This is a genomic window from Chromohalobacter sp. HP20-39, from assembly GCF_033052815.1.
Lineage (GTDB): Bacteria > Pseudomonadota > Gammaproteobacteria > Pseudomonadales > Halomonadaceae > Chromohalobacter.
This window is the reverse complement of sequence record NZ_JAWHTP010000003.1, coordinates 1-224,868: the sequence shown is the minus strand read 5'-3', so window position 1 is coordinate 224,868 and position 224,868 is coordinate 1. Positions and strand designations below refer to the sequence as shown.

At 60.4% G+C, this 224,868-nt stretch carries 241 protein-coding genes, 2 tRNA genes and 1 pseudogene (1 of these 244 only partly in view); 96 read left to right on the top strand and 148 right to left on the bottom strand.

All coding sequences use genetic code 11. The annotated features are described in order from the left end of the window. The 4 genes in view from RVY79_RS07650 to RVY79_RS07635 are tightly spaced (at most 19 nt apart) and all read right to left on the bottom strand, a layout consistent with a single transcriptional unit that may run on beyond the window. Positions 1-46 carry the 5' end (the start) of a phospholipid-binding protein MlaC gene (locus RVY79_RS07650; protein WP_411161719.1) on the bottom strand. Its footprint begins 623 nt before the window's first position, so only the first 46 of its 669 coding nucleotides appear in the window; the start codon lies at positions 44-46; its stop codon lies beyond the left edge, outside the window. 19 nt (positions 47-65) lie between these two features. Beyond that, complete coding sequence (gene mlaD, locus RVY79_RS07645) at positions 66-530, bottom strand: outer membrane lipid asymmetry maintenance protein MlaD (RefSeq protein WP_317463505.1); 465 nt, start codon at positions 528-530, stop codon at positions 66-68. Continuing rightward, positions 527-1,309, bottom strand: a complete 783-nt coding sequence (gene mlaE / locus RVY79_RS07640) for a lipid asymmetry maintenance ABC transporter permease subunit MlaE (RefSeq protein WP_317463504.1) — start codon at positions 1,307-1,309, stop codon at positions 527-529. The genes mlaD and mlaE overlap by 4 nt, the downstream gene beginning before the upstream one ends. Continuing rightward, the gene (locus RVY79_RS07635; protein WP_411161709.1) at positions 1,306-2,157 is read right to left on the bottom strand and encodes an ATP-binding cassette domain-containing protein; all 852 of its coding nucleotides are present in this window, start codon (positions 2,155-2,157) and stop codon (positions 1,306-1,308) included. The genes mlaE and RVY79_RS07635 overlap by 4 nt, the downstream gene beginning before the upstream one ends. A 144-nt stretch (positions 2,158-2,301) precedes the next feature. On the opposite strand from RVY79_RS07635, the gene RVY79_RS07630 reads away from it, so the two are divergent. The 11 genes from RVY79_RS07630 (at position 2,302) to mgtE (ending at position 10,837) form a co-directional block, all read left to right on the top strand. Then, positions 2,302-3,282, top strand: a complete 981-nt coding sequence (locus RVY79_RS07630) for a KpsF/GutQ family sugar-phosphate isomerase (RefSeq protein ID WP_317463502.1) — start codon at positions 2,302-2,304, stop codon at positions 3,280-3,282. 9 nt (positions 3,283-3,291) lie between these two features. Further along, the gene (locus tag RVY79_RS07625) at positions 3,292-3,834 is read left to right on the top strand and encodes a KdsC family phosphatase (RefSeq protein WP_317463501.1); all 543 of its coding nucleotides are present in this window, start codon (positions 3,292-3,294) and stop codon (positions 3,832-3,834) included. Between the two features lie 8 nt (positions 3,835-3,842). Then, complete coding sequence (lptC, locus tag RVY79_RS07620; protein ID WP_317463500.1) at positions 3,843-4,430, top strand: LPS export ABC transporter periplasmic protein LptC; 588 nt, start codon at positions 3,843-3,845, stop codon at positions 4,428-4,430. Further along, positions 4,427-4,951: a lipopolysaccharide transport periplasmic protein LptA gene (gene lptA / locus RVY79_RS07615; RefSeq protein ID WP_317463499.1), complete on the top strand. Its 525-nt coding sequence runs from the start codon at positions 4,427-4,429 to the stop codon at positions 4,949-4,951. Before lptC ends, lptA begins: the two co-directional genes overlap by 4 nt. A 45-nt stretch (positions 4,952-4,996) precedes the next feature. Then, positions 4,997-5,722: an LPS export ABC transporter ATP-binding protein gene (gene lptB / locus RVY79_RS07610; RefSeq protein ID WP_317463498.1), complete on the top strand. Its 726-nt coding sequence runs from the start codon at positions 4,997-4,999 to the stop codon at positions 5,720-5,722. Positions 5,723-5,846: 124 nt separating this feature from the next. After that, positions 5,847-7,280 (top strand): RNA polymerase factor sigma-54, encoded by a 1,434-nt coding sequence (locus RVY79_RS07605; protein WP_317463497.1) that lies wholly within the window; start codon positions 5,847-5,849, stop codon positions 7,278-7,280. A gap of 136 nt (positions 7,281-7,416) precedes the next feature. Then, positions 7,417-7,725, top strand: a complete 309-nt coding sequence (hpf, locus tag RVY79_RS07600) for a ribosome hibernation-promoting factor, HPF/YfiA family (protein WP_317463496.1) — start codon at positions 7,417-7,419, stop codon at positions 7,723-7,725. Positions 7,726-7,731: 6 nt separating this feature from the next. Next, on the top strand, positions 7,732-8,208 hold the full coding sequence (ptsN, locus tag RVY79_RS07595) for a PTS IIA-like nitrogen regulatory protein PtsN (RefSeq protein ID WP_317463495.1): 477 nt from the start codon (positions 7,732-7,734) through the stop codon (positions 8,206-8,208). Between the two features lie 41 nt (positions 8,209-8,249). After that, the gene (gene rapZ / locus RVY79_RS07590; protein WP_317463494.1) at positions 8,250-9,146 is read left to right on the top strand and encodes an RNase adapter RapZ; all 897 of its coding nucleotides are present in this window, start codon (positions 8,250-8,252) and stop codon (positions 9,144-9,146) included. Next, complete coding sequence (locus tag RVY79_RS07585) at positions 9,133-9,402, top strand: HPr family phosphocarrier protein (RefSeq protein WP_317463493.1); 270 nt, start codon at positions 9,133-9,135, stop codon at positions 9,400-9,402. The genes rapZ and RVY79_RS07585 overlap by 14 nt, the downstream gene beginning before the upstream one ends. 82 nt (positions 9,403-9,484) lie before the next feature. Next, positions 9,485-10,837: a magnesium transporter gene (gene mgtE, locus RVY79_RS07580; protein ID WP_317463492.1), complete on the top strand. Its 1,353-nt coding sequence runs from the start codon at positions 9,485-9,487 to the stop codon at positions 10,835-10,837. A 73-nt stretch (positions 10,838-10,910) separates the two neighbouring features. On the opposite strand, the gene pmbA is transcribed toward mgtE, so the two are convergent. Next, complete coding sequence (pmbA, locus tag RVY79_RS07575; protein ID WP_317463491.1) at positions 10,911-12,251, bottom strand: metalloprotease PmbA; 1,341 nt, start codon at positions 12,249-12,251, stop codon at positions 10,911-10,913. A gap of 109 nt (positions 12,252-12,360) precedes the next feature. Here pmbA and yjgA point away from each other — a divergent pair, with 109 nt between their 5' ends. Beyond that, positions 12,361-12,879, top strand: a complete 519-nt coding sequence (yjgA, locus tag RVY79_RS07570) for a ribosome biogenesis factor YjgA (RefSeq protein WP_317463490.1) — start codon at positions 12,361-12,363, stop codon at positions 12,877-12,879. Between the two features lie 106 nt (positions 12,880-12,985). Here the strand turns inward: yjgA and tldD are convergent, their stop codons facing one another. The 7 genes from tldD to RVY79_RS07535 all read right to left on the bottom strand — a co-directional run bounded on the left by tldD (position 12,986) and on the right by RVY79_RS07535 (position 23,045). After that, entirely contained in the window at positions 12,986-14,440 is a 1,455-nt protein-coding gene (gene tldD / locus RVY79_RS07565) for a metalloprotease TldD (RefSeq protein WP_317463489.1), read from the bottom strand. Beyond that, the gene (locus RVY79_RS07560; protein ID WP_317463488.1) at positions 14,437-18,327 is read right to left on the bottom strand and encodes a YhdP family protein; all 3,891 of its coding nucleotides are present in this window, start codon (positions 18,325-18,327) and stop codon (positions 14,437-14,439) included. Before RVY79_RS07560 ends, tldD begins: the two co-directional genes overlap by 4 nt. Positions 18,328-18,331: 4 nt before the next feature. Next, entirely contained in the window at positions 18,332-19,795 is a 1,464-nt protein-coding gene (rng, locus tag RVY79_RS07555; RefSeq protein ID WP_317463487.1) for a ribonuclease G, read from the bottom strand. Positions 19,796-19,826: 31 nt separating this feature from the next. Beyond that, positions 19,827-20,429, bottom strand: coding sequence for a Maf family protein (locus tag RVY79_RS07550; RefSeq protein ID WP_317463486.1), 603 nt, complete (start codon positions 20,427-20,429; stop codon positions 19,827-19,829). A gap of 54 nt (positions 20,430-20,483) precedes the next feature. After that, positions 20,484-20,966 carry a rod shape-determining protein MreD gene (gene mreD, locus RVY79_RS07545; RefSeq protein WP_317463484.1) on the bottom strand — a complete coding sequence of 161 codons (483 nt, stop codon included), beginning with the start codon at positions 20,964-20,966 and terminating at the stop codon, positions 20,484-20,486. Next, positions 20,963-21,886 (bottom strand): rod shape-determining protein MreC, encoded by a 924-nt coding sequence (mreC, locus tag RVY79_RS07540; RefSeq protein ID WP_317463904.1) that lies wholly within the window; start codon positions 21,884-21,886, stop codon positions 20,963-20,965. Before mreC ends, mreD begins: the two co-directional genes overlap by 4 nt. A 121-nt stretch (positions 21,887-22,007) precedes the next feature. Further along, on the bottom strand, positions 22,008-23,045 hold the full coding sequence (locus tag RVY79_RS07535; RefSeq protein WP_317463483.1) for a rod shape-determining protein: 1,038 nt from the start codon (positions 23,043-23,045) through the stop codon (positions 22,008-22,010). Positions 23,046-23,235: 190 nt separating this feature from the next. Between RVY79_RS07535 and gatC the strand changes: the two genes are divergently transcribed. Genes gatC through gatB form a run of 3 tightly spaced genes read left to right on the top strand, consistent with a single transcriptional unit; the run spans position 23,236 to position 26,476 of the window. Beyond that, positions 23,236-23,523 carry an Asp-tRNA(Asn)/Glu-tRNA(Gln) amidotransferase subunit GatC gene (gene gatC, locus RVY79_RS07530; protein ID WP_317463481.1) on the top strand — a complete coding sequence of 96 codons (288 nt, stop codon included), beginning with the start codon at positions 23,236-23,238 and terminating at the stop codon, positions 23,521-23,523. Positions 23,524-23,564: 41 nt separating this feature from the next. Continuing rightward, positions 23,565-25,025 (top strand): Asp-tRNA(Asn)/Glu-tRNA(Gln) amidotransferase subunit GatA, encoded by a 1,461-nt coding sequence (gatA, locus tag RVY79_RS07525; RefSeq protein WP_317463480.1) that lies wholly within the window; start codon positions 23,565-23,567, stop codon positions 25,023-25,025. Next, entirely contained in the window at positions 25,025-26,476 is a 1,452-nt protein-coding gene (gene gatB, locus RVY79_RS07520; protein WP_317463903.1) for an Asp-tRNA(Asn)/Glu-tRNA(Gln) amidotransferase subunit GatB, read from the top strand. Before gatA ends, gatB begins: the two co-directional genes overlap by 1 nt. 16 nt (positions 26,477-26,492) lie before the next feature. Here gatB and RVY79_RS07515 read toward each other — a convergent pair whose 3' ends face one another. Then, positions 26,493-28,139, bottom strand: a complete 1,647-nt coding sequence (locus RVY79_RS07515) for a protein kinase domain-containing protein (RefSeq protein ID WP_411161718.1) — start codon at positions 28,137-28,139, stop codon at positions 26,493-26,495. 262 nt (positions 28,140-28,401) lie between these two features. Here RVY79_RS07515 and ppa point away from each other — a divergent pair, with 262 nt between their 5' ends. After that, a complete protein-coding gene (ppa, locus tag RVY79_RS07510) occupies positions 28,402-28,932 on the top strand; it encodes an inorganic diphosphatase (RefSeq protein WP_246900836.1) in 531 nt (176 codons plus the stop codon). Between the two features lie 62 nt (positions 28,933-28,994). Here ppa and RVY79_RS07505 read toward each other — a convergent pair whose 3' ends face one another. Continuing rightward, positions 28,995-30,008 carry a DUF2333 family protein gene (locus RVY79_RS07505; protein WP_317463477.1) on the bottom strand — a complete coding sequence of 338 codons (1,014 nt, stop codon included), beginning with the start codon at positions 30,006-30,008 and terminating at the stop codon, positions 28,995-28,997. A gap of 270 nt (positions 30,009-30,278) precedes the next feature. Between RVY79_RS07505 and aroQ the strand changes: the two genes are divergently transcribed. The 7 genes from aroQ (at position 30,279) to purH (ending at position 36,729) form a co-directional block, all read left to right on the top strand. Further along, positions 30,279-30,716, top strand: coding sequence for a type II 3-dehydroquinate dehydratase (aroQ, locus tag RVY79_RS07500; RefSeq protein WP_317463476.1), 438 nt, complete (start codon positions 30,279-30,281; stop codon positions 30,714-30,716). A gap of 59 nt (positions 30,717-30,775) precedes the next feature. Continuing rightward, entirely contained in the window at positions 30,776-31,234 is a 459-nt protein-coding gene (gene accB / locus RVY79_RS07495; RefSeq protein WP_317463475.1) for an acetyl-CoA carboxylase biotin carboxyl carrier protein, read from the top strand. Positions 31,235-31,304: 70 nt separating this feature from the next. Continuing rightward, the gene (accC, locus tag RVY79_RS07490; protein WP_317463474.1) at positions 31,305-32,651 is read left to right on the top strand and encodes an acetyl-CoA carboxylase biotin carboxylase subunit; all 1,347 of its coding nucleotides are present in this window, start codon (positions 31,305-31,307) and stop codon (positions 32,649-32,651) included. A gap of 68 nt (positions 32,652-32,719) precedes the next feature. Next, the gene (prmA, locus tag RVY79_RS07485) at positions 32,720-33,619 is read left to right on the top strand and encodes a 50S ribosomal protein L11 methyltransferase (RefSeq protein WP_317463473.1); all 900 of its coding nucleotides are present in this window, start codon (positions 32,720-32,722) and stop codon (positions 33,617-33,619) included. Positions 33,620-33,711: 92 nt separating this feature from the next. Beyond that, complete coding sequence (gene dusB / locus RVY79_RS07480) at positions 33,712-34,743, top strand: tRNA dihydrouridine synthase DusB (RefSeq protein ID WP_317463472.1); 1,032 nt, start codon at positions 33,712-33,714, stop codon at positions 34,741-34,743. Next, positions 34,740-35,039, top strand: a complete 300-nt coding sequence (gene fis / locus RVY79_RS07475; protein ID WP_317463471.1) for a DNA-binding transcriptional regulator Fis — start codon at positions 34,740-34,742, stop codon at positions 35,037-35,039. Before dusB ends, fis begins: the two co-directional genes overlap by 4 nt. 100 nt (positions 35,040-35,139) lie before the next feature. Then, positions 35,140-36,729, top strand: coding sequence for a bifunctional phosphoribosylaminoimidazolecarboxamide formyltransferase/IMP cyclohydrolase (gene purH, locus RVY79_RS07470; RefSeq protein ID WP_317463470.1), 1,590 nt, complete (start codon positions 35,140-35,142; stop codon positions 36,727-36,729). Between the two features lie 129 nt (positions 36,730-36,858). Here purH and RVY79_RS07465 read toward each other — a convergent pair whose 3' ends face one another. The 6 genes from RVY79_RS07465 to RVY79_RS07440 all read right to left on the bottom strand — a co-directional run bounded on the left by RVY79_RS07465 (position 36,859) and on the right by RVY79_RS07440 (position 41,805). Further along, a complete protein-coding gene (locus RVY79_RS07465; protein WP_317463469.1) occupies positions 36,859-38,316 on the bottom strand; it encodes an NAD-dependent succinate-semialdehyde dehydrogenase in 1,458 nt (485 codons plus the stop codon). A gap of 105 nt (positions 38,317-38,421) precedes the next feature. Further along, positions 38,422-38,874 carry a hypothetical protein gene (locus RVY79_RS07460; RefSeq protein ID WP_317463468.1) on the bottom strand — a complete coding sequence of 151 codons (453 nt, stop codon included), beginning with the start codon at positions 38,872-38,874 and terminating at the stop codon, positions 38,422-38,424. A 43-nt stretch (positions 38,875-38,917) separates the two neighbouring features. Then, positions 38,918-39,316, bottom strand: coding sequence for a dihydroneopterin triphosphate 2'-epimerase (gene folX, locus RVY79_RS07455; protein WP_097023008.1), 399 nt, complete (start codon positions 39,314-39,316; stop codon positions 38,918-38,920). 59 nt (positions 39,317-39,375) lie between these two features. Next, positions 39,376-39,930: a GTP cyclohydrolase I FolE gene (gene folE, locus RVY79_RS07450; RefSeq protein WP_317463467.1), complete on the bottom strand. Its 555-nt coding sequence runs from the start codon at positions 39,928-39,930 to the stop codon at positions 39,376-39,378. Between the two features lie 171 nt (positions 39,931-40,101). Then, positions 40,102-41,085, bottom strand: a complete 984-nt coding sequence (locus RVY79_RS07445; RefSeq protein ID WP_317463466.1) for a serine/threonine protein kinase — start codon at positions 41,083-41,085, stop codon at positions 40,102-40,104. A gap of 33 nt (positions 41,086-41,118) precedes the next feature. After that, positions 41,119-41,805 (bottom strand): ComF family protein, encoded by a 687-nt coding sequence (locus RVY79_RS07440; RefSeq protein ID WP_317463465.1) that lies wholly within the window; start codon positions 41,803-41,805, stop codon positions 41,119-41,121. 250 nt (positions 41,806-42,055) lie between these two features. Here RVY79_RS07440 and RVY79_RS07435 point away from each other — a divergent pair. Continuing rightward, positions 42,056-42,140: transfer RNA gene (locus RVY79_RS07435), tRNA-Leu, on the top strand. 126 nt (positions 42,141-42,266) lie between these two features. On the opposite strand, the gene RVY79_RS07430 is transcribed toward RVY79_RS07435, so the two are convergent. Beyond that, on the bottom strand, positions 42,267-42,902 hold the full coding sequence (locus RVY79_RS07430; protein ID WP_317463464.1) for a hypothetical protein: 636 nt from the start codon (positions 42,900-42,902) through the stop codon (positions 42,267-42,269). On the opposite strand from RVY79_RS07430, the gene RVY79_RS07425 reads away from it, so the two are divergent. The 4 genes from RVY79_RS07425 to RVY79_RS07410 all read left to right on the top strand — a co-directional run bounded on the left by RVY79_RS07425 (position 42,901) and on the right by RVY79_RS07410 (position 44,461). Next, complete coding sequence (locus RVY79_RS07425; protein WP_317463463.1) at positions 42,901-43,242, top strand: DUF1654 domain-containing protein; 342 nt, start codon at positions 42,901-42,903, stop codon at positions 43,240-43,242. The genes RVY79_RS07430 and RVY79_RS07425 overlap by 2 nt on opposite strands. Before the next feature lie 170 nt (positions 43,243-43,412). Then, positions 43,413-43,646, top strand: coding sequence for a DUF2188 domain-containing protein (locus tag RVY79_RS07420; RefSeq protein ID WP_317463462.1), 234 nt, complete (start codon positions 43,413-43,415; stop codon positions 43,644-43,646). A gap of 73 nt (positions 43,647-43,719) precedes the next feature. After that, the gene (locus RVY79_RS07415) at positions 43,720-44,187 is read left to right on the top strand and encodes a hypothetical protein (RefSeq protein ID WP_317463460.1); all 468 of its coding nucleotides are present in this window, start codon (positions 43,720-43,722) and stop codon (positions 44,185-44,187) included. Between the two features lie 28 nt (positions 44,188-44,215). Beyond that, a complete protein-coding gene (locus RVY79_RS07410; RefSeq protein WP_317463459.1) occupies positions 44,216-44,461 on the top strand; it encodes a hypothetical protein in 246 nt (81 codons plus the stop codon). A 370-nt stretch (positions 44,462-44,831) separates the two neighbouring features. Here the strand turns inward: RVY79_RS07410 and RVY79_RS07405 are convergent, their stop codons facing one another. Together RVY79_RS07405 and RVY79_RS07400 are read right to left on the bottom strand one after the other, a co-directional pair. Continuing rightward, positions 44,832-45,194 carry a helix-turn-helix transcriptional regulator gene (locus RVY79_RS07405; RefSeq protein ID WP_317463458.1) on the bottom strand — a complete coding sequence of 121 codons (363 nt, stop codon included), beginning with the start codon at positions 45,192-45,194 and terminating at the stop codon, positions 44,832-44,834. 27 nt (positions 45,195-45,221) lie between these two features. Then, positions 45,222-45,473: a type II toxin-antitoxin system RelE family toxin gene (locus RVY79_RS07400; protein WP_246900870.1), complete on the bottom strand. Its 252-nt coding sequence runs from the start codon at positions 45,471-45,473 to the stop codon at positions 45,222-45,224. 261 nt (positions 45,474-45,734) lie between these two features. On the opposite strand from RVY79_RS07400, the gene RVY79_RS07395 reads away from it, so the two are divergent. Then, entirely contained in the window at positions 45,735-45,887 is a 153-nt protein-coding gene (locus RVY79_RS07395) for a hypothetical protein (RefSeq protein ID WP_317463456.1), read from the top strand. A gap of 666 nt (positions 45,888-46,553) precedes the next feature. Here the strand turns inward: RVY79_RS07395 and RVY79_RS07390 are convergent. Together RVY79_RS07390 and RVY79_RS07385 are read right to left on the bottom strand one after the other, a co-directional pair. Further along, on the bottom strand, positions 46,554-48,062 hold the full coding sequence (locus RVY79_RS07390; RefSeq protein WP_317463455.1) for a sodium:solute symporter family protein: 1,509 nt from the start codon (positions 48,060-48,062) through the stop codon (positions 46,554-46,556). Next, positions 48,052-48,282, bottom strand: a complete 231-nt coding sequence (locus tag RVY79_RS07385) for a hypothetical protein (RefSeq protein ID WP_317463454.1) — start codon at positions 48,280-48,282, stop codon at positions 48,052-48,054. The genes RVY79_RS07390 and RVY79_RS07385 overlap by 11 nt, the downstream gene beginning before the upstream one ends. A 207-nt stretch (positions 48,283-48,489) precedes the next feature. Between RVY79_RS07385 and RVY79_RS07380 the strand changes: the two genes are divergently transcribed. Continuing rightward, positions 48,490-49,305 (top strand): DUF1206 domain-containing protein, encoded by an 816-nt coding sequence (locus tag RVY79_RS07380; protein WP_317463453.1) that lies wholly within the window; start codon positions 48,490-48,492, stop codon positions 49,303-49,305. 13 nt (positions 49,306-49,318) lie between these two features. Here RVY79_RS07380 and RVY79_RS07375 read toward each other — a convergent pair whose 3' ends face one another. The 15 genes from RVY79_RS07375 to serS all read right to left on the bottom strand — a co-directional run bounded on the left by RVY79_RS07375 (position 49,319) and on the right by serS (position 63,820). Next, positions 49,319-49,924 (bottom strand): HupE/UreJ family protein, encoded by a 606-nt coding sequence (locus RVY79_RS07375; RefSeq protein WP_317463452.1) that lies wholly within the window; start codon positions 49,922-49,924, stop codon positions 49,319-49,321. A 38-nt stretch (positions 49,925-49,962) separates the two neighbouring features. Further along, a complete protein-coding gene (gene ureG, locus RVY79_RS07370) occupies positions 49,963-50,622 on the bottom strand; it encodes an urease accessory protein UreG (RefSeq protein ID WP_317463450.1) in 660 nt (219 codons plus the stop codon). A gap of 13 nt (positions 50,623-50,635) precedes the next feature. Further along, on the bottom strand, positions 50,636-51,328 hold the full coding sequence (locus RVY79_RS07365; protein ID WP_317463448.1) for an urease accessory protein UreF: 693 nt from the start codon (positions 51,326-51,328) through the stop codon (positions 50,636-50,638). Next, entirely contained in the window at positions 51,318-51,806 is a 489-nt protein-coding gene (ureE, locus tag RVY79_RS07360) for an urease accessory protein UreE (RefSeq protein ID WP_317463447.1), read from the bottom strand. The genes RVY79_RS07365 and ureE overlap by 11 nt, the downstream gene beginning before the upstream one ends. Before the next feature lie 160 nt (positions 51,807-51,966). Beyond that, positions 51,967-53,682, bottom strand: coding sequence for an urease subunit alpha (ureC, locus tag RVY79_RS07355; protein WP_317463446.1), 1,716 nt, complete (start codon positions 53,680-53,682; stop codon positions 51,967-51,969). Next, complete coding sequence (locus RVY79_RS07350) at positions 53,679-54,011, bottom strand: urease subunit beta (protein WP_317463445.1); 333 nt, start codon at positions 54,009-54,011, stop codon at positions 53,679-53,681. The genes ureC and RVY79_RS07350 overlap by 4 nt, the downstream gene beginning before the upstream one ends. A gap of 10 nt (positions 54,012-54,021) precedes the next feature. Further along, the gene (locus RVY79_RS07345; protein ID WP_261507533.1) at positions 54,022-54,324 is read right to left on the bottom strand and encodes an urease subunit gamma; all 303 of its coding nucleotides are present in this window, start codon (positions 54,322-54,324) and stop codon (positions 54,022-54,024) included. A 160-nt stretch (positions 54,325-54,484) separates the two neighbouring features. Then, positions 54,485-55,429: an urease accessory protein UreD gene (locus RVY79_RS07340; protein ID WP_317463444.1), complete on the bottom strand. Its 945-nt coding sequence runs from the start codon at positions 55,427-55,429 to the stop codon at positions 54,485-54,487. Then, positions 55,426-56,136, bottom strand: a complete 711-nt coding sequence (gene urtE, locus RVY79_RS07335; RefSeq protein WP_317463443.1) for an urea ABC transporter ATP-binding subunit UrtE — start codon at positions 56,134-56,136, stop codon at positions 55,426-55,428. Before urtE ends, RVY79_RS07340 begins: the two co-directional genes overlap by 4 nt. Next, the gene (gene urtD, locus RVY79_RS07330) at positions 56,136-57,002 is read right to left on the bottom strand and encodes an urea ABC transporter ATP-binding protein UrtD (protein ID WP_317463442.1); all 867 of its coding nucleotides are present in this window, start codon (positions 57,000-57,002) and stop codon (positions 56,136-56,138) included. The genes urtE and urtD overlap by 1 nt, the downstream gene beginning before the upstream one ends. After that, positions 56,999-58,051 carry an urea ABC transporter permease subunit UrtC gene (gene urtC / locus RVY79_RS07325; RefSeq protein ID WP_317463441.1) on the bottom strand — a complete coding sequence of 351 codons (1,053 nt, stop codon included), beginning with the start codon at positions 58,049-58,051 and terminating at the stop codon, positions 56,999-57,001. Before urtC ends, urtD begins: the two co-directional genes overlap by 4 nt. Continuing rightward, on the bottom strand, positions 58,048-59,616 hold the full coding sequence (gene urtB, locus RVY79_RS07320; protein WP_411161717.1) for an urea ABC transporter permease subunit UrtB: 1,569 nt from the start codon (positions 59,614-59,616) through the stop codon (positions 58,048-58,050). Before urtB ends, urtC begins: the two co-directional genes overlap by 4 nt. Positions 59,617-59,856: 240 nt before the next feature. Then, entirely contained in the window at positions 59,857-61,104 is a 1,248-nt protein-coding gene (gene urtA, locus RVY79_RS07315) for an urea ABC transporter substrate-binding protein (RefSeq protein WP_317463901.1), read from the bottom strand. A 399-nt stretch (positions 61,105-61,503) separates the two neighbouring features. Continuing rightward, positions 61,504-62,376, bottom strand: a complete 873-nt coding sequence (cobA, locus tag RVY79_RS07310) for a uroporphyrinogen-III C-methyltransferase (protein ID WP_317463440.1) — start codon at positions 62,374-62,376, stop codon at positions 61,504-61,506. 166 nt (positions 62,377-62,542) lie between these two features. Beyond that, a complete protein-coding gene (serS, locus tag RVY79_RS07305) occupies positions 62,543-63,820 on the bottom strand; it encodes a serine--tRNA ligase (protein ID WP_317463439.1) in 1,278 nt (425 codons plus the stop codon). Between the two features lie 231 nt (positions 63,821-64,051). Between serS and RVY79_RS07300 the strand changes: the two genes are divergently transcribed. The 3 genes from RVY79_RS07300 to RVY79_RS07290 all read left to right on the top strand — a co-directional run bounded on the left by RVY79_RS07300 (position 64,052) and on the right by RVY79_RS07290 (position 69,488). After that, entirely contained in the window at positions 64,052-67,324 is a 3,273-nt protein-coding gene (locus tag RVY79_RS07300) for an FAD-binding and (Fe-S)-binding domain-containing protein (RefSeq protein ID WP_317463438.1), read from the top strand. A 10-nt stretch (positions 67,325-67,334) separates the two neighbouring features. Next, positions 67,335-67,535: a DUF2905 domain-containing protein gene (locus RVY79_RS07295; protein WP_317463437.1), complete on the top strand. Its 201-nt coding sequence runs from the start codon at positions 67,335-67,337 to the stop codon at positions 67,533-67,535. Between the two features lie 153 nt (positions 67,536-67,688). Continuing rightward, a complete protein-coding gene (locus tag RVY79_RS07290) occupies positions 67,689-69,488 on the top strand; it encodes a sodium:proton antiporter (RefSeq protein WP_317463436.1) in 1,800 nt (599 codons plus the stop codon). Positions 69,489-69,561: 73 nt separating this feature from the next. On the opposite strand, the gene trpC is transcribed toward RVY79_RS07290, so the two are convergent. From trpC to RVY79_RS07265, 5 genes are all read right to left on the bottom strand, one after another. Continuing rightward, positions 69,562-70,374, bottom strand: coding sequence for an indole-3-glycerol phosphate synthase TrpC (gene trpC / locus RVY79_RS07285; protein ID WP_317463900.1), 813 nt, complete (start codon positions 70,372-70,374; stop codon positions 69,562-69,564). Then, the gene (gene trpD / locus RVY79_RS07280) at positions 70,374-71,405 is read right to left on the bottom strand and encodes an anthranilate phosphoribosyltransferase (RefSeq protein ID WP_317463434.1); all 1,032 of its coding nucleotides are present in this window, start codon (positions 71,403-71,405) and stop codon (positions 70,374-70,376) included. The genes trpC and trpD overlap by 1 nt, the downstream gene beginning before the upstream one ends. A 13-nt stretch (positions 71,406-71,418) precedes the next feature. Then, a complete protein-coding gene (locus tag RVY79_RS07275; protein WP_317463433.1) occupies positions 71,419-72,012 on the bottom strand; it encodes an aminodeoxychorismate/anthranilate synthase component II in 594 nt (197 codons plus the stop codon). A 197-nt stretch (positions 72,013-72,209) separates the two neighbouring features. After that, positions 72,210-73,064, bottom strand: a complete 855-nt coding sequence (locus RVY79_RS07270) for an ORF6N domain-containing protein (protein WP_317463432.1) — start codon at positions 73,062-73,064, stop codon at positions 72,210-72,212. Between the two features lie 76 nt (positions 73,065-73,140). Continuing rightward, positions 73,141-73,296 (bottom strand): hypothetical protein, encoded by a 156-nt coding sequence (locus RVY79_RS07265; protein ID WP_317463431.1) that lies wholly within the window; start codon positions 73,294-73,296, stop codon positions 73,141-73,143. A gap of 27 nt (positions 73,297-73,323) precedes the next feature. Here RVY79_RS07265 and RVY79_RS07260 point away from each other — a divergent pair, with 27 nt between their 5' ends. Both RVY79_RS07260 and RVY79_RS07255 read left to right on the top strand, forming a co-directional pair. Next, on the top strand, positions 73,324-73,614 hold the full coding sequence (locus RVY79_RS07260) for an Arc family DNA-binding protein (protein WP_317463430.1): 291 nt from the start codon (positions 73,324-73,326) through the stop codon (positions 73,612-73,614). A 489-nt stretch (positions 73,615-74,103) separates the two neighbouring features. Continuing rightward, a complete protein-coding gene (locus tag RVY79_RS07255) occupies positions 74,104-74,325 on the top strand; it encodes a hypothetical protein (RefSeq protein WP_317463429.1) in 222 nt (73 codons plus the stop codon). A 6-nt stretch (positions 74,326-74,331) separates the two neighbouring features. Here the strand turns inward: RVY79_RS07255 and RVY79_RS07250 are convergent, their stop codons facing one another. From RVY79_RS07250 to RVY79_RS06990, 53 genes are all read right to left on the bottom strand, one after another. Continuing rightward, the gene (locus RVY79_RS07250; RefSeq protein WP_317463428.1) at positions 74,332-82,368 is read right to left on the bottom strand and encodes an LPD38 domain-containing protein; all 8,037 of its coding nucleotides are present in this window, start codon (positions 82,366-82,368) and stop codon (positions 74,332-74,334) included. Positions 82,369-82,386: 18 nt separating this feature from the next. Then, complete coding sequence (locus RVY79_RS07245; RefSeq protein WP_317463427.1) at positions 82,387-83,691, bottom strand: hypothetical protein; 1,305 nt, start codon at positions 83,689-83,691, stop codon at positions 82,387-82,389. A gap of 8 nt (positions 83,692-83,699) precedes the next feature. Beyond that, entirely contained in the window at positions 83,700-83,939 is a 240-nt protein-coding gene (locus RVY79_RS07240) for a hypothetical protein (RefSeq protein ID WP_317463426.1), read from the bottom strand. Further along, positions 83,936-84,409 (bottom strand): hypothetical protein, encoded by a 474-nt coding sequence (locus RVY79_RS07235; RefSeq protein WP_317463425.1) that lies wholly within the window; start codon positions 84,407-84,409, stop codon positions 83,936-83,938. Before RVY79_RS07235 ends, RVY79_RS07240 begins: the two co-directional genes overlap by 4 nt. Before the next feature lie 9 nt (positions 84,410-84,418). Next, entirely contained in the window at positions 84,419-85,090 is a 672-nt protein-coding gene (locus tag RVY79_RS07230; protein WP_317463424.1) for a hypothetical protein, read from the bottom strand. Continuing rightward, positions 85,087-85,572, bottom strand: a complete 486-nt coding sequence (locus tag RVY79_RS07225; protein WP_317463423.1) for a hypothetical protein — start codon at positions 85,570-85,572, stop codon at positions 85,087-85,089. The genes RVY79_RS07230 and RVY79_RS07225 overlap by 4 nt, the downstream gene beginning before the upstream one ends. A 62-nt stretch (positions 85,573-85,634) precedes the next feature. Then, the gene (locus RVY79_RS07220; protein WP_317463422.1) at positions 85,635-86,588 is read right to left on the bottom strand and encodes a hypothetical protein; all 954 of its coding nucleotides are present in this window, start codon (positions 86,586-86,588) and stop codon (positions 85,635-85,637) included. Next, entirely contained in the window at positions 86,585-86,935 is a 351-nt protein-coding gene (locus RVY79_RS07215) for a hypothetical protein (RefSeq protein ID WP_317463421.1), read from the bottom strand. The genes RVY79_RS07220 and RVY79_RS07215 overlap by 4 nt, the downstream gene beginning before the upstream one ends. Next, a complete protein-coding gene (locus RVY79_RS07210; RefSeq protein ID WP_178998725.1) occupies positions 86,932-88,047 on the bottom strand; it encodes a hypothetical protein in 1,116 nt (371 codons plus the stop codon). The genes RVY79_RS07215 and RVY79_RS07210 overlap by 4 nt, the downstream gene beginning before the upstream one ends. 103 nt (positions 88,048-88,150) lie before the next feature. Then, positions 88,151-89,776: a hypothetical protein gene (locus RVY79_RS07205; RefSeq protein ID WP_317463420.1), complete on the bottom strand. Its 1,626-nt coding sequence runs from the start codon at positions 89,774-89,776 to the stop codon at positions 88,151-88,153. A 1-nt stretch (position 89,777) separates the two neighbouring features. Continuing rightward, positions 89,778-90,215, bottom strand: coding sequence for a hypothetical protein (locus RVY79_RS07200; RefSeq protein ID WP_317463419.1), 438 nt, complete (start codon positions 90,213-90,215; stop codon positions 89,778-89,780). Beyond that, entirely contained in the window at positions 90,173-91,219 is a 1,047-nt protein-coding gene (locus RVY79_RS07195; RefSeq protein WP_317463418.1) for an RNA-directed DNA polymerase, read from the bottom strand. The genes RVY79_RS07200 and RVY79_RS07195 overlap by 43 nt, the downstream gene beginning before the upstream one ends. 315 nt (positions 91,220-91,534) lie before the next feature. Further along, the gene (gene avd, locus RVY79_RS07190) at positions 91,535-91,888 is read right to left on the bottom strand and encodes a diversity-generating retroelement protein Avd (RefSeq protein WP_317463417.1); all 354 of its coding nucleotides are present in this window, start codon (positions 91,886-91,888) and stop codon (positions 91,535-91,537) included. An 8-nt stretch (positions 91,889-91,896) separates the two neighbouring features. Continuing rightward, positions 91,897-93,450, bottom strand: a complete 1,554-nt coding sequence (locus tag RVY79_RS07185; protein ID WP_317463415.1) for a hypothetical protein — start codon at positions 93,448-93,450, stop codon at positions 91,897-91,899. A 3-nt stretch (positions 93,451-93,453) separates the two neighbouring features. After that, a complete protein-coding gene (locus tag RVY79_RS07180; protein WP_317463414.1) occupies positions 93,454-93,720 on the bottom strand; it encodes a hypothetical protein in 267 nt (88 codons plus the stop codon). After that, positions 93,717-95,378 (bottom strand): hypothetical protein, encoded by a 1,662-nt coding sequence (locus tag RVY79_RS07175; RefSeq protein WP_317463413.1) that lies wholly within the window; start codon positions 95,376-95,378, stop codon positions 93,717-93,719. The genes RVY79_RS07180 and RVY79_RS07175 overlap by 4 nt, the downstream gene beginning before the upstream one ends. A 13-nt stretch (positions 95,379-95,391) precedes the next feature. After that, complete coding sequence (locus RVY79_RS07170) at positions 95,392-95,814, bottom strand: hypothetical protein (protein ID WP_178998732.1); 423 nt, start codon at positions 95,812-95,814, stop codon at positions 95,392-95,394. A gap of 33 nt (positions 95,815-95,847) precedes the next feature. Continuing rightward, entirely contained in the window at positions 95,848-96,405 is a 558-nt protein-coding gene (locus RVY79_RS07165; RefSeq protein WP_317463412.1) for a hypothetical protein, read from the bottom strand. Then, positions 96,402-97,094 carry a DUF6682 family protein gene (locus tag RVY79_RS07160; RefSeq protein WP_317463411.1) on the bottom strand — a complete coding sequence of 231 codons (693 nt, stop codon included), beginning with the start codon at positions 97,092-97,094 and terminating at the stop codon, positions 96,402-96,404. The genes RVY79_RS07165 and RVY79_RS07160 overlap by 4 nt, the downstream gene beginning before the upstream one ends. 3 nt (positions 97,095-97,097) lie before the next feature. Next, positions 97,098-97,499, bottom strand: a complete 402-nt coding sequence (locus tag RVY79_RS07155; protein ID WP_317463410.1) for a hypothetical protein — start codon at positions 97,497-97,499, stop codon at positions 97,098-97,100. A 56-nt stretch (positions 97,500-97,555) separates the two neighbouring features. Beyond that, positions 97,556-98,323: a hypothetical protein gene (locus RVY79_RS07150; protein ID WP_317463409.1), complete on the bottom strand. Its 768-nt coding sequence runs from the start codon at positions 98,321-98,323 to the stop codon at positions 97,556-97,558. Positions 98,324-98,526: 203 nt separating this feature from the next. Continuing rightward, the gene (locus RVY79_RS07145) at positions 98,527-98,994 is read right to left on the bottom strand and encodes an LAGLIDADG family homing endonuclease (RefSeq protein ID WP_317463407.1); all 468 of its coding nucleotides are present in this window, start codon (positions 98,992-98,994) and stop codon (positions 98,527-98,529) included. Positions 98,995-99,286: 292 nt separating this feature from the next. Next, positions 99,287-100,246, bottom strand: a complete 960-nt coding sequence (locus tag RVY79_RS07140; protein WP_317463406.1) for a hypothetical protein — start codon at positions 100,244-100,246, stop codon at positions 99,287-99,289. A gap of 262 nt (positions 100,247-100,508) precedes the next feature. Next, positions 100,509-102,515, bottom strand: a complete 2,007-nt coding sequence (locus RVY79_RS07135) for a cell envelope integrity protein TolA (RefSeq protein WP_317463404.1) — start codon at positions 102,513-102,515, stop codon at positions 100,509-100,511. 265 nt (positions 102,516-102,780) lie between these two features. After that, positions 102,781-103,233 carry a hypothetical protein gene (locus RVY79_RS07130; RefSeq protein ID WP_317463403.1) on the bottom strand — a complete coding sequence of 151 codons (453 nt, stop codon included), beginning with the start codon at positions 103,231-103,233 and terminating at the stop codon, positions 102,781-102,783. A 38-nt stretch (positions 103,234-103,271) separates the two neighbouring features. Next, positions 103,272-103,592 (bottom strand): hypothetical protein, encoded by a 321-nt coding sequence (locus RVY79_RS07125; RefSeq protein ID WP_317463401.1) that lies wholly within the window; start codon positions 103,590-103,592, stop codon positions 103,272-103,274. An 18-nt stretch (positions 103,593-103,610) separates the two neighbouring features. Further along, the gene (locus RVY79_RS07120; protein ID WP_317463400.1) at positions 103,611-105,215 is read right to left on the bottom strand and encodes a terminase; all 1,605 of its coding nucleotides are present in this window, start codon (positions 105,213-105,215) and stop codon (positions 103,611-103,613) included. After that, positions 105,202-105,696, bottom strand: coding sequence for a hypothetical protein (locus RVY79_RS07115; RefSeq protein ID WP_317463399.1), 495 nt, complete (start codon positions 105,694-105,696; stop codon positions 105,202-105,204). The genes RVY79_RS07120 and RVY79_RS07115 overlap by 14 nt, the downstream gene beginning before the upstream one ends. A gap of 158 nt (positions 105,697-105,854) precedes the next feature. Continuing rightward, positions 105,855-106,109, bottom strand: a complete 255-nt coding sequence (locus RVY79_RS07110; RefSeq protein WP_317463398.1) for a hypothetical protein — start codon at positions 106,107-106,109, stop codon at positions 105,855-105,857. A 49-nt stretch (positions 106,110-106,158) separates the two neighbouring features. Then, entirely contained in the window at positions 106,159-106,359 is a 201-nt protein-coding gene (locus RVY79_RS07105; protein ID WP_317463397.1) for a hypothetical protein, read from the bottom strand. After that, positions 106,356-106,610, bottom strand: a complete 255-nt coding sequence (locus RVY79_RS07100) for a hypothetical protein (RefSeq protein WP_317463396.1) — start codon at positions 106,608-106,610, stop codon at positions 106,356-106,358. Before RVY79_RS07100 ends, RVY79_RS07105 begins: the two co-directional genes overlap by 4 nt. Positions 106,611-106,692: 82 nt before the next feature. Next, positions 106,693-107,280: a 3TM-type holin gene (locus tag RVY79_RS07095; protein ID WP_317463395.1), complete on the bottom strand. Its 588-nt coding sequence runs from the start codon at positions 107,278-107,280 to the stop codon at positions 106,693-106,695. Then, positions 107,280-107,600 (bottom strand): hypothetical protein, encoded by a 321-nt coding sequence (locus RVY79_RS07090; RefSeq protein ID WP_317463394.1) that lies wholly within the window; start codon positions 107,598-107,600, stop codon positions 107,280-107,282. The genes RVY79_RS07095 and RVY79_RS07090 overlap by 1 nt, the downstream gene beginning before the upstream one ends. Next, positions 107,600-108,169 (bottom strand): glycoside hydrolase family 108 protein, encoded by a 570-nt coding sequence (locus tag RVY79_RS07085; protein WP_317463393.1) that lies wholly within the window; start codon positions 108,167-108,169, stop codon positions 107,600-107,602. Before RVY79_RS07085 ends, RVY79_RS07090 begins: the two co-directional genes overlap by 1 nt. Positions 108,170-108,199: 30 nt before the next feature. Next, positions 108,200-108,276 (bottom strand) — tRNA-Met (locus RVY79_RS07080). A gap of 171 nt (positions 108,277-108,447) precedes the next feature. Further along, complete coding sequence (locus RVY79_RS07075; RefSeq protein ID WP_317463392.1) at positions 108,448-108,825, bottom strand: DUF1870 family protein; 378 nt, start codon at positions 108,823-108,825, stop codon at positions 108,448-108,450. A gap of 55 nt (positions 108,826-108,880) precedes the next feature. Next, positions 108,881-109,165: a hypothetical protein gene (locus RVY79_RS07070; RefSeq protein ID WP_317463391.1), complete on the bottom strand. Its 285-nt coding sequence runs from the start codon at positions 109,163-109,165 to the stop codon at positions 108,881-108,883. Positions 109,166-109,273: 108 nt separating this feature from the next. Beyond that, the gene (locus RVY79_RS07065; protein ID WP_317463390.1) at positions 109,274-109,891 is read right to left on the bottom strand and encodes a hypothetical protein; all 618 of its coding nucleotides are present in this window, start codon (positions 109,889-109,891) and stop codon (positions 109,274-109,276) included. A 71-nt stretch (positions 109,892-109,962) separates the two neighbouring features. Continuing rightward, a complete protein-coding gene (locus tag RVY79_RS07060) occupies positions 109,963-110,319 on the bottom strand; it encodes a hypothetical protein (protein WP_317463389.1) in 357 nt (118 codons plus the stop codon). Beyond that, positions 110,316-110,696 carry a hypothetical protein gene (locus RVY79_RS07055; RefSeq protein WP_317463387.1) on the bottom strand — a complete coding sequence of 127 codons (381 nt, stop codon included), beginning with the start codon at positions 110,694-110,696 and terminating at the stop codon, positions 110,316-110,318. Before RVY79_RS07055 ends, RVY79_RS07060 begins: the two co-directional genes overlap by 4 nt. After that, on the bottom strand, positions 110,696-110,878 hold the full coding sequence (locus tag RVY79_RS07050; protein WP_317463385.1) for a hypothetical protein: 183 nt from the start codon (positions 110,876-110,878) through the stop codon (positions 110,696-110,698). Before RVY79_RS07050 ends, RVY79_RS07055 begins: the two co-directional genes overlap by 1 nt. Continuing rightward, positions 110,875-111,297 carry a DUF968 domain-containing protein gene (locus RVY79_RS07045; protein WP_317463383.1) on the bottom strand — a complete coding sequence of 141 codons (423 nt, stop codon included), beginning with the start codon at positions 111,295-111,297 and terminating at the stop codon, positions 110,875-110,877. The genes RVY79_RS07050 and RVY79_RS07045 overlap by 4 nt, the downstream gene beginning before the upstream one ends. Continuing rightward, positions 111,294-111,764: a hypothetical protein gene (locus RVY79_RS07040; protein ID WP_317463382.1), complete on the bottom strand. Its 471-nt coding sequence runs from the start codon at positions 111,762-111,764 to the stop codon at positions 111,294-111,296. The genes RVY79_RS07045 and RVY79_RS07040 overlap by 4 nt, the downstream gene beginning before the upstream one ends. Continuing rightward, positions 111,761-112,009, bottom strand: a complete 249-nt coding sequence (locus tag RVY79_RS07035; protein WP_317463381.1) for a hypothetical protein — start codon at positions 112,007-112,009, stop codon at positions 111,761-111,763. The genes RVY79_RS07040 and RVY79_RS07035 overlap by 4 nt, the downstream gene beginning before the upstream one ends. Continuing rightward, positions 112,006-112,266 (bottom strand): hypothetical protein, encoded by a 261-nt coding sequence (locus RVY79_RS07030; RefSeq protein ID WP_317463380.1) that lies wholly within the window; start codon positions 112,264-112,266, stop codon positions 112,006-112,008. The genes RVY79_RS07035 and RVY79_RS07030 overlap by 4 nt, the downstream gene beginning before the upstream one ends. Further along, positions 112,263-112,511, bottom strand: coding sequence for a hypothetical protein (locus RVY79_RS07025; protein WP_317463379.1), 249 nt, complete (start codon positions 112,509-112,511; stop codon positions 112,263-112,265). The genes RVY79_RS07030 and RVY79_RS07025 overlap by 4 nt, the downstream gene beginning before the upstream one ends. Then, positions 112,508-112,816 (bottom strand): hypothetical protein, encoded by a 309-nt coding sequence (locus RVY79_RS07020; protein WP_317463377.1) that lies wholly within the window; start codon positions 112,814-112,816, stop codon positions 112,508-112,510. The genes RVY79_RS07025 and RVY79_RS07020 overlap by 4 nt, the downstream gene beginning before the upstream one ends. Then, positions 112,816-113,031: a hypothetical protein gene (locus RVY79_RS07015; RefSeq protein ID WP_277810659.1), complete on the bottom strand. Its 216-nt coding sequence runs from the start codon at positions 113,029-113,031 to the stop codon at positions 112,816-112,818. The genes RVY79_RS07020 and RVY79_RS07015 overlap by 1 nt, the downstream gene beginning before the upstream one ends. Before the next feature lies 1 nt (position 113,032). Then, entirely contained in the window at positions 113,033-114,421 is a 1,389-nt protein-coding gene (dnaB, locus tag RVY79_RS07010; RefSeq protein ID WP_317463375.1) for a replicative DNA helicase, read from the bottom strand. Further along, positions 114,418-115,245 (bottom strand): replication protein, encoded by an 828-nt coding sequence (locus RVY79_RS07005; RefSeq protein WP_277810657.1) that lies wholly within the window; start codon positions 115,243-115,245, stop codon positions 114,418-114,420. The genes dnaB and RVY79_RS07005 overlap by 4 nt, the downstream gene beginning before the upstream one ends. A 198-nt stretch (positions 115,246-115,443) precedes the next feature. After that, complete coding sequence (locus RVY79_RS07000; protein WP_317463374.1) at positions 115,444-115,656, bottom strand: hypothetical protein; 213 nt, start codon at positions 115,654-115,656, stop codon at positions 115,444-115,446. A gap of 19 nt (positions 115,657-115,675) precedes the next feature. Further along, on the bottom strand, positions 115,676-116,002 hold the full coding sequence (locus tag RVY79_RS06995) for a hypothetical protein (RefSeq protein ID WP_317463373.1): 327 nt from the start codon (positions 116,000-116,002) through the stop codon (positions 115,676-115,678). Between the two features lie 57 nt (positions 116,003-116,059). Continuing rightward, positions 116,060-116,239 carry a Cro/CI family transcriptional regulator gene (locus RVY79_RS06990; protein ID WP_178998759.1) on the bottom strand — a complete coding sequence of 60 codons (180 nt, stop codon included), beginning with the start codon at positions 116,237-116,239 and terminating at the stop codon, positions 116,060-116,062. A gap of 84 nt (positions 116,240-116,323) precedes the next feature. Between RVY79_RS06990 and RVY79_RS06985 the strand changes: the two genes are divergently transcribed. From RVY79_RS06985 to RVY79_RS06885, 21 genes are all read left to right on the top strand, one after another. Further along, a complete protein-coding gene (locus RVY79_RS06985) occupies positions 116,324-116,995 on the top strand; it encodes a LexA family protein (RefSeq protein WP_178998760.1) in 672 nt (223 codons plus the stop codon). Between the two features lie 64 nt (positions 116,996-117,059). Continuing rightward, positions 117,060-117,428, top strand: coding sequence for a hypothetical protein (locus RVY79_RS06980; protein ID WP_317463371.1), 369 nt, complete (start codon positions 117,060-117,062; stop codon positions 117,426-117,428). Beyond that, a complete protein-coding gene (locus RVY79_RS06975; protein ID WP_317463370.1) occupies positions 117,428-117,733 on the top strand; it encodes a hypothetical protein in 306 nt (101 codons plus the stop codon). The genes RVY79_RS06980 and RVY79_RS06975 overlap by 1 nt, the downstream gene beginning before the upstream one ends. Before the next feature lie 513 nt (positions 117,734-118,246). Continuing rightward, positions 118,247-118,456: a hypothetical protein gene (locus RVY79_RS06970; RefSeq protein ID WP_317463369.1), complete on the top strand. Its 210-nt coding sequence runs from the start codon at positions 118,247-118,249 to the stop codon at positions 118,454-118,456. Positions 118,457-119,040: 584 nt separating this feature from the next. Further along, positions 119,041-119,205, top strand: a complete 165-nt coding sequence (locus RVY79_RS06965) for a hypothetical protein (RefSeq protein WP_317463368.1) — start codon at positions 119,041-119,043, stop codon at positions 119,203-119,205. Further along, complete coding sequence (locus RVY79_RS06960) at positions 119,202-119,432, top strand: hypothetical protein (RefSeq protein WP_317463367.1); 231 nt, start codon at positions 119,202-119,204, stop codon at positions 119,430-119,432. The genes RVY79_RS06965 and RVY79_RS06960 overlap by 4 nt, the downstream gene beginning before the upstream one ends. A 1-nt stretch (position 119,433) precedes the next feature. After that, the gene (locus RVY79_RS06955; protein ID WP_317463366.1) at positions 119,434-119,808 is read left to right on the top strand and encodes a hypothetical protein; all 375 of its coding nucleotides are present in this window, start codon (positions 119,434-119,436) and stop codon (positions 119,806-119,808) included. 1 nt (position 119,809) lies between these two features. Beyond that, positions 119,810-120,124, top strand: a complete 315-nt coding sequence (locus RVY79_RS06950) for a hypothetical protein (protein WP_317463364.1) — start codon at positions 119,810-119,812, stop codon at positions 120,122-120,124. A gap of 128 nt (positions 120,125-120,252) precedes the next feature. Then, complete coding sequence (locus RVY79_RS06945; RefSeq protein ID WP_317463363.1) at positions 120,253-120,960, top strand: recombinase RecT; 708 nt, start codon at positions 120,253-120,255, stop codon at positions 120,958-120,960. Further along, positions 120,957-122,630 carry a lambda-exonuclease family protein gene (locus RVY79_RS06940; RefSeq protein WP_317463362.1) on the top strand — a complete coding sequence of 558 codons (1,674 nt, stop codon included), beginning with the start codon at positions 120,957-120,959 and terminating at the stop codon, positions 122,628-122,630. Before RVY79_RS06945 ends, RVY79_RS06940 begins: the two co-directional genes overlap by 4 nt. A gap of 9 nt (positions 122,631-122,639) precedes the next feature. Beyond that, positions 122,640-123,035, top strand: coding sequence for a hypothetical protein (locus RVY79_RS06935; RefSeq protein WP_317463361.1), 396 nt, complete (start codon positions 122,640-122,642; stop codon positions 123,033-123,035). A 203-nt stretch (positions 123,036-123,238) separates the two neighbouring features. Continuing rightward, on the top strand, positions 123,239-124,618 hold the full coding sequence (locus RVY79_RS06930; protein WP_317463360.1) for a DEAD/DEAH box helicase: 1,380 nt from the start codon (positions 123,239-123,241) through the stop codon (positions 124,616-124,618). A 10-nt stretch (positions 124,619-124,628) separates the two neighbouring features. Continuing rightward, positions 124,629-125,513, top strand: coding sequence for a DNA-methyltransferase (locus RVY79_RS06925; protein ID WP_317463359.1), 885 nt, complete (start codon positions 124,629-124,631; stop codon positions 125,511-125,513). A 12-nt stretch (positions 125,514-125,525) separates the two neighbouring features. Further along, a complete protein-coding gene (locus RVY79_RS06920; protein WP_317463358.1) occupies positions 125,526-126,002 on the top strand; it encodes a hypothetical protein in 477 nt (158 codons plus the stop codon). After that, positions 125,999-126,322, top strand: coding sequence for a hypothetical protein (locus tag RVY79_RS06915; RefSeq protein ID WP_317463356.1), 324 nt, complete (start codon positions 125,999-126,001; stop codon positions 126,320-126,322). Before RVY79_RS06920 ends, RVY79_RS06915 begins: the two co-directional genes overlap by 4 nt. 260 nt (positions 126,323-126,582) lie before the next feature. Continuing rightward, positions 126,583-126,984: a hypothetical protein gene (locus tag RVY79_RS06910; protein WP_317463354.1), complete on the top strand. Its 402-nt coding sequence runs from the start codon at positions 126,583-126,585 to the stop codon at positions 126,982-126,984. Continuing rightward, positions 126,981-127,139, top strand: coding sequence for a hypothetical protein (locus RVY79_RS06905; protein ID WP_317463352.1), 159 nt, complete (start codon positions 126,981-126,983; stop codon positions 127,137-127,139). Before RVY79_RS06910 ends, RVY79_RS06905 begins: the two co-directional genes overlap by 4 nt. Before the next feature lie 57 nt (positions 127,140-127,196). Beyond that, positions 127,197-127,511, top strand: coding sequence for a hypothetical protein (locus RVY79_RS06900; RefSeq protein ID WP_317463350.1), 315 nt, complete (start codon positions 127,197-127,199; stop codon positions 127,509-127,511). A gap of 1 nt (position 127,512) precedes the next feature. Beyond that, on the top strand, positions 127,513-127,716 hold the full coding sequence (locus RVY79_RS06895; protein ID WP_317463348.1) for a hypothetical protein: 204 nt from the start codon (positions 127,513-127,515) through the stop codon (positions 127,714-127,716). Next, on the top strand, positions 127,713-128,066 hold the full coding sequence (locus tag RVY79_RS06890) for a hypothetical protein (RefSeq protein ID WP_317463347.1): 354 nt from the start codon (positions 127,713-127,715) through the stop codon (positions 128,064-128,066). Before RVY79_RS06895 ends, RVY79_RS06890 begins: the two co-directional genes overlap by 4 nt. Before the next feature lie 81 nt (positions 128,067-128,147). Next, a complete protein-coding gene (locus RVY79_RS06885) occupies positions 128,148-128,333 on the top strand; it encodes a helix-turn-helix transcriptional regulator (protein WP_317463346.1) in 186 nt (61 codons plus the stop codon). Here the strand turns inward: RVY79_RS06885 and RVY79_RS06880 are convergent. Beyond that, positions 128,312-129,508 carry a tyrosine-type recombinase/integrase gene (locus tag RVY79_RS06880; protein ID WP_317463344.1) on the bottom strand — a complete coding sequence of 399 codons (1,197 nt, stop codon included), beginning with the start codon at positions 129,506-129,508 and terminating at the stop codon, positions 128,312-128,314. The genes RVY79_RS06885 and RVY79_RS06880 overlap by 22 nt on opposite strands. A gap of 545 nt (positions 129,509-130,053) precedes the next feature. Between RVY79_RS06880 and RVY79_RS06875 the strand changes: the two genes are divergently transcribed. Beyond that, positions 130,054-130,197: a hypothetical protein gene (locus RVY79_RS06875; protein ID WP_166638284.1), complete on the top strand. Its 144-nt coding sequence runs from the start codon at positions 130,054-130,056 to the stop codon at positions 130,195-130,197. A 69-nt stretch (positions 130,198-130,266) separates the two neighbouring features. Here the strand turns inward: RVY79_RS06875 and trpE are convergent, their stop codons facing one another. Beyond that, a complete protein-coding gene (gene trpE, locus RVY79_RS06870; protein ID WP_317463899.1) occupies positions 130,267-131,754 on the bottom strand; it encodes an anthranilate synthase component I in 1,488 nt (495 codons plus the stop codon). A 227-nt stretch (positions 131,755-131,981) separates the two neighbouring features. Further along, positions 131,982-132,653 carry a phosphoglycolate phosphatase gene (locus RVY79_RS06865; RefSeq protein ID WP_317463343.1) on the bottom strand — a complete coding sequence of 224 codons (672 nt, stop codon included), beginning with the start codon at positions 132,651-132,653 and terminating at the stop codon, positions 131,982-131,984. 265 nt (positions 132,654-132,918) lie between these two features. On the opposite strand from RVY79_RS06865, the gene RVY79_RS06860 reads away from it, so the two are divergent. Both RVY79_RS06860 and RVY79_RS06855 read left to right on the top strand, forming a co-directional pair. Beyond that, positions 132,919-134,217: an NAD(P)/FAD-dependent oxidoreductase gene (locus RVY79_RS06860; protein ID WP_317463341.1), complete on the top strand. Its 1,299-nt coding sequence runs from the start codon at positions 132,919-132,921 to the stop codon at positions 134,215-134,217. A 55-nt stretch (positions 134,218-134,272) separates the two neighbouring features. Then, a complete protein-coding gene (locus RVY79_RS06855) occupies positions 134,273-135,922 on the top strand; it encodes a dihydroxyacetone kinase subunit DhaK (protein WP_317463340.1) in 1,650 nt (549 codons plus the stop codon). A 7-nt stretch (positions 135,923-135,929) separates the two neighbouring features. On the opposite strand, the gene RVY79_RS06850 is transcribed toward RVY79_RS06855, so the two are convergent. Together RVY79_RS06850 and rpe are read right to left on the bottom strand one after the other, a co-directional pair. Beyond that, on the bottom strand, positions 135,930-136,229 hold the full coding sequence (locus RVY79_RS06850) for a GIY-YIG nuclease family protein (RefSeq protein ID WP_317463339.1): 300 nt from the start codon (positions 136,227-136,229) through the stop codon (positions 135,930-135,932). 12 nt (positions 136,230-136,241) lie between these two features. After that, entirely contained in the window at positions 136,242-136,928 is a 687-nt protein-coding gene (rpe, locus tag RVY79_RS06845; RefSeq protein WP_317463338.1) for a ribulose-phosphate 3-epimerase, read from the bottom strand. A gap of 186 nt (positions 136,929-137,114) precedes the next feature. Between rpe and ggt the strand changes: the two genes are divergently transcribed. From ggt to RVY79_RS06830, 3 genes are all read left to right on the top strand, one after another. Beyond that, complete coding sequence (ggt, locus tag RVY79_RS06840; RefSeq protein WP_317463337.1) at positions 137,115-138,845, top strand: gamma-glutamyltransferase; 1,731 nt, start codon at positions 137,115-137,117, stop codon at positions 138,843-138,845. Between the two features lie 27 nt (positions 138,846-138,872). Next, complete coding sequence (locus RVY79_RS06835; RefSeq protein WP_317463336.1) at positions 138,873-140,030, top strand: MFS transporter; 1,158 nt, start codon at positions 138,873-138,875, stop codon at positions 140,028-140,030. Positions 140,031-140,091: 61 nt separating this feature from the next. After that, entirely contained in the window at positions 140,092-140,709 is a 618-nt protein-coding gene (locus tag RVY79_RS06830; protein WP_317463335.1) for a YajG family lipoprotein, read from the top strand. Between the two features lie 25 nt (positions 140,710-140,734). On the opposite strand, the gene tmpT is transcribed toward RVY79_RS06830, so the two are convergent. Next, the gene (gene tmpT / locus RVY79_RS06825) at positions 140,735-141,376 is read right to left on the bottom strand and encodes a thiopurine S-methyltransferase (protein WP_317463333.1); all 642 of its coding nucleotides are present in this window, start codon (positions 141,374-141,376) and stop codon (positions 140,735-140,737) included. Between the two features lie 60 nt (positions 141,377-141,436). Then, a complete protein-coding gene (locus tag RVY79_RS06820) occupies positions 141,437-142,054 on the bottom strand; it encodes a TIGR04211 family SH3 domain-containing protein (RefSeq protein WP_317463332.1) in 618 nt (205 codons plus the stop codon). Between the two features lie 504 nt (positions 142,055-142,558). On the opposite strand from RVY79_RS06820, the gene miaB reads away from it, so the two are divergent. From miaB to lnt, 5 genes are all read left to right on the top strand, one after another. Then, a complete protein-coding gene (miaB, locus tag RVY79_RS06815) occupies positions 142,559-143,905 on the top strand; it encodes a tRNA (N6-isopentenyl adenosine(37)-C2)-methylthiotransferase MiaB (protein WP_317463331.1) in 1,347 nt (448 codons plus the stop codon). 117 nt (positions 143,906-144,022) lie between these two features. Further along, complete coding sequence (locus RVY79_RS06810) at positions 144,023-145,102, top strand: PhoH family protein (RefSeq protein WP_317463330.1); 1,080 nt, start codon at positions 144,023-144,025, stop codon at positions 145,100-145,102. After that, positions 145,099-145,560: an rRNA maturation RNase YbeY gene (gene ybeY, locus RVY79_RS06805; protein WP_317463328.1), complete on the top strand. Its 462-nt coding sequence runs from the start codon at positions 145,099-145,101 to the stop codon at positions 145,558-145,560. Before RVY79_RS06810 ends, ybeY begins: the two co-directional genes overlap by 4 nt. A gap of 107 nt (positions 145,561-145,667) precedes the next feature. After that, the gene (locus RVY79_RS06800; protein ID WP_317463327.1) at positions 145,668-146,561 is read left to right on the top strand and encodes an HlyC/CorC family transporter; all 894 of its coding nucleotides are present in this window, start codon (positions 145,668-145,670) and stop codon (positions 146,559-146,561) included. 77 nt (positions 146,562-146,638) lie between these two features. Beyond that, positions 146,639-148,108, top strand: a complete 1,470-nt coding sequence (lnt, locus tag RVY79_RS06795; RefSeq protein WP_317463325.1) for an apolipoprotein N-acyltransferase — start codon at positions 146,639-146,641, stop codon at positions 148,106-148,108. A 70-nt stretch (positions 148,109-148,178) separates the two neighbouring features. On the opposite strand, the gene RVY79_RS06790 is transcribed toward lnt, so the two are convergent. Next, positions 148,179-149,267 carry a proline racemase family protein gene (locus tag RVY79_RS06790; protein WP_317463324.1) on the bottom strand — a complete coding sequence of 363 codons (1,089 nt, stop codon included), beginning with the start codon at positions 149,265-149,267 and terminating at the stop codon, positions 148,179-148,181. After that, on the bottom strand, positions 149,264-150,427 hold the full coding sequence (locus RVY79_RS06785; protein WP_317463323.1) for a zinc-binding dehydrogenase: 1,164 nt from the start codon (positions 150,425-150,427) through the stop codon (positions 149,264-149,266). Before RVY79_RS06785 ends, RVY79_RS06790 begins: the two co-directional genes overlap by 4 nt. A 191-nt stretch (positions 150,428-150,618) precedes the next feature. Between RVY79_RS06785 and RVY79_RS06780 the strand changes: the two genes are divergently transcribed. After that, positions 150,619-151,218, top strand: a complete 600-nt coding sequence (locus tag RVY79_RS06780; RefSeq protein WP_317463322.1) for a methyltransferase domain-containing protein — start codon at positions 150,619-150,621, stop codon at positions 151,216-151,218. A gap of 71 nt (positions 151,219-151,289) precedes the next feature. Here the strand turns inward: RVY79_RS06780 and RVY79_RS06775 are convergent, their stop codons facing one another. After that, on the bottom strand, positions 151,290-151,799 hold the full coding sequence (locus RVY79_RS06775) for a zinc ribbon-containing protein (RefSeq protein WP_317463321.1): 510 nt from the start codon (positions 151,797-151,799) through the stop codon (positions 151,290-151,292). 179 nt (positions 151,800-151,978) lie between these two features. Here RVY79_RS06775 and leuS point away from each other — a divergent pair, with 179 nt between their 5' ends. The 9 genes from leuS to codA all read left to right on the top strand — a co-directional run bounded on the left by leuS (position 151,979) and on the right by codA (position 163,008). Then, entirely contained in the window at positions 151,979-154,561 is a 2,583-nt protein-coding gene (gene leuS, locus RVY79_RS06770) for a leucine--tRNA ligase (RefSeq protein ID WP_317463320.1), read from the top strand. 56 nt (positions 154,562-154,617) lie between these two features. Beyond that, on the top strand, positions 154,618-155,112 hold the full coding sequence (gene lptE, locus RVY79_RS06765; RefSeq protein WP_317463319.1) for an LPS assembly lipoprotein LptE: 495 nt from the start codon (positions 154,618-154,620) through the stop codon (positions 155,110-155,112). Then, positions 155,109-156,167: a DNA polymerase III subunit delta gene (holA, locus tag RVY79_RS06760; RefSeq protein WP_317463318.1), complete on the top strand. Its 1,059-nt coding sequence runs from the start codon at positions 155,109-155,111 to the stop codon at positions 156,165-156,167. The genes lptE and holA overlap by 4 nt, the downstream gene beginning before the upstream one ends. A gap of 60 nt (positions 156,168-156,227) precedes the next feature. Next, positions 156,228-156,683 carry a DUF488 domain-containing protein gene (locus tag RVY79_RS06755; protein WP_317463317.1) on the top strand — a complete coding sequence of 152 codons (456 nt, stop codon included), beginning with the start codon at positions 156,228-156,230 and terminating at the stop codon, positions 156,681-156,683. A gap of 180 nt (positions 156,684-156,863) precedes the next feature. Then, a complete protein-coding gene (locus RVY79_RS06750) occupies positions 156,864-157,760 on the top strand; it encodes a glycine betaine ABC transporter substrate-binding protein (protein WP_317463316.1) in 897 nt (298 codons plus the stop codon). Positions 157,761-157,832: 72 nt separating this feature from the next. Further along, positions 157,833-159,869, top strand: a complete 2,037-nt coding sequence (locus RVY79_RS06745; RefSeq protein WP_317463315.1) for a CocE/NonD family hydrolase — start codon at positions 157,833-157,835, stop codon at positions 159,867-159,869. A 334-nt stretch (positions 159,870-160,203) separates the two neighbouring features. Continuing rightward, complete coding sequence (gene codB / locus RVY79_RS06740) at positions 160,204-161,460, top strand: cytosine permease (protein WP_317463314.1); 1,257 nt, start codon at positions 160,204-160,206, stop codon at positions 161,458-161,460. 77 nt (positions 161,461-161,537) lie between these two features. Next, positions 161,538-161,747 carry a helix-turn-helix domain-containing protein gene (locus RVY79_RS06735; RefSeq protein WP_317463898.1) on the top strand — a complete coding sequence of 70 codons (210 nt, stop codon included), beginning with the start codon at positions 161,538-161,540 and terminating at the stop codon, positions 161,745-161,747. 10 nt (positions 161,748-161,757) lie between these two features. Next, on the top strand, positions 161,758-163,008 hold the full coding sequence (gene codA / locus RVY79_RS06730; RefSeq protein ID WP_317463313.1) for a cytosine deaminase: 1,251 nt from the start codon (positions 161,758-161,760) through the stop codon (positions 163,006-163,008). A 6-nt stretch (positions 163,009-163,014) separates the two neighbouring features. On the opposite strand, the gene RVY79_RS06725 is transcribed toward codA, so the two are convergent. Next, positions 163,015-163,875, bottom strand: coding sequence for a nitrilase-related carbon-nitrogen hydrolase (locus tag RVY79_RS06725; RefSeq protein WP_317463312.1), 861 nt, complete (start codon positions 163,873-163,875; stop codon positions 163,015-163,017). A 266-nt stretch (positions 163,876-164,141) separates the two neighbouring features. Here RVY79_RS06725 and RVY79_RS06720 point away from each other — a divergent pair, with 266 nt between their 5' ends. The 6 genes from RVY79_RS06720 to RVY79_RS06695 all read left to right on the top strand — a co-directional run bounded on the left by RVY79_RS06720 (position 164,142) and on the right by RVY79_RS06695 (position 170,054). Continuing rightward, complete coding sequence (locus tag RVY79_RS06720) at positions 164,142-164,798, top strand: ABC transporter permease (protein WP_317463897.1); 657 nt, start codon at positions 164,142-164,144, stop codon at positions 164,796-164,798. A 62-nt stretch (positions 164,799-164,860) separates the two neighbouring features. After that, entirely contained in the window at positions 164,861-166,042 is a 1,182-nt protein-coding gene (locus RVY79_RS06715) for an ABC transporter ATP-binding protein (protein WP_317463311.1), read from the top strand. Between the two features lie 3 nt (positions 166,043-166,045). Then, positions 166,046-166,777, top strand: coding sequence for an ABC transporter permease (locus tag RVY79_RS06710; RefSeq protein WP_317463310.1), 732 nt, complete (start codon positions 166,046-166,048; stop codon positions 166,775-166,777). A 97-nt stretch (positions 166,778-166,874) separates the two neighbouring features. Further along, positions 166,875-167,756: a glycine betaine ABC transporter substrate-binding protein gene (locus RVY79_RS06705; RefSeq protein ID WP_317463309.1), complete on the top strand. Its 882-nt coding sequence runs from the start codon at positions 166,875-166,877 to the stop codon at positions 167,754-167,756. A gap of 123 nt (positions 167,757-167,879) precedes the next feature. After that, positions 167,880-169,199, top strand: a complete 1,320-nt coding sequence (locus tag RVY79_RS06700) for an MmgE/PrpD family protein (RefSeq protein ID WP_317463308.1) — start codon at positions 167,880-167,882, stop codon at positions 169,197-169,199. Between the two features lie 12 nt (positions 169,200-169,211). Continuing rightward, a complete protein-coding gene (locus tag RVY79_RS06695; RefSeq protein ID WP_317463307.1) occupies positions 169,212-170,054 on the top strand; it encodes a nitrilase-related carbon-nitrogen hydrolase in 843 nt (280 codons plus the stop codon). Between the two features lie 102 nt (positions 170,055-170,156). Here RVY79_RS06695 and RVY79_RS06690 read toward each other — a convergent pair whose 3' ends face one another. From RVY79_RS06690 to RVY79_RS06645, 10 genes and pseudogenes are all read right to left on the bottom strand, one after another. Continuing rightward, entirely contained in the window at positions 170,157-170,633 is a 477-nt protein-coding gene (locus tag RVY79_RS06690) for a YbhB/YbcL family Raf kinase inhibitor-like protein (RefSeq protein ID WP_317463305.1), read from the bottom strand. A 152-nt stretch (positions 170,634-170,785) separates the two neighbouring features. Further along, positions 170,786-170,910, bottom strand: a pseudogene (locus RVY79_RS06685) (type II toxin-antitoxin system prevent-host-death family antitoxin); the annotation flags it as partial. Positions 170,911-170,915: 5 nt separating this feature from the next. Next, positions 170,916-171,296, bottom strand: coding sequence for a VOC family protein (locus tag RVY79_RS06680; RefSeq protein ID WP_317463303.1), 381 nt, complete (start codon positions 171,294-171,296; stop codon positions 170,916-170,918). Between the two features lie 150 nt (positions 171,297-171,446). Continuing rightward, entirely contained in the window at positions 171,447-171,605 is a 159-nt protein-coding gene (locus RVY79_RS06675; protein ID WP_317463301.1) for a hypothetical protein, read from the bottom strand. 162 nt (positions 171,606-171,767) lie between these two features. Beyond that, the gene (locus RVY79_RS06670) at positions 171,768-172,322 is read right to left on the bottom strand and encodes a hypothetical protein (protein WP_317463300.1); all 555 of its coding nucleotides are present in this window, start codon (positions 172,320-172,322) and stop codon (positions 171,768-171,770) included. A 51-nt stretch (positions 172,323-172,373) separates the two neighbouring features. Beyond that, on the bottom strand, positions 172,374-173,741 hold the full coding sequence (locus RVY79_RS06665; RefSeq protein WP_317463298.1) for a hypothetical protein: 1,368 nt from the start codon (positions 173,739-173,741) through the stop codon (positions 172,374-172,376). Positions 173,742-173,839: 98 nt separating this feature from the next. Then, positions 173,840-174,886, bottom strand: a complete 1,047-nt coding sequence (locus tag RVY79_RS06660) for a hypothetical protein (RefSeq protein ID WP_317463296.1) — start codon at positions 174,884-174,886, stop codon at positions 173,840-173,842. 100 nt (positions 174,887-174,986) lie between these two features. Then, positions 174,987-175,772: a hypothetical protein gene (locus RVY79_RS06655; protein ID WP_317463294.1), complete on the bottom strand. Its 786-nt coding sequence runs from the start codon at positions 175,770-175,772 to the stop codon at positions 174,987-174,989. A gap of 36 nt (positions 175,773-175,808) precedes the next feature. Next, on the bottom strand, positions 175,809-176,309 hold the full coding sequence (locus tag RVY79_RS06650; RefSeq protein ID WP_317463292.1) for a hypothetical protein: 501 nt from the start codon (positions 176,307-176,309) through the stop codon (positions 175,809-175,811). 464 nt (positions 176,310-176,773) lie between these two features. After that, a complete protein-coding gene (locus RVY79_RS06645; RefSeq protein ID WP_133697208.1) occupies positions 176,774-177,139 on the bottom strand; it encodes a winged helix-turn-helix transcriptional regulator in 366 nt (121 codons plus the stop codon). 94 nt (positions 177,140-177,233) lie between these two features. Between RVY79_RS06645 and RVY79_RS06640 the strand changes: the two genes are divergently transcribed. Further along, a complete protein-coding gene (locus tag RVY79_RS06640) occupies positions 177,234-177,968 on the top strand; it encodes an SDR family oxidoreductase (protein WP_317463291.1) in 735 nt (244 codons plus the stop codon). Between the two features lie 240 nt (positions 177,969-178,208). Here the strand turns inward: RVY79_RS06640 and RVY79_RS06635 are convergent, their stop codons facing one another. From RVY79_RS06635 to RVY79_RS06600, 8 genes are all read right to left on the bottom strand, one after another. Then, positions 178,209-178,598: a VOC family protein gene (locus RVY79_RS06635; RefSeq protein WP_317463290.1), complete on the bottom strand. Its 390-nt coding sequence runs from the start codon at positions 178,596-178,598 to the stop codon at positions 178,209-178,211. Between the two features lie 46 nt (positions 178,599-178,644). Continuing rightward, positions 178,645-179,745: a DUF4236 domain-containing protein gene (locus RVY79_RS06630; RefSeq protein ID WP_317463289.1), complete on the bottom strand. Its 1,101-nt coding sequence runs from the start codon at positions 179,743-179,745 to the stop codon at positions 178,645-178,647. 109 nt (positions 179,746-179,854) lie between these two features. Further along, entirely contained in the window at positions 179,855-180,154 is a 300-nt protein-coding gene (locus RVY79_RS06625; protein WP_317463287.1) for a hypothetical protein, read from the bottom strand. Positions 180,155-180,240: 86 nt separating this feature from the next. Further along, positions 180,241-180,813, bottom strand: a complete 573-nt coding sequence (locus RVY79_RS06620) for a Swt1 family HEPN domain-containing protein (RefSeq protein WP_317463286.1) — start codon at positions 180,811-180,813, stop codon at positions 180,241-180,243. Positions 180,814-180,815: 2 nt separating this feature from the next. Continuing rightward, positions 180,816-181,442 (bottom strand): DUF5343 domain-containing protein, encoded by a 627-nt coding sequence (locus tag RVY79_RS06615; RefSeq protein ID WP_317463285.1) that lies wholly within the window; start codon positions 181,440-181,442, stop codon positions 180,816-180,818. A 422-nt stretch (positions 181,443-181,864) separates the two neighbouring features. Continuing rightward, entirely contained in the window at positions 181,865-183,352 is a 1,488-nt protein-coding gene (locus RVY79_RS06610; protein WP_317463284.1) for a CoA-acylating methylmalonate-semialdehyde dehydrogenase, read from the bottom strand. A gap of 55 nt (positions 183,353-183,407) precedes the next feature. Next, positions 183,408-184,691: a Xaa-Pro peptidase family protein gene (locus tag RVY79_RS06605; protein WP_317463282.1), complete on the bottom strand. Its 1,284-nt coding sequence runs from the start codon at positions 184,689-184,691 to the stop codon at positions 183,408-183,410. A 91-nt stretch (positions 184,692-184,782) separates the two neighbouring features. Further along, positions 184,783-185,664, bottom strand: coding sequence for a hypothetical protein (locus RVY79_RS06600; RefSeq protein ID WP_317463281.1), 882 nt, complete (start codon positions 185,662-185,664; stop codon positions 184,783-184,785). A 108-nt stretch (positions 185,665-185,772) separates the two neighbouring features. On the opposite strand from RVY79_RS06600, the gene RVY79_RS06595 reads away from it, so the two are divergent. Further along, on the top strand, positions 185,773-186,657 hold the full coding sequence (locus tag RVY79_RS06595; RefSeq protein WP_317463280.1) for a LysR family transcriptional regulator: 885 nt from the start codon (positions 185,773-185,775) through the stop codon (positions 186,655-186,657). A gap of 82 nt (positions 186,658-186,739) precedes the next feature. Here the strand turns inward: RVY79_RS06595 and RVY79_RS06590 are convergent, their stop codons facing one another. From RVY79_RS06590 to fadB, 3 genes are all read right to left on the bottom strand, one after another. Continuing rightward, positions 186,740-187,342, bottom strand: a complete 603-nt coding sequence (locus RVY79_RS06590; RefSeq protein ID WP_317463279.1) for a Yip1 family protein — start codon at positions 187,340-187,342, stop codon at positions 186,740-186,742. Between the two features lie 203 nt (positions 187,343-187,545). Further along, positions 187,546-188,724 (bottom strand): acetyl-CoA C-acyltransferase FadA, encoded by a 1,179-nt coding sequence (gene fadA, locus RVY79_RS06585; RefSeq protein WP_317463278.1) that lies wholly within the window; start codon positions 188,722-188,724, stop codon positions 187,546-187,548. 26 nt (positions 188,725-188,750) lie between these two features. Further along, positions 188,751-190,934 carry a fatty acid oxidation complex subunit alpha FadB gene (gene fadB, locus RVY79_RS06580; RefSeq protein ID WP_317463277.1) on the bottom strand — a complete coding sequence of 728 codons (2,184 nt, stop codon included), beginning with the start codon at positions 190,932-190,934 and terminating at the stop codon, positions 188,751-188,753. 329 nt (positions 190,935-191,263) lie between these two features. On the opposite strand from fadB, the gene RVY79_RS06575 reads away from it, so the two are divergent. Beyond that, positions 191,264-192,394, top strand: a complete 1,131-nt coding sequence (locus tag RVY79_RS06575; protein ID WP_317463276.1) for a DUF5924 family protein — start codon at positions 191,264-191,266, stop codon at positions 192,392-192,394. Between the two features lie 79 nt (positions 192,395-192,473). Beyond that, positions 192,474-192,920: a transcriptional regulator SlyA gene (gene slyA, locus RVY79_RS06570; protein WP_317463275.1), complete on the top strand. Its 447-nt coding sequence runs from the start codon at positions 192,474-192,476 to the stop codon at positions 192,918-192,920. A gap of 63 nt (positions 192,921-192,983) precedes the next feature. On the opposite strand, the gene RVY79_RS06565 is transcribed toward slyA, so the two are convergent. Further along, the gene (locus RVY79_RS06565) at positions 192,984-193,484 is read right to left on the bottom strand and encodes a preprotein translocase subunit YajC (RefSeq protein WP_317463274.1); all 501 of its coding nucleotides are present in this window, start codon (positions 193,482-193,484) and stop codon (positions 192,984-192,986) included. Between the two features lie 97 nt (positions 193,485-193,581). Here RVY79_RS06565 and RVY79_RS06560 point away from each other — a divergent pair, with 97 nt between their 5' ends. Continuing rightward, a complete protein-coding gene (locus RVY79_RS06560; RefSeq protein WP_133698540.1) occupies positions 193,582-194,037 on the top strand; it encodes a universal stress protein in 456 nt (151 codons plus the stop codon). A gap of 43 nt (positions 194,038-194,080) precedes the next feature. On the opposite strand, the gene RVY79_RS06555 is transcribed toward RVY79_RS06560, so the two are convergent. Then, a complete protein-coding gene (locus tag RVY79_RS06555) occupies positions 194,081-196,030 on the bottom strand; it encodes an ATP-binding cassette domain-containing protein (protein ID WP_317463273.1) in 1,950 nt (649 codons plus the stop codon). Between the two features lie 162 nt (positions 196,031-196,192). Here RVY79_RS06555 and RVY79_RS06550 point away from each other — a divergent pair, with 162 nt between their 5' ends. Together RVY79_RS06550 and RVY79_RS06545 are read left to right on the top strand one after the other, a co-directional pair. Then, complete coding sequence (locus RVY79_RS06550) at positions 196,193-196,999, top strand: TatD family hydrolase (protein WP_317463896.1); 807 nt, start codon at positions 196,193-196,195, stop codon at positions 196,997-196,999. 1 nt (position 197,000) lies between these two features. Continuing rightward, positions 197,001-197,477, top strand: coding sequence for a hypothetical protein (locus RVY79_RS06545; RefSeq protein ID WP_317463272.1), 477 nt, complete (start codon positions 197,001-197,003; stop codon positions 197,475-197,477). An 87-nt stretch (positions 197,478-197,564) separates the two neighbouring features. Here the strand turns inward: RVY79_RS06545 and RVY79_RS06540 are convergent, their stop codons facing one another. Then, positions 197,565-198,110 carry an elongation factor P hydroxylase gene (locus tag RVY79_RS06540; RefSeq protein WP_317463271.1) on the bottom strand — a complete coding sequence of 182 codons (546 nt, stop codon included), beginning with the start codon at positions 198,108-198,110 and terminating at the stop codon, positions 197,565-197,567. 190 nt (positions 198,111-198,300) lie between these two features. Between RVY79_RS06540 and RVY79_RS06535 the strand changes: the two genes are divergently transcribed. Then, a complete protein-coding gene (locus tag RVY79_RS06535; protein ID WP_411161716.1) occupies positions 198,301-199,704 on the top strand; it encodes an MATE family efflux transporter in 1,404 nt (467 codons plus the stop codon). A gap of 26 nt (positions 199,705-199,730) precedes the next feature. On the opposite strand, the gene RVY79_RS06530 is transcribed toward RVY79_RS06535, so the two are convergent. The 7 genes from RVY79_RS06530 to RVY79_RS06500 are packed head-to-tail and all read right to left on the bottom strand — an operon-like array spanning position 199,731 to position 208,449. Beyond that, entirely contained in the window at positions 199,731-202,955 is a 3,225-nt protein-coding gene (locus RVY79_RS06530; protein ID WP_317463269.1) for a type I restriction endonuclease subunit R, read from the bottom strand. After that, on the bottom strand, positions 202,952-203,443 hold the full coding sequence (locus RVY79_RS06525; RefSeq protein ID WP_317463267.1) for a DUF4411 family protein: 492 nt from the start codon (positions 203,441-203,443) through the stop codon (positions 202,952-202,954). Before RVY79_RS06525 ends, RVY79_RS06530 begins: the two co-directional genes overlap by 4 nt. Continuing rightward, positions 203,440-204,597 (bottom strand): ImmA/IrrE family metallo-endopeptidase, encoded by a 1,158-nt coding sequence (locus tag RVY79_RS06520; protein WP_317463266.1) that lies wholly within the window; start codon positions 204,595-204,597, stop codon positions 203,440-203,442. Before RVY79_RS06520 ends, RVY79_RS06525 begins: the two co-directional genes overlap by 4 nt. Beyond that, positions 204,594-205,259 carry a hypothetical protein gene (locus RVY79_RS06515; RefSeq protein WP_317463264.1) on the bottom strand — a complete coding sequence of 222 codons (666 nt, stop codon included), beginning with the start codon at positions 205,257-205,259 and terminating at the stop codon, positions 204,594-204,596. The genes RVY79_RS06520 and RVY79_RS06515 overlap by 4 nt, the downstream gene beginning before the upstream one ends. Beyond that, the gene (locus RVY79_RS06510; protein ID WP_317463262.1) at positions 205,256-206,614 is read right to left on the bottom strand and encodes a restriction endonuclease subunit S; all 1,359 of its coding nucleotides are present in this window, start codon (positions 206,612-206,614) and stop codon (positions 205,256-205,258) included. The genes RVY79_RS06515 and RVY79_RS06510 overlap by 4 nt, the downstream gene beginning before the upstream one ends. Further along, a complete protein-coding gene (locus RVY79_RS06505; RefSeq protein ID WP_411161708.1) occupies positions 206,604-208,157 on the bottom strand; it encodes an N-6 DNA methylase in 1,554 nt (517 codons plus the stop codon). The genes RVY79_RS06510 and RVY79_RS06505 overlap by 11 nt, the downstream gene beginning before the upstream one ends. A gap of 55 nt (positions 208,158-208,212) precedes the next feature. Then, on the bottom strand, positions 208,213-208,449 hold the full coding sequence (locus tag RVY79_RS06500) for a hypothetical protein (RefSeq protein ID WP_317463260.1): 237 nt from the start codon (positions 208,447-208,449) through the stop codon (positions 208,213-208,215). Positions 208,450-208,748: 299 nt separating this feature from the next. On the opposite strand from RVY79_RS06500, the gene RVY79_RS06495 reads away from it, so the two are divergent. The 5 genes from RVY79_RS06495 to RVY79_RS06475 all read left to right on the top strand — a co-directional run bounded on the left by RVY79_RS06495 (position 208,749) and on the right by RVY79_RS06475 (position 216,373). Then, positions 208,749-210,662 carry an ATP-binding protein gene (locus RVY79_RS06495; protein WP_317463259.1) on the top strand — a complete coding sequence of 638 codons (1,914 nt, stop codon included), beginning with the start codon at positions 208,749-208,751 and terminating at the stop codon, positions 210,660-210,662. Beyond that, the gene (locus tag RVY79_RS06490) at positions 210,655-212,040 is read left to right on the top strand and encodes a sigma-54 dependent transcriptional regulator (protein WP_317463258.1); all 1,386 of its coding nucleotides are present in this window, start codon (positions 210,655-210,657) and stop codon (positions 212,038-212,040) included. Before RVY79_RS06495 ends, RVY79_RS06490 begins: the two co-directional genes overlap by 8 nt. Before the next feature lie 232 nt (positions 212,041-212,272). After that, on the top strand, positions 212,273-213,250 hold the full coding sequence (locus RVY79_RS06485) for a TAXI family TRAP transporter solute-binding subunit (protein WP_317463257.1): 978 nt from the start codon (positions 212,273-212,275) through the stop codon (positions 213,248-213,250). Between the two features lie 86 nt (positions 213,251-213,336). Further along, on the top strand, positions 213,337-215,514 hold the full coding sequence (locus RVY79_RS06480) for a TRAP transporter permease (RefSeq protein ID WP_317463256.1): 2,178 nt from the start codon (positions 213,337-213,339) through the stop codon (positions 215,512-215,514). Between the two features lie 166 nt (positions 215,515-215,680). After that, positions 215,681-216,373 carry a hypothetical protein gene (locus RVY79_RS06475; protein WP_317463255.1) on the top strand — a complete coding sequence of 231 codons (693 nt, stop codon included), beginning with the start codon at positions 215,681-215,683 and terminating at the stop codon, positions 216,371-216,373. 8 nt (positions 216,374-216,381) lie between these two features. Here RVY79_RS06475 and tusA read toward each other — a convergent pair whose 3' ends face one another. The 8 genes from tusA to RVY79_RS06435 all read right to left on the bottom strand — a co-directional run bounded on the left by tusA (position 216,382) and on the right by RVY79_RS06435 (position 224,495). Continuing rightward, a complete protein-coding gene (gene tusA / locus RVY79_RS06470; protein WP_317463254.1) occupies positions 216,382-216,633 on the bottom strand; it encodes a sulfurtransferase TusA in 252 nt (83 codons plus the stop codon). Positions 216,634-216,690: 57 nt separating this feature from the next. Further along, entirely contained in the window at positions 216,691-217,764 is a 1,074-nt protein-coding gene (rlmM, locus tag RVY79_RS06465; protein ID WP_317463253.1) for a 23S rRNA (cytidine(2498)-2'-O)-methyltransferase RlmM, read from the bottom strand. Positions 217,765-217,850: 86 nt separating this feature from the next. Then, positions 217,851-218,981, bottom strand: a complete 1,131-nt coding sequence (locus RVY79_RS06460; RefSeq protein ID WP_317463251.1) for a sn-glycerol-3-phosphate ABC transporter ATP-binding protein UgpC — start codon at positions 218,979-218,981, stop codon at positions 217,851-217,853. Positions 218,982-218,995: 14 nt separating this feature from the next. Then, a complete protein-coding gene (locus RVY79_RS06455; RefSeq protein WP_317463250.1) occupies positions 218,996-219,874 on the bottom strand; it encodes a carbohydrate ABC transporter permease in 879 nt (292 codons plus the stop codon). Then, on the bottom strand, positions 219,867-220,799 hold the full coding sequence (locus RVY79_RS06450; protein ID WP_317463249.1) for a sugar ABC transporter permease: 933 nt from the start codon (positions 220,797-220,799) through the stop codon (positions 219,867-219,869). The genes RVY79_RS06455 and RVY79_RS06450 overlap by 8 nt, the downstream gene beginning before the upstream one ends. Before the next feature lie 63 nt (positions 220,800-220,862). Beyond that, positions 220,863-222,116: an ABC transporter substrate-binding protein gene (locus tag RVY79_RS06445; RefSeq protein WP_317463247.1), complete on the bottom strand. Its 1,254-nt coding sequence runs from the start codon at positions 222,114-222,116 to the stop codon at positions 220,863-220,865. 226 nt (positions 222,117-222,342) lie between these two features. Then, entirely contained in the window at positions 222,343-223,785 is a 1,443-nt protein-coding gene (locus tag RVY79_RS06440) for an ATP-binding protein (RefSeq protein ID WP_317463246.1), read from the bottom strand. Next, a complete protein-coding gene (locus RVY79_RS06435) occupies positions 223,782-224,495 on the bottom strand; it encodes a response regulator (RefSeq protein ID WP_317463245.1) in 714 nt (237 codons plus the stop codon). The genes RVY79_RS06440 and RVY79_RS06435 overlap by 4 nt, the downstream gene beginning before the upstream one ends. Between the last annotated feature and the right edge of the window lie 373 nt (positions 224,496-224,868).

Sequence of the window (224,868 nt, the reverse complement as noted above, 5' to 3'; positions counted from 1 at the left end):
TACAAAGATGCTTGAAACGCAGGGCCACGAATTGCCTTGATGCCATCATTTGAAATCTCCTTGGCTCAATTGCCTGACATGTTCGACACGAACTGTTGAATCAATTCTTCCAGCACGAGCGCCTGCTGTGTATCGCGAATAGTGTCGCCATCCTCGAGCATTTCGGGGGCGCCCCCTACGCTCAGGCCGACATACTGCTCCCCGAGCAAGCCGGAGGTCAGAATCGCTGCCGTGCTATCGCGCGGGATCTTGCCCTCGAGACTCTCATCGACCTCCATGGTGACCTGGGCATCGAGCCATTTGGTGTCGAGCGTGATATCACTGACCCGCCCGACGGTCACGCCCGCCATGGCCACCCTAGAGCCCGACTTGAGCCCACCTATGTTGGAAAAATTGGCCTGCAGGGTGAACGTATCTTGCGGCATGCCAAAGCTGAGGCCGCTGACTCGCAAGCCGAGAAAGACCATGCCCAGAATGCCGGCCAGGACGAACAGTCCCACGCCGAACTCCATCATCTTGCTGCGCTTCATCCAAGTTCTCCAAACATCAGCGCGGTCAGCACGAAATCGAGTCCGAGCACCGCCAGGGAGGAATAGACCACCGTACGGGTCGTGGCCCGCGAGATACCTTCCGACGTGGGGATCAAATCATAGCCCTGAAACACCGCGATCCAGGTGACCACGAGGCCAAACACCACACTCTTGAGCATGCCGTTGAGAATATCGTCGACGAACGCGACGTTACTCTGCATGTTGCTCCAATAGGAGCCGTCAAACACGCCTAACCACTGGACGCCGACCAGATAACCGCCCCAGATGCCCACTACACTGAAGCCCACGGTCAACAGCGGCATCGAGACAAATCCCGCCCATAGGCGCGGTGCCACGATACGCCGTAGCGGATCAACCCCGATCATTTCCATGCTGGTCAATTGCTCGGTCGCTTTCATAAGCCCGATCTCGGCCGTCAGCGCCGAACCGGCACGCCCCGCAAACAACAAAGCCGTTACCACCGGCCCCAGCTCACGCAACAGCGACAGTGCCACCATTTGTCCGAGCGCATCCTCCGCACCGAAGCCGACCAGAATCGTGAACCCCTGCAAGCCCAGCACCATGCCGATGAAAAGCCCCGACACCAGCACGATCGCCAGCGACATGACGCCGATGAAATGCATTTGTCGCAGCCACAGGTGCCATCCCTCGCGCGATGGAACGGCCAGCACCGACTGCGCCAAAAACACCGCCGCCCGGCCCAACGCACTCAACGCCTCGAGCGTTCCCCGGCCGAGCGACATAATAGACCGGATCATGGACCCTCTCCTCTGGTGGCCAGAATATCGCGATAAAAATCGGGCGCCGGATAATGAAACGGCACCGGGCCATCGGGCTCGCCATGCACGAATTGCTTGACGCGCGCGTCGCGATTGACGTCCAGCGTCTGCGGCGTGCCATGCGCCATGACCTGGCCGTCGGCGATGATATACACGTAATCCGCGATGGATAGCGTCTCTTTGATATCATGCGACACGATGACTGCCGTCAGCCCCAAGGCTTGATTGACCGTCTTGATCAGCTCTACCAGCACGCCCTTAGAAATCGGGTCCTGGCCCACGAACGGCTCGTCGTAAAGCACCAATTCGGGATCGAGCGCCACGGCGCGCGCCAGCGCCACCCGCCTGGCCATACCACCGGAAAGCTCCGCCGGCGACAGATTGCGCGCCCCGCGCAAGCCCACCGCCTGCAGCTTCATCAGCACGATATCCCGCACCATGGTTTCCGGCAGGTCGGTATGCACGCGCAGCGGAAACGCCACATTCTCGAAAACGTTCAAATCCGAAAAAAGCGCGCCACTTTGGAACAACATACCCATGCGCCGCCGCATGCGAAACAACGCACGGCGGGACAGGCGATGCACATCCTCACCGGCGATGCACACACGCCCGGCATCCGGCACCAACTGACCACCGATCAACTTGAGCAGCGTGGTCTTGCCCGTACCACTGGGGCCCATGACCGCAGTAATCTTGCCTTTGGGAATACTCAGGTCGACGCCACGAAAGATGTCATTCTCACCCCGCGAGAAATGCAACCCCTCGACATCGACCAGGGTCGTGTCAGTCACGTAAGGCTCATCCACGTCTCGATAATTATCGAACATCGTATCCTAACTCTGGCGATCACCGCCAGCCTCGCCTTGCAACACTCTCGCCGAGTGCGTTTAATGAGCGCCCCAATTCGCTCGCTGCTCTCCCGAGACCGGCGAAGCTTGAGCCCAAGGCCGCGAAGGGCAACAATCACCATCATGAACACTGTTACCGAGCAAGATTATCGAGCCAGCGCGCGACGCACGCTGACACTCGAATCACAAGCCATCGCGGCATTGATCGACCGCCTCGACGAGGGCTTCGACCATGCCTGCCGGCTATTTCTGAACTGCGAAGGGCGCGTCGTCGTCACCGGCATGGGCAAATCCGGGCATGTCGCCCGCAAGATCGCCGCAACCCTGGCCAGCACCGGTACACCGTCCTTTTTCGTCCATCCCGGCGAGGCCAGCCACGGCGACATGGGCATGATCACACCCCGTGACGTCGTCCTGGCCCTCTCCAACTCGGGCGAAACCGCCGAAGTCACGGCACTGCTACCACTTCTCAAGCGCATGGGAACTCCTCTAGTCAGCATGACCGGGCGCCCTGGCTCGAGCCTGGCACGCCACGCCGAAGCGCACCTGGACACCGCCGTGGCCCGCGAGGCCTGCCCGCTTGACCTCGCGCCGACTACCTCGACGACCGCCGCGCTAGCCATGGGCGATGCCTTGGCAGTGGCGTTGCTCGAAGCACGCGGTTTCACCGCAGAAGATTTTGCCCTGTCGCATCCCGGCGGTAGCCTAGGGCGACGCCTGCTGCTCAGGGTCGAAGACCTCATGCATCACGGCGAGCGCCTGCCCCGCGTCGCGCTGGGCAGTCCACTACGCGACGCCTTGCTGGAAATCACCCGCCAGGGCCTAGGCTTCACCTGCGTAATCGATGAGGCCGGTCATCTGGCCGGCATCTACACCGATGGTGACCTGCGGCGCACTCTCGACCGCCATGATGACCTGCGCAGCTTGTGTGTCGATGACGTCATGACCCATGGCGGTAAAACCATCCGGCCGGAGCTGCTCGCCGCCGAGGCCGTCAAGATCATGGAAGATAACCGCATCACGGCACTCGCCGTGGTCGACGACGAAGGCCGCCCGGTCGGGGCGCTGCATATGCACGACCTACTGGCCAGCGGCGTCATTTGAGGAGCCCCTATGACGCATTCCGCCGACTGGCGTGCCAAGGCACGAGGCATCCGCTTACTGGCGCTGGACGTGGATGGTGTACTCACCGATGGCACGCTGCACTTTCAAAGCGATGGTCAGGAAACCAAGTGTTTCAACATTCTCGACGGCCTCGGCATCAAGCTGCTGCAGCAAAGCGGCGTCGTCGTCGCGTTGATCACCGGGCGCGAATCGTCCATGGTCAGCCGACGGGCCGAGGCACTGGATATCGCCTATGTCCAGCAAGGGCGGGAGGATAAACTGGTGGCGCTTCAAGCCCTATGTGAACAGCTCGCTCTACCGATGAAGTCAGTCGCCTACTGCGGCGACGACTTGCCGGACCTGACCGCTATTCGCGCCGCAGGGCTCGGCCTGAGCGTGAGCAATGCACCGGACTATGTGCGCGAGCACGCCGACTGGATTCCGTCGCGCCCGGGTGGTCAAGGCGCGGTACGCGAAATCTGTGATGCCTTGCTGAGCTGCCAGGGACACTGGGACGCCAGCCTGGCACCGTACCTTGACGATCTAGAGTGAACAGGACCATGCCGACTTTCTTGTCTTCTCGTAAATGGACGCGCATCGCACTGTTGCTGATCCTCGTCATACTCGGCATCGGTTTGGCTATCGTCGAACAACGTAACACTTCTTCGCCCGGCCCCGTCCCCAGCGACTCCGCCGGTGAGCCGGATTATTACCTCGAGGGCGTCACCATGACGCGCTTCAACGAGCAAGGTATTGCCCACCAGACGCTTAAATCGCCGCGTCTCGTGCACACTCCCGCCGACGATGTCATTCGCGCCACTTCACCGAAAGCTACAATACGTGACGCGGCAGGCCGTCAATGGAATATTTCGGGCGATAAGGGGCGCCTCGGGCCGCAACGCGACCTGCTCACCCTGACCGGCCATGCCCAGCTCGTACAACCCGAGCAGGGCTGGCGTCTCAACACCGACGTGCTGCATTACAAGTCCAGCACTGGCCACGCCTGGAGTGACACCGAGGCCGTGTTGCGGCAGCATGAGCAACGCGTGCGCGGCAATCGCTTCGATGCCTGGATCGACACTGATCAAGCGCGTCTGAGCGGTGATGTGCGAGGTCACCACCCACAGCTTGCCGAGGACGAATCATGATGACACGACCATTGAAGACGGCACTGGTCTGCGCCGCACTGGGACTCGCCAGTCACACGGCGCTCGCACTGGAAAGCGATGCCAGCCAGCCCATCGAGATCGCCGCTGACCAACTGGATCTCGACGACAAGGCTGGCACTGCTGTCTACACCGGCGATGTCGATATGCAACAAGGCAGCATGCAATTGACGGCCGCACGCGTAGAAATTCAACGCAACGCGCAGGGCGAGGTTTCCACGGTCACCGCCCATGGTAGCGATGGCGAACGCGCCTATCTCGAACAAAAACCCGCTCCCGACGAACCCGTGGCCAAAGGCTGGGGCGATACTGTGATTTATCATGCCGCTGAGCGGCGTGTGGAGCTCATTGATCATGCCGAACTTCACCAGGCCGGGGATACCTTCAATGGCGCCTATGTCGAATATTTTCTCGACCGCCAAGAGGTACACGCCCGCTCCGACAATGACGGCAAGGGCGATCAACGCGTACGCATGACGCTGACGCCCCGCGACAGCGAGTGATATATCCGTGACTCCTTCATCCAAGCCAGGCAGGATCCGACACCCATGAAGACCCTGAGCGCCGCCAACCTCGCCAAGAGCTACAAGGGCCGCCGCGTGGTGCATGACATCAGCCTGACCATACGCCAGGGCAGCATCGTCGGTCTGCTCGGCCCCAATGGCGCCGGCAAGACCACCTCGTTCTACATGATTGTCGGACTGGTCGGTGCCGACGCCGGCAGCGTGCATATCGACGAGCGCAACCTGTCCCACGCCGCCATGCACGAACGCGCCCGCGCCGGCATCGGCTATCTTCCCCAAGAGGCATCGATCTTTCGCAAGCTCTCGGTCGCCGACAACATCATGGCGATTCTCGAAACACGCCGCGATCTCGACAAGGCCGCGCGCAAAGCGCAACTCGAACGCCTCCTCGAGGAGTTCCATGTCACCCACATCCGTGACAACCCCGGCATGAGCCTGTCCGGAGGGGAGCGCCGTCGCGTCGAGATCGCCCGCGCCCTGGCCACCGAACCCGCTTTCATCTTGCTCGACGAACCCTTTGCCGGGGTTGATCCGATTTCCGTCGGCGAGATAAAGAGCATCATTCGCCAACTCCGCGATCGTGATATCGGCGTCTTGATCACCGACCACAACGTCCGCGAAACCCTGGATATCTGTGATAACGCCTATATCGTCGGCGACGGACAGATCATCGCCGAGGGGCATGCCGACGCCATCCTCGCCAACCAGAAAGTACGCGACGTCTATCTCGGCCATGAGTTCCGACTGTAAGCGCAAGCTACTGGAACCGCCCTGCGCTTATATAAATGGCACGATTGTTGCTTCCGTTCTTGCAAGTGACGTCGTCGCGGGATAACGTACGGGCACCGTTTCAGGAAGCGACGACCGATTCTCCATGTCCATGAAACCTACGCTGCAGCTTCGCGTCGGCACCCAGCTGACGATGACGCCTCAATTACAGCAAGCCATCCAGCTCTTGCAACTCTCGACGCTGGACTTGCGCCAGGAGATTCAGCAAGCGCTCGACTCCAACCCCATGCTGGAACTCGAAGAGAACTTCGACGAACGCGAGGTCAGCGAATCCCAGCAGGAGGATGACTGGACGGACGACATCCCTGAGAGCCTGTCGCTGGATAGCGAATGGAGCGACACCTATCAAGATGCCGGCTCCTCGCTGACGGGCGGAGGCGGTAGTAGCGAGGAAGGACCCGACATAGAGCGCAATACCGCGCATACCAGCCTGCATGACCACCTGGCTTGGCAACTCGCCATGGCCGACATGACACCGCAAGACCGCGATATCGCCGAGAGCCTGATCGATGCCGTGGGTGCCGACGGCTATCTCACCCTCTCTCTCGACGAACTGGTCGAGGGCCTTCGCGGCCAAGGCCTTTCCGGGCTCAAGACCAGCGATGTCGAACACGTCATGATGCGCGTGCAGCAGTTCGATCCCACCGGTGTCGGTGCCCGCGATCTGCGCGAGTGCCTATTGTTGCAGCTCGGTGCTCTACCCGAGGACATGCCGCTGCTGACCCAGGCCAAACGCCTGGTACGCCAGTTCCTCGAGGCACTGGCCGGCAACGATCGCAAGTTGCTCAAGCGGCGCCTGCGCCTCGACGAGGAGGAACTCGATCATGTCATCGCGCTGGTTCGCACGCTCGATCCACGGCCCGGCCTCGCCTTCGAGGACAGCAGCAACGACTATGTCATCCCCGACCTGATCGCACGCCGCGTTCGACAGGACTGGCGCATCGAGCTCAATCCCGAGGCGCTCCCCCGGGTACGCATCCAGCCGGATTACGCCGCGCTCATCAAGCGCGCCGACAAGAGCGATGACAATACCTTTCTCAAGCAACATCTGCAGGAAGCCAAATGGTTGCTCAAGAGCCTCTCGAGCCGTAACGACACCTTGCTGCGCGTGGGACGGGAGATCATGGCGCGCCAGCTCGATTTCCTGGAACACGGCGAGGAAGCAATGAAACCACTGATCCTGGCCGATATCGCCAGCGCAGTGGATATGCATGAATCGACCATCTCCCGCGTGACCACGCAGAAATTCATTCATACCCCACGTGGCGTCCTGGAGCTTAAATACTTCTTTTCCAGCCACGTCGGTGGTCAAGGCGAAACCGATGCTCATTCCAGCACGGCAATCCGCGCGCGGCTGAAAAAATTGATCGGTGACGAGCCGCCACGCAAGCCTCTATCCGACAGCAAGCTCGTCGACCTGCTGGCCCAGGACGGGATTCAGGTCGCACGACGCACCGTCGCCAAGTACCGTGAAGCGATGGGCATTCCTTCTTCCAGTGAGCGCAAACGACTCGCCTGATGGAGGGCGAGTTGCACGCACTTACCACGCTGCGTAGACTCGCCGCGACCTTTGTCAGCCAACGCCTGCTCAGGGCTATGCAGCGCTCTAAAAAGGGTTACAATCGAAGAGCCAACCGATGGAATAGGAGCGTGCCATGCAAGCCAATATCACCGGTCATCACATCGAACTGACCGATGCTCTACGCGACTACGTCAATGAAAAGCTCGCGCGTCTGGAACGCCATTACGACAACATCACTACCGTCCAAGTCACGTTATCCATCGAGAAAGAACGTCACTTGGCCGCATGCACGCTTCATGCCGCGGGTGCGGATCTTCACGCCGATGCTCAAAGCGACGACATGTACGCCGCTATCGACGCCTTAACCGACAAACTCGATCGCCAACTCGTCAAACACAAGGAAAAGGTGCAGGCACGCGCTCAGGGCGCCGGTGCCCGTTAATCCGCCATGACATTGGAAAGCATCCTACCCCCCGAGCGCGCACTCTTCGGCGTCGCCGGGGGGAGCAAAAAGCGTGTGCTGGAGTTTTTCAGCACCTTCATCGCACAGAACGCACCCAGCCTCGATAGCCAGGAAGTCTTCGGGCGTCTTATCGGTCGAGAACGGCTAGGCAGCACGGGCATCGGCAATGGTGTCGCCATTCCGCATGCGCGCAATCCGCACTGCAAGGAGCCGATCGCCGGCTTTCTCCGCCTGCAGGAGCCCATCGACTTCGATGCCACCGATGGCGATCCCGTCGATTTGATATTCGTCCTGCTGGTGCCGGAAGAAGCCGACGATGCACACTTGTCGTTGCTCGCCCAGGTCGCCGCCATCATGAACGATAGCGCCATCCGCACCCGGCTACGCCAGGCGCAGACCCAACGGCAGCTTTACGACACTCTGATCGAAGCCATCCGACAGCACGATACCAGCGCAAACTGACACCCGCGTAAACTGATACTCGCGCAACACAAGGGGCGCCCATGCAGCTCGTGATCATCAGCGGCCGTTCTGGCTCCGGCAAATCGATTGCCCTGCAGGCACTCGAGGATCTCGGTTACTACGCGATCGACAACCTGCCGGCCAGTCTCATGGCACCTCTGATCGATGAACTGCGTGAAGGTCCGCCGTCGCGCACGCACATCGCGGTAAGTATCGACGCACGTAACCTTCCCGACGCCCTGCGGCGCTTTCCAGTGCTGCTCGAAGAGATTCGCGCCCGAGGCATCCAGTGCCAAGTCGTCTATCTGACCGCCGATTCGCGCATATTGCTGGAGCGATACTCAGCAACGCGCCGTCGTCACCCGCTGACGCGTACCAGTGAAATGACTCTTGCCGAGGCCATTGAGCAGGAGCAGGCGTATCTCTCGTCAATTCGCGATATCGCCGATCTGGTCATCGACACCTCCAATCTCTCGGTCCATGAGTTGCGGGGCCGTATCGCCGAGCAGGTGGCCCGTCACAGCGGCCGACATCTAACATTGACGTTCGAGTCATTCGGCTACAAACGCGGTGTCCCGCTGGATGCCGACATGGTCTTCGATGCTCGCTGCTTGCCCAATCCCTACTGGGACCCTCAGTTGCGCAGTTTCGATGGGCGTGATTCGCAAATCGTCGCGTTTCTCGAAGCCTATCCCGACGTCGGCGCGATGCTCGACGACATCCGCCAATGGCTGGAACGTTGGCTGCCCGCCTATGTGGCCACCAATCGCAGCTACTTGACCGTCGCCATCGGCTGCACCGGCGGCCAGCATCGTTCGGTCTATCTGGTCGAAGGGCTGGCTCGGCATTTCGCGACGCAAATGAATGGGGTGCGCCTGCGCCATCGCGAACTAGGGGTACAAGCGGCGCTGCCGGAGAATGGCGATGCCGCAACGTAAGCTGCAACTCATCAACAAGCGTGGCCTCCACGCACGCGCCGCCACCAAGCTAGTGCAGTGCTGCCAGTCTTACTCGTCGCGTGTACACGTCTTCCATGGCCAACGTGAAGCAGACGCCGCCAATATCATGTCGCTTCTCATGCTGGCGGCTCCCTGCGGGACCGAGCTCGACATTCAAGCAGAGGGCGACGATGCCGATGAAGTACTCGAGGCCCTCACCGCCTTGTTCGAGTCACGCTTCGAGGAAGATGCCTGATTAGCGAACAGTGTTCGTGCCAGCCCGAAGCGATGTTAACATAGCGCCTCGCTTTAGAATCGACAAAGGATGCCGATTCCTCATGAGCCCCAATCATAAGCAACTGCAACCTCGTCTGGATCGGCTCAGCGACGCCCTGGAAAGCGGTGCGTTGGACCAGGCGCGCCGCATGCTCAATCGCGGCCTGGCCCCGGTCGATGTCGCTCATCTGCTCGAGTCGACACCACCACGTGAGCGCAATGTCCTCTGGGAACTGGTCGAGCCCGACCTGCAAGGCGAGGTACTGCAATATCTGGGCGACGATATCCAGAGCGAGTTCCTGAGCCGCATGGATGCCGAGCAGCTCGTCTCGGCGACCGAAGGGCTCGACGTCGATGACCTCGCCGACTTGCTACAACGCTTGCCCAACACGGTCATTCACGAAGTCCTGCAAGCCATGGAGGCGCAGGAGCGCCAGCGCATCGAGACCGTGCTGTCCTATCCCGAGGACACCGCGGGCGGCTTGATGAACACCGACACCATCACCATTCGTCCGGATATTACTCTGGACGTGGTGCTGCGTTATCTACGCCGACACGAGAAACTGCCCGACTCTACCGATACACTGCTCGTCGTCACTCGCCGCGATGAACTGATCGGCACGCTACCGCTCAATTTGCTGTTGGTGTCCGACCCCTCGATTTTGGTCCGCGAGGTCATGAACACCGATTTTGCCTCAGTGCAGGCCACGGCCGCGGATACTGATGTCGCCAGCCTGTTCGAGAAATTCGACCTGATCTCGGCGCCGGTGGTGAGCACCGACGGCGCCCTGCTGGGCCGCATCACCATCGACGACGTCGTCGACGTCATTCGCGAGGACGCCGAGCACCAGGTCATGAGCATGGCCGGCCTCGACGAGGACGAGGACACCTTCGCGCCGGCGTGGCGCACCGGGCGTCGACGTGCCGTATGGCTGGGCATCAATCTGATCGCGGCAACCATCGTGTCGTTCGCTATCGGCCTCTTCGAATCGACCATCCAGCAAATCACCGCACTGGCCGTGTTGATGCCCATCGTCTCCAGCATGGGGGGTATCGCCGGGTCGCAGACGCTGACGGTGCTGATTCGTGGGATCGCCCTGGGACACGTCGGTGGCGCTAACGTGCAGTGGCTGCTGGTCCGCGAAATGCTCTCGGGGATGATGAACGGTGTGCTATGGGCCGTGATCGTGGCGCTGGTTGCTATCGTGCGCTTCGACGACTACAAACTCGGCGGTATCATCGCCTTGGCGATGGTCATCAATCTGACCGTCGCCGCGCTGGCCGGCACCGTGATTCCCGTGCTACTCAAACGCCTGAAGATCGATCCGGCCCTCTCGGGCGGTGTGTTACTGACGACCATCACCGATGTCGTCGGCTTCGTCGCGTTTCTGGGACTGGCCGCCGCATTTTATTGAGGCGCGACGAGCGCCGCGCCATCACATGAGACAATTCACGACGCGGCGCCGAGACCCCGCGTCGCCAAGCGCTTTACTCGCCCGCCACCGTCATGTCATCGATCAACCAGCTCCCGGTATGCACACTGCCTCGCGTATCGGTATCGCTGCCCACGCCCTGGAGATTGGCGAACATATCGCGCAAGTTGCCGGCAATTGTGAATTCCTCGACGGGGTGCTGAATCTTGCCATCTTCAACCCAGAACCCCGATGCACCACGCGAATAATCGCCAGTCACGCCATTGACGCCCTGACCCATCAATTCGGTCACGAGTACGCCACGCCCCATCCGCGCAAGCAATTCATCCCGCGAGGCCAAGGGCGCGTCGATACGCAGGTTGCGCGCTCCGCCAGCATTGCCGGTCGTGGTCATCCCCAGGCGTCGCGCACTGTACGTCGAGAGCATGTAACGCGCCAGATGCCCCTGATCGATGAACACATTATCGCGCGTAGCGACACCGTCGTTATCGAAGGCCGTGCTCGCCATGGCACCATATTCGCGTGGCTGCTCGCGTAGGGAAAACCATTCGGGGAAGACAGTCTCTCCCAGGCGGTCACACAGGAACGATGCCTCGCGATACAGGGCCCCCCCAGCGATGGCGCCCATGAAACTGCCCACCAGCCCACCGGCAAGCTCGGGCGCAAAAAGCACCGGCATCCGCCCCGTCGCCGGTGAGGTGGCCCCCAACCGGGCCAGAGTCTTCTCGGCAGCACGCCGTCCCACTGACTCGGGCGACTGCAAGTCCGCCGGATTGCGCACCGAGGTATAGTCGTAATCGCGCTGCATGTCCGCCCCTTGACCTGCGATCAGCATGCACGACAACGAATGGTGACTCCCCCGCTGGCTACCCAGGAACCCATGGCTATTACCGTAGACGCGCACGCCTTCACCACTCGACAGATTCGCCCCCTCGGAATTGACGATACCTTCGACTCCACGACCCGCAGACTCGCAGGCAAGCGCTAGCTCAATAGCGTCATCGGTGCTCAACGGCCAGGGGTGATGAACGCCAAGATCGGGCAATTCCGTCGCCATCAGCGCCGCGTCGGCCAAACCAGAAGCCGGATCCTCTGCGGTATAGCGCGCAATATCCAGCGCTTTCTCGACCACCGCACGCAGAGATTCATCGCTGGCGTCGGACGTCGACACACTGCCTTTGCGCTGCCCGACATAGACGGTCACCGCAATCCCCTGATCACGCGATAATTCGACGTTTTCCACGTCACCCAGGCGTACACCGACCTCGATTCCCTGGTCCACGCTGGCGCCCACCTCACACGCATCGGCGCCCAAGCGCTTGGCCAATTCCAAGGCCTGCGCGACGCGCGCCTCCAAGCGTGCTTGCTGCTCTACGGCATCGAAGGCCTGGCTCATGGTCTACTCCTGTACTCATAAGGCCCGAGACACTGCTCAAGGGCTCGGTAGGATTGTCGAGGAAGCCTGATATACTGCACGGTCACCCCCGAAGCATATTGGTAATGCAATGTCGATCGACCTCCCTGACCCGCAAGACGAAGAAGCAGGACGTCCCAGCAAAACCCAGCGCAAGAACGAAATGAAAGCCTTGCAGGCACTGGGCGAACGCATCATCGCCATGAGCGATGCCGAACGCGCGCGCCTGCCGCTCTCCGACGACATGCGCTTCGCGGTCGAGGAAACCTCGCGCATCCGCTCCCACGAAGGCCGTCGTCGCCACATGCAATATGTGGGCAAGGTCATGCGCCGCGAAGACCTTGCGGCCATCCAGGCCACCTTCGACGCCATCGAGCAAGAGAGCTTACACCGCGATAACGCCTTTCATCGTCTCGAGCGCTGGCGCGATCGGCTCATCGAGGACGACAGCACCGATGCGCTGGAGGCCTTCATCGCTGAACATCCCGAGGTCGATCGTCAGACGCTGCGGCAACTCATCCGCAACGCCAAGAGCGAGCGTCAGCGCGAAAAACCGCCGACGAGCGCCCGCAAATTGTTCAAACTGATTCGCGACACTGCTGGCCTCTAAGCCAAAAGACACGGCTTCGCCGCTCGAAGCTCGAAGCTCGAAGCTCGAAGCCAGGAATTTTCTTCCAGCTTCCCGCCGCGTAGCGGCGCTCTTCCCGCTTCGAGCTTTATGACTGTGTTCCGCCTACAGTGAGCTCGTCGATCTTGAGTGTCGGCTGGCCCACACCGACCGGCACGCCCTGGCCCTCCTTGCCGCAGACACCCACGCCGGTATCCAGATCGAGGTCGTGCCCAATCATCGAGACCTGCTGCATCACCTCCGGTCCGTTGCCGATCAAGGTCGCGCCCTTGACCGGCGCGGTGATCTTGCCGTCCTCGATCAAATAGGCCTCGGAGGCAGAGAACACGAAACGTCCTGAGGTGATATCGACCTGGCCGCCGCCGAAGCTCACCGCATAGATGCCCCGCTTGACGCTCTTGACGATGTCCTCGGGATCATCCTGGCCGGCCAGCATGCAGGTATTGGTCATGCGCGGCATGGTGACGTGTGCATAGGACTCGCGACGCGCGTTACCGGTCGGCGCCATACCCATCAAGCGCGCATTGAGCTTGTCCTGCATGTACCCCTTCAGGATGCCGTCCTCGATAAGCGTGTTGCGCTGACTCGGCGTACCTTCGTCATCCACGCTCAGCGAGCCACGCCGGTCGGCCAAGGTGCCGTCGTCGATGACCGTGACGCCCGGCGCGGCCACGCGTTCGCCGATACGCCCCGCGAAGGCCGAACTGCCCTTGCGGTTGAAGTCTCCTTCAAGGCCATGCCCCACCGCTTCGTGAAGCAGGATGCCAGGCCAGCCATTGCCCAGTACCACTGGCATCTGTCCAGCCGGCGCGTCGACGGCCTCCAAGTTGACCATCGCCTGACGAACCGCTTCCTTGGCGAAGCGTTCCGACACGTTCTCGTCACGCAACCGCGCCATCGAATAGCGCCCGCCGCCACCGGCACTGCCACGCTCGCGACGCCCGTCGCGCATGGCGATGACACTGACGTTGAACCGCACCAAGGGGCGAATATCGGCTGCAAGCGTGCCATCGCTGGCGCGCACCATCACCACTTCATAGACGCCGGACAGCGAGGCACTGACCTGCGTAATACACGGGTCGGCGGCGCGAGCCACGCGATCTGCCGTCTTGAGCATGGCGATTTTGTCCTCGGCGGAAAGCCCTGCCAGAGGATCTACATCGGCGTAGCGGCGCGTGGGCATGGCGGCCTGCACCGCCTGTGGCGGCAAGCGCTGGCCGCTCCGCGCGATACCCGACGCGATACGCCCGGTATCGGCCAGCGCCTCGGCGCTGATTTGGTTAGAGTAAGCGAAGCCGGTCTTTTCTCCGGTCAGAGTACGCACGCCGACACCACCGTCGATGTTATACCCGGCTTCCTTGACCTCGCCGTCCTCGAGTATCCAGCTTTCCTGCCAGCTACGTTGAAAGTACAAGTCAGCATAGTCGATGCCCGGTCCCATGGCGTGCGCCAAGCCGGTATCCAGCGCCGATAGGTCGAGACCACCCGGCGCGAGGAGCAAAGAGGTCGCCTGATTCAAGGCGCTGTCGTTGAGTGCGTTCATCGGGCGCTTTCCAGTGTCAGTTGCGGCGACGACCATGGGCCGTGCACGCGGTAATGTATCTGCGTTGCCTTATCGAGCCAGCCACCGAAGAGTTTGTCGGCAAGGTACAACCCCACCCCCACCTGCGGCGCGCCGACGAGTACAGCCGCCAGCGGTAAATTCTGGCTCACCGGCACGGTGATACTCAGTCGTTGATTGAGTGTACGCTGCACGAGATCGGCCTCGCCTTGCAAGGTGAAATGGGTGGCCGAACCGTCGATTTCAACCGGCCCTCGAGTCACGAGCTTGCCATCGAACAACGTTGCTTCGCCCTTGACGCTATTGAAGGCCGTCCCCTCCTGGGTGATATCGGAAAAGTCCAGCGTCAGGCGGCGAAAGATATTGTCTAGATTGAGCAGTCCCACCAGCTTGGCCGGGGCCGACTTGATCTGCCGGAAACGACCGTTGGTCAATGCCAGCGATACGCTGCCTTGCGCGCGCTCAACGGCAAATTGCCATGGCGCACCAGGCCATGCCAAACGCGCTTCTATATTGACACTTTCGCTGTTGACTACTTCTGGCTGCCCCAGGCGCGCAAGTGCTTCACCCAGGTTACGCCCTTTCAACGTCATCCGCGCGCGGGTGAGGCTGCCTCGTTGCCCGGCCTCTTCCCAAGTTAACTCGCCACTCGCTGTCACCCCATTGATCACCAGCGACAACGGCTTGATGCTCAAGCGCCGCGATGATGTCTGCCAGTCGGCATCGAGTGGACCGAAAGTTTGTCCGTCACGACGTATCTCGGCGACATGCAAACGTCCATCCGGCCAGCTCTTCACGCCATCCGGCAAGGCCACGGGGTCCGGCGGCGTGGCGATTTCATCACTGAGCGTTACCTTGCCATCACCCTTGGAATCATCTTCGGTGGGCCACAGAGTGTTGAGATCAAGATACGTGAGGTCGATATCGACCGGCCGCTCGGCGCCCGGCCGCCACAACGCGGTCCCCGCCGCGACGGGCCCTGCCAGCGCCAACTGCCATCCCTTTACGAGCGGCGTGATAGTGGCTTGCAAGGCACCTCGACATTGATTTCCAAAGACGACACAGGGCGTCGAAATAGCGATACGCCGCAGGCCACTTGCGACACCCTCGCTTTCACTACTCGCTGCATCGTCCGGCTCACCTGCCGATTGCGTGGTGACCGGCCGCTTGAGATCGCGTTCACGTAGCAGCGATACCCACTGCTGCGGGTCAAGGCGTGACGGCTGCCAGTCCACCGTCCAGCCATCTTGCTGCGGCCACTGCGGAGCTTGTGGCCAGTCTTCCAGCCAGACCTGGCCCTGCAAACGTTCGTCTCGCGTACGCCAACGGGCCCGCCCCCAATTCGACAGTTCGATCCGTCCGCTTCCCGAAGCCACATCGGCAGTGATCTCCAACGCCCCTTTGGCATTGAACGACTTGCCGAAGGGAGCCGGCAGATGCAGTGCCAGCCCCTGGAGATCACTGGTGACACGCACGCTTGCGTTGTTCTCTTCATCAAACGTCACGCGAGCGCGGTAGGGGAGCATGCCTTCGGCAAACGCAGGCTGTGGCGCCAGGCCGGCCCAAGCCCAAAGCCCCTCGGCACTGGCTCGTCCGGTGAACGTGAGGCCATCACCGCCTACATCCAGCTTGCCATGGAGAGGCCCTCCCAGCGCGCGCGCCTTCACCTCACCGGTCAGCAGATCCTGATCCTTGTGATGACGATAATGCAGATCACCCTGAACGTCCGTTAGCGGAAGACGCAGCATATCGATATACAATCGCGAGGCATCGACACGTCCTCGAATGTCGGCCGTCATCATCTCGGGAATCGCCAGCGGTACCGTCAAGTCAAGATCGGCCTCGACGTGGCCTTCACTACGCCAATCGGCAAAGGTATCGCCAAGACCTTCCAGCGGCGCCGCCGCAAGATAATCCAACAACGACTGGCTCGTCCCCGTCACCGACCCGCGAATACCCAGCGTATTACCCACCATCAGGACCCGCGCATCATGTGTCTCCAAGCCCATGCTCGTGGCATGCTTCACATCGGCGACAAGACTTTGATTATCGATGGATAGATGACCTGCGACGTTTTCCAGCACGGGCCATTCTGCGTCATAAGGTAACCGGCCCTGCTCGACATCCAGCTCCAACTGCAAGCGGTCATCGGGGTTGACGAACAACTGGCCTTCGGGTGCCTCGCGTTCGGTCAGCGTCTGCGATAGCGACAGATGGCCCTGGGGCACACGTCCATCGACCTGCGAAAGCCAATCGAGCAGTTCTTCGTCCATGGTCTGGGTGGGCAACCAATCGAGTAGCGGCGTATCGACCGCATCGACATCGGAAAATGCCAGGTCGAGATCGAGATGCCCCGGTATGTCCTCGGCCACTGGCAGGTGGACCGCAAAGGAGCCCTTCACATCAGCTCCACGCCAGGTAGCTTGTAACGCCTTGCCCTTGATGTCGAAGGCGTCCTCGTCACGTTGCCACTCAACATGCCCGCTTGCGGCCTGCACTTCGATCGGCTGGGCATAGACATCAGGAAAGGCAAGCGTCATGCCCGACTCATGGCGAAAACGCACACGGCCCGAGGCGTTGTCGGTGGTCACCCAGGCACTGAACGGCCCTCCACCAGGGATGCCGTCCCAGGCCGATACCCGAGCCCCCGTCAGTGCCGTACGTGAAAACCAACGACCCGCGTGCTGCCCAACCTCGAGGCCTGCAACCCGCCCCCGTGGTGCCATGTGCTCGAGCATTCGGGTATGTTCATCGGATAAGGGCAGCATGCCGCCCCACACAGCCAACGCATCAAGGGCAAAGTCACTGCTGCGCAGCCACCAGTCGTCGCCGTCGATGCGTGCCTGCACACGCTCGGGCAAGGGCAACCCTTTGCGGTCGTTGCCATCACGCTTGGCGGACAAGCCATTGGCCCAGATGTCCCAGACGCCATCGTCGTCGCGCAACGCCTGAGCACGCATGCCGATATCCTCGAACACCAACGGCGCCCCCTCGCGCCGCGTGATGACCAGCTTGGGTAGCGACAGGCGCAGGCGCACATCCTCGAGACGCGCATCGCGCCAGCGGGCCCAGAGCCGAGCGTCGCCTTCTACTGTCTTCAAGGTGTAGCGTTGCTGAGCAGTCAACACCCGCCCCAACGCTCGCAGCCCCTCGGCGTTGACATCAACTTGCAAGGCGGCATTGAAGGCGCCCAATCCACGGCGTCCGGGCAGCACCTCGAGCACCGCACTCAGGGTGGTATCCGGTTGGCCATCGATATGCATCTGTCCTTCGAGGTGGGCCTGCGAGTCACCGCCCGCCATCAGCATGCGCGGCGCCACGAGCGTGACATTGTCTTGCCGTCCATGCAGGACCACGCGCACGTCATGAATGGCGACACGTTGACGCAGAAGAGCACCGACCCAGCGATCGATATCGGCGAGGCGCAAGCGACCCGGCGACGCGATCTGATCGGGCACTTCCGCCGAAGGCCAGCCCCATCCGCCTTCCGCATTCTGGTAAAGATGAAGCGTTGCGCGTTCGACATCGGCCCTTTCGAAAACGGGATAGCCTACGCGCAGTGATGCCAGAGTATCGAGACGTGCATAGGCCTTCTGGAGACTCAACAAAGGCGGCGCTTGAGGTGACTTGGCACGCAGCGTCATGCCCGAAAGTGTCACCGACGGATTCCAGCCATGCCAATCGGCCCCCAGATGCTGCAACTCGGCACCGACGCTGAAACGCTCGGCGAGCAGCGCTTCGATATCGTCGCGAAAGGCATCGGCCTGCGTCGCCAGGCCACGCAGCACCAGCAACACCAGCGCGATAATGCCCAATACCACCGCTACGACGGTGAGCGTCCAACGCCATCCTCTTCGCAACGCGTTCATGGGCTCACATCAGCACGATGTCGTACTGCTCCTGGGAATAATGGGCTTCGACTTGGAAGCGAATCGTCTTGCCGATAAAGACTTCCAGGTCCGCCACTGCCGTCGATTCTTCGTCGAGCAGTCGATCGACTACTCCCTGAGAAGCCAGCACCATGTAGGTTTCCGGGCTGTAAGCACGCTCCTCGCGCAGGATTTCCCGAAATATTTCGTAGCACACGGTCTCCGCTGTCTTGAGCGTTCCGCGTCCCTGGCAGGTCAAGCAGGGCTCGCATAGGGTCTGCTCTAGGCTTTCGCGAGTACGCTTGCGCGTGACCTGTACCAACCCCAACTCGGTCACACCGGTCAGCTTGTTCTTGGCGTGGTCGCGCTCCAGCGCCTTCTCGAGGACACGCAACACTTGGCGCTGATGCTCGACTTCTTCCATGTCGATGAAATCGATGATGATAATGCCGCCCAGATTGCGCAACCGCAGCTGTCGCGCAATCGCGGTGGCCGCCTCGAGATTGGTCTTGAAAATAGTCTCCTCGAGGTTGCGATGCCCGACATAGCCCCCTGTATTGACGTCGATAGTGGTCATCGCCTCGGTCTGGTCGATGACCAGATACCCCCCCGATTTGAGCTGCACCTTGCGCCCCAGCGCCTTCTGGATTTCGTCTTCGACGCTATAAAGATCGAACAGCGGACGCTCACCGGGATAGTACTCGATGCACGACTCGACATCGGGCATGAATTCCTTGGCGAATTCCTTGAGCTTGACGTAATTCTCGCGGGAATCGATCCGCACGCGTTCGATATCGGCACGCATCACATCACGCAACGTACGGATGAATAAGGGCAGGTCGTCGTAAAGAAGAGCCGGTGGCACAGCACTGTGCCGACGTTCATCGACTTTGCGCCAGAGTCGCAACAGAAAATGAATATCGGCAGCCAGCTCTTCCTGGCCCACGCCCTCTGCGGCCGTGCGAATGATCACACCTCCCGGCGTCTTGTCACTCATTTCCGCCTGGGAGGCTTCGATCAGCGTCCTGAGTCGCTCGCGTTCGCTTTCGTCTTCGATACGCTGGGAAACGCCGGTATGCGGGGAGTCGGGCATATACACCAAGTAGCGCGACGGGACCGACAGATGCGTGGTCAAACGCGCCCCTTTCGAACCGATAGGATCCTTGGTGACCTGGACGACCAGCGGCTGCCCTTCCTGGAGCAAATGTGAAATCGTGACGTGCTCATCAATGGTCGCGTTGGGCGCAACGACTTCGTTGACATGAATGAAAGCCGCACGCTCGAGGCCGATATCCACGAAGGCGGCCTGCATGCCCGGCAACACCCGCACCACCTTGCCCTTATATATATTGCCTACGATGCCACGCCGACGACTGCGTTCGATGAAGGCTTCCTGCAAGACACCGTTTTCGACCACGGCGACACGCGTCTCCATGGGCGTCAAATTAATCAGTACCTCGCCGCTCATGCGTTGCCCCTAACCAGATTATCTGTCGGCATTATGGCACAGCCAGACGCTCGCCCCACAGCGAGACACCTTGGCGCGTCAATAACTTGGCAGTCTCGAAAAGAGGCAATCCGACCACCGCAGAATGACTGCCCACGATGCGCTCGACGAAGATCGCCGCCAACCCTTGAATGGCATAGGCGCCGGCCTTGTCGATGGGCTCGCCACTACGCCAATACGCGTCGATCTCATGTGGCAACAACTCACGCAATGTCACCTGCGTCGTCACGTAGGTCGACAGCATGCCATTGGGCCCGGTCACCGCAATGCCCGTCATCACTTCGTGCGTGGTGCCTGACAGCGCCGTGAGCATGGCGACGGCATCCTCGCGATCACGTGGCTTGCCCAGGACACGCTGGTCCAGCACCACTGCCGTATCCGACCCCAATGTAGGTAACGATGCCCCCACCGCCCCAGCCTGCGCCTTGTCTCTCGCCAGGCGCTCCACATAAGCGGCAGGCAACTCCCCTGCATGCGGCGTTTCATCGACATCGGCCGGCGCCACCTCGACGGCGACACCGATAGAGGTCAACAAATCCCGGCGCCGTGGCGAGGCCGACGCCAGGCGCAACGACGCTTCCCCGGATGGGGGCATATGCGTTTCCTCATGGTTTGAATGGCAGACACGACACGCGGCGAGACAGCAGGGTTAAACGATTCTCAAGCTTCGCCGCAGTACTTGCATCATGGTAAACAACCAGGGCCACAGGGCTGCGCCTACGAGCGCGGGCAGCAAGAACGCCAGATGGATCGACACCGGACCGAAGATCGTGCGCAGCCATTGCTCGATCAGTTGAATCAAGCCCAGCAAGACGAACAGCAAGACCGCCTGTTGCCAGATCGAATAGGCACGCAGGCGCTGATAGAGCAGCAGACACAGGTACGTGAGAAGCGACAATGTCAAAGCATTCTGCCCCAAGGGCGCTCCTTCGATCAGGTCCAGCAGCAAGCCGAGCACAAACCCGTGGAAGACACCGACACGTTGAGGTGCAGCGATGCACCAATAGGCCAACGCCAGGCCCAGCCAACTGGGACGCCACATCAACCATGCGTCGGGTAGCGGCATGACCTGCAGACACAGGCTCACCAACAGGGTGAACCAGATCATGAGAAGCCCTGGCAAGCGCATCATGGCCGTGACTCCTCAAGGACACCGGGCATCTCTACCGCCCCACCATTCGCTACGCTCAACGCCGCCTCGATAGCGAGTTCGCTGGTGACAGCTGCCGCTGCTGGCGAAGGAAAAAGTAACAAGAAATGTCGCGAGCGTTCGAGCTGCGCAAGTGGCCGCGCCACGACATCGGCAAAAGAATGCTGGTCGTCCCTATCAACCTGCGTCACTTCCGCAACGGGATAGCCTTCGGGAAAACGCCCCCCAAGGCCCGAGGTCGTGAGCAGATCGCCTTGCTTGATATCGGCGGTGGCCGGCACATTGAGAACACTCAGCGTATCGATCTTGCCGGTGCCCTGAACTATGAAACGCTGGCCACTGCGATTGACTTGGACCGGCACGGCATTATTAGCGTCACTCACCATCAGCACACGGCTGGTATACGCGGAGACGGCTATCACCTGCCCAACCAGGCCGGAAGCATCCATGACAGGTTGCCCGACATAAACGCCATCCCGGTGCCCCCGCCCTATCACCATCTGCTGGGTGAACGGGTCGGAATCCAGCGACAATAAATCAGCGGTGATATAGGGCACCTCATCGCGTGGTGCAGCGTTCAGCAATTCCCGTAGGCGCACGTTTTCCGCCGTCAGGTTCGCCATGCGCTGCACGCGATGTGACAGTGTCAGCAACTGCTGACGCAAGCGCTGATTCTCTTCCACCAAGGCACGCTGATCCGAAAAGACCAGCGCTGCCCAGGACAACCCCTTGCTAGGCAGGCTTACCGCCCATTGCACGGGCGCCACCACGGTACTTAGTTGCGCGCGCACATCATCCATGAAAGGCAGGCGATGATCCGCGAACATCAAGGTAAAGGCGGCAACCGCACATAACAGCATGCGGTAACTGGGCACCGGGCCATGCGAAAACAGAGGTTTGATAAGCCTTCCTCCGCAGACAGGGCGCAGCACTCACTACGCCCCATACGCCCCTGAAGCCACTCGCAACGCGGGCGGCTTCCTGGCATGCGCATAGGTGCAAGTAAAGCGAGCACCCGAGGCATCATTCGCTGGACAGCAACTCGAAGGTCCGCTGATCGATCATTTCCAATGCTTTACCGCCGCCGCGCGCCACGCACGTCAACGAGTCCTCGGCGACGATGACCGGCAGCCCCGTTTCCTCGGCGATCAACTTGTCAATATCACGCAACAACGCGCCACCGCCGGTCAGCACCAAGCCTCGCTCGGCAATGTCCGACGCCAGCTCGGGAGGCGATTGTTCCAGGGCACTCTTGACTGCCGCGACGATAGACGACAACGGATCCTGCAAGGCATCGAGAATCTCGTGCGAGTTCAGCGTGAAGCTGCGCGGAATGCCCTCAGCCAGATTGCGGCCGCGCACATCGATTTCACGCAACTCACCGCCCGGATAGGCGCACCCGATTTCTTCCTTGATACGCTCGGCGGTCGCCTCGCCGATGAGGCTGCCATAATGGCGACGAACATAGGCCGTGATCGCCTCATCAAAGCGATCGCCGCCCACGCGAATCGATTCGGAATACACCACGCCATTGAGCGAGATGATCGCGATCTCGGAGGTCCCTCCACCGATATCGACGACCATCGACCCCGTCGCTTCCTCGACCGGCAGACCGGCGCCAATGGCTGCTGCCATGGGCTCTTCAATGAGGAAGACCTCACGTGCGCCGGCGCCTTCCGCGGATTCCTTGATAGCGCGCCGTTCGACCTGGGTCGACATGCACGGCACACAGACCAGAACCCGCGGGCTCGGCGTCAAGAAAGTACTTTGATGCACCTTGCGAATGAAGTGCTGGAGCATCTGCTCGGTGACGGTAAAGTCAGCGATGACGCCGTCCTTCATGGGACGGATCGCAGTAATATTGCCAGGGGTACGACCCAGCATACGCTTGGCATCGATCCCCACGGACGCGACGCTGCGCATATTGCCAGACTGGCGGATGGCCACGACCGACGGCTCGTCCAGCACGATACCGCGACCGCGTACATAAATCAGTGTGTTGGCGGTACCCAAGTCGATCGATAGATCGCTCGAGAAAAGCCCCCGTAAACGTTTAAACATGGAAGTCTTTCACCTAGTCCAGACCGGAACCCTGTGCGGACGCAAACGGTATCATCGCGGGGGTGGCGCGGCAAGCAAAGGCCTGTCAGCGCGCGCCAGATATGGTAGATTCTGGGGTTATTCCGGCGTAAGACCTTCATTGACGCGGCGATGACATGCGCCGCGCGGCATCTATCAAAGGTAACCCGATATGGCGATCGAACATGCAGACGTGCTCCGCGCTGCCCACCTGGCCCGCGTCGGCTTGAGCGAGGATGAGGCGACCGGTTACGTCGATGACTTGAGCCGCATTCTGGAGATGGTCGATCAGCTTCAAGCCGTCGACACCCGAGGCGTCACCCCATTAGCGCATCCGCTGGACGCCACTCAGCGCCTACGCCCCGACGAAGTGACCGAACATAGTCAGCGCGAGCGCTTTCAGGCCTGCGCCCCGGCCACCGAGGACGGTCTCTATCTCGTCCCGCGCGTTGTCGAGTGAAGTTTCCTCGTCAGGATTCGAACCAGGAGTCATATTCTTCCATGCATGACAAGACCCTCACGGAGCTTGCCGACAGCCTTGAAGCGGGCGAGTTCTCCAGCCGGGAGCTGTGCCAAGCGGCACTTGAACGCATCGAGCATCTCGATGGCGAGCTCAACAGCTTCATCACCGTGACCAGCGAACAGGCATTGGCCAATGCCGACGCCGCCGACGCCGCTCGCAAGGCCGGTGATGCCGGCCCGCTCGCCGGCCTGCCGCTGGCCCTCAAGGACATCTTCTGCACCCAGGGCGTACGCACCAGTTGCGGCTCGAAGATGCTCGACGACTTCGTCTCGCCCTACGATGCCACGCTGGTCGAAAAGCTGCGCCAGGCCGGCGCCGTCAACATCGGCAAGACCAATATGGACGAGTTCGCCATGGGCTCGTCCAATGAGAACAGCTTCTATGGGCCGGTCAAGAACCCATGGGACCTGAGCGCCGTGCCCGGCGGTTCCTCGGGCGGTAGCGCGGCCGCCGTCGCCGCAGGACTTGTGCCCGCCGCGCTGGGAACCGATACCGGCGGCTCGATCCGCCAACCGGCGGCCTTTTGCGGCATCACGGGTCTAAAGCCCACCTACGGTCGGGTCTCGCGCTATGGCATGGTGGCCTATGCCTCGAGCCTCGACCAGGGCGGTCCGCTAGCGCGCACCGCCGCCGATTGCGCCCTGCTGCTCGAAACGATCGCCGGCCACGACGTTCGCGATTCCACCAGCGTGGCACGCGTCGTACCCAACTACACCGCCGAGCTCGACACCTCGCTTTCCGGCCTCAAGATCGGCTTGCCCAAGGAGTACTTCGGCGACGGCCTCGATCCCGAGGTCGAAACCGCGGTGCGCGAGGCGATCAAGGTCTATGAATCGCTAGGCGCCAAGGTATGCGAGGTCAGCCTGCCGCATACACATCTGGCGATCCCCGCTTACTACGTCATCGCCCCGGCGGAAGCCTCTTCCAACCTCTCGCGCTATGACGGCGTGCGCTTCGGCCACCGCTGCGATGATCCGACGGATCTCGAAGATCTGTATAAGCGCACACGCGCAGAAGGCTTCGGCGAAGAAGTCAAGCGGCGCATTCTGATCGGCACGCATACGCTCTCCGAAGGGTTCTTCGATGCCTACTACCTCAAGGCACAACAGGTGCGTGGCCTGATCCGTCAGGACTTCCTCGACGCTTTCGACGAGGTTGACGTGCTGATGGGCCCGACCGCACCGACGCCCGCCTTCGACCTCGGCGCGCAGAAAGATCCGGTGTCCATGTATCTGCAGGATATCTACACCATCGCCGTCAACCTGGCCGGTATTCCGGGTATCAGCGTTCCCGCCGGCTTTGCCGGTAACCGTCCGGTAGGCCTCCAGGTACTGGCCCCACACTTCGCCGAAGCCCAATTGCTCGGCGTAGCGCACCAGTTCCAGCAAGCCACCGACTGGCACCTCAAGCGTCCGGCATTTGGCAAGGAGACGGCATGATGCAGTGGGAAACCGTGATCGGGCTCGAGGTTCACGTTCAGCTCGCCACTCAATCCAAGATATTCTCCGGCGCATCCACCGCCTTCGGCGCCGAGCCCAACACGCAGGCCTGCGCCGTCGACCTCGGCATGCCCGGCGTGCTACCGGTGCTCAATGAAAACGCCGTGGCCATGGCGGTGAAATTCGGCCTCGCCATTGATGCCGAGATTCCTGAGACCTCGCTGTTCGAGCGCAAGAACTACTTCTATCCGGACCTGCCCAAGGGGTATCAGACCAGCCAAATGGCGCAGCCCATCGTCGGTCCCGGTAATGTCGAAATCACCCTCGATGACGGGTCAGTGCGCACGATTCGCATTCATCACGCCCATCTTGAGGAAGACGCCGGCAAGTCGCTCCACGAGGACTATCACGGCATGACCGGCATCGACCTCAACCGCGCCGGCACGCCGCTTTTGGAGATCGTTTCCGAACCCGACATGCGTTCGGCCAAGGAGGCAGTCGCCTATATCAAGGCGCTGCATGCCATCGTCACCTATCTCGGCATCTCCGACGGCAACATGGCGGAAGGCTCGATGCGCTGTGACGTCAACGTCTCGGTGCGCCCCAAAGGCCAGGCGGCATTCGGCACACGTGCGGAAATCAAGAACGTCAACTCGTTTCGTTTCGTCGAGAAGGCCATCGCCTTCGAGGTCGAGCGCCAGATAGAACTCATCGAGGACGGCGGCAAGGTCCTTCAAGAAACCCGGCTGTTCGACCCCGAACGTGACGAGACACGTGGCATGCGTACCAAAGAGGAAGCCAACGACTACCGCTACTTCCCCTGCCCCGACTTGCTGCCGGTCACCCTCGACAGTGCCTATGTCGACCACCAGCGCGCACGCATGCCCGAGTTGCCCAGCGAAAAGCGTCACCGCTTTGAAAACCAGCTAGGTCTTTCCGCCTACGATGCCGGCGTGCTGGCTTCAAGCCGCGCCATGGCCGAATACTTCGAAGCCGTCAAAGAAACTTGTGACGATGCCAAGCAAGCCGCCAACTGGGTACAAGGCGAACTATCCGCCAACCTCAACCGCGAAAACCTGGAAATCGGCGACAGCCCGGTCACGGCCGAACAGCTCGGCGGCCTTATTCAGCGCGTGATGGACGACACCATCAGTGGCAAAGCCGCCAAGCAAGTCTTCCAGGCACTCTGGGACGGTGAGGCGAACAGCGCCGATGCCATCATCGACGCACGCGGCCTCAAGCAGGTCACCGACACCGGCGCCATCGAAGGCATGATCGACCAGGTCATCGCCGACAGCCCGGTTCAGGTCGCCCAGTACCGCGAAGCCGAAGAAGCCAAACGCGGCAAGATGATCGGCTACTTCGTCGGCCAGGTCATGAAAGCCTCGCGCGGCACCGCCAATCCGCAACAGGTCAACAGCCTGCTCAAGCAGAAGTTGGATGACACCTGACAGCATCCTGTCGGCCTTACCCCAGCCACCAGGACAGCAACAACAGTAGCAACAGCACGCCGGCCACGACTTTCCATAGCGTGGCCGGTTGTTGCCATGGCTGGCGGGCCTTGGGATCGTCGCGGCGCTTGGGCGTGCGTAGATGGGAGGCAAACTCGCCCAGGCGCCGAAACCGCAGCGCACGCTGGGGATCGAGCGCACGCCGCAGGGCGCTATCGAGCTCGGCATCGATGGCAGGATTGTAGCGGCGTGCACTGGTGTAACTCATGCGTTCGAGATCGGTATGGCTGCGTAACTCGTTGGGGGCCAACGCATAGGGCTGATGCCCGGTCAGCAACCAGTAGATGGTCGAGGCCAACCCATACTGGTCGCTACGCCGCCCTACCTCAGTGTCCAGCGCATATTCCGGCGCGCTGTGCTCATTCAACCCGACCTGACGCGCCAGTTCACGCGCACCTTGCTGGCTATCGCTTTCGCGCAGGTGGCAAGCGCCGAAATCCGTCAGCACCAGTTGGCCATGCGAATCGACCATCAGGTTATCGGGATGAATGTTCTGATGCAGCACATCGCGACGATGCAGGGCCTGCACTGCCTTGACCAATTGCCGCGCCAAATCCAGACGCGCCCCGAGACTGGCCTGGGGATGGCGCAACGCCCAGTCGCTGAGCGATTCACCCTTGATGTAATCGATAAGGTAATACTGGTAACGGCGCGGTCGGGCCGGATCCACGACCTTGGGCACGAACGGTGAATTGACGCGCTGCACCACCCACTGCTGAAGCGCGAAATGTTCCTGATAGGCGTTGCGCAGCGACAGCTCAGGGCTGGGCGCCTTCATCACCATCTCCTGCTCGTTGCGCACATCGTGCACGCGATAGACGCGTGACCTGGCCGTACGCGACAACACCTCCTGCACCTCGAGCCCATCGAGACGCTCACCCGGGGTCAATTCGGGGGGTACCGGCAAGTCACCATACAACGTCATGGGATGCTCGGGCTCAACCTCCTCGGGCAGCCGGTCGATACGTACCAGTTGGAAGCAGAATTGATCGCCGCCGTAACCGCGCTCCTGCGCCCGGGCCAGCGCCGCTTCGGCCAGACGCTCGCAGGCCGCATCGAGATCGCTGACATCGGCACGGATCAGTTGCACGAAATCCGAAGGCAGCAGAGTGCCGCGCACGGCTTGGGTGGTAAACAAGAAAAGATCGCCCTGCTTGAGCGAGTCCGTCACGTAATCGATGTCGAGACTGCCATCCATACCCATCGCGCGCGATGGGTAGCGGTAGCCGCCCAGATCGGTGACGTGGTCACGAGACATTTGCTCGAATTCGGCGCCTCGCAGGCGGAACACCAAGGTGTCCCCCATATGAAAGAGATGCACCTCACGATGCCGGAACACCATGGCCGATAGCGAGCAGATATAACTGCCGCCTTCGATGTAGGCGCTTTGGCTATAACTCCAGCCATTCAGGGCACGCAGCACACGATGCGCCGATGTCTTGACGTCCCAATGCTCCGGCGTCGAGTAGTAATCGGCGAGAAAGCCCCGTACGCTCAGGTCTCCGGCCTGCTTGGCGATGGCGTTACGCCAGGTGGAATCACTGATCAGGGCGCAGGCGCCCTTGGCGGACAATTGCGAACCGCCGGGTATCTGCACCGACATCGAACTGCGATGGCGACGCCGATCCGGTGCCACGAATGCCTGACCGAAGCTGATAGAAAGGCTGCTTTCCGTCAACGTGCGTCTCCTTGTCGATGATGATGAGACGGATAATTCCCGCGTTCTCGGAGCATGACAACGCAAGACGACGATTGCATGATGTCATTTACGTCCCACGTCGGTTGGTAAACGCTGGACGCTACTCGTATAATTTCTCGGATTTTCTTCCGCTGGTGTTCAACCTGCAAACCGCAAGGACTCGACGATGAGTTTCAACAACATTCCCGCAGGCAAGGATCTTCCCAACGACGTCTACGTGGCGATCGAGATCCCGGCCAATCACGCACCGATCAAGTACGAGATCGACAAGGACATGGACGCGCTGGTCGTCGACCGCTTCATGGCCACGCCGATGTTCTACCCGGCCAACTACGGTTTCATCAACAACACCCTGGCCGACGACGGCGATCCGCTCGACGCACTGGTCGTCACGCCGTATCCGGTTCAACCCGGGAGCGTGATTCGTGCGCGCCCGGTCGGCGTACTCAACATGTCCGACGAAGCCGGCGAAGACGCCAAGCTGGTCTGCGTTCCGCACTCCAAACTGAGCGCTCTGTATGACGACGTGCAGGAAGTCACCGACTTGCCTGAGCTGCTGCGCCAACAGATCGCGCATTTCTTCGAGAACTACAAGGATCTCGAGAAGGGCAAATGGGTGAAGATCGACTCCTGGGATGGCGCCGACGCCGCTCGCAAGGCGATCGAGAAGGCTGCCGACGCTTACACCAAAGCCTGAAGCGCTCGCTGCCAGCCCAACACCCCGCGCCGGAGATACCGTGCGGGGTGTTTTTTTGAGGCTTATTGCGACCCGAGATCGCTGCGTATCTCTTGGATCAGTTGCGATGCCCGCAGCGTGTAGTTGGCCATCATCAGCGAGTGATTGGCGAAAATGCCAAAGCCGCTACCATTGAGCACCACCGGACTCCAGACGCGTGCCTGCGAGGCTTCAAGCTCGTCGATCAGCCGATCATATGCCTTGCCGACCCCGGCCGCCTCGATGGTCGGTGCAAAGTCACGCTTGGCCGCCTTGAGCAGGTGCATCAAGGCCCAGGTGTTCCCGCGCGCTTCGAAGAAGACGTTGTCGACGCGCCACCACGGGGTGCTCTCGCTATCCTCGCCTGTGTCGATATCGACGCTGTGGCGCTCGGCGCCCCCCACGCTTGCCGCTAGATGCTGCGTCTGCTGGTCGAGCCGAGCTTGCACGCGTCCTAGCCAAGCGGACAACGCTGACGCATCCTGCGAGAAGCTCGCTTGCTGTTCACGTAGACGCCCCAAATAATCGCGCAGCGCCTCGCGCGCCTCTTGGTAACGCCCTTCGGCGGACGGAAAGCGCCAGGCATCGCTACGCGTTTCCAAGGCATCGACAACTTGTTGCAGATGGTCGTTATCGCTGTCGGTAATGGCACCTTTGAGGGACACGCTCATGGCCCGCACTTGCCCGAGCACGCCATATTCCCAGCTCGGCATGTTATCCAGCCACAGTCCAGGCGGGGCGATATCGTTGCGCAAATAGCCACCGGGCTTGTCGAGCAAGCTGCCGAGTAACGTCAGCGTAGTGGCGGTCACCGTCTCGCCGGGATGTGGCGCGTTCGACGCCGCCTCGGCAGCAGACGGCTGCGCGGCACCGCGCTGTATGCCCACGGCATCATCGACACTGAAGTCGTCGGGCCGCTGGCTCCACCAGATACCCAGCGCCACGCAAACCGCAAGGTAGATGACCAGCAAGGCAACCAGGGGCTTCCAGATCCAGCCATACTGGGGCGATTCCAGAACATTGCGCTGGTGACGCTCACGCTTGCGAAAAAGAGCCATAAGACGTCCTTGTGATGAAGTTGAGAGCCATGACTTCCATCCTACCACGCAGTCGCATCTTTGCCGCCGCAATAGGTGCATGATCGAACATCATCATCCTTCGGGAGCAAAAAAGTCACTGCATGCATTGCAAACTAGACAGCTCGTCCGTTTTTGGGCAAACTTCGCCCACGCTAACGATATATGGCACCTGCGGCGGCATCTTGCGTGATCGTGCCGTGATCTAAGCCAATCCTGAACAGGTTAACAGCGTCGATCTGGACTCATGACATGGCGAATCTTCTCGTACTCAACGGCCCTAACCTCAACCTGCTCGGTACACGCGAGCCAGGCGTTTACGGCACCACTACCCTCGAGGATATCCACCTGCGTCTGACCCAACGCGCGTTGGATGCCGGCCATCGACTCGACTGGCTGCAATCCAACGCCGAACACTTACTGGTCGAACGTGTGCACTCGGCGCGTGACGACGGGACCGACTTCATCCTGATCAACCCCGCCGCCTTTACGCATACCAGCGTTGCCCTGCGCGACGCGCTCACGGGTGTCGCCATTCCTTTCATCGAGCTGCATCTTTCAAACGTGCATGCGCGCGAGCCGTTTCGCGCGCACTCGTATTTTTCGGATGTCGCTCGCGGCGTCATTGCCGGATTCGGCGCCGACAGTTATGAGCTTGCCCTGGAAGCCGCACTCCGCCAGCTCGGCTGACCGCATCGCTCCGATGGCAAGCCACGCCACCTCACATTTACATTGATCGAGACAGGCTTATGGATATTCGCAAGGTCAAAAAACTCATCGAACTCCTGGAAGAGTCCAACATCAGCGAAATCGAAATCCAGGAAGGCGAGGAGTCCGTACGCATTAGCCGCCACACCGGTGGTTTTAGCGCACCGCCCGCAGCTCAGGCCCCCGCTCCCGCCGCAGCACCCGCCCCCGCCGCACCGAGCGCAGCGGCCGCTCCGGAGGTCGAAGCAGCACCCGCAGGACCCAGCGGACACCCGGTGACCTCCCCCATGGTCGGCACTTTTTACCGCTCGCCGGCACCGGGCGCCAAACCATTCGTGGAAGTTGGTCAGAGCGTCAAGAAAGGCGAGACCGTGTGCATCGTCGAAGCCATGAAGATGATGAACCAGATCGAGGCCGATCAGGATGGCGTGATCGAAGCCATCATGGTCGAAGACGGCGAGCCGGTCGAATTCGACCAGCCGATGGTCATCATCTCTTGAAGTCGTTTGCGATCATCCTTGACGGTCGATCGCGAACCGCTTCCGAGCTTACATAGAGACGGACGACACTATGTTGGACAAGGTACTCATTGCCAATCGTGGCGAGATCGCCCTTCGCGTACTGCGCGCCTGCAAGGAGTTGGGCATCAAGACCGTGGCGGTCCATTCCAAGGCCGACCGTGAACTCATGCACGTGCGCCTGGCCGACGAAGCCGTTTGCATCGGGCCCGCCTCCTCCGCACAGTCTTATCTGAATATCCCTGCGCTGATCAGTGCCGCCGAGGTCACCGACTCCAGTGCTATCCATCCCGGCTATGGCTTTCTCTCCGAGAACGCCAACTTCGCCGAGCAGGTCGAGCGTTCGGGGTTCGTGTTCGTCGGCCCACGTGCCGAAACTATCCGCATGATGGGCGACAAGGTCAGCGCCATTTCGGCGATGAAAGAGGCAGGCGTACCCACCGTACCCGGCTCCGACGGCCCACTGCCCGAGGATAACGACGCAGCCATTCTAGCTACCGCCGAACGCATCGGTTACCCGGTCATCATCAAGGCGGCCGCCGGCGGTGGCGGACGCGGCATGCGTGTGGTGCACAGCGAAGGCAGCCTGCTCTCCTCGGTCAGTGTGACGCGCAACGAGGCCAATTCGGCATTCGGCGACGGCACACTGTACATGGAGAAGTTTCTCGAGAATCCGCGTCACGTCGAGGTTCAGGTGCTGGCCGATGGCCAGGGCAACGCCATCCACCTCTACGATCGCGACTGCTCCCTGCAGCGGCGCCACCAGAAGGTGTTGGAAGAAGCTCCCGCCCCCCAGCTCGATCCCGAGGCCCGTGCGAATGTGCTCAAGGCCTGCGTCGATGCCTGCATCGAGATCAACTATCGCGGCGCAGGGACCTTCGAGTTCTTGTACGAAAATGGACAGTTCTTCTTCATCGAGATGAACACGCGCGTTCAGGTCGAACACCCGGTCTCCGAGATGGTCACTGGCGTGGACATCGTCAAGGAACAACTGCGTATCGCGTCCGGTCATCCGTTGTCCATCTCTCAGGAAGACGTTCAACTCAACGGTCATTCCTTCGAGTGCCGGATTAACGCCGAAGACTCGCGCACCTTCATGCCTTCGCCCGGCAAGATCGATCTCTACCACGCTCCGGGTGGCCTGGGTGTGCGCATGGATTCGCATATTTACACCGGCTATAGCGTGCCGCCGCACTACGATTCGCTGCTCGGTAAGTTGATCACTTGGGGGGCGAGTCGCGAGACCGCGCTGACGCGCATGCGCAATGCCCTCGACGAACTGCTGGTCGAAGGCATCAAGACCAACATCGATCTACAGAAGGATCTGGTCCGCGACAGCGCGTTCCAGCAAGGCGGGGTAAACATTCACTACCTCGAGAAGAAGCTTGGCCTGACCTGATCAGCCCACGCGACTCGACACGGGGCGGCCTTGGCCGTCCCGTTTGCGTTGATGCCCAAGGAGGCCCCATGACCTGGTTGCAACTCAAGGCGCACATCGCCCCGCAGCATGCCGAGATCCTGGAAGAACTGTTGCTGGCCGAAGGCGCCCAGGCCATCACCCTTCAGGACGCTTACGACGACCCCGTCTTCGAGCCTGAAAGTGGCACCACGCCACTCTGGGACGAAACCGTGCTGACCGGCCTCTACGACGACCTGGAAGGTATCGAACCGATGCTCGACCGGGTACGCCAGCAGTGGGCCGCCGAGATGGCCGACGAACCGTGCCCCGAGATCGACTACGAGCTGCTCGCTGACCGCGACTGGGAACGCGAGTGGATGGACGATTTCGCTCCGCTCAAGATGGGCGAACGGCTATGGGTAATCCCCAGTTGGCACGCCGCCCCCGAGCCCAATGCCGTCAATCTGCTGCTCGACCCGGGCCTGGCCTTCGGCACCGGGACGCATCCCACCACCGCGCTGTGCCTTGGCTGGCTCGACGGCCTCGATCTCGACGCGAGCAAGGTGCTCGATTTCGGTTGTGGCTCCGGTATTCTGGCCATCGCCGCGCTCAAGCTGGGAGCCGAGCACGCCACGGGCACCGATATCGACCCACAGGCGCTGCAAGCGAGCCGTGAAAACGCCCAGCGCAATGCCATCGCCGATGAGCGTTTGTCGCTTTGCTATCCGGAGCGACTCCCGGCACAACGCTACGAGGTCGTGGTCGCCAATATTCTCTCCGGCCCGCTGATCGAGCTGGCGCCAACCCTTTGCGAGTATCTCGCCCCCGGCGGCCGCCTCGCTTTGTCGGGGATTCTCGCGGGACAAGCAGAAGACGTCATGGAGGCCTATCGTGCTCAGGGAATCCTCCTGGACGCCCCCTGTGAACGTGAAGGCTGGGTGCGTATCACTGGTGTCGCCACCTCATGAAGAAACACCGCGCCAGGGTCGACGAAACGCCCCTTCAAGAACGTCGCCCCGGCGGCTATCATAGACGGCTTTAACCACCTAGACCTCTTGTGATGCCGACCCACGTCCCATCTCCGGCGACGCCGTTGCCGTGCATCGGCCCTTATACATTGCCCAACCGGGCGATTCTCGCGCCCATGGCGGGCGTGACCGACCGCCCGTTTCGGCAGTTGTGCCGAGAGCTCGGCGCAGGCTTGGTCGTCTCGGAAATGGTCACCGCCGACGCGCGCCTGTGGCATACGCGCAAGTCGCGCCAGCGCCTCGACCATACCGGTGAACCCGGCCCGCGCGATATACAAATCGCCGGTGGCGACCCAGAAATGCTCGCCGAGGCCGCGCGTCTCAATGTCGCGCACGGCGCCGAGATCATCGATATCAACATGGGATGCCCCGCCAAGAAGGTATGCAACAAGGCCGCCGGCTCCGCGTTGCTGCGCGATGAGCGCTTGGTCGCGGCAATTCTCGAGGCGGTCGTCGCCGCCGTAGACGTGCCGGTGACATTGAAGATTCGTACCGGCTGGTGCGCGGAGTCGCGCAACGGCATACGCGTGGCACAGTTGGCCGAGGACGCCGGCATCCAGGCACTCGCGGTGCATGGCCGTACCCGCGAGCAGCGTTACCGCGGCGACGCCGAATACGACACCATCGCTGCTATCAAGCAAGCGGTGTCGCTGCCGATATTCGCCAATGGCGATATCAACAGCGCCGAGAAAGCCGCCCATGTCCTCGACTACACTAAAGCCGACGCGGTCATGATCGGACGCGGCGCCCAAGGCAATCCGTGGATCTTTCGCGAGATCGAACACTACTTACGTACCGGTGACCACTTGGCGCACCCGACGCCCACAGAGATTGCCGCCGTGATGCACCATCATCTCGAGGCACTGCATGCCTTTTACGGTGAACACATGGGGGTGCGTATCGCACGCAAGCATATGGGCTGGTATCTCGCCACTCGCCCACAAGCGGCGGCATTGCGCGCACGCTTCAACATTCTGGAACAGCCCTCGGCCCAACACCGCTTCGTGGATGCGCTCACCTACGATGCCCCGGCGTTGGCCTCAAATGGAAGCAATGCAGCATGACCAGCAGGCAAGCATTTCCCATCGATCAGAATACGTTCGATGCCACCTCCACGGCATCGCCAGCGCACCAGCAAACCCTGCGTGAGTCGGTCGAGCTCGCCATGCAGCGCTACTTCGGCCACCTGGACGGCGAAACGGTCAGCGACCTCTATGCCATGGTGCTGACCGAAGTCGAAGTCCCCTTGCTGGAGGCTGTGATGCGCTATGCCGACGGCAACCAGACACGTGCCGCCGACATGCTGGGCCTCAATCGCGGCACTCTGCGCAAGAAGCTCAAACAGTACGACCTGATCTGAGTCCGAACCGATCTGACAGGGGCGCCCTCGCCAGGCGCCCTTAACGTTTCACGCTACAGTCTGGCGTCAATCGTCCCTCATCTTTCAAGAGTGGAGCCTCATGGCCGATCACACCGCATCCTCGTCTCCCCAGCCCGTGCGTCGCGCATTGATCAGCGTGTCCGATAAGACCGGCATCGTCGATTTCGCCCGCGAACTCAGCACGCACGGCGTCGCCCTGCTCTCCACCGGCGGCACCTTTCGCCTGCTCAATGAACACGGCATCCCGGTCACGGAAGTCTCGCAACACACCGGCTTCCCGGAAATCATGGATGGTCGCGTCAAGACACTGCACCCCAAGATTCACGGCGGCATTCTCGGCCGTCGTGGGCAGGACGATGAGGTGATGGCCGAGCATGGCATCGACGCTATCGATATGGTCGTAGTCAATCTCTACCCCTTCGCCGAGACCATCGCACGTGACGGTTGCACGCTGGAAGAGGCCATCGAGAACATCGACATCGGCGGCCCCACCATGATCCGCGCCTGCGCCAAGAACCACGCGCACACCAGCGTCGTGGTCAATGCGTCCGACTACGACCGCGTGCTCGATGACCTACGCACACATGGCGGCGTCGGCGCACCGCTGCGTTTCGACCTGGCGGTCAAGGCCTTTGAGCATACCGCCGGTTACGACGGTGCCATCGCCAACTATCTGGGCACCCTGGTGGAAGGTGGCGAGGCGAACTTCCCGCGCACTTATAACGTACAGTTCCAGAAAAAACAGGCGATGCGCTACGGTGAAAACCCGCATCAACAGGCGGCCTTCTACGCCGAATCAGACGCCACCGAAGCCAGCGTAACGACGGCAAAGCAGCGTCAGGGCAAGGCATTGTCGTTCAATAACGTCGCCGATACCGACGCCGCCTTCGAGTGCGTCAAGGCCTTCAGCGAGACCGCCTGCGTCATCGTCAAGCATGCCAACCCTTGCGGCGTCGCCGTTGCCGACACGCCGCTCGCGGCCTATAAGAGCGCGTTCGCTACCGACCCCACCAGCGCCTTCGGCGGTATCATCGCCTTCAACCGCCCGCTGGACGCCGATACGGCAAGTGCCATCGTCGACCGCCAGTTCGTGGAAGTCATCATCGCGCCGGGCATCGACGATGCCGCCGCCGAGATCGTCGCCGGGAAGAAAAACGTGCGCTTGCTCGATGTCAGCGAGCACTGGCCCAGTCAGCCGCGACGCGCCCATGACCTCAAACGTGTCACTGGTGGGCTCCTGGTTCAGGACCGCGATCAGGGCATGGTCGGATCGAATGAGTTGCGCACCGTCACTGAACGCGCTCCCAGTGAGCAGGAACTAAGCGATCTCGAATTCGCCTGGAAGGTCGCCAAGTTCGTCAAATCCAACGCCATCGTCTACGCCAAGCACGGCCAGACCATCGGCGTGGGAGCCGGGCAGATGAGCCGCGTCTACTCAGCCAAGATCGCTGGCATCAAGGCCGCCGATGAAAGCCTGGAAGTGCCCGGTTCGGTGATGGCATCAGATGCTTTCTTCCCCTTTCGCGATGGCATCGATGCCGCCGCTGAAGCCGGCATCACTGCCGTCATCCAGCCTGGCGGCTCGATGCGTGACCAAGAAGTGATCGATGCCGCCAACGAAGCCGGCATCGCCATGGTCTTCACCGGCATGCGCCACTTCAGGCACTGACGCTCGAAGCCAGCCTGAGCGACGCCGAAAGCAAAAACCCCCTGCCGGATCATCCGACAGGGGGCTTTTCTTCATGCTTCCAGGCGCGCAGCGCCGCTCTTCAAGCATCGAGCTCCGGGCGAAGCCCGATCAGCCCAGGTCCATGCACAGATACTTGGTTTCCATGTATTCGGCGAGACCGTACTTGGAGCCTTCACGCCCCAGCCCCGAGGCCTTGGTGCCTCCGAACGGTGCGCTGGCGTTAGAGATCAACCCCGTATTGATGCCGACCATGCCGTACTCCAGCGCTTCGGCCACGCGCCATACACGGCTCAGGTCGTTGGCATAGAAGTAGGATGCCAGCCCAAAGCGCGTGTCATTGGCCATCTGCACGGCGTCTTCCTCGTCGTCGAACGGAATCACCGCCGCCAACGGCCCGAAAGTTTCCTCATGCGCGACCTTCATATCGGCATTGGCATGGCTCACCAGTGTCGGCGTGAAGAAACGCCCACCCAGAGGGTGCGTGTGCCCACCCAACAACAGCTCGGCGCCCTTGTCGATGGCATCCTGGATATGCTCGGAGACCTTGGTGACGGCATCATCGTCAATCAACGGGCCGATATTCACGCCCTCTTCGGTGCCCGGGCCGACATGCAATTCGCTGTTCATGGCAGCCGCCAGCTTTTCACTGAAGGCATTGATCACGCTGGACTGCACCAAAAAGCGGTTAGTGCACACGCAAGTCTGGCCAGCGTTGCGGAACTTGCTGGCCATCGCTCCCTCGACGGCGGCATCGAGATCGGCGTCCTCGAAGACCAGAAAGGGCGCATTGCCGCCTAGTTCCAGCGACACCTTCTGGATATGCTCAGCGGCACCGGCCATCAATTGGCTGCCCACCTCGGTCGAGCCGGTAAAGGTGATCTTGCGCACCACGGGCGATTCGGTCATCGCCTTGGCGATCTCGCTGGCACGGCCCGGCACCACGTTGAACACGCCGCGCGGCACGCCGGCTTGTTCGGCCAACGCCGCCAGCGCGGTCGCGGAAAACGGCGTCTGGCTGGCGGGCTTGATGACGATCGGGCAGCCTGCCGCCAACGCCGCAGCCGCCTTGCGGGTGATCATCGACGACGGGAAATTCCACGGCGTGATCGCCCCGACGACACCGACCGGTTGCTTGAGCACCACGATGCGCTGGTTGGACTTGGCTGCGGGAATGGTGTCGCCGTAGACGCGCCGCGCTTCCTCGGCGAACCAGCGCAGGAAGCTCGCCGCATAGACGATCTCGCCAGCCGCCTCCTTGAGAGGCTTGCCCTGCTCGGCGGTCATGATCGCCGCCAGTTGGTCCTGATGCTCGAGCATCAGGTCGTACCATTTCATCAGAGTATCTGCACGCTCCTGGGCAGTCAGCCCCCGCCACGCCGGCCAGGCCGACTCGGCGGCTTCGATGGCACGCTCGGTCTCGGCACGCCCCAGTTTGGGCATGCGCCCCACGATCTCACCGGTGGCCGGATCGTCAACCTCGATCTGCTCGCCGCTGTCCGCTGCCACCCAATTGCCATCGATATAGGCAAAGGGACGAAACAGCGAGTTCTCCTGAAGGGACTCCATGGCGTTCTCCTTCCTGACAATGAGGGCGACGCTGGCCGTCGCCGTGAATTCATCTTATGCCGAGTCTCTTGATGCCACCAAACGCAGCGCGCAATGACATGACATTCACCCCACCCCCCAGATAAAGAGACTCAGCACCGCGATGGCGATGGCGGCCCCGCACAGCGCCTGCCCTCTGTAACGCGACGGCGAACGCCGTACCTGCCGGATCCCGAGCACTGCCAGTAGCACCGCCAGCGCATCGACGAGCAGCATATAAGACGCCAACAGCGGCGCGACGGTGACGAGCACCAGCGCCAGCACCGCCCAAGGAGACAATAAGGAGGATTTGACCTGCCCCTGATCGTCACGCCTTTGCCGCGCAGTGCGCTGAGGGACGGGCGCATCGAACACCTGCTCGGCGCGGCCGGCATCGCCATCGAAGCGTAGCCGACTGCCTTCCCTGGGAAGGCCCCGACCACGCCACTCGGTCAATGTGAACGTATAACGATATCCATCGTCGCCGACGATCACGCCGCGCTGGGCCGCATCGTCGAAGCTTTCCAGCTTACCCTTCACGACGTGACTCCCGACCAGGTTCCGATGGCATGGTCATATCACCTCAGTCTAGTCGCGAGTCCGATAGCGTCACCGACACGGAGTCGGAAAAACGCAGCGCGAAGGGCTTATCGATTTCCACCTGCGCCGTGAGGACCTGCTCGTAACTCATGATGATATCCAGGACTTCGCGGGTCATGCGCTCCAGCAAGAGGAAGCGGTTATCCTCGACATAGCCGATGATGTGCTTGGTGATCGTACGATAATTGAGCGCCTGCTCGATATGATCGAACTTGACCGCACGCTCGGCCCGATAACGAATGGTGGCATTGATCACCACATCTTGGCGGTTCTGGATTTCCTCGTCCTTGATACCGATATGGGTACGTAGGCGCAGATTCTTGATGCTAATCGTCGCCAGATCGTGATCGAGGTGCTGATCGTTCAGGGCATGTAAAGCCATGCGGCATTTCTCCTAAAGTGCGAAACGCGCGTCACACGCGGCGGTGATCGACGCTTCGCTCAGCCATGCACCAGCGTCAAGAATTCCTGACGTGTGTTCAGGTTGTTGCGGAAGGAGCCCAGCATCACGGAGGTCTTCATGCACGAATTCTGTTTTTCGACCCCACGCATCATCATGCACATGTGCTGCGCCTCGACGATCACTCCCACGCCACGCGCCTCGGTCACCTCCTGCACGGCCTCGGCGATCTGGCGTGTCAGGTTTTCCTGGATCTGCATACGTCGTGCATACATGTCGACGATACGCGCAAACTTGGAGAGCCCCAGCACTTTGCCCTTGGGCAGATACGCGATATGACACTTGCCGATGAATGGCAACAAATGATGCTCGCACATCGAATAGAGCTCGATGTCCTTGATCAGCACCATTTCGTCGGTCTGCGATTCGAACACCGCGCCGTTGACCAACGACTCAAGCGTCTGCCCATAGCCCTGATTGAGGAACTGCATGGCCTTGGCGGCTCGTATGGGCGTATCGCGTAGCCCTTCCCGGTCGGGATCCTCGCCCAAGCCGGCGATGATGTCGCGGTAATGCGTTGCGAGTTCTTCTGTCATTTAAGTGCCTTTAAGTGCCTTCGTCATGACGCCCGACCGGGCATACGTTACAAAATGAATACAACCACCGGAAGTTTGCCACATGGGCCAAGCGCGACGCACGCGCGATTCGTGTCGACGTCGGCGACACTACATTTGCCGACGCCGCTCCTGGTCTTCTAGGTGACAAAGTCACGCCAACCAGCGCGGATTTTCCAGCGCCAGGCGCTGCTGCTCGAGAATACGGATGTGCTGATCCCAATAGCCTTCACTGGCCACCCACGGGAAGGCCCGGGGAAACGCCGGATCTTCCCAGCGATCGACCAACCAGGCGCTATGGCGCATCAAGCGCATCGTGCGCAGCGGCTCGATCCAGCGCAGTTGGCGCCGGTCGAACTCGACATGCTGTTCGTAGCCCTCTATCACTTCGGATAGCTGCATCTGCCATTCATCGGCTTCAGGCGCCGTCAATAACATCCACAAATCCTGAACCGCCGGCGCCATACAGCAATCATCGAAGTCGACCAGCGCAAAATCTTCATCGCGCCCCAGAATGTTGCCCAGATGACAGTCGCCATGTACGCGCTGCAAGGCCGTCTCCGGCCAGCGCTGTTCGACCAGTAACGTCTGCAGACGCTCGGCAATGCGGGCATACGCCTGACGTTGTCGGCGACTCAGCCAATCGCTCGCCAGCACGCGCTCACAACTCGCTTGGCTGATCGCCATCGGCTCCTGAACCGGTCGCGCCTGGAAGGAACCGCGCCGCGCCACGGCATGCACCTGGCCAATCAAGTCACCGAGGGCAAAGAGGTGTGCGGGATTTTCGAGCTCCGGCGCCTGCCCCGAGACATGCGGAAACAGCGCGAATTTGAATCCATAGGCATGGTGGAGCGTCTCACCGTCATCGTCACGCCAAGGCGGCGCGCCGGGCACACCCGCAGCCTCGAGTTCATCGAGAAAGGTATGCTCCTCGCGGATCTGCGCCTCGCTCCAACGCTCGGGACGATAGAACTTGGCCACCCAACGGCGGCGATCGTCGTCGCTCAACAGGAACACACGATTTTCATAACTATTGAGCGCAAACGGCTCGCCCGGCAACCAAAAACCCAGCGACTCGACGGCATCGACCACATGGGCGGGCGACAAACTTTCGAACGGGTGCTTCGGGGCGGTCATGGCGTGTCCTATTGGAGATGCTCCTTCATGCTATCAGATTCCTCGCGGCGTTCGCGTCATCGCCCAGGCCTCGACATGCTGCGCCCCCGCCCCTCGGCAGGCATCGGCTAATGCCGAGAGCGTGCTGCCGGTGGTCATTACGTCGTCGACGAGCGCTACGTGAGCCGGCAAGCCAGGCAGAACGCGAAAAGCCCCACGCACATTGCCGCGACGTGCACGGCGTGTCAGCCCACGCTGGGTCGGCGTGTCACGCTCACGCCAGGCACGCCGATATGGCACGCCCAATTGACGCGAGAGCTCACGCGTCAGCCAGACGCTGTGATCGAAGCCACGCTCACGCCGCCGTTGCGGATGCGTCGGCACCGCCACGAGTGCCTCGGGTAACACACCTTCGCGACTACGCGCGAAGAGCGTCGCCAGCAAGATACCCGCACGCGGTTGCGCGCCGAACTTGAAGCGCTGAAGCAACGCTTGCGAGGCATCTTCATAACGCAGCGGCGCCCGCGCCACATCGAAAGACGGCGCATGACGCAGGCAGTGGCCGCAAAGCTCGGCGGGGCGCGCCAACGGCTCGGCACAGCGCATGCAGGCCACGCGGTTCCAGGGCAACGCCTCGAAACATGCCTCGCACCACGGCGACGCCGGCGGCGCCATGCCCATGCAAAAGGCACAATGGCCCGGCAGCCCTACGCGCACCGCCAAGTCAACCAGCCTCTTCATCTTGGCTGACAAATACCAAGCGTTTTTCACTATCATCATGATTGGCTAGTTCTTTTTTGAAGTTCGCAGGGCTACACAGCCCTGGCCGACAGGAAAAGACTAGCATGCCTATCACGCGTCGCACGCGGCGCTCGATGCAGACCAGCATCACCGTGACCGACACCCACCGACGCGTTCAATATCGCCTCAGACCCAGTGGCGATTGACTTCCCCCACTGCATACGTAGAATATCGCTCGACCTGCCAGGCTGCGGATGTGGTGGAATTGGTAGACACGCTAGATTTAGGTTCTAGTGCCGAAAGGCGTGGGAGTTCGAGTCTCCCCATCCGCACCAATAACCCCTTATTTTTCAATCAGTTATAAGTACTCACTTGCCTCTACTGGTCTGCATATGGTCAGCTTTTGGCATAGCGTGGTCAGCTTTTTGGTCAGTATTTCAGCTCTAGTATCTGGGTTCCGATCAGCGCTCCCTAGCGTAGTCACGCACCTCACGCCTCACTCGAAGTAACCCCGCTAGATTATCGACACCTTGTGCCATTGAAGCCGCTGGATTTTTAGTTAGAAGCTCTGCATCTTGCCTTGCTGCCCAGCCCCGGAAGACATCCACCACCGCATCAGGTTCAAGGCCGCTGAGGTTAGGACCACCTATTTCGCTCGTATCGTGGTTGAGTTGATCCAACTGCCTTACCACTAACAATTCACACCTCTTCACCACGTCATCTGATAGGTCCGCGATTATTCCCTCATCGCGGATCATGCCAACCACCTCTAAGAAGTGCGGAACTCGGTCATCCACAAACGCTCGAGCAAACCCGCCCGGATGTCGCATGGAAAAACTGAGTAGAGTCCGATAGATTTTTACCCTGCCCCGCTCAAGGTTATCGATCGCCTGTTCAGCCTGGGTGGTCAATTCGCGCAGTTTCACACTACTACCTAGCAAGTTCAGCTCGGTCATGCGGTGCCAATTCGTCACCACATAGCCAGTAACCAGCGTCATAGCGATCAGCGAGGCAAAAACTGTGTCTCCCACATGGTCTGATAGTAGCAAGCACAGCTCTATCCCCCGGCCAGCAACATGGCTAATAAAATCCCCCATGCGCGCGCACCCGATAACCTTTTCCTTGCCAGCTCTCTATTTCCAGACATACCCATACCTATCCCATTCATCCGACGCCACTATATCAGCACTTGCCTTACGCGCCTCATCCCCGAAACCACCCTCGTCCTATGAGCTGTTGGGCCAGCGCGTGCAGCGTCTCGTGGCCTCGGCCAATGCGCGGCAACAACGGAAGATCGAACTGACGCCGGCGCCCGACGACTCGCTCGAGGATTGGGAGCGCCTCGTCGATGAGTTCGCGACGCTCAATGGAGTGGAGATCACGCGGACTGGTGAGAGCTACCTAGTCTCATGGAATCCAGCCGAGGTGGGTGAATAATGCGTACTGAATATCTGGGCAGGGTCGACCAGTTGGGGTGAGTTGCCGGTGGTGAGGGTGCTATAGGATCACCTCCTAAGTGGCACCTTGTCTGAAGTAGACTAAGATTATTTAGGTATCAGGGCACCGTCCCTGTGCGAAGCCAACCATGCAATCGCAGGGAGAATCTCATGACTAGGGATACCCATCATGTCGTTCCCAATCCCGATGGTGGGTGGGACGTCAAAAAAGGTGGATCAGAGCGCGCTAGCAAGCACTTTGAGCGGAAGGAAGACGCCATGGAATATGGGCGCGAGGTAAGCCGCAACCAAGGCAGCGAATTCATCCCCCATCGCAAGGATGGAACGATTCAGAACCCAGACAGCCATGGGGGCGACCCCAATCCACCCAAAGATAAAAACTGAGCCACACCTCCTCGCCGCCGCATCGAAAACGGCGGCGGGGTTTAATACATAAACGCAGGGCACCGGAGATATTATGACCTCGGAGATGGACAGGCTAGCGGCGGAAATGAAAAGCAAGGCTGATAATGAGGCCGAAGCTAAAGAGAGACTGCAACAACAGGTTGATAATTGGCCTGAACAGGTTCAAGGGTTGATCAACACCCTAGACGAGTGGCTAGCTCCTTTAAAAGAAAGTGGTCTATCGACCAGCATCAAAAATGAGCACACCAGAGAGCACGAGTTTAGTTTTGACATTCCTAAATACGTCATAGAGTATGGAACAAAAAAAGCCACCACAGAAACAACACTATTTGCCATTGGGTGCAGGGGGCGAGTAGACCTTAAAGGCCCGCAAAGCACAACACTAACGATGGTAATGCGGGAAACCGATAATGATCGTCACGTTTGGCAAAAGATGTACAAAGGTAACAATCGTATTGAAACTGAGGCACTTACCCAAGACCACCTTGTGGAATTTATGCGTAAGGCTTTTAAAGTATAATCTTAAATCCCCGGCGCCAGCCGGGGTATTGCTGTATTCACCACACCACCGCCTCCACATTTTCCACCGTTTCAGCCTGCTCGATCTTCTTCTCGAGTCGGTGGCGTTTGCCGGTCAACTCCTGCGCTTGCACAAAGGCCTCGACGTTCTTGAGCACTTTGCCGGTCAGCTCACCCATCGTCTCGGTATCGCCATCGGCATTGCGCCCAGCGAGGATGCGGTCGAGTATCGGCGTCGCCGGGGGCTCGCCGTCGCCGCCAGCGTCGATCCATGATTGATACGCGCGCGCCTCAGTTTTCTATTCACCCCATCCTCCTCGCTCAAGCTCCGGGTAGCTCTTGATGAGAGGCCGAACGGCGGCGTCGTAGTCATCGTTGATGCGCTGCTGGCTCGGGACTTAGCCCGTTCCAGTAGCTCGGCCTCAGTAGGCGATTCTTTCCAGACGACGTTACCCATTCACAAACTCCTGAATTTTGCGAAAGTCCATCCTTCTTCAGCACCCAGCCCAACGCCCCAAACGAACTCATAATCGTCGACGCCGGCCATGCCGGTAGGCGTGACATAGCAGACGGCAGGATCGTACTCGCTGGCATCGATCGTTGTCTGTCCGCGCCAATGTGCCTTGCGATCAGGATACTGGGCCGTTACGTCAGATCATTCAGCTCGACTTCCAGCACGTCGGCAAGCCGCTTTAAAACGCTCAGCGAACCGGTTTTCTTGCCTGCTTCGAGCTCCGACAGATACCCTTGGCTGATCCCCGCCCGCTCAGCGAGTTCGCCGGCACGCAGCCCTCGGTGCTCACGGAACACTTTTACCGGTGCGACACCGTCCAGCAACGCATCCACTACCGCCATGGGAAACGATGCTTCACCACGCGCCACGACCGCATTGGCAGCGTCGATATCATCTTGATCTTCCAGCCGCGCAAGCAACGCGTGGTATTCCTGCTCGGGAATTACCACTAGTCGTTCACCGGTTGGGGTTTGAATCGTCTGAGGTACGCTCATGCCGCCTCCTGTCAATTTACTGGTTCGTTATTGGTACACGCCACCCCGGGCACCGATGTTAATGATGTCCAACACATCGCCACGTTCGTCGATGATCACCCGCCAATCGCCCACCCGCAGGCGGATATAATCGCTCCCCTTCAACGCCTTCACGTTGTTACGCTGACTTGCCGGATCTTCTGCATAGGCCTTGATTTTGGCCTGTATGCGCTTAGCCTCCGGGCGTGGCATACGCTGCAATACCTTCAAGGCGCTTTTTCGGTAAGTGACCGTCTTCATGGCCTCAATTATAGCTTATAGCGAAATATTGGCAACATTTTTAGCTTTTAGCTAAACACATCCCGCTCCACTTCGCATGTTTCCGCTACCCCCGCACGACAAACGGCTTGCACAAAGACGCCAAGAAACGACGCTCCACCTCTCAGGACGAATGGCGGCGCGTGCAGAAACCAGCAGACATTACACGGCGACCACTGGCGAAGACACCCGCTGACTACTAAACCTATGAATGCATGATCCACACGATGGAGGAACGCATACATGGATTTGTACACGGTTGAATTCAAACTGCCGGGTGAGGATGAGCTGCGAAGCGAAGAGATCGAAGCAGAGAGTGAAGCCGAGGCACGCACGATCATCGATCGCCATCATAAACCATCTGAGATCGTCAGCGTAAAAGCTGACAGCGCTTGATTACTGGGGATGGCTGGACAATTGCCTACCATGAAATGCACTTGTCAGTGATGCATTTTAAGAAAGAGCCCCCGAGGACGATCAGGGGCTCTCAATCAGCATGAGCCCATGTGTCTGAATGAATTCAGCACTTCCCTGGCGGCTGGTTATCCTTCCTAGACGTGAATATTTTGACAAATTTCGAATGCAATAAACTTAACCTACATTAACTAAGGGATCACGTACGCCCTCATCGGCGGATAATTGCCTGTTTCCCAAGCCAAGCCAACCGAAGATTCCTAGTACATAACGGTGTACGTAAAGAATTTACTGGTGCCGTATCGACCGTCGAAACGAAGACAAAAAAACGCCGGCTGACAATCAACCGGCAAGTCGCCATGTACTCTGCATGGCGAGATACATACGCCAGCCTTTTCAGACCGGTTGGAGGCGGATGATTTTCCACCTCTGGAGACACATGAGACCTGCGTCTTCCTTGGCGATTCGGATCACATGAGCCTGCGAGGCGAGATCCGCCTCCTTCCTTGGCTGCCGGCCACCAGCCAGCGCAATCGCGCAATTCCCTTGGCAGCGTCCCAGTGACCGATGATCGCTTGAATCACCTCTATCTTAGACGTCAGATCGGGCTTGGAAAAGCTTTGTACAATAGTCGGCGTAAGCACTTACTCAGCCTCGCGACGCCAATTCTTCGCTGTCTGCTGCACTGAGACGACTTCTCGTAGGTGCCGCAATGGCGAAGAACCGCTCGATCACGGCGGTCGAGGCCGGGCGCGTCAGGCAAGAGATCGCCACGAATACCGGCAGATTGATCAGCAGCCCCCAGAAGCCTGCATGTACGCCCAGCGGATTACGCCACACCAGCGTAAACAGCAGTGTGACGATGAACCCCACCACGATACCGCTCAACACGCCCAGTTTAGAGGCACGGGTCCAGAAGAACATGCCAATAAATGCAGGCAACACCTGGGTGGCGAAGCCCAGCCCCACGAGCAATATCATCACCAGATTGCTGGGTTCGGCGATGGCCACCGGCGCGACGATCAGCGCCATGATCGGTAGGAGCAGGCCTCGTGCCAGCTTGCCGGCGCCGGCATCGGAAAGCTTGAAGGCCGGCTGAGCGATGTCCTTGGCATAGGACAGCGCCACCGAATGCAAGAAGGGCTCGCAGGACGACATCGAGGCGGCCAGCGTGCCCGCGCCCAGCAAGCCCACCAGCCAGACCGGCATCTGTTGCATGGCAAGCTCCAGAGCCACGGTATCTGCGCGCGCCAGCTCGGGCAGGCTATAAATGCCGATGAAGCCCACCACCACCATGGGCAAGATGACCACATAATAACTAGGCAGCCAGGTCGCGCTACGGCGAATGGTGTGCGCCGATGACGCACTCATCCACTGCGTCCACACCGGCGGCATGAACGATAGCATCGAGACGATGATCGACGTCGTCCAGAAGGCGAAACTCATGTCTCCCTGCGCGCCCGGCAAGGTCAGAAAGGCAGGATCACGCTCACGCAGAGCGGTAAAGATATCGCCGAACCAGAGACCGCCGCCGAAACGCTGCGACGCCCAAAGCCCAATCGCCCACGCCACCGCCAGCATCAGCACACCCTGGAAAGCGTTGGTAATGCCGATCGCGCGTTGGCCGCTGGCATAGAGATAAAGGGCGATACAACTCAAGACCACCAGCACCCCCACCCAGATCGGCAAACGCCCACCGCTCATGACGTGCAGGATATACGCCGCCCCGATGGTCTGCAGCACAGCATAGGCCAATGACGCAATCGACATCACCGCTGCCGCCAGAGCGCCCAATAGCGGACTTTCATAGCGATCGGCAATGGCTGCACCCTGCGTGACATGACCGAAATGCCGACCGAAGGCCCACACCTTGGGACCGAAATACCAAGCCACCAGCGCCAGATAGGATAGGTAGATCACCACGTAGAACACCGCAACGCCCTTGGTGTAGGCCCAGCCCGGCGCGCCCATGAAGGTGTAAGCGCTCACGCTGCCTGCGGCGATCAGCAGATAGAGCGTGACCGGCCCCATACTGCGACCGGCGACGCCCCACTCTTCCAGCGAATTCATCGAGCGCCCTGTCCGGGCGCGCAAGCCAAGAAAGATCGCCACGCCCAGATAGGCGAGCGTCATGACAATCGGCACACTACTCGTCATCGCAAGAACGCTCCACTAGCCGATTGCCGATAGCCATAACGCCGCAACAGGCGAACACGATGACGTACGCCCATACCGCGATCAGCGGCAAACCGAGCACCACCCAAGCCCGGTTGAACCAGCCGATCACAGGCCAGACGCCCGCCGCGATCAGTACGATGAACGCCAGGGTCAAGCCCCAGCCACGGCCCGTGGTCGGCCGCACGATATAATGCTTCATGGAAGGTTCCACTCAGGAAAGATGATCTATTTTGCCGAGGCATATGCCTTACAATGGCGAAAAGCGCTCATGGTAGCGCATTCATTCGCTCGTGAGGATCGGTCATGCCGACGTGTGCTTCATGCGCTGAGCAACGTCAATAGACGAGGCATGGCATGACGCCTACCGTTTCTTATGCTCTCTTTCCCAGCGACAAGGATGTCCTCAATGAAATTTTCCCTGGCCGACTTGCGTAATGCACTCAGCGGCACGGCGAGTGCCGGTTATATTGCCAAGGGTATAATCTATATCACCATCGGCTGGCTTTCGTTGCTCACCACACTCGGCCTGGGTGGTCAAAAAGCCGGTACGGCAGAGGTCATTCGCACCATCGCGTTATGGCCGTTCGGAACGCTGCTGATCATTCTCCTGGGGCTCGGCCTGGTGGCCTATGTTCTCTGGCGACTCGCCCAAGCCTGGTGGGATCTGGAGCACAAGGGCAACCACTGGAAGGGGCGTCTCCAACGCTTGGGCTTTGCGATCAGCGGCATCTTGTATGCCGCTCTGGCCTGGCAATGCGCCACCCTGATCACGCTTTCCCTAGCCAGTGGTGACGGTAGTGCCTCACCGCACGCCCTCGCGTTACTCGACTATCCGGGCGGCTTGTTCGTGCTATTCGGCATCGGGATCGCCTTCATTGGCGTGGGATTACATCAGTTGCAACGTGCCTGGAATCGCCAATACCGCCGCAACTGGCACATAGATGAAATGCCCAATGGGCCCCTACCCATCCTCGAAGGCATCGCGCGACTGGGACTCGCAGCACGCGGCCTCGTGTTCGGGATCATCGGTATCTCCTTGTGCGTGGCCGCCATCGAAGTCGAGCCCGAAAAGATTCGCCGCCTGGGTGGGGCTCTCGACACGCTCGCCGAGCAACCCTATGGTAGTTGGCTGCTCGGCGGTGTCTCATTGGGCCTAATGGCTTATGGCCTTTACTGCTTCATCAATGCGGGATACCGGCGCACGCGCACCCCGCGCCTGTGAGCGAGCATGACGCTTAGCCCATCAAAAGCGCACCGCCGGCAGCCGCGATGGCGGCGCCGAGGCCGCGTAGCCAACGGTTGTCACGACGCGATAGCCACTCGCCCAGCACACGCCCCGCCAAGGTGATGGCCACACTGGTCAAAACGAAGCCCAGCGCGTAAAGCAGCGCGGAGGCGCCCGGCGCTAGTTCACTGCCATGCGCATGGCCATGCATCAGGATGAACGCGAACACCAGCACGCCCCCCAGCGCACTCGGCAGACGCACCAGAGTAGCCAACAACACCCCGGCCAGCAGTACGCTCGAGGCGATGCCGAATTCGACGCCCATCAGCGGCATGCCCATCCAGGCCAAACTGGCGCCCGCCAGCATGCCCAGCGCGACCAACAGCGGCATGGCACGGCGTAATGCTCCCGCCTGACGGCAGCTCCAAAGCCCGATGGCCGCCATCGCCAGCAGGTGATCGAGCCCGGTCAAGGGATGCGTCAGGCCAGCCATGAAACTGCCGGCATGCGAATGCGGCATATGCCCTGGGTGCGCCAAGGCGGAACCGGCGAACAACAAGGCCAAGGGAGACAACGCCAGGATCAGATGGCGCATGTGACGGCGAGACAGGGACATGAATATTCTCCTTTATAGTCAGTGATAACCAGCGTGTCTTAGGGGCTCGGCGCTACATCGGCGGCTGCCTGACCCGCATGCTGCGGCCGACGCTCCGGCAACATGCCACGCTCGAGAATGAACTGGATGATGGTCTCGAGCCCCACCCCGTCGTACAGATTGGCGAACACGAAGGGGCGCTCGCCGCGCATCTTGCGCGCATCGCGGTCCATCACCTCCAGTGAGGCGTGAACGTACTCGGCGATATCGATCTTGTTGATGATCAGCAGATCCGACTTGGTGATCCCCGGACCGCCCTTGCGCGGAATCTTGTCCCCGGCAGAAACGTCGATGACGTAGATCGTCAGGTCGGAAAGTTCGGGGCTGAACGTCGCCGAGAGGTTGTCACCACCGGATTCGACCATCACCAACTCGAGGCCGGGATGACGCGACTGCAGTTCGTCGATGGCCGCCAGATTCATCGAGGCATCCTCGCGGATCGCCGTATGCGGACAGCCCCCGGTTTCCACCCCCAGAATGCGATCGGACTCCAAGGCATCGTGCTTGAGCAGGAAGTCGGCATCCTCGCGGGTATAGATGTCATTGGTGACCACGGCGATGTCGTAATGATCGCGCAGCGCCAGGCACAATTGCTTCAAAAGCGCGGTCTTGCCGGACCCCACCGGACCACCGACGCCGATACGCAGGCAATGTGTCATTGGAATTCTCCCTTTAACTTCTGAACAAGCGTGAGTACTGCGTTTCGTGCAACGCGCTGGCCAACGCCAGGCCGGGCAATGCCGGCCCCAGCTCGTCGTCATCCAGCGCGATGGCCGTCGCCACCGCGTCGGCCAGATGGGGGCGCAGCTTCTCGATAAGACGCTGCGCGCTCGTCTGTCCCAACGGCAATGCCTTGCAGGCCACCGTCAATTGGTTCTCCAACCAGGCCCAGGCAAACCCCAGCACGGCGTCCTCACAACTTACGCCGCGCACGCGTGCCGCCAGGGCGAAGGCCACCACGTAACCCGGCGTATCGGGCAGAGCCGGCGTCTCGGGTACTTGCTCGAGGCTATGCAGCAGCCGCACCAGAGTGCCGCCCAGGCGCTGTTCTTCCTCGAGCAACTCATGGGTTTCACGATTGGCCTGTAGCCAGGTGTTCCAGTAGGCCAGCGCCTCGTCGTCGCCTTGCGCCCAAGCGTGGTAGGCGCGTGCCAGAACCGGCAACTCGCAGCGCGTCAGGCCATCGTCCAGCACCCCGGCGATCCACTCGCCAAGGCTCGCTTCGTCCTCTACCCAGCCAAGTTCCAACGCACTCTCGAGACCCTGCGACCAGGCGAAGGCGCCGATCGGCAACGCTGGGCTGACGAGCTGCAACAATCCCGCCAACGCCAACGGGTCTTGGCCCGCTTGCTGTTCAGTGGACATGGGCGTGCTCGTGGTCATGCGTATGATGATGAGTTTCCCCAGCGGCGTAGGCACCGGGCTCGGGATCGAACGGCGCGGCGTGATGCTTCAGCGTCGCGCCCAGCCGCTCGGCCAACGCCTCGAGGACATGATCCGGCGGAAAGCGCACCCAACCACCGTGGTCATCGTCACCGATGGCTAGTTGCACATGCCGGTTACCCAGGTGATAGCACAGCCGCGCCAGCGCCAGGGCGCCTTCGATCCGTGCCGTCACCACCGGCTCGTCGGCCGCCTGGACGCGTACCACCTCGCCGCTCTCGGCACGTAGCCCGTCCCCGTCGCGCAGCACCGAGCCACGGTCGAGGAATAGCCCCAACTCGCGGCCGCCGTCGCTTACCGCCTTGAGACGCCCGCGCATGCGCTGCTCGAACGGCAGCGTCAAGGTGTCGCCGGCCTGCTCCACCGTGACCGGTCCCAGGCGTTCATTTAGTTTCAGCATCTGTATCGCCTCGTTGAAATTACCTGCGGCTGACCCGGGAGCTGGTCGTCGCGAGGGCGCTGTAAATACGTCCCTGTACGCTACTTTTGCCATCCATGGCAAAAGACCCTCGCGACGACCTGCCCCCGGCGCCGCGCGCCTTGGTCTTCGTCCCCGTCACTCAGAAAAGGTGATAGCGCTGAGCCAGCGGCAATTCCGTCGCCGGCTCGCAGGTCAACAGTTCGCCGTCGGCATGGACCTCATACGTCTGCGGGTCGACCTCGAGTTTGGGGCAGGCGTCGTTGAGCTTCATGTCCGACTTGCGTACCTGCCGCACGTCCTTGCACGCCGCCAGTTCGCTATGCAGTCCCAAACGGGCCTTGATGCCTGCGTCAAGCGCGGCTTGGCTGACGAAGCTCAGGCGCGTCTGACTCGCCGCCCGACCCAGTGCGCCGAACATGGTCCGGTAGTGAACCGGCTGAGGAGTCGGAATCGACGCATTGGGATCGCCCATCGGCGCGGCGGCGATCATGCCGCCCTTGAGGATCAATGCCGGCTTTACGCCGAAGAACGCCGGGTCCCAGAGCACCAGGTCGGCCATCTTGCCGACCTCCACCGAGCCCACCTCATGGGCAATACCGTGGGTGATCGCCGGATTGATCGTGTACTTGGCGATGTAGCGCTTGGCGCGATAGTTGTCGGCACCGCGCTCACGGTCCTCGGGCAGCAAACCGCGCTGCACCTTCATCTTGTGGGCCGTCTGCCAGGTACGGCAGACCACCTCGCCGACCCGGCCCATGGCCTGGGAGTCGGAAGCAATCATCGAGATCACGCCCAGATCGTGAAGGATGTCTTCGGCGGCGATGGTCTCGCGGCGGATGCGTGAGTCGGCGAAGGCCACATCCTCGGGGATATTGGGATCGAGGTGGTGACACACCATCAGCATGTCGAGATGCTCGTCGATGGTATTGACGGTGTAAGGTCGTGTGGGATTGGTCGACGACGGCAACACGTAGTCCCTGGAACAGGCGGTGATGATGTCCGGCGCGTGGCCGCCGCCGGCGCCTTCGGTGTGGTAGGTGTGGATGCAGCGTTCCTTGAACGCCGCCAAGGTATCCTCGACGAAGCCCGACTCGTTGAGCGTGTCGGTGTGGATGGCGATCTGCACGTCGTACTTCTCGGCCACGCTCAGGCAGTTGTCGATGGACGCCGGCGTGGTGCCCCAGTCCTCGTGCAGCTTGAGTCCCATGGCGCCGGCCTCGAGCTGCGCTTCCAGCGCCTCGGGCAAGCTGGCGTTGCCCTTGCCGAGAAAGCCGATGTTCATCGGCATGTCATCGACGGCCTGCAGCATCTTGCCTAGGTGCCAGTCGCCCGGCGTGCAGGTGGTGGCGTTGGTGCCGGTGGCCGGGCCGGTACCGCCACCCAGCATGGTGGTGAGCCCGCTCATCAACGCTTCTTCCACCAGTTGGGGGCATACGAAGTGGATATGCGCGTCCAAGCCGCCCGCCGTCAGGATCTTACCCTCGCCGGCAATGATCTCGGTGCCCGGGCCGATGACGATCTCGACATCCGGCTGAGTGTCGGGGTTGCCGGCCTTGCCGATGGCCGCAATGCGGCCATGCTTGAGGCCGACATCGGCCTTGACGATGCCCCACCAGTCGAGGATCAAGGCGTTGGTGATCACGGTGTCCATGACGGCGGCGTCGCTGCGCTGGCTCTGGCCCATGCCGTCGCGAATCACCTTGCCACCGCCGAACTTGACCTCGTCGCCGTAATGGGTGTGGTCCTTCTCGACCTCGATCCACAGTTCGGTATCGCCCAGGCGCACGCGGTCGCCGGTGGTTGGCCCGTACATGTCGGCATAGGCCTGGCGACTGATCTTGTTAACCGATTTCATGACTTTTCTCCCGCGCCGGATTGCTCGAGGCTGCCCATCACATCGCCGTGGAAGCCGTAGATGTATCGGCGCCCCGCATAGGGGATCAACGTCACCTTACGGGTCTGGCCGGGTTCGAAGCGGATCGCCGTGCCCGCCGCCACATCGAGGCGGTAGCCGCGCGTTTTGTCACGGTCGAAGATGAGCGCTGGGTTAGCCTCGGCAAAGTGATAGTGAGAACCGATCTGAACCGGCCGGTCACCGGTATTGGCGACCTCGACACTGATCCGCTCGCGCCCCGCGCACAGCTCGATGTCGCCTGCTTTCAACTGATATTCACCGGGAATCATCGAGAACTCCTTACACAATGGGCGAATGCACCGTGACCAGTTTGGTGCCGTCCGGAAACGTCGCTTCGACCTGCACCTCGTCGACCATCTCCGCCACGCCTTCCATCACATCGTCACGCGTCAGGATCTCGCGGCCGTAGCCCATCAACTCGGCGACGCTCTTGCCATCGCGTGCGCCTTCGAGAATCTCGAAGCTGATCAACGCCACCGCCTCGGGATAATTCAGCTTCAAGCCACGATCGCGGCGTCGCTCGGCAAGCTGCGCGGCGGAAAACAACAGCAGCTTGTCCTTGTCTCTCGGGGTCAGTTCCATATCGGCAACTCTCTCTTCATGTATTCGGGCTTCGGGCTTCGGGCTTCGGGCTTCGGGCTTCGGGCTTCGGGCTTCGGGCTTCGGGCTTCGGGCTTCGGGCTTCGGCAGCATTCTAGCTCGCAGCTCGTTGCCCGCAGCTCGTGGCCGGCACGAAGTGCCGCTACGTCATCCAAATCCTCGGCACACATGCCTCGCGCCCACAAAGCTTGGGGCGCAGTAGCTCCCAGGCCCGCTGGCACAAGTCCCAGGCTTCATTGCGGGAGTCGCCGAGGTAGCGCAGCAAGAGCACGTCGAGGCGCTGGGTCACCGCCCATTGCGCCGAACTCGGTAACTGCTGGCGCAGGGCCTCGATAGCCGCCGCAGGGTCGTCGAGTCCTACCGCCCAAAGCGTCGCTTGCACCGTACGTCCACCTTGCCCCCAAGCGCCCTGGAAGCGCGGATGCCCGGGATCGAGCGGCTGACGCTCCAACCACAGCGGTTGGCCGTCACGCATCAATGCGAAGCGTTGTTCGACCCGGCCGCTGATAAACGGCAATTGACTGGCGGGGCGCCCCAGCGCCAGGACTTCCCAGCCCACGCAGCGCGCATCACCCTGCACGTCCAGGGTCGTGCTCTGCTGGCCACGTGCGCCGTCGAAACACAGGGTTTCCTGTGGCAGCCATTCGAGCAGCGCACCGGGTTGCACGCTCAGATGCGTGTGCTGCCCCCAGCTCACGCCGTGGCGATCGGCTCGGTAGAGTTTGGTCGCCGCCGGCGTGGTCAACAGCGCATGCGCACCGCGCTCGACCTCGGCCTCGATACGCAATTCGTCACCGCTGACCAGCCCGCCCGGGGGATGCAATAGATACACATGACACGGCTCGGCATAGTGGTGCTCCGCATGGTGAGGCTCAGCGACAGGGCCTGTTTCGGGATAGAACGGCCGCTGCACACGCAAGGGGCCGTGGTGACGCGCCCGCGTCATGCGTGTCCGCCCGCCGCGCGAAGCGAACCGCAGCGACAAGGAGGCCGCCCAGTGCCGCTGGGTGTCGAAACGATGCCCCGAGACATTCGAGGTGGCCGACTCACTCGGCGCAAGATGCGATGGCGATTCGTAGTGGGTCATACCGTCAGATGCCGTTTGACCAGGTCGTCGTCGAGCTCGCCGATCTCGCCGCCGGCCACCGTCTGGCCGCGATCCATGATCGTGAAGCGATCGGCGAACTTGCGCGCGAAGGGCAGCTTTTGCTCGACCAGCAACACGGTGAGGCCGTCCTCGCGATTGAGGCGACGGATCACCTCGCCGATCTGGGCGACGATATTGGGTTGGATGCCTTCGCCGGGCTCATCGAGGATCAACAGACGCGGCTCGATCACCAGCGCCCGGCCGATCGCCAGTTGCTGCTGTTGGCCGCCGGAAAGATCGCCGCCACGCCGGTGGCGCATTTCCTGGAGTACCGGGAAGAGTTCATAGATGCGCTCGGGAATGCCACGTTCCGCCCCGTCCTGCACACGTTTGCGTCGCGCCGGCAGGCCGATGCGCAGGTTTTCCTCCACGCTCAGGGTGGCGAATATCTGGCGTCCCTGCGGCACGTAGCCGATGCCCAGATCGGCCCGCGCCTCCGGACGCCGCTTGAGCAGGTCCTCTTCGGCGAAGCGTACCTGGCCCTCGCGCACCGCCACCTCGCCCATGACGGCCTTGAGCAAAGTGGTCTTGCCCACACCGTTGCGGCCCATCACACAGGTGCAGCGCCCTTCCGGCACATCCAGCGAGAGATCGCGCAGGATATGGCTCTCGCCGTAATACTGGTTGAGCTTGTCGACACTGAGCATTACCCCTCCTCCCGCGTATCGGCTGCGTCGTCACCGCCGCCCAGGTAGACGTCGATCACCCGCGGGTCGTTGGCGACCTCGTCCATGCTACCCTCGGCCAGTACACTGCCCTGATGCAGGACAGTGACGGTGCGGGCGATGGAACGCACGAAGCCCATGTCATGCTCGACGACCACCACCGACTGCTGGCCGGCGAGGCGCGTCATCAAATCCGCCGTGCGGTGCATTTCGGGTTCGGTCATGCCGGCCACAGGTTCGTCGACCAGCAATAGCCGCGGGCGCTGCATCAGCAGCATGCCGATCTCCAGCCATTGCTTCTGGCCATGCGAGAGCACTCCCGCCAGGCGGTCGCGCTCGGCACTCAAGGCGATGATCTCCAGCACCTCATCGATGCGCTCGCGCCCTTCGTGATCGAGACGCGCCAGCAAGGTCTTCCACACCCGCCGGTCGCCGGCCATCGCCAACTCGAGGTTGGCGCCCACCGACAACGCCTCGAACACGGTAGGCTTCTGGAACTTGCGCCCGATGCCCAGGTTGGCGATTTGCGGTTCGTCCATCTGCAACAGGTTATGGCGGCTGCCGAACCAGGCCTGGCCACGATCCGGACGCGTCTTGCCGGTGATGATGTCCATCATGGTGGTCTTGCCGGCGCCATTGGGGCCGATGATGCAGCGTAGCTCGCCGTCGTCGATGGTCAGGTTGAGGTCGTCGATGGCCTTGAAACCGTCGAAGCTCACGCTGACATCCTCCAGATAAAGGATCGGCCCATGGCGCACGTCGACGGGTGAACGTGCCGGCGCCATGAAATCGAAGACGCGGTCGGGGCGCGCGAACTCGCGCAGGCGTTCTACATTGGTCATGCTCATGTGGCGACCTCCCGACGCCGACGCAGGTGTGCCATCAAGCCCGCCACGCCCTGCGGCAGGAACATGGTGACCACCACGAACAAGCCGCCGAGGAGAAACAGCCAGGCATCCGGCATCACACCGGTCAGCAGCGTCTTGAAATAATTGACCAGCAAGGCCCCCAGCAAGGCACCGTAGAGAGTGGCCCGACCGCCCAGCGCGACCCACACCACAACCTCGATGGAGAACAGCGGCGCGAAGGTGCTGGGGTTGATGATGCCCACCTGGGGCACGTAGAGCGCCCCGGCGATACCCGCGATCATCGCCGAGAGCACGAACACCGCCAGTTTGACGTGCTCGACGCGGTAGCCGATGAAGCGTACCCGCGCCTCGGCGTCGCGCGTGGCCATGCACACCCGACCGAGCCGTGAGCGGGTGATCGCCTTGCAGCCCCAGAAGGCCAGCAACACGGCCACACCGGAGGCCACGAACAGCGCCACGCTCATGCCCTCGGTGCTCAGCGAAAAGCCCAGCAACTCATCGAACCGCGTCAGGCCGGTACTGCCGCCCATGTCCATCTCGTTACGGTTGAAGGCCAACATCAGCGCGAATGTCAGCGCCTGAGTGATGATCGAGAAATACACCCCCGTGACCCGCGAGCGAAACGCCAGCCAGCCGAACACCAGCGCCAGCAGCCCCGGTGCCAGGACCACGGCGAGCGCCGCCACGGGGAAGTAAGCCAGGACGCCTTGCCACGCCGCCAACGGCGCCTCCTGGGCGGTCAGGTAGAGGCCCATCGCGTAGCCGCCCAGGGCGAAGAAGGCACCATGGCCCAGGCTCAAAATGCCCAGGTAGCCCCAGATCAAATCCACCGCCAACGCCAGCAGCATGTACGTCAAGTACTTGCCTAGTAACGTGACCACGGAACCATTCAGATGCCAGGCATGCTCCGGCGGCAAGGCATTGAGGACGACCACCACCAGCATGCCGACGATCAGGACGATGCTGGTGATCCAGGTCGAACGTTCATCGAGTAGCGAATTGCGTTTGAACATCGTGGCGAGACTCATGACGTCCGCCCCTTGGGCGCGAAGAGACCCTGCGGACGTTTCTGAATGAACAGGATGACACCCACCAGCACGATTACCTTGGCCAGCACCGCGCCCACCCAGGGCTGCAGGACCTGATTGATCACGCCCAGCGACATGCCGGCGACCAGCGTGCCCCAGAGGTTACCGACGCCGCCGAAGACCACCACCAGGAAGGAGTCGACGATGTAGCTCTGCCCCAGGTTCGGGCCGACGTTGGTGATCTGCGACAGCGCAACGCCCGCCAGGCCCGCTACGCCGGCACCCAGGCCGAAGGTCAGCATATCCACCCGCGCGGCGCGCACCCCCATCGAGCGTGCCATGGCACGGTTCTGGGTCACCGCACGCACCTCGAGCCCCAAGCGGGTGTAGCGCATCAACGCCCACAGCGCGGCAAACACCACCAGGCAGAAGATCAGCACGCCCAGGCGGTTGAGGGTCAACGACAGCGCTTCGTTGATCTGCCACGCTCCCTGCAGCCAGTCCGGCGAGTTCACGCGCCGGTTGAGCGGCGAGAACACCGTGCGCACCAGTTGCTGCAGAATCAGGCTGATACCGAAGGTCGCCAGCAGCGTCTCGAGCGGCCGACCCTTGAGAAAGCGAATCACGCTGCGCTCGATGAGAATGCCGAACGCCCCCGCGACCAGGAAGCCGCCGGGAATCGCCAGCAACAACGCCAGCCCCGGCTGCCCGGGTAACAGCTGCTGGATCATCCAGGTGGTATAGGCGCCCAGCATGATCAACTCGCCGTGCGCCATATTGATCACGCCCATCACCCCGAAGGTGATCGCCAGGCCGATGGCCGCCAGCACTAGCACCGACCCCGCGCTCAAGCCGAAGAACAGCGTCTGACCACGTTCATACCAGGCGCGTTTGTTCTCGATGCCGGCCAGCACCTTCTCGACCTCGGCGGCAATGGCAGCATCGCTGTTGGCGATTGTCGCCAGGGAATTGCGCACGCGGGTATCGAGATTACCGCTCAAGGTCTCAAGGGCCGCAGCATCGCCCTGCTCCACGCGATACAACGCCAGCGCGGTTTCGAGCTCGGCGCGTACTGCGGGGCTTTCCTCGTTGTCGAGCTGTGTCGCGACCGCATCAACGCTCTGCGCATCGACCTCGCCGATCAAACGCTTGGCGGCGTCGAGACGTGTGGCCTCGTCGCCCGCACCAAGCGACAGCGAAGCGATCAGTCTCTGCAGTTGCGTGCGCAATTCGTTGTTGATGCGTAACGCATCGACACTGCGACGGGAGCCGGTACCGGCATCCTCGAAGGTGATGGCATCGATGATCGGCCATTCGCGACCGCTGTCATCGGTGATGATGTAAAAACGCTCGCCACGGCGCTCGCGCGCCAGGCGGCCATCGAGCAGCGCCTTTAGCCAGCGTGTTTTCTGTGCCGCGTCGCTGGCGGCGATGGCCTTTGCGGCCTCGGCCTTGGCGTCGAAATCATTGGTGTCCAGCGCCTGCAGCAACGCCTGAGCACGCTGCGGGGTCACCTCGGCTTGTGCCGGCGACACGAGGGCGAACCACACCAACAACACGGCCATGATCGGCACGCAACGCCAGAGTCTGGAGGCTATGTTCAATCCCACCACCATGTTCAACCCGGTCACGCGCCTCAACCCGGACTTTTTCCCCAAGCGGAGTGTCGTTGTATGAGTTGACGTCATCGAAGGAATCCTTCTCGCGCCGCGAGAGTCACGGCGCACGGTTCACGAGCGCCCGCCGCAACGGGCGCCTTGACGTGGAAGGAAACGGTGAGCGACGCGCGCCCACCGTCAGCGTGCTTACTCGGCGCCGGCGCCATCCTCACAGGTCATCGACTCGACGTTGAGCTTTCCGCAGCGTAGTGGGGCGCGCCAGTCGCTGATCAGGTTCTGCGATTCCGGGAGATAATCGGACCAAGCGTCGCCGGCGATAGTGCCCGCGCTTTCCCAGACCACGCTGAACTGGCCGTCATCCTGAATTTCACCGATCATCACCGGCTTGGTGATGTGGTGGTTGGGCATCATCGCCGAAGAACCGCCAGACAGGTTGGGCACCGAGACCCCGATGATCGAATCCTTCACCGCATCGACATCGGTGGTACCGGCCTTGAGTACTGCCTCAAGCCACATGTTGAAGCCGATGTAATGCGCTTCCATGGGGTCGTTGGTCACCGCCATATCATTACCAGTGAACTCGACCCAGTTGTCGATGAAGTCGTAGTTGGCCTCGCTATCGACGCTCATGAAGTAATTCCAGGCCGCCATGTGCCCTACCAACGGCCCGGTGTCGATCCCACTGAGTTCCTGCTCGCCCACCGAGAAGGCGATGACTGGAATCTCGGAGGCGCTGATGCCCTGATTGGAAAGCTCGGTATAAAACGGCACGTTCGCATCGCCGTTGATGGTCGAGACCACGGCGGTCTTCTTGCCCTGGCTACCGAAGTCCTTGACCTCGGACACGATCGACTGCCAGTTGCTGAAGCCGAACGGCGTGTAATTGATCATGATGTCTTCGTCGGCGACGCCATGATCCTTGAGGTACGCTTCGAGAATCTTGTTGGTGGTACGCGGGTAGACATAATCCGTCCCTAGCAGCGCCCAGCGCTCCACGCCCTGACTCATCAGGTAATCGACCGCCGGAATCGCCTGCTGATTGGGCGCCGCGCCGGTATAGAAGATGTTTTCGGAGGATTCCTCGCCCTCGTATTGCACTGGGTAAAACAGCAAGCCGTTTTCTTCCTCGACCACCGGTAACACCGCCTTGCGCGACGCCGAGGTCCAGTTGCCGAAGATCACGTCGACCGGGTCATCACCGGTCAGCATGTCGCGGGCCTGCTCAGCATACAGCGACCAATCCGACGCCGGGTCCATCACCACGGGTTCGAGCTGCTTGCCCAGCAACCCGCCGTTTTCGTTCTGCTGTTCGATGAGCATCAACAGTTCGTCTTTCAGCGTCGACTCGCTGATCGCCATGGTGCCCGAGAGGGAGTGCAGGATGCCGACCTTGATGGTGTCTTCCTGGGCGGCGGCCGGCAGCGCGATCCCCATCGAGAGTAAGAGTGCGGCAGTGGAGGTAATCTTGTTCACGAGAGACTCCTTGCGGATCTGATTGTTATGCAGCGCGACTCACGCTGTTGTCATGTTATCCAGCGACGACGCGCGATGGCGTCTACACGACATGTCGCAAGGCATGTGCCAACTTCGTGCACCAAGATGAAAAACAATTCAATAACAGATACTTAAGAAGTATACAAAAGTCCATAGGGAACTTTTACGCACTGTTTTAGCGCAACCATTCAGCATGCCTGCACCAACAGGAAGGCCTTGAAAGCCTCATAAGCACCAATATGGTGCAGAAAAATAGAACGGGAAATAGAGACGGCGTACGCAACGAATCACCCGCCGCTCGGACATGCGCAGGGTCAAAAGGAAGGCAAGCGCCTGGAATCAGGCGCTCGAGGCATTACCCAGTGGAGAGGGATGCTTGCCGTCTTGCCAGCCCTGGCTGGTCGCGGCATCGGGCACGAACCAGTCCAACGTGCCGTGCAGGGAGACGACATCGCCGACTACGATCAACGTCGGAGGGCGAATATCGCCTGCATCGATGGCCGCCTGCATTGCCTCGGGGAGTGCCGCCAACGTGCCCACATGCACGCGTTGGCGCGCCGTAGTGCCCTGCTCGATCAACGCCAGCGGGGTCTGCGCCGGCAGGCCATGTGCCTGCAACTCGTGACGAATGGTCGTGAGTGTCCCTAGCCCCATGTAGAACACCAACGTCTGCCCGCGACGCGCCAGGGTCGGCCATTCGAGATCGCAGCCACCGTTCTTGAGATGCCCGGTGACGAAACGCACCGATTGAGCATGATCACGATGGGTCAACGGAATCCCCGCATAGGCAGCGCAACCGCTCGCCGCCGTGATGCCGGGCACCACCTCGAACGCGATACCCGCCTGGGCCAAGGTTTCCAGCTCTTCGCCGCCGCGCCCGAAAATGAACGGATCGCCGCCCTTGAGCCGCACCACGCGATGGCCGGCACGCGCCCAGTCGACCAGGGCCTGATTGATGCCTTCTTGAGGCACGCTATGCGAGGAACGCGCCTTGCCGACATAAAGCAGTCGCGCCTCGGGGTTGGCCAGCGCCATGATTTCATCGCTGACCAAGCGGTCATGCAGCACCATATCGGCCTGCTGCAAAAGACGCAGCGCCTTCAGCGTCAGTAGTTCGGGATCGCCGGGGCCGGCGCCCACCAAGGCGACATGCCCAGCATCGGGCATGGCACTCGGTTGAGGTGACGTGGCGTCATGGGGTGATGCAGGCATGGCGTCTTTTATTCCCGAATCGACTTAAAACACGAAACTATATAGCCGAAAAGATAAGGGTCTAGACTATCCGCAGGAAGGAACGTCTGGTTGGAAGGTTATAACCAAGTGACCAGGCATGCCATTGCCCGCGTACGAGCAATGGCATGCTCCGCTCATATAGCCATCAAGCGTTGATCCGCTCGACGCCGTCCATATAGGCACGCAGCGCCTGGGGAATCACCACCGCGCCATCGGCTTGCTGGTAGTTTTCGAGCACCGCCAGCAGACAGCGCCCCACCGCCAGGCCGGAGCCATTGAGCGTGTGCACCAGCTGCGGCTTTTTCTGCTCGGGATGGCGAACGCGGGCCTGCATACGACGCGCCTGGAAATCTTCACAGTTGGAGATCGAAGAAATCTCGCGATACGTCTCCTGACTCGGCAGCCAGACTTCGAGATCGTAGGTCTTGCTGGCACCGAAGCCCATGTCGCCGGCACACAGGGTAACCACGCGATACGGCAGCTCAAGCGCCTGGAGGATCGCCTCGGCATGCCCGCGCATGGCCTCCAGCGCGTCATAGCTGGTTTCCGGCTCGACGATCTGCACCATCTCGACCTTATCGAACTGGTGCTGGCGTATCATGCCGCGGGTATCGCGCCCATAGGCACCGGCCTCGCTGCGAAAGCACGGCGTATGCGCCGTCAGTTTCAAGGGCAATTCAGCCGGGGTGAAAATCTGCTCGCGCGCCATGTTGGTCAGCGGCACTTCGGCGGTGGGAATCAGATAATAGTCGCTCTCCCCTTCCAGCTTGAACAGATCCTCGCCGAACTTGGGCAACTGCCCCGTGCCGGTGAGCGAGTCGTCATTGACGATATAGGGGACGTAGCATTCCTCGTAACCGTGCTCGCGGGTCTGTTTATCGAGCATGAACTGCGCCAGCGCACGATGCAGACGTGCGATGGGGCCGCGCATGACGGCGAACCGCGACCCGGTCAGCTTGGCCGCCATCTCGAAGTCGAGGTAACCGAACTTGGCGCCCAGATCGACATGATCGCGCACCTCGAAATCATACGTGCCCTGCGTTCCCCAACGATGCAGCTCAACGTTGTCGGCTTCATCAAAACCTTGGGGCACGCTATCGTGGGGCAGGTTGGGCAGCGCCGACGCGAACGCGTCCCACTGCGCCTGCACGTCGGCAAGGCGCGCTTTCGCCGCGTCGAGGCGCTCGCCCAGGTCACTGACTTCGTCGAGCAGCGGCTGAATGTCTTCGCCCGATGCCTTGGCCTGGCCGATCGCCTTGGAGCGCGTATTGCGCTCGTTTTGCAGGCGTTCGGTCTCGGTCTGCAGCTCACGGCGCTGTGATTCCAGCGTTTCGAGGTGCGCCGTGTCGAGAGTAAAGCCGCGACGGGCCAGTCGTTCGGCGACCAATGCCGGGTCGCTGCGCAACAATTTAGGATCGAGCATGGATCTTATCCGTCGAAAAGAAATAATGAAGCCACGTGAATAGGCCCACATTGTAGGGAAAAGCCGCGCCGTTCACCACGCTCGCCGCCTTCTCGAGCGAACGGGCGGGATGCGTCACGCGGCAGGCTGCAGTAAAGTACCCCCAATATCCCCAGACTGTATCGTCCCGACGACGCCGCACGGCCAGACGGTCAAACCGTCGCCCGGCGCTGACCGATGGCTTGAGACTTCATGATCGCACCCCTGGATACCCCGGAACGCACCGCCACCCCCTATCTGCGCTTTCTCGATGCGCTCGACCAGGCCGGTTTCAGTGGCGACATTGCCCCGGATTACGCCAATCGCACGGTGATGGCCACCGACAATTCCATCTATCAGCGCTTGCCGCAGGCGGTGCTGTATCCGCGCGACGCCGAAGATCTCGCCTGCCTGGCACGCCTCGCCGGGCGCGAGGAGTTTCAAGCCATCGTGCTCGCACCCCGCGGCGGGGGCACCGGCACCAACGGCCAGTCGCTCACCGATGGCCTGGTGGTCGACGTATCACGACACATGAACCAGATCCTCGAGATCGACGTGGAAAACCGCCGCGTGCGTGTCCAGGCCGGCGTGGTCAAGGATCAACTCAATGCTGCCCTCAAGCCGCATGGCCTGTTCTTCGCCCCGGACCTGTCGACCTCCAACCGCGCCACCATCGGCGGCATGATTTCCACCGATGCCAGCGGCCAAGGAAGTTGCGAATACGGCAAGACCCGCGATCATGTGCTAGCGCTGGACATGCTGCTGCTCGACGGCGAACGTCTGCACAGCCAGCCGCTGAACGACGAGTCGCTAACGCAAACCTGCGCGCGCGACGACCGCATCGGTCAGGCGCATCGCACCGTCCGCGAGATCGCCGACACACAAGGCGCCTTGATCGAGGCCACGTTCCCACCGCTCAACCGCTGCCTGACGGGGTACGATCTGGCACACTTGTATCGTGACAACGGCGACTTCGACCTCAACAGCGTGCTGTGCGGCGCGGAAGGAACGCTTGGCTTCCTTGCCGAGGCGACACTCAACGTGCTGCCGATCCCGGCGCATTCAACGCTGGTCAATGTCCGCTACCGAGGCTTCATGGACGCCCTGCGCGATGCCAAGACGCTGATGAGCGGCGACAGCCGCCCCACCTCCATCGAGACGGTCGACGACAAGGTGTTGACGCTGGCCATGGAGGATTTCGTCTGGGACGACGTGGCCGAGTTCTTCCCCGCCGACGGCGAGGATATCCACGGCATCAACCTGGTCGAGTTCAACGACGACGACCCCGAGCGCCTGGCGGCACGTGTCGAGGCCTTCTGCACGCACCTCGGCACCGATACTCAGGTCGAGCGCCTGGGCTATACCCTGGCCGAAGGCCGCGAGGCGATCGGCCGTGTCTACGCCATGCGCAAACGCGCGGTAGGCCTGCTCGGTAACGCCAAGGGCGAAAAGCGCCCGATTCCCTTCGTCGAGGATACCGCCGTCCCGCCCGAGCATCTGGCTGACTACATCACCGAGTTCCGTGCACTGCTCAACGCCCACGGACTGGAATACGGCATGTTCGGCCACGTCGATGCCGGGGTATTGCACGTGCGCCCGGCCATCGACATGAAAGACCCGGCGCAAGAAGCCCTGATCCGCGAGATCTCCGATCAGGTTGCCGCCCTGACCCAGCGCTATCACGGCCTGCTGTGGGGCGAGCACGGCAAGGGCGTGCGCTCGGAATATGCGCCCCAGTTCTTCGGCGAGCTCTACCCCAGCCTGCAGCGCCTCAAGGCGGCGTTCGACCCGCACAATCAGCTCAACCCAGGCAAGATCGCCACGCCGCTTTCCATCCGGCCCGAAGACGCCGGTACGGCTATCCCGTCCGATGAAATTGCGTCGGGAGCGGGACGCAGCGAAGGTCATTTGCCAGGGAAGGCAAATGTAGCGCCCAAGGAAGGGTCCACAGCGCCTTCGCAGCGATTCGCTCCCGATAGCCCCCATAGTTTAGGCTCGCCCGAGGCCGCCGAGGCGGAGCCGGTCAAATGGGTCGATCCGGGGCTTTTGACCATCGACGGCGTCACCACACGCGGCCAGCTGGATCGCCAGATCGACGAGCGCGTCTGGCAGCATCACGCCAGTGCGGTCTATTGCAACGGCAACGGCGCCTGCTACAACTACGACCCCAATGACGCCATGTGCCCCTCGTGGAAAGCCACCCGCGAGCGCGTACACTCCCCCAAAGGGCGCGCCAGCTTGATGCGCGAATGGCTGCGCCTGCAGGACCAGGCCGGCATCGACGTCATCGAGGAGTCACGCCAGAAGCAAGCTGAGGGCCTCTGGGGCGCCACCAAGGCCTTCCCGCATCGCCTGCGCAACACCCTGCGCAAGCGACGCGGCCAGGAAGATGTCTCCCATGAAGTGTATGACGCCATGGCCGGCTGCCTGGCGTGCAAGTCCTGCGCTGGCCAGTGCCCGATCAAGGTCAATGTCCCCGAGTTTCGCTCGCAGTTCCTGGAGCTTTATCACAACCGCTACTTGCGCCCGCCACGCGACTACCTGATCGGCTCGCTGGAATTCTTCGTGCCCTATCTCAAGCCGGTGGCGCCAGCGTATAACGCGCTGCTGAATACACGCCTGGCAGAGCGCCTGCTCGCCGGGCCGCTGGGCATGGTCGACACCCCGCGCCTGTCTCGGGCGAGTCTCGCCAAACAACTCAGGGCCTGGGGTATCGCCGAGGCTACGCCCACCGCGCTGGGCCTATTGACCGAGCGCCAGAAGACGCGCAGCGTGGTCATCGTTCAGGATGCGTTCACCAGCCACTTCGAGGCCAAGCTGGTGATGGATATCATCGAGCTGCTCTCACGGCTGGATATTCATGTCTTCGTGGCGCCCTTCCGCGCCAACGGCAAGCCGCTGCACGTGCAAGGATTCCTCAATGCATTCGAAAAGACCGCCACGGCCCAGGCCAAGCGGCTCAAGACGCTCGCCGGCTTCGGCGTGCCGTTGGTGGGCATCGACCCGGCCATGACGCTCGCCTACCGTCAGGAGTACGTCAAGGCGCTGGGGCCCGAAGCCGTGCCCGAGGTACTGCTGCTGCAGGAATGGCTGCTGTCTCTGGGGCGCTCCCTGCCCCCCACGGGCCTGACGGCGCTCGAAGACCCTGGCTACAAGTTGCTCACGCACTGCACCGAAAAGACCAACGCGCCGGGCGCTACCAAGGCCTGGCAACAAGTGTTCGCGACGTTCGGACTGAACCTGGAAAGCGTCGCTGCCGGGTGTTGCGGCATGTCCGGCACCTACGGCCACGAAGCCCGTAACCGCGCAACCTCCGAGGCGATTTACGACCTCTCGTGGCGCGCGCCGGTCGAGGACGACGCCAATGCCGGGCGCCTACTGGCCACCGGCTACTCGTGCCGCAGCCAGGCCAAGCGCCTCTCCGATGCCGAACTGCCGCATCCGTTACAGGGCTTGCTGACGGCACTCAAACGCACCCGATCTTGAGGCGTCGACGATGTCCCGATCGCTTATTTTCATTGGCCTGGCCATCGTGGTCATCGGCTTGTTGTGGCCCTGGCTTTCCAAGCTACCGCTCGGGCATCTGCCCGGCGATATCGCCATCAAGCGCGAAGGCTTCGCCTTCTACTTTCCGATCACCACCATGATCCTGGTCAGCGTGGTCGTATCGGTCCTGTTGTGGCTGTTCAATCGCTGAATCGACGTACACCAATATGGTGCAACGAGACACGCCATAACCGGGCATCCAGTCATGATGTCGTCACATTCATCATTAACGCTTGCCGTGCATTGCAACTAGCGTGAGGCGACGCTAGGCTTCGCGCTTTCGTTCACCCCAAGGAGCGCGACCATGGAGCACGCTGCCGTCGACCTGACCTTGATCGGCCTGCTCGCGCTGATCTGCCAATGGCTGGCCTGGCGTCTCAAATTGCCGGCGATCCTGCCGCTTTTGATCGTGGGTATCGTCATGGGCCCCGTGACCGGTCTGCTCCAGCCCGACGCGCTGCTCGGCGACCTGCTGTTTCCGCTCGTTTCACTGGCGGTGGCGGTGATCCTGTTCGAAGGCAGCCTGACGCTCGACTTCGGCGACCTGCGCGGTCACGGACATATCGTGCGCCGGCTGGTCACCTGGGGCGCACTGGTCACCGGGATCATCGCCATCGTCGCGGCACGCTATACGCTGGGCCTATCGTGGGAAATGGCCAGCGTCCTGGGGGCCGTGCTGGTGGTAACGGGGCCGACGGTGGTACTGCCCATGTTGCAGACGCTGCGCGCCCGCGAGCACCTTTCGCAGATCCTGCGTTGGGAAGGCATCCTGATCGACCCGGTGGGCGCCATCGGCGCGGTGCTGGTGTACGAATTCGTCGCCCTGGGCGCATCCAACGGCGCCGCGACCTACACCCTTGTCTTGTTTGCCAAGACGGCTCTGATCGGTTTCGGCCTCGGTGGCCTCGGCGGCTATCTATGGGGGTGCGTGCTGCGTCACCATTGGTTGCCACAGCGCCTGCACAGCTTCGGCACGCTGATGGCCATGCTGTCGCTGTTCACGCTCTCCAACATGCTCTTTCACGAGTCAGGGCTATTGACCGTGACGGTGATGGGCGTGTGGCTGGCCAATATGCGCGGCGTACCCACGCAGCAGATCATCGAGTTCAAGGAAACGCTCTCGTTGCTGTTGATCTCGGGGCTTTTCATCCTGCTCGCCGCACGCTTGACCATCGATCAGCTCGCGCAACTTTCCTGGCCGGCCTGGGCGTTTCTGCTCATCCTGGTGGGCGTGGCCCGCCCTCTGGCGGTATGGGTCTGCACCCTGGGCACGCGGCTCAACTGGCGAGAGAAAGCGCTGCTGGCATGGCTCTCGCCACGCGGCATCGTCGCCGCCGCCGTGGCTTCGCTGTTCGCCCTCAAGCTCGAGAACCTGAACATGCCGGGCGCGGAAATGTTGGTGCCCGTGACCTTTCTGGTCATCATCAGCACTGTCGTGGTACAGAGCCTGCTGTCGCGCCCCATCGCACTGGCATTGAAGGTCAGTGAGCCGCCGCCCGCCGGCTTTTTGATCATCGGTGCCAACCCGGTGGCCCGCACCGTTGCCAAGGCTTTGGAAGAATGCGGCTTCACCGTGCGTCTGACCGACAACAGCTGGGACGCCGTGCAGGAAGCGCGCATGGCTGGCTTGCCCGTCTACTACGGTAACCCGCTCTCCGAGCATGCCACGCAGCATCTCGAGTTGACCGGTATCGGCCATCTGCTACCGCTGTCGCCCTACCGCGAACTGAACAACCTGGCGATCCTGCATTTCGAGCATGTGCTGGGGCATGGCAAGGTATTTCGTCTCGCCGCAGGCACCAGCAAGCACGCTCACCGCCATCAGGAACAGGCGTTGGATCATCTGCCCATGGTCTTCGGCGAAGACGTGACATATGCCCAGCTCTCAAGCGTGGTCTACCGTGGAGGGGAGGTTCGCAAGGCCAAGCTGAGCACCAACTTCAGCATCGAGGACTATCGCCAGGCGCACCAGAATCGCTTGTTGCCCCTGTTCTGTATCGGCCCCAACGGCCGCATTCGCGTCGCCAACGACCGAGCGCCGCTCACCCCTCGTGCCGGGGATACCCTGCTCAGCTTGATCTACCCTGACTCGCCCGAATTTTGAAGGCCCCAAAACGTCATCGGGCCGCACAAGGCGGCCCGATGAAGAACGGTGTAAACAACTGGCGAATTAGCGTCTAGAAGAACAAGCGGCGTAACGCACTCCCGGGGTCTTCCTCCCGCATGAAGGCCTCACCCACCAGGAAGGCATCCACGTCATGCTCGCGCATGTGCTCGACATCGTCGCGCGTGTGAATGCCCGACTCGGTGACGACCGTGACATGCGGCGGAATGCGCGGCAGCAGCTCGAAAGTCGTCGCCAACGATGTCTCGAAGCTGCGCAAATCCCGGTTGTTGATCCCTACCAGCGTCAAATCCAGCGCCAGGGCACGCTCCAGTTCATGGGCGTCATGGACTTCCACCAGCACGTCCATGCCCAGCTCATGGGCCTGCTGGTGCAAGGCTTTCAGACGGGCATCGTCGAGTGCCGCCACGATCAGCAGGATACAGTCCGCACCGATGGCCCGCGCCTCGCTGACCTGATAAGAATCGACGATAAAGTCCTTGCGGATCACCGGCAGTGCGCAAGCCTCACGCGCCGCCTGCAAGTCACGCTCGTGGCCCTGGAAGAAGTCGGCATCGGTCAGTACCGAGAGACAGCAGGCCCCGGCCTCGGCGTAGGCTTTGGCGATCTGGGCCGGCTGGAAATCCTCGCGGATCACGCCCTTGGAGGGTGAAGCCTTCTTGACCTCGGCGATCACCGCCGGGTCCCCCGCCGCAATGCAACGCTCGAGCGCGGCGACGAAGCCACGCGGGGCGGCTTGTTGGCGTGCCTGTTCCAGAAGCTGTGCTTCGCTGACGCGTGCGCGACGCTCCAGAATCTCGTCGTCCTTGCGTGCCAGAATCTTGGCCAGAATCGTCGGCAAGCCAGTGTCGTGTTCGTGGCTCATCATCGGTCGTCCTTATGGGCCAGAATGCGCGTGAAATCCGCGAGTTCTTTCATCTTCTCCAGCGGCAATTTGGACCCTTGAGCATCCTGCGCCATAATGACGCCCTCTTTCAACGTGTCCGCCACGCCGGCAGCGTAAAGCGCCGCCCCCGCATTCAGCGCCACGATATCCGCCGCCGGTCCTTCTCCTACCAGCGCGGCTTTGACCAGCTTGAGGCTATCTTCGGCGGTCACCACTTTCAGCGGCGCCAACGACTGGCGCTCGATGCCGAAATCCTCCGGTGCGATGGTATATTCGCGAATCTCGCCATCCTGCAACTCGGCCACGCGCGTCGGTGCCGCCAGGGATATTTCGTCCAGGCCATCCTCGGCGTTGACGACCAGTACATGGTCGCTGCCAAGCCGCTTCAAAGCTTCCGCCATGATCGTCAGTAATGCGGGGTCGTAGACGCCCAATAGCTGATTCGGCGTATTGGCGGGATTGGTCAGCGGCCCCAGGATGTTGAACACAGTGCGCACGCCCATCTCACGACGCGGGCCGATAGCATGGCGCATGGCCTGATGATGCATGGGCGCGAACATGAAGCCGACGCCGACTTCCTGGATGCAGCGCGCCACCTCGTGCGAGGGCAAGTCCAGCGAAATACCCGCCACGTCGAACAGGTCAGCACTTCCGGAAGACGACGACACACTACGGTTACCGTGCTTGGCGACACGGCCGCCGGCCGCGGCGACCACGAAGCTGGAGGCGGTCGAGACGTTAAACAAGTTAGCCCCATCCCCCCCCGTGCCGACGATATCCACCAGGTGCGTGCGGTCGACCTCGACGGGCAGCATCAATTCACGCATCACCTGTGCAGCGGCCGTGATCTCGTCGGCCGTCTCGCCCTTCATCGACAGGCCGATCAAAAAGCCGCCGATCTGGGCGTCGCTGGCCTCGCCGGTCATGATCGCTTTCATCACCGCGTGGGTGTCGTCGAAGCTCAGGTGGCGGCGACGCATCACCGCGCCGATGGCTTCTTGCATCTGCATGTTTCGCTCCTCGTTACGCGCGGCGTTTCAGAAAGTTGGCCAGAAGCTCGTGGCCCTGACGGGTCATGATCGATTCGGGATGGAACTGCACGCCCTCGATATCCAGCGTCTTATGACGCATGCCCATGATCAAACCGGGCGTGACGTCATCGGCCACGGCGCGTGCCGAGATCTCGAGACACGCCGGCAGTCCTTGCTCGGCCACCACCAGCGAGTGATAGCGCGTCACCTCGAGCGGATTGACCAAGCCATCGAACACGCCACGGCCATCGTGTTCGACCCGCGAGGTCTTGCCGTGCATGACCTGTGGCGCCCTCACTACCTCGCCGCCGAAGACCTGGCCGATGGCCTGATGCCCCAGACAGATGCCGAGGATCGGCAGCTTGCCCGCGAAATGACGCACGGCCTCGAGCGAAATGCCTGCCTCGTTAGGTGTGCATGGCCCCGGCGAGATCACCAAGTGGCTCGGCGCCAGGCGCTCGATCTCCTCGAGGGTGATGGCGTCGTTACGGTAGGTGACGACCTCGGCCCCCAACTCCGACAGATATTGCACGACGTTGTAGGTGAAGCTGTCGTAATTGTCGATCATCAGCACGTTTTGCAACATAACCTCCTGTTTTCATTGAATATCGATATCATGATCGCCGGATGTTACTCACAAACGTACTCACAATCGACATTTCGCCGCTTCGTCGGCGGGGCGCATGGTTCGATTGTATCGCGACATCCAGCGCCTTGTCGCTATGGCCTCGCAGTACGAAAAAGGCCGCTACAAGAGCGGCCCTTCCTGTGTGGATTTCAGCGTCATGCCCTGGGCGGCAGAACCCCTGCCTTTCGCTGCATCGAGTGAGCGATCTTGGCTGCGGCGACGATATGCCCGTGGCAGTCATTGGCGTGGTGGCTGCCCAGTGTCTGGAGCGCCGGGCCCAGCTCCCGCTGCCAGCGGTTGCACATCCATTTGGTGTGGTGGCACATCGTCACCAGATTGGCCACCTCATCCGAGTTGAGCGTCAGCGAGTCCGGATCAGTACCTGGTAGGGCCTCGGGTCTCGGGAGAAAGTCGCCATCCAGGCTTACTGACTCCACAGCGCCCAGTGCTTCAGTAAACCGATCGTCAGGCAGGTCCTTGTAGCTCCCCACCTCAAAGCGGTCCTTTAGGTGCGAATAGATGCGACTGAATGCTGTCCGCTGTTGATCCTTGGGCAGTGCCTTTGCCCGCCGAGCAATCGCGCGTTGAATAGATCGCTGGTGAGTCGGTGAAAGCGGGCTAGGCAAGGCCTGATTATTGGCCTCGGGCTCGAACTTGCCGAAGTAATGATCCTCCAGCGCCTCGAACACATCCCAGGCCTGATCGGTCTCAAGCATCTTGGCGTGACGGGCAGCGCCGCGCTCGGTCCAGAGGATGAGGTGAGCCACCATCTTGCTAACCAACCCTCTCAAAGATGGTTGCTTCTTTAACTCCTTGAGCTCCCTGCCTTCTACCTTGTAGTAGTGCTTACCATGCTCAAATCTGACATCGTTACGTTTGTGGTTATTCTGGATGTACTTCGACTCGGTACCGTAAAGCTGAGCCAGAACGGCAGTAGTCACGACGGGTTTGCCGTCATACGTCAGCGACGGGACATTGCTAGGCGTGACGGTGGTGATAGAATGATTCATGTGAGCTTTCCTTTGGCTATTGGTTTGCTCTGCTTTCGAGGCCCTGGGTGTTGGCGCACCTGGGGCTTCTTCGTTTCTATGCGCTTTTTTCCTGGTCACGTTGCATGGCTTCCTTGGCCAGTTGGTTGAGCAACCACGTCTGACTGCGGTCCTCGGCTTGCGCCTTGGCTGCCAGCCATTCTTTGACTGATGGCTCCAGCCGTATCTTGAGTTGCGGATTGCGCTGCTTCACTGTTTTCCTCCTTGCGGGCGATACCCAATGGGTACCTTGCAAACATACCCAATGGGTCCATTGCTGTCAAACACCCACATGGTCCATTATTCGGGTATGGACAATAGAATCGAGCCTCAATACAAGCTGCGCATGCCTGCCGAGCTACGTGACAAGCTCAAGAAGGCGGCGAAAGAGAGCCACCGCTCCATGAATGCGGAGATGGTGGCGCGCCTGCAAGAAAGCTTCGAGGAGACGACCACGAGGCCGGTGCGTGACGGAGACTTGGATGCGCTGCTGGACCTGCTGCAGGCAAGAGCGAAGGAGAGAGAAAAGTGATTAAAGAATTCTTGGTGCTGGTTCTATCTATCATCTTTATCCATTCCATTTTGATGAAGATATTTTCCGCGACCACATATCATTCATACTTTTTTAAATCATCGCCGATCCTTCTAGGGTATTCTGTTCTGACGGGGTGGGTTGTTTTCGAGCTTATAGCACCAGGGTTTATGTTGTGGTTCTTCTCAATAGAGGCATCATTGCTTGCTATTGGCTTTGTTGTGATGAGAAAGGGGGCAAAAACAGTGCTTGGCAGCAATGAGAGTTCGCATGAGTTAAAGATGTCAATAAACCTTACAAGTGCCTTTTATGCGCTAAGCGCTATCATTTTCTTGGTTCTGTCGTTCGTCTCATACTTGTATTTTTACAACAGTTAAGACGGGGTATTCAAGCAGGTGATCAAGATCGCGAGGCCCTCGCACTTTCTTGTGGACTCAGTTAGCCTAACGCTCATCGAAGCCTCGATAAACTTAAGAGGATATAAAGAGCATGGGAAAAAAGAACGTCATAATCGTCCTTCTGTTCACGGCCTTCATGCTCGCAGCATCGTTTTACGTGGGTGCACGAGATGATATAGAAAAGCTGCGCCAGGCCAACATCCGCATGTACCAGATGCTCCCATCGCACCAACAGCAGAAGCTGAAGGGTGAATGGGAGCTGCGCATGGATATGCTTGATCCTGGTCCTCATCGAAACCAATGGGATCGGTAAGACACCTTAGTCTTCTTTAAGATCGTTATATCGGCGATTGAAGTCGTCGATACGCTTCTTCATTTGCTTCTCAATCATCTCAGTGCGGCGCTTCTTGGCATCATCGGAGAGCGACTCAGCCTCCTTGACGCGATCCCGGCGCTTGCGAAGGTCGGTGAGTTGCTGGCGAATATTGGTTCCACGATTATAGAGCCGAATCCGCTCTATGTTGTCGCGGCGAAACTCCACCCTCTCCCGTCCACGCAGTGCTTCCGCCTCGTTGGCGCGCTGCCCCAATTCGTCCATCCGTTCGTAGAACAGGTTTTGGTCGGGATATGGTGACACGTCGCCCATGAAGCGCCCGGCAAACGGCACACGGTAGCGGTCCACCTCCTCGCCAGTAATGGCGCGCTTGGCGAAGTCCGCAGACTTCTCGACGAAGCCCCATGCACCGCCCCCGTAGTAGTTCACTATGTGCTGCATCACGTCGGGGTTGATGTCGATGTTGCCTGTGCGGTATTCACTGCCACCCCATGAATTAAGGAATTGCGCGAAGTCTTTGTAAGCCTCTGGTGTGCTGCGGAAGGCACGCGAACTATCCGGAGTCGGCGTTCCGAACGGGAAGTCTTCGCGATAGATCGGGCTCCCGGCGAAGTTCTCATTAACGCCCACCTGGGTGATCGAGCGAAAGATGGTCGGCGTCAAGTTCTTCAGGAACAGCGATTGTGCTTCGTCGGAATCCTCGAACCCAATAGGCGAGAAACTCCCCGCCACTGCCAGAACGATATTTTTGGCGGCCTCAGTGGGCTCCTCAGTGCCCGCAGCTACTGCTTCGGCATGCGTTCCCACCACCGAAAAGACGTTGTAGCCATAAGGTAGCGGAAGCTTGATGTAGTCCTCGGGATCCTCACCCATCCACCCTGTCATCAGGATGATGTTGCGCTCTTTCTCGTAGTCGGGAATCTTGTCGTAAAACAGCACGCCATCCTCATCCTCGTCGGAGAGCCAGCGATTCAGCATGCCGAGCATGAAAGCGCCGGTGGCCATGCCCAGGCCAAGCTTTTGCGCCGTGTTCATTCGTGCCCAAACGTTCATCTGGCTCTTGCCTTCGGGCGCATTCTTCACCGTAACCATGGTGCGCGCGAAGTTCATCGTGCCCTGGATAGAAGCATTGGCGAACATGTAGGCAGCATTGAGAGCCGTACCGGCTTCGCCGCGGCGATTGAAGTTGACCGTCATATTCTTGGCTAGGCTGGCCGCCTTTTTCCGTGACACACCCGCACGGCGGGCGTTGGCGTAAGCGGAGAGCCGCACTGCGTTCTCGACGGCACCGTTCATATTCTCCACGAAGTCGGCGGTTTTCTTTCGTGCCTTGAGCATATGCGACAGCGTCGTACCGTCCGCGCGGCGGATCATCGACTGAATCTCTTTAGCCTGGGCGTTGAGATCCTTCATGTCGAAGTAGCCAGTCTTGGCGCCGTCCTCCTGAAACTCGCGGAACCATTTATCCCATTCGCGACTACCGTCGTTTTTGCCAGTCTTTCCCCTCAACCCTCGCCACGCTGCTCGCATGGAAGGGGCGATGTCGCGGGCCGTCTGGCGAACAATGGCCTCCCCTTTGATCTTACCGTCATCACGAGTCTGTTCGGCGCTCAGATTGAGAAGCGCGGTTTGCACGTCACGCGTGAAGTTGGTCAGCATGAACTCGGGGTTGTAGCTGGTCACCAGCGACGACATGACGCGAGTAACAGCGCCAGAGGCGCGAATCAGGACGTTGTTGTTTTCCGGCCCCACGTTGCGCATGGCGTTCATCAGGCGCTCGTCGTGGATCTTGAGGTAATAGGTGCGCCCGGCTCGCTTAGCCTTGAAATAGCGATCATTCCCGGCCATGTTGACCGGGCGCTCTTGTACCTCAATGCGCACCTGTTCCGTTTCAGGATCGGTGATCCGGGTCGGCGTGCGCTGGGTGTCCGGGTTATCGTCGGTGAACACTTCCCATAGCGAAGGGTTCGGGTTGTCGGTGACCAGGGAGAGAAACGACTGCGCCACTTCATTTTTGCGGCGGCGAATCAGCGACTCATTGACGTCCACGATTACCTGAGAAGAAGGAGAGTCGGCCAGCGTGTTACGCCCGCCGGCAATCCGGGATTCTCGGCCGCTGACTTCGAAGCCACGGCCAGTGCGCGGCCGCCCTGGATCGTCGGCAGCATTCCCTTTGAGCGGCACATAGTTCTGCCAGTTGGCCTCCCATGCGTCTATCATGGCGTCGTCTTCGAGGCCACCTTCGCGAATAGCCTCCCGGCGTAGGCGCGTCATGTCATAAACGATTTGCGCCAGTCGGTCGTATTCTTCTTGCTTACCAGAGCTGGCCACGCGCTCGATGATCTCGGCTGCTTGAGCATTGGTCATGCCTGAGCCGCCATCCTGCATTTCAGGATTATCCGGATTGCGCTCGGCGATGGTGGCGTTACGCTCCGGTGCATGCCGCGCGTAGAGGTAGTCATCAAGCTCGGCCTGGCCGATCTTGGCCTTGGCCAGACCCTCGGCCAATGGCTCTACATGCTGCTCGCGCAACTGACGCAGGTCGTGCTCCACCTTTCCGTGGAATAGCTCTTCTGCCAAGTAGGCGTCAGCCTCCTCCTCGATGTCCTGCCCCGTGCGCCGAATCGCGTCTTCGAGAATTTTCAGCGGCCGCATCTTGTCAGCCATCTTTCGAAGCGCCGCATCGCGCAGGGACTCGTCTGGCATGGAGAAGCCGGTGCTATCGGTGCTGCTGTATTTGCCGCCGACAGTGCCTGGCTGCTGGGTAAGGCTGAATCGCACATCGCCAACGCCGTGGTCGGGCTCGCGATACATGGCCTCGCTGATCTCGTAGTCCTTGTTGCGCCCCTTGTTCTCCATGAACCCGAAGCGGCGATAGAACTCATGCAAGCGCTTTACGCTGCCACCGAAGTCGCTGGAAGGCGTCAGCGCCAGGGTGCGTCCGGAGGCGTCCGCCCAATCGGTCAAGCGGCGCATCACTGCAGAGCCGGTGCCCTGCTCGCGTTCCGGAGCGACGATTCGCGAGATTGTCGCCTTTTGGCCACGGCTGGCCATGTCGAGCTTGAGCCCTGGATACTCCTCGCGTAGCTGGGCAGCCAGGTCTTGGGCAGAGAGCTCTTCTTGCTGATCTGCAAAGCTGTAGCGGATGTCAGGGTTCGATGAAGCTGTAGAATCGCCGTCATCCTCAACGACCCGCGTAAGAGGGGCGCCGGAGAGGATCAGATATGAAGTTCCGTTTTCGTCTGCCATCTCCACGGCTTCATAACCAAGATTTCTTGTCACCTGGCCGCGAATCCGCTGAGCCTCCCATGATGCTTCGGCAAAGCCATCCTCCTTCATAACCCTCATCAGTTCGTCTGGATCAACAGATTCTGACGAGTCTTCAACTACTGCTTCATAAGCAAGGTCTATGTCATCCTCGTCTACCCAAGGCATAGATTTTTTTAAAGCAGAAATTTGCTCTTCGTAAGGTATTTCGTAATCCAAGTCTCGCTGGGATAGTATTTTCTCCTCCTTGATATCAGCGAAATATTTAGCGCCAGACCCGTAATTTCCCCATCCACCTTGCAGTGCGAAAAACCCGTCGAACTTATTAAATGCTCCACCACTAGGCACGGTTTCAAAAAAACCACCTTCTGCCGGGTCTGATCCCGCGTGGAAAAGCCGCACGGTTTCTTCATCTGGAGGGTTTAACTCCAACTTACTCTCGGTCATTACATTTTTGGCGGGGATGCTGTTATCTCTACTGCTCATGGCAAAGCGAGGATCGCCCACGTCGCGCGCGGCTTGCTGGCGACGCAGCCAGCGGCGAGCCTGATCGCCCATCGCCAAAATATCGGAGGTGCGCCACTGGATGCCGGGGAATAGCTTGCGCAGCAGGCGGCGGATCGTGGACATGATGCGCTGTCTCAGCTTCGGCCGTCCATTGCTATCCTCGATGTAGTGCGCCACCAGCTCTTCGGCCAGAGTGATTTTGCCCTTGCGGGTGGCCACGTCGATGAAAGGGTAAGTTTGCTGGATCTCCTCGATGTTTTGCCGCCCAGAATTGGAGCGTGTGTGGCTCTGGTAGATTTCCAGCATCAGGGGTTCTAGTTCTTCGCCAAGCATGCCACGAATGCCATAGTGCCCGACCCCTTCGTGCACTGCCTTGCGAACACCGTCAGCCTCGTCGATGAGATTGTCAGCGACGATCATAGGCGCGCCGGTGTCGGGATTGTAGACCCCGCTAACGTCGCTCGCCTCGACGCCTTGCATAGCCATGACCAGCTGCACCTGGGTCGGCAGCTCTCGGGCGGACTGCACCACCTCGACGCCTGATAGTTCAGGGTGCTCAGATAGGCGTGCGCGGATGGCCTCGGCGCGAGGCGCGGATACGGGCTCGCTGGCAGCCGGGTCGGCGTTCTGCGCACCCTCGCCAGCAAAGGCGAAGAGCGGGTCTTGCCCGCGAGCATTGGCCTGATCGGCTGGCAAGCTACTTCCGGATAGTGCGAAGTCATCGGCTTCACGGTCGGCGGCGGCGCGTTGCTCATCCTCTCGCCGAGTTCTGGTCTCCTCCTCCTGGGCTTTCTGGGCAGCCTGCTCTCGCTCGGCCACGTCCTGCTCGGTGTAGGACTCGAGGAGCGGGGAGTCGCTTACCTCTTGGGCTTCTGCAGCCCCTTCGGAAGGATCAGCTTCTCGCCGCTGGGAAGGCTCTTGTTCGCTTTCGTCAGGGCGTCCTGGAACATCGTCCTCAGGTGCTCGTTGTCCGTCGGTGTCTTCTGCTGGGGCTTGTCTGAATCCTTCACGAATTGCGTCCTCGCTGGTGGTGGCGTCCTCGAATAGAGCGCCATTACGGGCGGACTCTGCACGGCGGCGCGCGTCCTGGGCCACGAAGCCTAGCGCCTGCTCTAGGCTGGCGCGCGACCGCATATTAGTGTTGACCAGGATAGCTAAGTCGGCGGTGAGTTCTGACGTCGGCTCGCTGAAGGCGTCGGCCTGGCTTACCAGCTCGCGTATCGGCGCACCGTCCCGACGCGAAGCGCGCACTAGGCGCACTGCGTCGTTGATGGTGGCGATAGTGTCGAGCGCGTCCTGACTACCGGTTTCGCGCGCCATGGCAAGATCCGGGGCGGCGGACTGGAGGGCGCTCGATAGATTGCGCATCTGATCACCTTGCTCGGTAATCAGCTCCACCATGTCCGGATCAGCGTAAGCCTTGGCAAACACGGCCCGGCTCATGCGCTGGCCTAGCTCTGGAGCGGCCTGACCTTGACGGGTAGTGTAGCGCGAGGCCTCGTTATTCCCCAGCCGGGACACAAAGGCGCGCTGGAAGTCGCGGTTACTGGCCGCCAAGGGGTCGCCAGACTGATCGGGAGACCACGCCTGCACATCATCAGCGGTCATTGCGTCAGCATCTGCCTGGGCCTGCTCATAGGATGTCATGCCGGCGACCTGACTCTCGTTTGCACGCCGCGCAAAATCGGCACGATCCATCGCGCTAGCGCGTTCGCGCACCAGCATTGGTCGGCGCATGCTGTCAAAATCGGCGTCAATGCCCCGCTCTTGGGCTTGGCTTCGAACAAAGTCGCGGTAGGCCTCTGCACGCTCGCCGCCTTGGCGATAGGCAGTCGCGATGGCCATGGCGCGCCCGTTGCCTGACTCAACGACGCCATCTTCTCCAATGATTGGGGCGCCCGTGCCAGCATCCGGACTGCTCCCTAGTCGCTCAGGATTCAGGCGCGCAGCAATGTTGCGAACCTGTACCCGGCTATTTGCGTTTGCGCGATCGCGCGGCTGAAGCTCGGCCGGAAAGTTAGGGTTAACCTTCCCGTCGGCACGATTCGAGGGTGTGAGGTCCGCCATATCCACTACCCGGAATCGGGTATCCACCGGCGTGTTATCAGAAAGATAAGTCGTTTCGCGCTGCTGACCGGCAGTTTCATCGTCGGGAGCAACATCATCATCTTTCGTCTGGGTGTCGGGCATGGCAAACGGCGCGCGTGTGTTGCCCTCGCGAACCCATTGGCGGAAGTCGTCCACCGAGGTTTCACTAATTTCGCCAAGACCCTTCCATCCGTCCTCGTAGTTGGCCAGATAGCCTTGACGGGCATCTTCCAGAGAGTCGAAGCCGAGCATCACCTTGTGCTCGTCAAATCCGCCGTCCTCATTCACCTGGTCAATCACATAGGCTTGTGGCGAGCTAGGATTGTCGCCCACAAAAACGTCAAGATTGTCGCCGTCGGCGGCGGTAGTGCCTTTGATGTCACCGTAGTGGTGGGCCATTTGGCTCTCCCACTCGGTCCCGTCCTGAGCGGTACCGCGACGGGTAGAGCCCTTGGGGTTCTCGATGGCGATCTCGAAGCCGTTGAGCCGCACCTTACCCTTTCGGTAATTGCCGGCCTCAGCCTGTGCTGGTGTCGGCTCAGTGTCAGTCTCGGCGGCCGCGCGCTCAATATCATTCTCCGGGCTCTGACTGTCAGACCTTTGGCTATTGATCCGCTCCATTGTTGACGTAAAGCGCTGGGCGGCACCGTCTAGGCGTTGGCGTATCGGCTCGATGGCATCTTCTTCGCCGCTACTGCGGGCCAGCGTTTCGTCCTCAAGCGCGGAAGAGACTTCTTCGCTGACCGCGTCCAGCTCAGCGACCGCCTCAGTATCGCCCTGAGCCTCAGCGGCGGCGCGGAGTGACTTGAAGGCGTCGCCGTAGGTGATAGAGTCGCGCACCTCGCGCTCGGAGGATGACAGCTCGAAACGCGGACGCCGGATAAGCTCGGCGGCAGCGCCCACGGCTTCTTCATTGGCTTGCTGAGTTTCTGGCGACGACTCTTCCTCAGGCGAGTTATCAGCCTGCCCCGACTCGTCCTCGGCGACGCTAGCACGACCACCAGCGACTTCAGCTGCCGCCGTGCCCGCGCGCACGGCCCCGCCTGTCGGCCCGCCCACGATGGCGCCACCGGCGGCGCGCCGGCCAGCGGTAACGGGATCCCACCCCTGCTCGGTACCGAGCGACTCGCCGGCATATTCAATGCCGCCTTCCTGGACCGCCTCCGTAGTAGCCTCGGTGGCAGTGGCGCGCCCTACAGCGCCAGGGACCTGACTGGCTTTGCTGACAGCCCCTTTTCCGCCTGGCAAAAGTCGGCCCAGAGCGAACCGGTCCAGCAGCACGGATGCAGCGGCGGTCGGGCCTGCCACAGCGTAATCGCCCCCTTCAGGCATGCCGTCGCGGCCTTCGTTCTGGGCGCGAGACTCACCGATCTCTTGTGTGCGGGAAGCCAAGTAGGCGGGCAGATTGATCGCCAGTCCAGCCATGTCGGCCAGCGCGGCAGGGCCTTGCTCGGCGGCAGCCCCTGCCAGTGTCTCCACGCTGGGGTTATCGAGGGCGCGATCGATGGTGTAATTCGGCTGATAGCCCAGCCTCACGTCTTCCACGGCCTGACCGGCCCCCGTCATACCAGTGTCAGTATCCTCCGGCTTGGCGCGCGCAGTGAAGTCCAGGCCATACCCACCCAACTCCATATCGGGCTCGTAGCCACGCTCTCGCATTGCGTCGGATTCACCGCCGATAACGCCAGGGTTGAGTCCGCCCAAATGGTCGGTGATCAGTTTCTCGCCCATCTCTGCCATGTTGCCGACGAACTGCACGGCATTACCGGCCAGATCAAGCCCGCGCTCACCCGCATTTCGAAGGGCGTTACTGGCAAGGCCGGGGGCCTCTTCTTCGTTATTCTGCTGCGAGGCGCGCAAGCCTGTCTCGTTCTGCTGGCGCTCATCCAGTGCGCTTTGGTCGGCGGCGGCGCCGGGATAGCTGAAGCGTTCAGAGTCGGCGCTGCTATCCCGCTCGCCAAAGACGTCAGGCTCGGTCTGCGTGAAGAACTTGCCCTGCACTTCTTCGCGCAACTCAGCAGGCGTTTCGGGCTCCACGACGCGGCGGTAGAACTCGCCGCGAACCTTTTGGCGGGTTTCCCAGTCGGCGGATTGGAAGTCCTGGTCGTTGGCAACGTCTGACCACTTGGGTGTGCTGTTGCGCTGGTTGGCGGCGTTCACACGCGGCTCCTTGGCGGGCTAGAGGTACTTGTTCAAGATGTCGTCGGCAGTCGTTGCGCCTTGCTGGCTTTCCTTGGGTGCAGAGTCTCGCTTTGGATCCTGTCGAGATTCCTGCTGGCTAGAGCGGGATGTAGAGCTCGACGGCTGATTGCTACCCTGCGTGCTGCTGGACGTGCTCTGATCTGAAATATTGTAGGTGCTGTTCTCTTCCTGGCGAATCTCCTGCCGAAGAGAGGCGAGCTCATCCCGCGCAGCCTTGATCTCATCATCCGTGGGGATGGAAGCCCCCTCGCCCTTAATCACCTCCTCAAGGCTTTCGGCGCGGTTGCGCAGAGCCTCGATGCGGTCTTCAGAACGAGAATAGCTGTTGTCGCCACTGCGCTCGTTCAGCATTTTCCATGCTGTTTCGCGGTCTGGGGCCAGCCCGTTGTCCACCATGTACTCAATGTCTTTTTGTGTGGCGGTGGGTCGATTCCAGTAATTGTCGGTATCCTCATAAGGACTGCCTGCCCCAGGTTTCACTGGCTTTACTTCGCCGGTCTTTGTGTTTCGCTGGACCATGCCTAGCTTGGGGTGGTCCTCGGTCACCCAATTATCCTCATCGCCTTCGCCACGCAGAATCCCCAGCACCTTGCTGGCCTGCTTTTGGGCTTCTGGGCCTTGGAGGGTATTCCGCAGCGTGCGCAGGCCCTGAACCTGCTCGACCAGGCGCCCTACGGGGACTGACTTAACCAAATCGTCATCTTCGCTATTGCTTCGACCATCGGTCATCGGCGCGTTGTAGCGCTTGCCGCCTTCGCCATCCACTTCCAGCTCAAGCATCACGCTCTCACCGTCCGGCGCGGGCACCATGCCCACCACGCGCTTGTGGCCGCCCTCCCCTTTGTTGATCTCGGCGCCAAACATCTGGTTGAGCGCTGCCAGGCTTTCAGGGTCATTGGCATCCACTGGGCTTTCGGGGTCAATGGCGTTTTGAGCCTGCTCGATGGAGGCGTCGGTGTCGGCGTCCAGTGCTGCCCAGTACTTTGGATACTTGCGCAGAAGATCGATTTCGCTGTCATCAACGTCCATGCCATTGGAGATCTTACCCAAGGTGAACTGCAGTGCCTCCATGTCTTGGGCGCGCTGTGCCTGCTGCTGCTCGGCCTCGGCCTGCTCCTTTTGCATTCCAAAGCGTTCGCGCTGCATGTCCATGCGATCTTCTTGCATATCCATTCGCTGATTAGCGCGCTTATTCTGCTTCTCACGCTGTTGGTGCTGACTCATCAGCCCAAACCCTTGGGAGAAGCCGCTCGCCAGTCCGCGCGTATCGAGTCCCGCCATGATGCCTCCTAGAATAATTCGCCAGCCAGTAGGCCAACGCCCGCGCCGATGGCGGCGCCTACTGGGCCGCCTGCCGCCATGCCGACACCCGCGCCCGTGCCAACAGCGCTCATGGTCTGCTGCCTTTCGGCCTGCTCCATCTGGTCTTCTTGCCGCTCGGCCCGGCGCTGCTGGCCAGCGAGGTCACCGAGCCCTTGCATGGCCTCGCCTTCCATCTGGCGCTTCATGCCGATCAGTCCGTAGCTCATTGGTTCACTTCCTGCCCTGGGATGTTGGAGAGCCCCATCCCGCCGGCGAGGATCGCGCTTTGCCGGTCAAGGGAGGAGATGCGCGCTTGGTTGCCGGCGCTAACTTGAGACGCCTGGCGCTGTAGAGCCGTGCGCCGCTGACTTGCCTCTTCCTGGGCGCCGGTCTGCTGAATGCCGTAGGCTTCTCGATCTTGCTCGAGCGCCCGCTGATTGGCGTCAAAGGCCTGGCCCATCGCGCCACTGGCGTTGGCTGCTGCCGTGGCAGAAGCCCCTTCATCCTGAGCAATATCAGACAGGGTGCCGATATAGGGCGAGAAGCGCGCCTTCCAGTCATTCCACTGCGCACGACTCAGTTGCCCCTGAAGCTCAGACGCGCCTTGATCGCCCCGGAATGCCTGATTGGGATCGACGCTCAAGCCGGCGGTCTGGCTCTCGGGGATGCTCGGGTTGGAGAACAAGCTTAGATACATAAGGCCTCCTTAGAATCCGCCGGTGCTGGCGTTGCCATACAGTCCGCCGGACGCCCCACCTTGAGTGTCCGCCTGGCCGTAGAGATTAAGCCCTTGCTGGCCGCTGCCGCCCCAATTATCGAGGCCGTACGCGGTGCCGGCGCCAGCGACTTGTCCCAAGAGCTGGAGATTTGCCGAGCGCCGGTTGAACTGATTGGCAGATGATTGGCGGGCATCGGCGGCCGACTGATCGGCCAGCCCCGCAAGCCCCGCTTGAGCCTGTCCGGACTGCCCTTGGCCGATCGCCACGATGTTTTGCAGCCCCTGCACCTGCTGGCTTTCCTGCTCGAATTGGGCGCGCCCTAGTGTTTCGCCGCCGGCCTCAGCCGTATCGAGCGACAGCCCGGTCATGGCGCCCTGATAACGTCCGCTGGAAGGGTCGATTCCACCCTGCTGGAGTTCCTGCCCTGCTTGATCGGAGAGCTCGCTCGCCGACTGCTGCTGCGCCTGCATGGTTCGGCCGCGGATATAGCTCATCTTGCCGTCATCGGTCATGTCGCCAACCGATTCCATGTAAGCGTCTTCGAGCGGGGCCAGCTCTTCCTGGGCGAAGTTCCACTTCTCTGCCGCTACGGCAGCCAGCTGGCGCTGCTCGGGCGTATCCTCGATTTCGGTGTCACCTCCACCGCCACCAAAGCTCATCCGTTCTCCTCCTCTTTCCGTCCGCTCTCTTCCTGGAGGGCTTCCAGATACTGCTCCAGCGTGTCTTCGTGGGCGTGTCGGCGGATGGGTTCAGCCACTCGCTGCATCCATTCGTACCCGCCAATCAGGTACGCGCACTGCACGACAACGCTGGTCAGGTTGTCGCGGAGAATGAAGGCCACGGTCTGGCCATGCCGGTCGCCGGCACGCTCGAGTTTCACGCTGTCCCACCAGTCCTGAAAGCCGTTTGCGATAATGGGGCGCAAATAGGGCTCGTGCTGTCGATAGAACGGGTTAAGCGGGAGTTCGAATAGACAGTCCCAGAAGGCGCGAAAAATGGCTTCGTCGCTAACCGGTCTATCTTTGTCGATAAGGTCATCAATGACATGGGTCGTGCGGAAAAGCGTTTCGCAGAACGCTACGGCTGCCGGTGAATTAGGCAGCACTTGGTGCAGGAAAGCACTTTCGTTTGAGCGGGGCATAGGCACCTCACGGTGAGCTAGTTGGGGGAGTATAGCAGATCCTGGAGCACGACTTCTCTGGCCTATCGCATCATTATCAGCTTATTGTCGTGGCCGGTGATGCCGGTGTAGCTTGGGCTTCTCAGCCATTTTAGGTAATCTTGATATGCTGGCTGGAACTCGTCATAGACCCAGTTGCTTCCCGTATAGGTAGGGAATACAGGGTCGTAATACCGGGTGCTCCATACATAAGCGGCTTTCCTGTCATGAGTTTGGTAAGAGGTCTCGCTCATTGTGTCATCGTGCGCATGGCGAGCCATCGATATGCTTTTCGTGCAGTACACGATGGCTTCGACATTAACCCAGTAGCCGACCGTCACAAAATTGTACACCGGCTTTTCCTCGGTATACCGGATATTCACCCAGTCGCAGACTTGCTGTCGCTGATAGCCTTCGCCGTAGACATAAACATACTCATAATTGCACTGATACTCTCTTCGTGTCTTGAGGACGTCGCGCGTTCCGGTCTGTCGATACCTCCTGTCTTTCTGATACCAGGAGTTCTGATAGGTTTCGTATTCAAATGTCGGCGTCGCCGGCGAGCTTAGAAGATAGTAATGGCCATTCATCGGCATCTTCGACGAGTCGATGTAATACCGCGAATCCTTGACGTCAGCATAACGATGATCCGAGTGAAAGGTCTGCCTGTCGCCACTATAAACCACCATCCCCCAGCCCTGGAGGGGAAGCGGATAGGCGCTTTCATAGGTTCGCCAGTAGAGCGTCCCGGTGCCGCGCACATAGATCCGTATGCCGGTGGTGCCGCTAGCGTCATGCGTGTAGCTCAGAAGCGCCACATCAAGGCCAGGATGACGGGCCGCAATGACAAGAGACTCGATGCCCCGGCTCTCAAGCGGGATGACATGGTAGCCGGTACCCACTTGGCGAGAGCCTTGATTGCGGTAAACCAGGTTATCGAAGTCCTGATCGATAGGAAGACGGCCGAAGAATCCCTGCGTTTCGATGCCCCAGCTCATGACACCTCCGGCATGTAGCCAAAGACCACGATGCGGCTGCGGCTGCGCAGCGGAGACGCCCAGTCAGAAAGATCGGAAAGCTGCGCATCGCTGCTGATTGCCGGCATCCAGCTTAGCGTTTGAGTGTTGGCGTCATAGGTAAGCTTGTGCGGTATGTGGCGCATGTGCTGGTCACCATCCAGCGGAATGGCTTGAATCGCCACGTCCATGGTGCCGGGAATGTCGAGTGTCACGCTGCCGCTACTGTTACGCCCCACCACGCGCGACAGAACAAGGGTTGTCAGGCGCGAGGAAAGCTCGAAGGTGACGCTTTGATCCGGTTCCCGAACCTGGATGCCGTAGCTCATAGTCTGCCAATCCTCACCCGGAGGCGGCCGCTCTCGTCGTAGACCGAGATGCGGTCGCCGCGTTGTTCCATGCGCCCGCCGGCACCGGTGGAGTTCAGCTCGAACTCGCCATCACGGTCGAGACGCCATGCCGGGCGGCCGTTGTTGCCGCGCGCAGTGGAGCTCAGGTCGCCGGTCACCTGGCCGAAGCCGATGCGGAGCTTGTCGGCCTCGATAGCATCAGCGCGAAACAGCCCTGCCGCTGTCGTCACCGGCGTGCCGTCCGGCTTGAAGAGCTTCCCTACCGTGATGGGCCCTATCTGGCCCTCCTGAATCGAGCCTTCGCGAATCATCGCCGTGTCGAGATAATTGATATTATCCTCGACTATGAAGGGGTTGACTCGATTGCCGCGCGAATTGGCAATCGTAAAGTTATCGGCGAGCACTGAAAATGAGCTAAAAGAACCGTCGTTGAACAACGTATAGCCGGCGACGTCCCCATTCTGATTAATAGATAACGTATATCGATCACCTAGCTTGCTGATTGTCTCACTAAAACCATCAAGGCGATTCTTGAAAGCAGGGGTCAGCACCTCTTCATTGACGCGCCCCGAGATGATGTCCATTACATAGCCGATATCGGCGACAGGCTCAGCATAGGTGCCACTGCTGCTATTCGGCGGGCCTTCGACCCCAGCGGTCGAAGTGAAGGTGATCCAGTAATAGTACCCTTTGACTGCCTCCGGTTCCTGAGGATCAACGGCATCGCTGCGCACGACATCGCTGTAAATCATGCCTGGGTCGCGGCCAGCGATTTGAGCATTGGCGAAGTTATCGGCTTCGCTACGGTAAATGTTGGTGTGGGCGTGATTATCGTAAAGATCGACCGGGCTATCCCATGTCAGCGTAATCATACCGTAGAAGCTGCCTTCGGCACTGAATCCTTCGGGGGTCGGTGGCTTGGAAAGGCTTGGCGCCGGCGGCTCGACGCCCGATGCGAGACTGCCGGGCATGCCTGCCCGAGTGCCGTTTTTGAGCTGCCCGATGCCGCTGTCTAGCAGGTCGCGCAACGTGATCTTCTTGTCGAGCGGATTGCCTCGCACCCCTTCGCCCGTCTCAATGACCTCGGACATGGCACTTATCAAAGGGCGAAGCTCAGTCGGCACCTTGGGTGATACCGGCGGCAGTGTGCGTCGTCTTTGTGTCATGGGCACCTCACGGTGAGCCTATGGGATCTCAGACCAGCTCAGCGGGGCTGGTAGCGATCTGTACAGAATATACCTCGCGCACTCCCTCGATCTCGATCTCCCAGTCGCGACTCAGGGTGTGGCCAGGTGGCAGGCGGAACATCTGCGGGCCCGGCACTTCGATCTCGTCTACGGTGGCGCCGTCGGCAAAGAGTCGCAGCGTTACAGGGTAGTCGCGGGCAATCACCTTGGCGCATGTGAAGCCGGCCGCGCCCGGCGGAATCTCATGCACGCCGGAGCGCCACCGACATGTCAGAGAGTCGCCGCGGCTCCACCCGACAATCGCTGCGTTCTGGATCAGATAGAGCGTGTCATCGATGGCGTCGTAGTAGCCGGCGTCGGCTTGAACATCGTAGAACTCGATCCCCTCGCCGGGCGTAAAGGCGAAACAGCCGCCATCGTAGAAAGCGAGATACTGGCCGTCGTGACGGTAGGCGTGAATGGTCTCGGGCTGCATTGCCTGCCACTGTTCGCGGCTCAATACCTCCCGAGTGGCTACGCGCGCATCCCGGCCGGCGGCAGCTACCAGTCCGTCTGGTGATGCATAGAGCGCGTATTCCCCCATATCCACCAGTGATCGAGAGGCAACACATGATTGCGGGACGTCGAGCTCGATCTGTGCCATGGCGTCCGGGCTTGAGCCAGACACCAGGTGCGGCTGCCCCTCAGTGACCACCACTAAGCCAGCAGACGTCGATGAGATCGCCATGATGTCATCTGGAAAAGCCAGCTGGTAACCCACTGGCCAGGCGTGCGGCAGATAGGCTTCGGAGAAGCACAGAGTGTTCTCGAAAAAGCCGGCCAGAATGCCGTTGGGCAGCGCTGTCAGGCCAGTCATTCGGGCGTCCGGCATATCCCATTCAGTGGACGGCAAGGCGCGGCCCAGCGCGTCGCTTTGCACGCTGTCAACGTACTGCCCCACGCCAGGCGCCAAGTCGGCGACAAACTGGTATACCCCGGATGACTCCACGCGATAGAGGCGCTTGATCTCGATGTTGCTAGCTGCGCTTGGCACGCCGGGCAAGCTGACTATCGGATCACCTCCCTCAGGGGCGTCGCCAACCATATCCCAGCGCACAATGGCGGGGCTCGGCTCGCTGGGCGGCCCTTCCTCTCCATAGCCGGTAATCATGGTGACCACGTAGGAGGTTTCCAGCGCCGTGTCGGGATGATCCTCGAGCGGCACCCGGCCTTCCGGCTCCTCGACGGTCGGCGATCCGGACGGCGCCGGGACGCCTAATGCATAGCTGCTATTCGGGTACGGCGCTGAGCCGTCGGTGGCGATGTCGATGCCAGCCATTTTCGGCGCACCATCGCCCGTCCAGTAAACACGGTGCCAGCTATCATTGGCCAGCGGTGACTTTACGACACTCACCCGTTTGCCGTTACCCCACGCGAACCAGAATCCATCGCCTCCATTGCCGTTCGGGTAACGGTAGAGCGTCGAGGGCTTGGAAACGCTGGGCAGGCCCGCCACCGGCGCAGGCCCCTTCTCGGGCTTCAGGGTGCCGTGGCGCAGATAGAGATTGCGCGCCACCTGGGCGTTGTTTTCAGGCAACAGGCGAGCATCGCGAATTGGAATCTCGCCCTTGAAGGCGCTGTGCTGGATTTTCATGTCACGCCTCTATATGTGCCGCGTCCTTGAACATCTGATCCAGCCGCTCATCCGTCAGCCCCATCTGTTCCGATAGCGCCGCGACGGTGCTGCTGGCACGCCGCACTTCCGTGGATTTCTGCCACGCGATGACGACCTCCTTGTCCGTCGCGGGGTCGGCGATGATGTTCTCGAGCTGCTCGAGCAGACCCTCGCGATGCAACTGGATCTCTGCCTGCATGCGGCTGATGACGGCTGAGTCGCGCCAGTCTTGCAGTTGCTCGGCGGTCATCGGTAGCTCGGGGTAACCACCGAACTCGGCCAGGGTATTGCCCTCGGCTAGCCAGGCCTCGACATCGGCATACAGCTCGTTGCTCTCGGGCACGACGGCGCCGGCCTTCAGTCGGCCGTAGTCTTCTAGGCAGATGACGCGGCCGTTGCTTTGGTCTTTGCTGAACATGAGTGCTCCTGTATCAATGCTCGATGCTGGGCGGCTAGGCTGCGCAGCAGGTTGTGGGAATCGGCCCAGCGGGCATGGCCTAACCATGCAGCCAAAAAGAAGCGCAGCGCTTCACGGTCGCCCGCCAGGGTGTAGGCTTTGATCTTGCGCTTGGCGCGGCGCACGCTGTCTTTGCGCAGCAGTTTGTGGCTCGGGAAGATGCGGTAGCCAAGGAAGTTGACGCCGGCCGATACTGGCGTAACGCTCCACTTGCTGAACGTGAGGCCGAGCGCGTTGCGGCAGAACATCTCTAGCCAGCCGCGCAGTTCGTGCAGGAATCCCCGGCTGTGGCCGAGAATCACGATGTCGTCCATATAGCGGGTGAAATTCGACACGCCCATGGTCTGCGCCAGAAACCGGTCCACTTCGGTGCCGTAGACGTTGGCCCAGAGCTGGCTGGTTAGGTTGCCGATCGGCAGACCTTTGCCAGTGCGCGGCGTGAATTGCTCAATCAGCCAGGCGGTGTGTCGGCATGAGATTTTGGCGTCGATTCGCCGCCACAGCGCGGGGCGATCCACGCTGTAGAAATACTTGCTGAAATCCGTCTTCAGGGCGTAGACGGTGGCGCCGTTGCGGCCGAGGTGGCGCATCATCGCTTGGGTTCGTATCGCCCCGGAGTGCATGCCTTTGCCCTTCCTACAGGCGTAGGCTTGGGGCAGCATGCCGGCCTCGAAGATCGGTCCGATGACATTGCAAAGCGCGTGCTGGACGACGCGATCCTGAAACGGTGCGGCGGTGATCGGTCGCGGCTTGGGCTCATGAACCCAAAATGTCCGGGGCTTGCCGGGGCGGTACGTCTGGTCAAGGATGCCGCGGCGCAACTTGGCGAGCCAGGCCGCTTCGTATTCCTTGAAATTCAGATATCCAGCGGAGCTTCGCCGGCCGCGTGCCGCTTTGTAATAGGCGTCACGCAAGTTGTCGGGGTCGGCAATCATGCCGATGAGATTGCGGTACCGCTGTCCCAATGCTCTCCCTTATCCGGCGTTCCGCCGGTTGAATAATGCCGCGCGCAGGTCTCGATATTTCACTACGCCCTGTTTCGCGGACCTGGTCGTGTGTTTCCCGAAGGAGGTAAGTGCACGGCTGACCACAGGAAGGTCGCCCCGGGTGGCCGTGGCCGGCCCGGCGGAAGAAGACTGTCGTCACAGACACCGCGCGCGGAGATGTTGCCGTTGGAGTTGTCCGGCTGATTGTTCCAGTTCGAGGCCCGAGAGCCTGCGTTGGAGCCGTTGTTCCAGTTCGCGCCGAATAGCGGCGAGCGATCCGTGCACCACCCATGCTCAGCGCCGGTTCTTCTGCCAGGCGCCGACCATTCTGCCGACCTCGGCCAGATGGACCGAGGCCACCTCGTGCTGGTGAGGCGTGATGAGTTTCTGCGCCGGCGCCGCGGCGAAGCGCAACAGCCAGCGCAGCTCGGCGAGCGCGGCATCTGCCGCATAGATGCGACTCACCTGATTGGATTTGGCCGCCACATAGATCAGCCCCGGCACCGCCAACAGCGCATCGAGCAGCTTGTCGCGGTACCGGCCGTGGCGGCGCGGCATGTTTTGGATGATCGGGTACAGATAAGCGACTGCTTGGTCGTAGCGCTCGACGATGGCTAGCGACTGCACCCGTTGAGGCGCTTCCTTCATAAACTTCGCTATCGCTCAGCCTGCAAGTTCAGGTGGTCACAGACACCGCGCGCGGAGATGCCGCCGCCGGAGTAGTCCGGCCGACTGACCCAGTTCGAGGCCCGAGAGCCTGCGTTGGAGCCGTCGCTCCAGTTCGCGCCGAATCGCGGCGAGCGGATGGAGTGCGTGTAGATGTCGCCACGGCCATCCGCCCAGTCATTCCATGTGGCGCTACCGGTCGCCGAGGTGCCGGTGATGTCGGCGCCCCACTGCCAGAGCGTGCCAGTGACCTGTTCGACGCCGCATGCGCTGCGGTGGCCAGCTTGGTACTGGGTGGTGCCGGGATCGGTACCCACGGCCTGACGTTCGACGACGCCATAAGCAAACGCTGTGAATTCTTGGTAGTGCGGCAGCCGCTTGCCAACGGCAGTGACCATATCCACGGCGACCCACCAGCTCAGGTTGGCGTAGGTGTCGCTGCCATTGCCGCCGTAGGCGTCGGGGGTGATCGGCGGGCTGCTGCCATCGGCGATCTGTACGCCGTTGCGCGAGTAGCCGTTGACGCCGTACTGGGTGTCCATCAAATAGATGTCTACCCAAATACGTCGATCCAGCGATAGCACCATACCGCGCGGGCTGGGCGCCGAGGGGCGCCAGTTCAAATCCCACAGCGACGTGGCGACGATGGACGCCCCACCCGCCGACGCGTGGAGGCCGCCCACGGCGCGGGTATTGGCCGGGGCGGCGCTATCGGCGTCTACCGCCTGGAGCGAGCCGTCGGTCGCGGCGTAGATGGTGTAATCGGTACCGGCTGAGAGGCTGGGCAGCGTCACGGCCGTGCCGGCGGCGATCTCGACCAGGGTGGAGCCGACGACTAGAGCCAGGGTGGAGGCCGTCTCTAGGGTGGTACTAGTGGGGGCTGTCCAGGCCGGCAGGCTGCCATCAGCCTTGGCGAAAGCCGTTGGTGTGACGGTTACCGCGAAGCCGCGATAATCCTGCTCAAGCTGGGCCAGCTGCTTGCCATCCAGTTTGTCGGCATCCAGCCCAGACTCCTCGCCATCCACGGTCAGCAGCTTGGCCAGTACGTCGGCAGCGGTGTAGCTGCTGGCGTCGAGCTTCTGCGCCAGGGCGTTGGTCATGGTGGTGGCGAAGTCGGGGTCATCTCCCAGAGCAGCAGCCAGCTCATTCAGCGTATCAAGGGCGCCGGGCGCTGAGCCCAGCAGCGTCGTGAGCTCGGCATCGGTGTAGGCCTTGGCATCCTCAAGCAGGGTGCGCAAGGTCTGAGCGGTAATGCGCGCCTCTACCTTTTCGCCGCCGGCGTGAACGATGGCGTCGCCCTCGTAACCTCGCTCTACTGTCAGGGTGTAGTTGCCGCCGCCGTCGTCGGTGATGGCCGTCACCTTCACTACCTCTATGTTGCTGCCATAGCGCGAGGCATCGTTGAACAAGGTCATCAGAAACCAATCGCCACTGGCCAGCGTGGCCGGCAGGTGGGCGCCGTTCTTGAGGGCCAGACTGGTTTCGCCGGACGGCACAGAAGCGGCGAGGACGCCGCGTGCGTTGTTGATGAAAATTTGCGGCATGAATTACATCTCCACCACGGTGATCATGAAATCGACCTCTTTCACCCGGCTCTGGGTGTGAATGAGGGGTGAGAACTTGTAGGTCTGCCCGTTGGTCCCGCCACGAACCCAGATCTTGACCCGGCCGGGCTCGATGCCGACTTGGGTAATCTCGATGCCGTCCGGCGCCACGGCGTCCACGGAAACGACTTCGTCACCCTCGGCCAGCCAGTCCGCGAATAGCAGGTCATAGTCGATATGGTCGTTAGGTTGCTTTCGCCAGGTCTTCATGTGATGCGGTACTCCCGAGGTGCATAGGGAATCGCCAGTTGGCGATCAACGCGAGGGACGGTGAAGGTTCTCTGGGCAGGCGCGGGATCGCCGGCATTGATCTTGAAGCTGCGTCGCGGGATGGCGGCAGAGCCCATCATTGCTGCCGGCGCCATTGTTCTGACGCGAAGCGCAAGCGCCTGCGATGTGGCGCCAACCGTCGCGCGAACCGGCTGTGCCGCAACGATGGTGTAAACCGACGCCTCCATCGACACATTGCTCGCGCCATCGGCATCGACGGCCGTCATGAAGGCCAGCCGCGCGGCGCCTGCGGCGGACAGCGCCTGCTCACCTTCGGCCTTCCCAGTCACATAGAGCGTGGCGACGTTGTCGCCTAGCGCCTCGCCAACGGCCACGGCCTGGCCGCCGGCCTCCTGGGCGATCAGACGCGTAGCGGACGTGCTCGACCCGGCCTCGCCAATGGCGTTGCCGCGACCATCGCGCAAGACAGTCGGCGCCACCGGCATCGAAGCCGTAGCCTCGAAGCGCGGAGTGACTGGCACTCGCCGAAGAACGGTCAATCGTTCATCACGCAGCGATGACCCCGCCTCGGCCTGGTAGGTCGCCCGCGAGCGCGGCTCGAAGCGTGGCACTAGGCTGGCCTGCGCCACGCCCTCAATGGGCGCCGCATCGAACAGCGGAAAGCGTCGCGCTATGGGGCTTGAGGCAGCGGCCTCTCCCAGCCCACTCCCCCACGCGTATGCGTAACGATTGCCGTCGCGAACAATGTCCGGCGAAGCAACTAGGCGCGCATTCGCGCTGAACAGGAACTCGATGATCCTGACCAGGTGGGCCTGAGTGCTGGATTCGGCCTTAGCCTCGGCATTCCCCGGGTAGGCTGCGCGCGCCACATAGACATCAGCCGCCGCCAATGACGACTCGGCATCGCAATAGCTCCACCCAAAGCCAAGAATGGCGTTCGGCGTGGCACGGCTGTGCGCACGAGCAATAGCAGGCCCGCCTGCCCCTACCTGACGGACACGGATTTTCGATACATCCTGGCTACGCGCGAACGCCAGCGATGCGGTACGCATTCGGCGCGGGTCCATCGCCCGAGTAATAGGGATCTCGGGGTAAGACGCTTCGGCGACGGCCTCGGCGGCACCTTGGGCATCGATTAGCCGAGCGTTGATGACGCGGCTCTCGGTAAGCGCCCCGGCCGTGGCCACCAGCCCATCGGACCAAGTCGCCATGCCGTTAAGCGATTCGCCATTGAGCGGGCCGCCCTCACGGTACTCCGGGGCAATACGTACCAGGCGCTGCGGCTCGGGAGAGGATAGTTCGGCAGTGACCTCGGAGGGCTGGCCACTCACCTGTCGGGCGCGATACGGCACCCCGGATGCCTTGGCCTCGCCCACGGGCGAGATCGGGGCGCCAGGCGTGATGCGCACCGGCTGAAAGGGGGTCGTTTCGACCTCGGCCTCGGCGCTGCCACTGACTCTAGCCAGCCGCACCGGCGTGGCGCTACTGGCACCCTCGGCGGATGCCGGGGCCAGAATGGCATAAGCGGTACGGTCGGCGCCGGCCAATGACCGAGCGTCGGCCTCGAGCAGCCCCTCCGCCCAGACCACCGGATAGGCGCCGCCGTTGATGACGGCGCTATTGAACGGGACCGTCATGGGTGGCCCTCAGTTAGCGGAGAATGACCTGCATGCCACCGATGTCGATGCTCAGCACGTCGTTGATTTCCAGGGTCTTGGAGACGGAAAACGGTGCGTGATAGAGCATATTGCCGCCCGCTTGGGCGTCAAAAAGGGCGTAGTGAGTCACCGTCACCGAGCCATCGGCAACCGGCGGGAACTGAATCAGCTTGGCGTTGGAGCACATCTTCCCATCGCCGCTAGTGGCGGGAGCGGTCCATCCCGAATCGATAGACCCACCTTTGGCCGCGTCTTGACGGATGTAGGCGGAATCGCTCACCTCGTTGCCAGTGTCGGCATCGGTCGGGTCACTGGTGAACAGGGCGATATAGATAGTTGAGGGCGTCGGAAGGGAGTTGCCGCGCAGCGTGTGCTGCAAAACACCTTCTTCCAGATAGTCGGAGAATGCGGACATGTCGCGTTACCTCTCGGTAAGTCGTGCGATGGGTTAAATGAGACGCCTCGCCTTCACGCGGGCGCCACCTCGGGCATGGCCGAGTCGGGAGTACTGCCTGGCATCGGCTACGCCGGCCAGGAAGCGCTTTTGGTAGTAAGTGGCAAGCTCGGGGTCGCGCCATGGTTGCGGAAGCAACAGCAGTCGCCACCGCGCGCCATCAGCGATCACCTCGCTCCAGCGAGATACCACCTCCTCGGGCGGCATTTCGCCGTAGAGAGGACGGCATGCCAGGCGCCCATAGATCAGCGACTCTTTGGGCTTACGGTCGAACTCGATCACGCTAGGCGCCGGCTGCTGAAATCCGTCGCCCTGCACGCGCTCGCGCCCATCCAAGGTGAGTGACACGATGCGTAGCGGCTCTCCCTGAGACGCAACCACCTCCGGATAATCGGTGTTGGCCGCTACCACGACAGGCTCTCCGCGCTGCACCCAGGCATCCGCCTCGGTGCACAGCTCTCGCGCCATACGAGATAGCATTTCGCGAATGGAGAGCAGGGGCGCTTCGGGAACGTCCTGCACCACTTGATTGACTAGATCGCTCAGCTTCATGCACCCCCCTGCGGATTCGTCGATCCGTCAGGCGCGTTGGGCGATGTCGTTGAATCAACTTGCCCCTTGCCCTGGAGTTGCTGCATGTAGGCATTGCGATGCATCTGCGCCCGGCTGAGGTTCGCCGCGTGCTCGGCGTCCTTGGAGTAGGCGCGATACAGGATGTAGTCGGTGGCTACCGGTACATAAGCATCATTGAGCTTGAAGACATCGCCACGAATGGCGTCCAGCCCATCGCTCACCTTGTGTGGCGTCGGTACCGCTGAGTAGATGATCTCCAGCTTGGCGCCGTCCTTGGCCGGCGGGTAGACATAGAACCGGGTCGGATCCAGGTCATCGAAGACGTACTGCTCGACTTCCAGGTTTGCCGGGTCGGAGTGCCAGTTGCGCCGAGTGGAGTCGAGTGCCCGCCGCGTAGTGACCATGACGGCCATCTGATCCCCGACGGTATTGCGCATTACATCAATAAGGCGAAGCCCGTCAGACGGAATCTGCTGGCGAGTCCCTTTTTCCAGTGCCACTTCGGTGTTCATTGAGTAGGCATCAGGCTTGAGCTGAACGGCCGCCTGGTAGAATTCGTTGAGCCATCCGATCAGCTCTTCGTTCTTCCAGCGGGTGCCGGCGGCCGTCACCTCCTGAAGGACCAGCTTCGCGTTATCGATGATCGCGCCAACGGTGGTGACGGCCATGGCTTAAACCTCCTGCATCTCGCGCTTCTTGGCGAGCTGGGCAGTCCACGGGAACAGGCGCCCCGTCTTGCGGTTCTTGAGAAGCCGCCCTGAATACTGGCGCTTGCTGGCAGGCTTTGGCGCGGAGTGGTCGTCGGCGGCGCCAGGCTCGCCGGTAGCGGTGCCGTCATCGCCTTCGCCATGATTCTGGCTGAGGCCTTCTTGGGCCGGATTGCCCTGGTTCTCGTCGCCACCCTTCTCGCCAGACTCACTGGCGACCGCTTCCTCGGCCATCTCCATGAGTTCGGCGCGGATAGTCTCAACGCCTTTCCGCTTATCGACATCGACGCTCAGAGGAGACTGCTTGCCGATGGCCTCGAGCTGGTCTTTTGTCTCGGCATCTTCGATCTGTTTGATCAATGACATGATGTTTCCCTCATTCCCTCAAAAAGAAGACGCCACCCCGCAGGGTGGCGTCAGGCTCAGCCGCGTTCGGCGTAGAGATGCCCCATAGCGTTGGGGTCGATGGTCTCGTAGCCGAAGACGTTCAGGCCGCGGACCAGCTTGCCGAAGTCGCTGGGGTTGGGCAGCGTCTCCATGTTGGTCATCTGGCTGGCGAAGGTGAGCGCCTTCTTGTGGCCGAAGATGACGTTGGTGGCCTTCCGGGTGGTGGTGGCGTCGGTGACCGTGGACATGTTGTTGCTGATGTACACGGTGAAGCGGTCGAGCATGCCGACCTTGCCGTTGCGGAATGCGCTTTCGGAGTCCCCCATCACGCTGGCGTCGCGCAGGTCGGACTTCTTCAGCATGCCGTTCATCCACGCGGGAAGCACTACGTAGCGGTCAGTGTCGGGGCAGTTCTGCTCATCGAGCACCGAGCCACAATCCACCAGGACGTCGAGGATATTCGCCTTGGTGATGGCCACCGGTGCGCCGGCTTCGCCCATGTTGTAGCTGCCGGACTCGGCGCCCGCGGCGGCGCCAGCGTTCTCGGCTGCGGCGTCAGCGAAGACATCGCCGAGGATCACCTTGTCGATGGCGATCTTCATCTGCTGGCCAGCATCGTCGGACCAGTCGTCCATCAGCTTGATGTCCGCCTGGTAGGCGTCGATGTCGTTCACCTCGAAGGCGAAGTACTTCGCCTGATCGATGTGCAGCTCGACCTTATCGCTGGTCGGCTTCTCGTAGTTGAGACCGCCACCGATGACGTAGTCGTTGATGGTGATCGAAGGGGTGGTGCGGATCTGCACCGTATCGCCCTGGTTCTTGATCTCGCCCTCGTAGAGGGTGTTGGAGATCTCGGCGAACGCGGTGGACTTGTAGAGCTTCTCGACCAGCTTGCCCGACCAGACTTCCTTGCTGTTACTACGCGAAGGTCAGTCGCGTTTGACTTGGCTTTGCCAAGCGGGGTGGCGATTTCTCCCACCCTCTGCATGTCGCCATGCAGTTCGGACTATCGCATCAACCGCTCAATCTGAGCGATCGCCTCTCCACTTAGTCTCTGCGGGTCACGCTTCATCAGCTTTAGCTGCTCCGCGAACTTCTTGCGGGCAGCTTCCGGCAAGCCATTCTTGCCTGCGCAGTGCTTGAACCACCACAGGCACAGCCTGGCTTGCTCTTGCTTGATGACTAGCAGGGGCTCCAACAACTCGAGCATCGCGATGATGCCCTTCTTGTTCAGAATCTCCCACGACTTGCTGTTGCTCTGGTTGCCGCGGCCTTGCCTCTCTTTCGAGACGTGGCCGCCGAACTCACGCTTCAGCTCGTCCAGCACCATGAAGCCGCTTGGGCCCTGGGCAAGACGGATACGTGGCCGCACGTAGAATCTCTTCTCGTACGGTGGCTTGGCGTACATCGTCTGACAATCGATGCAGCCCTCGCCATCAAAAAACCCTGCTAGGTATTCCGGTGTAAGCTTCATGTTTCATCCCATTGAAAAGGTATGAAACAAGTGTACTCGATCATGCCCGGCTTTGCAGCATGTCTGCACCAGAAGTCACCGGCTACAGCGCGTTCCCTCGGATTACCTCAGTGAGGCTTCCCCGGTAATCAGGAGAGGTTTTACATCCCCAAAGTCAGTTAAAGGCTAGGGATGAAGCCGGCGGTGCTGGAGCTGGAGTAATCGGGATGCCCTGCATCACGAGTCGGACCTGCCATGATGTATTACCTCTCTCTATCGCCTCACGGCGAGGAATCGGGAACCGCCCGCCGGGTCAGCGGACCCGGCCTTCTGTCTGGGCGGCGAAGATGTCGGCTTCCAGGCGCTGTGCCTCGTCGGCGCTGTAGCGCCCGCTGTTCTTGTCCCGGTAGAACTGGCCGATCTCCCCCCGCGTCCACAGTTTTTTGCCCTGTGGTGCTTCGGTGGTGCGGGCGGTGCGGGGTTCGACCTGATCCTCCGGGACCTGCGGGCGCGGCGCCGGGGCCGCCTGGTTGAGGTAGGACTGGAAGATGTCGGCCACTCCCTTCGCGTCCAGGGCCTGCTGAGCCTCGGTCAGCGCCTGCTGGCGCTGCTTTCCCGTCTGAGGATCGAACTGCGCGAGGAACTCATGAAACTTCGGGTCATTATTGACCTCCCGGAACGTCGGCACTTGGTGTTCCAGGTTCACCCAGAAGCGTGCCTGAGCGTCCTCTTGCTTCTCTGACTCGAGACGCTCGAGGCGTTCCGACAGCTCACGGTTATTGCCAGCGTCGGCCTGAGATGCCGGCACGCGCTGACTAACCATGCGCTCCACGAAGGTGACTAGGTCCTCGCCGAACTCAGCCTTGAACTTTTCCCGCTGGTCATCGGAGACGCCGCCGTTGTCGGCGCTCGTAGACTGCTGTTCCAGCTCTGCAATACGCCGATCCTTGTCGGCAGACTGCTGCTTGAGTTCGCTGTTCTCCTGACGCAGCGCCGGCATCTCACTGTTGTATTTGCCCTGCAGGACCTGGAAGCGGTGCTGCCAGTAAAGCGCGTCCTGGTCTCTGGGCTCGTGCTTAGTGGGGTCCTCGGCGGCTTGCGCCTTGTCCTCGGGGCTGGTCTCGTCAGACGCCGGGGGCTCATCCTGCGGGTTTCGGTGCTCTTCTCCTGGAGCCGAGCCAGTAGTCGTATCGACATCGGGGTTCTCGGGAGCGGGCTCGAAGTGCTTGGCGGCGGCCTCGGCTTGGGCCTGTACGGAACTGGGTAGGGACATTTTCACTCCTGTGACGCCTCTCGGCGTGACCTGTGAGCCGGCATGAGCCGGGGTTCACGATTCGGGTAACGGGTTCTGGCTGCAGTCCAGAGCGCACCCACGACAAAGCCGCCCAGGGCGAACCATGAGCGGCTTTGTTGTGAGGCCGGGCACTTGGCCCGGCGGCTATTTGGTGAAGCGCTTGTGAACCACGTCTCGCGCTTGTTCGAAATTATCGGCCCATGTGGCCAAGGTGGCGGCCTGCCCCTGCAGGCGGAGCACCTCACTGGCGTCCCGGCATTGCTCCAGGCTGTCCCGGCATTGCTCGCGCTCCAGCTTGATCATCGCCACCAGGCGCCTTCCTTCCGGCGACTCGCTCAGTCTGGCCAGGGCCTTCCAATCCTGTTCGTCCATGCGGACTCCCTTGTGTTTCCGTTACCAGCTTCGCGATCTCGGCCAGCAGCTTCTGCGCTTCAAGCGGCGCCATCTGCTGCGCGACCTGGGTTTCGGACTCTGTTTGCGCCGCATCGGCCTGCGTCTGGCCAGCGTCGGCGCCGTACTTCTTGGCGCGCGCTTGCTTCTCGCCAATCTCGGCTTCGGCCTTGGCCTGCTCGATTTTCGCTTGCTTTTGCTGCGCCTCTTCCTGCTGCGCCAGATTCTTCTGCATCTGCTCTTCGGAGGGAATGAGGCCCGGCATGTCCAGCTTTCCTGCAATGCTTTCCAGCAACTTGCGGCGACCATCGTGGCCGATAATGCCCATGTCGTAGTCATTGGTGGTCAACTGCAGGAACTGCTCGCGCAGCTGGTGAGTCTGCTCGCGAATCAGCATAGCGCTAGAGCCGCGCGCCACAACGGCCACATCACCCTTGATGGACTCGTCGTCACTGTATTGCATGTTGTGCAGCCAAAGCGCTTCTATCACGCGCCGGAGCACGCCGCGATCGATATGCCGAATCGCGTCCTTGATACCCTTGTTCGCCGACTCCATCAGCATCGACAGCCCGCGCGCGGTATCCCCGGCGCCGCCGATGTTCTCATTGCCGTAGATATAGCGAGGGATGTTGGTCGCGTCGTCGGCCTTGCTCTCGAACTTGTCATACACTGATAGCAGCTCAGCGGCATTGCTCTGCGGCTGGAAGAAGTTCAGCGCGCGGTTGTTGCCTGTGATTGAGCTATCTTTTGTGCGCCAGATCTTCCATGGGTAGATGTCAGTCGGGTCTTCAGTAGGTTGCAGGCGGTCCTCATAGACCTCCACCTGCGGGCCTGAAGAAATGGCCAGGTTGTTTACCAACCCGCGCGCAGTGGCGTTGCACACGTCCTGGATATCGGCCATCAATTCGGGGATAGACTGCCCCCAGAACGATCCTGGTACCGGCTGGAAGCTCGCCTTGTGGTAGGGGCGGCGCTCAAGTGGGTCACGATTGATGCGAACGCGAATGACGTGCTGGCCAATCAGGATTGCTTCGACTTCATACTCAGCCAGCGGGTCTTCGATGTCGTTGGGATTGATGCCCCACTGGAGCAGCGTGACGCCTTGGGCGCCGCCGGAATAGATCAGGCCGTCGATGGTATCGCCCGGAGTTAGCCACTCATGGCCACGCCCTTCCAGTTCGGCGCGTTCGCCATCCGTCCAAAGCCAATCACGCAGCCCGCCCTGGCCGTACTGATCCAGCACTCGACGGATCGCTTCATCGTTGTAGCCGCTGTCTTTGCCGACGCCCATCATCTTGTTGAGCTGACCCCGCGTGAAGCGCGCGCGCTCGATGATGAAGGCGCCATCATCAATACTGGTAGCGTCTGGGCTCGGGTAGAGATCGAAGGGGCTGACGCGCTCGAATTCTGGCCGGACGGTCTCCGCCTTGATCGGCTTCCAGCCTTCCAGCCAGGCTAGAGTCGGTACGCGTCGCAGGATAGGCGCGCGCAGGAATGCCGCCGGATAGGTAACGAAATCGTCGATGAACGCTTCGAACGCTTCATCCCATCCGCCCTCGGCCAACTGGTCCTCGACGACGTCCTCGTGGCGCTTGGCGGCATCGTCCGCCTTCTCTTGAACCGCCTGACGGATCTGCTCACGGGCGTTTTCAACCAGCGACGCCATGTCCACCTGCTCGCCCTGCTGCTGCATCTTCTGGGCTTGCGCCTGAATCTGCGCCGCCAGCGGCCTCAGGTACGCGTCAGGCACCTCGGCAACGGGCGTCGGATCTAGTCCCCACGGCTTCTCGTTCGCCGGCATCATGATGTCGCGAATCCACGCCGCCGCCGCACGGCACTTGGTCGTGGTCAGCATCATGTAGATCTCGGCGCCGCCTTCCTTGCGGATGGCGTTCAGCTTGTCAGGGGCATACTCCCCTTTGCGCCGACGCAGGCAATCGAGTAGGCGAAGCTCCATCTCATGCTTGGCCATCTTGGCCGCTTCCCAGCTGCGCCGGATGTGCGCCCCCAGGGATGACTCCAGCAGGTCGCGGCGCCGTTCTTCTTCATCGCGAACACGCTGGGCCTCAGCCTCTTCATCGGCATGCAGGTCGGCGGCAGATCGATGCTGCAACAGGCCGAGACTAGCCATTGGCGCCCCCTGTTAGCGCATCGTATATACGCGAGTTGAGCTCTCGCTTGTCGGCGCGCATACGCATTACATTGCGGCGCATCGGGCCGAGCTGCTTGAGTAGCTCGCGAATGTAGTCGGCGGGGTCCTTGATAAATTCCAGCAGCTTGATCGTCAGCGTGACGCCCATATCGCCCTCAGCCTCAAACTGCAGGCGAAATGCCGGCTCGGGCTTGGTCACTTTCTCCTCGATCACGATCATGTCGATTTGCACCGGACCCACATCGGGCCGAAAGCGCTTTGACTGGATCGGGAGGCCTTGCTGCACCAGCTCATTGGCGACGGCTTGGGCGCTATCGCGCATGATGGACAGAACCTCGTCATGGTTCAGCCCGCCAAGCTTGTGAGCAGTACGCTGTGCGCGGCGCGCAGTGTCGGAACTGGGCGCGGTGATGATCTGCGACATGGAATCCTCTGCCTCACGGCGGTGGTCGGTATCAGCCCCTATACAAGGACTTCCCAATCGGATGCGTCTGCGTTGGCCACCAGGCGCGCCGCGGTTACTCGCTCAGGAAGCATCACCATGGTGGGCGCAGTGATCTGCCCCTGCGTCCAGTCGATCCACTTGGCGGTCCCCGCCTTGATGTCGTTGGGGTGGCTGGCAGTGACTTGCACGGTGGCGCCCGTCCCGGGGAACACCGCAACAGTGGCGTTTCGCTCCAGGCCAGGCATCAAAAGCGCGTCACCGGTTGCGGCCGTCACTGTCTCGGCGAAGTGGTAGGAGAGCGCCCCTCCGTATCCCTGGTAACTGGCCATCTTGTTCATGGGAATGAGTCCTCAATGCTAGGTGTGCGCGGCCCAGCCCGAACGGTCACGCGTCTGTGAGCGCGGCGCGGGCGTGCTGGTTCTTTGGAATATGGACGAGCGGGCCAACGTCTCGAGCGCCTTCGCTCCGTGTGAGGCCCAGTCGTGGCGCGGCGTATCTTTGTAGACGCCGCGCTTGTCGTCCCATTCTTTGCGGTAGTTATCGAGACACGTCACGCCGTTATCGCAGGCGTCCTCATCTATCCAGCATGCCGGCAGGAAGTTGCGTACGGCCTGAACGCCCTCGGCATGGTTGGAGATGCGGGGTACGATCTCGAAATTGATGCCGAATTGCTTGGCAACGTCAGCGCGGCTCTTGCCTGTGCCGAGCTCGCGGACCGCTAGATCATGAGGGCCAAAATGCCCGCCATAGCGATACCCCTTCTTGTTGAGCTCATCGGCGTAGTACTCGATGCCTTCGCCTTCGCCCTCGAGGTAGTCCACCAGGTGTATCTCGCGCCCGGCGATCTGGGCGAACCAAATAGCCATGGTGTCGTGCATGCCCAGGTCCCATGCCGTGAACACCGGGAGCGACGGATTGACCTGCACTTCTCGGGTCAAGCGGCCATTCTTGCGCAGGAAGCGCATTTGGCTAGCGTAGTACGAGCCCTCGATGCTCTGCTCGAACGCCTCATCGGGCGTACTCGGGTACTCACGCTTCATGTCGTCGTGCAGCACTTCGGCCTTCTTCGCGTACCAGGCTTGCTGAGCTGCGTCGGTCTGAATGCCGTGCTTATGCTCCAGTTCTTCGAAATACTCTCGGAGCCACTGGGGAACCGTCACGCCGTCCGGGTCGAGGCGATAGGCCGGCTCTTCATGCCAAGGGAAGAAGTGAAACTGGAAGTCCATGACGGTCGGGTCACGCCCCAGTTCTTGCAGATGCTGCGCCGCCTGGCAGTAGTCGAAGAAGTACCCTTCGCGCCCCTCGGCGGTCGATTCGAGCGTCACCTGATTGCCCAAGCCCACCGCCTCGAACGCACCGGTAACGATCTCCTTGGCTTTGTCCGGATGCTTACGGCATATCTTGCCGAACTCGGAGACATGCAACCGCTGCAGGGTACCGCCCCGGTAGGAGGTGCTGACCTTGATGCTGGAGCCGTTGTCGAAGACATAGGCCCCGGACCCGCTCTTGTCACTGATCGGGCGCGGGATGCGGATACCCAGCATTTTGAAAATCGAGCGCCAGGCGCCTTCGATATTTTGATAAGCGAAGCTGATCTTGTTGCGGAATATGTCAGTCGCGTCATCGAGCTTGTGACAGATACAGCCGGCGGCGAAGTTGTCACGGAACAGGCAGTCGTCCAGGGCGTCGATCATCTCGAAGGTGGTGAAGCCCAGCTGCCTGGCCTTGAGGATGATGTCGCGCACATGGCCGTCCAGGTAGCGCTGCCGCTGCGCCCGGTTGGGCCGGAAGCGCCGAACCTTGCCCTGTTTGTCCTTGATCTTGTACAGCGCGTTGAGACGGAACCATTTGAGGTTGAGAGCCTCGATCAGATCATCCCGGTCTTTTAGCCGCCCTTTGGCGTGCGCGCGCAGGTAGGCTTCGGCGCGCTTGACCTCGCGGGCACGGCTACTCTGGCTCATCCGGTGCAACCTCGGCCATCAGCTCCTCGAACGTCTTCTCCTGATCGCCATCGTCTTGATCCATGCCGTAGCTCTGGCGCTCGAGTCGAATGACGCGATCAACAGCTTGCACGCCAGACCCCATCGCCTTCGCGATGTAATCCAGCGGGAGGTCGATTTGCGTGATGTCCCCGCTTTTGAGCTGGACCGAGATCTCGCCGGCCTCGAGCTGTTCCTCGAGCCGGTCAGCAAAACGGTCGGAGATGTCTCGCCACCGCGACAGGACAGTCCGGTGGCCGCGCGCTACTGCGGCATTCTCGTCTGATGCCTGCTCGATAATGTCTGACTCAGGCACGTCTGGCGTGGACGCCTCGGGGCGGCTCAACTTCTCGCGGGTGCGTCTCTGCACCGCGCCGGTCAGATCCTTCTCCCAACCCTCGGCGCTCGCCTTCTTGCTGATCTGTGACTTGCTCGGCCCGTGCTTGTCGGAGAGCTGCTGCAAGCTGAACCGGCCTGTCCTGTAGTCCCGTTCGACGGCCTCCCAATCGTGTCGCTTTGCCATAGCTGCTATGCGGTGCCCTCACGGGCAGCGCCTCCGGGAAAAGAAAGCGGGCGCCTCACGGCGTGCGGCCTCATGTAGGGTGCGGCGCCTTTATTGGCTCAAAGCGTGAATGTCTGTTTGACATCCTCAACGCGTTTGAGCGGGTCAAGAACGGTGATGTAGCCAGCCTCAAGGGGGGCGCCATGGGCATCCTGAAACTGGCAAATGAGATATGACTGGCTATCAGAGTGCGCAACAGGACCGACCACCGCGGCGCTAGATGGCGCTGAGCCGCCGATTGTTTCGACAAGGAACTCAATCACCTCGCCCAGCATTTCCCGGCTGGCTTCGTTCGTATTCATCAAGATGCGCATAGAAACTCCAAGTAAGGTGCGGGCGCCTCACGGCGTGCCGCGAAACTGGTTACTGAATCGTTGCCGGTTCGTAGTTGGCAACCAGAGCACCCACCCACATACCGTTGGGCATTTGGACGACGAATGCCGCCGGGTTGTCGTCAGCCGTGCACTCGTCGCCTGAGCTGTCGATCCACGTGTCGATCACCAGCGTCTCGCCAGTATCGGTTAGCGCGAGGCCCTGGCTCTGGTTGATGGCTTCGATGTTCATGTCTCGTCATCCGCGTGTTTGGCGATCACCAGGCCCTTAGCCATCTCCAGCAGCCCGATGGTGAATATGTCGTCGTCGGCACGCATGCCTTGCGAGTAGACCGTGACGCCATCCTGTCCGCTGGAGATCATGGCCAGGCTTTCCGGCATCTGCGTCTCGCCTTGCTCTAGCTGATCGGCCAGTGCCCGCAGACTGGCCGGGATATCGGTGCGATAGGTTTCGCACGGCAGGCGCGTGACGTTGCTAGACATGCTCATTCCTCGGCCGCCTGTTGCTAAGTTGAAAGGCGGGCGGCGCCTCACGGCGCGACCCTAGCCCCTTGCGGGGATTCGGTTACTTCCCTGCCACGCGGGTTTTCACCGCGTCCATAAACGACGTGGGCGCGCGCCCCATGCTCGCCATGCGCTCACGGCCAACACGGCTGATATCAATGCCGAGCACGGTGGCCATGATGCCGAAGATCACTAGGGCGGAATTGATGAGCTCGGCTTTGTTGGTGCCGGGCTGAAACATCGCGAACACAATCGACGCCATCACACCAAGGCACGAGAGGTCGAAAATCCATCCTAGTCCGCCGCGCCAACCAGCCTTGAGCGTGCTGTCGGACTCCAGCTCGGCCCTCATCGTCTGATTCGTTTCTGATAGACGCTTGGTGGTCTCTTGAGCCTGAGCTACCTCGGCATTGGCTCGAATCTTCTCGAGCTCCTGCTTATGCTCGCGGTCGATGCGTATCAGCTCGGTTCGCTTCTCCGGGTCTTGCGTCGCCGCCACCAGTGCTTCAGGTGTGTTCTCAATGCCCAGCAGGCCCGTGACAAAATCGGCGGCACCAGAAGCCATAGCACCAGCAGCAGGAGAACCAATCGCAGTGGCCACGGCGGGCGCGTACTTCGCAACTTCGGAGACGGCACTTTTCCAGTCCATTACCGACCTCCCCGGACGCGATCAGCAATCGCCCCGATCATTGCGTCAATGGCACGCGGGCCAGACCATCCGCACACAACCGCCACGGCATTGCCTACCCAGCCGTCCAGCCCAAACCAGACGTTGATGCCGGTCGCCACCAGCGTCATGACCAGGACTGCCGGGAATTCGAGCCAGAGTTTTGCGCTCAGGAATTTGTCACGCTTGCCGTCGCGCACCTCGGCAGCGATCTTAGCGAGCATGCCCATTACGACCACTCCCGCTGTGCCGAGTAACAGCATCAGCTCTTGGATGAATCCGGGACCGTTTCGCCATGGCATCAGGCGCCTCCCGCAGCTGACAGGTTGATAACGCGCCGCAACCAGCCGAACGTAAAGGCCTCCTGGCTTTCGCGGGCCTCGGCAATCGACACCATGAACTCGATGCGAAGCGCGTTGACGGCATCAGCCAGCACGGTCAAACCGGAGCGTCCGCGCGTCCTTGCGAATGCATCCAGGATCTCTAGCGTGATGGGGCCTACAGCGCCATCCACGGCGATGTCGTCGTAGTCCTGCTCGACACGATTGAGCACGTTGAGCAGCCGCTGGAGTGTCCCGGCAGCGCGCCCTGGGCCAGAGTTGATGCCGTAGTCGAATAGGTAGGCAGCCAGGCGCTCGTCCTGCTCAACAACCTCATCGAGGCACAGCGAATGCCAGTAACGATCGGCGTAGATCTCGCGAGCCAGATCGATGGGCAGATCTCGCATGTCGCCGAGGTAGCCATGCCCGCGCGCTACGGCCTGAGTAACGCCATAGCGAGTGGGGCCACCACGGTCAGCAGGATGGTCGATGTAACCGCCTTCGCGGTCGATGACTTCGGCGATCAGGCGCTTCTTGAGTAGTTGAGTCATAGGGATCCGACGCCTCACGGCGTGAGAAATTGGTAGCGGGCGATGGATTCGAACCACCTGTTATCTAGGTTATGAGCCTAGCGAGACGCCATTTCTCAATACCCGCTATAGACAGAAAACCCCGCCAGGAACTGGCAGGGCCTCAAATGAAAACGCCCCGGCTCGGAAGCCAGGGCGTAAATTCGGATAGTGGGCTTAGCGTAGGCGAAAATGATGCAGGTGGCAAGGGAGAGCTACTCGTCACTACGCCCTGCTGCCCATTCGTAGCGCTTAACCATCTAGATTAGCCCAATCAAATTATTCGCATAAAGCTCAGTCACGGCAGACTGATGAACCCGCCATGGAAGCGTGCCTTGGCCGGGATGATCTGCCTGGAACTCGCTCAGGGCGTGGTAGTACGGAACCTTGAGCCGGTCCCCGTGCTCGTCCTGAGGGACACCGCCGTGTTCTTCGACATCTTGCTCAAGGCGGTCGATGATGCTATGTCGCAGCGCCAGGGCGCCATTCATCTTGTCTTCGACATCATCCGGCACCGAGCTGCGACCTGATTCCCAGTATTGCCAGCTGCGAGGAGACACCTTGCCGATGATTTCAGCGGCTTCGCGCACGTCCAGCATCAGGAACTTGCGCAGCGCTTGGAGTTCTTTTCCGTTCATATCAGCTCCAACAGAAAACCCCAGCGCTGGGCTGGGGTGAGATAATGCGCGGGGATTATTCGGAATCGGCTGCGGCGATCTTCATGCCGTGGGCAATTGCGTTCTGCTCATCGAAAACACCGCCGGCTTCGCTCAGGAATTCCAGTTGGCCCTCCAGGTCTGCTTCAGTGATGTCGCCATCAGCGGCATCTCTTGCAGCTTCCCATGCATATTGACCGGCGAGCATGTCGGAAGTGAACTCGACACCTTCCATGCCTTCGCAAGTGCCTTCGTTGACGTACTCGACGACTTGCTCGAGTGAAGTGGCGTTGGCGATGGCGTTGCTGAGGTAAGTAGTCATGATATCAATCTCTCTTTAGAGGCGGGTCGAGCCGATCTCGAACCCTGTGATATGAATCTTAGTTCGCGGTTGCGAACAAGTCAAGAAAGAATTTACTCCGACCTTCGTCTAAGCCGCCACTGCTACCAACGCCGCCACCGGCGCCAGGCACTCGCACTCCCAGCTATCGACGATGCACAGTGCATGCTCCCAGACATTGCCCCATGTTGCCCGATCCCGGCGTGACCAGAACCGTGTTTCGATCTCGACACCATATTCGTCGGACATCCAACGCTGGACGGCACGTGGCGTCTGTAGCCCCTGGCGCTGATATGGCCATGTCACCTGGCCGTGGTGATAGAGCGCTGCGCAGCACAGGTAACGCAGCGTGTTGTGCATGTCAGCAGTCGGTCGGCCGCTGCCCTGCCCTGGCAGTCGGACGCCGCTGGCCAGCATCTGACGATACAGAGCGATCTCCACCGTTTCCCGAATCTCGTCGAGCTCATCCCGCGTAAACGGCCCGAACAGGTACAGCGCCGTTGCGTGCAAATGCGGCGGCAATGACTCGACGGCACCGATCACCGCACCGGCCTCGAGCCCATTCACGATACGCCAGTCGTTGTTGTTGCGTTTCGTGTGCTGAACCTGGGCACCAAGCTGTGCTATCTCCGACGCCCCCGCCATTACGCTGCCGTGTTGCGCCTGATATGCCTGGAATATCATGGATCTTGCAGAGTCGTAGCGCATGCCGTTGCCTTCTGTTGCCCTGTTTCGTTTCACTGTTTCATTCAGCGTTGCATTCGTTGCCTATTGCCCTGCTATTCCGCCGCTTTGGCGCGCTGGTGAACTATCATCATGACCAGTCCGGCGGACAGCAGAATGGCCGGCAGAGCGAAGTATCCGTGGAAGATCAGCCATATCAGTCCGCCAAAGCTGATTACCCGCGTAACCCAATTGAGCCAACGTGGCGGATTTTTGTATGGGCTCGGCTTGTCTTCACTACACAGGGCGAAAATCGCTACAACCAGCATGATTATCGCGCAGCACCACAGGTAGAAAGCGGTCAAGTTGTGCAGGCCACCCTCGATAACCGGATGGGACCAGATGGCAGCGTATGAGCTGTACGCAAACACATAGACCCAGACGGGTGTCGGCTTCTTCTCAGTCGCTTTCATGCTGCTGCATCCTCTACTCTAATGATCTCTACCCACGTTCCTGTCTCTGCTTTCCGGTCGATCTCTGCCGGCTCATGGATCACACGCCGCACATGCTCGTCGGTGTCGTCGGTCAGCACGCCCGCCTTGACCAGGGCATCCTCGAGCAGCTTGGCGCTCATGCTGTTGTTGCTCGTGTCACGCCGGCGGACGCCTTTGCCGAGCCGGGGCCGGAACACGAGGTCTACCCGACCCTGTACCGGCTGGATGCCGGCGGCACGAACGGCAGCCAGCGTGGCCATGCAAGCCTCGTCCTTGGCCTTCTTCCGCTTCGCCCAGTGGACGCCGGCATAGATGGCGTTGGTGCTAGGCCCCAGGTACTCGACGAACAAGCGCATCAGTCGCCCTCCATCTGGTGGAAATTTTGGGCAACCAGCTCATTGGCTACTACGCGCGCCGCTTGGTCGAAGTCATATCCCGCAATGGCCATCCGGTCGCCATCGTGCTCGCTTTCGGCTTGATCAAGCTCTGATTTAGCTTTCGCCAGATGCTGCCCGGCTTTGGATGTGATCATGATCATGCCGCCCGCTCCCTCTCATCGATGAACGCCAGCACCTCGCGTAGCGCCTGACGGGTTTCGTCGTCGAACTGCTGCACCCCCAGCGCAATCGTGTGGCGCAGCCAGTGGGGCTGGTGTTTTAGCCAGCCCGGCTCGCGATGCAGATCCATATGGCACGCCCGGCACAATGGCATTGCCATGCTGTCCTCGGCTTTCAGACCCATGCCGCCGACGCCGTACATGCCAACCATGTGGTGAGCGTCACACGGTGAAACGCCGCAGGCGCAACACGGCAGCGTGCGCACCCACGCCAAATAGGCCGGCGAGCGGAAGCGGGTATCGCTTACCTTTCGCTTTGGCGCCGTGCGCTTCTCACGCTTACGGTTCATCGGCGCCTTGGCGCGGAGCGGTGCCTTGCGCTTAATTTCGGATCTCTTCATGCCGCCTGCGCCTCCCGATATTCTTCGTAGACAGCCAGCGCAGGTTCACTCCACTGGATATCGAGGTCGGTGCCAGCGGCATACAGGAACTCAATAAACGCGCCCGCCTCGGCTTTACGAAACTTGGTCGTGGTCGGGCGCACATAAACCGGCTCTTTGCTACGCCAGTCCCATACACGCTCGCCAGGATTGGCCAGCGGCGTGCCCGCCTCTTCCATTTCTGTTGCGAACTGGTTGACTAGAACGGCTTTAACGCCGTCGAACGAATACCCACGGAACGCCTGATGATGGATGTCAGAAATCATGGCGTGGAATTTCGCGTTTTGGCTTATCTCGCGCCCTGGCCGACGTAGAACGATTTCGATGGCACCTGCCTCAAGCCCCTTGCCGCCCACGCGTTCTAGCCATGCTTTGGCAGTCTGGAATTCACCGATGTCGGCAGCGCGGAATGTCAGCTCTTTGCTCATGGGCCCTCCACGACTTCGATCAGCAGCGGTATGTAGCGGTCAGGAATAGGGCGATTACCGCTCTTCCAGCGACTGATGCTTGACGATGGGACGGCTGCCTTTTCGGCGATGGCGGTATAGCTGCCAAGGATTTTGCGCGCCTGCTCGAGCAACTCACGGCGCCATGTTTGGTCAGCTATGCGCGGCGCTTGTTTCAAAGCGTCAGTCGGGCGTTTGCGGCCCAGCTCATAAGGGGTTAATTTCATGCCGCTGACCCTCCCTGCACCAGCTCATACCGCACGCCGTCCGGGTCGTCGTGTTCGAGGATTTCATAGCCCAGGTCGCGCAGGCGCTTGAGCGACACAGCGAAAGCGGCGCTATCCATCTGGTACCGGTGGTGCATCTCGATGTCGTGCGCGATCTCGCCGATGGTCGGCTCGGCCTGACGCATCAGGACGCCCAGCACCTCCATGGGTAGATCGAATTCGGGCCGACAGCCTGGGAATTGGGTTACGTTGCTCATGCGGCCTCCCCTGCTTGCTGCTTGCGATATTCGGCGTCGTACGACCATGAGGGCGTCACGATCTCCAGCGCCCCAGCCGGATTTCCGGCAACACGAGCGACGCGGTAGCGGCCCAGGCCAGCGGAGAAAATACCGTAGCGGCGTCCAGTGATCTCGGCGCGATCCTCGGCCATGCGCAATGCGTGGCCGGCGTCATCAGTGAACGATGATCGGCGGCGGCAGTTTGTCGGGATGGGCTTCATCACGCAGCACCCCCTGAGTCGTCGCCACTGCCTGACATCATCAGGTACTGGTGGGGCCTAGTACCGACGGCGCCCGGCTTCTCCCGGCTTGCAATCGTCACGCCGTGGCCACGCAGCTCGCGGATCCGCGCCGAGATCGCGGCATGGCTATCCATACGCTCGAAGCGCTCGAGGATGGCGTCGCCGATTTCATGGAGTTGTAGCCAGCCTGGGGCGTCTCGCATCACCAGGTAGACGCGCCCCAGTTGGCTTTTCGGGTTGTCCAGGCGCCGGTTTCGGCGCGGTGTCAGCTCGGTAACGGTTCCCATTAAGCAGCCCTCCCAATCAACCAGTTGACGACGCGGTTCCATACGCCGGGATTCGCTCGGCGACGGAGAAAATCCACATCAACTCCATGCGGCTGGCCATCAATTTCAACCAGAACCTCGCCGGTGGAGAAGAAATAACGAAGCGGAACGATGCCTTGGCGCCTCAGCGCCTCGAGTTCCCGTGGCTTGAATACGCTGGTGGCTGGAATGCTCATGTCATATATCCGCCATGGCCGAGCGCTTCCCCGGCTTGGGTTGAGGTTTGGAGGCGTCTATCATCTGCCCGACAGTCTCGTGGTCCAGGTCATCGAACCTGGCATTCGCCAATTTCGCCTGGGCGTAAACCGTTCCGATATCGCCTTCGCGCTGTTTTCCGATGATGATTTCGGCCACGCCTTGGGTGAGCGTGTCTTCCGGGTGGTAAACCTCGTTGCGGTAGAGGAATAAAATCAGGTCGGCGTCCTGCTCTAGAGACCCTGACTCGCGGAGGTCGGACATCATCGGGCGTTTGTCAGAGCGGCTCTCCAGTCCACGGTTGAGCTGCGAGAGTGCCACGACAGGGCAACCTAGCTCCTTGGCCAGTAACTTCATGGAGCGACTCATCTCGGAAACTTCCTGTTCGCGGCTGCCATGCTTTCCATCAGGCCGCATCAGTTGCATGTAATCGACCATGACGACGCCAAGTTCGCCGTAGTGATCCCGCCAACGCTTAGCCGCGCCACGGAGCTGGCTCGGCGTCATGCCGGCACGGTCATCGACGATTAGGGGAGCGTCCTTGAGGGATTGCACAGACAGGGCCAGCTTCGGCCAGTGCTCATCATTCATGTGGGTGCGAGGGTCGCGTATCGCCTGCAGCGGCAGGTTTCCAATGGCAGCCGCCATGCGGTTGCGTAACGCCCTACGGTCCATCTCCATTGAGAAAATCACCGCTGGCTTCTGACCCTGAACGCAACAAGCGCGAAGAATGTTAAGTGCGAAAGCCGTTTTGCCCGACGCAGGACGGCCGCCGACGAGGATCAGCTGCCCCGGATGCATACCCATCGTGCGGCGGTCCAGATCTTTCAAGCCGAACGACAACCCCATCGCATCTTGCTCGCCACTCCACTTGCGATCGATCTCATCGAGCATGTCGCCCAGCTCGCTACTCATCGGCCCCGCCTGGTCCGCATCTGCACGAATAAGCCGCGACATGCGGCCCTGGGCGTCATCGACCACAGTCAACAGCGGACGATTCTTATCGCGCGCCATGCCGTCGATGCACACCAGTTCATCCAACAACCGGCGCCGTGCGGACAGGTCGGCAACGATTTCGGCGTAGGTCCCCGCGTTATTGGCGCTGGGCGTATTCCGAGCAATCTCCGCCAGATAGGCAAGACCGCCCACGTCGCCGCTGGTATGGTCAAGCTCCAGGCGTTCATCGACAGTAACGATATCCACGGCTTGGCCAGCGTTGCGCAGGCGCGTCATCGCCGACCAGATAACCCCGTGCTCCAGGGCGGAAAAATCGCGATGAGTGATCACGTCGGCGAGACGGTCGATCAAGACGTTTTCCATCAGGCAGGCGCCGATGACGCTCTGCTCGGCCTCATGGCTGTACAGGCTCATGCCTCACCCCCGTCGTGATAAGAGAGCTCCATGATTTTTACGAAGTTTTCTCGTTTTACGGCCCACGCCAGCTTGAACCAGTGGTTATCGCTCATCAGAAATTCTGATTTGCGCAGGAAACGGAAGAACTTACCCCACCAGGCGATGCCTTCCTCGCGGGTGGTGTACAACGGTTTACCAGTGCGCTCGTGCTTGATCGTGAATCCGGCTTTCCAGCGCGCAGCCAGGTGGCGGGCTCGCTCAGTTCCCTGCCAGAGGTTTTTGGAGTGCTGAGGCTTTTCAGGCATGATCTCGGCCCAAAGGTCGAGGATCTCCTCGTGTGGGCAATTGGGGAGCTTAGAGCTGGACTTCTCGTTGCTCGGCGAATCGCGTTCCGGTTCACCGGTACGCTCTCCCTCGTTAGAGGGAGGGGTTATGTCTTTCCTGTCTTTCGGTGTATCCCCATTTTGGGGTGACTCAGATACCCCATTTTGGGGTGACTTACCCCAATCTGGATCGGCTTTCCGTTTTGGGGTAACTCGCTTCTTCTGGGCGGTGAAATCCCACTGATCGACATCCTTGTTGATGCGCACCGGAGAGCGCCCACCGCCATTCCGGATCAGCACCCGCTTACGGATGAGCCCGTTCAACGTCTCGGAGCACTTACCCTCGGACATGCCGGTCATCTCGCTAATAACGGAAGCGGCGATCCAGTCTTCGGGCTTGTTCCAGCCATAGGTCATGCGCTCGACGACACGGACCACGCGCGCTTCCCGGCTGGTTAACGGCGAGCGCGCGAAGGCTTCCACAAGAGCGTTCGCCGTCCGGGTAAATCCGTCCTCCACTTGGATGCTCCTGCCAGTCCTATCAGGCCCTGGCGATTGGGCGTCATCACGACGCTCACGGTACTGTTCAAGCTCTGCGACATTTGCCATAATTCACCTATCACTTGCGTGATCTGAAACCCGCCGGCTCCCCAGCCATCAGGCGGGTTTTTTCGTGTCCGGTAGACCTGCTAGGCCCTCGTATCGGAACAGCCGGACTTACGCCCGGCCGCCCTTCACTACCCTCAGCTCAGGCACCGCCCGTCCCTGCTTCCGCAGCGCATAGAGCTGTCCCTGAACGTCATCCAGGCAGCGCTCGAGCATTACGTCAGCGACGGGCATGCCGCGCGTCGCCGCTTCATTGCATGCGTTGTGCTGGGCATCGTCAGACATCAGCGCGAACGCCTGGCTGAGTGTTTCGCGATCAATCATCGCGGACTCCTTGGCCCTGTTAGGCCGTGTCACGTTTGTCGATACTGGTGTCGGATAGGCTTCGTTCGGCCATGCCGGCCAGCAATTGCGCCAGCTCTTGCCGATCGGCCTCATCGGTCGGCGCGCCGCTGGCCAGGCGCTCGATCAATTGGTGACGCCGCTGGCGAGCGACTTCCATGCCGAGTAATGCGTACTCGCGCACGGCGGGCGCCAGCTTGCCGCCAAAATGCATTGCCGCCTCTTGCTCGATTTCCTCGATCTCGGCATCGGTAAAGCGCGGCTTCACCAGATTCCGGAGCTGCTGCTCCTCAGGCTTGTGGCGACGATCTGTGAGGTACGAAAGCATGTGTAGGTCCTTCTTCAGTTGCGGTCTCGCGGCCTTCACAGGCAGGCGGCTGGTAAATCATGCAGCGACGGGCTCGGCGACCTTGAGATCACCCTTGGTTAGACGTTCAAGCTCGTACTGGCGCCGCACAGGGACGCTGTCGCCCCACTGGGTTATGGCTGATGGGGAAAGCCCCAGCGCGCGCGCCAGCTCGATCTTCTTTCCGCCGAAATATTCAATTGCATCTGAGGTTTTCATGAGCCCCTCCCTTTCGCCGAATTTAAGCATACTGAATTCATATCTACAAGCATGCTTAACCCTCACTGTTTTAAGCTCGCTTAAATGAAAATCACCGAACGCATCGAACTGGCCATCAAGAACAGCGGCATGACGAGGTCTGCCATCGCCAAGCTGTGCGGGGTCTCGCCATCGGCAGTGACGCAGTGGCTGAATGCCGACACGAACGCCCCGAAGGCGGACAACTTGCTCAAGCTGGCAAGGGCTACAGGCGTGTCCTACACGTGGCTCATTGACGGGAAGGGGGAGATGCTTGAGCTCAACGAGCCGTCAGCGAAGTACTCAGTTGAGGAGTTGGCGCCCGGTCCAGAAATGCTCAGCCAAGTACCCGAGATATCCTGGATACAGGCGGGAAGCTTCACCGAAATATGTTTCGTCGATCTCGATCCTGAGAGCACCAACTGGTACCCGAGGCCACCGAATTGCGGGCCCAACACCTACGCGCTCAAGGTTGTCGGCGAAAGCATGCTCGACAAATATCCACCTGGTCGCATCATTTTCGTCGATCCCGATGTGCCGCCCGAGTCTGGCGATGACGTGATTGCGATCATGACCGAAACCGGAGAGGCGACGTTTAAGCGCTACATCGAAGATCCTGGTGCTGGCCGCATGCTTAAGGCGGTGAACTCGGCGCTAAGGGATCCATACATAACGATCAACGGCAATTGCAAGGTTCAGGGTGTCGTCATGGCCCAGATGGAGATGAGGCAGCGCTAAATCTGCTATATTGAATAGACCCGACCTAGAGCGGGCCAAGACATAAAGGGGACTGAAGATGATCATGAAAACATTCGCCGCCCTCTTCCTGGGCGTGAGCCTTGCCACCCTGAGCGCCACAGCCAGCGCCGGCTGCACCGGCACTGGCAGCTTTAAGAGTTGCTATGACGCCCAGTCCGGCAATAGCTACAGCGTTCAAAAGATTGGCAATCAGACGTATACCAGGGGGCATAACTCCAGCACGGGATCGAGCTGGAACCAGACCAGCCAGCGAATCGGTAACACCACCTACCATAACGGCATGAGCGCCGACGGCGGCTCGTGGAGTGGCACATCCACTCAGATCGGCGACACCACCTATCACAACGGCATGGACTCCAGCGGCAATCCCTACTCAGGGACCACGAACTGCGGCATTATGGGATGCGACTGATGAAGGCCTTTCCTATTGCAGCCTTGGTTTTTGCGTCCACCATATTCGCACAGTCAGGACTCGCCGAAGCTGAAGCCGGCAGGTACCAACTTGTTGATGTCACTTACCAGTTCGTCAATATCAAAGGGGAAGAATACCAGCTTCCTGCTTTGATCCTTCTGGATACCAGCACGGGCGATATGAAGGTCTGCAGCTCTGGCCAGTATCCTGGCGAAGTTCTGGGGAGGGACAAGGATAAGAGCTACCAAATGAGGTCGTGCAACGAGAGCTTCGAGTCGGTCATAGAGCTGCCCGGAACTTCATAGCCTCTCTGAAACCAACCTTCTAGCCCGCCCATCGAGGCGGGTTTTTTGTGGTCAACAGTTAAGCATTCTGAAATTATTTTAGTGAACCGCTTGACCTTGGATTTAAGCATGCTTAAAGTAAATACCAACACGACGCAATACCCGGCCCTACCAGGCCGATGCTCTTTAACAATGCAAATCCCAGCCGCCCGTAGCGTGGAGAGCGCGAGAGGTCGCTGGGAGTACGCCAGGCCAAGGCTGTCGAAATATTGGCAAAAATACCGCGCGTCGCATTGCGGCGTGTATGCAGGCCAGGGCGATAACCAAGCCCGCGATGAGGCCGCCGGACGTCTGTAACCGGCAAACGGCCCGCCCCTGAGCGAGATCAGGGGCCATCGGGTAGCTGCCTGATGCGCGCATCCATTGAGCGAATCCCGCCGGGCTTCATGCGCGGCAACGCGATGATCGGAAGCGGGACGGCTCATGGCCGTTACGGTCAGGCGGCTACCCGATGCACAACGACAGGAGAGCACGATGGATCAAGAGCTGCGGGGCCTCGTCATGGAGCTAGGACGATGGCCAAGGAACGGCACGGAAGCAAAGCGGCTTCTTGAAGGTTCCGGCTGGTTCTACATGCCGAAGACCGGGGCCGTGAAGAACAACGCCACGCGCCGCGTGGTTCACAAACCTGAGTGGCAGGCAGAGCGCCGCCAGCTCGAATCACAAGTCGCGCCCCGGGCGTAGAGGAGGAGAGGTGCGAAACATTCGATGGAGGCTTGCGGGCTGGGTCAACGACAAGGCGCTAGACGCAAAGACAGAGCCGGCCGCCAGGGCCCTTGAGTGGCTTTACGAGAGGATTATCTGAGCACCACGCGATCGCCTCCGCCTGGGCTGAGAATACAGGCGGCATCGGTGAGGGTTCGGCGAAATGACGGAAAGCCACGCCGAAAAGGCAGGCGGAGTCGCAGTACCCGAGCCCTCCCCGATGCGATGAGTTGCTCAGTAGCGATGAGCAGTGTCTGTGAATTGGCGTTCCCGCACGCGGCTCTACAGCCGATCATGCCAGAGAGTCGCAAGCCGGAATGAGCTGCCGGCCATCGCATCCCTAATTCCCTGCGTGAGCCGTCACTCGGCTCTTTGCCCGCCACCCTGGCGGGCATTTTTTATTCCGAGAGGTGAGTCATGGAAAACACGACGCCGATCACAAAGCATGAACAGAGAATGAAAGACGATAACCGCGCGTCATCTATCTACTCCCGTCGCCGTGACATTGAGCGCTGGCACGAACAGCGGCGCGTCGAGCGCGAGACACGGGAGGTATACGAGACATGAGCGCTAGATATATCGCCCAGCAGCCCCGCAACGGTCGCCTGACGCCGCGCTGCGACCTGCCCGGCTCACCGTTCGGCAGCAAGCGCCAAGCCCAGAGAGCGGCGCACAAGGCGGGCATCGAGAGCCCGAAGATCACCACCGTTTCCCGGAGATCATCATGATCGCTATCAAAGAAGGCGCCGTGACACGGCTCGTACACGAAGACACTCGCGTTATCGACATCGACCCGCATCAGCGCCCGGTATACCGGCGCATACCGCTCGCACGGCGCAGCGAGGTGGACAAGGCGGCAACGCCTGAGGATGTCCGCAATGGAAAGCGTGCGGCCGCATACGCCGAGCGCCTCAACGGCGTAAAGCCTGCTCATCTTCAAATCTGGAGCGCATGACATGAGCGACACAATGCTTTTGGGCGTGCTGCGCATGCCCGTCGACGATCATGGTGACATACACCTGATGCAGCTCATTGAAAGAGCCAGAGAGGCGGCAGATCGCATTGAGGTTGACGCCAAGGTGATAGCCGAGGAGCGCAAACGTGCAGACGCACTGGCTGCGCATGTGGATAAGCTACATGACTTCTTTCGAACTGCACCCATAGGGAGTGGCGTGTGCATGTGCGGCGATGAAATAGCCACACATGCCGATCCGATGAGTTGCGGACATAGCCCGGTGGATGAGGTCGAGTATCACGCTGATTGTTTGATGAATGAAGCGCCCGAAACAAGCCTCCCGACTGATAGCTGCCAACCAACCAGGAGCGTGTGATATGCCGCATGACATCGACATTACCCGTGACGACATCGTGACAGCGCTGCATCAGCGCGGATCGTACGGCTACGAATCGCCGGACGGCTACCGGATGGTGGAGCTCAAGGATGCCACCGAGGCGCTGATGGAGCGCGACGATGCCGCCGAGCTGATGACCGCACTATTCGAGTCGCTCAACGGATGGTCGACATCGAAGCCTGCCCGCGTTGATGCTGCAGTCAAGGAATGGGAGTACGAGGTCGAAGAGATCGCCGACCGAGTGCTAGGCGATTTGTACCGTTGGCGCCTGCCCTACTACCGCCGTACTGCATAAAGAAGCCCGCCACTAGGGACAACTGGTGGCGGGCCGGACGATCCACGCGAATGAATCAAGACGGAGAATAGCACATGAATTCGGTAACCCGGCAATCGGGAAGCGGCTTCGCCATGCAGCCCAACAGCATGAGCGAGGCCATGGAAATGGCTCAGATGCTGTCAAGCAGCCAGATGGTCCCGCAGAACTACCAGCAGAAGCCTCAAGACACGCTGGTCGCCATGATGATGGGGTCGGAGCTTGGCCTAAACCCGATTCAGGCTCTGCAAAACATCGCCGTCATCAACGGCAAGCCGGCCATCTACGGCGATGCCTTGCTGGCCCTGGTGCAGAGCCATCCGGCATTCGGCGGCCACGAGGAATCGTTCGACGATTCCAGCATGACTGCCACTTGCACCGTGTGGCGCAAGGGAGACGCCAAGCCGCACACCGTCACATTCAGCAAAGGCGACGCCGAGCGCGCCAAGCTGTGGGGCAAAGCTGGCCCCTGGCAGACCTACCCCAAACGCATGCTGATGTGGCGGGCTCGCGGCTACGCGTTGCGCGACAAGTTCGCCGACGCCCTGGGCGGCCTGATCACCGTCGAGGAGGCGCGCGACATTCCCGCCGAGCGCGAGATCAATCCGGCGAATAACCAGGCCCAACCTCCAGCACAGTCGGCGATTGAGCACTACCCGGACGCCGACTTCGAGAAGAACTTCCCGGCATGGAAAGACTGGATCGAAGCCGGAAAACGAACGCCGGAGCAGGTCATCAACATGGTCAGCAGCAAGGCACCGCTGACCGATGAACAGAAACAGCATATCCGCGACATCACATCGGAGGATGCGGCATGAAGATTCTCGACGTTATCCAGGGCACTCAGGAATGGCACGACGCTCGCGCCGACCATTTCACCGCAAGCGAGGCCCCGGCAATGGCTGGGGTAAGCAAATACCAGAGCCGTGCCGAGCTGCTCAAGCTGAAATACACCGGCGTCGCCGAGGAAGTCACCGCTGCCCAGCAACGACTATTCGACAAAGGGCATGCCGCCGAGGCGTCGGCCCGGCCCATCGCCGAAGAAATCATCGGCGAGGATCTCTACCCGGTTACCGGCGAATCCGACGAACACCCGCACCTGCTGGCCAGCCTGGACGGCTGCACCATGCTCGAGGACGTCATCTTCGAGCACAAGCTGTGGAACGAGAGCCTGGCAGCCGCGGTGCAGGCCAACGATCTGCCCGAACACTACAAGGTGCAAATGGATCAGCAGTTGCTCGTCAGCGGTGCCGAGCGATGCCTGTTCATGTGTAGCGACGGCACGCGGGGAAACGCTGCATGGTGTTGGTACGAGCCAGATCAGAAGCGCTTCGATGCCCTGCTTGCTGGCTGGAATCAGTTCCGCGCAGACTTGGAGGCCTACCAGCCCACCGAGCAGACCGTCGCCCCTCAGGGCGAAGCGCCCGAGGCGCTGCCAGAGCTCAAGATCGACCTTGCCGGCGCCGTCCAGGCCAGCAACCTGCCGGACTTCAAGGCCCGGGCCATGGCTATGATCGAGGGCATCAAAACCACGCTCACCACCGACAAGGACTTCGCCGACGCTGAATCCACGGTCAAGTTCCTGCAGAAAGGCGAGAAGCAACTCAAAGACAGCAAGCAGGCGGCGCTCCAGCAGACGGCAAGCATTGCCGAACTGTTCGACACCATCGACGAGCTGACTGAGAACATGCGCCAGAAGCGCTTGAAGCTGGAGAAGCTGGTCAAGGCCGAGAAGGACAACCGCCGCAACGACATCGAGCGCAAGGCTGAACAGGCCTATGACGCCCACCTCGAAAGCATCCAGAAGGAACTCGAGACCGCCTGCCCCTGGCCGCTGCGCTTCCCGGCACCCAAGCCGGGCATCCGCGAGGCCATGAAGGGCAAGCGCACCATGACCAGCTTGCAGGATGCCGCCGACACTGCTGTCGCCAACGCCAAGATCCAGGCCGACGAAGCGGCGCGGCAAATCCGGACCAGCATCGACACACTCAAGCACGAAGCCGAGGGTTTTGAGTCGCTGTTCGCCGACGGTGGTCAGCTCGTCTGCGACAAGGCGCCCGAAGATCTTCGCAACCTGGCTCATTCACGCATTGCTGAGCACAAGGAAGCCGAACAGAAACGGCAGGACGCCGAGCGCGAACGCATCCGCCGGGAGGAAGAAGCCAAGGCGCAAGCAGAGGCCGATAAGCGCGCGCGCGAAGCGGCAGCGACGGCCCAAGACGATCCGGTTATTCAGACTCACAGCCCGAGCCAGGGGGAGCCTGGATATCGCAAGCCGCTTGACACCAGCCGCATCGCTGACGCTGCCGAGCGTGGCGCCGCGCTCAAATCGGCCCGGGATGTCGCTCCACCCGAGACAGTCGAAATCCCGCGCAAGGAATACGACGCTCTCCTGGAAGCCCGCGCCAAGCTCGATGCCCTGGAAGCGGCAGGCGTGGACAACTGGAGTGGCTACGACGACGCCATGGCGGCGCTGAAAGCCGCATAGGAGTATGCGATGGCTAGCAACCGAGAGTGGACCACACGCGAAATAGCTATCGTCCGGCACGGCTATTCGCAAGGGGTGCCGGTAAAGATTCTGGCTTCCCGCGTTAACCGCACAGAGCCAGCAGTAAGGATCAAGGCTCGCCAGATCGGGCTTTTACATCCGACGCACTCAAGCCGCCAAGCCATCGCCAATTTCGAAGCGCGTCACGGAAGGTCGATACGCGACATGGCCCGCGAGTACCGCGACATGCGGCTATCTCGCACAGCCCTGGCGCATGACATAGGGATTGAGCGGAAGGCGTTGCGCGAGGCGCTGGGACACGACCTGTGGCATTCATGGCCACACATGACAATCGGGCGCATTGACGCCATACGAGAGCGGCGACCGCCAAAGATCGCCAACTGATTTAGCCCAGGCCAGGGTGGCGCTAATAACCCGGCCAGCCCGTCGCCGCCACCTCCTCTCGCCATCCACTGGGTGTGAGCCAGTGGGCGCGATCACCGCCATACGCGGCAGGCGGAGGACGGGCCGTGCGCCGAGACGAGATAGCGGCATCAGAACATCAACGAGCCCCGGCAATGCCGGGGCTTTTTTATGGGATATCACCAATGAACGTCGAGTATCTCGATTTCGTTAAGAGCAAGACCAAGCACGACCAGCCGAGCGGCTTCGAGTGCGCCGACATTGGTTTCGGCGGCCTGCCGCTCAAGGGTTTTCAGGTCCACATTGTGCGCTGGGCGCTGCGCCGTGGCCGAGCGGCCATATTTGCCAACACAGGCATGGGGAAAACCGCCATGCAAGTGACATGGGCGGGGCATGTCGCCGAGCAAGCCGGCCTCCCGGTGCTGATCGCCGCGCCGCTGTGCGTGGCTCGACAGACCCAGCAGGAAGCGAGCAAGTTCGGCGTCCATGTCGAATACGTGCGAGACATGCCGGCGACGCCGGACGGGGTCTACGTCACCAACTACGAGATGTTGGATAATTTCGACCCCGAGGCTTTCGCCGGCATCGTGCTGGACGAGTCGAGCATCCTAAAGAACCGCGACGGCAAGACCCGCCGCAAGATCATCGACGATTGGAAAGCCTGCCCTTACCGGCTTTCATGCACGGCCACTCCGTCGCCCAACGATCACATGGAGCTCGGCAACCAGGCCGAATTCCTGGGAATCATGGGCATGGACGAGATGCTGGCCATGTTCTTCACCCACGACGGCGGCGACACCAGCAAGTGGCGCCTCAAGGGGCACGGCGCCAAGCGATTCTGGCAGTGGCTGGCGTCCTGGGCAGTGACTATCCGGCTGCCGTCTGACATCGGATTCGAGGACGACGGCTACATCCTTCCGACCCTGCACACCCACGAGCATCTGGTGGCCAGCGAGTACGGCGACGACATGTTCACGTCTATCGCGCAGAGCCTCAGCGAGCGCCGTCAGGCCAAGAAAGAAACGCTTGATCAGCGCGTGGCCAAGGTCGCCGAGATTGTCGCGCAGGAACCCGCCGAGCCATGGCTGGTGTGGTGCCACACCAACGACGAGTCGGAGGCCCTGGCCAAGTCGATCCTCGGCGCCGTAGAGGTTCGCGGCAGCGACAGCATTGAGCGCAAAGAGCAGGCCATCAACGGATTCCTCGATGGCAGCGTCCAGACTCTGGTGACGAAGCCTTCTATAGCGGGGATGGGCTTGAACCTGCAGCACTGCGCCCGTATGGCCTTTGTTGGCCTCGATGACTCGTTCGAGCAGATGTATCAGGCGGTGCGCCGCTGCTGGCGATTCGGCCAAGGTCGAGAAGTGCACAGCCACATCGTCAGCGCCGAGAGCCTCGGGGCCATCAAGCACAACGTCGAACGCAAAGAACGCCAGATGGAGGACATGCAAGCCGCCATGGTCGAGCACATGCGCGATGCCATGGACGCCGGCCAGGCTGCCGCCATCGAGAAAACCGACTATAACCCCACCGTTGATATGACGCTGCCCGCCTGGGTGGCATAAGGAGCTGACCATGCAAGGCAAGGTCTTGAATCAGGAGCTGAGCGCCGACTGGGCCATGTACCACGGCGACTGCGTTCACGTCATCGGCCAGATGCCGAACGACAGCATTGATTACACAATTTTCTCCCCGCCGTTTTCCCAGCTTTACGTTTATTCGAACAGCGACTTCGACATGGGAAACGTGCAAAGCGATGAGGAGTTCAGCGAGCAGTTCCGCTTCCTTGTCCAAGAGCTGATGCGCGTCACCAAGCCGGGCAGGCTTCTCTCTTTTCATGTGATGAACCTGCCGGCATCCAAGGTGCGAGACGGCTACATCGGCCTCAAGGACTTCCGCGGCGAGCTGATCAAGGCGTTCATCGCCGAGGGCTGGATATTCCACTCGGAGGTCTGCATCTGGAAGGACCCGGTGACCGCCATGCAGCGCACCAAAGCGCTCGGGCTGCTGCACAAGCAGATCAAGAAAGACAGCGCCATGAGCCGCCAGGGCATCCCCGATTACCTGGTCACCATGCGCAAGCCGGGCGAGAACCCCAATCCTGTCAGCCACACCAATGAGACATTCCCTGTCGAGCGGTGGCAGCGCTACGCCTCGCCGGTGTGGATGGATATCAACCCCAGCCGCACCCTGCAGTACCGCGAGGGCCGCGACCCGGACGACGAGCGCCATATTGCGCCGCTGCAACTCGACGTCATCGAGCGCGCCATCGATCTCTGGACCAATCCCGGAGACACCGTGCTGAGCCCGTTCGGCGGCATCGGCAGCGAGCCAGTGAGCGCCATCAAGATGGGCCGCAAGGCCGTCGCCGTCGAACTCAAGGAGAGCTACTGGAGACTGGCCCTCAAGAACCTGCACGACGCTGAGCAGGAGCCGGTCGATATGTTCGCCCACGCATAGAAAGGAGGATTCATGGCCCGATACGCAGAAAACACGTCGGTCTCCAGCGAGCGAAGCCGCGCCGAGATCGAGCAGACACTTTCCCGCTACGGCGCCGACGGCTTCATGTACGGATGGGACGGCGGCACTGCCGTCCTAGCGTTCCAGATGCACGGCCGGCGCATCCGGTTTGATCTGACCATGCCCGACCGCAACAGCGAGGAATTCACGACAACCGAAACCGGTCGGGAGCGAGCACCCGCCCAAGCCGCGAAGGCGTGGGAGCAAGCCTGCCGCCAGCGGTGGCGCGCCCTCGCCCTGGTCATCAAAGCCAAGCTCGAGGCCGTCGAGTCCGGCATCACGATGTTCGAAGAAGAGTTCCTCGCCCACATCGTCCTGCCCAACGGCGGCACGGTCGGCTGCTGGATGCTGCCGCAAGTCGAACGCTCATACGAATCCGGGCAGATGCCGCCGCTACTGCCTGGGCCAGACGACAGGGGTGACTCATGACAGATCTCGCAGTAACGCCCGAGGAAGACGAAGAGTTCGCGCAACTCGCTCAACGTTACGAAGAGCGGATGAATGAAAACGGACTGCTGGCAGACAGCCTGGAGAGCGCGCACAAGCGGAACGAACAGCTCGAAAGCCAGGTATTGCAACTATCGACGCAACTGAAATACGCCGAAGCCAAGATGGCCAAGGCCGAATCACAGCACAAGGCATTGGTCAGCTTGCTGGAAACGGTGGCCACCGAAGTGCAGATGAAGAACGGATACCTGGGCGTTGAAACATCGGCGCGGGTGATGAGAGCGATTCAGGGAGGTGAGTGATGAAACTTATCCGCCGTCTATTTCGTTTGCACCACTGGCGCTATACCCATCGCTCGGGTGCGGAGCGAGAGTGCCGCGTATGCGGCGCCATGGAGTCTCAATACATTGCATGGGTAACACCTAAAACGAGCCCATGGTGGGAAACGATACACGAAGGTGATACGTCAATTAGCCCATGCGGCGGGCGGTGGTTTAAACCGCCTATGTACGGATTAGATTCAGGGAGGTGAGGTATGACTGAGTACGCAGAGCGTGACCTTATGGATCTCGACCGCGGTGGCCACTATTGCCGCCACGTCAGCGCCATGACCGGCGAAGACCTCCACAGCAAAAGCGCCATTGCTGCCGAGTTGGCGTATCGAGATATTCAGATCGAAGCCTTGTCGGCGCATGTTGAGCACCTAGATGATCTTCGCAGGAACGTAATTGAGGCTATTCGCGATGACAGATTCGAGGATCTGGATGTCAGCTTCTATCGCGACGATATGCAGCCACCCAAACCGAAAACCAGCCTCGCCCGCCGCGATGCGCGGATGAAGGCCGAGGCGCTTGAGGAAATGGCAAGCGCTATGCGTCGCGCCAGCCGCGAGTTTCTCACCGAGGAGGAGCTTAACGTAACCGCCGAAGACTACCGCCGCCAGGCCGAGGGAGGTGACACATGATAGCCACTTCCTTGCTACTCGCCGCCGCCATTGTTGCTGGCCTGCGCGTCTCCTACCAGACAGGAAAAGCCCACGGATTTATCGAGGGACTCCAGGTCATGGAAGAGGTGGAGTGCGGGCGCCTTGTCGGGACGCAGAATAAGCGCAACGAGTGATCGCAGAATAGCATGATATTTAGACGTGATCGGTGAATGAAGCGATAGGAGGTTGTGATGAGTGAGCGTGAAGCGGGCTGGTATTGGGTGAAGACCCCTGACGGTGAGGATTGTTGCGCACGATATGATGCAGAGCGCAAAAAACGTGGCGTAAAGCCGTGGCTGTTTGCGGGAATGTCGTTTGATGATGACACATGGACGGAAATCGGCCCTCGCATCCCGGCGCCCGACGAGCCTTGGCAGTGCGTGCCGGTGGAGCAAACAGACAGAATGTACAAGCTAATGTATTGGCACATGGTGTCATGTGGTGGGAGTCTGCGTGATCTTTGGAAGGAAGCGCTAGCCGCCGCACCCAAGCCGGGAGGTGAGTGACATGAATAATCGCTACCAAGTTGAGCAGTGGCCGCCGCCATCAAAAAGCGGAATGAGCACAGGGGAAATAAAGGCCGGATGCAAGGTGACCGATATGAAAACCGGTAACAGCTATTGCTGCAATATTTATAGAAGCCAGCACCTCAACCGAGAGGCGTGTATATACAATCTTGAAAATCAGCCCGATCAGGAGGGGGTGCAATGACCAAAGTATGCAGAAAGCACGAAAACAAGCCGGCCATCATCTACGGCCAATGCATTGGCTGCGAAGTCGAGAAACTGCGCGAGGTCGAGCGACTGGCCCGCACCTTCGCCAACGCCAAGGGCCGCTATCACTCGCAGCAAGCCATGTGCGATCTGCTCCATCATTTCGGTAAGCCGTGCGTGCGTCCGAGCAATGAGGAGCCAAAAATCGCGCCGGAAGCCTGGATGTACCAGCACGAAGAAACAGGGCAGATCGGCTTTGTAGACCAATGGCAGATCGACAACGGATTCGAGAAGCATAACCCAAGGCTGCATGTCATCTGCCCGCTGTATCGGCACCCGCCATCGTGAGGATGTCGCGTTTCGCGACGCCCCAACGCAATTTGCACGATCACGACCGCCGACGGCGGTTTTCTTGTATCTGGAGGATGTATGGCAAACGAGCGATTGCTACCTTTGCCCGAACTGGAGCGAAAGGTAGGCTTCAAGCACACGAAGATTTACCAGCTAATTCGTGATGGCGTTTTCCCCGCCGGAAAGATGATTCAAGGCAAGCGCCTGTGGCGCGAGACTGAAATCGACGCATGGATAGAGCGTCAATGGGCCTCCGCATCCTGACCGCGCAAGCTGTCTATGTAATCCCCCCACCACTGCAGCATTTCCCGCCGCTCTTTCATGTACTTCGCATGGTTGTAGGAGGCGCGCGTTTTGTTCGTGGAGACATGCGCCAACTGCCGCTCGATGGCATCTTCGCGCCACCCGTATTCGTTCATAATCGTGGACGCGGTGGCGCGGAAGCCATGGGTAGCGAAGGCCCCGCCGCCAAACCCCATCCGAGTAAGCGCGCCATTAATCGTCGTGTGATTTATCGGCTTGTTGGGGTGCTTCATCCCGGGCACCATTAGTTCCCTGCCGCCCGAATACGTCTTCATTTCTTCCAGTACCCTTATCGCCTGGCTTGAGAGAGGCACTGCGTGGTCGCGTTTGCGCTTCATGCTGCCGCGCGGAATGCGCCATATTTTCGCGTTAAAATCTACTTCACTCCAGCGGCCGCGACGCATTTCTATGCCGCGCACCATGGTGAAAATCAGCAATTCCGTGGCGAGCTGGGTCAGTCTGTAGCCGCCATATATCGGGATCTGGCCAAGCAGAAACCGCAACTGTTTCTCGGTGAGTGCGACCGCGTGCTTGACCTCGCCCCGCTTTACCGCCCCCTTGACGTACTCGGCGGGATCTTCCTTGGCTCGCAGCGTCAGGATGGCATAACGGAAGATGCCGCTGATCCACATGCGGACATTGATCGCTACGGTAGGTGCGCCGCGCTTGTCGATGCGCTGCAGTATCTCAAGTATTTCAGGCGCCCCAATGTCTCGAACCGGGAGCTTCCCCAGCGCCGGCAAAATCTCGTTATCAAGACTTCCCCTAACCTGGTCGCAGTAATAGTCCGACCACCCCGGCGAGCGGTCGGAGAACCACTCCTCCGCAATGGGCCCGAAGGTGTTGTCCCGAGAAATCCTTTCTTCACGGCTCTGGCGCGCAACCTCCTCTCGGGGATGGATGCCTTGGGCAATCAGCTTCCGAGCCCACTCGCGTTTTTCTCGCGCCTCCGCCAAACTGGTAGAGGGGTACTCCCCTGCTCCCCACATGTTCGCCTTACCATGCAGGCGGTAGCGCACGCGCCAATATTTCGCGCCATTGGGCTTTACCTCGAGGCAGAGCCCATGAGCATCGGCGAGACGGTAGATCTTTTCGCGGGGCTTGGCCTTGCGGGCCTTGGTATCGGATAACGGCATATCGTGTGAGTACAGTTGGGTTTACTCACAATCGTACTCACAAACGATGCGGCTTTGTAAGTCCTGATAAGGAAGGCTATGTACAGTTTCGGCGCAACGGTACCGAGCGCTTGTCGGGGAAGAGTCAGGTAGAGGAAGAATGCGGAGGGCGTTCACTGTTATCGATCATCAGCACGGACATGGCGATAACTTCCTATTCTTGCGGGATGTCGGATGGGCGACTGCGTCACATCGGTCGTTCGCCCGTATCGGTCTCGGTACTTCTATCCGCCATGCGGGGCCGATTGCCAGACATAAAAAATGCCGCCCACACGGCGGCATTTTTTAGTCGTCAGCGTGCCGCCCTTCGCTCAGAAGCGCCACCACTGAATAAAGCTATATGTCGATTCGATAGTCATATCTTGCATATTGCCGTTTGCAGTGAGGAAATGTCAATCGAGCTGAAAGCCGTCATAACCGAACAGACTTGATCTCGCGTGGCCTCGACGCCAGAACTACACTCAGAAGTAGCACTGATAAACGGTTTATATCCGTAGGGGGTATCGATGAAACGCATGATAGGCGCCGCCATTGCCAACTGGTTCCGTAAGCCCGAGAACCGCGAGAAGGCAAAGCGAACGGCCAAGCAAATGGCCGATAAGTATCAGAACCGCCGCAAGAAATCGTCCAACGACTCGTCTTCTCGCTAAGCGTGTCTTCCACGGCGCTACGTCATCACGCAGCGCCGCCATCCCGCATACGTATTACCTACAGCCACATCAACCCAGATTATCGAGGCCGCGCTCGGCCATCGCCACCGCACGGAAAAGCGCGCGGCCCTTGTTCAAGGTTTCCTGCCACTCTTGCTCAGGTACCGAATCGGCGACGATCCCCGCACCGGCCTGCACATGCAGTTGACCATCCTTGATGACCGCCGTGCGAATGGCGATGGCGGTATCCATGTTGCCGTGCCAGGAAAGATAACCGACCGCCCCGCCGTACACACCGCGTTTGACCGGCTCCAGCTCATCAAGAATCTGCAAGGCGCGGAATTTGGGCGCCCCGGAAAGCGTGCCCGCCGGGAAGGTGGCGCGCAGCACGTCGAGTGCCGACATACCGGGCTTCAGCTTGCCGGTCACATGAGAGACGATATGCATGACGTGCGAATAGCGCTCGATAGCCATGTTGTCGGTGACCTCGACCGAGCCGGTTTCGCTGATGCGCCCCACGTCGTTGCGGCCCAGGTCGATCAGCATCAGGTGCTCGGCGATTTCCTTGGGGTCGGCAAGCAACTCGGCCTCGAGCGCCTTGTCTTCCGCCTCGCTTTGGCCACGCACCCGCGTACCCGCGATGGGACGCACCGTGACCTCGCCGTCTTCCAGACGCGTGAGGATTTCCGGCGACGACCCGACCACATGATGATCGTCGAGGTTGAAGAAGAACATGTAGGGCGACGGATTGAGGCTGCGTAGCGCGCGATACAAATCCAGCGGCGCCGCGCGATACGGGATCGTCATGCGTTGCGAGGGCACGCATTGCATGACATCGCCGGCCAGTACGTATTCCTTGATCTGCTCGACCGCGTCCTTGAAGCCCGCCTCGGTAAACCCGGAGGTAAAATGCCCCTCTTCCACCGCCGGTCCACCGGTGCCGGGGCTGACGGTGTTGAGCGTGGCGCTGCGCAGCTTCATTTCCAGCGCTTCGAGACGCTCCAAGGCTCGCGGATAAGCATCCGTCGCGGCGGGATCGGCGTGCGTCCACAGCGTCAGACGTCCGGAAAGGTTATCGAAAACCACCAGTTCATCGCAGACCATCAGCAGGATGTCCGGCACCCCGATGGGGTCGGGCTTTTCCACGCCCCGCAGGCGCGGTTCGATATAGCGGATGGTGTCATGCCCGAAATAACCGACCAGGCCGCCATCGAAACGGGGTTGATCGTCAACCTGGGGCACCTTGAAGCGCGCCTGGAACTGCTCTATCCACGCCAGCGGGTCATCGACTTCGGTCACGCCGAGCACTTCACCGTCGGCGATATGACGTACCACCTGGCCGCGCACTTCGATGCGCTCGCGACTCGGCAAGCCGATGATCGAATAACGCCCCCATTTCTCGCCGCCCTGCACGGACTCGAGCAGGAAGGTCCAGGGCGCATCGGCCAACTTGAGATAAGTGGAAAGCGGCGTGTCGAGATCCGCGAGCACTTCGCGGGTCACGGGTATACGGTTATAGCCGGCTTGCGCCAGCTCGGTGAAGCGTTCGGGGGTCATCATGCCCTGCATTCCTTTGGTGAGAGTCTACGTCGTGACGAATTCGCACTTCCGCATGGGGCCGACACTCGGAGGAGTCGGCGAGCATCACCATCGCCAGCGTTTGACTTCGCGCATCAACGCATGGGCTCTACGCAATGAGGGGGCATCCAGGACCATTAAACGCTATCCGTTATAGCAGATGATTATCAAAGTCTTAGCGTAATAGACGCCAACATCGAAAAACACTAAACGAGTTCCCCCAGCGATTCAACCATGACATCCGGCTCGCTCGCGGCCACCGGTTCGCCGTGATTGTACCCGTATGGTACCGCCAATGTGCGAAAACCCGCCCGCCGACCGGCCTCTACGTCGTGCCGAGAATCCCCCACCATCAGGCATGCACTCGGCGCCACCTCGAGCCGGCTTGCTAGATGCAGCAGCGGCGCCGGATCGGGTTTCCTGGTCGACAATGCATCGCCACCCAAGGTCAGCGCAAAGTAATGCTCAAGGTCCAGGCATTCCAGAATAGGGGCGATGAACGCCGTCGGCTTGTTGGTGATAAGCCCCAATACCACATCGCGCGCCGCAAGCGCTTCGAGCGCCTCGCGAACACCGGGATAGACCTGCGTCAAGCGGCATGGCGCCTGCCGATAGTGCCGTAAAAAACCCTCGTGCGCGGCCTCGAGCTCCATGTCTTGCGCACCGACGGCATAAAGCGCTCGCTCGACGAGCTTGCGAGAACCGTTGCCGACCCAGCCCCTCACCGCCGCTTCCCCGACCTCGGGTAGCGCCAACTCGCAAAGCGCACCATCGACCGCCGCAGCGAGATCCGGAACGGAGTCGATCAGAGTCCCATCGAGATCGAAGACCGCAAGCCGAATGCCCTCGAGGGCGGGATGTATCGCGCTGGACGGCATATTCGTCTCCTTGAACCTGAAAGCGCCCACCATAATGCATGTAATATTACGCAAAAACTCGGCGTCGCGCGCCCCTCACGGTATTCTTGGTACACGAACAGCGTTATTCTATATAAAGACGTCGCCGACACTAGGCGCCATCGCCCTCCCGGCACGACACGCAAGTCATTGCCACTCCGCTTGCGTCTTGGCTGATCCATCGCGATGCCCCGACCCTGGCGACCCTTTTTCGCACCTTTTCAACGTTTCTTTTCCAGGAGTCTGTATGTCCACACCCCGCATCGTGGTGGTCGGTGGCGGCGCCGGCGGCCTCGAACTGGTGACACGCCTGGGGCGCAAGCTCGGCAAGCGCCAACGTGCCGAGATCGTGCTCGTCGACCGCAACTCGACCCATATCTGGAAACCCTTGCTGCATGAAGTAGCCACGGGCGTGCTCGACTCCAGCCTCGACGAAGTCTCCTATCAAGGTCATTCCAAGGCGCATGGTTACCGCTTCCAACGCGGCACGCTGAGTAATCTCGATCGTGACAATCGCACCATCACGCTGGCGCCGATCATCGACGACGACGGTGTCGTGATCCTCCCCGCCCGCACGATCGATTACGATTATCTGGTCATGGCACTGGGCAGTGTTTCCAACGACTTCGGCACCCCAGGCGTCGCCAAGCACTGCCACTTCATCGACAGCCCCGGGCAGGCCGAAAACTTCCGCCAGAACATGCTCAACACCTTCCTGCGTTACAGCGACCCCGAACGTCGAACCCATCCCAAGTTGAGCGTAGGCCTGGTAGGCGCCGGTGCCACCGGGGTCGAACTCGCCGCGGAGTTGATCGGTGCCTCGAAGATGCTGCACAGCTACGGCTTCACTGCCATGGACAGCGGCAAGCTTGAGATCCACCTGATCGAAGCGGCACCACGCATTCTACCGGCGCTCCCCGAACGCATCAGCCAGGCCGTGCATAAGGAACTGGAAAAGCTCGGCGTGCAGATCCACGTCGACACCCGCGTGACCTGCGCCGATGAACAAGGCTTCATCACCGCCGACGAAACGCGCATCGCCACCGATCTGAACGTCTGGGCGGCAGGGATTCGCGCACCGGCGTTTCTCTCCGAACTCGGCCTTGCCACCGAGCGCAATCATCAGCTCAAGGTACACCAGACGCTGCAGAGCCTCGATGACGAGCGCATCTTCGCCTTCGGCGATTGCGCCGCCTGCCCCCAGCCCGACGACACGCGTGTTCCGCCGCGCGCGCAAGCGGCCCACCAGCAGGCCACACTGCTTTATCGCAACCTGCGTGCGGCCATGGACGACAAGCCTCTCAAGCCCTTCGTGTTTCGCGACCGGGGCTCGTTGATCTCGCTGGCTCACTTCGATGCCGTGGGCAGCCTGATGCGAGGCGCCTCGGCGCGCAGCCTGTTCATCGAGGGTCGCCTGGCGAAGCTATTCTACGCCTCGCTCTATCGCATGCATCAGATGGCCATTCATGGCGTGGTCAAAACCGGTATGACCGTCGTCGTCGATGGCCTCAATCGCTACCTGCGCCCACGCATGAAGTTGCACTAATCTAGCCGGGCCACCATGATCGAGACACCGCCCAGCTCGCTCATGGAGCCCGCCCATGCAACATTTTTTCAATGACGCCTCACGCGTCGTCGCCGACGTTCTCTACGCCGCCGGCCACCTCGCCCCCTTGCGTATTGCCGAACCCCAAAGCGGCGTACGCATCCTGATTCGTCGCGACTGGGACCGCGATACGCTCGGCCAGCGACAAGTCGCGGTGCTATCCGGTGGCGGCGCAGGGCACGAGCCCGCGCATGCCGGCTTCATCGGCGACGGGATGCTGACCGGGGTGATTTCCGGCAGCCTGTTCGCTTCGCCCAGCATGGACGCCGTGCTCGCCGCCATTCGCGAGGTCTGCGGACCGGCCGGCTGCCTGCTGGTGGTCAAGAACTATACTGGAGACCGGCTCAACTTCGGGCTGGCCGCCGAGCATGCGCGTCGCGAAGGTCTCAATGTCGCCATGGTCATCGTCGCCGATGATATCTCTCTGCCCGATACGCCACAGCCACGCGGCCTGGCCGGTACTTTGCTGATTCATAAGATCGCCGGGCATCACGCGCAGCAGCAAGACTCGCTGGAGAATATCCAAGCGCTCGCTCAACACGCATGCGAACGCATGGCCTCGATGGGCATGGCGCTCACGCCAGCCACGCTGCCAGGCCAAGCACGTCCCGACCGGAGTCCGGAACTGGGACTCGGCATCCATAACGAACCGGGCGCCCAGCATATCGCACCGGATAACGCGCGCGACGCCATGAACCACGTCGTCGTGCCTCTCGCAGCCGCTCTCGAAGAGCGCGGCTACACCAACGGCTGGCTCGCCCTGCTCAACAATCTGGGGAGTTGTTCGACCCAGGAGATGGGCGTTCTGAGCGGCAGCTTGATCGATGGGCTCGGCCCGGCACGGTTGACCCAGTTCATCGGCCCCGCCCCCTTGATGACCTCGTTGGACATGCACGGCTTCTCGGTGACGCTGATGGCCACCGACGACGCCATGCGTACGGCCTTGCTAGCGCCCACCGATGCACCCGCCTGGCCAGGCGTTAGAGACGTGCGTCCGCCGGACACCTTCACGCCCAACCTCACGGCCCGCAACGACGCACTGAATGACAACGCGCCCCAGGCGACGCACGTCAAGGCGGCACTCACCCAGGTGCTCAGTGTCTTGCGCGATGCACGTGACGATCTCGACGGGCTCGATGCCCAGAGCGGCGACGGCGATGCCGGCAGCAGCCTGGTGGAAGGCGCCGATGCCATCGAACAGGCGTTGAGGGCAGGCCGGCTAGATACCGCACACCCCGAACGGTTATTCGCAGGTCTGGGACAATGCCTGGCCACCGGTATGGGCGGGTCGAGCGGGGTACTGCTGTCGATCCTGATGACCGCCACGGCGACCAGCCTCGAGCATCGCAGCCTGATCGACAGCCTCTGGCAAGGGGTCGAACGCATGCAGACCTATGGCGGCGCCCGGCTCGGCGACCGCACTCTGCTGGACGCCTTGATTCCCGCGCTTCAGGCACTTCAGAAAGACGCCACGCTCACCGACGCGGCCCAGGCAGCGCGCCAGGGCGCCGCGCATACGGCGACGCTTTCCCGCGCCCGGGCGGGACGTGCCGCCTATGTCCCCGACAGGGCCCTGAAAGGTGTCGTCGATCCCGGTGCGGAAGCGGTAGCGCGGGTCTTCGAAACGCTGGCGCGCTGTCGATGATGACGGCCTATGACGACGACGCCTCATCCCCGCGTGCCGCCAGCCAGGCACGCTTGGCCGCGGGGCTGAGTTTCTTGAGCGCTGCTTCGCGACGCAGCGCCTCGCCATGGCTGCCCACGTATTCCGAATGACGCAAGGTCAACGGCCCCTTGCCACGCAAGGCACGCGCGCCGCGCTTACCATCGTGATGCTCGCGAAAACGACGCGCCACATCGGTCGTCACGCCGGTATACAGTGCTCCCGCCGCCGTTTCGACCAGGTAGAGATACCAAACCTGCGCGCTTGCAGCGTGCTCATCATCGGCCATGACGCACCTGGCTCAACGCTGTGCCAGTGCGTCGCGGAAGGCGCGCATGACGCTGTCGTAACGGTATGGATCCGCCTCGTCGCGTGCCTTGAATATCGCCGACCCGGCGACGAAGGTATCTGCACCCGCCCGCGCGACCTCGGCGATATTCTCGACCTTGACGCCACCGTCGACTTCGAGGCGGATTTCATGCCCGCTGTCATCGATGCGCTGACGCACCTCGCGCAGCTTATCGAGCGTACCAGGGATGAAGGATTGCCCGCCGAAGCCTGGGTTGACGCTCATCAGTAACACCATGTCGAGCTTGTCCATGACATAGTCGAGATAAGAAAGCGGTGTGGCGGGATTGAAGACCAGGCCGGCCTTGCAGCCGCCATCGCGGATCAACTGCAGCGAGCGATCGATGTGTTCGCTGGCCTCGGGATGAAAGGTGATGTAACTCGCGCCCGCCTCGATGAAATCCCCGATCAGGCGATCCACCGGCTTGACCATCAAATGCGCGTCGATGGGCGCGGTAATGCCATGGTCACGCAGGGCCTTGCACACCATTGGGCCGATGGTGAGGTTGGGGACGTAATGATTGTCCATGACATCGAAGTGCACGATATCCGCGCCGGATGCCAATACATCCTCCGTCTCCTGACCCAGACGAGCGAAATCGGCGGACAGGATCGAAGGCGCAATCTTGAAGTCGGGCATAAGCAATAAAGGGGCTGTCGGCTGGAAATGAAGGCTTCATTCTAGCGAATGGTTGGCGGAAAAACAGGCACATGGATCTACTCTGTCACCGCCACCTTGCATATTCAGGCGAGGCCTTCGATAGTAAAAGCAATCCCTCATAAAAACGCGGCGCCGTATTGCCGCCCTGCTCTCGAGAGGCCCGGCATGATTCGACTTACCATTCGCCATGGACGACGTCTGGCACTGTGCGCGTTACTCGCCACCCTGTCGCTTCCCGCCAGCGCTCAACAGGCGATTCTCGAAGGCGAGCGCTTCCATCCCCAGGAAGGTCAACACGGCATGGCCGCCACCAGTCATTACCTGGCCTCGAAAATCGCGCGCGAGGTCATGCAAGACGGCGGCAACGCGGTCGACGCGGCGGTCACCGCGGGATTCGCACTGGCCGTCACCCAGCCGCGCTCCGGCAACATCGGTGGCGGCGGCTTCATGCTGATCTCCGACGAGAACAGCGGCAAGGTGATCGCCATCGATTATCGCGAGAAGGCCCCCTCCGGCGCCTACGAGACGATGTTCCAGAATGACCAGGGTGAAGCGGTATCCGAACGTTCGCGCTACACCCACAATGCCTCCGGCGTGCCGGGTACAGTGGCCGGTCTAGCACTGGCCCTCGACGAGTACGGCACGCTCAACCTCGCCGAGGCCCTGGCGCCGGCCATCGACCTGGCCGAGAACGGCTTTGCGCTGCCGTGGCGCTTCATCGAGGGTGTCGAATCGGCACGGGAGCGACTCGCGAAGTGGCCGGCGACCCGCGCCAAGTTCTTCAAGCCTGACGGCAGCAGCTACCAAGTAGGCGAGATCTACCGTCAGCCGGATCTCGCGGCGACGCTCAAGCGCATCGCCGCCCATGGCCCGCGCGAGTTCTATGAGGGCAAGACCGCCGAACTCATCGCCCAGGAAATGGAACAACACGGTGGGCTCATGACTGCCGAGGATTTGGCCGCCTATCAGCCTACGCTTCGCGAACCTGTGCATGGGACCTATCGCGGCTACGACATCTACGCCATGAGTCCGCCCTCCAGCGGCGGTGCACATATCGTGCAGATGCTCAACATCCTCGAGGGCTACGACATCGGCGAGATGGGCTTCAATTCGGCTCGCACCATCCACGTCATGGCTGAAGCGATGAAGCGCGCCTATGCGGACCGCGCCGAGTACCTGGGCGATACCGACTTCGTCGATGTGCCACTCGAAGGCATCACCTCCAAGGCCTACGCCGACGAGTTGCGCGAGCAGATCGAGCTGGGGCACACCACGCCCAGCGATGCTATCGCGGCGGGTAACCCGCTACCTTATGAATCCAACGAAACCACGCACTTCTCGATCGCCGACGACAACGGCCTGGCCGTTTCCAATACCTATACCATCAACTTCAGCTACGGATCGGGTATCGTCGTCGAAGGCGCAGGCTTCTTGCTCAACAATGAGATGGACGACTTCTCCGCCAAGCCGGGCACGCCCAATGCCTACGGGCTGATCGGCGGCGAGGCCAACAAGATCGCGCCCAATAAGCGCATGCTGTCATCGATGACGCCGACCATCATCAAGAAGGATGGCAAGAACTTTCTGATCACCGGCAGCCCCGGAGGATCTCGAATCATCACCACGACGCTGCAGGTGGTCATGAACGTCATCGATCACGACATGAATATCCAGACGGCGGTCAGCGTGCCACGCATCCATCATCAGTGGCTGCCCGACGAAATCCGCATCGAACAGGGCGTGAGTCCCGACACCATCGCGCTGCTCGAGGCAATGGGCCATACCGTCAGCCAGCAGGACGCAATGGGCGCCGCCCAATCGATCCTGATCGACGATGAAAGCTTCTACGGCGGTGCCGACCCGCGTCGCTCGACGTCTTCCGCACTGGGGCTTTGAGTGCAGGGTGAAGTCGAGCGACCCGTCATGCCCATCGCCTGGATCGCCCTGGCCGAATTGCTCGGCACCGCCTTGTGGTTCACCCCCAATGCAGTCATCGGCGATCTAGAACGTGAATGGGTGCTGGCTGCCCATGATCTAGGTTGGCTAACTGGCGCCGTGCAGGTCGGCTTTCTCCTGGGCACGTTGATAATCGGCCTGAGCGGGCTTTCCGATCGTCGCGATGCAAGCCGGCTCTTTGCCGCCTGCTGCCTGATCGGCGCAATCAGCAATGGCCTATTGCCCTGGGCCGGTGGTCTGTGGCCAGCCGTGGCGCTGCGCCTCGTCACCGGCATGGCCCTGGCCGGCATCTACCCAGTCGGCATGAAGCTCATGGTCGGCTGGGCGCCGCAACGCGCCGGCCTTGGGCTGGCATGGCTGGTGGGCATGCTGGTCATTGGGACCGCGACGCCACATCTGCTGGCCGGGCTATCACTGGGAGGAGATTGGCGCAACGCCTTGTGGTACGCCTCGCTGCTAGCGCTCATCGCGGGCACCATGATCTGGCGTCTCGGCGAAGCACCTCACCTGCGCAAGACGACCGGAAAGACGTCGCGTTGGGCAGGTCTCGGCGCCTTCCGAATCGAAGAATTCCGACACGCCGCCAGCGCCTACTTCGGGCATATGTGGGAGCTTTACACGCTGTGGGCGCTGATCCCTCTGCTACTGGCCGCGGCGCTGCCGTCCCTGACGACCACGCAACTGGCACTCGGTAGTTTCGCGCTGATCGCCATCGGCGGACCGGGATGCTGGTTAGGTGGCTGGTTGAGCCTGCGCCTGGGCAGCCGCCGCATTGCCCAGTTGGGCTTGAGCGGCTCGGCCGTCTGCTGTCTATTGTACCCATGGGTCGGCGGCGGCATGTCGGGACTCTGGGCCGCGCTTTTCCTAGCGCTTTGGAGCCTACTCGCGGTCATCGACTCACCGCATTTCTCGGCGCTCTCGGCACGCGCCTGCCCGGCGTCGCTGGTGGGCAGCGCCCTGACCTTGCAGAATGCCATCGGCTATGCGATATCGGCGGTCTCCCTGGCATGGCTGCTGCCCGCCTGGTCGACGCTTGGGCCTTGGGTTGCCTGGCTGATGCTACCGGGGCCGCTAATCGGCTTGTGGGTACTGCGGTCACGCCAAAAGGGCTTCGCGCACTCTTGAGCTACCGCTATACTCGCAGCCAAGCTTCAACTATCTTTTTCTTTTCATTTCAGGACACACCATGCGTATGCGCCGACTCATTCCCTTCAGAGCACATCCCGCGTTCGCTCTCGTCGCGCTACTCATGACGCCACTGCTCATGGCAGGTTGCGCCCAGAGCCCCCAAATTCTTCAGGTCAAACCCGATATCGGCACGGACCTTCCTCATACGGGGAACGGGCAGGAGATTACTCTAAGCGTGGTCGATGGACGTCGCAGCGATGTGCTGGGCACGCGCTCTGGAGAGCCCGCATCGACATCGACGATCCGCGTCCCGGCACATGACGTCATTCCCAAGCTACAGACGCAGGCGGAACAAGCATTGCGGCGCATGGGCTTCTCGCCCGTCGCGAACGGTGCCGACAACACAAAGTTGACGTTGACACTCGCTGATCTCAGTTACGTCCCCGTCGAAGCCGATGCGCCGCTACTCGGCGCCGCTCAGCTACAAGCCGTGCTGCGTGCTCAGGTCGTCAACGACCGCGGCACATACACCGGCACTTATACGGCCAAGCGCAAGCAGAGCTTCGCCATCAAGCCCGACTGGGATTCCAACAACCGCATGGTCAGCGACCTGCTGAGCAACGCCTTGCAGCGCGCCTTCAGCGATCCCGAGCTTTCCCGCCAACTCAAGAACTGACGCACGCCGGCGCCGCGACAGGCAGTCAGGCCTGGCGCGGCCCGCGTCGCACCAGCGACCACACGCTTTCCTGCTTGCCGCTTTCATCCGGTGGCCGCTTTTCCAGATGGGTCAGTTCGAAATTCGCCGCGAATAGACGTTCGACCTCGTCATCGGCCACCGTGTATGGAGGACCGCCCTCGGACGAGTGCGTATCCACCAAGCTGATCAACAAGCCTCGCGCGCCGGGCAACAATAACTGCGCCAGGTGAAAGGCATAGCGTTGCCGCGTGGCCTCGGGCAAGGCAATCAGTGCCGCGCGATCATAGAAAGCGGATAACTCTTCGACCTGCGCGGTATGAAAATGAAAGAAATCGCCGCACCAGAGTTCGATGCTGCCTTGGCGACAGCAGGTAAAGGCGCCTTGCGTGTAGCGAGATATCGGTGCCTCCCCTTCTGCCATGAACTGCTCGATGGCCAACGACGAGAGCTCCAGGCCGAGCACGGGATGCCCCTGCGCGGCCAGCCAACGCATATCCAGGCTCTTGCCGCACAGAGGCACCAACACCTTGCCACCGGGCTGCGTCCCGAGTGACGGCCAATGGCGCATCAAGGCATCATGCGGCGCCGATCGGTGGAATCCAATCCTGCCTTCCTGCCAGCGCGCCAGCCACTCATCCGTCGCCATATGTCGTTAACGCCTCTCTTTCCTTCTTCCATCCATCGTTCACACGTCTTCGACACGCCATCAAAACCAGCCACTGCGACGCTTACGACGACGCGGTAGGTGCGGCACGATCAGGCCCACCAATAGGCCGCCCCCGGCCACGCCGGCGCCATAGATGAAGTAGCGCATCAGGAGGTCCTGTTCCTGCGTATCGAGACGCGCCTTGAGGCTGCGCATGGTTTCCTGAGCATCGCTATACGCCGTATTCAACTCGTCATTGCGCGCTTCCAGGTCTTCGATACGTTGCGCCCGATCGTTGAGCGTGGCTTTCATGTCACTGACACGCTGTTCCCACTCTTCATTGATACCGTCGAGCTTCGAGGTCAATTCTTTCACACGCGACTGCAACTCGGGCAGGCGCGAGCTGGCACTCGGCGAGTCCTGCAGATAACGGCTGGGAATCCAGACGACATCGCCCTCCTCACTGCGAACACGGCTGAAATCGTTCTGCTGCCCCAGCAACGTCACGGGGTCGCCGCTCTCGAGCGTACCGACGATACGATAGCCCTCGGTGGGACCACTACGCACGTAGGTCGGCAAATTGTCCGAGACCCAGTACTGCCCATCATCTTGGGCATGGGCATCAAAAGCACAGGCCCCGAGGACCAAGCAAAGCATCAGAGGTTTGATTCTAGACATAACGTGGCTTCTTCATGAATGACGAACGGCTCACGATGCGTACTGCTCCACGCGTTGCATCACCCTGCCGAAGGGACCTCCTGTCACACCTCGACGGGCGACCATCCACACATTCTGTGGATAAGTCTTGGGAAAACCAGACCATGACCGCGGCGAGACCACCGCAATGTCTGTCATAGCGACAAATCGTGTAATTTTTGATCACTCACATCGCAGGCGGCCAGCTCCTCGGGAACGCCAAGTTTACCCGTTGTGGCTCTGCCTTGAATGCCCGCGACGTATCGCCTCAGTGAGGCTGCTCACGCGAGAAACGCTAGCGTATCATAGCCTCGGCGTCATCGCGGACGATTCGATGCAGGCACAAGACTGGCCCACAATGTCGTCAATCCGTATAATATGCCATCTCATCCAAGTTTAGCGGCTAGGCCATGCTTCAAGGCCACGCTTTTACTCACTCCCAATCACGGACATATGTCGGGCGTTCGACGCACCGACCGGATCGGTATGGCGAAGAAACTCTTCATCAAGACCCACGGCTGCCAGATGAACGAGTATGACTCCGCGCGCATGGCGGATCTACTCGGCGAATCGCATGCACTCGAGCTGACCGACGACGAGCGGGAGGCCGATGTCATCCTGCTCAATACCTGCTCGATCCGTGAGAAGGCTCAGGAGAAGGTCTTCCACCAGCTCGGGCGCTGGAAGAAGCTCAAGGCCGCCAATCCCGATCTCGTGATCGGCGTCGGGGGCTGCGTTGCCAGTCAGGAAGGCGGCAACATCCAGAAGCGCGCACCGCATGTGGACATGGTCTTCGGGCCGCAAACCATGCATCGGCTGCCGACCATGCTCGATTCTAGCCAAGGGGCGGAGACCATCTCCATGGTCGATGTCACCTTCCCCGAGATCGAGAAGTTCGACCACCTGCCCAAGCCCACGGCGGACGGCGCCACCGCCTTCGTTTCGATCATGGAAGGGTGCTCGAAGTATTGCACCTTCTGCGTGGTGCCCTACACCCGTGGCGAAGAGGTTTCGCGGCCCTTCGAACCGGTGATGGAGGAAGTCATCCATCTCGCCGATCAGGGTGTGCGTGAGATCAACCTGCTGGGCCAGAACGTCAACGCCTATCGCGGTGAGAACCAGTTGGGCGATGAAATCGACCTCGCCGAGTTGATCAGCTGTGTCGCCGCCGTGGAAGGCATCGACCGCATTCGATTCACCACCTCGCACCCGGTGGAGTTCTCCGACAGTCTGATCGAAGCGTATGGCGAAATCCCCGAGTTGGTCAGCCACCTGCACCTGCCCGTGCAAGCAGGTTCGGACCGCGTCCTGGCGGCCATGAAGCGTGGCCATACCGTCGAGGAATACGTCGACAAACTGGAGCGCATTCGCGCGCTGCGTCCGGACATCAGTTTCTCCTCGGATTTCATCATCGGCTTCCCCGGCGAAACCGAAGAAGATTTTATGAATACCATGGATCTGATCCAGCGCATCGGTTACGACGCCTCGTTCAGCTTCGTCTATTCCCCGCGTCCGGGCACCCCGGCCGCGAATCTGGAAGACGAAACGCCGGAAGCGACCAAGAAACAGCGCCTGGCGATCCTTCAGGAACGTCTCAACCAGCAGACCATGCAGATTTCACGGCGCATGGTCGGCCAGACCGAACGCATCCTGGTCACCGGCTTCTCGCCCAAGGACCCCGGCCAGTTGTCCGGTCGCACAGAGAACAACCGGGTCGTCAACTTCCGCGCGCCCAACCCGACCGAACTCATCGGTTATTTCGTCGATGTCGAGATCACCGAGGCGTTGCCCAATTCCCTGCGTGGCGATCTAGCCTCTCCGGCGCGCTATTGAGGCGCCGCCAGCGACCTTAGTCTGCTAGCGTGACGAATCCTTGCGCGGGATCATTGCCCCGGCGTTGCCCGGGGCGCTAAGCTGAAATCACATTTCCAACCCATGGACCTCTTCGAGTTGAGCCAGAACACTTCGCAGGCACACCGCATCCTCACGCTGACGCTCGAACCCAACGACCCTATGCGCCTGGCCAGTCTGTGCGGCCAGCAGGACGAAAACCTCAAGCTCGTCGAATCACGCCTGGGCGTGACGTTGCGCAACCGTGGTAACACCTTTCAGCTCGCGGGCCCCGGCCCACGCGTCAAGGCCGCCGCCAATGTCGTCGAACATCTCTACCGCGAGACGGAAGCCAATGAGCTGACGCCGGACACCGTGCATCTGTTCCTGCAGGAATCTGGGCTCGAGGCACTGGAAGAAGACGAAGAAGCGCTCGACGAGGGCGACGTGCTGATCCGCACGCCGCGCGCCCTCATCAAGCCGCGCGGCCACAACCAGCAGACCTACGTCGCCAGTGTTCGCGAGCACGACATCAATTTCGGGGTCGGCCCGGCGGGCACCGGCAAGACCTATCTGGCGGTCGCGGCAGCGGTCGAGGCCCTCAATCAGCAGCAGGTACGGCGCATTCTTCTGGTACGCCCGGCGGTGGAAGCCGGCGAGCGCCTGGGCTTCCTCCCAGGCGACCTGGCGCAGAAGATCGACCCTTACCTGCGCCCGCTCTACGATGCCCTCTACGAGATGCTGGGCTTCGAGCAGGTCAACAAGCTGATCGAGCGGCAAGTAATCGAGGTCGCGCCACTGGCCTACATGCGCGGGCGCACGCTCAACAATGCCTTTATCATTCTCGATGAGAGCCAGAACACCACGCGCGAGCAGATGAAGATGTTCCTGACGCGCATCGGTTTCGGCTCCACCGCCGTGATTACCGGCGACATCACCCAGGTCGACCTGCCGCGCGGCAATCAATCGGGGCTGATTCAAGTCCTCGATGTACTCAAGGGCACCGCTGGGATCGGGGTCACGCATTTCGTGGCCAAGGATGTGGTTCGCCACCCGCTGGTACAGCGCATCATCGAAGCCTACGACGCCTTCGAGAGCGCCGAGGAAGAGCAGGAGCGCGCCCAACGCGAACGGCGTGCACAAGCCAAGCGCGAGGAAAAAGACGCGCGCCGCGACAACGACGAGCCGGCAGACGCATGACCCTCGACATCGACCGTCAGGTCGCCACCGACACATCGACCGACCTTCCCACCCAGGCCGAACTCGAGGCTTGGGTGGGCGCCGTCTTCGCTCGTCATGCCGATGAAACGCGCACGGAAATGACCGTGCGCTTCGTCACTCCCGAGGAGAGTCAGACGCTCAATCGTGAGTACCGCGGCAAGGACAAGCCCACCAACGTGCTTTCCTTCCCCTTCGAAGCGCCTCCCGGTATCCCCTTGGCGCTGCTTGGCGACCTGGCGATCTGCCACGATGTCGTCATCAACGAGGCCACCGCACAGAATAAGCGCCTGACTCATCACTACGCCCATATGGTGATCCACGGCACCTTGCATTTACTCGGCTACGACCATATAGATGGGCGTGAAGCCGAAGAGATGGAAGCGTTGGAGCGCGAGCTACTGGCGAGTTTCAAGATCGGTGATCCCTATGCCGAGTGAACCGCCGCCTGGCCTCCCCCCGACATCCCGCGATGCCCGGCCCATGGCCGTGCGCGACCGTTTATCATTCCAGCGTTATCGTCCATGAGGAACGAGAGACCTATCGCATGAGCGAAGACCGATCGAGCAGCCAGGGTGGCAAATCCTGGCTGGATAAACTGCTGAATGCTTTTTCCAACGACTCCGATGAGCCGAGCTCGCGAGACGAATTGCTCACCTTCCTGCGTGAGGCCGGCACACGACTGCGCCTCGACCAGGATGCGCTGACCATCATCGAAGGCGCGTTCCAGATCAGCGATCAGCAAACGCGTGAGGTGATGATCCCGCGCTCCCAGGTAACCGCCTTGCATGTCGACCAGCGCCCCGAGGACTGCCTGCCGGTGATCCTCGAGACCGCCCATTCTCGTTATCCGATCATCGACGAAAACCTCGATGAGGTACTGGGCATCGTGCTGGTCAAGGATCTCCTGCCGCTGCTCAAGCTAAGCGACGCCGAGCGTCAACGCTTCCAGCTGCGCGATATCCTGCGTCCGGCGATGTTCATTCCCGAGTCGAAACGTCTCAACAGCCTGCTCAAGGAATTTCGCGATACCCATAACCACATGGCGGTGGTGGTCGACGAATATGGCGGCACGGCAGGCATCGTGACCATCGAGGACATCCTCGAGCAGATCGTCGGCGATATCGAAGACGAACACGACACCGATGAAGAAGACGATATTCGCGACCTGGGCGACGGCACCTATGCGATTCGCGCCCTGACGCCTATCGAGGACTTCAACGAACGCTTCGACACGGCCTTCCCCGACGAGGAATTCGATACCGTCGGCGGCCTGGTCATGCAACGCTTTGGCCACCTCCCGCGTCGCAACGAATACGCCGACCTCGGTACCTGGCGCTTTACCGTGCTCAATGCCGATAACCGCCGTATTCGCTTATTGCAGGTGTCGCCCTGCCCCGAAGAAGATGCCGAAGAGTACGAGGACAGCGACACGCATTAAACCGGGCAGGCAAATGTGCATCATGGCCCACAGCGCCGCGCTCTGTTATAAGAGGCACCTTCGACAAGGAGTGCCTCATGCTGTCTTCCCACACCTATCGCCCCTGGATGGGATACCTCGTCGCGCTCGTGGCCGGCGCGCTCACGACGCTTACCTTCGCCCCCTTCGAGTGGTGGTGGCTCGGCCCCTTCGCCGTCGCCATGGTCTTCTACGGCCTTCACGACCTTACGCCTGGTCAGGCAGCACTGCGTGGCTGGAGTTATGGCGTGGGCTTGTTCGGTACCGGCACGTCGTGGATCTATGTCTCGATCCATGACTACGGCTACACCGGCGTCCCCCTAGCGGTCTTTCTCACCGCCCTGTTCGTGGTCACTTTGGCGCTTTTTTATGGCGTGATGTTCGGCGTTTATCGGCGCTTCACCAGCGCGCGATGGTCCGTGATCACCTTCGCGGGCGCCTGGGTTCTCGGCGAGGCACTGCGCACCTGGGCGTTCACGGGCTTTCCCTGGCTGCTGCTCGGCAGTGCCCATGTCGAATCGCCTCTGGCGCCGTGGGCGCCCATCGGCGGTGTCTACCTGCTATCGCTGATCGTCGCTCTCAGCGGCACCTTGCTGGTAGCACTAGTGAATCGCCGCCTGTGGGCACTGGTGCCGCTCGTTGCAATGTGGTGCCTGCCACTGGTGCTGCCCACCCAGTGGACATCCCCACAAGGCGACCCCAAGCAAGTCGCCCTGCTGCAAGGCAATCTCCCCCAGCTCTCGAAGTGGAGCCCCGAGGGGCAACGCAAGGCCGCCAACACCTACGCCAAACTGACCCGCGAACAGGACGACGACACCGACCTGATCATCTGGCCGGAAACCGCCCTGCCGATGTTCGCATCCCAGGCACGCCCCGTGCTGGAGCGCGTCCAAGCGACGCTTCCTCCCGATACCGCCCTGCTGACCGGTATCGTTCAGCGCGACGACGACGGTGATTACTACAATGCGGTCATTGGGATGGGCAACAGCCAAGGCAGCTATCGCAAGGAGCACTTGGTGCCGTTCGGTGAGTATTTACCGTTGGAAGGATTGTTGCGCGGTATCATCGCCTTCTTTGACCTACCCATGTCGAGCTTCACCGCCGGGGCCCCCGACCAGGCACCGATCCAGGCCGCCGGTATGCGCCTGGGCGTCGCGATCTGCTACGAGATCATCTATGCCGACCTGGTCGCCCAGCGTGCGCGCAACGCCGACGTGCTGCTCACCGTGTCCAACGACACTTGGTTCGGGGACTCCATTGGTCCGATCCAGCACTTGCAGATGGCCCAATTGCGCGCCCTCGAGAATGGTCGCTATGTGCTCCGCGCCACCAGCAACGGGGTCACCGCCATCATCAACGCTCAGGGACACATCACCCAGCGCGCCCCGCGCTTCGAAACCGCCAGCATCAGCGGCGAGGTTCAGCCCATGCAGGGCTTGACCCTGTTCACGCGCACCGGCAGTTGGCCGACGTGGGGGCTCGCCCTGTTGCTACTCATCCCCGGGCTGCGTTGGCGGCGCCGCAAGTAGCAGGCATCGCGGTCAACGCCCTCTCGCGGCACGACGCACGGTCAAGTCCGCGCGTCTTGCCGGGATGGGCCTAGTCCGGTAGGGACGCCTCTTCCTCGACCGGCAATGCCGCCTCGGCCTTGCGGTGCCCACTGGTGAGGATATGATGCAGGCTGCCACACTCCACCAACGGATCGTTGCAGTTGATGACGATATCCGAACGCGCCAGCATATGAGCCTTGCCAGTGATGGTGTTCTCGGCCACCTGATGGTCCCCCTCCTGCCGGGAGCCGGTGAACTCGCCGATGAACCCCGTGCCGCGCAGGGACACGGTCTCCAGCTTATCCCCCGGCTGGAGGGAACCTTCGTAGTGCATCAAGGCCAAACGCGCCGAGGTCCCCGTGCCGGTCGTACTGCGGCAGATCACGCCCGGATGCACATAGGTCGTCGAGCGCGAGCGGAAGAAACCATCCGCGACTTGTTCCACCGGGCCCATGAAATGCAGAAACGGTAACGGCCCCACGTCCCCCAGGGTGTAATGCGAAAATCCTCTCTCGGCCTGAATCGCTTCGACGATGGCATGGGCGCATTCCGCCAATCGTGCTTCCTCGTCCCGGTTCAACGAGAAGCCTAGCTCGGCAGCTTCTACCAGGGCGTAGAATCCGCCGCTATACGCCACGCTGTAGGTCACGTCCCCGACCGAGGGCACATGGATGCTGGCCCGATAGGTATCGATGTAGCTGGGCAACCCTTCGCAGGTGATGCCTTCTACCACGCCGTTTTCCACCCGTGCCTCGATATGCACCAAGCCGGCCGCGGACTCCAGGACAAAACGTTGGTACCCCTCGCGCTTGGGCACGAGGCCGCTTTCCAGAACGGCCGTGGCGGTGCAAATGGTGTTGGAGCCGGAATAGATGGGATATCCCATCACCTCCATGATGATGTAGCCCACCTCGGCCTCCGGATCACTGGCGGGAACCAGCAGATCCACCGACATCTCGGGAATGCCATAGGGCTCGCTGAGCAATAGCTGGCGCAGACCATCGGCATCCTCGCGCAGATACTCCATCTTCTCGCGCACCGTATTGCCCGGCAGCGGATCGATTCCCCCGGTCACGATACGGCTGACGTCACCGCCGGCATGCAAGTCGATCAGTTGCAGCGTCAGTTTTTCGCTCATTTCTCTTCCTTCAACGCGTAGGGCGCGCCATGTTCTTGCCACTGTGAATCCGGGACGATCACGATCTTGCCCAGGTAGTTGCTGTTGCGATTGACGAAATAGCGCTCGGCGTCATGCAGCTCGGAGAGTTTGAAAGCCGCGTGCAAGACCGGCTTCAACTGTCCCCCGCGAATCCAGGCCACCAGTTGTTCGGCCTCGTCGCGTGTACCGTGGGAGACGCCGAATATCTGCACCTGATACAAATAAATGCGTGTCCACATGATCTCGCTGATATTGCCGCCGCTCGCGCCGGCAATGCTCAAGCGTGGGTAGGTGGTGCGACGCTTCATATCGAAGATCATGGTGTCGATGAAGCGATCGGTCATCTCGCCACCGACCAGGTCCATGACCGCATCGATGGGCTGATCCTGCGTCAGTTCTCGCACCTTTTCGGTAAAATCCTGCATGTCCGAGCGGTCCAGCACGGCTTCCGCACCCAGTGCTAGCAGCGCCTCCGCCTTGTCCGGTTGGCTCAGGGCATAAGGCGTCGCTCCCATGATACGACAGAGCCGAATCAAGGCCGTGCCCACGCCGCCGCTGGCGCCTGTCACCAGTACGCGCTCCCCGGCTTTGACGTTGGCCGCATTCAACATGTGCAGAGCGGTCTGATAAGAACACATGCCCATCGCCGCGAGTTCGGCATCGGCCAGCTCGGGATTATCCACCGTGTGGAACTGCGCCGACGGCACAGCAATATACTCGGCAAAGCCGCCATCGGCGCCGTGCCCGTAATAGTCGGGCGTCAGATTGATATCGGGGCGCGCATCGGCGTAGATATTGAAGTCCAACAGCCCACGCTGACCTATACGCTCGGCACTCACATCCTCGCCGACAGCCACCACGCGCCCGGCCACATCGGCACCCTGGATGCGCGGAAAGGTCAGTGTCGGTGATCCGCCGATCTGGAACGAGGTCGTATCCCCCTTGTCCTTGGTCGGATAAAGCCCTTCTCGCGCCTTGCGGTCGGTATTGTTCTTCGCTGTCGCGGTCACCTGCACCAGGACCTCGCCTCTGGCGGGGCTGGGGGTGGAAACGTCTTGCCGGTAGGCCAGCTTGTCGATATCTCCATGCCCGGTCAGCAACATCGCTGCCATCGTATCGGGTAGCGCCTCGCTGCGCATACCTGCCTCCTTCTCGTGGTCGCTGCTTCAAGAAATGACGATAACAAACTTTGCGCTGCTAAGGGATTATCGCCCCGCCCCTTGCCGACGTCTGGCGAGGCCTCCTGTTAGTTGAATGGCACAGAGACTGCGGGGATAATTGGCGCCATGCTCCACTCTTCCCTTCGAGCTCTCGTGCGGAACTTCCGCTGATGGCCACAAATCTTCATCAGGCCCGCTTGCAAGCCGTCGTTGACAACCTGCTGGCATCCGGCGCGCAGCATGTTGTCGATCTCGGCTGCGGTCATGGCGTTTTACTGCGCTGGCTAAAAGACTACGAGCAGTTCACCCGTCTGGTAGGAATCGACATCAACGCCCAGGCAGTGGCCTGTGCCCGTGACCGGCTTCATCTGGACATACTCAAACCCGACAAGCGCCTGCATGTTCGTCTGGGCTCTTTCGAAAACTGTGATTGGGCCGAAGACGGCGTCGACGGAGCCGTCATGTTGGAAACCATCGAGCACATTGATCCGAGCCGCCTGTCCCGAGTTGAACGCGCGGTTTTTGGCGAACTGGGTATCAAGTTCGTCATCATCACGACACCCAACAAGGAATACAATCCGCTGCACGGGATGCCCGACGCTGAGCGACGTCACCCCGATCATCGTTTTGAATGGACCCGAGCGCAATTCAGATCATGGTGCAACGGCGTCGCGGGACGCCACGGCTACCATGTCCGGTTCGAAGACATCGGCCCGCGTGACCCCGTTGTCGGCAGCTCCACTCAGATGGCCTGCTTTACGCGTTGCTGAACCGCCATGCAGCACACCTTTTCAATACGGCGTCTTTTCCATTCCGCGATTGTTTAGCTACCGATCCAGGCTTACCCGCTGGTCCGCGCGAAATAACGATGCCCGCAGTGGTGGCAGGGTTCGAGGCGGGTGATCGACTCAAGCACGACTTCGGTTTCGCAGTGCACGCAGCGCATGCGACCGGGCACGGCCATCTCGCCTTCGACATAATCCGCGCGCGCCGCTTCGAGATCGTCCTCGAAGCGAACCTGATCGACGGTGGTGCGGTCGGCGATGGAGAACAGCGCTTCGGTGACTCGCCGCGAGATGGTGGCCAGATCAATTCCAAGCCAGGTGGCGATGCCCTCGCCGCCCCGAGCCAGGAACCCCCGCAAGTCACGCATGTCGCGTTCGATCCAGGCCCGCAGCAAGGCCAGTTCATCCTTGGTGTAGGTCTCGAATTCTGCTTCGAACTCGATGGCATCGTCCATTTCGCGCTGCAACGACTCCCAGGATAGATCGCCAGCGCCTTTTTCGAGACGCTCGAGAACCCGCTCATAGGCGCGGCTCAGGCGATGCTCTTGATCGTGACGTTCGCTCATAACGCTTCTCCTGATCTGTCGTCGACGCCATGCCCCTACCTGTAGGCGCATGACTGGGGTATCCTGACGGCCTGTCGTAACATACGGACAACGTCCCGCCCAACTCCGTTCTACCACATCGCGAGGCCGGGCGTTATCCGCTTCAAGCCAAGCCTAACGCAAGGTGCCAGATCAAACCGATGGACGCACAGTACACGCCGCACGCAACCGAATCCGCCGCCCAGACCTTCTGGGAAACCAACCAGTGCTTCAAGGCCGTCGAGGACGCGACCCGGGAGAAATTCTACTGCCTGTCGATGTTCCCCTATCCCAGCGGCAAATTGCACATGGGGCACGTGCGCAACTACACCATCGGCGACGTGGTCTCGCGTTTTCAACGCATGCAAGGCAAGAACGTCCTGCAGCCCATGGGCTGGGATGCCTTTGGCATGCCCGCCGAAAATGCCGCGATCAAGAACCGGGTTCCGCCCGGTGCCTGGACCTACGACAACATCGACGCCATGCGCCGCCAGCTCAAGGCGCTAGGCTTCGCCTACGACTGGAACCGTGAATTCGCCACCTGCGACGTCGACTACTACCGCTGGGAACAGTGGTTCTTCACCAAGCTGGTCGAAAAAGGCCTGGTGTACAAGAAGATGTCGACCGTCAACTGGGACCCGGTGGACCAGACGGTGCTCGCCAACGAGCAGGTCATCGAAGGCCGTGGTTGGCGTAGCGGCGCACTGGTCGAGCGCCAGGAAATCCCCCTGTGGTTCCTCAAGATCACCGATTACGCCGAGGAACTGCTCGCCGACCTGGACGAGGTCGACTGGCCTGAACAGGTCAAGACCATGCAGCGTAACTGGATCGGCAAGTCCACCGGGGTCGAGTTGACCTTCGAGGTCGCCGGCCAGGCCGACCCGCTCGTGGTGTACACCACGCGCCCCGATACGCTTTATGGCGCCACCTACATGGCGTTGGCCGCCGGCCATCCGTTGGCCAAGCAAGCGGCCGCCGACAATCCGGCACTCGCCGACTTCCTGGTGGAGTGTCAGCACGGCGGCAACTCCGAAGCCGAGCTGGCGACCATGGAAAAGAAAGGCATGGACACCGGCTACAAGGCGCTGCATCCGCTGACGGGGCGCGAAGTGCCGATCTTCGTGGCCAACTTTGTGCTCATGGAATACGGCACCGGCGCGGTCATGGCCGTGCCTGCCCATGACCAGCGCGACTGGGAATTCGCCACCAAGTACGGCATCGCCATCGAGCCGGTAATCGCCGATGCCGAGGGTAACGCGCCGGATTTGTCCCAGGGCGCACATGCCGAGCATGGTCCACTGATCAACTCCGGCGAGTACGACGGGCTCGACTTCGAAACGGCCTTCGATGCGATTGCCGCCAAGCTGGAAGCCAACGGACAAGGAACGCGGAAGACCAACTTCCGCCTGCGCGACTGGGGCGTGGCCCGTCAGCGTTATTGGGGCGCGCCGATCCCGGTCAAATACGGCCCCGAAGGCCAGACCGTGCCGCTCACCGATGACGAGCTACCCGTCGCCTTGCCGATGGAGGTCGAGGTTGATGCCACCGGTTCGCCGCTCAAGAAAATGCCGGACTTCTATGATCTCGGCGAAGGCTGGACGCGCGAGACCGATACTTTCGACACCTTCATGGAATCCTCCTGGTACTACGCACGCTTCGCCAGTGCCGACAACATGGAAGCGATGCTCGACGAACGCGCCAACTACTGGCTACCGGTGGATCTCTACATCGGCGGCATCGAACACGCGATTCTGCACCTGCTCTACGCACGCTTCTTCCACAAGCTGATGCGCGATTTCGGCTTGGTCGAGAGCGACGAGCCCTTCCAGCGCCTGCTCACTCAGGGCATGGTCATCGCCGAGACCTTCTATCGCCACAACCCCGACGGCAGCAAGGACTGGTTCAATCCCGCCGATGTCGACGTCAAGCGCGACGACAAGGGGCGCCCGGTCAGCGCCATACTGCGCGAGGATGGCCAGCCGGTGGAAATGGGCGGCATCGAGAAGATGTCCAAGTCCAAGAACAACGGTGTCGACCCACAGGCAATGATCGACCGCTTCGGCGCCGATACCGTGCGCCTGTTCATGATGTTCGCCGCGCCGCCGGAGCAGTCGCTGGAATGGTCGGACTCCGGGGTCGAGGGTGCTCACCGCTTCTTGAAGCGGCTGTGGAAACTCGTCGCCGATCACGTCAATGCCGGCACACCCGCCACGCTGGATGCCGACGCGCTCAATGACGAGCAGAAAACCCTGCGCCGCAAGACCCACGAAACCATTGCCAAGGCCAGCGACGATATCGGGCGCCGCACCACTTTCAACACCGCCATCGCCGCCGTCATGGAACTGGTCAACGCCCTGGGTCGCTTCCAGAACGAAGACGCCGCCACCACGCCGCAAGGCCTGGCGGTCACGCGCGAAGCGCTGGAAGCCAGCGTGCTGATCCTGGCGCCCATCGTACCGCACGCCTGCCATGCGCTATGGGAAGCCCTGGGGCATGAGACGCCGGTCATCGACGCCGACTGGCCAGTCGCCGACGAAGCGGCCATGGTCAAGGACAGCGTCGAACTCGCCGTTCAAGTCAACGGCAAGTTGCGGGCCCGCCTCGACGTCCCGGCGGCGGCCGACAAAGCCGCCATCGAGGCCCGGGCGCTCGAGGCGGAGAACGTACGCCGTCATACCGAGGGCAAGACCGTGCGCAAGGTCATCGTCGTGCCCGGCAAGCTGGTCAATATCGTCGCCAACTGACTCGGCCCATATGCCCGCTCCCCGAGGAGCGGGCCCAAGCCCGCAAGGAGGCCTGCGTGAAGCGCCGTTCGCTCATCATCCGATCTCTGCTCCTACTGACCCTGACGACGCTGCTCGCCGGGTGCGGTTTTCAATTGCGTGGCACCGCCGCCGCCGCGCTCGACATTCCCTCGCTGACGCTGTCCGCCCCCGACGGACGCTTCGAAGACGCTGTGGAACAGGCATTGCAAGGCACCGGCACTACGCTCGAGGACGACGCCCCGCTACGCGTCAACTTGGGCGAGGAGCAGATCCGCGAGACGCGCTTGACCCAAGGCGCCAGCGGGAGCCAGGAACGTCGCCTGACTCTCAGCGTGCCCTTCTCGGTGCAGCGCAGCGAAGACAACGCCTACCTGCTCGACCAGCAGACTCTCGAAGCCAGCACCACGCTGAGCGTCGACAACGACAACCTGCTGTCGCAGGACGAACTCCGCAATGAAGCGCTCCGATCATTGCGTCAGGAAGCGGCACGTCAACTCGTCGACCGTCTGCGCGCGCTCGAGATACCATGAGGGTCTTTCCCGACAAGCTGGACGAGGCGCTGGGCAAGCGCCTTCAGCCGGTCTACATCGTCGCCGGTGACGAGCCGTTGATCCATATGGAGGCCTGCGACGCCATCCGTGCGGCGGCACGTCAGCGCGGCGTCGAGGAACGCGACGTACTCCACGTGGAAAACGGCTTTCAGTGGGGACGTCTCACGGAGTCGGCAGCAAGCATGTCGCTGTTTGCCTCGAGCAAGCTCATTGAGCTGCGCCTGGGCAGTCAGTCACCGGGGCAAGAAGGCGCCAAGGCACTCGATGCCTACGCCCGCCAGGCCAAGGACAGCGACGACATTCTCCTGATCAGCAGCGCGCGCCTCGACCGACGCGCGCAGTCGAGCGCCTGGTTCAAGGCATTGGACAAGATCGGCGTATTCGTTCCGGTCTGGCCGGTGGATCACCAGCGTCTGCATTTCTGGGTACGGGATCGCGCGTCGCGCCATGGGCTGTCGCTGGACATGGACGCGGCACGCCTGCTCGGCGAGCGCACCGAAGGCAATCTACTGGCCGCCGACCAGGAACTGCAGAAGCTGGCGCTGATCAATCCGCCCAATGCCCGGCTCGACACCCAAGCCATTGCCGGTGGTGTGGAGGACAATGCACGCTACGATGTCTTCACGCTGATCGATGCCTGCCTGCGTGGCGATCGCGTGCGCGTCTCGCGCATCGTCGGCGGATTGCGCGGCGAAGGTATCGAGGCCCCGGTAGTACTCTGGGCGTTGACCCGCGAACTGCGTATCTTCCTGTCGCTGGCACAGCACCTCGACCAGGGACAGAGCCTCGATCACGCCTGCAAGTCACAGCGTCCGCCAATTCCTGACAAGCGTCGCCCGCTCTACCAGCAGGCTTTGAAACGGATGCCACTCAAGCGGCTACACAAGCTATTATTGTTCGCACAGCGACTGGACTTGGCCATCAAGGGTGCCGTGACGTTACCCGTCTGGGAAGGGCTTCACGACTTGTCGCTCACCTTGGCCGGTGGGCGCGGCCCCCTGGCCGAGATGGCGTATTCTTATCGTATCGCCTAGATCGACACAGGCTTGCATGTCATCTGGCGAAGGGCACGTATCAGGCAAAGGAGAGCTGGGATGTCTTATACGATCGCACTCAAGCGTATCTATCAGGCCGCCGAGGAAGGCGATGGTGCGCGTGTTCTCGTCGACCGCCTATGGCCACGCGGTAAGCGCCGCGAGTCACTGGACCTCACCGACTGGTATCGCGACGCCTCGCCCTCCAACGCCTTGCGTCGTGCCTGGCATCAAGGGGAGCTCAACGACGCCGTGTTCGGCTACCGCTATCGTTGGGAAATCGAGGACGACCCTGATGTCTTGCTGCCCCTCATGCGTTGGGCGCGCGAAGGCACGCTCACCTTGTTGACCGCCTCCCGAGAGCCGCAGCGCTCACACCTCCCGTATTTACGCGACATGCTGCTCAAGGCATTAGCAGACGAAGATAGCGAGGCGGACGATCACACCCCCGCGTCCTCGCCGTGCTACGCCGATCAGGTAAAGCAGCCCGACGCCGATGGCCCGTCTTCGTCCTAGCCCCCTTCCCCCCGCCACTGACAACTCCCCAGCCAGGGCACTTGCGTTGTCATCTGTTGGCATCCGAAATCGCAGGCATCATGGATTCTCATCAATCCCGGCAGCGGGGTGCGTTACTCTGGGTAACGACGAAAGTCGCAACTCGATAACACTCTATAACAACAGAGGTATGTCGCTGCCATGAAACACCCCATCACGACACTACTCGCCACCCTGGGACTGAGCCTTTCCGCTGCGACCACGACGGCACACGCACAAGACGATCCCATCGTCGTCGGCGGTCTCAACTATACCGAACACCTGATCCTCACCTCGGCCACCGTGCAACTGCTCGAGGCCAACGGCTACAACGTCGACAAGCGCGACGGCCTGGGCACCTCGGTGCTGCGCCAGGCGCAGGAGAACGGCCAGGTCGACCTCTACTGGGAGTACACCGGCAATTCGGTGATCCTGTTCAACGACCAGCCGCAACCCGACAACGCCGCCGAGACCTACGCCACCGCCAAGCGCCTGGATGCCGAGAAAGGATTGATCTGGCTGGATCCCTCGGATACCAACAACACCTATGCGCTCGCCATGCGCAAGGCCGACGCCGAACAACGCGACATCCACACCCTTTCGGATCTAGCCACGGCGATGAACGATGGCGCCGATCTGACGCTCGCGTCCAATGCCGAGTTTTATGCCCGCGACGATGGCCTGCGACCACTGCAGGAAGCCTATGGGTTCGAATTTCCGCGTTCACGCGTCAAGCGCATGGATTCAGGGCTGACCTACAATGCGCTGCGCGAAGGTGAAGTCGACGTGGCGCTCGTATTCGCCACCGATGGCCGCATCGGCGCCTTCGACTTCGAGGTGCTCGAAGACAACAAACAGTTCTTCCCGGTTTACCAGTTGGCGCCAGTGGTTCGCGAGGAAACGCTCGACGCGCACCCCGAGCTCAAGCCCCTGCTCAACGGCATGTCCGCCGCGTTGAATGACGCAACGCTGATCGACCTCAACCGCCGTGTGGATGTCGACGACCAGAACATCGAAAAAGTCGCCAAGGACTTCCTGACCGAAAACGACCTGCTCTGACGCCCCGACTCGCGCCTTCCTCCTTTTCCGGGGGCGATGCCGACATCGCCCCTGCTGACGACAGGACGCCCCATGTTTCCGAGTGGAAGCCAACCCGATGCTCGGGAAGTGCGTGACTTCCCGTACCCGATCATCGAGGAACCAGCACTGTTCATTCCGCTGCCCGACGGCAGCCGACTCGCGGCACGCATGTGGCGGCCGGCGGATGTCGAGACACATCCCGTGCCCGCGATCATCGAGTGCATTCCCTACCGCAAGCGGGACGCCACCAGTGCCGACGACGAGCGCATGCATCCCTATTTCGCCGGCCACGGCTATGCCGCGCTGCGTATCGACCTGCGCGGCAGCGGCGATTCGGACGGCGTGCTCGAGGACGAATACCTGGCGAGCGAGCAGGACGACATCGTCGCCGCGATCGCCTGGCTCGCCGAGCAACCCTGGTGCAGCGGCCGCGTCGGCATGTTGGGCATCTCCTGGGGCGGATTCAATTCGCTGCAGGTGGCCTCGCGCCAGCCGCCGGCGCTCGGCGCGATCATCGCCGTCGGCGCCACCGTCGACCGCTATCACGACGACGTGCACTACAAGGGCGGCTGCGTGCTCAACGAGAACTTCGGCTGGGCGGCCTCGTCGCTTGCCTTCATGTCGCGGCCGCCAGACCCCGCCTTGCGCGACGACTGGCGCGAACTCTGGCAACACCGGCTCGCCCAGCAACCCTTCGTCGCCGAGAACTGGTTCGATCACCCGACGCGCGATGCGTACTGGCGCCACGGCTCGGTGTGCGAGGATTATTCGCGTCTGACGACGCCGACCCTGGCCGTCACCGGCTGGGCCGACGCCTACGTCAACTTCGTCGCCGAGATTCTCGAGCACGCGCCCTGCCTCCGGCGCGGTATCGTCGGCCCCTGGCCGCACGCCTACCCGCACCTGGCGATGCCCGGGCCAACCATCGGCTTTCTACAGGAAGCGCTGCGCTGGTGGGATCACTGGCTGAAGGACCGCGACACCGGCATCATGGAAGAACCGCTGTACCGCATTTACTGCCCCTCCTTTTCCGGGGCCGATCCGCAACGGCTCGAAGTGCCCGGCGAATGGCTCGCCGAGACCCAGTGGCCGAGCCCGCATATCGCCTCTCGCGGCCTGGCGTTGGGCAACGGTGAGCTGCATGCCCCGGACGACGACGCCCGCCCCGGCGTGGCCAAACTGCGTGCGCCTGCCGACAACGGTCTGCAGTGCGGCGAGTACATTCCCCACAGCAGCGGCCCCGAGATCGCCGGTGACCAGCGCGGCGACGACGCCCACTCGCTGACCTACGACACCGATCCGCTGGATGCCGACACGGTGATCCTGGGGCGCCCCACGCTAGCGCTGCGGGTCAGCGTCGATCAGCCGCGCGCCAATCTGATCGTTCGCGTGTGCGACGTCTCGCCCGAGGGCGTCTCGCAACGCGTCTCCTACGGTGTGCTCAACCTCTGCCACCGCGAAAGCCACGTCACGCCGTCCGACGTGCCGTGCGATACGCCGCTCGACGTGACCGTGTCACTGAACCAGACCTGCTATCGCTTCATTGCCGGGCATCGGCTGCGCGTCTCGGTGACCACCGCCTACTGGCCGCTGGTCTGGCCGAGCCCTTACCCGGTGACGCTGACCCTGCACGAAGCCGACTCGCGGCTCACCCTGCCCCAGCGCACCTCGCACGAGGCGCCACCGGTGGCATTCGAACCGGCGGTGTTTTCCGGGCCCATGCAGCATCGGATCAAACGCGCGGGCGAACAGTCCCGGGACGTCACCCACTCGCTGACCGACGGCTGGACCCGGCATGCCATCATCGACGACTTCGGCGAGATCGCCTACGACCACGGCCTGACCAACATCGCCTCGGCGGACGAGCGTTACGCCATCCACCCCGCGGCACCGGTCACCGCGACCATGAGCAAGAGCTGGCGCCAGACCTTCCAGCGCGACGATTGGCAGGTGCACACCGAGACCTGGGCGAAGCTGAGTTGCGACGCCGAGTGGTTCTATCTGGAAGCCCGCCTGCAAGCCTTCGAGGAAGGCGAACGCTTCATCGACCGGCACTGGAAAACGCGCCGCCAGCGACGTTGGGTGTAATACCACGGGGGGCCACTCTGAAACAGGATGCCACCTGTTGGCGTCAGAACGCCCGAGGCAACGCCTCGGGCATTTTTGTGCCATGCGTTAGCCCCATAATGGCTCCCTTCATGAACCATGGTGGTGCAAAGACCACGCGTTACGACAGCCCACGACCGCGTATTACGGATCTTATTGTGCACATTGCACAGTTTATTGACTCTCCGGTAAGTGGAAATCGACAACTTCTCACCGTCGTTACCACCTCCCCCTAATAGTGGAACATCTCTTGCTTAATGCTTGGTGTAGAAAGACCACCTCCCGCTATTCATGCGAACTCCCTGCGGAGCACACGATGGAAAACTCAGACTACCCATTGAGCGAGGTGCCCGGAAGCGAACGTAAAGGGCTGCTCTCCACCTCGGTTGTACTGCTCGGTTTTACCTTTTTTACCGCCACCATGTGGGCAGGCGGATCACTCGGCATCGCGTTCCCGTTCGGCGAGCTATTGGGGGTGATTCTTATCGGCAACCTGCTGCTGGGCAGCTACGCGGCGGCCCTGGCTTATATTGCCTGTAAAAGCGGCCTCAACTCCGTGCTGATGGGACGTTTCTGCTTTGGCGAGGTGGGCAGCAAACTGTCCGACTTCGTGCTCGGCTTCACCCAGATCGGCTGGTACGCCTGGGGAACCGCCACCATCGCCGTGGTGCTGGTAAAGACCACCGGCCTGCCGGCATCGCTCGAGACCCCGCTGATGGTGCTGTTCGGCCTTGCCTTCTGCGTCACCGCGATGATCGGCTTTCGCGGACTGGATCTGCTGTCCCGCTTTGCCGTGCCGGCGATGATGCTTTTTATTCTGATCAGCCTTTACACCGGCATGGTGGATGTAGGCGGGCTTTCCGGCCTTGCCGGCCAGACGCCCTCCGAGAGCATGAGCATTGCCGCCGCCATCACCGTGGTGATCGGCACCTTCATCAGCGGCGGCACCCAAGCCACCAACTGGAGTCGTTTCGCCCGCACGCCGAAGATCGCCGTGATCGCGACGCTGGCTGCCTTCTTCATCGGCAACAGTCTGATGGTGCTGACCGGCGCACTGGGAGCAATGATCTACCAGCAGGCGGATATCGTCGATGTGATGCTGGCTCAGGGCTTCGTGGTGCTTGCCGTTCTGATGCTGTTCCTCAACATCTGGACCACCCAGGACAACACCATCTACAACTTCGCCGTGGCCGGCTGCAACCTGCTGCGCACCGACAAGCGCAAGGTGGTCACCGTCGCCGGCGCGGCCATCGGTACCGTGCTGGCCGTGGGTGGCATGTACAACCTGCTGATTCCGTTCCTGGTGCTGCTCGGCACCTTCATCCCACCGATCGGCGGTGTCATCATGGCGGACTTCTGGCTCAACCATAAGGGTCGGTATCCGAAGCTGGCCGACGTCAGTCTGCCCGCTTTCAACTGGATCGGCCTGGCCTCCTATGCGATCGCCTCCGGGGTGGCTTACTTCTCCCCGGTACTCCCGCCGCTGGTGGGCGTCATCGCCGCAGCCTTGTGCTACGCCATCCTGCTGAAACTGTCGATCCCCCGCCCAGCGATGGACCCGGCCAAGGACTGACATGGCGATAACCTGCGCCGAGATACCGCGGCTGCCCGGCCTGGAGGAGGTCCGCTTCCGCGGCTGGCCAGGACAATCTGTTCGGCAACCAGCAGCAGACCGCCGAAAGCCTCGGAATTCATTGCAACACGCTAAGACACCGCCTGAAACGGATCGAGCAACTGATCGGCCATCGTCTCGGTGACGCTTTCGTGCGGCTCAACTTGCAGAATGCCCTGCTGATCGAGCAGATTCTATTTCAGCACCACAATATCGATAGCCAGCTTCCCACGTCGGAAGATCAGTGAAGAGGCCCCTATGCACATAGTCAATGCCCGTCTGCGACACACCCCCAAGCTTCACACCCTGGAGATCAGCAATGGGCTGTTCAGCCGGATCAGCGAACAAGACGGCGCGATCGCTTGCCCCGAAGGCGCCATCGATGCCGGCGGCAAACTGCTGTGCGCTCCACTGGTGGAGCCACACATTCACCTGGATGCGGCGTTGACCGCCGGTGAACCCAACTGGAACCAGAGCGGCACTCTGTTCGAGGGCATAGAGCGCTGGAGCGAACGCAAGCCGATGCTGGACGAGGCCGATATCCGCCGCCGAGTGCTGGACACCATCGAGCTTCTGGTACAGAACGGCGTGCAGCATATTCGCACCCACGCGGATATCTCCGACCCGAGCCTGGTGGGCCTGAAAACCCTCTGCACCCTGCGCGACGAGCTGAAAGAGAAGATCGATCTGCAGGTGGTCGCCTTCCCCCAGAACGGTCTGCTCTCTTTCCCCAACGGCTTGCAACTGATGGAAGAAGCACTGGAGTTCGGCGCGGATGTGGTCGGCGGCATTCCGCACTTCGAGTACACCCGCGAGCTGGGTGTGGAGTCGATGAAGACGGTCATCGGGCTGGCGAAGAAGTACCACCGTCTGGTAGATGTACACTGTGACGAGATCGACGACCCCAACTCCCGCTTTCTCGAGGTCCTCGCCTGCGAGGCGCTATTCAACGAGCTGGGCCCGCGCGTCACTGCCAGCCACACCACGGCGATGCACTCCTACGACAACGCCTACTGCGCCAAGCTGTTCCGTCTGCTGAAGAACTCCGGCATCAACTTCATCTCCTGCCCCACGGAGAGCATCCATCTACAAGGCAGGTTCGATACCTATCCGAAACGTCGCGGCCTGACGCGAGTAAAAGAGCTGCGCGAAGCCGGTATCAACGTCTGCTTCGCCGAGGATTCGATCTTTGACCCCTGGTACTCTCTCGGCAACGGCAAACTGCTGCGCAGTCTGGATTTCGGCCTGCATATCTGCCAAATGATGGGCTATCACGACTTCGCAAGTGCACTCGATCTGATCACCACAAACAGCGCCCAGACCCTGAACATTCAGGACCGCTACGGCATCGAGACCGGCAAGCCCGGCAATTTCATCCTGCTCGACGGAGAAGACGACTACAGCGTACTTCGCAAGCAAGGCGACATACTGCTCTCGGTTCGTCAGGGTGACGTCATCATGCAGCGTGAACCGTCTCGGGTGACCAGTGAACGCTATATCCCGGCCTGACCCGCCTCAGCCGCGCCGCTCGCGCTCGACCCGCCGCGCCATCAGCGAGGCCACCAGCGGGGTGTCGGCGTCGCGGTGGGTCGGCATCGCGAAGCGCGCGGCGTCGATCTCGTCGGTGTCGATGTCGGCGCTAACGAGCGTCTCGCCGTCCTCGGCCCTCGCCAGCACCTTGCCGTCGACGCCGACGATACAACTGCCGCCCCAGAACCAGGCGTCGCCCTCCGCCCCGTAGCGATGTGCCATGACCATCGGCGTGGCATACATCATGGCGTAGAACGTCAGGCAGATCAGCCAATTGCCTTCGTCATCGAAATCGCCGTCGACCATCCCCGTCGCTGCATTAACCGGGGCCAGCATCACGTCGGGCCGCTCCAGCATGGCCGCGTGGGCGAGGCCCGGATTCCAGAGATCGGCGCAGATCATCACACCACAGGTGAGACCGTCGGCATCGGCGACGGTGAGTGCCTGCCCCTTACCGAAATGCTTGCCTTCCTCGTGTCCGCCGTAGGTACACAGATTGACCTTGCGGTGCACGGCGACGACCCGGCCACCGCACAGGCACGCCATGGCGTTGGCGTATTCGCCGCGACCGCAGCGCTCGACGAAGCCCACCACGGTGAGCATGTCACCGGCGGCATCCGCCAGTTGGACAAGTCGCGGATCGTCGCGATGCATCGCAACCTCGGGGACGCGCGTTCCCAGGTCGTACCCTGTCAGGGAAAGCTCGGGGAACACCAAGACATCGATTTCCCGACGATGGGCTTCCTCGATGACACGACGATGCACCTCGAGATTGTTCGCGACATCGGCCAACGCGCATTGAATCTGGGCGGCGGCGAGCCGGTAATTCGTCCTGCCAGTGCTCACAATGAGTTCTCCTGCAAGAAACTTTAAAACACTGAATTATCGTCGAGGAGGATACGGTGAAGTCGATGAATTTCCTATTGAATGCCCATTGCTACTGGAAATGAATAACATTGCACATCCTAATGCCCAAAACAGGGGGCAGTCGGGAAGAGCGTGTTATGCTCTTCACATAATACGAACTTATAAAAACCCTTTCATATAAGAAACTTCTAAGCACTCAAACAAAACACTCGTTCGCGAGTGCGAGGTCCGTGCCCGTGGAATTAATGCAATATTTTCTCGATAATCTTGGGTTGCTGGGGACCCGTACCATCGAGCATATTTCGCTGGTGGGTGTCGCGGTGGGCATCGCAACCCTGACCGGCGTCCCCATCGGAATCGCTATTACCAAGAACGAGCGCGTCGCCAAGACCGTGCTCTACATCGCCTCGATCATCGTGACGATTCCCTCCATCGCGCTGTTCGGCATCATGATTCCGATTCTCTCGATTATCGGCCACGGCATCGGTTACCTGCCGGCGGTCATCGCGGTGCTGCTCTATTCACAGTTGCCGATCATCCGCAACACCTACACCGCCATCAACAACGTCGACCCGGCCCTGCGCGAAGCCGCTCGCGGTATCGGCATGAGCCAGAACCAGCGCCTGCGCATGGTCGAGATTCCACTCGCCGTGCCGGTGATCATGGCCGGTGTGCGTACCGCCGTGGTGCTCAACATCGGCGTCATGGCGATCGCCGCCTATATCGGCGCCGGCGGGCTCGGCACCTTCATCAGCCGTGGCATTTCCCAGTCCGACCCGCGCCAACTGATCCTCGGCGCCGTGGCCGTCAGCGTGTTGGCGATCATCGTCGATTATGCACTGCTGGCACTGCAGAAGCGCCTGACCCCCAAGGGCATGGAACGCGAAGCCGCTGCGACCTGAGCCGTTCTCCGCGCCATTCTCTGTCGACCTGCAAAGGCTGCCGACCCGACAAGGACAACTTCATGATTCGACTCGACAACTTGACCAAGGTCTTCGATACGCCCAAGGGCGCGGTGACCGCCGCCGACCATATCAGCATGGAGGTGCCGAGCGGCGAGATCTGCATCCTGCTCGGCCCCTCGGGCTGCGGCAAGACCACCACCCTGAAGATGATCAACCGCATCGTCCGGCCGACCTCGGGCAAGGTGTTCATCAATGGCGAAGACACCTCCAGCCTCGATACCCAGGATCTACGCCGCAACATCGGCTACGTGATCCAGCAGATCGGGCTGTTTCCCAACATGACCATCGAGGAAAACATCACCGTGGTGCCCAAGCTGCTGGGTTGGGACAAGGCCAAGTACCGCGAGCGTGCCCGGGAAATGATGCGCATGATCGCCATGGAGCCGGACGTCTTCCTCAAGCGCTATCCCAGCGAGCTCTCCGGCGGACAGCAACAGCGCATCGGCGTGGCGCGGGCGCTGGCCGCCGACCCACCGGTGATGCTGATGGACGAGCCCTTCGGCGCCATCGACCCGATCAACCGCGCGGTGATTCAGGACGAGTTCCTGAAAATGCAGCAGGAACTGAACAAGACCATCATGTTCGTCAGTCACGATATCGACGAAGCGATCAAGATGGGCGACCGCATCGCCATCTTCCGCGAAGGCAAGCTGGTCCAGTACTCGGAACCCGACGAATTGCTGGCCGCACCCAAGAACGATTTCGTCGAATCTTTCCTCGGCGAGGACCGAGCGCTCAAGCGACTCAACCTAGTCAAGGTGCGCGATCTGGCCAGTGAAGAGATCGGCCTGGTGCGCCCAGACGACACGCTGGCCACCGCCCTCCAGCGCATCGAGTCTTACGGCTATGTGAACAGCATCGTGATGGTCAACGACAAGCGTCAGCCGGTGGGCATCATCAACGCCGCCGTGGCCCGCACCACTCAGGGGCACTGCCGCGACCACTACCAGAGCGTGCCGGTGGTGGTCAGCCTCGACGACGACCTGCGCAAGGTCGCCTCGCTGATGTTCGCCAACGACATGACCTGGGTGCCCTGCGTCGACGACGACGGCCGCATCGTCGGCCAGGTCACCCAGCGGGCGATCACCCATCATCTGGGCTCGCGCTATCGTGCTCATTCCAAGCGCGATAGCGAGGCCTCGGCTGCCGAAGCGGCATCGTCACCGGCCACCAAGGAGTAAGCCATGCCGACGTTGAACCTCGCTGGCGCCGTGCGTTTGCTGGTGCTGGTGGCCGTCTTTCTAGCCGGGGTCTGGAGCCAGTCCAGCGGCATGATCGACGACTTCATCTTCTACCTGCCCGATATCCAGTACCTGATCGTGCAGCACCTGTGGCTGACCGCCATGTCCGGGGGCCTGGCAATCCTCGTGGCCATCCCGCTGGGGATCCTGTTGTCACGCCCCAGCATGGCGCGTGTCGCCGAGTCCATGATGCAGGTGCTCAACGTGGGCACCACCATCCCCACGCTGGCCGTGCTGGCGCTGTCGATGAGCTTTCTGGGCATCGGCACCGTACCGGCGGTGTTCGGGCTCTTCGTAGCCACACTGCTGCCCATTGCCCGCAACACCTACACAGGGCTCAAGGGCGTCAACCCGGCGCTGAAGGAAGCGGCAGCGGGCATCGGCATGTCGCCCACCCAGCGGCTGTTGCGGGTCGAACTGCCCAACGCCCTGTATGTCATCTTCGCCGGCATCCGCACGGCGCTGGCCATCAATATCGGCACCGTGCCGCTGGCCTTTCTGATCGGCGCCGGGGGCCTTGGCGAGCTGATCTTCACGGGGATCGCCCTCTACGACACCGTCATGATGCTGGCGGGCGCCATTCCCACAGCACTGCTGGCGATTGCGGTCGACACGCTCATCGCCATCACCGCCTTCCTGGTCGTTCCACGCGGGGTCAACCCGAGCCGCGCCTAGGAAGACGCATCACCCACGCTTGAGATCCGACACTCAGCGCTAGCCATTGATCAACGAGAGTCGACGATAGCCAACAATCAAAGAAAGGAGTGACACCATGAAGACCTTGATGACCCTACTCACCGGCGCGGTACTGGCCAGCACTCTGACCACCGCCCAGGCCGACGAGATCGTGGTCGGCGGCAAAGGCTTTACCGAGCAGCTCATCCTGTCGAACATGACCGCCCAATACCTGGGAGGACTCGGCTATGACGTCGAGAAACGCGCCGGCATGGGCTCCGCCATACTTCGCCAAGCTCAGATAAACGGCCAGGTCGATCTGTACTGGGAGTACACCGGCACGTCGCTGATTACCTATAACAATATTACCGAGAAGCTTTCCCCCGAAGAGACGTATCAGCGCGTCAAGACACTCGATGCCGAGAAGGGGCTCGTGTGGCTCGAACCCTCCGACGCCAACAATACCTACGCGCTGACCATGCGTGCCGACGATGCCAAAGCGCGGGATATCGAAACGATCTCCGATCTTGCCGAGACCATCAACGGTGGTGAAGCACTTACCTTTGCCTCTAACGCGGAGTTCTACGCCCGTGATGACGGCCTGCGGCCACTGCAAGAAACCTACGGCTTCCAGTTCGGTCGTGCCAACATCAAGCGGATGGATTTCGGCCTGACGCTGCCCGCGTTGCGCGATAAGGAAGTCGACGTGTCCATCGCCTATTCCACCGACGGACGCATCCCGGCCTTCGACCTGGTGACGCTGGAAGACAACAAGCAGTTCTTCCCGGCCTACGCACTGACCCCCGTCGTGCGCAAGGACACGCTGGAAGCCAACCCGAAGCTGGACGAGCAGATGAACAAACTCTCGGCGCTTCTGAATGACGACGTCATGGCCGCGCTCAACGCCAAGGTCGATGTCGACAAGAAAGCCATCGACAAGGTCGCCGCAAACTTCCTCAAGAAACACGACCTGCTGTGATCGGCACCTAAACGAGGCTACTCCTTGCCGTACTCGATCACTAAGTAAGAAGGCCGCTCTTGCGCGGCCTTCTTTTACGCACCTCGTATCCTTCATCACCCGTCAACGCTCGAGGCCACCGCCATGCACGATCACACGCCGCTCGACTGGATGCATGGGTTCGATCTTTCGAGCCTCGGCGATGAAGCGCTTCATCAGGCCAAGCGCTGCCTGCTCGATTTGCTGGGCGTGGCGGCCGGCGCCACCCGCACACCGCTTGCCGACAAGGCCGCGCGCTTCGCGATCTCCCAACACGGCGGTGAGCGCCCGTTGCTGTTCGCCGCCGGCCAGGCCTCGCCCACCGGCGTCGCCCTGCACGGGGCCTGGCTGATCGACGCGCTCGACGCCCACGACGGCCAGGTGCTGACCAAGGGCCACGCCGGCGTGGCCCTGCTACCCGGCTTGCTGGCGCTGCCCGAGGTCAATGGACTGTCAGGACACGACTTCCTCGCCCTGCTCGCCTACGGCTACGAGATCGCCACCCGCGCGGGTATCGCCCTGCACGCCACCAGCCCGGATTATCACACCTCCGGCGCCTGGAACGCCCTGGGCGTCGCCGCCGTGGCCGCACGCCTGCGCGGGGCCGATGTCGAGACCCTGCACCATGCCCTCGGCATCGCCGAGTTCTACGGCCCACGCAGCCAGATGATGCGCTGCATCGATCATCCCACAATGCTCAAGGACGGCTCCGGCTGGGGCGCGATGACGGGGATTTCGGCGGCGCTGCTGGCCGAGGACGGCTTCACCGGCGCCCCGGCGCTGACCGTGACCGCGACGGACGTGGCCGCTATCTGGCAAGACCTGGGCCAGCGCTGGTATCTCCACGAGCAATACTTCAAGGCCTACCCGGTCTGCCGCTGGGCCCAGCCCGCGGTGGAAGCCGTGTTGTCACTGCCCACCGAGAAACGCGACCCTGCCGCCATCGCGCGCATCGAGATTGTCACCTTCCACGAAGGCAAGCGCCTGCATGTGACGCACCCGACCACCACCGAGCAAGCCCAATACAGCCTGCCCTGGCCCGTCGCCTGCGCCCTGGGCCGCGGCACCGTGGATGTCGCGGGTGTCAGCGATGAACTCGACGCCCCGGACCTCAAGGCCCTGGCCAGCAAGGTGGAAATCCACGAGGATGACATCTTCAATGCGCGCTTTCCCGCCGAGCGCTGGGCGCGCGCCCGGCTGCATCTCGACAGCGGCGAGATCATCGAAAGTGCCGACTTCGAGGCACGCGGCAATCCGGACCTGCCCCTTTCGGATGCCGAGATATTCGCCAAGTACTGGGCGCTGGCCGAACCCGTGCTGGGCGAACGCGCGGCCCGGCTGCACGACGTGGTGATGAGCCTCGAGACACGCCCGGCAAGCGACCTCCTGGCGCTGCTCGGCGCCCCCACATTTTCCAGACAATAGCGAGACGCCACCATGCACTACCAGGATCATCTTCGCGTCGGCGCCGCGCAGATCAACGCCACCCTCGGCGATGTCGACGCCAACCTTGAGCGCCACCGCGAACGGATCGCCGAGGCCCACCAACGAGGGCTCGAGCTGCTGGTCTTTCCCGAGCTCTCGCTGAGCGGCTACGGCCTGGGCAACCGCGTGATCGACGTGGCCTGCCCCGCCCACGACCCGCGCTTGGCCGACCTCGCCCAAGAAGCCGGTGAGATGCAAGTGGTGGTCGGTTTCGTCGAGGAAGCGAGCCCTGGCGAGTACTACAACGCCCTAGCGATCCTCCAGCATGGCGAGCTACAAGCCGTGCACCGCAAGCTCAACCTGCCCACCTACGGCGGCCTAGAAGAAGGCAAGCTGTTCACGCATGGCAACAAGCTGACGCACCTCGCGGTGTGTCCCGGCTGGTCGGCGACCTCGCTGATCTGCGCCGACCTGTGGAACCCCGGGCTGGTACACGCCGCCCTGCTGGACCGGCCCACCGTGCTGTGCGCGCCGATCAACTCGGCATCGGGCATCGTCAGCGACGACTTCTCCAACGAGCGCAACTGGCCCCTCAACCTGCAGTTCTACGCCATGACCTACGGCACGCCCGTGATCATGGCCAATCGCTTCGGCCCCGAAGGCGACAGCCACTTCTGGGGCGGCTCGCGCATTCTCGGCCCACAAGGCGACACCCTGGCCGTGGCCGACGATCGCGAGATGCTGATCGACGCGACCCTGTCACGCACCGCCATCGCCCGCGCCCGCTTCGAACTGCCCACCCACCGCAACGCGGATACGCCGTTGGTGCGTGAGTTGATGAACGGCCACCGCTAACCGGCAACGCGCCGAATTGCCAGGGCCCAAACGACACTCGGCGCCTCCCAAGGGAAGGCGCCGAGTTCAGTGCGCGACAGTTTTCAATCTGTTGAGAGCTGCTCAGTCGCGGCGATAAGTCCCCACCAACCGGCTCATGCCGAGAATGTGCGGCTCCAGCTCGTTGAGTAGCTCCGGCTGCGTCAGCCCCTCGGGCAGTTCGGTTTGGGTATCCAGCGCCAGCACCCAGAAATAATACTGATGCGGCCCGTGGCCCTGCGGCGGCATGGGGCCACCGTAACCGACGGCGCCGCCATCGTTTAGACCGGCGGAGCCCACCCTCGTGCTCTCTTCCAGCGACGTGACATCCGCCGGCAGGTTGTAAAGCAGCCAATGGACGTAGCCATAGCTGCCATCCTTGACCAACGGCGCATCCGGATCGTGGCAGATCACCGCGAAGCCCTTGGTCCCCGCCGGCGCATCCTTCCAGCTCAAGGCCGGCGAGACATCATCACCCTCCGCCGAATGCCGCGTGGGAATCGCGCCATTCGGCGTAAAGGCGGGGCTTTCGACGTGCATGCTGGACGGTGCAAAAGGCATGGAGGCCTCCCTGAAAGCGAGATGGATCAATAAACGGACCGGCGCCACAACAACGCCGGCTACCTAAGAGGTGATGGCAACAGTGGAGGATTCAACCCTCCTCAATAGTGATACCGGCAGGATTTGATTCTTTTATCCAGTAGAGCAAGCGACTATTCATCTCCATCTATCAACTCCCGCTTGGCACTTTTCCAGCCTTGTATTGCGCAATTGACTTATTCAGATGTTCGGCATTGGCAGGGAAACGCGGCAGATAGACTGTTTCCATCAGGCCATCTACTTTTACCAAACATTAGCCTTTTCATCGAAATCAGGACGCTGCACTGGAACGACACAGAAGCGATGGCCGCTAGGTGCTTCCAGTATAGAAAAATCACGTACTTGCCCTACCTTCTTCGCGCCTAGTCGCTCTAACCGCGCCACCTCTGCGTCAATGTCATCGGTTTCTATATCGAGATGGACACGACTGGGATGGCTCACCTTCTGAACGAGCATCAACGGTTGTGACGGGTCGGCTTCGAGCCCCCGGTAGTTTTCGTCCTCCGGCTCCGCATTGTAGCTGAAGACCTTGCAGCCCAGTGCCGCACCCCAGAATGCCGCGTCAACGTCTAATTGGTCAGTTCCACAATCTATCACAAGTGCCTGCAGTCTACTCTTATGCATAAACAACTCCTTCAGATGCTGAATGAGGCCTTAGAAATCCCATTTCGGGGCGCCTCCTCTACTGACTTTAGCCTTATTTTATTTTTCCAGCCATCAGCCTAACCGATTATCTTTATTCCATCATTCATTCACTAAAGCCTCTCCCTTAAGTTAGTTAAAGGCCGTACTTGGAATGGAAGCCGACAAGTCTAGCTTGTGCTCAATCAGGTAGTGCACGGCGTGCTCAAAGGTACCGGGCTGGAGCTGATCTTGGTAGTTGATCACCACCATGGCGCTCTGATCGTGGTTATAGGGCTTGAAGCGGGGCATGCCGACCACTCCTCATCTGTTTTCCCGATCCTACCAAAACCAAGATGTCAGCGGGTTTTTTCTACAGCCTCAACGCAAAGGTAACCGGCGCCGGAGCACCAGCGGAGGGAACCAAAAGCGGTACGCTTTTGGCGTCCGGTTGATCGCCTTATTACATGTCAGCTACTTAATCCCAAAGGCTGCCACAATAAGGGCAATTGCGACACCTATGAAAACACGCCCCCACCAAGTTTCGTGCCACGCAGGGTCGCTATTAGTTGCGTTGCTAATGACTACATCGACAGTCGCATTTTCTGCTACCGTTTCCAAACCAGCCTCTTTTCGCATTTCACGTAGGTTAATCTCTTTTTCGAGCTCAGATTTAAGCTCATAAAATCTAGCCCTCAACGCTATATGGTCTGAGATAAACAGAGCACATATCCCGATTATGACCACTGGAGGCACGATAACCTTATAAAGGTCCAAAATGCCCCGACCTTCGAAAGGTACAGCGGGAATTGATTGCCAAAGGCTACTGATCGGAAATACCCATGTCATATTCATAACCCAGCTCATTGCAGATTTTATGCTGAGCGCAAGACTGAAGCTACTTTCATCAGTCCAAAAGTAAAGGCCTTTAAAAACGGTCATCAAAAAATAGATAACTGCCAAAAAGGCAACCAAGTAGGAGAGGAGGGACCTCCTTCTGGTTTTCTTCAGTTTTTCCTTAATCTTCAACTGATCCTCCTACGTTCGACAGAACATGTAACGCCCAAAATAGCGGCGCATTTATACGTCCACCTGCCTTTGCTTGTTAGCAGTATCCTCTTCCACTGCCACCAGAACTGCCCGACCAGCTCCAAGAAACTCACGTATTAATTCAGCAAGACTATTACTCTGATCTGAACTGGTGCCTATCCAGCCACGATTGACCATTCCAGAAAATTCAGTGTTTGTTAGATACCTTGGTGAATTTTTAAAGGTAATAAGTCTTCCGCCTCGCTCACCTTTCGGGCCATTACTCCCAAGTAAAAAATTCATATAACTGTTAGTGATGTACATTCCTGCAATTAGCTTTTCCGCCGCGGCCTGCAAACCCTTATTTGGCACTAGCTTATAAAGGAAACCGTCATAATTAAGCCTAAATCCTTCGTGGCTCGATATATCTGACTTTATTTTCACTTTGTCTTGGAAATCGTCTATGCGGGCTACTTCTTTATCTAGCTGATCATCAGGCCTATAACAAAACCCTTCCACATCACTCTTTTCTTTCATCAGCTTATACTGAACCAGAACAAAAGAATGAAAGTTCCTGTTGTAATAGATCAGGTCAACACCTAGCGTTTGCTCTAAAGGATTTTTATTAGCATAAACAACTTCTAAAACTCTACTTCCTTGCTCGAATTTTGAAACCCCCATGTTATGCAAAGAAGATTTCTCATTCTCCCAATTGAATAGATCATGCTGAATTGCAGACTCTTCTTGAATATAACGCTCTGGAATACCCGATAAAAATGACACTAAACTATCTTGCGGCAGTTTTAAATCAGCCTCCATGGCGTCGTCATCGTAATTATCTACGTTATCAAGATTAGGAGCCCATGACTTAAGGACGTCCTTCCTTAGCTCGTTATTCCCACTAAAAATATCAAGCGATGCACCCAAAGCCTCACGCTCCTGAATAAGGAGTTCTGCAGCTTCACCTCTTAATCGGTATTTTGAAACTGTGGTTATTGATATTAGCCTCGCGATCTCATCAACCAAGCCTGGACGGAGTTCTTTTATGGCTTCTATAGTTTCAAACCACGTTTTCTCTGGTAGTCTTCCGCCTCGACCAGTTGAACTTTTCATAAAGTGCAGTTTTGTATTGGGGGATAGCAAGCCCTCTAATTCACGAAGGAAGATTGAATCCAAGTCAACTAAATCAGAGAACTCAACTCGTGACTTACCAGTAACCACTCGACTTCCTTTTGTGGCTAGCGCTATAAAGTCAATCGTGCGCCCGGTAAAGGATAATAACGCAACTTGAACCTGTTTAACCTCCCAGTCATGAACACTTAATGCATCGGAAAATCTACGGTCCCTCCGTTCTTCACTCAGCAGATAGTTTTTCTGATCTTCATCAAAGTGAATTATTAGTCCTACTGATTTCGGCATACCGACCCTTCTTAAGTACTGCTAACGTCGCTCAGCACGCGCGGCTACGGAATGGAGGCGAAGCCGCAATGTAGTAGGCGTCGCAGTGACTGACCTGGTTAGTTTTCTTTCGCGCCGAGCAATTTGAGTCCGAGCGTTTTGGCCTTTTCAACTGGTAAATCTGACTCGTCAATGTGTTCACCATGCGCCAGCCTATCTCGCACTTTCTTCATTCCTATGAAGTGTTTTATAACTTGATCATCTATCTGGTTCCAGGCCAACATCGCACACCAATGAAATCGTTGCGTGAGTGTTTTGGATTCAGAGAAAATGGTTGAGAAAAATCCCTCCGCCGATTTTTCCAGTCGCTGTTGGCTGTGAAATAGTTGCTTGGCGTTCCCTTCATAGCTTAGAGATTTGAAGGTGCGATGTGTCAGCCTTTCAATGAATAAGAAATACCCCAAAAACTTTTTCAATCTGTCAATTTCATTCAGAGCGGCGTAAAAATGACGGCTCGAGTCTTTTGTTAGATCACCAAACAGCTTCACTGCCTCAGCTAACGATTGGTTCATGGCTTCAGCGCTCTTAGGAGAAGACACACTTAGCGTAGCGCTGCCCGTGACCTTAATATCATATACTTTACCCCCTTGATGCGTTGTTCCAAAAATATGTCTCGCAACAGGAACTATCTCAACTTGCCGTTCGAGAGTAGAAAGGTGTACGGTTAGTGCCGTAATGATTCTGAGTTCGACTTCGTGTTCCCAGTTTTGGATCTCAACCATTACCTCTGGGAAGGCATCGTAAGTCACAATGCTGCCATCCTTTTCTTGACGGTATCCGCCCCGCAACATTCGAGATTCACTTTCCCAAAAATAAATTAAAAGGAATGGCGGCGACACCTTGTTGTCAGAAAGCCATTTTTCCTCGTCGTCAGTGAAATCATCCTCGGTAAGCAATTTACAGGCCTCATTAATGGACTGACCAATCACTGAAGTGCAATTAGTGCCGAACGAAGGGACTTGTGACTGCTTTAGCTTAGAATCTTTCTCGAACACCAAGTCTCTTAGCGAGTAAGCCTTGATGATTCCGAAACTGATTTCCAACTCATCAGACTCCGGATGCTCAGTGAACCCCATTTTTTCAATTGCATACTTGGTCAGCATCATTCGGCTACCATCTCGCTACCTTCTCGAAAACTAACGCCTGGGCTCAGCGCCCGATTTGGAGGCGCACCATGCCAGAAAAGCGGTCCGCTACAGCCCCTGGTTATGGCTCACTGAGGTTTAGATCCATACAATGGCCCACAAAAAATTGCTCATCCACAGACGGATCTAGCTCCCCTCGCAGCAATTTGGATTCGTAAAGCTGTTTGCAGACCGCTGCCTTGTTGATCACAAGATCGCCAAAACCAAAGAAAACGTAGGAGTTAGTCCAAGAGGAAGACGCCAAGACTATGGCAGTTACCCCTACAGCAATTTTTGTCGTGTAATGATTAGCCATGTATCGCCAAAGTGGCTTAACAAGCAAGCGCCAGATTAACCAAAAAGCGAATAAACCAAGTCCACCACCTATCCATAAACCCAGTTGACTTGAAGCCTCTTGTGGATCACCTGTTGTCAAAACTCGGTTCATTCCCATCCAAAATAAAACAACGACTACCAAGTTCAGGACTGCATAGGCCTGAATTGTTTGATGGAAAATTAAGTGGTGAAAGGTTGGTTTTTTGGGTAAAAGTGAAATAGAGCTTATAACTCCAAGAATAAGTGAAAATACGATTGCTTGAATAGCCAAGAGCATAGTCAGATAGAGTGGATTAATTAGCTGACCAAGATCAATTTCGAATAGTTGAGGAAGCAAATATTGAACGAAGGCGACGACCGCGGTCACAAGGAACAATGACGCTATAAAATTCTGGCCGGAATAGCGTAGCGATGAATCCTCTAAACTCTCTCCACTGATCTCTGGCCTACGAACGAAGTGGCAGATCTTTTCAGCAAAATCATGAAAGGGAATTGCTTCAAATGCTAATCTTATCCAAGATTTATTCGACACAGTAAGTCCTTTCTACTCTACAGCTATAACAGCGTATTAGGCATTTGCATACCGAGATGCATATTTTATGATGAATTCATCGAGTGTCTGGCGACAGCTGTGAACATGTGACGCCGCTTGCTCTAAAGCTTCTGGGTTTTTATGCGCAGCCTGAGTTCCGGCATCATAATCAGGGTGGAACTCGTGATTCTCTATGAGCATTATTTGAAACTTTGCCAAAGAGTTCAAGTAGTCTTCGCAAACGCTGTGGAGCCTGGGGAAGTAGATATGAGACAACACCATAGCTTTCCTTGCCGCCGCGGGGTGAGCGCTTCTGAGAACATGCAAAGACGATGCATTCATTTGCTCGTTCAGCCAATCTTGACTTTCCGTAACAAGATACGCCAACTCTTCGTATTTTTCTCTAAGCAGAATACGGCGATTATGCTTTTTCTCTAAATACTCACGAAGCAATGCTATGACTTGGGATACAATTGCACCCGCTATCGCCGCGCTTGCGGAAATTACAGCTATTAACATTTTCGTCTCGTGGTCCATTTCTTTCGCCTAACAGCGTATTAGATGGCACGCTCATTTCCCCACTTGAACGAGCAGCCGAGTTCAACAAACCTTATCTAGCACGATCTTTAAAACCTAACCCATTGATTTTAAAATACACCAAGAATAGTTCGACGCGTTATGCAGAATTCGCGTGCCTGCTGCTTTTGCCGGCTCTATCACCTTGGGACCAACACGATCCCCTGCCCCGCTGCCGTGTGAGCCACGCTACCGCCATGCAAAGCACTGAACGCTCCACCACCCGGTTCATTAGGTTGTATCGGCAGCACCAAACAATACTTGACCTAGCTTAATTTAACGTCGATTAACATACCGCTGCACGAAAGGCGTAGACACAAAAACACCCGCGCCAAGTGAGCGGCGCGGGCGTGGGGTTCAGCCGTGCGGATGGTTCAGGAGGAGAAGCGGAACTGGGCGGTTTCCTGGTCACTGCGCTTTGCTTGCTACCGGCTGGTTTTCCGGCGGTCCATCGCCGCGGCAATGTCTTCTTCGTGCTCTTCGCCCCAACCGCAAAGCGGCTCCATGGCCCGCACCAGACTCGCACCGAAGGGCGTCAGCGAGTAGTCGACGCGCAGCGGGATCTCTCCATAGTCGGTTCGCTGGACGATGCCGTCGGACTCGAGCTCCTTCAACTGCTGGATCAACATTTTGTCGCTCACGCCCCGGACGCTTCGCTTGAGCTCGCCGTAACGCGTCGGTCCCTTGTCTAAAAAGAACAGAATCAGCGGCTTCCACTTCCCGGAGATCACATGCAGCGTCGCATGCAGGCCGCAAATGAAACGTGGGTTTTCTGAGTTTTCTTTCGCCATAACGAGTACTTACCAAAAGGTGCATACTTGAACATTTGTAAGCGGCTTATATATCGTGAAAGCGAATCGAGTCAACACATATGGAGACCCAACCATGAGTCGGCTACACAGTAAAATCGCATTGATCACAGGCGGAGCCAGCGGCATCGGCCTGGCCTCGGCCCAACGCCTCATCGACGAAGGGGCCTTCGTCTTCATTACCGGACGGCGCCAGGACGTCCTCGACAACGCGGCTAAGGCACTGGGAGCCAACGCCCGGGCCGTCCAGGCGGATGTGACGAAGCCGGAGGATCTCGACCGCGTCTTCGAAACGATCGAGAAAGAAAAGGGGCACCTGGACGTCCTGGTGGCCAACGCGGGCGTCGGCGAATTCGCCAGCCTGGGACAGATCACCGAGGAGCACTACGACTACATCTTCGACATCAACGTCAAAGGCACCCTCTTCACCGTCCAGAAGGCCCTACCCCTGATGAAGAACGGCGGCTCCATCATCCTCACCGGTTCCACGGTGGGCAGCATGGGCACCCCCGCGATGAGCATCTACAGCGCCTCCAAGGCAGCCGTCCGAAACCTGGTGCGCAGTTGGGCCCATGATCTCAGGGGCACCGGCATTCGCGTGAACGTCATGTCTCCTGGCCCGACCAAAACAGACAAGCTGATGGAACTGCTCCCATCCGAAGCCCTGAGCGAGATGAACCGGACCGTACCGCTTGAGCGTCTGGGCGATCCCAAGGAAACCGCAGGCGCGGTGGCGTTCCTGGCGTCCGACGACAGCAGCTTCATGACGGGGAGCGAGGTGTTCGTTGACGGGGGCTACGCGCAGGTTTAGGAACCAGGCGGAGAACGGGAGGCAATGATTCCAAAGGGGTCAAATAGATTCTAAATCAGTCAGCTTGGTTAAAAACAAATCAACCTGCCCCATTTACATTGATCAACATAGAATCGATATGCCCCTTGGATTTTGGCTCCCCTTACACATAACGCCTTGCATGAACGGCGCGTCCGGTGGAGGCTTTCGGTGAAGGCCCGTCGGACTGAAACAAATTTAATACACTTGTTGGACGCGCGCTCATGGAAACGAGAACATGTTGACAAGTAGCCCGTTCGGGTCCGCTACCATAAACCGCCTCATCCCGAATTCCTCATCGCATAGGTCGTGTGCCAACTCGAAACCACGGGCCTTCACTGTAGCGTATGTCGCCTCAACATCTTCGACCTGTACCGATATGATGACGCCCTGTGCAGGGTGCTGGAAAGGCCGGGGGGTAAACTCATGGTCGAGACGCATGATACCGAGTTGCAGTTCCGGCTTGTCGGGCAACGCCATCTGGATGTACCAGCCCTTGTGCTCGAATCCAACGACAAAACCCAACAACTCTTTGTAAAAGTCGCGGGTCTCTTCCATCTTGTCAGTGCAAATGTTCGGAAGCAGCCTCGTAACGGTGGTGCCTTCAGGCATAGTTCACCCGCTTGGTTTGATCAGTGCTCGATGCTTAACGTCGGCGTTAGCCGTATGTACGATTAGTGGCTCCAACATCTTGAATGGCTTTGGCAAAAGGAGCTGCGACCCCCGTCTTAGAAAGTTCAATTCTTTCATTCAGTCCTGTCGGGCTAGTGAAATGGAGATCCTCATATAAAGCGACTGGGATTTGGGTGTTGTCCTTGAAACGACGATCTGGGCCACCGCGCTTGTTAACGTATTTCCATGTGTGATCCACGACCTTGGCGTCGCTCGGCACCGTTCCATCCTCTACAAATCGATGGGAAGTCACTTCAATGGAGAGGTTGTTGTAAGACACAGCACCTACCCCATTGGGTTCGAGTATCATCACCATGTCCGGAAAGAAGTAGAGTGTTTGTTTTCCTACTGGAATCGAAGGTGTTGTCACGTTAGTTTTTACGTACGGTGGATTGCGGAGCGACAAGCCGATTGTCTTTTTACGAACAAGACTGTCCGCTCCCGCATGGTACTTCTTATCGCGAACTCGCCCCTCTGCTTCCATATGCCATCGCCCCTTGCATTTCGCCATAAGACCAAAGGCGTCATGGAGCGATTGATACGTAGCTTGGAACTGGTCTTCAATGTCGTACAGCATCACTACACTCTTTGATACCACATCTCGGTACACGGCGGCCCCAATAGCAACGACAGATCCAGCCGCTGCAATGTACGCGGCCCAAGTAGGAAATTCATTAAATGCAATGTAGCTAGTGACTAGTACGCCGCAAATTGCTGCGTACGGCCAGACCCTCGCCTTCTTTCTTTTATAATTCAGCTCCTCAACCAGATCCTCTGAGGTGGAATCAACCATTTCCGTGATATTACCGCTATCAATCTCCTGCAGCGAATCGTGGGTATCGTTCGCAGGCGGATGTCGGGGTTTGGGATCGTTGCGATCAGATACCGTATTGGCCGGTCGTTTCCGGGGCTTGGCAAGAAGCGTCTTCCTATAGTAGAGACCACCCCTCCCAAGGTGAATATAGTTCCCCCGAGGGCCGGTACCCAGCCGAAGGCCAGTTACACCAGCGGAAACACCAATTCCGGACTTCGACAAATTAAACCGAAAAGGTCCGACCTTTACCGCTTTTCTGATATACAGAGCCATTGACACTGTTCCATATACTTCTAACACTGAGGTAACCGGCGTCGGAGTGCCAGCGGAGGGAATCCAAAGCGGCACGCTTTTGGCGTCCACTTGACCGATTGGTTAGATTTCACTCTACCCCCCACGCTTCCTTTTCACTTTCGGTCATAGATGAGTAAATCTGGCGGAAGGTATCGCTGAACTCGGAACTGACATTTCCATGGGCTCTATAATTAGTCAGTAAATATCTTTTCACGGTATTCGGCCACTTGCCTGCACTATGAGCATCATTAATGATGCCCTTCGCATCATGATAGCTAGTACCTTTCCGGACCTCGCCAAGTCTCCGTTCGAAATCTGCGAATGTCCACTCATCAGATCGGGACTCAAATTCATCCAGAAGTTTTTCTTTGTACTGCGCCATCGGCATACTCGCCTCCTTATTCGTAAGTAAATCTAACGTCCACCATCAGTTGCGCGAGGAACGAGCGTCAACTGCATGGTTTTGTTATGTGCTTATCCAATCTGCTTAATCCAATCCTGCAAATGCATCTGCAACCGAGCCCCTTCTTCCGCGGGCAGCTCATTGGTATGCGCAATTACATTACGAGTCCGCTCGCAGTCGCTAACTCGACTCGCAACCCATGCCTGATCAGGGAAAAAATCGCCAAACACATCCCAGTGGTTAGTAAGAAGGTTTCCTAGATCGCCGAAATCAAGATAAAAAACAGGATGCTCATTTCGTCCCGTATGCCACTGATTCTTTTCTTCACTAGCCTTTCTTTTGTCGTACTTATCCTTCATGCCCTTTGTGGCACGTTTTTCAAACCAGCTCTCCCCATCTACGTCAACGAATGTGTTCATTATGAACTCTCGAACAAGGTTCTCGAAAACGTAGAGCATTCGGTAATATCGCTGCATAGACAAAGACCCTTGTCTAATGGTTTCGGATGCCGAAACAAACAGGTCGTGATCTTTTTTTTCTTGATCGTTATAGATTGGGGTGCGCAAAACCCCACTCGTTTGAAGATCACGAATACAGTAGGAAGCAAAAAGGCCTTTCAGTAAGAAGTTATTAGCGTCTTCCATACTTACCCCAACTCTTCTTTCATAGCCTTAAATATCGCACGATATGTTTCGATATTTTGCGTATCTGGAAGATGAATTTCCAGGCGATAGACTAAGCCGAGACCTCCTCCAAAACCACCGTTTCCGCCATTTGATTCGGAAGACGGTGCTTCAGAGCTTGACGCACTTTCGGGTTTTGTTTCTGGATGCGACACAGTCTCTTTCGGTTCTTTCGTGAAGTCTGCATAAGAAGCGAGCCCTTTAAATGTTGCGGCCATTTTATAGGCAACAGCATCGCCTTTACCTGTTTTCGAACGGAACCAGCCTTTCAAATCCTCCACTGATTTCTCGTGTGCTTTCTTATGACTGACATAAAGGTCGTCATACGCAGCCTTCAGTCTTTGCGCAAGCACGGATTTCGTTTTGGTATGATCAACGAAGTCCCGATAGCTCTTTTGAGGCCGTCCAGATGCATCAAGCATTCCAAGGTACTTCAGAACTTTGATGATCGATCTGTCGTTCGAGCTGGTAAACCCTAAATCCCTTAAAAACTCATATGAGAAACTCTCCGGAACGGCAGCATGTTGCGCGGCATCCAGAATCGCATTTAGATTCTTATTGGATGGCAGATAGGGGACATTAATATCCACGTTGCTTCTCCTTCTTACATATAACAGGCATTAGACAGCGCGCTCGTTTTCCCACTTGAACGAGCAGGCGCGTTCAACAATCTTAGCGAGCCAGCCTTTTCGCTCTTAACCCTTTGATTTTAAAAATACTAATAAAATTTCAGCGCGTTATGCAGAATTCGCGTGCCTGCTGCTTTTGTCGGCTCCGTCACCTTGGAGCCAACACCAGCACCCTGCCCCTTGCCGTTTCATCCACGCTACCGCCAAGCGAAGCACTGAACGCTCCACCACCCGGTTCATTAGGTTGTATCGGCAACATCAAACAATACTTAACCTAGCGTAATTTAACGTCGATTAACATGTCGCTACACGAAAGGCGTAGAGACAAAAACGCCCGCGCCGGTGTGAGCGGCGCGGGCGTGAGGTTTAGCCGTGCGGGTGGTTCAGGAGGGGAAGCTGAACTGGGCGGTTTCCTGGTCGCTGCGCTTCGGCCAGCGTTGGGAGATGGCCTTGCGGCGGGTGTAGAAGCGCACGGCGTCGGGGCCGTAGGCGTGCAGGTCGCCGAACAGTGAGTCCTTCCAGCCACCGAAGCTGTGGAAGGCGACCGGCACCGGCAGCGGCACATTGATGCCGACCATGCCGACTTCGATGGCATCCGCAAAGCGACGCCCGGCTTCACCGTCACGGGTGAACACGCAGGTGCCGTTGCCGTATTGGTGGGCGTTGATCAGGGCGATGGCGTCTTCGAAGGTTTCGACGCGGACCACGCACAGCACCGGGCCGAAGATCTCGTCGCGGTAGATGCTCATCTCCGGCGTGACGCGGTCGAACAGCGTGGCGCCGAGGAAGTAACCGGGCGAGCTTTCCACTAGCGGATGCTCGCGGCCGTCGACCACCAGTTCGGCGCCGGCGGTCGCGCCCTGCTCGATGTAGCCGGCGACCTTGTCACGCTGATCGGCGTTGATCAGCGCGCCCATGTCGAGGCCCTTCTCGGTGCCGGGGCCGATCTTGAGCTCGCGGGCTTGGCTCGCCAAGCGCTCGACCAGGGCGTCGGCGGTGGCGTCACCCACGCACACAGCCACGGAGATCGCCATGCAGCGCTCGCCGGCACTGCCGAACGCGGCGCCGATCAGGGTACTCGCTGCGTTGTCGAGGTCGGCGTCCGGCAGTACCACGGCGTGGTTCTTGGCGCCGCCGAGGGCCTGCACGCGCTTGCCCTGCCGGGTGCCGCCCTCGTAGATCTTACGCGCCACGGGGGTGGAGCCGACGAAGGAAAGCGCCTTCACCTCGGGCGCCTCGAGCAGCGCATCAACGGCCTCGCGGTCGCCATGAATCACGCTGAACAGCCCCTTGGGCAGCCCGGCTTCGTCGAGCAGTTCGGCCATCTTCACGGCGGCCGAGGGCGCCTGCTCGGAGGGCTTGAGGATGAAGGCATTGCCGCAGGCCAGCGCCATGGGATACATCCACAGCGGCACCATGGCCGGGAAGTTGAACGGCGTGATACCGGCAACGACGCCCAGCGGCTGATGATTCGACCAGGTGTCGATACCCGGCCCGGCGTTGTGGGAGTACTCCCCCTTCAGGAGCTCCGGCACGCCGCAGGCATATTCGACGTTCTCGATGCCGCGCTTGAGCTCGCCCATGGCGTCTTCCAGCACCTTGCCGTGTTCCTCGCTGATCAGCGCGCAGATCTCGTCGGCGTCACGCTCGAGCAGGGTCTTGAAGCGGTACATCACCTGGGCGCGCTTGGCCGGCGGCATGTCGCGCCAGGCGGGCTGGGCCTCGCGAGCGGCGTCGATGGCGCGCTGCACGGTAGCGGCATCGGCCATCGCCAGGTGGCGCACCGGCGCGGCGGTCGCCGGGTTGACTACCTCGAGGGTACGCTCGCCGCCGACGGCGTCACCGGCGATATGATGATTCAGGGTATGCATCTAGGGATGACTCCAACCTTGGGTCGTGTTCGCGGTATCGGGGTGTCGCGTCGGATCAGAATTGGCGACCCAGCAAAGCCTCATCGAACGGATAGCGCGAGAGCTTTTCGATGCCGGTCTCGGTCACCAGCACTTCTTCCTCGAGCTTGACGCCGTCGGCGGCGTCGACCTCGCCGATGTAGCTTTCCACGGAGACGACCATGCCGGGCTCCAGCACGCCGTCCTTGGAGAAGCGGTCGAAATCCATGTGGTGGGCGACCAGCGGGGTCTCGCCGTGCATGCCCACGCCGTGGATGATCGACGGGTAGCGGCGGTCGAGGAAGCGCTCGGGAATCTTCCAGGCGCTTTCGGCGATCTCGCGGTAGCTCATGCCCGGCTTGAGGATCGACATGTTGTGGTGCACCTGGTCATAGGCCATCTGATAGAGGCTCTGCTGATAGGCGCTGGGACGGCCCGGCCCGACATGGAAGGTGCGCGAGAAGTCGGAATAGTAGCCGTGGCAGCCGATGGTGTCGGTATCCAGCGCCACCAGCTCGCCGGGACGCACCACCCGGTTGCTGGCTTCGTTGAACCAGGGGTTGGTGCGCGGCCCCGAGGACAACAGCCGCGTCTCGATGAACTCACCGCCTTGACGGATGACATCGCCGTACATGATGGCGAACAGCTCGTTCTCGGTGACGCCGGGCTTGATGGCGGCTTCCACGGCGGACACGGCGGCCTCGCTGCCGGCCATCGACTGGGCCAGGCAGGCGATCTCTTCCGGTGTCTTGATGCGCCGGCAATGCAGGGTGTCCTGCATGCAGTCATACACATCCAGCCCCTGGGCTTCCAGCGAGCGCGCCAGGTTCAGCATGCAGCGGTCGAGACCGATCTTCTTGCTGCCCTTGGCGTGCTCTTCCATCAGCTCGGCGATTTCGATACCGAACGGGTCGGAGGACATGTTGTCGCGCTGGTTGACCGCCGACCACACCACCTTGGAGGTACGCGCTTCGTCGATGGTCTCGAGCCAGGTGGAGACATGCGCGCTGCCCGGATACTCGAAGAGGATGACCGGGCCTTCCAGCGGCACGTAGATATAGCGCGTGGAGTTGCGCAGGAAGTAGCCGAACATGTTGCGCGAGCCGGTGGCGTAGCGCTGGTTATACGGATCGAACAGGACCAGCGCGGCATAGCCTTGCTCGGCCATCATCGCGCGCAGGCGCTTGAGGCGCCCGCCGCGCAGTTGTACCGGGTCGAAGGCGGTGGGAATGCTGTCGCCGTTGGCCATCGGGCTGGAAGGCACCACCGGAATGGCGTTGGGTTCGTTGTCGGTCAGGTTTTCGAAGTCGACGATGCTCATGGTGTTTCCTTGGGAAAAACGGGAGGCATATGCGTAACGAGGCGTCGCGAGCGCGGCCAGGCGGGTCATTCTGCCTAGCCGTTCAAGCGCGTCAGTCGGCCAGGCTGTCGCTGCGCTGCATGCCTTCTTCCAGCAAGCGCTCATGCACCGGCGCCATGCGCCCGAAGATGCGCTTGGCGCGCTCGGGGCGGCCAATGAAGCCCGGCTCCTTGGCGTAGGCGAAGATCACGGTATGCCGCTCGCGGTCGCCTTCCACCGGTGTCACACGGTGCAGCGAGTAACGGCCGAAGAAGATCTGTAGATCGCCCGGCTGGAGATCCAGCGACTTGATTTGCGAGCGGTCGCCGTCGATGACCTTCTCGACGCCCTCGAAGTTCTCGCCCTCGGGGCTGCGGATGCCCGGCGCGTACTCGAAGCGCCCGCCGCCCTGGGACTGGCGCGTCATCATGGTGACGATGAACTCGTTGGTGTCGTAGTGCCACGGATGCTGGCAGCCCTCGCGCAGCACGTTGACGACCAGGTCGGCCAGCGGATCGGCGTACTGATGAATCTCGTCCATGTCCACGACGCGGGCGATGAAGCGCTGGAACCCGGCATGCGAGTAGACTTGGCGGATGATGGTGTCGGCGCCGATGCGATCCCCGGCGACGAAGCCGTTGGTGCGGTCACCGAAGCGGTTCTTGGGATGCGAGGCCGGCAGGCTGGAATCGCCGTCGCTGTTGTAGGGATTGGTCTCGGTCTGGTTGTAATGCGCTTCCGGCGAGAGTCGCTCGGTCTCGCGCTCGAGCCGTGTCAGCGCCTCGTCGGGCACGAAGCCCTTGAGCACCACGCAGCCGTCCTCGCCGAGCTGTTCGCGGCACTGCTCGATGAGGGCCCGGCCGCGCTCGCCGTCCAACTGGTCGATGGGATAGCGCTCGAGATCGATCAGGCCGTGAAGTGCGGTGTCGTCTGTCTGCATGGCGTTGGCTGACATGCGAATCTGCTCCTGACGTGTCCAATGACGTATGGACAGGGTAGTGAGCCGGGTTTAATAATAGAAATGAATGGTTAAGATAAAAAAGATTGCAAAGGCTCATAGATCATGGATACCGACCTGCTCCGTGCCTTCGTCACGGTCGCCGAGTGCGAGGGCTTCAGCGCCGCCGGCAAGGTGCTGCATCGCACGCAATCGGCGGTCAGTCTGCAGATCAAGCGACTCGAGGATCAGATGGGCGAGTCGCTGTTCGAGCGCACCAGCCGCAGCGTGATGCTGACCCCGTCGGGTGGCCGCTTGCTGCCCTACGCCCGGCACATCCTCAAGCTTCAGGACGAGGCGCGCCGGGTGATGGGAATAGACCGCCAGGGCGAGCTGATTCGCCTGGGCACTTCGGAGGAACAGGCCAGTACCTATCTGCCCGAGCTGCTGCCACGCTTCGCCGCTCGCTTTCCCGAAGTGCGCCTGGAAGTGAACTGCAATATCAGCGGCTCGCTGGTGCATGACTTTCAGGAGGGCTTGCTGGATGTCGCGCTGGTGGTACGCCACGGCCCTACTCAGACCGGCCGGCTGCTGGGCCGCGAACCCATGGTGTGGGTGGTGGCCGAAGATCGTTCGATCACGGATTGGGAGATCCTGCCCTTGGCCCTGAATCCCGAGGGCTGCACCTTCCGCGCCCACGCGTTCGCGGCCCTGGGGCCCACCGAACGGCGCTGGGACGTGCGCTACTCCAGCCAGTCCCCCACCGGCATTAACCTGCCGGTTCAAGCAGGCCTGGCAGCCACGGTGAAGACCCCGCGCAGCGTCCCCGAAGGCTGCCGCATCGTCGGCGAGGACGAAGGCCTGCCGCCGCTGGGGCACGTCGAGATCGAAATGCACCGCACGCCCGGCCACGCAAGCGACGCCTTCGTCGCCTTCTGCGATGAATTGGAAAGCATCGTCACCGCGACCGACTCACTGGAATCGTTCGAGTATGTAAGCGGAGAAGCCTGAACGACCAGCGGCGCCTCGAGGGCGCCGTTGGCGTTTGCTCATGAATTCCAGAGTGTTCGACGGACTTTTTCCAACGGACTCTCTACAAGTCGACGCCCAGCAACTTGGCGCCGTAGCCCCACAGCAACACCGTCACGCCGAGAAGCACCTCGAGCACCAGCACGCCGATACCAAGCGTCGAACCAGTGACGATGAAGCCTTCTTCAGAGCTGATGTCGAGGAAGTTGGGAATCCCCAGATACAGCAGATAGGCGCTGTAACAGAGCCCCACGATGGTCGCCAGCATGCACAACCAGACCAATGGGTAGAGCGCGACGACCCCACCGACGAACATCGGCGTGGCGACGTAGCCGGCGAAGATGATGCAGCGTCGACGACTCGGGGGCTTGGAATAACGCTGCGCCATCCAGTGGATCACCGTCCCCATGAAGCCCACCGCTATCAGGATCGCCACATAGAAGGCGACCCCGGCGAAGAAGGCGTCCAGGTAGTTGAGCTGTATGGTATGTCCCCCACCGAAATCCCAGCCGACCTGAGTCGTGCCGATGAACGCGCATACCACTGGAATCAATGCCATTTCCAGAACGTGGTGACTGTAGAGGTGGGTAATCGTCTCCCTTTCGTCGTGGATCTGCTTCCATTCACGGTTCGGGTGTACCAAGAGTCCCCAGACATGCGTGAGCATAGAAAACACCTCCTCCATCGCCGATGTACGCATCACGTCGCGGCGCGCTTCAGGATTCGCTGCGCCCCGACGTTTTTATCAGTGTAGTCAGTATTTTGCTCAGCAATATCAGATTGACCGGTTGAAACGGTATACACGTCAAAAAGCGACACCCGTAACGGGTGTCGCTTTGTTGTCGCTGCGTTGCGGCCGGCTTGCAGGGCTTACTTGAGGCGTTCGAACACCGTGGCCACGCCTTGGCCCATGCCGATGCACATGGTGGCCAGGCCCAGCGTCGTATCTTGCTGGCGCATGACATTGAGCAGCGTAGTGCAGAGTCGCGCCCCGGAGCAGCCCAGCGGGTGGCCGAGTGCGATGGCGCCGCCGTTGAGATTGACGACCTCGTCCATGCGCTCGCGCAGGCCCAGATCCTTGAGTACGGGCAGCGATTGCGCGGCGAAGGCTTCGTTGAGCTCGACGGTCTGGATATCGTCGATGGAAAGGCCTGCGGTCTTGAGCGCTTTCTGTGTCGCCGGTACCGGGCCATAGCCCATGATCGAGGCGTCGCAGCCCGCCACGCCGGTGGAGACTACCCGCGCCAGCGGCTCGAGCCCCAGCGCTTGCGCGCGCTCGTAGCTCATCACCGCCAGCGCCGAGGCGCCGACTGAAAGCGCCGAGGAGGTACCCGCCGTGACCGTGCCGCCCTTGGGGTCGAAGACCGGCTTGAGCTTACCCATGTCTTCCAGGTTGGCGTCGTGACGGATCACCTCGTCGCGGTCGATCAGGCGCCGGAAGCCATTCGCGTCATGCCCTTCGACGCCAACGATCTCGTTGTCGAAATAGCCGTTTTCGTTGGCGGCCACCGCGCGTTGATGCGAGCGCACGCCGAACGCGTCCTGTTCTTCACGGCCCACGCCGTGCATCTTGCCCAGCAGCTCGGCGGTCAGGCCCATCATCATGGCGGCCTTGGCGGCGTACTTGCTGGCCGCCGGGTTGACGTCGACGCCATGGTCCATCGGCACATGTTCCATGTGCTCGACACCGCCGATGATGTAGAAGTCGCCCATGCCGGCCTTGATGTTGGCCGTGGCGATATGCAGCGCGCTCATCGACGAGCCGCACAGGCGGTTGACTGTCTGCGCCGGCACACTGCGCGGAATCCCGGTCATGATCGCGGCGTTGCGCGCGATGTTCATGGCCTGCTCGAGGGTCTGATTGACGCATCCCCAGATCACGTCGTCGACCTCGGTGGGGTCCAGATTGGCATTGCGATCGAACAGCGCCTGCATTACCGAGGCGGATAGGTTTTCGGCGCGCACGTTGCGGAAGGCACCGTGCTTGGCCTTGGCCATGGCGGTCCGGACGGCATCGACCACCACGATATCTCTAGGATTCAAACTCATTTTCGCGCTCCTCGTTGCGTGGTGGCTCATTGATCGGATTCGGACGTGTCGGGATAGAAACGCTCACCCTGGGCGGCCATGTCACGCAGCCGCTGGGTGGGGCGATAAAGCGGTCCGAGTTCCTCGGCCAGCGCCTCGGCCTGAGCGACAAACGCCTCGACACCCAGCGCGTCGATGTAACGCAGCGCCCCGCCCCGGAACGGCGGAAAACCGATGCCGTAGATCAATGCCATGTCCGCCTCGGCCGGCGTCGCCACGATGCCGTCTTCCAGGCAGCGTACGGCTTCCATACACAGCGGGACCATCATGCGCGCGACGATATCGTCGTCGCTAAACTCGCCACGCGTGGCGACGGCTTCGTCAACCAGCGCGTGCGCCTGCTCGTCGGAAACCTTCTTGGGCTTGCCCTTCTTGTCTTCTTCGTAGCGATAGAACCCCTTGCCGTTCTTCTGGCCTAGACGGTCCTCGTCATACATGCGCTGAATCGCCGTCTTGCCACCGTTCTTGGCTTCCTGTGCCATGCGGTCGGGGAAGCCTTCCGCCATCACCGCCTGCGCGTGCACGGCGGTGTCCATGCCCACCACGTCCAGCAGATACGCGGGACCCATGGGCCAGCCGAACTTTTCCATGACCTTGTCGACGTGCTCGAAGTCCGCACCTTGCTCGACCAGCAGGCTAAAGCCACCGAAATAGGGAAACAGCACGCGATTGACCAGAAAGCCCGGGCAGTCGTTGACCACGATGGGGGTCTTGCCCATCTGACGGGCATACGCCACGGTCGCGGCCACGGCGGCGTCGCTGGTCTTCTCGCCACGGATGACCTCGACCAGCGGCATGCGGTGCACGGGATTGAAGAAGTGCATGCCGCAGAAGTTCTGGGGGCGCTTGAGGTTGGCCGCCAGCCGGTCGATGGAGATCGTCGAGGTGTTGGAGGTCAGCGTGGCGTTATCGTCGAGCAACCCTTCGACCTCGGCCAGCACAGCCTCCTTGACCTTGGGATTCTCGACCACGGCCTCGACCACCAGATCGACATCGCCGAAGTCACCATAGGAGAGCGTAGGACGAATATTGGACAGCGCCTCGGCGACCTGGTCGCTACTCAGGCGGCCACGCTCGAGCTGCTTGCCGAGCAGCTTGCGCGCTTCCTGCAGGCCCAGTTGCAGCGCCTCTTCCTTGATGTCTTTCATCAGGATCGGCGTGCCCTTGTAGGCGCTCTGATAGGCGATACCGCCGCCCATGATGCCCGCGCCCAGCACCGCCGTCTTGTTCACGGCAGCGGCTTGGGTGGCGTACTGCTTGCCCTTTTTCTTGACCAGTTGATCGCTCAAGAACAAGCCGACCAGGTGATAGCAGACATCGGTCTTGGCCAGCTTGGCAAACGCCTTGGCCTCGATGGCCTGCGCGCGTTCGCGGCCTTCGCCGGCGCCCTTCTGGATGACCTTGATCGCCTCGATGGGCGCCGGGTAATGCGGCCCCGCCTTGCCCGCCACATAGCCCTTGGCAGTCTCGAAGACCATCATCTGTTCGATGGCGTTGAGCATCAGCGGGGCCTGTTTGACGCTGCGGCGCACCTGGTGGTCAAGCTCGCCGGCATTGGCGCGGGCCAGAATATCCAGCGCGGCGGCTTCCAGGGCATCCCCCGCGACGACGGCATCCACCGCGCCGACCTTCAAGGCGGCATCGGCACGGTTTTCCGTGCCGCCGGAGATCCACTCGATGGCGTTGTCGGCACCGATCAAACGCGGCAAACGCACGCAGCCACCCCAGCCCGGCAGGATTCCCAACTTGGTCTCGGGCAGGCCCAACTTGGCGTTGTCGCTCATCACTCGGAAATCGCACGCCAGGGTGATTTCGCAGCCACCGCCGAGTGCCTGACCGTTGATCGCCGCCACGCTGGGAAACGGCAGGTCCTCCAAGGTGTTGAAGATACCGTGCACGCGCGTGTTCATATCGACCAGGAAGTCTTCGTCACGGCGGAACATGCCGTGGAACTCGGTGATGTCCGCCCCGACGATGAAGGCATCCTTGGCGCTGGTGATGACCAGGCCTTTGATATTCGTCGCCTCGCCGAGCGCCGCCAGGGCCGCTTCGAACTCTTCGATCACCTTGCTCGAGAGCGTGTTGACGGACTCGCCTTGCGCATCGAAGGTCAGCATGGCGATGCCGTCATCGCGCTGCACCACCGTGATGGCGTTACCTTGATAAATCATTCAGGGCTCTCCCTGCTGTTGGCCTGGACCTCACGATTCACGAAGGAGGCATACGCCGAGCTCGGGCGTGGCGCTGCTCCTCGCACACTTTCATACAGTCGTTTGAATATAGATCAGCTTGCGCCAGCCAAGCGGTGGCGTCAAGTCTTCCGCCATTAGCGAATGGTCGCGTTGAAAGACGGTCCTATCGAGACACATCCGTCGAGACAACTCCCGGAGGCGATGGACTCCTGATAGGATAGGCGCCTTTGCGTTTCTCCAACCATCGCGTCTTTTGTGTTACGCGCTGCCCTTTTATTACACGCTGCATGGGAACATCCACACGCCTCATGTCCTTACCCTCTAGCGCGACACTGATCGCTCGCATCACGCCATTCGTCGAAAAGCTCAAACGCTATGCCTGGCTGTGGCCGCCCACTGCCTTCGTCATCGGCTTGCTGGGATTTTTCCTGGTCAACCGCCAGCAATGGCTCGGTGCCGTGCTAGCCTTGGGGCTACTGTTCGCCTGGTGCCTGCTGCTGGCCGAAAGTCTCCTGACCCGATTGCTCAACTTTCGTGGGCAGCCCGGCTTGCCGCGCATGGTGACGACCTTCATCGCACAGCTCATCCACCAGGAGACGCTGTTCTTCACGTTGCCGTTCTTTCTCGCCACCACGGTATGGGCAAGCGGTCAGGCCGTTTTCACGTTGTTGCTGATCGGCTGCGGCCTGCTGGCAATTCTCGACCCCTTGTATTTCGGCCTCGCGCAACGCCATCGCTGGTTGTACTTCATGTTCCACGCATTGTGCGTGTTCGTGGTGGTGCTGGTGACGTTGCCGATCATGTTGCAACTAACCACCGGTCAAAGCCTGATACTGGCGATTATCGCCATGGCGATCTTCAGCGTGCCAAGCCTGATCAATCTGATGCAGCCTCAAGGCTTCTGGCGATGGCTGGCAATGATCGGGCTGATCGTGGCGCTGGTCTCAACGGCCTGGATGGGGCGGGCGTGGATTCCCCCGGCAACGCTATGGCTGTCCGGCAGTGCCCTCTCGCCAGGGTTCAATGTCGAATCGCGCGAACCGCGCGGCGAAAGCGTGCTGACCCCATCGACACTCTCGGGGCAAGGCTTGTACGCTTACACCGCGATTCGCGCGCCACGCGGTCTACGCGAGAAGATCTATCATGTCTGGCGCCACGATGGTGAAGTGGTCGATCGCATACCGCTGATCATCCGGGGTGGACGCGAGCAGGGCTACCGCGCCTGGACGCACAAGCAGAACTTCCCCGCAGAGTCGCAAGGTCGCTGGCAAATAGACGTCATGACCGCCGCCGGCCAACGCATCGGGACATTGCGTTTTCGTGTCGACGAAGACGCCTCGAAGGCCACGCATGCCGATGGCGACATCCATTCACCCCCGGGTTTGCCTGGCTGGAACATCCGTCACCTGGTCGCCGGTTCGGCCCAGGACGATGAATGAAAGGTCGACGATAGTGTGACTTGCAATAGCACGTTGCACTCGGGACAATCCCGTTAGGTTCCTAACCAATACAAGGCCCATGCATCAGGATATCGGACTCAAACTGTCACGCGTACCACGCTTGTGGCGCGCCATTCTCGACGAACGCCTGGCTCCTCTGGAGCTGACGCAGACGCGTTGGGTGACGCTCTACCACCTATCGAAAATGGGTGATGGCCAGCCGCAATGCGACCTGGCTCGCTCAATCGGCGTGGAAGCTCCGTCCTTGGTCAGAACACTCGACCAACTAACCGAGCAAGGCCTCATCGAGCGTCGCCCGAGTGACGAGGATCGCCGCACCAAGCGCGTCTACCTCACCGACAAAGCGACGCCGCTGCTCAAGAAGATCGAAACCGTCGTCGAGCAGGCGCGTATCGAAATGATCGAAGGGTTGAGCGATGACGACGTCGACAAGCTGGACGCCATTCTGACGCGCATCGAGCAGAACGGGCAGCGGCTGCTGTCACGCTCGTCCTGCGAGGAGTGAGCGAACGCCGGGTGTCGCCCTGCTGAGCACCGCGTGAGCCATCACGCGGTGCTCATGCTGTGCTCATTTGGGATGGCGGCCACTGCCCGCCAGTTGGTCGACGAGTCCCGTCAACGCCCTTAGCGCAGGCGCGAATGTCTTAGCGTCCTGCGACTCCTCCCACCATAGGGTCAGCCCTCTGGATACCGACTCTACCACCAGTGCATCCTCGGGCAGCTCCGACAGTGCCTGCTCCAGACGTTGAAAAGACGCTGCACTCAACGGTGGAAGCGGTGCTTGCCGCCAGCGCCACCCTGGCATGGCTTCCTCCAACCGATCACTGGCATAGGCCTCACGTACAAGGGTGAAGTCGCTGCCGGGCGCGGCCTGGGGATAACGCCAGCGGTAGCCCACCAAACTTTGCGTCTCTTGCAACGGCGCATTGTCGAAACGCACGGCCACCCCCGACGCCCGCGCTGCCTGGCGCAGCGACCCGCGTCGTGTTTCGTGAGCGCTCGGCCGTAGCCATAACGCCGGGGAGAGTATCGCGAATACCGCTAGCCCCAGGAAAAGAAAAATTTCCAAACATCCTCCGCACGTGCACTGATTGATCTAAGGCATTGTTTCATCGTTTCGGCGCGCCTAAAGTAGAGGCGTTCATCACAAGGTGGGAGATGCCCCCATGAGTAACGAGTACACACACGTCTTAGTCGCCGTCGACCTGACCAAGGATTCCCGTAAGGTACTCGAACGTGCGATTCCCATCGCCGAACGTAACCATGCCAAGCTGTCGATCATGCATACGCTCGAGCCATTGGGGTTCGCCTATGGCGGCGATATCCCCATGGATCTGACCAGCATCCAGGACCAGCTCGACGACCATGCCAAGCAGCGGCTCGCGGAAATCGCCGATCCCCACGGGATCTCGGCGGACAACCAGTACGTCGTGGTCGGCATGCCGGATACTGAGATCCACCGTTTCGCCGCCGAGCACGATGTCGATTTAATCGTCGTGGGCTCGCATGGCCGCCATGGTTTTGCCTTGCTACTCGGTTCGACCTCTACCGGCGTGTTGCACGGCGCGCAATGCGACGTGCTCGCGGTACGCGTAGGGAAAGACGGGGAAGTCGACGAATGACCGTACGCACCGGGCACGTTAGGCGTGCCCGGTGCAACGCCACTCACTCGCCCTCGGCCATGGCCTCCAGCTCCATCCAACGCGACATCGCCGCATCCAGCTCGGCTTGCTTCGCCTCCAGCGCGGCTAGCCGCTGGGTAACTGTCTCGGCGTCTTGCTGGTAAAACTCAGGTGCGCCCACCTCTGCTTCGAAGTCGGCAACGGCGGCTTCCAGTGTCTCTATCGTCGCCGGTAACTGATCCAGTTCGCGCTGCAACTTGTAGGAAAGCTTGACCCGCTTGGACGTAGCCGGCGCCGTTGAGGCCTTGTCCTTGCCGGCGCCAGGACTGGTGGGCTCGGGCGTCGTAGGCTCGGCCTCGCGAGCCGGCAGCACGTTCGCGGCAGTGCCGAACTCGCCCGGCGCCGGGGGCAACTTGCCGCCCTGACGCACCCAGTCGCTATACCCGCCGACATACTCTTGAACGCGCCCCTCACCCTCGAAAGCCAGTACGCTGGTGACCACGTTGTCCATGAAGGCACGGTCGTGCGAGACCAGCAGCAAGGTACCGTCAAAGTCCAGCAGCAACTCCTCGAGCAGTTCGAGGGTCTCGACATCCAGGTCGTTGGTCGGTTCGTCGAGCACCAGGACGTTGGCCGGCTGGGTGAACAGCTTGGCCAGCAATAAGCGGTTGGATTCCCCGCCCGAGAGCGCCTTGACCGGCTGACGCACGCGGTCCGGCGAGAACAGGAAGTCCTGCAGGTAGCTCATGACATGCCGGTCCTTGCCCCCCACTTCCACGCGGTCGCTGCCCTGAGCCACGTTGTCGTAGACCGTCTTCTCGAGTTCGAGCCCGGCGCGCAGCTGATCGAAGTAGGCCACGCTGAGGTTGGTGCCCATCCGAACTTTCCCTTCGGTGGGCTCGAGCTCACCCAGCAAGATCTTCAGCAGCGTGGTCTTGCCGGCGCCGTTGCGGCCGATGAAGCCGATACGATCGCCACGCTGAATTTCCAGCGACAGATCGCGAACCACCCAGTCATCACCGAAACGCTGGCTGACATCAGTGAGTTCGACGACGCGCTTGCCGGTACGCTCACCGCTGTCGACGCTGAGCTGTGCACGGCCCACGCGCTCACGGCGCTCGGCGCGCTCACCACGCATCTTCTCGAGCGCACGCACGCGGCCTTCGTTGCGCGTGCGGCGCGCCTTGATGCCCTGTCGGATCCAGGCCTCTTCCTTGGCGAGCTTCTTGTCGAACTCGGCGCGCTCTCGCGCTTCGACCTCGAGCTCGTGCTGCTTTTGCTCTTGATACGTCGCGTAGTTACCGGAATAACGCCCCAGCAAGCCCCGGTCGAGTTCGAGGATATTGGTCGCCAGCCGCGACAGAAAGGCTCTGTCGTGGGTGATGAACAGCACCGAGCCATTGAAGGCGAGCAACTGTTCTTCCAGCCAGCCGATGGTATCCAGATCGAGATGGTTGGTGGGCTCGTCGAGCAATAGCACATCCGGGTCGGCCACCAGCGCACGCGCTAGCGCCACACGCCGCCGCCAGCCCCCGGAGAGGCTTGCCATCTCGGTGTCTTCCGGCAGCCCCAAACGCGAGAGAATGGTGTCGATGCGTTGATGAAACGACCAGCCATCCACCGATTCGAGCTGGGTCTGCAAGCGTGACAATTCATCCATGTCGGGCGCGTCGCTCATCACCAGATGGTGATAGGCGCTCAGCAAGGCGCCCGCCTCGGGAAGGCCCTGGGCGACCACATCGAAAATGGTGTTACCGCTGGCATCCGGCAATTCCTGCGCCAGCACGCCCACCTTCAACCCCGGTGCACGCCAGATGTGTCCTCCATCGGGCAACGTCTCACCGGAAATCAACTTGAGCAGCGTCGATTTGCCCGTGCCGTTGCGTCCCACCAGCGCCAGGCGCTCCCCTTTTTCCAGCGTCAGCTCGGCGTTATCCAGTAGCACCTGGGTGCCGTAAGCCAATTGCAACTGTTCCAGACGTAACAGCGTCACGCGTCACCACCTCGTTGACAGACATTCGTAGTAAAGACGCTAGTGTAACGCATGGTCGCCTCCTAGGTCCGGGGGTAGAATGATGGGTTTTCGCGACTCATTGGGCTGGAGAGAACTTCCGTGACACACGACGACGCCAATCCGCTACCTGACGCGCTGCGCATGACGTCGCCCGCGCCCCTGGTCGACATCGGCGCGAACCTGACGCACGAAAGCTTCGCCAAGGATCTCGACGCCGTCCTCGAGCGCGCCCAAGCGGCCCGCGTAGCGACACTGATTCTCACCGGCACCGACATGGCGCACAGTGAACAAGCCGCCGCTCTGGCGCATCGCCACGACGGCCTCTATGCCACGGCGGGGCTGCACCCGCATATGGCCAGCCACTGGGACTCCACACTGGAAACCGCCATGCGTGCGCTGCACACCGATGCCAAGGTCGTGGCCGTGGGCGAATGCGGGCTGGATTTCAACCGCAACTTTTCCACCCCCGCCGAGCAGGAACGCGCACTCGAAGCCCAGCTCGGCCTGGCTGCCGAAAGCGGCCTGCCGCTGTTTCTGCATGAGCGCGACGCCGGCCCGCGGATGCGCGAGATTCTGCGTCACTGGCGCGACGATATCGGCAACGCCGTGATTCACTGTTTCACCGCCGATCGAGAGACCCTGCATGGCTACCTGGATCTCGATGTGCATATCGGCCTGACTGGCTGGCTATGTGATGAGCGTCGCGGCCATCACCTGCGCGAAATCGTCGGTGACATTCCCGCCGAGCGCTTGATGGTCGAAACCGACTGCCCGTACTTGTTGCCGCGCAACCTGCCGGCCAAGCTCAAGGGACGCCGCCACGAGCCGGCGCTGCTGCCCTGGATCGTCCGCGAGATCGCCCACTGGCGCGGTGAAAACGAAACGACGCTGGCCGCCGCGACGACGGCCACGGCACGCCGGTTCTTCCAACTCGACGAGGAGCAATGACATGGACTTTCCCGGTTTCATTACCATCGAAACCGGCGACGAGGACGCGCTTCCCGTCGCCATTTCCTGGGCCCTGCCCGATGGACAGATCAAGCACGCGCTCATTCAGCCCGACGACGACTGGCTCGACGAGGATCTTCTCAAGCTTGGCGATTACAGCCTGGACGAACTGCGCAGCCTGGGCCTCAGCCCCTTGGACGTATTGCGCGAGCTGGAAGGCGATCACTTCAACGTTACGCTCTATACGGCAGGAATCGGCGATGACGAGGCCGCGCTGTCACGCCTGTTCGACGACTTCGCGGTGACGCCTTTCGTCGAGCTGGCCCCGGCGGAAACGCTCTACCCCGACCTCGGCGCCGGCGAGTGGGCACGCGCCCGAGGCGAACTGTTCGGCGATTTAGGACTCGAACCCATGCGCGCCGACCACGAAGTGCAAGTCATGCTGTACCTGCACCAGCGCCTGCGTGGCGAAGAATAACGCCGACCGATAGCAACAACGGCAACGACACGGGGCGCCGTCGGCCGACGCCCCTGGTTGCTTATTTCATATGCTTGATGTCATGCACTATCGAGCAAGGCACGCCCGCCCCTCATTGATCGCTGCTTCGCGCGAAAGCCCGCGACGGTAGAAGGCATGCAGTGCCTCGCGAAACGCCGCCGCTCGGAGAGGTAGCCCTGTCTCGCAGTAACGGGCTGCGCGTGCAGCAACCCGCTCGGCGAAGGCGTGCCGATCGACCTCGATGCCGCCCAGGTTATCGACGCTGACGTTAAAACGCAGATCGCAGGCCTCGCTGAACAGGGATTCAAGCGCCTGCGGGGCGATTTCGACGCTTTCGAACTCGCGTTGGCACGCCTCGTCGCGACCATCGGGCGCGTACCAGTAGCCATAGTCCTCGAGCTGGCGGCGGCGCTCCCCGGCGATACACCAATGGCTGACTTCATGCAACGCACTGGCGAAGAAGCCATGCGCGAAGATGATCCGATGCATGGCGTGCTCGCCATCGGCGGGACAGTACAGCGGCTCGTCGTCACCACTGACCAGGCAGGTTCCATATGGCGCGGCAAAGATGCCGTCGAACACGGCGATGACATCGTCGATACGGTGAATCACGCGGCCTCCTTCGAAAGCGGAGGCACATTATAGGCACTCTGCCGCACGATGAAAGGCACCCTCGGGCCGCTCGATGGAAGGCATCTCCGGCGCACCCTTGCTAGAATGCCGCTTTTGCCTATCCGGGAGGATCGGTTTGATCGCGCCACAGGCCCTGTTCGCCCACAGCCTTCGTGAATCGCGCCTCTTGATGCGCCTGACGCTGCCGATCTGCGGCGCGCAATTGGCGCAGTCAGGCATGAGCGCGGTCGATATCATCATGGCAGGCCGCGCCAGCGCGACCGACCTGGCCGCCGTCTCGGTCGGCTCAAGCCTGTGGCTGCCGTTGATGCTCTTCATGACCGGCGCGCTCATGGGGCTCACCCCCATCGTGGCCCAGCTATTGGGAGGACAGCGCCAGGCGGCGATTCGTCCTTACGTCCACCAGGCGCTGTGGATCGCATTGTTGCTGGGTGCCCTGTCGGCGATGCTGCTGTGGTTCGGCGTGCGCCCGGTTTTCCGGTTCATGGGTGTCCCCGAGCATGTGGCCGAGCTGTCCACCGGGTATCTGGCCGCTGTTGCCTTCGGCATGCCGGGCATCGGGCTTTATCAAGCCTTGCGCGCCTTCTCCGATGGCATGAACCATACCCGTCCCGCCTTGTGGATCAGCCTTCTGGGGCTGGGCATCAATATCCCTTGCAACTATGCGTTGATCTACGGCGGCCCGGGTATCGTCTCGCTGTTGGGAAGTTTCACGCCCGAGTGGATCGCCGCGTTGCCCGCCCTGGGCGCCGTGGGCTGCGGTATCGCCACGGCGATCTCCATGTGGGTGATGTGTCTGGCGATGATGGTCTATACGCGGCAAGCGCGCGCCTACGGCAGCGTCACTCTATGGCACTCGCCGGAGCCGCCTCGCCGGCGTGACATCCTCGAGCTGTTATATGTCGGCGTGCCCATTGGCGTGGCGATCTTCGTCGAGGTCACGTTGTTTACCCTGATCGCCCTGTTCGTCGCACGCCTGGGAGAAGTCGTCGTCGCCGCCCACCAGATCGCGCTCAATTACACCTCGATCCTATTCATGTTGCCGTTGTCGCTGAGCATGGCGCTCACCGTGAGGGTGGGCAATACGCTGGGGCGTGGTGACATGCACGAGGCACGCTTCGTGGCTTGGAATGGCATCGTCGTGTGCCTGCTGGTCGCGTTGGTCAATGACGCCATACTGTGGCTGACGGCATCGCCCATCCTCGCGCTATATACGTCGAACACGGAGGTGCATGCGCTGGCCATGTCGCTGGTGACCTTGGCGATGCTCTATCAGATTTCCGACTCGCTGCAGGTCAATCTGGCCGGGGCGCTACGCGGCTACAAGGACACCCGCGTCATCATGCTGATTACGGTGTTGTCGTATTGGTTGATCGGGCTGGCTGGCGGCCATTGGCTCGGGCGCGGTTGGGAAGGCCATTTCGCACCCTTCGGTATTCACGGCTATTGGCTGGGGTTGTGCGCCGGGCTGACGGTGGCCGCCCTGTTGCTGGGCTGGCGCCTGCATCACCGTGTCCGGCGTAGCCTCTTGCGTGCCCTGGACGCACCGGCCGAAGCCGGGACTAAAGACTGAAGTGGACCCTGAAGGATCCCCCAGAATTAAACCCATGAATGACAAAGTACCGTGGCCTGCTCTAATACAAGTTCCGTTGCTTGTGCCTGCTGGTCGGGTGGATAGCCATACTTTCTTAAAATACGCTTGACCATCACCCTGATCTGGGCGCGTGCATTTTCTCGCTGAGTCCAATCCACCGAGACGCTGCTGCGCACCTTGTCGACCAGCTCACGGGCGATCAGTTTCAGCGTATCGTCGCCCATCACCTGCACTGCGCTGTCGTTGATTTCCAGCGCGTCGTAAAAAGCGATCTCATCGTCATTCAGGCCGAGCTTCTCGCCGCGCTGGCCGGCCTTGCGCATCTCCCGGGCGAGCTTGATCAACTCTTCGATCACTTCCGCCGCTTCAATCGCGCGGTTCTGGTATTTATTGACTGCCTCTTCAAGCATCTCGGCAAAGGAGCGCGCTTGCACCACGTTCTTCCGATGCCGGGTTTTGATCTCGTCGTTGAGCAGCTTCTTAAGCATTTCCAGCGCCAGATTCTTCTGAGGCAATTGCTGCACATCGGCCAAAAACTGATCGGAGAGGATGGAAATGTCCGGCTTGTCGAGCCCGGCGGCGGAGAAAATATCCACCACTTCATTCGATGATACGGCGCGAGAGACCAACTGACGGATGGCAGTTTCCATGGCCTGGGCGGATTGGCCGGGGTCCGAGGTAGTGGCCTTGGCCAAGCTGGAGCGGATCTCCTGAAACAGCCCGACTTCATCTCGAATGGCCAGGGCTGCGTCGTGGGGCACCGCCAACGCAAAAGCCTTGGACAATGACGCCACCGCCTGAAGGTAGCGCTTCTTGCCATCCTCCAGGCCGAGAACAAAATCCATGGCATTGGCGATACCGGTCATGCGCCGATTGAAAGGGATCTGCAAAATGGCACGGAAGTCGAAGCCATGCAGCAGGTCGCGCACCACTTCCACTTTCTCCTGCATCACCGCCACGGCTTCGGCCTGATCGACGGTGGCCTGTCCTCTGCCACCGCTGGCGGTGTAGGTTTGTAAGGCGCGTTTCAGAGCTTCGGCAATGCCCAGATAATCCACCACCCGGCCGCCGGGTTTGTCCTTGAACACGCGGTTGACCCGGGCAATGGCCTGCATCAGGTTGTGGCCGCCCATGGGCTTGTCCAGATACATGGTATGCATGGCCGGGCAGTCGAAGCCGGTCAGCCACATATCGCGCACGATCACCAGTTCCAGATCATCGGCCGGGGCCTTGAAGCGCCGGGCCAGCGCCTCGCGCGCCTTCTTGCTGCGAATATGCGGCTGCCAGTCCAGCTCGTCCGAGGCGGAGCCGGACATCACGATCTTGACCCTACCCTTAGCGTCGTCATCGCTGTGCCAGCCCGGGCGCAACGCGATGATGGCGTTGTACATGTCCACGCAGATACGCCGGCTCATGCACACCACCAGCGCCTTGCCCTGCATGGCCTCCTGGCGCTTCTCGAAATGCTCCACCAAATCTTTCGCCACCAGGCGGATGCGCTTGTCCGTGCCCACCATCGCCTCGACGGACGCCCACTTGCTGCGCATGCGCTGCTTGCGGGTCTCTTCCTCCTCGCCTTCGGTGATCTGCTCGAACTCGGTGTCGATGACCGGCCGCTCGGCGTCGTTCAGCTCGATACGCGCCAAGCGGCTTTCATAGTAGATGGGCACGGTGGCCCCGTCTTCCACCGCGCGCAGAATGTCGTACTTGTCGATGTAATGGCCGAAGACGGCAGGCGTGCTGCGGTCGTCATTTTCGATGGGCGTGCCGGTAAAGCCGATAAATGAGGCATTGGGCAGGGCATCGTGCATATGGCGAGCGAAGCCGTCGATAAAATCGTACTGGCTGCGGTGGGCCTCGTCGGCCATCACCACGATATTGCGCCGCTCGGACAGCAGCGGATAGGCATCGCCCCGGTTATCCGGCAAGAACTTCTGAATGGTGGTAAAGATCACCCCACCGGAGGCCACCTGCAGCAGCTCGCGCAGGTTATCGCGTCCAGCGGCTTGCATCGGTGTTTGTCGCAGCAGGTCGCAGTTCGCGGCAAAGGTCCCGAACAACTGCTCGTCCAGATCGTTGCGGTCGGTAATCACCACCACCGTGGGGTTACGCATATAGGGGTGGCGTATCAACTTGCTGGCGTAGAACATCATCGACAGGCTCTTGCCCGAGCCCTGGGTATGCCAGACCACGCCGACACGCCGATCGCCGAACTGCTCCCTAACACGATAGCCTGGCGATACTTCCTGCAGGCTCTTGCGAAAAGGATCGGCGGCCTCCGCCTCCACAAAGCGACCGAAGCGCAGGTTAGCAGGCGCCTCGATGCCGCAGGCCGATAGCGTGCATTCCACCGCCTTATTGACCGCATGGTACTGGTGGTAGGCGGCCGCTTTTTTGGCCATGGCAGTGGATTCGCCACCGTCGTGCTCGAAGGTGACAAAGCTCAGTGCATAATCCAGCAGTCGTTCCCGGTCGAACACGCCTTTGAACAGGGTTTCCAGACCAGGCTGCACCACGCCATCGCTCTGGCGTGCATTGCCCGGCTCCCGGTACAGATCGGTACCGTCGATGGTGCGCCAGGGCATGAACCGGTCCCAGCCGGCGGTAAGCGAGCCCATGCGCGCTTCCATGCCATCAGAAATCACCAGCAACTCGTTGAAGGCGAACAGCGAGGGAATCTGTTCCTTGTAGGTTTGCAACTGGTTGTAGGCGTGGCGCAGGGTGGCCTTTTCATCGGCGGCGTTTTTCAGCTCCACCACCGCCAGCGGCAGGCCATTGACGAACACCACGATATCCGGCCGCCGGGTGCGCTTGTTCTCCACCACCGTGAACTGGTTCACCGCCAGCCAGTCGTTGGTTTCGACATCCGCCGGGTCCACCAGCCAGGCCTTGGCATGCTTCTCGCCCTCGGCGTCCATCCAGGACACATCCACCCCATCGGTCAACAGGCGGTGAAAGGCGCGGTTGTTCTCGATCAGGGAGGGGCTTTCGGTGCGCACTACCCGGCGGCGCACCTCCTCCACCGCCTCGCGGGGTAACTCGGGATTCAGGCGCTCGATGGCATCTTGCAGACGCCCTTCCAGCACCACATCGCCATAGTTGGCCGTCGCGGAGCGCTCCGGTACCGGGCCATCGAAGGCCAGGTCCGCCCCCTGGGCGAGCTGATAGCCCAACTCCTCTAGCCAGGCCAGGGCGGCCTGCTCAATGGCGTCTTCGGTGGTTTTATTCATTGGCCCCCCAATACAAAACGGGCTCGTTCGCGACGCAGCATTTCATAAGGCGTCATGTAATGGATATTCAGTCCGATGCAGGCATTGGGAATCTTGATGCGCTTGGTGGAGTTGGAGGGTACCTCGTGAGTCACCAGAATATGACCCTCGGCCAGCGCGTGCGCCACTAAATAAAAGTCTGCCACCTGCAAAAACGTATTGATGGCCGCCGGCTCATATTGTTGTTGTGTCGCCCACTGGCTCACAGGACCAAACTGGGCGGCGATCTGTGGTGTCGTCCGGGTAAATAGCCCGCTACCCTGGTCTCTTGCCCAATCGTACAGTTCATCGGCGCCCGCCGCGATTTCATCGGCCACTTTGTCGATACTGATTACCTTGCCATTGACATTGTTATCGACCAACCAGCTCCAGAAAGCCGGGCAAAAATCCAGGCCGTAGTGGAGGTTCTTGGCTTGAATAAAAACGTTGGCATCCACCAGATAGCTCACAACAACACTCCCAGTTGTCGCGCCGTTTCGTAAAAGGTTGCCGTTTTGCGAACGCCCAGCATTCGGAATGCATCCTGAAACAGGGTTTGCCCTTCGAGCGTGCTGGAGACCACCGCTCTGGCGAAGTTCTTCCCGGTGCGGGTGCTTAGGGTCCGATAGAAGTCACCACCACCGCTGCCACCGGTATCCAACGCGCGAATACGGGCCAGCTCTTCCTGATAGCTCTGCCAGAGCGTGCCCTGCTCAATAAAGCCTGCGTCAAACAGCCGCCGCAGAATGACGAGAGTGCTGACCTTGAAGCTGCGTGCGAGTCGTTGAATGGCAGTCTTGATGTCTTCTTCCGGCTGATAGGCCTGCTGCAAATGCTCCAGAGGCACCAGAAATTCCGCCGCCACCGCGTTGCACCAGCGTTCCACTTCCGGCTCCGGTAAGCACCCCGTATCCGGGTCGGAAACACCACTTTCGCCGAGCCAGATATGAGCCAGCTCATGAGCCAGGGTAAACATTTGCGCGGCCTTACTGTCGGCCGCGTTGATAAATACCAGCGGCGCCAGGGCATCCGCCAAGGCAAATCCGCGAAACTCCGCCACATCCAGCTTACGATGACTGTTGGAGCCAACGATGGAACTGGCCATCACCAGCACGCCCGCCGCCTCAGCCTGACTGATCATCTGACGCAGAGCATCGGTCCAGGTGGAGAGATTCTGGCGCTCAGCAATGGAAAGTCCCAGCTTCTCCCGCATACCATTCGCGACCTGCTCCGGGGATTGCTGGGTATTGGCACTACCGACAAAATCCAGCGCGGCTAGGCCGTGCACTCGGGCATATTCCGTAAACCAATCCTGGCGCTGCTGGCATAGATAGATGGCATCCAACAGGTTGGGGCTAGGCCGGGTGACCTGACGCCCTGCCAAGGTGCGAAAATCAGGAATGGGCAAGGGCTCTTCCGGCGGCGCTGGCAGGAACAGGTAACCGATGGGCACATGAACCGCCCGGGCGAACTGCTCTAGTTGCCGCAGTGTGGGCTGGGACTCCTGACTCAGCCACTCCGGCAGCTTGGGAAAGCGCCCGGTCAAATCGAGCACCTCCAGCCCGGCGCGATCCAGCGACCAGTGCAATAGCTCGGGGTTGGCGAGGATGCGATCAGTCGTCATTGTTCTCCTTCCTCCCCGTGATCTTTCTTAACTTCTTCTGATTCTATCAGCTCATTACCCATCTCATTGTATAAATCTGGGTCTACAGCAAACAGCAACTCACTGGTGTAATATCGACCGCCGGCTAGCTCCACTAATCCGTGGCTGTCGTCAATAATTCGGTCCTTGGCATCTTCTCTTTGTCGATGGAGCCCCGGGTTTCTTTGCCGAAACCCTTCGTCAAGCAGGGGGCCTACATCCGTTATTTCGAACAGCACAGAAAACACCCACAATGCGGCTTCGCGTATCCCATCAAGGGTTTCCTGTTCTGGAACTCCTCGCGAGCCACCATGGTACTGCTCGTTGCGATGATCGTGATACCAGACCATCAAATCCTTTCCAATTTTGGGCGTAAGGCCTCGTCTGTCGATTTCCGACTCAAAGAAATCCAGCTTGGAGTGGAAGTTTCTCTTCCAAGTCTCTACGTCCTGACGGGCGTATTCCCGGGCGCCTCTTTGAATCGGATTTAATGAAAGGTATGCGGTTATCGAAACCTCGATGGAGTTATCGAAACTAATAAGCGCCAGGCGTCGGTCATAATCCTCACCGCGCCTATAGTGAATTTCGGCGTGCAATATAAGCTCAAAGGGCCCCTTGGCCCATGGCTTTAATTGCGTATTCACGAGCCCTCCGATAGTTTTTCGGTGTCCGGGATCCGCATCTCACCGGAAATGAGCTTTGGTAGGAGGGTGTCTCGAGTATCGATTAACGCTCCATTAGCGAAGACGTTTTCACTAATCTGTGTATACATCGGTTCTACTTGCCCAGTGAATGCTGTCAGCACCCTCTGTTCCGGAACCAACACATTGATGGGACGAAAATTCTTTTTGCTGATTTCAGCAAAGGTTGTACCACCTGCCTTGCTTTTTATTAACTCCATGTTGGCCATCGTCCAAAGTAGAACATAATGGTTGGGGAGTTCGCCATCACAGATCATGGCAATAACGCCCTGATTGATGGATGTAGGCATCTCGTTTATACCGAGATATCCGATTGGCGCGCGAGAAGAAAACATCACGGCACCTGAGGGAATACGTTTGGAGCTAATTTTCTCTACCCCTGCATCCGTGATATGCCTCGATGTGTCAGTAATCACCGGTGATACGAGAGAAGACATATCCTTTGGTGTCAAGAATGAGTTTGTTCCACCCTCCCAGAACTCGGTTTTTTTTGTGCTTGGGGTAGCACCGCCAACACAGTTTACCGAATCGCCAATTGGTTTCACTCCCCACCCCGCCGGAATTTTCCCAAGCTCGGAGTCTTCGAAGCGGTCGGAGAAGAGCTCGAGAATGTGTTGGGGCAGGGTTTGGACTTCGGGGTTTTGGCGGTAGCGTTCGGCGGTGGCCTGGAAGCGTTCGGGCACGTGGTTACCGGCCTGAATGGCATTGTAGACCACCGGGTCGAAGTCGATAAACCAGCTTTTGAACAGGGCCTGGGCCATTTGCTCAAGGGTGCGGTTCATCTGGCGGTTGAGTTCGATTTTATCGTCCAGGGAGCCGAGCACATGGGCGATGGCTCGTTGCTCAGAGAGAGGCGGCACTTTTATCTGAAAATTTCCGAACGCTGATTTATTTAATATAGGTTGAGCCGACCCGCTAGCTGCAGAACGAAACTCCTCTTTCCGATTGCTAAGGTTATAATAAACAAATAGTGGATCATCCTCGGATTCCACGACAATGCTGTTTATTTGCTGATTGGTGATGGAAGCCCGAGTAGCCCTGGCTGCCTTCCCCATATCTGACCCTATACAGGAGACCATGACGGATCCCTCAGAAATAGTTGCTCGCTCGACGACGGCCAGCCCCTGCTTTGTCAATTCTCTGGCGGTCACGCTAATGTCGCGCCGCCCATCGAAATCGGACGGAGTAACAAACGGAATTCCTTTGCCAAACGCATTGAGTACGGACGATGGTGGCGTACGACCGGTAACTATTCGTCCCAGTTGGTTAAGAGTTTTTAGAGACCACTCACCGCCCATAACCCAAAACCTCCAAATTCTTCTTGATAGTGGCTTCAAGCTGGTCTGCCTGGTCGAACTGTTCATACAGGCGGGCGGAGAGTTCGGTCATTTTATCCTCGAAGGGAATGCCGTCGTCTTCCACAGCTTCGGCGCCCACGTAGCGGCCGGGGGTGAGTACGTAGCCGTGGCTCTGGATGTCTTCCAGGGTGGCGGATTTCCACCAGCCGGGCTTGTCCTCGTATTCGCCACCCTGGTTTCTCCAGTTGTGGTAGATGCCGGTGATGGTCTGGATGTCGTCGGCGGTGAGTTCGCGGTGGACGCGGTCGATCAACTGGCCCATGCGGTGGGCGTCGATAAACAGGGTTTCGCCGCGGCGGTCGCGCAGGCCGCGTTCGGTGTCGGCCTTTTTGGAGCGGGTGACGAACCAGAGGCAGACGGGTATCTGGGTGGTGTAGAAAAGCTGGCCCGGCAGGGCGACCATGCAGTCAATCATATCTTGGTCGATCAGCGCCTGGCGGATGGTGCCTTCGCCGGTGGTGCTGGTGGACATGGAGCCGTTGGCCATGACGAAGCCAGCCATGCCACCCGGGGCCAGGTGGTGGATGAAATGTTGTATCCAGGCGTAGTTGGCGTTGCCCGCCGGCGGGGGGCCGTATTTCCAGCGCACGTCGTCGCGCAGGCGGTCGCCGCCCCAGTCGGACATGTTGAACGGCGGGTTGGCGAGGATGTAGTCGGCCTTGAGGTCCTTGTGCAGGTTATTGTGAAAGCTGTCGCCCTGATGGGGGCCCAGGTCGGCGTCGATGCCGCGAATGGCCAGGTTCATCTTGGCCAGCTTCCAGGTGGTGGGGTTGGATTCCTGACCGTAGACGGCAATGTCGCCCAGGCGGCCGCCGTGCTCCTCCACAAAGCGCTCGGATTGCACGAACATGCCGCCGGAACCGCAGCAGGGGTCGAACACCCGGCCCTTGTAGGGTTCGAGCATTTCCACCAGCAGTTGCACCACGCACTGGGGCGTGTAGAACTCGCCGCCGCCCTTGCCCTCGGCGGCGGCGAATTTGCCCAGGAAGTATTCGTATACCCGGCCCAGCGGATCCTGCACGCCGGACTGGCGGGCTTGGAGGTCGATATCGCCCACGGTTTTGACCAACTCGCCCAGGCGGGTCTTGTCCAGCGCAGGGCGGGAGTAGTCCTTGGGCAGTACGCCCTTGAGCGAGGGGTTTTCCCGCTCCAGGGCCACCATGGCCTCGTCGATCACCTTGCCGATGGTGGGCTGGGGCGCCTCGGCCTGGATTTTGTCCCAGCGGGCCTCTTTGGGCACCCAGAAGATGTTGGCGGCAGCATACTCGTCGCGGTCTTCCGGGTCGGTGTAGTCGGTGTCTTTTGTGGCTTCCAGCTCATCGTACTTGGCCTGGAAGGCGTCGGAGATGTACTTGAGGAAGATCAGCCCCAGGACGACGTGCTTGTACTCGCCGGAATCCATGTGGCCGCGCATCTTGTCGGCCATGGTCCAGAGTTTGTTCTCGAAGCCCAGGCTGGCTCCGTTACCATTACTTGTACCCAATGCTCTTCCTTCTTGATTTAGTCACCATTACAGCAAAGCAGCGATCAAATAATCTTCATGCCCCTGGAAAAATCAGCATCGGTGAGTATTGATAGGCACGCCGCCCTCCCGGGGAGTAGCTTTTGACGGTATCCGACGGATAAAATCCTTCACGCATCATGCCTCTGGAAGGCGAGGCCTTTTTGACCTTAGCAATGGTTGCTGTGGCTTGGCTGCTCATGTTCGCCGCATTCTCGCCGCTCAGCGTCACTTTCACCAGCCGCAGGTTATCTTCCGCGCTGATGGCCTTCAACGTTGTTATGCTCTGGCGCTCAATGCTCAAGTCTTCCGGGCAATGGTGCACTGGGTAATCTGGGCGTCTTCGAGTTCCGCGACCTGAGGCGGGCTGACGGCCGCCGCTCTGTTGCTGGGCTGGCGCCTGCATCACCGTGCCCGGCGTAGCCCCTCTTTCGCCTCGGACGCACCGGCCGAAAACGCGACTAAAGACTAAGGGCTGGCGCTTAACTTTAAGCAAGTCGCCGCTCATCATGGGAACGTGGCCATGTGGCCCCGCGATACGCCACGTCATTCGCCACGAGTCAGCACGTTCTCATGCCCTTTCTGCGCCGCTTTTCCGTCCCGCTACGTCCTCGCACACTCTTGGTACTGGGCGTCATCGCCGGCTTGATACTCTGCATGTGGCAAACGTCGCGCCTGGCACGCGAGCAGGCGCTTCAGGCGCTACGTCAAGATGCCGAGAACGAGCTGCGCCTGTCGGCCGCGAGTCTCGTCGGCCATTTGTCGCGCCACGATTATCTACCCGAACTGCTGGCCTCGCGGGAAATGGTCAAGCGCTTCCTGGCCGATCCCGACGTTCAAGACCCGATGCCATTGAACCGCATGCTGGACGGTTTTCGGGCCACGGCCAATGTGTCGGACATCTACTTGCTCGATCAGGAGGGCGACACCCTCGTGGCAAGCAACTGGCATCGTCCCGATACATTCATTGGTCAGAATTATCGCTTTCGTCCTTACTATCAGGAAGCCATGGCCGGCAAGAATGGCAGCTTCTTTGGCCTGGGCATCCAGTCCCAGGATCGTGGTTACTATTTCTCGGCGCCGGTGTGGCTCGACGAGACCGCCGTCGATGCACGTCCCGATGGCGTCATGGTGCTCAAGGTCTTGCTCGACACGGTGGAAACCGGCTGGGCCGAGCAGGATGCCGAACTACTGGTCACCGATCATAACGGCGTCATCTTCATGGCCAGCCATCCCGAACTGCGCTTGACGACCCTGGCGCCGCTGACGACCGCCCAGCGCCAGGCCGTGACCGCCTCCCGACGTTACGGAAACGCCGCGCTACCGTCCTCGGGACTGCGCGAACATCATCGCCGAGATACTCGTACGCGTCTCGTGGGGTTCGACTCGGGCCCGCTAGCCGGTCAGCACTACCTGAGCCTGACCCGCCCCATGGCCAATTTCGACTGGCATATCCATATCCTCAAGCCCCTGACACCGGTGCATCAGGCGCAGTGGCTGGCCGCCGTGCTCGCCGGTGGACTCTACGGACTCATCGCGCTGGGTCTCGGTATCGGCTGGCAGCGTCTACGCCTGCGTCGCGAGCGGGAGCGCTTCGCCGAACGCGAACGCCAAACCCTCGCCCAGGCGCGCGACGAACTCGAGCGCCACGTGGAAAGCCGAACCCGTGATTTGGTCGCTACCAACCGCCAGCTATCGGCGGAAATCGAGGAGCGTCGGCGTGCCGAGGACAGCCTGCGCGACACGCGAGATGAGCTGGTTCAAGCCGCCAAGCTCGCCGTTCTGGGGCAATTGGCCGCCGGTATCAACCACGAACTCAACCAGCCCCTGGCGGCGATTCGCGCCTATACCGAGAACGCACGTGCCTTCATCGCACGCCAGCGTATCGAGGCCGCAGACGCCAATCTGGCACAAGTCCTCGAGCTCACCGAGCGCATGGCGGACATCAGCGCCCAACTGCGTCAATTCTCGCGCAAAAGCGGCGACAATCTCACGGCGGTGGCCGTCACGCCATGCTTCGAATACGCGCTACGCCTGTTCCAATCACGCATTCATGAAAGCCAGACCACGGTCAGGCAACATTGGCCCTCGCTAGAAGCCTGGGTACGCGCCGACCCGGTGCGTCTTGAGCAAGTGCTGGTGAATCTCATCGGCAATTCCCTGCAGGCGATGAGCGAAACACACGCGCCATGCCTGACGCTCGCCATCGTTCCCGAGGCCAACTGCGTCCATCTCGATGTCATCGACAACGGTCCAGGGATTGCCGAGGCGGATTTGACACAGATTTTCGAACCGTTCTATACCACCAAGTCCATGGGCAGCGGGCTGGGTCTGGGGCTTTCGATCTCGCGTCGCATCATCGAAGACCTCGGTGGCCGCCTCGATGCTGGCAACCACGCCGATGGTGGCGCCCATTTCCGTGTCACATTGCCGCGTATCGCGGACCCTGAAGATCCCGCGCGCCTCGAGGAAAGTTCTCATGCATGAAACATCCGCCATTCCCGTCATGCTCGTCGACGACGAAGCCCACCTGCGCATCACCGCCAGCCAGACACTGGAATTGGCAGGCTATGCGCCGGAGGTGCATGAAAATGCGGAGTCCGCGCTCGCGGCATTGAGCACTGACTTTCCCGGCGTGCTGGTCAGCGACATCCGCATGCCGGGCATGGATGGCATGGCCTTGTTGCGCGAGGTTCGCCATCGCGACCCCGACTTGCCGGTGGTGTTGATCACCGGCCACGGTGATATTTCCACCGCCGTGGAAGCCATGCGCGATGGCGCCTGGGACTTTCTGGAGAAGCCCTTCGCCGGGGAGCGCCTGGTGGAAGTCGTCCGCCGTGGTATCGAGAAGCGCCGCTTGAGTCTGGAGAATCGTCATCTCAAGGCCGAACTCGAGGCCCAACAGTCGGTTCCAGGACCACGCTTGGTAGGACGCGCACCCGCCATCCAGCAACTGGCCTCGATGGTACAGCGCATCAGCCAGGTCGAAACCGATGTACTGCTCCATGGCGAGACGGGGACGGGCAAGGATCTGGTCGCTCGCGCCATTCACGAGCGTAGTTCACGCGGCGGCAAGCCCTTTGTCGCCATCAATTGCGGCGCCGTTCCGGAAAGCACCATCGAATCCGAATTGTTCGGGCATGAAAAAGGCGCTTTTACCGGCGCCGTGGAACGCCGCGTGGGCAAATTCGAACATGCCAACGGTGGCACCGTGTTCCTCGACGAGATCGAATCGATGCCGTTGTCGCTGCAGGTCAGGCTGCTGCGTGTGCTCCAGGAGCGCGCCGTGGAACGGCTCGGCTCGAATGACCTTGTCACACTCGATATACGCGTGATCGCCGCGACCAAGACGGATCTCAAGCTCGCCGCCGAGACTGGGCGATTTCGCGAGGATCTGTATTACCGGCTCAATGTGGTGACCCTGCCGATTCCTTCCCTACGCGAGCGCCGCGAGGATGTTCCTTTGCTCTTTCAACACTTCGTGGCCGTCTCCGCCAGCCGCAGCGGGCTGGAAGCGCCGCCGCTCGACAGTCAGGGAGTTTCCGCTCTGCTGGCCCACGATTGGCCGGGCAATGTCCGCGAGTTGCGCAATGTCGCCGAGCGCTACGTGTTGCTGGGGGCGACCTGTGATTATAGCCTCGAGACGCTACTTCAAGGCGCGCAGAAAGATAACGGCGACCTGTCGCTTGCCCAACAGGTCGAAGTCTTCGAAAAGAGCGTGATCAACCAGGCGCTGGTGCGCTACCAGGGATGCATCAACGATATATGCGACCGCCTGGGTGTGCCTCGCAAGACGCTTTACGACAAGCTGAAAAAACATGGCTTGAAGGCCGAGGATTACCGCCACATCGTCGAGACAGAGTAGCTGTGCGGAAATCCGCACAAGGTTTCGACTACTTTGTGCGGACTTCCAGCCATGACAGGCCGACTCTCCTTCCACCTTAGTCGAACATGAAAACCATAACCATATGAAAAATAAAGCTTAATTAAAAAATGGAATGGCGGTTGCCCTGATAGTACGTATTTAACGAGCTTGATACCCACCATAGCTCGGTAATGGATACGCACAATCACAACCGATATCGGGAGAATTCGCCATGTCTATCAAGACACAAGCCTTGACCGCCACTCTAGCAGGGGCCATGTGCTTCGCCACCACGGCACAAGCCGACCGGGAAGATTGGCCGGAGAACTTTACCGTGGGCACCGCCAGCCAGGGTGGCACTTACTTCGTGTACGGCTCCGGCTGGGCCAACATGATCGCCGACGAACTGGGACTTTCAGGCGGCGGCGAAGTCACCGGTGGCCCCAACCAGAACCTGGCCTTGGTACACACAGGTGAGGTGGCGCTCGGCCTGACCACCATGGGACCAGCGGCCGATGCCGTGGCCGGCAAGAGCTCGCTGGCGCCAGGTGTGAAAATGGACAATGTCTGTGCGCTGTTTCCGATGTACGAGACACCGTTTTCCATCACCACGCTCGCCGACAGCGGTATCGAGTCGATCTCCGATATCCCGGACGGGGCCAGCATCGGTTTCGGCCCGGCGGCTTCTACCTCGGATACCTACTTCCCGGCTATGCTCGAGACCCTGGGCGTCGAGTTCGACCGTCGTAACGGCGGCTGGAATGACCTGGGTGGCCAACTGCAGGACGGCCTAATCGACGTCATCGCCTTCGCCGCCGGGATTCCGATTCCCGCCGTCAGCCAGCTCGAGGTGCAAACAGACGTCAATATCGTCGAATTCACCGAGGAAGAGCAGGCCAAGGTGATCGAGGAATTCCCGGTCTCGGCATTCTCGATTCCCGCCGACACCTACCAGACCCTCGAAGACGATGCCCGCGCGGTCTCCATGTGGAACTTCACCATCGCTGGCTGCGATCTCCCCGAGGACTTCGTCTACGAGATCACCAAGCTGAGCATGGAAAACAACGACAAGATGCGCGATATCCATCGCAGCGCCAAATTCAGCATTCCCGAGAACCTCAAGTACAACACCGTACTGCCCTTCCACCCCGGTGCCGTGCGCTGGTACGAGGAAAATGGCTACGAGATCCCCGAAGAGCTGAAGCGCTAAGGCGGTCTGTTACCTGAACATCGTCCCGCATCGCCACGATGCGGGACGGCATGCATACCTTCCTATCCACACCCAAGGGTGTTTTCATGTCTCAACGTACCCAATCCCGTGACGAGAGTGCCGACGAGGTCGTCCAGTCCGTCAATGCCGAGGGTGTCGACGAGGTCGCCGTCGAGTCCAACCGACGCCTCTACGCCGGATGGCATTGGTGGCTTTTCGGCGCCCTGGCCATCGTCTATTCACTATTCCACCTGATCTCGCTCAACATCTATCCACTCGAGACTTGGTCGTTTCGCATTCTACACATCACCGGGGCCCTGATACTGGGGTATGGCTTCTACGCCGGTACACAATTCGCCGAGACCCCGCAAGCCCGCTCGAGTGCCTGGATGCGCTGGTTGAGCTATGCCATGTTGCTCCCGGCGCTCTACGCCCTGGTCCGAGTGGCGATGATGTATCAAACGATGAACGACGGTGCCATGCGCATCGCCCCCGAGATCGAGACCTGGCACTTCGGTTATCCGTTGCTGCTGGCCACCGTGGCGGGCATCGTGCTGTCGTGGAGCTATCGCCAGGTCCGCGACGGGCTGTCGCCGGCTGATGCGGTGTTAATGGTCTGCTCACTGGCCGTGGCCGGCTATCTGTTGGTGATGTTCAACAGCCCACTACGCGCCTCTACCGGCACGCCCTTTGCTCCCATTGGTATTTCCTACGCGGCGATTGCCGGTTCGCTGATGATTCTCGAGCTGACCCGCCGCGTCGCCGGACTCGCTCTGGTGGTCATCTCCACGATCTTTCTGGTCTATGTCTTTGTCGGGCCTCATCTTCCAGGCTTTCTTGGCTATCCAGGCCTCTCGGTGGGTCGCTTCTTCAGTCAGGTCTACACCGATGCCGGGATTCTCGGGCCGACCACCGCCGTTTCCTCGACCTACATCATCTTGTTCATCATCTTCGCGGCGTTTCTGCAAGCCTCCAAGGTAGGTGACTATTTCGTCAACTTCGCCTTCGCCGCCGCCGGGCGTACGCGTGGCGGACCCGCCAAGGTCTCGATCTTCGCCTCGGGCCTGATGGGCATGATCAACGGCACCTCCGCCGGCAACGTGGTTTCCACCGGTTCGCTGACCATCCCGCTGATGAAGAAGGTCGGCTATCCACCACGCAGCGCCGGCGCCATCGAGGCGGCCGCCTCCACCGGCGGACAGATAATGCCCCCGATCATGGGCGCCGGGGCCTTCATCATGGCCGAGATCACCGGCATTCCGTACACCGAGATCGCCATCGCCGCCCTTATTCCGGCCATCCTGTATTTCGCCTCGGTCTATTTCATGGTCGATTTCGAGGCCGCCCGCAAGGGCATGCGCGGCATGCGCAAGGAAGAAATCCCGCAGTTCTCGAAACTCATCAAGCAAGTTTACCTGTTCGCGCCGATCGTCATCCTCATCGCCGCCCTGTTCATGGGTTACTCGGTGATTCGCGCCGGGACGTTGGCGACGGCCTCCGCCGCCGTGGTGAGCTGGATCTCGCCAAACAAGATGGGAGTACGCGCTATCCTCAGGGCGCTGCAACTGGCCGGAACGATGTCGATTCAGATCATCGCCGTGTGCGCCTGTGCCGGTTTGATCGTCGGCGTGATCGCTCTGACCGGCGTCGGGGCGCGCTTTTCATCCTTGCTGCTCGGCCTGGCCGGGGTCAGCCAACTGCTGGCGCTGATCTTCGCCATGTGTATCAGTATCCTGCTGGGCATGGGTATGCCGACCACCGCCGCTTACGCCGTCGCCGCATCCGTGGTGGCGCCCGGCTTGATCGACATCGGCATTCAGCCGTTGGTGGCGCACTTCTTCGTGTTCTATTTTGCGGTCGTCTCGGCCATTACCCCACCGGTGGCGCTGGCGTCCTACGCGGCGGCAGGGATCTCGGGCGACAATGCCATGGGCACCTCCGTCGCCTCATTCAAGATCGGCCTGGCGGCCTTCATCGTGCCGTTCATGTTCTTCTACAGTCCGGCCATGCTGATGGAGGGCTCGTGGCTACAGATCCTGCGTGTCGGCGTTACCGCAACGCTCGGCATCGTACTACTGTCGGCCACTGTGCAGGCGTGGTTCTTCGGGCCGGTCAAGGTCTGGCAGCGCCTCGTGATGCTGATAGGCGCGCTGTGCATGATTTATGGCGGCATCTACACCGATATTATCGGCCTGATGATCGGCGTGGGGCTTTATGCCATGCAACGCGTTCATAAGGGTACGTCTATCGCCACGCCACGCTAACGTCCTGAGATCGCTCAACCCCAAACGCCCCCGTTCGGCATGGCCGCGCGGGGGCGTGACGTGTGGTAACCGAAAAAACACTACTCCAGTGCTTAACTTTCCGCGTTGGCCTGTGCTAATAGTGAAGCGAGGTCTTGACCTATTACTGCCGCGCAAGGAGGTTGCCATGGGTATCGTTTCGTCCCCACGCACCGCACGGGTCATTGACCTGGACACCATGAGGCAGCGACGTCAGGCACAGCGTCGCATTTTACGCTTGGCGCCTGAACTGGACGGCCTTGAAATGCTGTATCACCTAACCTCGGATCCGGACACGCTGTATGCCATGCCGCTCTTGGCTTGGGGGCTTCGCGAAAGCGGCGAAGTGGTAGGTCTGGTGCCCTGGATGGAATCCCTGACCGCCTGCCATGAATTGGACAGTCCCGATCATGGACATTTTTTCGGCTATCGTGATCCCGAGACGGAAGAGATCTTCCACGCACCGCCCGAGCACAAGGTCTATGAGTTGGAGCATGCCGCTGCGTATTTCGAGTACGAGGAGACGCCAACGCCGACCTTGATACAACAGTTGCCCGACACCCAGGGCACGCATGCGCTGTGCCTCGTCAGCGACGGTGACAGCTGGCAACTCAAGCAGGTATTTGGGTGGCGCTTGTATAACGACGGTAGCTTGGAATCGCTACTCGTCGACGAGGATCGTATTGAGCAGACGCCGGTCGTCGCAGGGGATGCTTGCCTCTACCCCGGCCATAGTCGTCATTCGACGGTATATTATTTCCAGCGTCATATCGCCAATCAGATCAAGCAACAGGATCCCACCACATTGGAGGCCCTCGCCGCGATGACGACGCCCTCATAGTGAGGGCGTCATGCGAGACGAATGACATAGCGGTAGTGCTCGCCTTCCTGCGCCTGCGCGACGAGTTCATGGCCCAGGAAAGTACAGAACTTGGGAACGTCGCGTGTCGTAGCGGGGTCCGTGGCGATGACCTCCAGATGTTGGCCGGCCTGCATGTCCCGTACCTGATTGTGCATCATCATGATCGGTTCGGGGCAATACAGGCCACTGGTGTCCAGTACGGCATCCGGCGTGGGAAGGGATGTATCGGGATCGGACATAAATGATGTAACCTCGTGTTCGCTCAGGCTTGATGATGCGTTATCGCCGTGGCGGTCTCAATCCTGCAGACAGACATGCACGGTTACTTCTTCGCGATCATGATAAAGATGACGCGCGCGTATCTGCGCCCGCACACCCGCTCGATGCAGGCTATCTTCCAGCCGAGTCAGGCAGCGCGCCACTTCTTCCCAACGCTTCTTCATGGGCAGTTTCAAGTTGAAGATCGCCTCGTGGCACCACTGCTTGATCAACCAGCGTTCCACCATGTCGATGACGCGCATGGGCTTGTCGACGATGTCGCACACCAGCCAATCGAGGCGCATCGGGGGTTCCCAGACAAAAGCATCCTCGCGTAAGTGTTCGACTTGGCCCGTGGCCATCAGCGTCGCGTCCATGGGGCCATTGTCGATGGCATGGACATACATGCCTTGGCGCACGAGTTGATACGTCCAGCCCCCTGGGGCAGCACCGAGGTCGGCCGCCTGCATGGCATCGTTGAGACGCGACGGCCAGGCATCACGCGGGACGAAGACATGCCAGGCCTCTTCGAGCTTGAGAGTCGAACGACTCGGCGCTTCACGCGGGAATTTGAGACGCCATATGCCGCCTAGATGCTCGGCACGATTACCGGGAAAGCTCACCGCTACCTGCACCCGGTCACCTGCCGTCCAGAACAGATGCAGACGCCGCCCTCCTGCCTTGCGACGCAGCGAGCCACGCTTTTTTAGCGTACTTTCCAGCGGCTTGCGTAGCGCCTTCATCAAACCGGCCAGCGCTTTTTCTTCGTTGGTATCCGGCGTTTCCTGCCAAACCTCTTCGAACGACCAACCGCTGGCAACGACCAGCTCGACGATCGCCGTTAAACGGTCATCGCGCGGCAAGTTCTCCAAAGGTGGAAACGCCACCAATGATTGTCGTGCAAACACCAGTGCCTCAAGCGGCAAGGCGCGATGCACCTCGTTTGCCGGCATGGCGGGATCGAGCACGAAACGTACATGGCCACTGCCCGGTACCGCGACAGGGTATCCCACCTGCCCCACGTGGGCGGTCTTGTCCACAAGCTCGGCACTCAGGTCTTTTTCGAAACCGGGACGGCAGTAGAGCAGCCATTCGTGCGGGCATACAGCCATGTTGGACTCCAAGAACAGCGAGCGCGCAGTCTAACGAGCGCTTATCGTCAAAGGCAAGCACGCAAGACCCGCGCACCATCATGTCGCTATGCGACGCGCCGCTGGCTTGTCGTCTCGAATAGCACGGCACGACTCATGTCGACACGCAGGGCAACGCGTTCGCCGGCTGCCACCTGGCTCTTGGGCCCCAGACGCATGGTCACCTCGGTCCCGCTCAGCGTGGCCTGGAGCAGGATATCCGCCCCGGTGGGCTCGACCACCGTCGCCATCACGTCGAGCCGTGTTCCATCGAACGTCGTCTCCATGCGCGTTTCGTCTTCGACGAAGTGTTCGGGACGTACACCAAGAACGAGCCGCTCACCGACACGCTCATGTAATGCTTGTGCCTCACGCGCCGCCGGCCATGGTAGTTCCAACGGCGCCCCCATAGGGTCCTGCTCGTCGTGGACTCTCAGGACATAACCGCCGGCACGGCTCACCAGCGTCACGGGAATGAAGTTCATCGACGGCGAACCCATGAATCCCGCCACGAACATGTCCACGGGGTCGTTATAGACCTCGTCGGGAGTGCCCAGCTGCAGGATCTCGCCATCGCGCATCACCGCGATACGATCTGCCAATGTCATGGCTTCGATCTGATCATGCGTCACATAGACGATGGTCGTCCCCAGGCGCTGATGCAGTTTCTTGATTTCAGTGCGCATCTCGACACGCAGCTTGGCATCCAGGTTCGAGAGCGGCTCGTCGAATAGGTAGATCTGCGGCTCGCGTGCCAAGGCTCGCCCCATGGCGACACGCTGACGCTGCCCTCCCGAGAGTTGCGACGGCTTACGGTCAAGCAGCGGCGTGATCTGCAGCAAATCGGCCACGCGCGCAACCGCCTCTTCACGTTGAGCCTTGGGCATCTTGCGCATTTCCAATCCAAAGGCGATGTTCTGACGCACATTCATGCTCGGATACAAGGCATAGGACTGAAACACCATGGCGATATCACGCTCGGCCGGCGTACGCCAGGTGACGTCTTCTCCGCCGATCTGGATTTCGCCGGACGTTACCGGTTCCAGCCCCGCGATGGCATTCATCAAGGTCGACTTCCCACAGCCCGAGGGACCGACCAGGATCAGGAACTCGCCGGACTCGATTGCCAGCGAAATGTCTTTAAGTACCTGAGTGTTGCCGAACGTCTTGTCGACGTGAAGGATGTTCAATGCGGACATAATGACCTCTGCAATCAGCCCTTGACGGAACCCGCGGTCAGCCCGCGCACAAAATATTTACCAGCCACGACATAAACCACCAGCGTCGGTAACGCAGCAATCAGTGCCCCTGCCATGTCAACGTTGTACTCCTTGACGCCGGTAGAGGTATTGACCAAATTGTTCAGCGCCACCGTCACTGGCTGTGAACCGAACCCGGCAAAGGCCACCCCAAACAGGAAGTCGTTCCAGATCTGGGTAAATTGCCAGATGACCGATACCGTGATGATAGGCCCCGAGATAGGCAACAGAATGCGCCAGAAGACGCGGAAGAAGCCGGCGCCATCGAGCTTGGCGGCAGAGATCATTTCGTCGGGGATCGAAACGTAGTAATTGCGGAAGAACAGCGTGGTAAAAGCGATGCCGTAGACTACGTGGACCAACACCAGTCCGCTCGTCGAACTCGCCAGCCCCAGCCAACCGAGCGTCTGGGCCATCGGCATCAGCACCACCTGGAAGGGGATAAAGCAGCCGAACAGCAACAGCGCGAAGCACAGGTTGGCGCCACGAAAGCGCCACTTGGTCAGCGCGTAACCGTTGAGTGCGCCCATCAGCGTGGAGATCGCCACCGCCGGCACCACAATGCTCACCGAGTTCATGAAATAGCCCGACAGGCCCTCGCAGCGTGTGCCGGTACATGCGCTGCCCCAGGCCTTGAGCCAGGCCGAGAACGTCAGCGAATCCGGCAACGATAACAGCCCCCCGGCACGGATCTCCTCGAGCGGCTTGAGCGAGGTCAGCAGCATCACTACCAATGGCAGCAGGTACACGAGCGCCATCACCATCAGCAATACATAGAGACCTGTGCGCAGCATGCGGGCGCCCGGCGTACGGCGCCGAATGACGTTATCCATGCTTGTTTCCTCGCAATTCGGAATACAGGTAAGGCACCAGGATCGCCAGCACGCCGCACAGCATCATGATCGCGCTGGCCGACCCCAGGCCTATCTCCCCACGGGTGAAGGTGTAGGTGTACATAAAGGTCGCCGGTAGGTCAGTGGCGTAGCCCGGCCCTCCGCCGGTCAACGCCATGACCAGGTCGAAACTCTTGATGGCGATATGCGCGAGGATCATTACTGCGCTGAATACCACCGGCCGTAGGCACGGGATCACGATCCGCCAGTAGACCTTGGGCAGGCTCGCACCATCCAGTGCCGCAGCCTTGAACAGGCTGTCGTCGATGCTACGTAGCCCGGCCAGAAACAGCGCCATGACGAACCCCGAGGCTTGCCATACAGCGGCAATCACCAGCGCATAGATAGCCATATCAGGATTGATCAGCCAATCGAAGGTGAAATCTTCAAAGCCCCAACTGCGCACCAGCGATTGGATCCCCAGCCCAGGATTGAGAATCCAACGCCAGACCACCCCAGTGACGATCAGCGACAGCGCCATGGGATAGAGATAGATCGTGCGCAGCGCGCCCTCCTGGCGTATACGCTGGTCGAGCAGGATCGCCAGTACCAGCCCGAGGAACAGGCAGAGGATGATGAACAAGCCACCGAACACCACCAGGTTAGTGGCAGCGACGTTCCAGCGCTCATTGGCAAATAGCCGGGTGTACTGCGAGAAGCCGATGAAATCGTATTGCGGCAACATCCCCGAGTCGGTCAACGATAGAATGAACGTCCAAAGCATGTAGCCATAGACAAAGAACAGCGCCACTGCGAGTGACGGCGCGACCACTAGACGCGGCAACACTCGCTCCAGACTACCGGACAGCGAATGCCGGCCCGCCTTCGCACGCGAGCGCGGCAGAGGAGAATCGGTTTGCGACATCAGAGTGTCCTTGAGTGAGACGTGATAAACCGCCGCTCGCGACCGCGAACGGCGGCAACAGCCTTAACTTGCAGCGCGCACCGCGCTGGCCAAGCGCTTGGCTGCGGTTTCTGCCGTCATCTCGGGATCGTTGAAGAAGTTGGTTATCACGTCGAACACTGCCCCCTGGACACTTGCCGAGACCGCCATGCCGTGCGCCAGACTAGGCACTAGGCCGTTACCTTCGCTGGCGACATCGAAGGCCTTGCGCGATGCCTTGGCGCAAGCGTCGAAGTCATCCAGTGGCACATCGAGGCGTACGGGAATCGAGCCCTTGGCCTTGTTGAAGGTGGACTGAAAGTCCTTGGAGAGAATCAGACTGGCAAGATCCATCTGGGCCTGCTGCTTACCCTCATCGTCGATCTTGAACATGGCAAAGCTGTCGACGTTGTAGGAAAACATGTGTTCAGTCATCGGCGCCGCTTCACACAAGTAATCTTCGCCGGCAGTCAGGCCGGCAGCCGTGAACTCGCCTTTGGCCCAGTCGCCCATGATCTGCATGGCCGCTTTGCCATTGATGACCATCGAGGTAGCAATATTCCAGTCACGGCCAGCAATGTTTTCATCCATGGTGCCGCGCAGCTTCTTGAAGGTCTTGAGCGACTTGACCATGGTCTCGCTGGTCAACGCCTCGGGGTCAAGCTCGACGAACGCCTTACGGTAGAAATCACCGCCACCGATCCCCATCATCACGACCTCGAAGACGGTCGCGTCCTGCCACGGCTGGCCACCGTGGGCGAGCGGAATGAAGCCAGCCTCGCGAATTTTCTTGGCGTCGGCGAAAAACTCATCCCAGGTGGCCGGCAAGCCGTCGACGCCCGCCTTCTCGAGCACCTCGGGGTTGGCCCATAACCAGTTGATGCGGTGGATGTTCACCGGTACGGCGGCGTAGTGACCATCGACCTTGTTATAGGCGGCGAGCTGGGGCGTCAGGAAGGAATTCCAGTTTTCTTCCTCGGCAATCTTGTCGATATTGCCTAGAAAGCCCATCTCTCCCCATTCCTGGATGAGCGGTCCCTTGATCTGAGCCACCGCTGGCGGGTTGCCGGAAATGGCCCGCGACTTGAGCACCGTCATGGCACTGTCGCCACCCCCACCGGCCACGGCGAAGTCCTTCCATGTATGCCCTTTCGCTTCCAACTTTTGCTTGAGCATGCTGGCCGCCTTGGCCTCTCCACCGGATGTCCACCAGTGCAGTACCTCGATCTCGGCAGCTTGTGCCTGTCCCGCGACAGTTGCCAACAGAGCACCTGCGGCAAGCGCATGGATCGTTTTCATGGCGTAACTCCTTATGCTTGTTATTGCGACATGGATCGCTTAGTCACGAGGGGAGCCTCATGCATTGCAAGTTTCGGGAGCCGCTATTGGTCAGCATGTCGAGGCTCCCGATTCCTATATCGAGCGTAACTTAAGCCAACATGTGTTTGGGTTACTGAGTCTTACAAAGCCTTGGCGGGATATTGCAGCTCTGTAATATATAGCTCCAGGCAAACTCAGAGGATATTCAATGCGCTAACGGCAAGGTCAGTCGAACAGTCAAACCCCCTTGTCCAGATGTATCCAAGTGGACGTCCCCACCGTGAGCGCGCACGATATGCCGCGCAATGGCAAGCCCGAGTCCACTGCCTCCCGTGTGGCGACTCCGGGAAGGCTCGAGCCGCACGAAAGGTTCGAAGACACGTTCCCTCTGTGCTTGGGGAATGCCCGGACCATCATCACTGATGCCGATGACAATGCGTTCGTTATCCCGATGAAGAGCGATATCCACGTGCTGCGCATAAAAAATGGCGTTCTCGATCAGGTTGGCCAGGCAACGCTTGAGTGCCAACGGTTTGGCCGATAACCATCCAGCGTGCCCTTCAAGGTGCATCGACGCCGCTTCATGCACGGCGAGCTCCTCCATGACGCCCTTCACCAGTGCGTCTACGTCGATCGCAGTGGCCGTCTCATGGAGATCCAGACCCTTCACCGACGCCAAGGCCCCCTTCACCAACTGATCCATCTCATCGAGAGAGCGTACGAACGCCTCGCGCTGATCGGGAGAATCAAGCATCTCAGCACGCAGGCGTAAGCGTGTGATGGGCGTTTTAAGATCATGTGAAATGGCGGAAAACAAACGCTCACGTTCCTCGACTTGATGACGAATTCGTTCACTCATGCGGTTGAACGCCATAGCAGTGTCACGTAATTCGCGTGGCCCTCGCTCGGCGAGTGGTGGTGACTCGAGGTCATCCCCCAGGCGTCTTGCCGCCTTCGCCAAGACGGATAACGGGCGTGTCGACCAGCGTATTCCCCATAACGACAATACAATGACCATCAGCAATACGACCATTGAAACGAAGAGCTGGTCACCAGATAGCCAGGCGACATCCTCCAGGGATTCCGCCATGGGAAGGGACGTCGCAACGAACAGCCAATTGCCGCCTTCTAGGGGCATTTGCACGACGAGAATAGGCGTCGACAATGGCGTGATGGCGAGACTGCGATGCGCCCAATGCGCGGGAAGCTCCGCAAGAGGCACTTCATTATTGAACACACGCAGGTCACTGGGCCGTGAAAAGCCGATATGCATCTCGCGTTGCCCGAGCTCTTGCACGAGCCCCGTCCGCAAGTTGTCGGCCACCATGTTGCGCACACTGCCACCACTCGTATGTGGCAAGACGATGCGATGGTCGTTGACGCTAACGAAGAACCGGGTCCCGCCCATATCGCGCAGTTGATCGAGCACGATATGTCGGTATTCATACGGAAGGGAGCTAAAGTAACGTACGGTGGCGGCCAAACTTTCAGCCAAGTGGTGCGACAGGGAGTCGAGCCTGACGAGACGGTCGCGATTTTCCTGCCAGCTCCAGATGCCGTAACTGGCAATTTGAGCGCTTAATACGCCCAGCAACATGATCAAGACGAAACGACCCCGGAGGGTACGCGGACGCCACCATCGCTTCACACCACCGATTCCACAGGGGTGGCTAAGACATAGCCTGCGCCACGCACGGTGCGAATCAATTGCGAATGTTGGGCGTCTTCCCCCAGCCGCTGGCGTAAGCGGCAAACGTGCACATCGATGGAGCGATCCAGGGGAGGCGCACGACGTCCCCGACTCAGATCGAACAAGCGCTCGCGGGACAGAACCTGCTCTGGGTGATCAAGAAAGACACCTAGCAGTTGATAGTCTGCGCCCGATAAATGACTTCGGTTGCCCGCATCATCGATTAACTCACGCGTAATTCTATCCAGGGACCAAGGCCCGAACCGTACGATACGAGTGGCCGCAGCCGGTAACGGTTTGACACGGCGCAATATGGCTTTGATACGCGCCAGTAACTCACGTGGGTTGAAAGGCTTGGCAAGGTAATCGTCGGCCCCCAGTTCGAGCCCGAGAATACGATCGGTTTCATCCACGCTGGCGGTCAGCATGATGATGGGCAAGTTGCTGTGGCGGCGAAGATCTCGACAAAGCGACAAGCCATCCTCTCCCGGCATCATGATGTCGAGTATCAGCAAGTCGGGATCTTCATCGCGTATCAAAGCAGGCAAGGCATCGCCACCTTCCCCTACTACGACCTTGAAACCATGGCGTTCGAGGTAAACTTGCAATAGCTCACGAATTTCAGCGTCATCATCGATGACGGCCACTGTCGTGTGATTCATCGCCATAAAGGGAGACGCTCCCTGCCGCTGCTCCTCAACTCGACAGAAGGCACTGCGGGTATTGTTGGTTATCGTCGCGATTCTTCATCGATAATGCGATGGCCGTCCCCGAGCATCAAGCGAATCCTGGTGCGACGCGACCAAAGTGGGAGGAATATAACGTACATACGCCATATTCATCGGTTTTATGGACATCGGGACGATACTCGACGTAGTAGCTTTTCATTCTCCAGAGTCGAACCCAGTGTTTTTTACGGCCTCAAACGACAACACCCCCGACCAATGGCCGGGGGTGTCGAAATAAATGCCTGACGAGGATCGGGGCGGCCTTCCGCCGGGCGGCGCGCCGCGACTCTCCATGGGGGGCCCTGGTGTCTTT

Coding starts and splice junctions, on each gene's coding strand:
- RVY79_RS07465 (WP_317463469.1), bottom strand. CDS start 38,316: ATGGAGTCCCTTCAGGAGAACTCGCTGTTTCGTCCCTTTGCCTATATC.
- RVY79_RS07045 (WP_317463383.1), bottom strand. CDS start 111,297: ATGAAGAGATCCGAAATTAAGCGCAAGGCACCGCTCCGCGCCAAGGCG.
- RVY79_RS07505 (WP_317463477.1), bottom strand. CDS start 30,008: ATGGCTCTTTTTCGCAAGCGTGAGCGTCACCAGCGCAATGTTCTGGAA.
- RVY79_RS06485 (WP_317463257.1), top strand. CDS start 212,273: ATGTCTATCAAGACACAAGCCTTGACCGCCACTCTAGCAGGGGCCATG.
- RVY79_RS06700 (WP_317463308.1), top strand. CDS start 167,880: ATGCACGATCACACGCCGCTCGACTGGATGCATGGGTTCGATCTTTCG.
- RVY79_RS06665 (WP_317463298.1), bottom strand. CDS start 173,741: ATGCCGAAATCAGTAGGACTAATAATTCACTTTGATGAAGATCAGAAA.
- RVY79_RS07240 (WP_317463426.1), bottom strand. CDS start 83,939: ATGAGCTACGGACTGATCGGCATGAAGCGCCAGATGGAAGGCGAGGCC.
- RVY79_RS07515 (WP_411161718.1), bottom strand. CDS start 28,139: ATGTCGGTGCAGATACCCGGCGGTTCGCAATTGTCCGCCAAGGGCGCC.
- RVY79_RS06885 (WP_317463346.1), top strand. CDS start 128,148: ATGGCAAACGAGCGATTGCTACCTTTGCCCGAACTGGAGCGAAAGGTA.
- RVY79_RS06820 (WP_317463332.1), bottom strand. CDS start 142,054: ATGTCTAGAATCAAACCTCTGATGCTTTGCTTGGTCCTCGGGGCCTGT.
- rpe (WP_317463338.1), bottom strand. CDS start 136,928: ATGCCCGACTTCAAGATTGCGCCTTCGATCCTGTCCGCCGATTTCGCT.
- leuS (WP_317463320.1), top strand. CDS start 151,979: ATGGACGCACAGTACACGCCGCACGCAACCGAATCCGCCGCCCAGACC.
- RVY79_RS06980 (WP_317463371.1), top strand. CDS start 117,060: ATGAAAACATTCGCCGCCCTCTTCCTGGGCGTGAGCCTTGCCACCCTG.
- RVY79_RS07215 (WP_317463421.1), bottom strand. CDS start 86,935: ATGAGCTACGGCATCCAGGTTCGGGAACCGGATCAAAGCGTCACCTTC.
- RVY79_RS06895 (WP_317463348.1), top strand. CDS start 127,513: ATGAATAATCGCTACCAAGTTGAGCAGTGGCCGCCGCCATCAAAAAGC.
- RVY79_RS06880 (WP_317463344.1), bottom strand. CDS start 129,508: ATGCCGTTATCCGATACCAAGGCCCGCAAGGCCAAGCCCCGCGAAAAG.
- RVY79_RS07535 (WP_317463483.1), bottom strand. CDS start 23,045: ATGTTTAAACGTTTACGGGGGCTTTTCTCGAGCGATCTATCGATCGAC.
- ureE (WP_317463447.1), bottom strand. CDS start 51,806: ATGCTGAAACTAAATGAACGCCTGGGACCGGTCACGGTGGAGCAGGCC.
- RVY79_RS06645 (WP_133697208.1), bottom strand. CDS start 177,139: ATGGCGAAAGAAAACTCAGAAAACCCACGTTTCATTTGCGGCCTGCAT.
- RVY79_RS06620 (WP_317463286.1), bottom strand. CDS start 180,813: ATGGAAGACGCTAATAACTTCTTACTGAAAGGCCTTTTTGCTTCCTAC.
- avd (WP_317463417.1), bottom strand. CDS start 91,888: ATGAAGGAAGCGCCTCAACGGGTGCAGTCGCTAGCCATCGTCGAGCGC.
- fis (WP_317463471.1), top strand. CDS start 34,740: ATGACCAGCAGGCAAGCATTTCCCATCGATCAGAATACGTTCGATGCC.
- RVY79_RS06530 (WP_317463269.1), bottom strand. CDS start 202,955: ATGAATAAAACCACCGAAGACGCCATTGAGCAGGCCGCCCTGGCCTGG.
- RVY79_RS06750 (WP_317463316.1), top strand. CDS start 156,864: ATGAAACACCCCATCACGACACTACTCGCCACCCTGGGACTGAGCCTT.
- RVY79_RS06985 (WP_178998760.1), top strand. CDS start 116,324: ATGAAAATCACCGAACGCATCGAACTGGCCATCAAGAACAGCGGCATG.
- dnaB (WP_317463375.1), bottom strand. CDS start 114,421: ATGAGCCTGTACAGCCATGAGGCCGAGCAGAGCGTCATCGGCGCCTGC.
- RVY79_RS07220 (WP_317463422.1), bottom strand. CDS start 86,588: ATGAGCTGGGGCATCGAAACGCAGGGATTCTTCGGCCGTCTTCCTATC.
- trpC (WP_317463900.1), bottom strand. CDS start 70,374: ATGAGCCACGAACACGACACTGGCTTGCCGACGATTCTGGCCAAGATT.
- urtC (WP_317463441.1), bottom strand. CDS start 58,051: ATGAGTCTCGCCACGATGTTCAAACGCAATTCGCTACTCGATGAACGT.
- purH (WP_317463470.1), top strand. CDS start 35,140: ATGGCCGATCACACCGCATCCTCGTCTCCCCAGCCCGTGCGTCGCGCA.
- gatC (WP_317463481.1), top strand. CDS start 23,236: ATGGCGATCGAACATGCAGACGTGCTCCGCGCTGCCCACCTGGCCCGC.
- tmpT (WP_317463333.1), bottom strand. CDS start 141,376: ATGGCGACGGATGAGTGGCTGGCGCGCTGGCAGGAAGGCAGGATTGGA.
- RVY79_RS07120 (WP_317463400.1), bottom strand. CDS start 105,215: ATGAGCCAGAGTAGCCGTGCCCGCGAGGTCAAGCGCGCCGAAGCCTAC.
- pmbA (WP_317463491.1), bottom strand. CDS start 12,251: ATGAGCCAGGCCTTCGATGCCGTAGAGCAGCAAGCACGCTTGGAGGCG.
- RVY79_RS07550 (WP_317463486.1), bottom strand. CDS start 20,429: ATGCCCCCATCCGGGGAAGCGTCGTTGCGCCTGGCGTCGGCCTCGCCA.
- RVY79_RS07400 (WP_246900870.1), bottom strand. CDS start 45,473: ATGAAGACGGTCACTTACCGAAAAAGCGCCTTGAAGGTATTGCAGCGT.
- RVY79_RS06605 (WP_317463282.1), bottom strand. CDS start 184,691: ATGAGCATCGTCGACTTCGAAAACCTGACCGACAACGAACCCAACGCC.
- RVY79_RS07070 (WP_317463391.1), bottom strand. CDS start 109,165: ATGACTACTTACCTCAGCAACGCCATCGCCAACGCCACTTCACTCGAG.
- RVY79_RS06910 (WP_317463354.1), top strand. CDS start 126,583: ATGGATCTCGACCGCGGTGGCCACTATTGCCGCCACGTCAGCGCCATG.
- fadB (WP_317463277.1), bottom strand. CDS start 190,934: ATGATTTATCAAGGTAACGCCATCACGGTGGTGCAGCGCGATGACGGC.
- ureG (WP_317463450.1), bottom strand. CDS start 50,622: ATGACACATTGCCTGCGTATCGGCGTCGGTGGTCCGGTGGGGTCCGGC.
- RVY79_RS06610 (WP_317463284.1), bottom strand. CDS start 183,352: ATGCATACCCTGAATCATCATATCGCCGGTGACGCCGTCGGCGGCGAG.
- RVY79_RS07245 (WP_317463427.1), bottom strand. CDS start 83,691: ATGGCGGGACTCGATACGCGCGGACTGGCGAGCGGCTTCTCCCAAGGG.
- RVY79_RS07405 (WP_317463458.1), bottom strand. CDS start 45,194: ATGAGCGTACCTCAGACGATTCAAACCCCAACCGGTGAACGACTAGTG.
- RVY79_RS07200 (WP_317463419.1), bottom strand. CDS start 90,215: ATGTTCAGCAAAGACCAAAGCAACGGCCGCGTCATCTGCCTAGAAGAC.
- RVY79_RS07430 (WP_317463464.1), bottom strand. CDS start 42,902: ATGGGGGATTTTATTAGCCATGTTGCTGGCCGGGGGATAGAGCTGTGC.
- RVY79_RS07000 (WP_317463374.1), bottom strand. CDS start 115,656: ATGATTGATCGCGAAACACTCAGCCAGGCGTTCGCGCTGATGTCTGAC.
- RVY79_RS06455 (WP_317463250.1), bottom strand. CDS start 219,874: ATGGATAACGTCATTCGGCGCCGTACGCCGGGCGCCCGCATGCTGCGC.
- RVY79_RS07135 (WP_317463404.1), bottom strand. CDS start 102,515: ATGATGCTGACCACGACCAAGTGCCGTGCGGCGGCGGCGTGGATTCGC.
- RVY79_RS07635 (WP_411161709.1), bottom strand. CDS start 2,157: ATGTTCGATAATTATCGAGACGTGGATGAGCCTTACGTGACTGACACG.
- gatB (WP_317463903.1), top strand. CDS start 25,025: ATGCAGTGGGAAACCGTGATCGGGCTCGAGGTTCACGTTCAGCTCGCC.
- RVY79_RS07145 (WP_317463407.1), bottom strand. CDS start 98,994: ATGAAGCTTACACCGGAATACCTAGCAGGGTTTTTTGATGGCGAGGGC.
- RVY79_RS06720 (WP_317463897.1), top strand. CDS start 164,142: ATGCAATATTTTCTCGATAATCTTGGGTTGCTGGGGACCCGTACCATC.
- RVY79_RS07425 (WP_317463463.1), top strand. CDS start 42,901: ATGCGCGCGCACCCGATAACCTTTTCCTTGCCAGCTCTCTATTTCCAG.
- RVY79_RS07420 (WP_317463462.1), top strand. CDS start 43,413: ATGACTAGGGATACCCATCATGTCGTTCCCAATCCCGATGGTGGGTGG.
- RVY79_RS07030 (WP_317463380.1), bottom strand. CDS start 112,266: ATGAGCAACGTAACCCAATTCCCAGGCTGTCGGCCCGAATTCGATCTA.
- RVY79_RS07225 (WP_317463423.1), bottom strand. CDS start 85,572: ATGCCCCGCTCAAACGAAAGTGCTTTCCTGCACCAAGTGCTGCCTAAT.
- RVY79_RS06925 (WP_317463359.1), top strand. CDS start 124,629: ATGCAAGGCAAGGTCTTGAATCAGGAGCTGAGCGCCGACTGGGCCATG.
- prmA (WP_317463473.1), top strand. CDS start 32,720: ATGACCTGGTTGCAACTCAAGGCGCACATCGCCCCGCAGCATGCCGAG.
- RVY79_RS07170 (WP_178998732.1), bottom strand. CDS start 95,814: ATGTCCGCATTCTCCGACTATCTGGAAGAAGGTGTTTTGCAGCACACG.
- mlaE (WP_317463504.1), bottom strand. CDS start 1,309: ATGATCCGGTCTATTATGTCGCTCGGCCGGGGAACGCTCGAGGCGTTG.
- RVY79_RS06710 (WP_317463310.1), top strand. CDS start 166,046: ATGCCGACGTTGAACCTCGCTGGCGCCGTGCGTTTGCTGGTGCTGGTG.
- RVY79_RS07295 (WP_317463437.1), top strand. CDS start 67,335: ATGTCCCGATCGCTTATTTTCATTGGCCTGGCCATCGTGGTCATCGGC.
- RVY79_RS07445 (WP_317463466.1), bottom strand. CDS start 41,085: ATGACCGCCCCGAAGCACCCGTTCGAAAGTTTGTCGCCCGCCCATGTG.
- RVY79_RS06480 (WP_317463256.1), top strand. CDS start 213,337: ATGTCTCAACGTACCCAATCCCGTGACGAGAGTGCCGACGAGGTCGTC.
- RVY79_RS06875 (WP_166638284.1), top strand. CDS start 130,054: ATGAAACGCATGATAGGCGCCGCCATTGCCAACTGGTTCCGTAAGCCC.
- RVY79_RS06905 (WP_317463352.1), top strand. CDS start 126,981: ATGATAGCCACTTCCTTGCTACTCGCCGCCGCCATTGTTGCTGGCCTG.
- RVY79_RS07385 (WP_317463454.1), bottom strand. CDS start 48,282: ATGAAGCATTATATCGTGCGGCCGACCACGGGCCGTGGCTGGGGCTTG.
- hpf (WP_317463496.1), top strand. CDS start 7,417: ATGCAAGCCAATATCACCGGTCATCACATCGAACTGACCGATGCTCTA.
- RVY79_RS07185 (WP_317463415.1), bottom strand. CDS start 93,450: ATGCCGCAAATTTTCATCAACAACGCACGCGGCGTCCTCGCCGCTTCT.
- RVY79_RS07345 (WP_261507533.1), bottom strand. CDS start 54,324: ATGGAACTGACCCCGAGAGACAAGGACAAGCTGCTGTTGTTTTCCGCC.
- RVY79_RS06600 (WP_317463281.1), bottom strand. CDS start 185,664: ATGTCAGCCAACGCCATGCAGACAGACGACACCGCACTTCACGGCCTG.
- RVY79_RS07035 (WP_317463381.1), bottom strand. CDS start 112,009: ATGAAATTAACCCCTTATGAGCTGGGCCGCAAACGCCCGACTGACGCT.
- RVY79_RS06490 (WP_317463258.1), top strand. CDS start 210,655: ATGCATGAAACATCCGCCATTCCCGTCATGCTCGTCGACGACGAAGCC.
- RVY79_RS06830 (WP_317463335.1), top strand. CDS start 140,092: ATGCGTATGCGCCGACTCATTCCCTTCAGAGCACATCCCGCGTTCGCT.
- RVY79_RS07205 (WP_317463420.1), bottom strand. CDS start 89,776: ATGAAAATCCAGCACAGCGCCTTCAAGGGCGAGATTCCAATTCGCGAT.
- RVY79_RS06545 (WP_317463272.1), top strand. CDS start 197,001: ATGGACTTTCCCGGTTTCATTACCATCGAAACCGGCGACGAGGACGCG.
- RVY79_RS06775 (WP_317463321.1), bottom strand. CDS start 151,799: ATGAGCGAACGTCACGATCAAGAGCATCGCCTGAGCCGCGCCTATGAG.
- RVY79_RS06945 (WP_317463363.1), top strand. CDS start 120,253: ATGAGCGAGGCCATGGAAATGGCTCAGATGCTGTCAAGCAGCCAGATG.
- RVY79_RS06590 (WP_317463279.1), bottom strand. CDS start 187,342: ATGCTCACGCATGTCTGGGGACTCTTGGTACACCCGAACCGTGAATGG.
- accC (WP_317463474.1), top strand. CDS start 31,305: ATGTTGGACAAGGTACTCATTGCCAATCGTGGCGAGATCGCCCTTCGC.
- urtA (WP_317463901.1), bottom strand. CDS start 61,104: ATGGGGATCGCGCTGCCGGCCGCCGCCCAGGAAGACACCATCAAGGTC.
- RVY79_RS07380 (WP_317463453.1), top strand. CDS start 48,490: ATGAAATTTTCCCTGGCCGACTTGCGTAATGCACTCAGCGGCACGGCG.
- RVY79_RS07290 (WP_317463436.1), top strand. CDS start 67,689: ATGGAGCACGCTGCCGTCGACCTGACCTTGATCGGCCTGCTCGCGCTG.
- RVY79_RS06640 (WP_317463291.1), top strand. CDS start 177,234: ATGAGTCGGCTACACAGTAAAATCGCATTGATCACAGGCGGAGCCAGC.
- RVY79_RS06865 (WP_317463343.1), bottom strand. CDS start 132,653: ATGCCGTCCAGCGCGATACATCCCGCCCTCGAGGGCATTCGGCTTGCG.
- yjgA (WP_317463490.1), top strand. CDS start 12,361: ATGTCGATCGACCTCCCTGACCCGCAAGACGAAGAAGCAGGACGTCCC.
- RVY79_RS07255 (WP_317463429.1), top strand. CDS start 74,104: ATGGGAAAAAAGAACGTCATAATCGTCCTTCTGTTCACGGCCTTCATG.
- RVY79_RS07015 (WP_277810659.1), bottom strand. CDS start 113,031: ATGAGCATTCCAGCCACCAGCGTATTCAAGCCACGGGAACTCGAGGCG.
- RVY79_RS07125 (WP_317463401.1), bottom strand. CDS start 103,592: ATGAACAAGATGGCCAGTTACCAGGGATACGGAGGGGCGCTCTCCTAC.
- RVY79_RS07230 (WP_317463424.1), bottom strand. CDS start 85,090: ATGAGCTTTGGTGGCGGTGGAGGTGACACCGAAATCGAGGATACGCCC.
- RVY79_RS06990 (WP_178998759.1), bottom strand. CDS start 116,239: ATGAAAACCTCAGATGCAATTGAATATTTCGGCGGAAAGAAGATCGAG.
- RVY79_RS06630 (WP_317463289.1), bottom strand. CDS start 179,745: ATGGCTCTGTATATCAGAAAAGCGGTAAAGGTCGGACCTTTTCGGTTT.
- RVY79_RS06800 (WP_317463327.1), top strand. CDS start 145,668: ATGAGCGAAGACCGATCGAGCAGCCAGGGTGGCAAATCCTGGCTGGAT.
- RVY79_RS07415 (WP_317463460.1), top strand. CDS start 43,720: ATGACCTCGGAGATGGACAGGCTAGCGGCGGAAATGAAAAGCAAGGCT.
- trpD (WP_317463434.1), bottom strand. CDS start 71,405: ATGCAGATGCAAGAAGCCATCGGCGCGGTGATGCGTCGCCGCCACCTG.
- RVY79_RS07440 (WP_317463465.1), bottom strand. CDS start 41,805: ATGAAGAGGCTGGTTGACTTGGCGGTGCGCGTAGGGCTGCCGGGCCAT.
- RVY79_RS07210 (WP_178998725.1), bottom strand. CDS start 88,047: ATGTCCGAGGTCATTGAGACGGGCGAAGGGGTGCGAGGCAATCCGCTC.
- RVY79_RS06495 (WP_317463259.1), top strand. CDS start 208,749: ATGCCCTTTCTGCGCCGCTTTTCCGTCCCGCTACGTCCTCGCACACTC.
- mlaD (WP_317463505.1), bottom strand. CDS start 530: ATGAAGCGCAGCAAGATGATGGAGTTCGGCGTGGGACTGTTCGTCCTG.
- RVY79_RS07060 (WP_317463389.1), bottom strand. CDS start 110,319: ATGAAAGCGACTGAGAAGAAGCCGACACCCGTCTGGGTCTATGTGTTT.
- ppa (WP_246900836.1), top strand. CDS start 28,402: ATGAGTTTCAACAACATTCCCGCAGGCAAGGATCTTCCCAACGACGTC.
- dusB (WP_317463472.1), top strand. CDS start 33,712: ATGCCGACCCACGTCCCATCTCCGGCGACGCCGTTGCCGTGCATCGGC.
- RVY79_RS06520 (WP_317463266.1), bottom strand. CDS start 204,597: ATGACGACTGATCGCATCCTCGCCAACCCCGAGCTATTGCACTGGTCG.
- RVY79_RS07275 (WP_317463433.1), bottom strand. CDS start 72,012: ATGTTGCAAAACGTGCTGATGATCGACAATTACGACAGCTTCACCTAC.
- tusA (WP_317463254.1), bottom strand. CDS start 216,633: ATGTCCGATCCCGATACATCCCTTCCCACGCCGGATGCCGTACTGGAC.
- RVY79_RS07110 (WP_317463398.1), bottom strand. CDS start 106,109: ATGCGCATCTTGATGAATACGAACGAAGCCAGCCGGGAAATGCTGGGC.
- folX (WP_097023008.1), bottom strand. CDS start 39,316: ATGGCTTTACATGCCCTGAACGATCAGCACCTCGATCACGATCTGGCG.
- RVY79_RS07085 (WP_317463393.1), bottom strand. CDS start 108,169: ATGACTCAACTACTCAAGAAGCGCCTGATCGCCGAAGTCATCGACCGC.
- RVY79_RS07105 (WP_317463397.1), bottom strand. CDS start 106,359: ATGAACATCGAAGCCATCAACCAGAGCCAGGGCCTCGCGCTAACCGAT.
- RVY79_RS06995 (WP_317463373.1), bottom strand. CDS start 116,002: ATGCTTTCGTACCTCACAGATCGTCGCCACAAGCCTGAGGAGCAGCAG.
- urtB (WP_411161717.1), bottom strand. CDS start 59,616: ATGGCCGTGTTGTTGGTGTGGTTCGCCCTCGTGTCGCCGGCACAAGCC.
- RVY79_RS06950 (WP_317463364.1), top strand. CDS start 119,810: ATGCCGCATGACATCGACATTACCCGTGACGACATCGTGACAGCGCTG.
- RVY79_RS06755 (WP_317463317.1), top strand. CDS start 156,228: ATGTCTTATACGATCGCACTCAAGCGTATCTATCAGGCCGCCGAGGAA.
- RVY79_RS06595 (WP_317463280.1), top strand. CDS start 185,773: ATGGATACCGACCTGCTCCGTGCCTTCGTCACGGTCGCCGAGTGCGAG.
- RVY79_RS06955 (WP_317463366.1), top strand. CDS start 119,434: ATGAGCGACACAATGCTTTTGGGCGTGCTGCGCATGCCCGTCGACGAT.
- gatA (WP_317463480.1), top strand. CDS start 23,565: ATGCATGACAAGACCCTCACGGAGCTTGCCGACAGCCTTGAAGCGGGC.
- RVY79_RS06680 (WP_317463303.1), bottom strand. CDS start 171,296: ATGCATAAGAGTAGACTGCAGGCACTTGTGATAGATTGTGGAACTGAC.
- RVY79_RS07020 (WP_317463377.1), bottom strand. CDS start 112,816: ATGGGAACCGTTACCGAGCTGACACCGCGCCGAAACCGGCGCCTGGAC.
- RVY79_RS06960 (WP_317463367.1), top strand. CDS start 119,202: ATGATCGCTATCAAAGAAGGCGCCGTGACACGGCTCGTACACGAAGAC.
- rlmM (WP_317463253.1), bottom strand. CDS start 217,764: ATGGCTGTATGCCCGCACGAATGGCTGCTCTACTGCCGTCCCGGTTTC.
- RVY79_RS07270 (WP_317463432.1), bottom strand. CDS start 73,064: ATGAATCATTCTATCACCACCGTCACGCCTAGCAATGTCCCGTCGCTG.
- RVY79_RS06560 (WP_133698540.1), top strand. CDS start 193,582: ATGAGTAACGAGTACACACACGTCTTAGTCGCCGTCGACCTGACCAAG.
- RVY79_RS06510 (WP_317463262.1), bottom strand. CDS start 206,614: ATGGGCGGTGAGTGGTCTCTAAAAACTCTTAACCAACTGGGACGAATA.
- ptsN (WP_317463495.1), top strand. CDS start 7,732: ATGACATTGGAAAGCATCCTACCCCCCGAGCGCGCACTCTTCGGCGTC.
- RVY79_RS06785 (WP_317463323.1), bottom strand. CDS start 150,427: ATGCGCAGCGAGGCGCTACCCGATACGATGGCAGCGATGTTGCTGACC.
- ggt (WP_317463337.1), top strand. CDS start 137,115: ATGATTCGACTTACCATTCGCCATGGACGACGTCTGGCACTGTGCGCG.
- rapZ (WP_317463494.1), top strand. CDS start 8,250: ATGCAGCTCGTGATCATCAGCGGCCGTTCTGGCTCCGGCAAATCGATT.
- RVY79_RS07390 (WP_317463455.1), bottom strand. CDS start 48,062: ATGACGAGTAGTGTGCCGATTGTCATGACGCTCGCCTATCTGGGCGTG.
- RVY79_RS07065 (WP_317463390.1), bottom strand. CDS start 109,891: ATGCGCTACGACTCTGCAAGATCCATGATATTCCAGGCATATCAGGCG.
- serS (WP_317463439.1), bottom strand. CDS start 63,820: ATGCTCGATCCTAAATTGTTGCGCAGCGACCCGGCATTGGTCGCCGAA.
- RVY79_RS06550 (WP_317463896.1), top strand. CDS start 196,193: ATGACGTCGCCCGCGCCCCTGGTCGACATCGGCGCGAACCTGACGCAC.
- RVY79_RS06650 (WP_317463292.1), bottom strand. CDS start 176,309: ATGGACCACGAGACGAAAATGTTAATAGCTGTAATTTCCGCAAGCGCG.
- RVY79_RS07100 (WP_317463396.1), bottom strand. CDS start 106,610: ATGTCTAGCAACGTCACGCGCCTGCCGTGCGAAACCTATCGCACCGAT.
- tldD (WP_317463489.1), bottom strand. CDS start 14,440: ATGAACGCACTCAACGACAGCGCCTTGAATCAGGCGACCTCTTTGCTC.
- ureC (WP_317463446.1), bottom strand. CDS start 53,682: ATGAAATCGGTTAACAAGATCAGTCGCCAGGCCTATGCCGACATGTAC.
- RVY79_RS06705 (WP_317463309.1), top strand. CDS start 166,875: ATGAAGACCTTGATGACCCTACTCACCGGCGCGGTACTGGCCAGCACT.
- RVY79_RS07180 (WP_317463414.1), bottom strand. CDS start 93,720: ATGAAGACCTGGCGAAAGCAACCTAACGACCATATCGACTATGACCTG.
- RVY79_RS06635 (WP_317463290.1), bottom strand. CDS start 178,598: ATGCCTGAAGGCACCACCGTTACGAGGCTGCTTCCGAACATTTGCACT.
- RVY79_RS07350 (WP_317463445.1), bottom strand. CDS start 54,011: ATGATTCCCGGTGAATATCAGTTGAAAGCAGGCGACATCGAGCTGTGC.
- RVY79_RS06445 (WP_317463247.1), bottom strand. CDS start 222,116: ATGAAAACGATCCATGCGCTTGCCGCAGGTGCTCTGTTGGCAACTGTC.
- RVY79_RS06850 (WP_317463339.1), bottom strand. CDS start 136,229: ATGGCCGATGATGAGCACGCTGCAAGCGCGCAGGTTTGGTATCTCTAC.
- aroQ (WP_317463476.1), top strand. CDS start 30,279: ATGGCGAATCTTCTCGTACTCAACGGCCCTAACCTCAACCTGCTCGGT.
- RVY79_RS07235 (WP_317463425.1), bottom strand. CDS start 84,409: ATGTATCTAAGCTTGTTCTCCAACCCGAGCATCCCCGAGAGCCAGACC.
- RVY79_RS06660 (WP_317463296.1), bottom strand. CDS start 174,886: ATGATGCTGACCAAGTATGCAATTGAAAAAATGGGGTTCACTGAGCAT.
- RVY79_RS07375 (WP_317463452.1), bottom strand. CDS start 49,924: ATGTCCCTGTCTCGCCGTCACATGCGCCATCTGATCCTGGCGTTGTCT.
- RVY79_RS06780 (WP_317463322.1), top strand. CDS start 150,619: ATGGCCACAAATCTTCATCAGGCCCGCTTGCAAGCCGTCGTTGACAAC.
- RVY79_RS07365 (WP_317463448.1), bottom strand. CDS start 51,328: ATGTCCACTGAACAGCAAGCGGGCCAAGACCCGTTGGCGTTGGCGGGA.
- RVY79_RS07260 (WP_317463430.1), top strand. CDS start 73,324: ATGGGTACCTTGCAAACATACCCAATGGGTCCATTGCTGTCAAACACC.
- lptA (WP_317463499.1), top strand. CDS start 4,427: ATGATGACACGACCATTGAAGACGGCACTGGTCTGCGCCGCACTGGGA.
- RVY79_RS06940 (WP_317463362.1), top strand. CDS start 120,957: ATGAAGATTCTCGACGTTATCCAGGGCACTCAGGAATGGCACGACGCT.
- mgtE (WP_317463492.1), top strand. CDS start 9,485: ATGAGCCCCAATCATAAGCAACTGCAACCTCGTCTGGATCGGCTCAGC.
- folE (WP_317463467.1), bottom strand. CDS start 39,930: ATGACAGAAGAACTCGCAACGCATTACCGCGACATCATCGCCGGCTTG.
- accB (WP_317463475.1), top strand. CDS start 30,776: ATGGATATTCGCAAGGTCAAAAAACTCATCGAACTCCTGGAAGAGTCC.
- RVY79_RS06715 (WP_317463311.1), top strand. CDS start 164,861: ATGATTCGACTCGACAACTTGACCAAGGTCTTCGATACGCCCAAGGGC.
- RVY79_RS07095 (WP_317463395.1), bottom strand. CDS start 107,280: ATGGACTGGAAAAGTGCCGTCTCCGAAGTTGCGAAGTACGCGCCCGCC.
- RVY79_RS06690 (WP_317463305.1), bottom strand. CDS start 170,633: ATGCCTTTTGCACCGTCCAGCATGCACGTCGAAAGCCCCGCCTTTACG.
- RVY79_RS06900 (WP_317463350.1), top strand. CDS start 127,197: ATGAGTGAGCGTGAAGCGGGCTGGTATTGGGTGAAGACCCCTGACGGT.
- RVY79_RS07050 (WP_317463385.1), bottom strand. CDS start 110,878: ATGATCATGATCACATCCAAAGCCGGGCAGCATCTGGCGAAAGCTAAA.
- mreD (WP_317463484.1), bottom strand. CDS start 20,966: ATGATGCGCTTGCCAGGGCTTCTCATGATCTGGTTCACCCTGTTGGTG.
- RVY79_RS07075 (WP_317463392.1), bottom strand. CDS start 108,825: ATGAACGGAAAAGAACTCCAAGCGCTGCGCAAGTTCCTGATGCTGGAC.
- RVY79_RS06790 (WP_317463324.1), bottom strand. CDS start 149,267: ATGAGCGAAAAACTGACGCTGCAACTGATCGACTTGCATGCCGGCGGT.
- RVY79_RS07090 (WP_317463394.1), bottom strand. CDS start 107,600: ATGCCATGGCGAAACGGTCCCGGATTCATCCAAGAGCTGATGCTGTTA.
- RVY79_RS06625 (WP_317463287.1), bottom strand. CDS start 180,154: ATGCCGATGGCGCAGTACAAAGAAAAACTTCTGGATGAATTTGAGTCC.
- RVY79_RS06975 (WP_317463370.1), top strand. CDS start 117,428: ATGAAGGCCTTTCCTATTGCAGCCTTGGTTTTTGCGTCCACCATATTC.
- RVY79_RS07155 (WP_317463410.1), bottom strand. CDS start 97,499: ATGTCATTGATCAAACAGATCGAAGATGCCGAGACAAAAGACCAGCTC.
- RVY79_RS06460 (WP_317463251.1), bottom strand. CDS start 218,981: ATGTCCGCATTGAACATCCTTCACGTCGACAAGACGTTCGGCAACACT.
- RVY79_RS06860 (WP_317463341.1), top strand. CDS start 132,919: ATGTCCACACCCCGCATCGTGGTGGTCGGTGGCGGCGCCGGCGGCCTC.
- RVY79_RS07140 (WP_317463406.1), bottom strand. CDS start 100,246: ATGTCCCTACCCAGTTCCGTACAGGCCCAAGCCGAGGCCGCCGCCAAG.
- RVY79_RS06575 (WP_317463276.1), top strand. CDS start 191,264: ATGTCCTTACCCTCTAGCGCGACACTGATCGCTCGCATCACGCCATTC.
- urtE (WP_317463443.1), bottom strand. CDS start 56,136: ATGCTCAGTGTCGACAAGCTCAACCAGTATTACGGCGAGAGCCATATC.
- RVY79_RS06695 (WP_317463307.1), top strand. CDS start 169,212: ATGCACTACCAGGATCATCTTCGCGTCGGCGCCGCGCAGATCAACGCC.
- RVY79_RS06450 (WP_317463249.1), bottom strand. CDS start 220,799: ATGTCGCAAACCGATTCTCCTCTGCCGCGCTCGCGTGCGAAGGCGGGC.
- RVY79_RS07560 (WP_317463488.1), bottom strand. CDS start 18,327: ATGAACGCGTTGCGAAGAGGATGGCGTTGGACGCTCACCGTCGTAGCG.
- lnt (WP_317463325.1), top strand. CDS start 146,639: ATGCTGTCTTCCCACACCTATCGCCCCTGGATGGGATACCTCGTCGCG.
- RVY79_RS07055 (WP_317463387.1), bottom strand. CDS start 110,696: ATGCGCTTGTTCGTCGAGTACCTGGGGCCTAGCACCAACGCCATCTAT.
- cobA (WP_317463440.1), bottom strand. CDS start 62,376: ATGCCTGCATCACCCCATGACGCCACGTCACCTCAACCGAGTGCCATG.
- RVY79_RS07630 (WP_317463502.1), top strand. CDS start 2,302: ATGAACACTGTTACCGAGCAAGATTATCGAGCCAGCGCGCGACGCACG.
- RVY79_RS06835 (WP_317463336.1), top strand. CDS start 138,873: ATGCCCATCGCCTGGATCGCCCTGGCCGAATTGCTCGGCACCGCCTTG.
- urtD (WP_317463442.1), bottom strand. CDS start 57,002: ATGAGCATGACCAATGTAGAACGCCTGCGCGAGTTCGCGCGCCCCGAC.
- RVY79_RS06475 (WP_317463255.1), top strand. CDS start 215,681: ATGGGTATCGTTTCGTCCCCACGCACCGCACGGGTCATTGACCTGGAC.
- RVY79_RS06930 (WP_317463360.1), top strand. CDS start 123,239: ATGAACGTCGAGTATCTCGATTTCGTTAAGAGCAAGACCAAGCACGAC.
- RVY79_RS07625 (WP_317463501.1), top strand. CDS start 3,292: ATGACGCATTCCGCCGACTGGCGTGCCAAGGCACGAGGCATCCGCTTA.
- RVY79_RS06535 (WP_411161716.1), top strand. CDS start 198,301: ATGCGCCTGACGCTGCCGATCTGCGGCGCGCAATTGGCGCAGTCAGGC.
- RVY79_RS07175 (WP_317463413.1), bottom strand. CDS start 95,378: ATGACGGTCCCGTTCAATAGCGCCGTCATCAACGGCGGCGCCTATCCG.
- RVY79_RS06890 (WP_317463347.1), top strand. CDS start 127,713: ATGACCAAAGTATGCAGAAAGCACGAAAACAAGCCGGCCATCATCTAC.
- RVY79_RS06920 (WP_317463358.1), top strand. CDS start 125,526: ATGGCCCGATACGCAGAAAACACGTCGGTCTCCAGCGAGCGAAGCCGC.
- RVY79_RS07395 (WP_317463456.1), top strand. CDS start 45,735: ATGGATTTGTACACGGTTGAATTCAAACTGCCGGGTGAGGATGAGCTG.
- RVY79_RS07585 (WP_317463493.1), top strand. CDS start 9,133: ATGCCGCAACGTAAGCTGCAACTCATCAACAAGCGTGGCCTCCACGCA.
- rng (WP_317463487.1), bottom strand. CDS start 19,795: ATGAGCGGCGAGGTACTGATTAATTTGACGCCCATGGAGACGCGTGTC.
- lptC (WP_317463500.1), top strand. CDS start 3,843: ATGCCGACTTTCTTGTCTTCTCGTAAATGGACGCGCATCGCACTGTTG.
- RVY79_RS07165 (WP_317463412.1), bottom strand. CDS start 96,405: ATGAAGCTGAGCGATCTAGTCAATCAAGTGGTGCAGGACGTTCCCGAA.
- RVY79_RS06965 (WP_317463368.1), top strand. CDS start 119,041: ATGAGCGCTAGATATATCGCCCAGCAGCCCCGCAACGGTCGCCTGACG.
- RVY79_RS06915 (WP_317463356.1), top strand. CDS start 125,999: ATGACAGATCTCGCAGTAACGCCCGAGGAAGACGAAGAGTTCGCGCAA.
- fadA (WP_317463278.1), bottom strand. CDS start 188,724: ATGAGTTTGAATCCTAGAGATATCGTGGTGGTCGATGCCGTCCGGACC.
- lptB (WP_317463498.1), top strand. CDS start 4,997: ATGAAGACCCTGAGCGCCGCCAACCTCGCCAAGAGCTACAAGGGCCGC.
- RVY79_RS06675 (WP_317463301.1), bottom strand. CDS start 171,605: ATGCCCCGCTTCAAGCCCTATAACCACGATCAGAGCGCCATGGTGGTG.
- RVY79_RS07130 (WP_317463403.1), bottom strand. CDS start 103,233: ATGTCGCAGATCATCACCGCGCCCAGTTCCGACACTGCGCGCCGCGCA.
- RVY79_RS06855 (WP_317463340.1), top strand. CDS start 134,273: ATGCAACATTTTTTCAATGACGCCTCACGCGTCGTCGCCGACGTTCTC.
- RVY79_RS07300 (WP_317463438.1), top strand. CDS start 64,052: ATGATCGCACCCCTGGATACCCCGGAACGCACCGCCACCCCCTATCTG.
- RVY79_RS06970 (WP_317463369.1), top strand. CDS start 118,247: ATGGATCAAGAGCTGCGGGGCCTCGTCATGGAGCTAGGACGATGGCCA.
- codB (WP_317463314.1), top strand. CDS start 160,204: ATGGAAAACTCAGACTACCCATTGAGCGAGGTGCCCGGAAGCGAACGT.
- ybeY (WP_317463328.1), top strand. CDS start 145,099: ATGACCCTCGACATCGACCGTCAGGTCGCCACCGACACATCGACCGAC.
- codA (WP_317463313.1), top strand. CDS start 161,758: ATGCACATAGTCAATGCCCGTCTGCGACACACCCCCAAGCTTCACACC.
- RVY79_RS06935 (WP_317463361.1), top strand. CDS start 122,640: ATGGCTAGCAACCGAGAGTGGACCACACGCGAAATAGCTATCGTCCGG.
- RVY79_RS07605 (WP_317463497.1), top strand. CDS start 5,847: ATGTCCATGAAACCTACGCTGCAGCTTCGCGTCGGCACCCAGCTGACG.
- RVY79_RS06435 (WP_317463245.1), bottom strand. CDS start 224,495: ATGGCGATGAATCACACGACAGTGGCCGTCATCGATGATGACGCTGAA.
- slyA (WP_317463275.1), top strand. CDS start 192,474: ATGCATCAGGATATCGGACTCAAACTGTCACGCGTACCACGCTTGTGG.
- miaB (WP_317463331.1), top strand. CDS start 142,559: ATGGCGAAGAAACTCTTCATCAAGACCCACGGCTGCCAGATGAACGAG.
- holA (WP_317463318.1), top strand. CDS start 155,109: ATGAGGGTCTTTCCCGACAAGCTGGACGAGGCGCTGGGCAAGCGCCTT.
- RVY79_RS07340 (WP_317463444.1), bottom strand. CDS start 55,429: ATGACCCACTACGAATCGCCATCGCATCTTGCGCCGAGTGAGTCGGCC.
- RVY79_RS07160 (WP_317463411.1), bottom strand. CDS start 97,094: ATGGCCGTCACCACCGTTGGCGCGATCATCGATAACGCGAAGCTGGTC.
- RVY79_RS06745 (WP_317463315.1), top strand. CDS start 157,833: ATGTTTCCGAGTGGAAGCCAACCCGATGCTCGGGAAGTGCGTGACTTC.
- trpE (WP_317463899.1), bottom strand. CDS start 131,754: ATGACCCCCGAACGCTTCACCGAGCTGGCGCAAGCCGGCTATAACCGT.
- RVY79_RS07040 (WP_317463382.1), bottom strand. CDS start 111,764: ATGAGCAAAGAGCTGACATTCCGCGCTGCCGACATCGGTGAATTCCAG.